A 227,655-nucleotide genomic window follows, 5' to 3' on the forward strand; every position below is an offset into this window, starting at 1 on the left:
CGGCACGCCCTCACCGCCGCCGGCGCGCTGCTGGCGGCGACCCCGCCGGTGCAGACGCTCCGCAACGCCCGGCTCGCCCCGTACCTGGCCGACCTGGTCGTGGAGGCGGTACGGGCCCGTACCGAGGACGGCGCCGAGCCGGTGGTCGGCAAGCGGGACATCCCGGCGACGCTGGACACCACGCAGAGCGCGGGCGACCCGATGACCGAGCTGCGCGAGCTGACCGGGCTGGAGACGGTCAAGCGGGAGATCGGGCTGCTGGTGGCCGAGACGCGGGCGGCGCGGCTGCGCAGCGACTCCGGGCTGCGGATCAGCGCCCCGACCCGGCACATGGTCTTCACCGGCAACCCCGGGACGGGCAAGACGATGGTGGCCCGGCTGCTCGGCCGGATCTACAAGAAGCTCGGCGTGCTGTCGTCCGGGCACGTGGTGGAGGCGTCCCGCGCCCACCTGGTCGGCGAGTACATCGGCCAGACCGCGCCGCGCACCCGCCGGCTGGTGGAGCGGGCGATCGGCGGCGTGCTGTTCATCGACGAGGCGTACACGCTCACCCAGTCCCCGCTGAAGAGCGACTACGGGCACGAGGCCATCGCCGAGCTGGTCAAGCTGATGGAGGACCACCGGGACGACCTGGTGGTGGTCGTGGCGGGCTACCAGCGGGAGATGGCCGACTTCCTGGCCGCCAACCCGGGGCTGGACTCGCGGTTCCCCAAGCAGCTGCACTTCCCCGACTACACCGACGCCGAGCTGGTCAAGGTGTTCGAGCAGCTGGCGGCGGCCGACGGCTTCCGGCTCGCGCCGGGGACGACCGACCTGCTGCGCACGACGCTGCGCCGCGTACCGCGCGGGTCGTCGTTCGGCAACGGGCGGCTGATGCGCAACCTGCTGGACGTCGCGGTGGCCAACCAGGCGCAGCGGATCGCGTCGGCGGAACGCGACGCCCGGCGCGCCGAGAAGAACGGCTCCGCCCCCGCCAAGCCCGCCGGGAAGCAGCCCGCCGGGAAGAAGGCGGCCGGGAAGAAGGCGGCGTCCCCCAGCAAGGACGACCTGATCACGCTGACGGCCGCCGACCTGCCGCCCTTCCTGGACCATCCGGAGGAGCTGTTCGGCCTCTACCTGTGACCGTGGGGCTTTGGGTGGGTATGTCCTAGTTGCGAGTCCCGGGTACGCAGCTTCCCCGCCCGTACGCCCGACGGCGAGGAGGCCCGGCATGCCCGCCCCCCGTACCGACCGCGCGCACCCTGGCAGGCTGCCCGCGGTACTGCGCGACATGGCCGCGCACGAGGCCGCCCTGCTGCGCGACGGGACGCTCCCGTGGACCTGGTGGCTGGAGCGCGCCGCGCGCTTCGGCCGGCGGTACGGCTTCACCGACACCCTGCTGATCGCGGCGCAGTGGCGGGCCGCCGCCGACGTCCGCACGTACGCCGCCTGGCTCGCGGCAGGCCGCCAGGTCAGGCGGGGCGAGACGGCGATCCGCCTGCTGTCGCCGGCCCCCGGCGGCGGGCTCCGGTCGGTCTTCGACATCGCCCAGACCGACGGGCTCCCGCTCCCGTCCCGCCCGCCGGCCCCGCCGCCCGAGGTCCGCGCGGCGCTGGCCGCCCTGGCGTCCCGGCACGGGGTCCCGCTCCCGCCGGCCGCGCTCGACGACGTCCAGTCCGTCGCCCTCCTCGCCCACCGGCTGGCCCACGCCCTCGCCCACGGCGGCGACCCGGGCGGCTGCCGCGGGGTGCGCCGGGTGGAGGCCGACTCCGTGGCGTTCCTGGTGCTGCGGCACTTCGGGCTGCCGGCCGGGCACCTCCGCTTCCCCGAGGGCGCCGCGCCGTACGCCATCGCCGGCGTGGGCGACCGGATCCTCCGCACCGCCCGGCGGATCTGCGCGGCCGACCCGTCCCGCCGGGCGCTCATGGCCGCGGCGCACCGCTTCTTCCGGGACCGGCTGGAGGACGGCTGGGTGCCCGCCTACCTCGCCGGCCGCGGCTTCGCGCGTACCGCGCAGCGGCGCTGGGGCCTCGGGTACGCGCCGCCGGGGCCGCGCGCCCTGACCGACCACCTGCGCGCCGGCGGGCACGGCGACGAGGCGGTCATCGCCGCCGGGCTGGCGCGGCGCGACCGGTCCGGCGGCGTCCGCGACATGTTCCGCGACCGCGCGATGTTCCCGATCCGCACCGGGGACGGGACGGTCGCCGGCTTCATCGGCCGCCGCGCCGACGGCGGCACCGGGCCCAAGTACCTGAACGGGCCGGAGACCGGCTCGTTCCGCAAGGGCGAGCTGCTCTACGGCCTGTACGAGTCCCGCGGGCGGCTGCGCGGCGGCGGGGCGCGGCCGGTGGTCGTCGAGGGCCCGCTGGACGCGATCGCCGTCGCCCTCGCCGCGCCCGGCCACGCCGCCGTGGCGACGCTGGGGCTGTCGCTGACGGCCGCCCAGCTCGCCGCGCTCGGCCAGGTCGCCGACCTCGATCGGACGGGGCTGGTGGTCGCCCTGGACGGCGACCCGGCCGGGCGGACGGCGACGCGGCGGCTCTGGGAGACGCTGGCCGGGACCGGCGGCCCGCTGGACGCCGTACGGCTCCCCGCGGGCGCCGACCCCGCCGACGTCCTGCGGGACGGCGGCCGCGCGGCCGTACGGGACGTGCTGGCCGCGCCGGAACCCCTCATCGACCTGGCCGTCGACACGGCGGTCCGGGCCCGCGGCGGCGCCCTGGAGACCCCGGAGGAGAGGCTCGCGGCGGTACGATCGGCGGCGGCCGTGATCGCGCGCGGCCGGCCTTCCGACGCGGCGCGGCAGGTGGTCCGGGTCGCGGGCCTCGCGAACGTGCCGTACGACCTCGTCACCGGCGAACTGGTCACCGTGATCTGTAACTCTCAGTAGCGATCGGACCACCGAACGCATCCGCTCTACCGCTCGCCGACGATCCCGCGATCGGCGTAAACCTACGCGCCGGTACGCAATAGCTTCATCGCGCCCTGCGAAGGAGCTCGCCGGCTCCCCTGTGGGGGGCGGGCGGCGGCGCCCCGAGTGCCGCCGCTCTAAGGAGCCGGCGGAACGCCCACGCGCAGGGCGGGGGGACGGGGTCACGGCGGCCGGTTGAAGGCGCGCACCGGTCGCCGTGACCCTAGGACTCCTCCCGGGCCTGGGGCAGGCACAGCACGAAGCGGGCGCCGGGGCCGTGCTCGGCGACCTCCAGCGTGCCGCCGTGCGCGGCCGCGATCTCCCGCGCCAGCGGCAGCCCGAGGCCGCTGCCGCCGCGGTCCAGCCGCCGGCCCGCCGCCAGCCGGGTGAACCGCTCGAACACCCGCTCGCGGTCCTCGGCCGCGATCCCGTCACCGTCGTCGGTGACCGTCACCAGCACCTGCGCGCCGTCCGCCTCGACCTCCAGGTCCACCCGCTCCGAGGCGTGCCGGACGGCGTTGTCGAGCAGGTTCGTCAGCAGCCGGTCGAGCTGCACCGGCGACCCCAGCACCGGCGCGCTCCCCGCCAGGTCCCCCTGGACGTGGACGCGCGGATTCGTGCGGCGCTCGATCTGCTCCGCCGCCAGCCGGCTCACGTCCACCACCCGCCGGGCCGGGCCGCCCGCCCCCGCGTCCAGCCGGGCCAGCATCAGCAGCTCCTCCACGATCGCCGCCAGCCGCCTCGTCGCCCGCAGCGCCCGCCCGTTCGCCTCCGGCCAGTCCGTCTCGTCCGGGTACGCGCCGTCCACCTCCAGCTGCGTCTGGAGGGCGGAGATGGGGCTGCGCAGCTCGTGCGAGGCGTCCGCGACGAACCGGCGCTGCGCCTCGGCCGACCGTTCCAGCCGTTCCAGCGTGGCGTTCGTCGTCTCCGCCAGCCGGGCGATCTCGTCCCCGCCCGCCGGTACCGGGACCCGCCGGCTGAGGTTCTGGCCGCTGATCTCCTCCAGCTCGCGGCGGATCCGCCGTACCGGACGCAGCGTCGCGCCGACGGTGAACCACGCGACCAGCGCGACCATCGACACGGCGAACGGGGTGCCGCCGTACACCAGCAGGTTGAGCCACATGAGGCCGCGGTTCACGTCCGACATGTTCGCGGCGGTGTAGACCAGCCGGTCGCCCTCGGACGACCTGACCCGCAGGGCCACCACGAGGTAGTCGTTGTCGTTCTTGTGGGCGACGCCCGGGAGCTCGATCTCCCGCGTGGCGATCTGCTCGTACTCCGCCGGCGCGAACGCGGCGATCCGCCCCCGCGCGAGCATCCCCTCCGAACCCGCCACGACCCGGCCGTCCCGGTCCACGACCTGCACCAGGAAGGAGCGCTTCGGGACCGTCGTGAGCCGGAGCGTGCGCGGCAGCCGCCCCACCCGCGCGTCGCTGGCCACCCGCCGCGCCACCAGCTCGGCCCGCGACTCCACCGCCTCCCGCAGGTTGCCCGGAACCGTCGACAGGATCAGCGTCGACGTCGTCGAGAAGACCCCGGCCGCGATCAGCGCGGCCAGCGCCGTCAGCTTCCCCCGCAGCGAGCGCGGCCGCAGGCGGCGCGCCGCGGCCGGAACGTACAAGACTCCGAGCCCACGCCGGTACCACGATGAGGGCATGAGCATCGACCTTTCCGCGGCGGCCGGCTTCATGGCCACGCACGCTCGCGTTCTGGACCGGCGCCGGTTCCAGCTACTGGTGGGAGAGACCGACGCCGCCGCCGTACTGGCGGCCCTGGACGCCTACCGCAATCCCGACGGCGGCTACGGCTGGGGCCTGGAGCCGGACCTGCGCTCCCCGGAGAGCCAGCCGGGCGCCGCCCTGCACGCGTTCGAGGTCTTCGAGGACGTCCCGGGCCCGCACGCCCGCGCGCTCTGCGACTGGCTGGACTCGGTCACGCTGCCGGACGGCGGGCTGCCGTTCGCGCTGCCGCTGACCGTCGCCGCCGGCACCGCCCCGTGGTGGGCGGGCGCCGACACGACGTCCTCGACCCTGCAGATCACCGCGATCTCCGCCGCCTCGGCGCACCGCGTACCGGACGTCGCCGGGCACCCCTGGCTCGACCGCGCCACCCGCTACTGCCTCGACGCGATCGAGGCGCTGGACGAGCGGCCGCCCGCCTACATCCTGGCGTTCGCCATACGGTTCCTGGACACCGTCCACGACGTCCACCCCGAGGCGCCCGGGCTGCTGCGGCGCCTGGCCGGGTACGTCCCGGCCGACGGCCGGATCGCGGTCGAGGGCGGCACGGAGGACGAGTTCCTGCGCCCGCTCGACCTCGCCCCGCTCCCGGGACGGCCCGCCCGCGAACTCTTCACCGAGGACGTCATCGCCGCCGACCTGGACCGGGTCGCCTCCTCCCAGCAGGCGGACGGCGGCTGGACGGTCGACTACGCCAAGATCTCCCCGGCGGGAGCCCTCGACTGGCGCGGCCACGCGACCGTGCAAGCGATCAGCCTGCTGCGCCGCAACGGCAGGGCCTGACGGCGCGACCGCGTCCCGTCACCGAAGACGGGACGCGGCCTGCGCGGCGTCACCGCCCATGGACGGTCGGACGCTCGCTGACACCGGTGTCGGAGTGCTGCTTGCGCCGCATCCCCATGAGCCCCAGCAGGCCCAGCAGGCCCGCGAGCCCCCAGAGGCCGCCGTTGCCGCCGCCGCTGTCGTCGTTGTTGTTGTCGGGCGTCTTCTGCTTCTGCGCCTGCTCCGCCACGACGACCCCCTGCTGCGCGGGTTCCGCCATCGCGGCCGCCGTCGGACCGAAGAGGACGAACAGGCCCATGCCCGCTGCCACCAGGAACTTACGCATATCTCTCTCCCCCCATATTTTCGAGCGATCCTTCCGGATTACTCGAGACGAGTTGCGATCGTTCCAGTACAACTACGGTCCGTTCCCTGAGCAGGCCCCCCATAACGGTCATTGCGCACGACTTACCAAAAACACACCCTGCTCACGACCAGTCCCCGGCAAAGCGGCACCGCGAAATGATTTCCATCGACGACCGGCCATGAAAGGACGTACAATCCCCCTCGCCTCAGAAGCCATGAGACCTCTCATCGACCCGGCGGGTGGGCGAAGACCTCGCCCGAACACCTGCCGTAGGAGACGTTCAGCGTGTCCAGCCGTCCCCACCCGCGAACCGCTGATCGATCCGCCGGCCCAGCGTCCGCCGCTGCCGCAAGACCGCTCGCCCACGCCGGACACGCACCCATTGCACCGTCACATCCACGGCGAACCGGAACCCTCCCCCGTGCCGGATCGTCCTATCGGCAGCGTTCGTGAGGACCGCTTCCGAGGAGCCGCTGTGGACGCCAACACGGTCACGGCCATCTGCGCGACCTTCATCGCCGTCATCTCCCTGGCCGTCTCCATCCAGCAGGCACGCGCCGTACGCGAGCACAACCGCCAGTCGGTCCGGCCCCTGCTGCAACTGCTGCACTCCCGGCAGCGCGGCGGCATCACCGGGATAAGGCTCGTCAACTGCGGTCTCGGCCCCGCCGTCATCACCGGGTCGGTCCTCAAGCTGGACGGCCGCCTCCTCGGAAGCTGGGACGAGCGCACCGTGAACGGCTTCCGCGAGGACCTCGTCCCCCGCCCGGGCGTGGCGACGTTCACCGAAGGCTTCGCCCTCCCGGTCGGTTACGACGAATACATCCTGTCCCTTGACGACTTCGACCCGAACGCCAACGCGGATTTCTGGAAACTCATCAGGCACCGCATCGACCTGGAAATCCACTACGAATCCCTGTACAGCGGCGAACGCTACAAGGCCATCCTCCCCAAAGCACCGCCAAGAGCGCCTGACGGCCGGCAGGCGTAGACGCGGCGATCAAGAATTCCGAGCCTGGAGCCGCACCGACTCACCGCGAGCACTCAAGGCCGGGCACCAGCGCGGCGGCGAGCTCGTGCACCGCCCCGCGCAGACGGGCGTCGCCGCCGTCCGCGGTGATCCGCCGGGCGAGGTCGCCGCCGAACGCCCCGAGCAGCACGTGCGCGAGGAACGCGGCGGCGGCACCGGGGCGCAGCTCGCCGATGAGTCCGGTGAGGTGATCGTGCCAGTAGCGGTACGCCGGGTCGTCGTACTCGCCGGACGCGCACGCCTGCTCGTGGGCCGCGATCAGTGCGATGTTCCGCGCGGCGAGCACGGCCGGCTCGTCGAGGAAGGCCAAGAACCGCGCACGGGGCGGCGCGCCGGGCCCCAGCGGCGGCGGCCCGTCCTCGATCGCCGCTGGGGCCCGGCGCCGGGGAGCGCATCGTAGCGTTCGGGGCCGGCGCCTGGGCGCAGCGGGCCGCGTTCGACACCGGCAGTGTCGCCGCCGTGCCCCCATCGCTGGACCTGGACGACGCTGCCGCCATCACCGCGCTACGGAAGCTGCGCGACACGGGCTCCATCATGGGTCGCCGGGTGCTGATCACCGGCGCGTCCGGCGGCGTCGGGCGGATGGCGGTGCAGCCGGCCCGGCTCGGCGGCGCGCACGTCATCGCCTCGGTCGGTTCCCCGAACGTGCGCGAACTCGGCGCCGACGAGATCGTCGTCGGGCTCGACGGCATCGAAACCCCGGTGGACGTGGTGCTGGACAACGTGGGCGGGCGGGCACCTCGTCACCGCCTGGAGCCTCCACGCCCCGGCGGGAGTCTGCAGAGCATCGGCTGGGTGGCCGGCGAGCCCGCCGAACTCGACGTTCGCTCCCGGCGCGGCCAGGGACCCTGCGGTCGTTCGGCGATGTGTCCCGCCCGGCCCCGACCTGGCCGTCCTGACCGACCTCGCCGCCATCACCGCCCAGATCGGCTGGCGCGACCCGTGGACCGGCCTCTCGGCCCCCGTCACCGCCCTCCTCGACAGACGCGTCCAAGGAAAAGCCATCCTGGACCTCGCCCCAACCACCCACGACATCGAGCACTGAAGATCGGCCTCCGCTCCCGCGCACATCACAACGCGCGCCAGAGGAGGAAACATGAGCCGAACACCGCCGAATCGCAGGAAACGGATGCTCACCCTCACAGAGATCGCCGAGGACCCACAAGCCCTGACGTACTCCACGAGCCTGAGCGACGGTTCACCAGCCGTGTTCCGGCCGCTCGTCCACGCCGACGCTGAACGGCTCGCCCTCTTCCTGGGCGGCCTGTCCCCGGAGTCGCGGCGGTTCAGCACGTTCGACGGGTACGACCTCGCGGCGGCGCGGGACCTGTGCGCCGCGATCGCGCGCTACGACAAGCTTCGCCTGGTACTCGAGGACACGGCCTCGGGAACGATCGCCGGCCTCTTCGAGCTCAGCCTCGCGATCACGGCCGGGGACACGGCGCGCTACCGAGCGGCGGGGGTCCACCTCACCGAGACGACCGACTGCCGCTTCGGCCCCACCCTCGCCGACGCCTACCAGGACCGCAACGTCGGGACGCTGACCTTCCCACTGCTCACGGACGTCGTACGGCGCCTCGGCAGGACGAGGATCATCCTGTGGGGCGGCGTCCTCGCCGATAACGCCCGCGCCATCCGGTTCTACGAGAAGAACGGCTTCCGACACATCGGCTCGTTCACCGGCCCCGATGGCCTCCGCTCGATGGACATGATGCGCGACCTGCACTAACGCCCTTAACGCCAAAAGGCCGGTTCCCGAGTACGGGGACCGGCCTTTGACCTGGGTGGAGCTGAGGGGATTTGAACCCCTGACCCCCTCGATGCGAACGAGGTGCGCTACCGGACTGCGCCACAGCCCCAAGGACTCCGTTAGATTAGCAAACTCCGGAGGGTGCTCGCGCACCCGTTTACTCTCCGACGGCCTTGCGGTCGTCCGCGTACTGGTCGAAGACCTCCTCCTCGGCGGGGGCGACCAGCTCGATGATCTCTGCCTTGGGCTGCTCGGCGGCGTGCCGGGCGGCCTCGGCCTCGGCCTCGGCGCGGCGGGCGGCGGCGGCGCGGGCGGCGCGTTCCTGGCGGCGGGCGATGTCCATGCCCACGGCGACGCGGAGCAGGGCGAGATGGCCCGCCAGGAGGAGGGCCGGGGGCATGGTGATCCACCACGGGGCGACGCCGGCGGCGGTGACGACGGCCGTGGTGGCCAGGAGGAGGCCCAGCCCGGAGGTACGGCGGCGGCGCCTGGCGATGACGGCGGCACGGCCCGAGCGGCGGCGCGGCGCGGGCTCCGCGGTCTCGGCGGGCGCCGGGGGCTCGGTGACCTCGTCGAGGTCCTCCTCGTGCTCCTCGGGCCTGGTGCGCGCGGTCTTGGAGTCGACGTCGCGCCGCAGCCACATGGGGACGAGGACGACGGCCCAGACGGCGACGATGGCCAGGTAAAGGACAGCACTGCTCACCGGCCCACCGCCGGGGCCAAGGGCGGGCCGACTTTCGGCGCGCGCACGTGCATTGGGAGCAGGGTCACGTCCCGCACGGTACGAGTCCGTGTCAGAGGTTGACGAGCATAAGAACCGGTGTGTCGCGAGATCGAGACCGGTGTTACTCTCCGTTTGCCCTGCCTTCTCGATCGCAGGATTCTTACCGGTGAAAGTCAGGCTCAGGGAAATGCCTGCCTGCGGTCCGCCGGCCCGCGGGCGCGCAGACCTTGCGGAACGTCCTCGACGGTCAGGGCGTAGCAGATGTGGTCACGCCAGGCGCCGTCGATGTGCAGATGGCGGCGGCGAATTCCCTCTTCCCGGAATCCGAGTTTTTCCACCACCCGGCGGCTTGCGGAGTTCTCCGGGCGAATATTGGCCTCCACCCGGTGCAGGCCGACGGTGAAGAAACAGTGGTCGACCGCCATGGCGACGGCGGTGGGGATCACGCCGCGGCCGGCGACCCGGCGGTCGACCCAGTAGCCGATCTGGGCGGACCGGGCGGAACCCCACACGATCGCGCCGATGGTCAGCTGCCCGGCGAAGTCGCCCTCGTACGTGACGACCCAGGGCAGCGCGAGGCCCTGCCGGGCCTCGCGGCGCATGGTGTGGACCATGGTGAGGTACGGGCCGAGGCCGCTGCGGAAGAGCGGCGTCTCGGGATTGGTGGGCTCCCAGGGGCGCAGCCAGTCGGCGTTGCGTACGCGCTGATCGCGCCACGCGGCAGCGTCACGGTGCCGGAGCGGGCGCAGCCCGACCGGGCCATCGGTCAGGGTGACCGGCCAACCCCGCAATCGTTCCACGGCTCCATGATTCCCTGGTAGGGCCTCCGGACGCCATCATTGTCCCCGACATTCGTCAGCGGCGGCGGGCCGCCCACTCGCGGATCTTGGCGATCCGGGCGCGGATCTCGTCGGCGGACGCCTGCGGGATCGCGGGGCCGCCGCAGGTACGGCGCAGCTCGGAGTGGATCACGCCCTGGGGCTGGCCGGTGCGGTGGTTCCAGGCGTTGACCAGGCCGTTCAGCTCCTTGCGGAGGGCGTGCAGGTCCTCGGCGGCGGTACGGTCGGCGCGCGGATCGCCGGTCTTGCGCTTGCGCTCGTTCTTGACCTGCTCGGCCTGGCGCTTGCGGAGGAGGGCGCTGACCTGGTCCGGTTCGAGGAGGCCCGGGATGCCGAGGTACTCCTCTTCCTCGGCCGAGCCGGTGGCGGCCTGCATGCCGAACTCGCCGCCGTCGTACAGGACGCGGTCGAACGTGGCGGACGCCTCGACGGTCTCGAACGGCAGCTCCTCGCCCACGTCGGGCGTGTCGCGCTCGCGGTTGGCCTCGGCGAGCAGGTCGTCGTCCAGGCCGTCCTCGCGGACGGGCCGGTCGAGGACGTGGTCGCGCTCGGTCTCCATCTCCGCGGCGTGGCTCATCAGGGTGGGCACGGACGGCAGGAACACCGAGGCGGTCTCGCCGCGCCGCCGGGCGCGGACGAAACGGCCGATGGCCTGCGCGAAGAACAGCGGCGTGCTGGTGGAGGTGGCGTAGACGCCGACGGCCAGCCGCGGGATGTCGACGCCCTCGGACACCATCCGGACCGCGACCATCCACCGGTCGTCGGTCTCGCCGAACGTCTTGATCTTCTTGGACGCGGTGGGGTCGTCGGAGAGCACGATGGTGGCGCCCTGGCCGGTCACGGCGCGCAGCATCTTGGCGTACGCGCGGGCCGCCTCGTGGTCGGTGGCGATCACCAGGCCGGCGGCGTCCGGGATCGCGCGGCGCAGCTCGGTGAGCCGGCGGTCGGCGGCGGCCAGCACCTGCTTGATCCAGTCGCCCTTGGGGTCGAGCGCGGCCCGCCACGCCTGGGACGTCTGGTCCTGGGTGAGCGGCTCGCCGAGGGTGGCGGTGATCTCGTCGCCGGCCCGGGTGCGCCAGCGCATCTCACCCGCGTACGCGAGGAAGATCACCGGCCGGACGACGCCGTCGGCGAGGGCCGGGCCGTACCCGTAGGTGTAGTCGGCGCGGCTGCGCCGGATGCCGTCCGGGCCCTCCTCGTACTGGACGAACGGGATCGGGTTGATGTCGGTCCGGAACGGCGTGCCGGACAGCGAGAGCCGCCGCGCCGCGGGCTCGAACGCCTCCCGTACGGCGTCGCCCCAGGACAGCCCGTCGCCCGCGTGGTGCACCTCGTCGAAGATGACCAGCGTCTTGCGGGACTCGGTGCGGTTGCGGTGCAGGGCCGGGCGCGCGGCGACGGTCGCGTAGGTGACGGCGATGCCGTGGAACTCCTTGCCGACCGGGCCCTGGCCGTTCTGGTACTCGGGGTCGATCCGGATCCCGACGCGGGACGCCGACTCCGCCCACTGCCGCTTGAGGTGCTCGGTCGGGCAGATCACCGTGATGGCGGCGACGATCCGGCGGTCGAGCAGTTCCCTGGCCAGGCGCAGCGCGAACGTGGTCTTGCCGGCGCCGGGGGTCGCCACGGTGAGGAAGTCGCGCGGCCCCGGAAGGCTGCCATCGCTGCCGAAGTAGGCCTCGAGCGCCTGCTGCTGCCAGGCGCGCAGGGACGAGGCCGTCCCCCAGGCGGCCCGCTCGGGGAACGCGGGGGGCATGTCCGATGCGGCGAAAGTGCTCACGGTCATCGAAGGCTACCGACCCCCACCGACAGATCGCGCCGCCGCGCCCCGATCCGGGCTCCCGCCGACGGCCCGGTACGCGGCCCAGGAGGCCCGGATACGCCGGGCCTGACCACGGGTGAACTCGCGCATGCAGGCGTCGGCGGCGTAGTTCATGAAGTTCCGCACAGGGTCCCTCCCCGGCCGGTCGCAGGTGTTCCGCGAGCGCGGGCAGCCCTCGGCCGGGCGCGCCTCGTACGGGGTGTCATCCACGCCGTCGCCCGGTGCCCGGCAGCCGTTCTCGAACGTGTGGAACAGCCCCAGCCAGTGCCCCACCTCGTGCGCCGCCGTGTGGCCCCGGTCGTAGTTGGCGAACGAGCCGCCCGGCAGCGTGCGGTGGTCGATGACGACGCCGTCGCCGGCCGGGTCGTCCGCGTACCACTGCGGGAACGTGGAGAACCCGAGCACGTCGGAACCGACGTTCGCGGTGTAGACGTTGAGCGTCCGGCGCCCTCCCTTCCGCAGTGTCGTCTTCATCTCACGCTCGTACCGGTCCGGCGCGCGGTACCAGCGGCCCCTGGACGTGCTGTCGTAGCCCGCCAGCCGGAACCGGACCCCCGTGTCGACGCCGCCCCTGCCGCCCCCGTACGCGCGGTTCAGCGTCGCGACCTGCCTCCGCGCGGCCGCCCGCGGCACCCGCCCCGCGGCGCCGTCGGTGACGACATGGAACCAGACGGGTACGACAATCCCCCGAGCCGTGCCCCGCTCCTCGTCCCGCGCCCTGCTCAGCGCCCCTGACTGCCCGTCCGGCGCACCGTTCGGCACCTCGTCCGGCTCCGCGTACAGCGTCCTGTCCAGCGCCGCCTCGTCGGCCGTCCCGTACCGGGCGGCCAGCGTCCGCCGGAGGTCTCCCAGCATCCCCGCGACGTCCAGCCGCGTCCCGCCGTGAGCCCCGTGCCGCCCCTCGGCCGCCACGCGGCGCCCGCCCGCCACGCGCCGGCCGTGCTCACCGTGGGCGCAGTGGGCGTCAGCTTCGGCTTTCCTCAGAGAAAGGGAAGCCTTTCGGTCAGGTGACACAGGATCCCTACTCACCGCTCCCGCCGTCGCACAGAAAGTGACGGACAGTGCGCACAGCAAGACCGCCAGGGTCCGGCCCATCAGTTGTTCCCCCGAGTTTCGGCACGTCGCGTTCCCGGCACCGATCGTCCCGTGACGGGCCCGGGATCGCGAGCCGCCCGGGCTCACTCGGCGTGCCGCCGCCCCCGGACGACCGCCGGCACGGAGGAAGGACCGTCACGGAGACCGACGGTCATGGAGGAAGGACGGTCATGGAGGGAGGACGGTCACGGCCGGGGACGCGTTCGCCCCCGGCCGGGCGGGCGCGGCCGGGGGCGAGCGGAGGGTCCGCTACTCGTCCTTGTCCTGCTCGTCGTCCTACTCGTCCTTGTCGCCGCCGCCCGACTGCATGGACTCGTAGATCTCCTTGCACTCGGGGCAGACGGGGTACTTCTTCGGGTCCCGGTTGGGGACCCAGACCTTGCCGCACAGCGCGATCACCGGGGTGCCCGTGACGGCACTCTCGGTGATCTTGGCCTTCTTCACGTAGTGCGCGAACCGCTCGTGGTCGCCGTCGCCGTGCGAGAGATCCGGCCGGGTGTCGCTCTCGGGAAGGATCTTGGTGCTCACGTGCCCTCCTCGCCCAGCGGCTCGGTGGCCGCGTCCGCATGGCTGCTGGTGGTCCGCCAGGCCATCGCGGTCGTCCGCGCGGCCGGCGCTCGTCGTCTGCGGGCCGCCCCGCCGCCCGCCGGTGCCGGCGCGCCGTTTCGGCCCACCCCACACCTTAGTTCAGCGCCGGGGCAGCTCTGTTCGGCGTTTCGTACCCCGCCCCGCCCCGCCCGGAGAGCGGTCAGTTGAGCGTGGGGTCCTCGGGGAACGTGGAGACGAACGCGAGATCGCCGCCCTGCCGGCGCAGGACCTCCTGCCAGAGGCGCTCGGGATCGCCGGCGAACACGTCGCCGGCCTCGGCCGGGACGAGGTACCAGGCGCCCTCCTCGACCTCGGCGTGCAGCTGGCCGGCGGACCAGCCCGCGTATCCGGCGAAGACGCGCAGCTGGAGCAGCTCCGGGGCGAGCAGGGCGGGCGGGGCGTCCAGGTCGACCAGGCCGACCCGGGAGACCTCGGAGCCGCCGTCGAGGGCGCGCCAGCCGAGCGGCTCGTCCTCGCCGGGGAGCCGGGCCAGGGCGAGGGCGTTGTCGAGCGCGACCGGGCCGCCCTGGAAGACGACGGGCGGGCCGGTCGCCAGCTCGGCCCACGGCGGCAGGACGCGGTCGACGGGCACCTCGGTCGGCCGGTTGAGGACAACTCCGAGCGTTCCGCCTTCGAAGTCGTGTTCCACCACCAGGACGACACTCCGCCTGAAGTTGGGATCTTCCAGCTGGGGGCTCGCGACCAGCAGGAGCCCCACCCTGATGCCGTCTTCCATGGGTTCCATGATGCGTTGCCGGGAGCCCCGGCGGCACGTCCCCCCAGTCGTTAGCCTGTTATGCGTTCCAAATCTTCGGGGATACAAGCACAATACGGGTCCGGGTCAATAATGATCTAGGTAGCGGCCGTGCGCGGGTGCGGACCGGCGGGCGGTGAGCCGGGAGGAACGCGATGCAGTTGCCCAGGGTCGTCATCGCCGCCGTCTTCTTCGTCATCGGGGCGCTGATCGCCGTGCCCGCGCTGGCGAACGCGATGTCGTCACCGGACGAGACCCCGAACGAGGCGCGGACCACGGCCAGTGGCAGCCCGACCGCCTCGCCGTCCAAGAGCCCGTCGAAGAGCCCGTCGCCGTCCGGGAGCCCGAGCGCGACGCCCGCGCTGCCGCTGCGGGTGACGATCGGGGCGGTGGAGTGCCCGTCCCGGCAGGTGCGGATCACGATCCGCAACACCGGGCCGCAGAACGCCGACTACGCCATCGAGAGGAACGACGGCAGCGAGGCCGTGCCGGGCCGGATCGGCGCCGGGGCGTCCCGGACGAGCACCGTGCAGTTGCGCGAGGACCGCCGTACCCGCATCCAGGTGACGTACCGCAACCAGCCGGTCGAGACGAAGACCGTCACCGCGAACTGCCGCAGGGCCGAGGCGGCGCCCGCGCCGACCGACTCCCCCGAGGACGAGCTGCCGCGCACCGGCCCGGACTCGGCGCTGTGGGCCCGCGCCGCGACCGGCGGCGCCGCGATGATCACGGGCCTGATCATCCTCTGGTACGGCGGGATCTGGCCGCGTCGCCGCGAGCAGGTCTTCGCGAAGAGGAAGTGACCGCCGGACCCCGCCCGGAGCGGGGCCCGGGCCCGGACCAGGACCCGTCAGATCTCGGTGCGGGGCCGCCCGCCGGCGGCCTCGCGGACGGCGCCCGCGACCCGCGGGCTCACGTCGGCGTGGAACACGCTCGGGATGATGTAGTTGGGGCCCAGCTCGTCGGGCGTCACGACCTCGGCCAGCGCCTGCGCGGCGGCCAGGAGCATCGGCTGGGTCACCTCGGTCGCCTGGGCGTCCAGCAGGCCGCGGAAGACGCCGGGGAACGCCAGCACGTTGTTGATCTGGTTGGGGTAGTCGCTGCGGCCGGTGGCGACGACGGCGGCGTGCTCGCGGGCCTCGTCGGGCGACACCTCGGGCTCGGGGTTGGCGAGCGCGAACACGATCGCGTCGTCCCTCATCGTCGCGATGTCGGCGCCCTGGAGGATGCCGGGCGCGGAGACGCCGATGAACACGTCGGCGTCCTTGACCGCGCCGCGCAGGTCGCCCGCGTAGCCGTCGGCGTTGGTGTTGTCGGCGATCCAGCGCAGCGAGTCGTCGAGGTCGTCGCGGCCCTTGTGGACCGCTCCCTTGTAGTCGCAGACGATGAGGTCGCGGGCGCCCGCGTGCATGAGCAGCCGCAGGATCGCGGTGCCGGCCGCGCCGGCGCCCGCCATCGCGATGCGGACCGCTCCGATCTCCTTGCCGACGACGCGCAGCGCGTTGGTCAGCGCGGCGAGCACGCAGATCGCGGTGCCGTGCTGGTCGTCGTGGAAGACCGGGATGTCCAGCAGCTCGCGCAGCCGCGCCTCGACCTCGAAGCAGCGCGGCGCGGAGATGTCCTCCAGGTTGATCCCGCCGAACGTGGGGGCGAGGATCTGCACGGTACGGACGATCTCGTCGGTGTCCTGGGTGTCCAGGCAGATCGGCCAGGCGTCGATGCCGGCGAACCGCTTGAACAGGGCCGCCTTGCCCTCCATGACCGGCAGCGCGGCCTCCGGGCCGATGTTGCCGAGGCCGAGGACGGCGGAGCCGTCGGTGACCACCGCGACGCTGTTGCGCTTGACGGTCAGCCGGCGGACGTCCTCGGGGTTGCGGGCGATGGCCAGCGAGACGCGGGCGACGCCGGGCGTGTACGCCATGGACAGCTCGTCACGGGTACGCAGCGGCACCTTCGACTGCATCTCGATCTTGCCGCCGAGGTGCATGAGGAACGTCCGGTCGCTGACCTTGTGGATCCGGACGGCGTCGATCTTCTCCAGCGCGGCGGCGATCGACTCGGCGTGCTCGGTGTCGCGGGTGGCGATCGTGACGTCGATGCGCAGCGTCTCGTGCCCGGCCGTGTTGACGTCGAGCGCGGTGACGATGCCGCCGGCGTTCTCGACCACGTGGGTGATCTGGCTGACGGCCTTGCCGCCGGCCGGAACCTCCAGGCGGACGGTGATGGAGTACGACACGCTGGGCACGCTGGCCACGACTTGCTCCCTCTGCTCCCGGGTACGTCCTTGTCCCGCCTGCATCGTCCCACGTGGGGCCGGTGCGCCGGTGCGGCCGGCGCCCGGCTCCACCGCCGGCTCAGACCGCCCGGGCCGCGGTCGTGATCAGCTCAACGGCGGCGGGCTCGGGGAGCCTCGTGGTGTCGATCACGAGGTGGTAGAGCCGTGGATCGGCGGGATCGGCCCCGTAGAAATGCTTCACGTAGGCCGCTCGGGCGCGGTCATTGTCATCGAGCATACGCTCAACATCGCGCTGGGACGTCCCGCTCACCGGGATCTCGCCCGTTCCGTGCCCCGGCCGGTCGCCCGTTCCGGCGGCCGGCTCGGGGTCGGCGCCGGCGAGCGCGCGGGCCAGCCGGCGGCCGCGCGGGCCGTCCAGCCGTACGTGCAGGGCATCGGGCCGGTCGGCGAGCAGGACGGCGCCGGCGCGGCCCAGGATGACCCCGCCGTCGCCGTCGGCGGCGCGGCCGATGATCCGCTCGGTGTGGGCGACGAACTCCTCCTCCGGGACGAGGGTCCGGTCGGGGAGGTAGACGTCCATGCCGCCCAGCGAGACGGTCGGCAGCCGCGCGGCGCCGGCGAGGATGCGGCCGAGCCCGCTCTCGGCGCGGCCGTCGTGCGCGAGCGCCTCTTCGAGCGTGCAGCCGATCTCCGCCGCGACGGTGGCCGGGATCGCGCGGTCCACGAAGGGCAGCCCGAGCCGGCCGGCGACGGCGGGGCCGATGGAGCTCCCGCCCGCGCCGTACGTGGCGGAGATCGTCACGACGCGTGCGCTCACACCGCCATCATGCCCGTTTTCTGGCTAGAAGAGCGCTGACTGGAGGCCGCGACGCGCCTTGCCGACCCGCGGGTCCTCGGCGGGCAGCACCTCGAACAGGGCGAGCAGGTGCTTGCGGGCGGCGTCGCGGTCGTCCCCGGCGGTACGGCGGACGGCGCCGACCAGCCGGTCGAAGGCGGCCTCGATCCGGCCGGACACCAGCTCGACGTCGGCGGCCTGGATCTGCGCCTGGACGTCGCCGGGCTCGGCGTCGGCCCTGGTCATCACCTGCTGCGCGTCCAGCGTCCGGACCCGCAGGCTCAGCTCCACGAGCGCGATGCCGCGCTTGGCCTCGGTGTCGGCCGGGTTCTTGTCGAGGATCCGCTGGAACGCGGCCTTGGCGCCGTCGAGGTCGCCGCGCTGCAGCGCCTCCTCGGCCTCGGCGTACACGGGGTCGGCCGGCGGCTGCTGCGGCCCGCCGGGCTCGCCGCCGGGGCCGGGAGCGGCGGCGCCCTCGGGCATGATGCCCTCCTGCACCAGCGCGGCCATCAGCTGGTCGAGCGCCTGCCGCACCTGCGGCTCGGGGGCGGCGCCGTTCAGGAACGGCATCATCTGGCCGCCGACGACCATCGCGACGAACGGGATGCCGCGCACGCCCATCTGCTGCATGTACTGCGCGAGCGCCGGGTTCGCGTCGATGTCGATCTTGGCGAGGATCCACGCGCCGGCGGCCTCGTTCGCCAGCTTCTCCAGGATGGGGCCGAGTTGCTTGCAGGGCCCGCACCACTCGGCCCAGAAGTCGACCAGCACCGGAACGGTGCGCGAGCGCTCCACCACGTCGGTGTTGAAGGTCTGGTCGGTGACGTCGATGACGTACTGGCCGCCCCCGGCCGCGCCACCTGCCCCGTCGCCGGCCGGACCGGCCGCGCCGGCGGCCTCCGCGCGCGCCTGGCGCTCCTGCTGCTTCTTGGCGGCTGCCTGGCGGGCTCCCAGGTCAATGGCCCCGTGCAACGAAAAGTCCCGAGAAGGCATGGGTCCATCCTGCCGCATGAACCGGCCGGACGGTGCGCGCGTCCGCTCGCAGCGGAGCGCGGCGCCGTCCGGGACCTCGCCGTACGGGCGCGGCGCACCGTTCCGCCCGGCCCGTTCGAGGGTGTGCCGACAGAGCCGGAATAAGACACATAATTCGCCCGACCCGTGGGCGGGCAAAGAATCCGGCCGCCGCGTCGGGTAAGGAGAAAGAAGGCTGACAGCAATCGCCAAGGCTGGTTATAGTCACGATGTCGATGCAAGGTGCGACGGCTAATAGAGGCTCGCCGCCGGGGCTCCCCGAGAGGCCCGGAATCGAGCGGAAAAGCGCCGCGGCGGGGGGAAAGGCCGCCGGTGCTCCTCTCGGGTCGCCCGCAATCGCATGACGGAACAACGGGGGGTGTGAATGATCGCGGATCATTCCGCGATCGTGGCCCGAGGGATGGGTGTCCGCCGCGGGGGGCGGTGGCTCCTGCGCCCGGTGGCCTTCGGTATCGCCGAGGGCGTGGTCGGCCTGGCCGGTCCACCAGGTGTCGGTAAATCCACTCTATTGGCTACGTTCGCGACATTGCGCCGGCCGCACAGCGGGCGCCTCGACATACTCGGCCACGACACCGGCGATACCCGCGGACGGCGCGCCGTGCGATCGAGGATCGGATTCCTGCCGGGCCGATTCCGCTGGTCCAGGAACATGACGGCGGAGGAACTGGTCGCCTATTCGGCCTATTACAAGAAGGTACGCGCACCCGCGGCGCGGGACGTGCTGAAACGTTTCGGAATCGCCGACGACTCGCGTACCGAGCTGGCCCTTCTGCCGTCCGACGTCCGGCTGCGCGCCGGTCTCGCGGCGGCCTGCGTGCACGAGCCCGAACTCGTCGTCCTCGACGATCCGCTGGAGGAACTTTACGCGGGCCGCGGCACCGCCGACGAGGCCGCGATCGCCGAGCTGATCCCGCTGATCGGCGCGCTGGCGCCCACGGTGGTCGTCTCGGCGGCCCGCCCCGAGCAGCTGGCCCCCTGGTGCCGGCACGTCCTCACGCTCGCCCGCGGCCGGCTGACCCAGTACGAGCCCCGCCCCACCGCACCGGCCACCGTGCCCACCGGCACGGCGCAGCTGCTCGCCGCCGCCGGCGCCCGCCCGCGCCCTGACGCCGGACGCACCGGCCTCGCAGGAGCGGCCGGGCCGCGCGGCGTGGCGGGAGGACCGAGGGGGGCCGCGCCGCCGTCCGGACGGGCGGGCGCGCCGATGTTCCCCGCGTTCCGGGCCGCGCTGCCGTTCCGGCCGCCCCGGCTCGGCGCCGGCCGGCCCGCGGGGAGCGGCGCCGGTGTCTGAGCTGGGACGGGTGCTCCGGCTCGACGCCCGCCGGGCGGCCCTGCTGATCGCGGTGCCGCTGCTGACGGGGATCGGGATCGTCACCGCCTGGCTGTCGCTGGTCCCCGGCGTCGCGTACTGGGACAACTCCACCGTCACCCTGATCGGCTCCGTCCGGCTGCTCGGTCCCGTCGCCGCCGGCGTGGCCGCCTGGGCCGCCGTGCGCGAGCGCGGCCTGGACTACCTCCGCGACCTGTCCCCCCGCTCCCCGGCCACCGGGGCGCTGCTCGACATGGCGCTGCTCGCCGCCGCGGCGATGATCGCGTACGGGACGGTCACCGCGGTCGTGACCGTGGAGACGGCGCTGCGGCAGGCGGCGGGCCGTCCCAGCGCGCTGGGCATGCTCGCCGGCGCCGCGGCGCTGCTCCTGCACGTGGCGGCCGGCTACCTCGCCGGCCGGCTGGTGCCGCGCCCGGTCACCGCGGTGGCCGTCCTGGCGCTGGCGGGGGCGTGGGCGGCGCTGCGCGTCCCCGGCGCCTCCTGGTGGAGCCTGCTCCCCCCGGCGGCGCTGGAAGAGGTGGAGCTGTTCACGGCGCTGCGCGCCCGGGTGCTGGCCGACCAGGTCCTGTGGGCGGCCGCCGGTACGGCGGCGCTCGTCCTGGCGTACGTCGCGGGCACGGCCCGGCGCGCGGCCCTGGCCGTACCCCTGGCCCTCGCGCTCGCGGCCACCGGCGTCGCGACCGCGCGGCTGCACGCGTCCGGCGGCGACGCGGCCGCGCCCGCCCCCGCCCGGCCGGCGTGCCGCCACTGGCCGCTGCAGATCTGCGTCCATCCGGCGCTGCGCTCCGCGCTGCCCGCGCTCATGACGGCGGTGACGCCGCTGGCGACGCGGCTGAGCGGCACCCCCGGCGAGTTCACCCGGGTCGTCCAGCGGCCCGCGGCCGAGCCGGCGACGGTCGCGGGCGGCACGGCGTCCATCCACCTCGACGACGCCCTGGCCCCCGGGTACGAGCTGCGCGCCGTCCAGCAGATCAAGGACGCGCTCGCCGACCCCCGCGCCTGCGCCGTCCCCCGCCATCCCGGTTACCGCGGCCTGGTGGACGCCTGGCTCCTCGGCCACCGCCCTCCGCAGATCGCCGACGCCACGGCGGCACGCCGCTTCGCGTCCTGGGACGAGGAGCGCCGCCGCTCGTGGCTGCGTTCCAACTTCGCGCAGTACCGCCGCTGCGACCTGGGCCCGGGCGACTTCAGGCCGCCCCGCAAGCCCCCTTCACGCGCGACGAACGCGAGCGGGCCCTCAAAACGTTGACTCGTGGCGTGTCCCCCACCGCCGGCCGGGCGAAGGGGCGGACACGCCACGAGTCGACGTGGTGTCCCCTGCATGGCCGCGGCGAGACCCCCCAGACCCGCCACGGCCATGCAGAGCTTCAGGCCGAGGCGCCCTGCGGGCGCTCGGCCGGCTTGATCCAGTGGCGCTCCACGAAGAAGGGGGCCACCGGCAGCACGGAAGCGATCAGCGCGAGCAGCGTTCGCTTCATGTCCCACCCCAGCGTCTCCCGCGCGCCCACGGCCAGCCCCACGTAGGCCAGGAACAGCACCCCGTGTACGGCACCGGTGATCGACACCGCCACCGGCATGTCGCCGATGTACTTCATCGGCATCGCGACCAGCAGCAGCAGGAGGAACGAGGCCGCCTCGGCGATCGAGACGATCCGGAATGCACGAACGATGTCCACGCCTAGCCAACGTACCGGCCGCCGGCAGTGTTTCGAACACACGTATGGCCCTGCTCACATCGGCCTCCCTACCGGAACCGCCCGGTAAGGTGACCCGCCCGGAACGCCGGGAATGCCGTAACGCATGGCACGTACCGCGCAAGAGAAAGCCGAGACCTCCACCCCCCGCAAGCGCGGCCTCCGGACCCTCGTCCTGGCGATCGTCGTCGCGGTCGCGGTCGTGATCGCGGGGCAGCAGCTGCTCCGGATGCTGCCCGGCCGGCTCAACCCGTTCGCCGAGGAGACCAAGGACCGCAGCGGCCCCGCGCTGCTCCAGTCCATCCGCGACCTCGCCCGCTTCGAGTCCGCCAGCGGCAACTTCCAGGTGATCGTGGACCTGGAGAAGGACGCGAAGTTCCTGCCGAGCTCGGTACGCGGCACGCGCACCCTGTTCGTCGGGAACGGCTCGGTGGACGCGTACGTGGACTTCTCCAAGCTGGGCTCGGGCGCCGTCACCGTGAACGCCGACCGGACGGCCGCGACCGTACGCCTCCCCCGCGCACAACTGGAGCCGACCAACCTCGACTCCAAGCGCAGCTACGTCTTCTCCACCCAGCGCGGCCTGACCAACCGCCTCGGCGACTTCTTCAGCAGCAACCCCAACAACCAGCAGCAGCTCTACGTCCTGGCGAGCCAGAAGATCCAGACCGCCGCCGCCGAGAGCGGCCTGCAGAACCGCGCCGACCAGAACGCCAGGACGATGCTCCACAACATGCTGAAGGCCCTCGGCTTCAGAACCGTGACCATCCAGCCCGCGTCCCAATAGACCGGAACGCGACCACCCCGGCCCCGACCTCAGCCGCGTTCCGACCCCGCCCTAAACGCGAATGAGCAGAGCATCGCCCTGGCCGCCGCCGCCGCAGAGGCCGGCGGCGCCGGTGCCGCCGCCGCGGCGCTTCAGCTCGTACGCCAGGTGCAGGACGATCCGGGTGCCGGACATGCCGACCGGGTGGCCGAGGGCGATGGCGCCGCCGTTGACGTTGACCTTGTCGGGGCCGACGCCGAGGTCGCGCATCGACTGGATGCCGACCGAGGCGAACGCCTCGTTGATCTCGACGAGGTCGAGGTCGGCGGCCGTGAGGCCCTCCTTGCCGAGGGCGTGCGCGATGGCGTTGGACGGCTGGGACTGGAGCGAGTTGTCGGGGCCGGCGACGCTGCCGTGGGCGCCGATCTCGGCGAGCCAGGTCAGCCCGAGCTCCTCCGCCTTGGCCTTGGACATCACCACGACGGCGGCGGCGCCGTCGGAGATCTGCGAGGACGAGCCGGCGGTGATGGTGCCGTCCTTGCTGAACGCCGGGCGCAGCCGGCCCAGGGACTCGGTGGTGGTGTCGCCCCGCACGCCCTCGTCGGCGGCGAAGACGACCGGCTCGCCGCGGCGCTGCGGGATGCTCACCGGCGCGATCTCCTCGTCGAACACGCCGTTCTTGGCGGCCGCGGCGGCGCGCTGGTGGGAGCGGGCGGAGAACTCGTCCTGCTCGGCGCGGGTGATGCCGAGCCGCGCGTTGTACCCCTCGGTGGACTCGCCCATGGAGACCTGGTCGAACGCGTCGGTCAGCGCGTCGTACGCCATGTGGTCGAGCACCTCGATCGCCCCGTACTTGTAGCCGGACCGCGACTTGGGCATCAGGTGCGGGGCCTGGGTCATGGACTCCATGCCGCCGGCCACGACGACGTCGACCTCGCCGGCCCGGATCAGCTGGTCGGCCATCGCGATGGCGTTCAGGCCGGACAGGCAGACCTTGTTGATGGTGATCGACGGGACGCTCATCGGGATGCCCGCCTTGACCGCGGCCTGGCGGGACGGGAGCTGCCCGGCGCCGGCCTGGAGCACCTGCCCCATGATCACGTACTGCACCTGGTCGCCGGTCACGCCGGCCCGCTCCAGCGCGGCCTTGATGGCGTGCGCGCCGAGGTCCGCGGCGGAGAAGTCCTTCAGCGAGCCGAGGAGGCGGCCGATCGGGGTGCGCGCTCCGGCGACGATCACGGACTGTGCGGTCATGAGGGGCCTCCACAAAGGTTCGGCGGCGACGTTTGCCACGATACCCAGAGCGACCGAACGGGATTTCGGGCGCCCCGCCCCCGGCCGGGCCCCGGCCACCCGCCGTCCCACCTGGAGGAGCACCCATGCTGACCCGCATCGACCACATCGGGATCGCCTGCCACGACCTGGAGGCGACCGTGGAGTTCTACCGGGAGACGTACGGCTTCACCGACGCGCACTTCGAGGTGAACGAGGAGCAGGGCGTCCGCGAGGCGATGCTGAAGATCAACGCGACCGGGGACGGCGCGGCGAGCTACATCCAGCTGATCCAGCCCATCCGGGACGACTCCACCGTCGCCAAGTGGCTGGAGAAGAACGGCGAGGGCGTGCATCACATCGCGTTCGGCACGGACGGGGACGTCCAGGACGAGGCCGACGGTATCGCGGGCAAGGGCGTCCGGGTGCTGTACAACGCGCCGCGCCGGGGCTCGATGGGGTCGCGGATCACGTTCCTGCACCCGAAGGACTGCCACGGCGTGCTCACGGAGCTCGTCCAGAAGGCCCGGGACTGACCCGGTACGGGCGTCCGGGCGCCGCGCCCCGCACCGGCCGGGCACGCCGTCGCGTGTCCGGTTTCGGGGCTTTCACCGGCGGTGATGATCAGACTTGCGGGGACACGTCGGGAAACCCGCGGATCGTGACGTGTTCGATATCACAACGGCGAGTACGGGGCTGCGAGCGCCAGTGTGTAGCGATTCAGGCACGTTTGGTGCTTTTCCGAGGCGCACCCCCGGGTAGCTGGGACGTCATGGGCAACCACACAAAAGGGACAAAGTACGCAGCGCGTCAAGATGAGCCCCCAACACGGCAGCACCCGGAGTACGCTTCTGTCGCCGGAAGAGGTCTGGGGCACTGCGCCAATTCAGCCAGGCGATCAACCGGTCCCCGGAACCACCCGTAGCCCCGTCACATCAGGATTGAGCCACATGCAGTCCGACATCGACGCCCAGCTCAGCAACTTCTTCGAAGACACGCCCCCACGCGAGTTCGACGTGGTGCTTCGCGGCTACGACCGGCACCAGGTCGACGAGCACATCAAACAGCTCGACAACGAGGTCCGGCAGGCCCGCGAGTCCACCGGCGCCCTGCAGCGTGAGCTGTCGGACGCGCATCGCCAGCTGCAGGAGCAGGAACGCCCGACCTACTCCGGTCTCGGCGCCCGCATCGAGCAGCTGCTGCGACTCGCGGAGGAGCAGGCCACCGAACTCGTCCAGGCCGCCCGGTCGGAGGCCAACGAGATCAAGGCCGCGGCCAAGGTCGACGCGGCCGAGCTGCGCGCCACGGCCGAGAACGACGCCTCCGAGCTGCGCGCCACCGCGCAGCGTGAGGGCGACGAGATGCGCAACGCGGCCGAGCGCGAGGCCGAGGACGTCCGCACCTCCGCCCGCCGCGAGGCCGACGAGCTGACCTCGACGACCGAGCGCGAGGTCGCCAAGCTGCGCGCCACCGCCGACCACGAGGTCGCCGAGAAGCGCGCCAGCGCCGAGCGTGAGATCGCCAAGCTGCGCACCACGACCGAGCGCGAGGTCGCCCAGCTGCGCGCGTCCACCAAGCGCGAGCGCGACGAGATCCTCACCACGGCCAAGCGGCAGGCCGACGAGATGCGCGCGCAGGCCCAGCGCATCCTGGAGGAGAGCGAGGCCCAGCGCGCCCAGGCCGAGGCCGAGTTCGAGATCCAGCTGGCCGCCCGCCGCGAGGAGGCCGACCGGCAGGACGCCGAGCGGCACGCCAACGCGCAGCAGGCCACCCAGAAGCTGGTCGCCGAGGCCGAGCAGCGCGCCGCGTCCGCCGAGCAGCGGGCGGCCAAGGCCACCCAGCAGGCCGAGCAGACCCGCCGCGAGGCGGACTCGCACGCCAAGCAGCTGATGGCCAACGCGCGCAAGAACAGCGACAACGTCATCGCCGAGGCCAAGTCGCAGGCCGAGCAGCTGCTCGCCGAGACCAAGGCCGAGGCCGACCGCGTCCGCACCGCCGCGCAGCGCCAGGTGGACGAGCTCACGCGCCAGCGCGACAGCATCACCAGCCACCTCAACCAGCTGCGCCAGCTCATCGGCGGCGTGGCCCCGTCCATGGGCGGCGCCGACGAGATCGCCGCGCCGCCGGAGAAGCCCGCGATCTCCTCGCCGGAGCCCAAGCCCGCGCCCGCGCCGGCCGCTCCGGCCCAGGCCAAGCAACCGGCCGCCAAGGCCGCCCCGGCCAAGGGGACGCAGGCCAAGAAGTCCGACGAGGACGACGAGGACTGGTGGCAGGAGTAGGGCGCCGGTAAGGCGGGGGTGGGCCGGACCGGCTGACACGCCCGGCTCTTCCGGACGCGGAGCGAAAAGCCTGGAGGTGGGAAACTACCTCTAGGCTTTTCCGCGTCTGAACCGGTATCGCGCAGGCCGTCCCTCCCGGCACGGCCGGCTCCCGCGCGGACGGCCGGACGGAGAACGAGGAGAGTGCCGTGTCAGAAGACGTCCCCCCGAAGAACCGGCCTCCCCTGCCCGAGGACGCCTGCGACGACACCGGCGCCCCAGGAGAGGCCGCGGGACCCGCGGAGACCAGGGAGACCGGCGCGACCGGGGAGGCCGGGGAGGCCGGGCGCGCACCGGACGCCTCCGTACCGGCCCCGGCGCCGCCGGCCGACGACGAGCCCGCCGGATCCGACGGCCCGCCGGAGCCCGCCGAGCCCGCGCAGGCGGCGGCGCCCGCCGAGTCGGGCGGATCGGTACGGCTCGGCGACGTGGCCTCGGTCGACGACGGCGACGGGGCCGGAGCCGGAGTCGGCGACGGGACCCTGCGGAAGGTCCCGGCGGCCGACGACGACGGCGAGGCCGTGACCAAGGGCGGCCCCGGGCCGGAACGGGCGCTCCCCGTGCCCGCGGGGACGGCGGCGGCCGCCGCGACCCCGGACCCGGCGCTCGACATCGAGCAGCGCAAGCGCGAGGCGGGCGTCGACCAGCGGTTCCCGTTCGGGCGGCCCGGCCGGCCGCTCGGGCAGGCGCACCCGTTCGTGTTCGGCTTCACCGCCGCGCTGGGCGTGATGACCGCCTACATCCTGGTCCGGGCCGCCGCCAGCGCGCAGTCCGTGATCATCATGCTGGTCGTGGCGATGTTCCTGGCGGTCGGGCTCAACCCGGCCGTGGAGCGGTTCAAGCGGTTCGGGCTGTCGCGCGGCTGGTCGGTGGCCGTGGTGTTCATCTGCGTGCTGCTGTTCTTCTCCGGGTTCGTGGCCTCGCTCGTCCCGCCGCTGACCGACCAGGTCTCGGCGCTGACCAAGAACGTCCCGCTCTACATCGAGCAGCTCCAGAACAACCCGAAGATCGCCGAGTGGGACCAGCGCTACAAGCTGCTGGAGCAGGCGCAGAAGAAGATCAACGACCCGGACTTCCAGGAGATGCTGGCGACCCGGGCGTACGAGGTCGGCCGGCAGGCGGTGAGCGGGACCGTCCAGTCGCTGACGATCCTCATCCTGACGCTGTACTTCCTCGGCTCGCTGCCGCAGATCAAGACGTTCGCGTACCAGCTCGCGCCGCGCACGCGGCGCGCCCGGGTGGCGCTGCTCGGCGACGAGATCCTGGACCGGATCGGCGGGTACGTCGCCGGCCAGTTCACGATCGCGTTCATCGCGGGGCTCGCCAGCTACATCTTCCTGGAGATCCTCGGCCTCCCGTACGCGCTGGCGCTGTCGCTCATCGTGGCGGTGACCGCGCTGATCCCGCTGATCGGCGCGACCATCGGGGCGGTGGTCGTGACGCTGGTGGCGTTCCTGAACGGGCTCCCCGAGGGCATCGCCAGCATCGTGTTCTACGTGATCTACCAGCAGGTCGAGAACTACCTGGTCTATCCGCGGATCATGAAGCGGACGGTGGACGTGCAGCCGGCCGTGACGATCGTGGCCGCGCTGGTCGGGGCCGCGCTGCTGGGCGTGATCGGGGCGCTGCTGGCGATCCCGACGGCCGCCGCGATCTCGCTGGTGATCCGCGAGGTGTTCCTGCCCCGGCAGGAGTCGCTGTAGCCCCGGGAGCCCTGTAGCCGCGGGAGTCGCCGTGGCTACTGGGAGGCGCGCGACAGGGCCCCGGCGAACTCCGACACCGCCTGGTTGAACAGGTCGGGCTGCTCGACGGCGCACAGGTGCCCGGCGCGCGGGATGACCGTCAGCTCGGCGTTCGGCATGACGTCGGCCATCGCGCGGGCGTCGTCCTCGGTGCTGACGGCGTCCTCGGAGCCGACCATGACCAGCGCGGGGACCTTCAGCCCGCGCAGCGTCTCGAAGGAGGGTTCCCGCGCGGCCATCGCGCGCAGCGCCCACGCCGCGGCCGGGGGCGGGGTGGACTGGACGAGCCCGCGCACCCGGCCGTACACCAGCGCCCGCTGCCGGAGCGTGGTGGGCCCGACCAGGTGCGGCAGCACCTCGTCCAGGAGGACGCTCACGTCGCCGTCGCGGTCGATGGTCTCGGCCTGGCGGAGCCGGGCGAGCCGGACGGTGTCGGTGTCCTCGGCGGCCTTGGTGTCGGCCAGGACCAGGCCGAGGACCAGGTCGGGGTGGCGGCGGCACAGCGCCATCGCCACGTACCCGCCCATGGACAGCCCGCCGACGACCGCCCGCGCGACGCCGAGCCGCCGGAACATCCGGGCGACGTCGTCGGCCATGAGCTCCACCGACGGCTCGTCCGCGCCGAGCAGCGAGCCGCCGAAGCCGCGCAGGTCGGGCGTGATCACGCGGAACCGGCCGGCGAGCCCCTCGCGCTGCCCGAGCCACATGGCCGAGGACAGGGGGAACGCGTGCAGGAGAACGAGCGGCGTGCCGGCCCCGATGTCCCTCGCGTACAGCTGCACGGTCATGGCGCAATCGTTACCCGCGAGCGCGTCCGGGGAGAGAGGAGTGGCCGTGATCGGTCGCGCGGGTTTACTTGCCCGGTTCGTCCCATTCGGTGGGAAGTGGGAAGGAGCCTGGGGCGACCCGCTTGACGATCTCGTTCAGCACGATCCGGACGTACGGCTCGCCGACCCACAGGTGCTTGGCGCCGTCCACGGCGACCACCTCGGCCCGCGGGATCCGCTTGAACCGCTCGCGGGCCTCGGCCGGGCGCAGGTAGTCGTCGAACTCCGGGACCAGCGCGACCACGGGACGCCCGTCCTCGCCCCAGGCGTCCAGGTCGGCGTCGCCGGCGCGGTGCAGCGGCGGGGACAGCAGGATCGCGCCCTCCACCAGCGGGTCGCGGCCCCACTTGAGCGCCAGCTCGGTCCCGAACGACCAGCCGAGCAGCCACGGGTGCGGGAGGTCGTTGAACTCGGCGTACTCGATCGCCGCGGCGACGTCGAACCGCTCGGTCTCGCCGCCGCCGAACTCGCCCTGGCTCGTCCCGTGGACGGACGTCGTGCCGCGGGTGTTGAAGCGCAGCACCGCCACGTCCGCCAGCGCGGGCAGCCGGAACGACGCCTTGCGCAGCACGTGGCTGTCCATCATGCCCTCGGCCGTCGGCAGCGGATGCAGGCAGACGAGCGTGGCCACCGGGGGACGCTCGGCCGGCAGCGCCAGCTCACCGATCAGCTCCAGCCCGTCGGCGGTGTGCAGCGTGATCGCCTCCCGCCGGGCCGGCAGGACCGTGCTCGCCCGGATCTCACCCATCGGTCTCCTCATCTCGGCTGATCTCGGCTGGTCTGGCGGGACTCAGTAGCGCGGCGCGTTCCGGGAGCGGAGCGTGCGCGGGGCGCGCCGCTCGCGGGCCTGCCAGCAGGGGCGGTGCCAGTGCCGCCGGTCGTCGGCGTCGCCGCGCCCGTCCGCGGGCCACGCCACCACGTGCCCCACGCCGGGCGGGATCAGCTGGTCGCAGCCCGGGCAGCGGTACGGCTTGGCGGCGTTCGACCCGGGGACCATCCGGACGTTCCAGTCCCCGTCGGCGCCCTCCTCGGTGCGCTGCGACCACGCCGGACCGCCGCCGGACGGGCGCGGGCCCGTTCCGGCACGGCGGTTCTTGCGCGGGCTCATGGCGTCCAGGATATGGGCGCGTGCACGGCGTCCCGCCCCTCAGCGGAGGGGACGGCGGGCGGCGGCGTGCTCCTCCAGCAGCGGCGCCGGCGCCAGCGCGGGCTCGCGCGTCTCGGCGTACAGGGCCCGCAGGACGGTCACCGCGCGGTCCGGCCCGAGCCGGTCGAGATCGGCGATCGGACCGGTCGGGTAGCCGCAGCCGAGCGTCATGGCGGCGTCGATCGGGTCGGCGGCGGCGTAGCCCGCGCCGAGCATGGCGGCGGCGTCGTTCAGGTACGGGAAGCGCAGCGCGTCCACGATGAACCCGGCGCGGTCGCGGCAGCGGACCGGGGTGAGGCCGAGCGCGGACACCAGCGCGGCGGCCCGCTCGGCGACGCCCTCGCCGGTCGCGACGGTCGCGGCGATCTCCACCACGGGAGCGCCCGCCTCGGGCAGGTGCAGGCCGACGGCGTCGGCGGGACGGCCGGTGGCCATCGCCCGCCCGATCACCGGCCCGGGCGTGCCCGCGACGGCCAGGACGGCGTCCGGCCCGGCCGCGACCTCGCCCGCGTCCGGGCCGAGGACGACCAGGTCGCAGCCCGCCGGGTCGGCGCCGGCGGTCACGTGCGCGGCGGCGGCCTCGTCCAGCGGGTCCCCGGCGTACCGGATCTCGCCGCCCTTCGCCGCCAGCGCCGTGATGAGCGCGCCCGCCGCGGCGGCGTCCAGCCCGAGCACGCCGACGCTCGGCACGGGCGCCGTCACCGCGCCGCCGCCCGCCTCCTCCTGAGGCGTCCCGTACGAGTAGAAGCCGCGACCCGTCTTGCGGCCCAGCAGGCCCGCGGTGACCAGCTCGCGCAGCACGGGCGAGGGCGCGTGCCGCCGGTCGCGCGACTCGGCGTAGATCGCCTCCAGCACCTCCAGGCAGGTGTCGAGGCCGATCAGGTCCATCAGCGTGAACGGCCCCATCGGCAGCCCGGCGCCGGCCTTCATCGCGGTGTCGATGTCGTCGCGGGTGGCGTGGCCGGACTCCAGCATGTTCGCGGCCTGGTTCAGGTAGCCGAACAGCAGCCGGTTGGCGACGAACCCGGCCCGGTCGCCGATCGTCACCGGCGTCTTGCCGAGGCCCGTGACCAGGTCGGCGACGCGCCGTACGGCGTCCGGCTCGGTCAGCACGGTGCCGATCACCTCGACCAGCCGCATCACCGGCGCCGGGTTGAAGAAGTGCACCCCGACGACCTTGCCGGGACGGCCGGTGCCGGCGGCGATCGCGGTGACCGACAGCGAGGAGGTGTTGGTCGCGAGGACCGCGTCGCCGCGGCAGACGCGGTCGAGCTGGGCGAAGACCTTCCGCTTGAGGTCCAGCCGCTCCGGCACCGCCTCGATCACCAGGTCGCAGCCGCCGAGATCGGCGAAGTCGGTGGTCAGCTCGATCCGGCCGAGGATCTCGCGCTGCGCGTCCTCGGTGAGCTTGCCGCGCTTGACGGCGCGGCCCGTGGAGCTTTCCAGATGGCCGCGGCCGCGTTCCAGTGCGCCCTCGTCGATCTCCACCCCGACGACCGCGAGGCCGCCGCGGGCCAGCACCTCGGCGATGCCCGCGCCCATCGTGCCCAGCCCGACGACCCCGACCCTGCAGAAGGAACCACCACTCATGCACGGCAGTCTCCCAGAACGCTCCGGACCCGCCCGTCCCGGGTACGACCCCGAAGGTGCGCCTCGGAATCTTTCTCATCGCCGCCCGCTACCCCGGCCAGGACGACGCCGCCGCCCTCGCCCGTACCGTCGACGCGGCCCTCGCGGCGGAACGCGCCGGGTTCGACGACGTGTGGCTCGCCGAGCACCACTTCATGTCGTACGGCGTCGTCCCGTCCGCGACCGCGCTGGCCGGGCACCTGCTCGGCCGTACCCGCCGGATCGACTTGGGGACGGCGGTCAGCGTGCTGTCCAACCGCCATCCGGTGGCCCTCGCCGAGGAGGCCGCGCTGCTCGCCGCGGTGTCGGGCGGCCGGTTCCGGCTCGGCGTCGGGCGCGGCGGCCCCTGGCAGGACCTGGAGGTCTTCGGCACGGGCCTGCCGCGCTACGAGACCGGCTTCGGCGAGTCCCTGGACCTGCTGCTCGCCTGGCTGGACGGCCGGGAGCGGCTCGGCTGGGACGGCGACCACTTCCGCTTCCGCGAGGTCCCGGTGGTGCCGCGCGCGCCCGCTCCCCCGCCGGTCGCCGTCGCCTGCACGTCCCCCGCCACCGAACGGCTCGCCGCCGAGCGCGGACTGCCGATGCTGCTCGGCATGCACGCCGGTGACGATGAGAAGGCCGCCGCGATAGCGCGTTATGGCCGTACCGATATGCCGCACATCTCCACGCACCTCGCGCAGGTGGCCGGCAGCCGGGAGGAGGCGGTCGCGACCCTGATGCGGGAGATGCCGCGCTGGCTCGGCCCCGGCCTGGACGGCTACGTACCGGTCGACGGCCGCTTCCGCGAGCGGCGCGACCCGGTCGGGTACACCCGGCACCTGTGCGACCTGCATCCGGTCGGCTCGCCGGACGACTGCGCGGAGGCGCTGCTGCGCACCGTCCGGGCGACCGGCGTACGGCACCTCATCCTGCTCGCCGAGGCGGCCGGCTCGCGCGCGGCGACGCTGGAGAACATCGAGCGCCTCGGCGCCGAGGTCCTCCCGAAGGTACGGGCCGGAGCGGCCTGACGCCGCCCCGGCCCGCGCCGGAGGGGCCGTCAGCAGTCGCGCAGCTCGGGCGACTGGTTGAGGATCTGCTCGCGGGCGGTCACGAACGTGCGGTACGCGTCCGAGTCGCCGGAGGGGAAAACGGCGACGCGGTGGCAGTTCTGGAATGCCAGCTTCATCCCGAAGTGGCGTTCCAACGCCCCGCGCATGGCGTCGCTGGCGAGGACCCGCAGCAGCTGGCCGCGCGCCTGCTCGTCCGGCGGCGGCGTGTGGTTGTCGGCGAAGTCGCCGCCGTCCACCTGGAGCTTCGCCACCAGGCCGGTGATCATCTCCCAGGCGTAGGGCAGCGAGTCGCGGACGCAGGTGACGAAGGCGGCATCGTCCACCTCGCCCTTCCGCGCGGTTTCGAGGAGTTCCGGGGACACGTCAAGGGACATGGACGGGCTTCCTTTCACTGAATGTGATGAGCACCCACCACCCGTGACGCTAACCAGGCATTCCGGAGAATTCCAGGTCTTGACAGTGCCGGGTAAGGAATCGATCACGCGCGCGTGACACGATCCGCCCCGGCGCGGGAACGCCGGACGCGGCGGGCTCTCGTGCCCTCCGCATCCGGCGCCTCAGCGGCCGGCGGCGGGCGCGGCGCCGCGCGCCCGCGCGCTCCGCTTCACCACGCGGCTCTCGGACCGCTGCGCCACCTCCTCCGCCCAGAACCGGAGGCTCCGGCGCGCGACGCCGGCGTCCCGCTCGGCCCTGGCCCTGGCCCGCAGGTCCCGCGCCCGGTCCTGCTTCACCGCGTACATGATCTCGCTGTGCAACATCGCCCCTCCTAGGCTGCCCGGGCCGTCTCCCGGCCCGACATCCTCAAGGTTCGTCCTAAGGCACCCCCGCCCACATCGGGACTTAGCCCTATCTAGGCGCCCCTGGCCGCCTTAGCCCGCTCTAAGCCGTCCCCCGATGTCTTAGGCACGCGGCACTCCCGGGTCATGAGCGAGAGACCCGCTGGCGGGACGGGGGTCGGGTAAGGCGGGCGCGAGCACGGCGCGGGCTCACTAAGGTGGGGCAGCGTGCGTCTCGTTATCGCCCGCTGCAGCGTGGACTACGCCGGCAAGCTCACCGCCCACCTGCCGATGGCCCTCAGGCTGGTGCTCATCAAGGCCGACGGGAGCGTGAGCATCCATGCCGACGACCGCGCGTACAAGCCGCTGAACTGGATGAACCCGCCCTGCAAGCTGCGCGAGGAGCCGTTCGACGAGAACGGCGCCGTCGCGAGGTGGACGGTCACGCACAGCAAGTCGGGCGAGCGGCTGATCCTCACCATCAACGAGATCGTCCACGACTCCAGCCACGAGCTGGGGCTCGACCCCGGGCTCGTCAAGGACGGGGTCGAGGCGCACCTTCAGGAGCTGCTGGCCGAGCACATCACGACGCTCGGGGACGGCTACACGCTGATCCGCCGCGAGTACCCGACGGCGATCGGGCCCGTCGACATCCTGTGCCGGGACGCCGACCACGCGACGGTGGCGGTGGAGATCAAGCGGCGCGGCGAGATCGACGGGGTGGAGCAGCTGACCCGGTACCTGGAGCTGCTGAACCGCGACCCGCACCTGGCGCCGGTACGCGGGATCTTCGCGGCGCAGGAGATCAAGCCGCAGGCGCGGGTGCTGGCCACCGACCGCGGGATCGGCTGCGTGACGCTCGACTACGACGCGCTGCGCGGGATCGAGCACGAGGGCACGCTCTTCTGACGCCCTTCCCCGGCCCGTGCGGACGGCATAATTACGGGGCATGACGAACCGAGCCGCCGGCACCTTCGACATCGACTCCTGGGACGCGGAGAAGCCGTACGAGGAGGAGAACGGCGTCAAGCTCACCCGCGTCCGGGTCGGCAAGACGTTCCACGGCGACCTGGTGGGCGCCAGCACCACCGAGCTGATCACGGTGGAGACCGCGGCCGGGCCGGCGGCGTACGTCGGGATCGAGACGGTACGGGGCATCCTGCACGGCCGTGAGGGGACGTTCGTCCTCCAGCACAGCGCCGGGAACGACGACGGCACGCCCGAGACGCAGTGGCTGCGGTGGCTGATCGTCCCGACGTCGGGGACCGGGGAGCTGGCCGGGATCCGCGGCGAGGGCGAGATCACCGTGACGCCGGACGGCGGCCACACCTGGAGCATCGCCTACACGCTGGGCTAGAGCGGGGCACGGCGTGCTCGGCCGAGGGGCGCGGCGCCGGTAATCTGCAGGCATGTCCCCGGCGACCACCGACACCACGCGCGAGCGCATCATCGACGCGGCCGAGGAGTGCTTCGCCCGGTTCGGCGTCGCGAAGACGACGGTCGAGGACATCGCGGTCGCCGCGAAGCTGTCGCGCGCGACCGTCTACCGGAGCGTCACCGGCGGCCGGGACGAGCTGATCCTGGCGGTGGTGCTGCGCGATCTGCGCCGTTTCCTGGACCGGCTGGCCGAGCGGCTGCGCAGCGAGCGGTCGGTGTCGGAGGCCGTGGTGGAGGGGACGCTGGACGCGGTCGCGTACGTCCGGGAGCAGCCGGCCGCGGCGGCGTTCCTGGTACCGGAGGCGGCCGGGCACATGCAGGCGGCGGTGGCGAAGGCGGCCGAGCACGTGCTGTCGGTCTGCTGCGACTACGTGCGCCCGCACTTCGAGGAGGCGCAGCGGCGCCGGCTGCTGCGCGCCGACATCGAGGTGGAGGGGACGGTGGAGTTCCTGTTCCGGATGATCACCTCGCTGATCGTGATGGACCGGGACCGGGACGCGGCGGCGCTGCGCCGGTTCCTGCGCACCTACGTGGTGCCGGTGATCACCGGTCCGGGGGCTCCGGCCGCCGCACCGGCGGCACCGGCGGCATCGGCCGCTCCGCGGAGCCGGTAGCTTCTGGAGATCGGGCGCGGGCGGGTCCGGCGGCGTACGGCCGGGCGGCACGGCGGCATGGCGGGCACGGAGCGGGAGGAAGGCCGGAGATGGGGACGGTACACCAGATGCGGGGACGCTCCTCGATCAGGCCGAGCCCGGTGTTCCTGCTCATCGTGGCGGTGACCGTGCTGTGCGGGCTGATCGCCTGGCGGTACGGGCAGATCATCAGCACGCCGTCCCGGGTGGCGGTGTTCGGCTTCGTCCTGGCGGCCTGGATGCTGTCGCTGTGCGTGCACGAGTTCGCGCACGCGTACCTGGCGTTCCGGTCGGGCGACCACAGCGTCGCGACCCGCGGGTACCTGACGCTGAACCCGGCGAAGTACGCCGACGTCACGCTGAGCTTCGCGATCCCGCTGCTGTTCATCGTGCTGGGCGGGATCGGCCTGCCGGGCGGCGCGGTCTGGATCGACCGGCACGCGATCCGGGGCCGGATCAGGCACAGCCTCATCTCGGCGGCGGGGCCGCTGTCGAACGTGCTTTTCGCGGTCATGCTGGCGGCGATCTTCGCGAAGTTCGCCGGCCCGGACCACGGGCTGTTCTGGGCGGCGCTGGCGTTCCTGGCGTTCCTCCAGGTCACCGCGGCGGTGCTGAACCTGCTGCCGATCCCCGGGCTGGACGGCTTCGGGATCATCGAGCCGTACCTGCCGAGGCGCTGGGCGGACAAGGCCAACGAGTACGGCGGCTACGTGTTCCTCGCGCTGCTCGCCGCGCTGTGGCTGATCCCTGCGGTGAACCAGGGCTTCTTCGACATCACCTACGGGCTCGCGGGGCTGATCGGGCTGGACCACTTCCCGTACAAGCTGACGTGGGACGTCTCGCCGGTCAGGATGGGCCACGAGCTCTTCAAGTTCTGGGTGAAGTAGCGGCTCACGGGCCGATCCGCGCGGCGGCCCATTCGGCCCAGTCGCGGCGCATGGCCATGTAGCGCTTGCCGTACTCAAGGGCGATCCGCCCGAAGTCGGACGGGTCGCCGCCCTCCGCGTCCAGGGAGCGTTCCAGCGCGGTCAGGGCCTCGTGCTCGTCGCCCGCGCCGGCGGCCAGGACGCGCAGGTAGTCGCGGGCCTCGCCGGGTTCCAGGGAGCCGAGGAAGAAGACCCGGAGGATGCTCTCGTCCCGCCGGGCGGAGCGGGGTGCGGTCTCGGTCAGCCAGCGGCGCAGCTCGGCGTGCCCGGCCTCGGTGGCGCTGTACTCCTTGCGGCCGCGGGGTCCCTCGGCGGTCACCTCGATGAGGCCGTCGGCGGTGAGCTTGCCCAGCTCGCCGTACAGCTGGCTCTGGGTGGCCGACCAGACGTGCGCGAGCGAGAGCTCGAAGGTCTTGAGCAGGTCGTACCCGCTGCAGCCGGGCACCTCGGCGATCAGTCCCAGGACGGCGTGACGGAGGCTCATGCCCGGAATCTTAGCCTCCTACATTGACATGTCGCGATTGGACGTTTTACTTTCGACCTGTCTAAAGTGGAATGTCGAGGGAGCCACGCCATGAGCGAGCAGACCGGAACCCGACCCCGCTGGATGGACGGCCATCTGGCGCCCGTCCCGGACGAGATCGACGCCGCCGACCTGCCCGTCACCGGGACCCTGCCGGCCGAGCTGACCGGACGCTACTTCCGGAACGGCCCCAACCCGCGCCCCGGCGAGCGGACCGCCCACTGGTTCTCCGGGCACGGCATGCTGCACGGGATCCGGCTGCGCGGCGGGCGCGCCGAGTGGTACCGCAACCGGTGGGTGCGCACGAAAGCGTTCACCGAGGACGCGGCCCTGCTCCGGCCGGACTTCACCGTCGACCGGACCGCCGTCACCGCGAACACCCACGTCGTCCCGTTCAACGACCGGATCTACGCGCTGATCGAGGTCGGCTTCCCGTACGAGGTGACGCCCGGTCTCGGCACCGTCGGCCCGTGCGACTTCGGCGGCCGGCTGACCAGCGCGATGACCGCGCATCCCAAGGAGGACCCGGTCACCGGGGAGCTGCTGTTCTTCGGGTACGGGTTCACGCCGCCGTACCTGACGTACCACCGCCTGTCCCCCGCCGGCGAGCTGGTCGAGAGCCGCGAGATCGACGTCCCCGGGGCGACGATGATGCACGACTTCGCGATCACCGAGAACCATGTGGTCTGGCTGGACCTGCCGCTGGTCTTCGACCTCGCGCTGGCCGACCGCGGCATGCCGTACCGCTGGGACGACGGCTACGGCGCGCGCCTCGGGATCATGCCGCGCGCCGGGGCGGGCGAGGTGCGGTGGTACGAGATCGACCCCTGCTACGTCTTCCATGTCGGCAACGCGTACGAGGACGCGCAGGGCCGCGTCGTGCTGGACGGCGCCCGCTACAGCCCGGAGACGTTCACGGCGGCGTGGTCGTCGATCGGCGGGCTGTCGGCCGATCCCGCGCGGTCCGATCCCGCGCAGGCGGCGGCCGAGATCGGCGACGCCCGGCTGCACCGCTGGACGATCGACACCACGACGGGCAAGGTCGCCGGCGAGGCGCTCGACGACCGGGGCGTGGAGTTCCCGACCCACGACGACTCCCTCACCGGGCGGCCCCACCGGTTCCTCTACACGGTCACCGGCGACGCGATCGTCAAGTACGACCTCCGCACCGGCTCCGCCTCCGCGCACGCGCCCGGTCCCGGCCTGGTCCCGGGCGAGGCGGTGTTCGTCCCGGCCGAGGGCGCGCGGAACGAGGACGACGGCTGGCTGCTGTCGATCGTGTCCGACACCGCGGGCCGCGGTTCCGAGCTCGTCGTGCTGGACGCGGCCGACCTCGCGCCCGCCGCCGCCGTGCGGCTGCCGCGCCGCGTACCGGCGGGATTCCACGGCAGCTGGATTCCCGACCGACAGGACGTCCAATAGGGTGATTTAAGTCGGTATGCTGCGCAAGCAGTCACTTACTGAGCTCACCGGGAGGTTCCTCATGTCCGTGGCCACGGAGAGCACGACCTTCGAGTCCCTCAATCCGGCCACCGGCGAGGTCGTCGCCGAGCACCCGAACTCGGACGCCGCCGCGGTCGCCGCGGCGGTCGAGCGGGCGCGCACGGCGGCCGAGTGGTGGCGGGCCCTCGGCTGGAAGGAGCGCCGGCTCCGGCTCCTCAACATCAAGGGCGCGCTGACCCGCAACCTCAACCGGATGGCCGAGGTCATCCACCAGGAGACCGGCAAGCCGCTGCAGGACGCCCAGCTTGAGACGATCATGGCGATCGTGCACCTCGACTGGGCCGCCCGCAACGCCCGCAAGGTCCTCGGCCCGCGCACCGTGTTCCCGGGCATGGCCTCGATCAACCAGAAGGCCGTCCTGGAGTACCAGCCGCTCGGCGTCGTCGGCGTCATCGGCCCGTGGAACTACCCGATCTTCACCCCGATGGGCTCGATCGCGTACGCCCTCGCCGCCGGCAACGCGGTCGTCTTCAAGCCCTCGGAGTTCACCCCCGGCGTCGGCGTCCTGCTCGCCGAACTCGTCGACGGCGTCGTCCCCGAGCAGCCCGTCCTGCAGACCGTCACCGGCCTCGGCGCGACCGGCGCCGCGCTGGCCTCCTCGCCGGGCGTCGGCAAGATCGCGTTCACCGGCTCGGCCCGTACCGCCAAGAAGGTCATGGCCGCCTGCGCCGAGAACCTCACCCCGATCGTCGCCGAGTGCGGCGGCAAGGACGCCTGCATCGTCGACGCGGACGCCGACCTCGACGCCGCCGCCGACGCCGCGCTGTGGGGCGCCATGTCCAACGCCGGGCAGACCTGCATCGGCGTCGAGCGGATCTACGTGCACGACGCCGCGTACGACGCGTTCCTCGGCAAGCTCACCGAGAAGGCCAAGGACCTGCGTCCCGGCTTCGACCGCGAGGCCGCGTACGGCCCGATCACCATGCCGGGCCAGCTCGACATCATCGAGCGGCACATCAAGGACGCCCTCGACAAGGGCGGCACGGCCGTCGTCGGCGGCGCCGACTCCGTCCGGAAGCCGTACGTCGAGCCGGTCGTCCTCACCGACGTCCCCGAGGACTCGTCGGCCGTGTGCGAGGAGACGTTCGGCCCGACCATCACCGTCCACCGCGTGAAGGACCTGGACGAGGCCGTCGAGAAGGCGAACCGCACCAACTACGGACTCGCCGGGACGATCTTCTCCGGGAACAAGTCCCGCGCCATGGAGGCCGCCCGGCAGATGCGCTCCGGGATGACGTCCATCAACGCGTTCGCCTCGTTCGCGATGGTCGCGGCCCTGCCGTTCGGCGGCGTCGGCGAGTCCGGCTTCGGCCGCATCCACGGCGCCGACGGCCTCCGCGAGTTCGCCCGCCCGAAGGCCATCACCCGCACCCGCTTCAACCTGCCGATGAACCTCACCTCCTTCGACCGTACCGAGAAGGAGATGGCGCGCATCCTGTCGATGATCAACATGATGCACGCCAAGCGCTACAAGCGCTGACCCGCGAACCGCGCGGCCGGTGCCTCCGGGGGTCAAGGCACCGGCCGCGCGGCGCTTTCCGGGAAAAGTCTCCCGCGCATTCCGGCGGGCATATCGAACGCCCACCAGACGACGTCGCCGTTCGCCGCCCGCCGCGCCCGCGCGACCTCCCCCAGGTCGCGGTACTCGGCCGGGCACGCCGACGCCAGCGCGATCCGCCGCACGGACCCCTCCGCCCCGGCGGGCGCGCGGCGCAGCGCGTCCAGGACGCATTGGGCGGCCCGGCCGGGGTCGTCGCTCACCCCGCCCGTACGAAGCGGCGGCACGTCCCAGGAGAAAAGCCGCGGAAAAGCCGCACCCAACTCGACATCTCGCCTCTGCATCACACCCAGAAGAATGGCGCCAGGCGCGATGCCGCACGGACAGGAATCCTGTCCCCTCGATTCAGACGAGCATCCCGATCCGATTCGCCAGATCCCGGGCGTCCTGCCGCAATTCGACTGGCCCTTGGGCCGCCTCCTCGACCATCCGGCGCGCGTACCCGTTGTAGCGGACGGTCTCCGGCGCGGCCACGTACGCGGAGTTCAGCGTCCCGAGCGCCGCGGTCTCGTCCCCCGCGAGCCGCCACGCTCGCGCGACCTCGACCAGGTGGCGGCCGCGGCGCGGCTGGGACGGGATCCCGGCCGCGGCCGTCCTGGCCGCCTGCCGCCGGGCCTCCCCGCCCTGGCGCGCCTCCACCGCGACCGTGACCGCGTGGGCGCCCATGATGACCCGGGAGAAACTGGTCATCGGCTCGTAGTAGGAGGCGGGCAGGCTCCGTGCGATGGCGTCCGCCTCGTCCCACCAGCGCCACGCGGTGGCGCGCTCCCCCGCCTGCGCGGCGGTGTACGCCAGCTCGTGGTGCAGCGCGCCCCAGATCGCGCGGAGGTCGACGTCGCCCTCGACGTACGGGGCGATCGTCTCCAGTGCCGCGCGGTTGACCGCCTCCGCCGCGTCCAGATCGCCCACATCGCGGTGGGCCTGCGCGGCCAGCCAGACGGCCGCACCGAACGCGCGCGGGTCCTCGGACTCCTCGGCCGCCATGATGGAACGCTCGACGACCCGCCACAGCAGGTCCGCGCAAGGCTGGTACGCCAGGAAGAACTGCGCGAGGTTGTAGACACCGGCGAGGAGCGCGTACGCCCGCCGCCGGTCGGCGCCCTCGTACTGGCGCGCGGCGTACCGGGCGTCCCGGACGAGTTCGGGCAGCAGGCCGCCCAGCACCGTTCGGTGGTCGGGCGCCGCGTGCCGCGCACGCCACGCCGCGTCGAGCCGCGCCTGGAGGTGGCCCAGCGGCGCGGGCGGGCCGGTCCCGCCCGCGCCGACGGCGTTGAGCGCGTCCCGAACGGCGGGCAGCGCCGGGTGCCCGGGGCCGCGGAACATGGACGCGGGCAGCGGCCGCCCTCCGGTGAGCCGTGCGACGTCCCGCAACTTCAGGGCCTCCGCGATGGCGAGCAGCATCGGAAGCTTGGGCTGCCCGATCTCGCCGCGCTCGACCGCTTTCACCCAGCGCTCTTTCCTGCCGACCAGGCCGCCGAGCACCTCGCGGCTCATGCCCCGGCGCTCCCGGAAGTACTGGATCCGCTGCCCGACCGGGAGATCAGGGTCGATCGGCTCCGGCGTACGGTCACGCATAAGCCCGCCCTTCCTATGACGTTGCCTTTCAGGCTACGACGCGCAACGCCGCCGGCGGCAGCACGCAGATGCGCCAGGCAGCGTTGACTCGTGGCGTGTCTCGCTCCAGGGGCGTCCCTGGAGCGAGACACGCCACGAGTCAACTCAGTGGGGGGCGGGTGCGGATCAGGTCGGCGGCTCGTTCGGCTATGGCGATGGTGGGGGCGTTCGTGTTGCCCCGGGGCACGGACGGCATGACCGAGGCGTCCACCACGCGGAGGCCCTCGACGCCGCGGACGCGGAGGCCGGTGTCGCAGACCGCGTCCTCGCCGCCCATCGCGCAGGTGCTCGTCGGGTGGAAGAGGGTCGCGCACTCGCGGCGGACGAAGTCGGCGAGGGCCTCGTCGGTGTCGATCTGCTCGCCCGGGGCCCACTCGCCGCCGACCAGCCCGGCCAGGCGGCCGGTCGCGGCGATCTCGCGGGCCTGCCGGACGCCCGCGACGAGGATGTCCAGGTCCGCCTTGTCGGCCAGGTACGCGGGGTCGATCAGCGGCTTGGCGTACGGGCTCGCGGAACGGAGCGCCAGCGAGCCGCGGCTGGCGACCGCGATGGCGGTGACCATCACCGAGAGCAGCCGCCGGGACGGCTCCACGAGGCCCTGGTCGATGAACGGCGTCGGCAGCACGTGGTACTGGAGGTCGGGCGCCGGCAGCCCGTCGACCGTGCGGACGAAGCCGCCCGCCTCCGCGATGTTGGACGCGTACGGGCCGCGCTGGACGGCCTGGTAGAGCGCGAGGTTGCGGGCGTTCGCCAGCTCCCACAGGCCCTTGACGCGGGGGGTGGCGAACATGACGTTCACGAACGGGTGGTCCTGGAGGCCCTGGCCGACCGGGGAGTCGGCGACCACGTCGATGCCGTGCGAGCGCAGGTGGTCGGCGGGGCCGATGCCCGACAGCATGAGCAGCTGCGGGCTGTTGACGGCGCCGCCGGACAGGATGACCTCGCCCTGCGCGCGGGCCTCGACGGGGACGCCGCGGCGCTCGTACCGGACGCCGGCGGCGCGGCCCTTCTCGATCAGTACGCGGGTGGCGAGGGCGTCGGTGACGACGGTCAGGCCGGGGCGGGCCATGGCGGGGCGCAGGTACGCGGCGGCGGCCGACCAGCGCCGCCCGGCCTTGTGGGTGACCTGGTAGAAGCCGACGCCGTCCTGCTCGGCGCCGTTGAAGTCGCTGTTGGCGCGCAGGCCGTACCGGGTGGCCGAGTCCACCCAGGCGCGGGTGAGCGGGTGCTTGTAGCGCAGGTCCTCGACCCGCAGCGGGCCGCCGGCGCCGTGGTGCTCGGACGCGCCGCGCTGCTGGTCCTCGGCCTTGAGGAAGTACGGGCGCAGGTCGTCGAAGCCCCAGCCCGCGCAGCCGTACGAGTCGCGCCAGGTGTCGTAGTCGTGCCGGTTCCCGCGGATGTAGATCATCGCGTTGGTGGACGAGCTGCCGCCGAGGGTGCGGCCGCGCGGCCAGTAGACGGAGCGGCCCGCGGCCTTCTCCTGCGGGACGGTGCTGTAGTCCCAGTCGTACGGGCCCTTGATCATGGACGCCACGGCGGCCGGGATGTGGATCTCGGGGGCGGTGTCGGGCGGGCCGGCCTCCAGCAGCAGGACGCGGGTGCCGGGGTCCTCGGTGAGCCGGGCGGCGAGCACGCAGCCGGCGCTGCCCGCTCCCACGATGATGTGGTCGTACTCGTGCTCGGTCACGGCCGCCTCCGCCCGGACGAATCGCCTCAGAGTACGGAAAACCCTACCGAACCGCACTTCAGGCCCCTCCCCGTAGGGTGGTGGGCATGGCGAAGAACAGGGAGACCCCGGTCGTACTGTCGAAGATCTACACCCGCACCGGGGACGACGGGACGACCAACCTGAGCGACATGTCCCGCACCCCCAAGACCGACCCCCGGCTGGCCGCCTACGCCGACACCGAGGAGGCCAACGCCGCGATCGGCGCCGCCATCGCGATGGGCTCCCTGCCCGAGCCGCTCGTCACGCTCCTCACCCGGATCCAGAACGACCTGTTCGACGTCGGCGCCGACCTCTCCACGCCGGTCGTCCCCGACCCGCCCTACCCGGCCCTCCGGGTGGAGCCCTCCTACGTCGAGTTCCTGGAGGCGGCCTGCGACGAGCACAACGCCGGGCTGCCGCCCCTGCGCAGCTTCATCCTCCCCGGCGGCACGCCCGGCGCGGCCCTCCTGCACGTCGCCCGTACCGTCACCCGGCGCGCCGAACGCTCCGCCTGGGCCGCCATCGAGGCCCACGGCGCCGCGCCCGCCGGCGACCCGGACGCCAGGGAGGGCGGCGTCAACCCGCTCACCGCCCGCTACCTCAACCGGCTGTCCGACCTGCTTTTCATCCTGTGCCGGACGGCCAACGCCGAGCACGGCGACGTGCTGTGGAAGCCCGGCGGCGAGCGGTAGGTGGGGATAACCCCACCATCGAGACGCAGGCTCGCCACCTGTCCGGGCCCGCGCCCGGATGTGAGGCTGGAAGCGTACGGGGGGACCGGCGAACTCGGGAGTGAACGTGAAGAGCCTGACCAGAGGCGTGGGCGTACTGACCGGCGTGGCGGCGCTCACGGCGGCGTCCGTGCTGGCCGGATGCGAAGTCAGCTTCTCCGGCTCCACCAAGCACGAGACGCGGTCCTACGACGTGCCCGGCTCGTTCACCGGCCTGGACGTCCAGGGCGACAACGGCCGCATCGAGGTCTTCGGCACCGACACCCGGACCGTGCGGATCGAGGAGCGGGTGGCCTGGAGCAACTCCCGGAACAAGCCGCGCACGAACCGGTCCGTGAAGGGGGACATGCTCACCCTGAAGACCGCGTGCGCCCGCCAGGTCATCGGTGTCAACGGCTGCGAGATCTCGTACCGGATCGAGGTGCCCAAGGCCACCATGGCCGACCTGCACGCCGACTCGGGCGCCCTCTCGGTCTCCGGGCTGACCGGTGACTCGCTGCGGCTCAGCACCGACTCCGGCATGATCGAGGCCGCGGGCGTGCAGACCAAGCGGCTGACCGTGGAGGCCGACTCCGGGAAGATCAAGGTGGACGGCCGGGCCGACGTCGCCGACCTGAGCAACGACAGCGGGCTGATCGAGTCCGAAGGGCTGCGCACCGACCGGCTGACGGCCCGGTCCGGCTCCGGCAAGGTCGCCATCACGCTGCTGGAGGCGCCGACCAGCGTCCAGGTCGACAACGACTCCGGCGCCGTCGAGCTGCGGGTGCCCGGCGACAAGGCGTACGCGATCAGCGTGCAGACCGACTCCGGCGCGCAGCGGGTGGCGAGGTCGCTGCGCCGCGACAACTCCTCACCGCACCGGCTGCGGCTCGCCAGCGACTCCGGCCTGGTCAGCGTCAGCCCCCTGGAGGGGGACGACGGCGAGCTCCCGGACCGGCCGAACCCGCCGGACCGTCCGGACACGCCCGAGGCCCCGGAGGCCCCGGAAGTCCCCTGACGGCCGCGGGCACGGCCGCTCAGTCGGAGGGATGCAGGTCCACCGGGAACCCCGGCGGGGCCGCCTCCAGCCAGGCCAGGAAGCCGGTCAGCGCGGCCGCGCTCATCGCCAGCTCCACGGTGAGCGCGCCGTCCCTGACCTCGATCACGCCGGCCTCGGGCAGCAGCCCCTCGGCCTCCTCACCCTCGGGCCGGCGCCGGTTGGACACGACGAGGCCCCGGCGGTGGATCACCTGCCGGGGCCTTCTGCGGAATCCGAAGACACGGTGCCAGTGCAGCACGTCCCCCTTGTAACGGCCGATGCCCAGCCGCCAAGGGCCGGGCACGCCGTCCGCGGGAATCACCCGCAGGCTGCACTCCACCGCGCCGCCGCCGCGGACGAACAGCCAGCGGCGCAGCGACATCAGGGCGAACGCCAGCGCGGCCGGCAGAATGACGGCGGCGAGCAGCACGCCCGCATCCAGTGCCAGACGTCCGCCCAAGTCCCCCCGCCGTTCTTCCCCGCCGAGCTTTGCTGGAGCCTACAGGCCGGGCGGCGGCGCCGTGGACAGGACCCCGGGCAAAACAAGGGCCGCGACCCGATTCCCGTCCAGGGAAACCGGACCGCGGCCCTCGCCGGTCCTGCTGGCGGCGTGCTCGCGCACGCCCGCGTCCCGCTCGCGAAGCCGTCAGACCTCGCTGCCCGCGGCGCGCAGCCGCGCCCGGGCCCGCCGCTCGGCGGTCGAGTCCGCGCCGGCCTCGGCCTGCGCGTCCTGCAGCGCCTGCCGCGCGGCGGCGACGTCGACCTCGGTGCCCAGCTCGGCCTGCTCGGCCAGGATCGACACCTCGTCGTCGGCGATCGAGAAGAACCCGCTGCCGACCATGGCGCTGACCCACTCGCCACCGGCCGTCTCGATCTTCACGACGCTGCCGTCCAGCAGCACGCCCAGCACCGGGGCGTGGCCCGGCAGGATGCCGAGCTGGCCCTCGATGGTCTGCGCGACCACCATCCTGGCCTCGCCGGCCCAGATCTCGCGCTCCGGCGAGACCACGCCGACCTTCAGAGTCGCCACTGTCTGTCCTCCGAATACTGGAGCGTGCGGATTACTTCTCCAGCTCCTTGGCCTTGCGCTCGGCGTCCTCGATACCGCCGCACATGAAGAACGCCTGCTCGGGCAGGTGGTCGTACTTGCCCTCGGCGATCCCCTTGAACGAGGCGATCGTCTCGTCCAGCGGCACCGTGACACCGGGCTGGCCGGTGAACTGCTCGGCCACGTACATCGGGTGCGACAGGAAGCGCTCGATGCGCCGCGCCCGGTTGACGGTGACCTTGTCCTCTTCGGAGAGCTCGTCGATACCCAGGATCGCGATGATGTCCTGCAGCTCCTTGTACTTCTGCAGGATCCGCTTCACCTCCTGGGCGACCTCGTAGTGCTCCCGGCCGATGATGGCCGGGTCCATGATCCGCGAGGTCGAGTCGAGCGGGTCCACCGCCGGGTAGATGCCCTTCTCGGTGATCGCCCGGGACAGCGTGGTGGTCGCGTCCAGGTGGGCGAACACGGTGTGCGGCGCGGGGTCGGTGATGTCGTCCGCGGGCACGTAGATCGCCTGCATCGAGGTGATCGAGTGACCGCGGGTCGAGGTGATCCGCTCCTGCAGCACACCCATCTCGTCGGCCAGGGTCGGCTGGTAGCCCACCGCCGAGGGCATGCGCCCGAGCAGCGTGGAGACCTCCGAGCCGGCCTGCGTGAACCGGAAGATGTTGTCGATGAACAGCAGCACGTCCTGCTTCTGGACGTCCCGGAAGTACTCGGCCATCGTCAGCGCCGACAGCGCGACCCGCAGACGGGTGCCCGGCGGCTCGTCCATCTGGCCGAACACCAGCGCGGTGTCCTTGAGGACGTTCGCCTCTTCCATCTCGACCCAGAGGTCGTTGCCCTCACGGGTCCGCTCGCCGACGCCGGCGAACACCGAGGTGCCACCGAAGTTCCGCGCGACACGGGTGATCATCTCCTGGATGAGCACCGTCTTGCCGACGCCCGCGCCGCCGAACAGGCCGATCTTGCCGCCCGCGACGTACGGGGTGAGCAGGTCGATGACCTTGATGCCGGTCTCCAGCATCTCGGTCTTGGACTCCAGCTGGTCGAACGCCGGAGCCTTGCGGTGGATGCCCCACTGCTCGTTGATCTCCAGGGACGCCTTGGGGACGTCCAGGGAGTCGCCCAGCGCGTTCCACACGTGGCCCTTGGTCACGTCGCCGACCGGCACCGAGATCGGCTCACCGGTGTCGGTGACCGCGGCGCCGCGGACCATGCCGTCGGTCGGCTGCATGGAGATGGCGCGGACCATGTTGTCGCCCAGGTGCTGGGCGACCTCGAGGGTCAGCGTCTTGGTCTCCTCGCCGAGGGTCACCTCGATGTGGAGGGCGTTGTAGATCTCCGGGAGGGCGTCGGCGGGGAACTCCACGTCGACGACCGGGCCGATGACACGGGCGACGCGCCCGGTCGCGGTCGCCGTCTCTACCTGTGCAGTCATTCCTCTACTCCCCGCCAGAATCGGCGAGCGCGTCAGCGCCACCGACGATCTCGCTGATTTCCTGGGTGATCGCCGCCTGCCGCACCTGGTTCATCTGGCGCGTGTAGACCTCGATCAGTTCGTGGGCATTGTCGGTCGCCGACTTCATCGCACGCCGGACGGCCGCGTGGAACGACGCCGCCGACTGGAGCAGCATGTGGAAGATGCGGCTCTCGATGTAGTTCGGCAGGAGCAGGTCCAGCGCCGCCTGGGCGGTCGGCTCGAACTCGTACGCCGGCGGTGCGGAACCCGGCCGGTCCCGCTCCTCGATCTCGAGCGGGATCAGCCTGCGCACCTGGACCTGCTGGGTCAGCATCGAGACGAACTCGGTGTAGACCACGTGGATCTCCCCGACCCCGCCCTCGGCGTCGGTCTTGAGGAAGTCCGCGGCCAGCCGGCGCCCGATCCGCTCCGCGCTCGCGAAGTCGGGCCGGTCGCTGATGCCCTTCCACTCCTCGGCGATCTCCCGGTCGCGGAAGCGGTACCAGGTGATGCCCTTGTTGCCGACGATGTACGGGATCGGCTCCTTGCCCTGCTCGCGCAGCGCCTTGATGAGCGACTCCGCCTCGCGGATCACGTTGGCGTTGTAGGCCCCGCAGAACCCGCGGTCGCTGGTGATGATCAGTACCGCGGTCCGCTTGTCCTCCGGCTGCTCGTTGAGCAGCGGGTGGTCGATGCCGACATGGTGGCTGATCAGCGCCGAGAGCGCCTGCGTGATCTGGTCGGCGTACGGCTTGGAGGCCGCCACCGCCTGCTGGGCCTTGACGATCCGCGAGGTGGCGATCATCTCCTGCGCGCGCGTGATCTTGGCGGTCGAGCTGACCGACCGGATCCGCTGCCGCAGTTGACGAAGCTGGGCCATCTCGCTCAGCCCTTCTTGACGCGGGTGATCGTCTCCTGCTCGACGTCCTCGTCCGCGATCGCCTCGACGGGCTCGTCCTGCCCCAGCAGGCGGCCCTCCGAGGTCTCGAAGCCCTTCTTGAACTCCGTGATGGCGTCCTTCAGGGCGGTCAGGCCGTCGTCGGACAGCTGACCCGTCTCGCGGATGGAGGTGAGCAGGCCGGACTCGTTGCGCTCGACGTGGTCGAGGAACTCGCGCTCGAACCGGCGGATGTCGGCCACCGGCACGTCGTCGAGCTCGCCGGACGTACCGGCCCACACCGACACGACCTGCTTCTCGACCGGGAACGGGTTGCTCTGCGGCTGCTTGAGCAGCTCGACCAGCCGCGCACCGCGCTCCAGCTGGGCGCGCGACGCGGCGTCCAGGTCGGACGCGAAGGCGGCGAACGCCTCCAGGTCGCGGTACTGCGACAGCGACAGCTTCAGCGTGCCGGCGACCTTGCGCATCGCCTTCACCTGCGCCGAACCGCCGACCCGGGACACCGAGATACCGACGTTGATCGCCGGCCGGACGCCCTGGTTGAACAGGTCGGTCTCCAGGAAGCACTGGCCGTCGGTGATCGAGATGACGTTGGTCGGGATGTACGCCGAGACGTCGTTGCCCTTGGTCTCGATGATCGGCAGGCCGGTCATCGAGCCGCCGCCCATGTCGTCCGACAGCTTCGCGCAGCGCTCCAGCAGGCGCGAGTGCAGGTAGAACACGTCACCGGGGTACGCCTCGCGGCCCGGCGGGCGGCGCAGCAGCAGCGACACCGCACGGTACGCCTCGGCCTGCTTCGACAGGTCGTCGAAGACGATCAGGACGTGCTTGCCCTGGTACATCCAGTGCTGGCCGATCGCCGACCCGGTGTAGGGGGCGATGTACTTGAAGCCCGCCGGCTCGGACGCCGGAGCGGCCACGATCGTGGTGTACTCCATCGCGCCCGCCTCTTCGAGGGTGCGGCGCACGTTGGCGATCGTGGAGCCCTTCTGGCCGATCGCGACGTAGATGCAGCGGACCTGCTTGCTCTCGTCGCCCGACTCCCAGGCTTCCTTCTGGTTCAGGATGGTGTCCACGCAGACCGTGGTCTTGCCGGTCTGCCGGTCACCGATGACCAGCTGCCGCTGGCCGCGGCCGATCGGGGTCATCGAGTCGATGGCCTTGATGCCCGTCTGCAGCGGCTCGTCCACCGACTTCCGCTGCACGACCGTCGGGGCCTGCAGTTCGAGCGCGCGGCGCTCGGTCGTCTCGATGGCGCCCTTGCCGTCGATGGGGTTGCCCAGCGCGTCGACGACGCGGCCAAGGAAGCCGTCGCCGACGGGGACCGAGAGGACCTCGCCGGTACGGCGGACCTTCTGGCCCTCCTCGATCTTGCTGAAGTCACCCAGGACGACGGCGCCGATCTCGCGCACGTCCAGGTTCAGAGCCAGGCCGCGGGTCCCGTCCTCGAACTCGAGGAGCTCGTTGGCCATGGTCGAGGGCAGCCCCTCGACGTGGGCGATACCGTCGCCGGAATCGACGATGGTGCCGACCTCTTCGCGCGCGGCTGCCTCAGGCTCGTACGACTGGACGAAGCGCTCCAGCGCGTCCCGGATCTCATCCGGACGGATCGTCAGCTCCGCCATGATTCCTCTCTTGCTCCCTTAGGGGTCGGCTCGCTAGACACGGTCTGGCTCTTCTGCATGGTCAGCTCGCGAGCCGCCGTCGGACGTCGTCCAGCCGCCCGGCGATGGTGCCGTCGATGACCTCGTCCCCGATCTGGATGGACAGCCCGCCGATCGTGGTGGGGTCGAGCTCGATGTTCAGGTGTACTTCGTGGCCGTAGGCCGTGGCGAGGACCGCCCCCAGCCGGGCGCGCTGCGTCTCCGTCAGCGCCACCGGCGTGCGGACCAGCGCCACCAGGCGCTCCCGCCGCTGCGCGACGAGCTTGCCGAACTCGGCCAGCCCGCCTTCCAGGCTACGTCCTCGCGGGCGCAGCACCAGCTCGGTGACCAGCGTCAGCGTGGCCGCGGTGACCTTGCCGTCCAGCAGCGCGTCCAGCAGGCCGGACTTGCGCTCCTCCGGCAGCCCGGGCGCGGCCAGGGCGCCGCGCAGCTGCGGCTCCCTCTCCAGTACCCGGGAGAACCGGAAGAGCTCGTCCTCCAGGTCGTCGATCCGGCCGTCGGCCTCGGCGCGGGCGGCCTCGGCGGTGACCGCGAGGGTCTCCACCGCGTCCGCCAGCTCCGACGGCTTGGACCAGCGCAGCCGGACCACGTCGGCGACCAGCTCGAGAGCGGCCGCCGAGACCTTGCCGTTCAGCAGTCCCTGGACGAGCCGCGCCTTGTCGGCGCCGTCCCGGGCCGGGTCGGAGACCGCCCGGCGCAGCCCGTGCTCGCGGTCGACCAGGCGCAGCACCGCGAACAGGTCGCCGCCGAGCCTGGACAGGTCCGCGGTCGGGATGACCGCTTCGAGCCGCTCCCTGGCCTCGGCCAGGGACGCCCTGCTCACCGCTCCCGTGATGGTCATGAGGTGATCTGCTCCTGCGTACGCGCGCGGCCCTCGAGTTCCTCAAGGAAACGGTCGACCACGCGGCTCTGGCGGGCGGCGTCGTCCAGCGACTCGCCCACCACGCGGCCGGCCAGCTCGACCGACAGCGTCCCGATCTCGGCCCGCAGCGACGACAGCGCGGCCTGCCGCTCGGCCTCGATCTGGGTCTGCGCGGCCTCGGTGATCCGGCGCGCCTCGGCCTGGGCCTGCTCGCGCATCTCGGCGATGATCTGCGCGCCGTCCTCCTTGGCCTTCTCGCGCAGCCGGGACGCCTCGTGCCGCGCCTCGGCCAGCTGAGCCTGGTACTCCTTCAGCGTGGCCTGCGCCTCGGCCTGGGCGTCCTCGGCACGCTTGAGCCCGCCCTCGATCGCGTCGGTCCGCTCGGCGAGCGTCTTCTGGATCTGGGGGACGAGCTTCCAGCCCACCAGGATCAGCACGATGAAGAACGAGATCGTGCCGATGACCAGTTCGGAGGTGTGGGGGAGCAGCGGGTTGTGCCCCCCTTCCTCCTGAGCCACCGTCGCGGCGGTGGCCAGTAGGTCGGTCATTGGGGTTCCGCCTTCCTGTCAGTGGTTGCCAGGGAGGATCACTGGTGCACGAACGGCACAACGAAACCGATCAGGGCCAGCGCCTCGGTGAGGGCGAAGCCCAGCAGCATGTTGGTCCGGATCACGTTGGTCAGCTCCGGCTGGCGGGCGATGGCCTGCACGCCCTGGCCGAAGATGATGCCCACGCCGATGCCGGGGCCGATGGCGGCGAGACCGTACGCGATCGAACCGAGGTTGCCGGAGACTTCGGCGAGAGTGCCCATGTTCATTCCTTCTCATTCGGCCGGTGGGAGCCCGCCCCACCGGAGCTTTGCGTTGTGCGGGTTGCGGTCGGATCAGTGGTCGGGGTGCAGCGCGCCACCGATGTAGGAGGCGGCCAGCATCGCGAAGATGAACGCCTGCAGAGCCTGCACGAACATCTCGAAGGCGGTCATCACGATGGTCATCACGAAGCCCAGCACACCCAGGCCGGCGCCCAGGGGGGTCAGCTTCTCGAACAGGAACCACCAGGCGACCGTCGCGAAGAAGGCCAGCAGCAGGTGTCCCGCGAACATGTTGGCGAAGAGCCGGACCGAGTGGGTGAACGGCCGGAGGATGATCACCGACAGCAGCTCGATCGGGGCGTAGAGCGCGTACAGCGGCTTGGGCAGCCCGGGCGGGAACAGCATGTTCTTGAACCAGCCGACGAAGCCCTGGCTCTTGATGCTGAGGAACCACATCATCAGGTAGACCACGATGGCCAGCACGATCGGGAACGCGATGTGCGAGGCGATCGGCAACTGCATGACGGGGACGACGCCCATCCAGTTGATCACCAGGATGAAGAAGAACGTGGACAGCAGGAACGGCATCCACCGGTCGCTGTCCTTGCCGATCATCGGCCGGGCGACCTGGTCGCGGACGAACAGGTAGCCGAGCTCACCGATGTTCTGGACGCCGCGCGGCACCAGCTTCGGCTTGTTGAACGCGGCCCAGAAGAAGCCGACGACGATGATCACCGAAAGGGCGGCGATCAGCGTCGGCTTGGTCACCCACGAGGGCGCACCGTCCCAGAGAGGTCCCCACTCGAAGATCTCGGTCCCGGGAGCTTGGAACTCATCTCCGGCCGGCGCGGCGATTCCGCCCGGGGAGGCGAGGAGGTGTCGCGCACTCACGCGGCAGTCCCTTCGTCAGTGACTCTTCAGGTCAGTCGGTCGTCTGGTGCGTGCCCGTGGGCAGCGGCTTCAGTCCCGGTCGGCGGCGGTCTCGGTGGCGGTGGGCTCCCCCGCCACCGGCGCGGTCAACGGCCGTAGCGGTGGTAGACCAGGTAGAGCGCGAGAGCGAGGCCCACCAGGATCCCGATGGGGAGCATCGCCGAGGTGCCCCACCAGCGATCCAGCAGCCAGCCGATGCCGCCGTAGACGATCATCCCGCTCATGATGGAGCTGGGGATTGACCAGGCGGCATTGGCGAAGTCGCGTTGGTCCTGGCCGTCGTCGCCGGAACCCGGATCGGGCGGGTGCCCCTCCTCGCTCATCGCAGGACGGACCATAGCAGGCCACCCCCCTGATGGTCATATTGGAGTAGTCCATATGCGCCGGTGCCGTCCACGGGTTCATCACGGTCCCCGGTCGGCGGCGGGAGCGCCGCTCTGGGAAACGGTTCCGGGCGCATTCTCGGCCGAGTGCGCGGCCGCCGTTCCGGCGGGGCTCTCGGGGGCATCGGCGGCGGTGTTGGGGACGCTCGGCTCAGGGTCCACGTACAGCGTCTTCGCCCTGGTGGTGGCCATGATCTCGGCACCGATCCAGACCAGGGTGAGCGCGATGATCGACCAGCCGAACGCCTTGGTGTTCCAGAGCGTCACACCGTCCAGCGCGATGATCAAAGCGAACATCGCGAAAATCTTGGTGATATAGCTGAAGACGGCCGCCGCGAACATCATCTGATCGGAGATCTTCGAGGCGTAGCTGACGGCGATCACGCTGATCGAGAAGAAGGCGATCACGACAACCGTGCCGATCGCGGCACCCAGCGCTCCCTTGGTCCCGGCGAGCGCCAGGCTCGCCGCGACGGCGGCGAGGCCGGCGAGGCCGGACGGGATCGCGGCGCCGCGGAGGATCCGGGCGTCGGAAGAGTGCATGATGGCTCCGGCTGGTCACGTTTCGTGTTCGTCGGGCTGTTCGTGAAAGGTATCACAAGCGTCCGGAACGTCCGCAATTACCCTCGATGTAACGGCTTGCGGCCACGGTCACCGACGCGGACAACACGCACTGTAGCCCAGGTCAAGCCCTGCTTTGCCCGAAACGGCGAGGCCGCGCCGCGGGCCTTGGTCACGCCCGTCGAACCAGTCAGAGAACCGTTCAACGGGCTAATCGGACAGACCGGTAGGAGGGGGCGTCAGACCGGCTGCCGGGTGCGAGGGGGCGGGGGCGGGGGCGGGGGCGGCGACTCCAGCTCGCGGCGCTCCGCGCGGCGGGCGGCCATCCGCGGCAGCCCGATCATCGCGGTCAGCCCCACGATCGCGACCAGCCCGGTGACCGAGGCCACCAGCACGACGGAATTGGTGAACGACACCCCGACCAGGCAGGCCGCCAGCAGCGACACCCAGAAGTACATGATCAGCACCGCCCGGCGGTGCGAGTGGCCGAGCTCCAGCAGCCGGTGGTGGAGGTGCTGCTTGTCCGGCGAGAACGGTGACCTGCCCTGATTCGTCCGGCGCCACACCGCCAGCAGCATGTCCATGAACGGCACCAGCGCCACCGCCGGGACCAGCAGCAGCGGCACGTAGAACGGGAACAGCCCGGACGCGCCGAGGAAGGCCGGGTCGAACTGCCCGGTCAGCATGATCGTCGAGGCGCTCAGCAGCAGCCCGATCAGCATCGAGCCGGTGTCGCCCATGAAGATCCGGGCCGGGTTGAAGTTGTGCGGCAGGAAGCCCGCGCAGATGCCGACCAGCACGGCGGCGGTCAGCGTCGCGCCGGTGAGCGTGGTCAGCTTGTTGGTGTAGGAGAGCAGGTACGCGTACGAGAACAGCGCCAGCGCGGCGATCCCGACCACGCCCGCGGCCAGCCCGTCCAGCCCGTCGATGAAGTTCACCGCGTTGATCGTCGCCACCACGATCAGCACCGTCAGCGGGACCCCGTACGCCGGGGGCAGCGACAGCGACTCCCCGTTCGGCAGCGGGATCACGTACAGCTGGATGCCCTGCATGATGAAGATCCCGGCCGCTGCGACCTGCCCCGCGAACTTGGTCAGCGGATCCAGCTCCCAGCGGTCGTCGGCGACCCCCAGCAGGGTGATCAGCCCGCCGGACAGCAGCAGCGCCTTGCCGACGCTGACGTCGCCGTCCTCCAGCACCTTGCGCATCTCGGGCAGCCCCGTCGCGACCACCACGGCGGCCACCATGCCGCCGAACATCGCCAGCCCGCCCAGCCGGGGCGTCGGGATCACGTGCACGTCCCGGTCGCGGACCTTGGCCTGGGCCCCGAACCACACGGCGAACCGGCGGACGGCGGGGGTGAGCAGGTAGGCGACGACGGCGGCGATGAGGATGGTGAGCAGGTACTCCCGCACGCCTCGCGCCTCCGTTCGCAGGTTGTGGGTCCGCCGGGTGCGTCACTGGATCCGACACACCGCGCGGGCGGCCGGTTCACGCCCGCAGCGTACCGATCAACTGTAATCGCTCTCCGCCGCGACCGCCGCGCGTTCCCCCGGTCCGGTGCGGCGGCGGCCCCGTCAGCCGCCGCCGGGGAGCGGCCGGCGGTCCCGGCGGACCTGGACGACGGCGGCTCCGACCACGGCCAGGCCGGCGGCCGTGACGGTCAGGTCGCCCAGCGAGAACGCCCAGGGCCCTCGCGGGATCGCGTCGTCGGCGACGTCCACGAGGACTGTCAGCGCCCCGGCGGTGAACAGCAGGCGCGCGGCGCGCCGCCCCGGCGGCGGGCGGCGGGCCACGGCCGCGGCGACGGCCAGCGCGAGCGCCAGGACCGCCGTGCCCGCCCAGGTCCCGGCCCAGCGCGGCCGCGCGTACCGGGGCGGCGGCACGTTCACCGCCCCCTTGGGCAGCCGCACCTTGACCAGCACGCCCTCGCGGGGACGCAGCCCCCGCTGGGTGAACCCGATCGCGTACGGGCCGTCGCGGTCGCGCAGGCAGCGGGTGTACACCTCGGGGGTCCCCGCGTGGCAGGACACCTTGCGCAGCGGGACGTGCGCCTGCACGCGCACCGCGACCTCCCCGATGGGCACGTCCCAGGAACGGCCGATCGCGTCCCAGGCCAGCTCGTCGCGGTCGCCCCGCCGGGTGAACGCCCCGGCCACCGCGTACTCGATCACGTACGCCTGGCGGCCGGTCACCCGGCGGCCCTCCCCGCCGACGGTGATCTGCACGTCGTTCAGCAGCCGCAGCGTCCGCGGCCGGGCGGGCGCGCCGGTGGACGAGCTGGCCCGCACGCCGCGCAGGTCGTAGAGCCGGTCGCCGCGGCGGTACGGGACGCGCCGGGCGATGCCGTGCTCGCCGCCGCTGTCGAAGTCGTAGGTGATCGTCTCGCGGACGCGCAGCACCGCGTCCCGGCCGATCGTCAGCACCACGTCGTAGGCGGGGATGCTCTCCGCCGGGCGCGGGCCCGCCGCGGCCGCGCGCCCCGCCCCGGCGGGCAGGCCGAGACCGGCGGCCACCAGCACGGGAACGCCGAGGATGGCCGCCGGCCCCCGAAGCCGGCCACGCACGTCACGCATAGTCGCATCGTTGGGGCGCCGAAAGAGGCGCATCCGACCGTTTACCATCCGCGGATTCCCCGGATCGCCCCTAAAGTCACATGCCGTGGGGGAACGGGGAGGAGCCGGCGAGGTCACCCGGCGCTGGCCGGGCGTCGCCGACTTCGCCGTGCCCGCCGTGCTCGCGGTCGTCCAGCTCGGCGGGACCTGGCTGCTCACCGAGGGGCTCGACGACGCGGGAACGGGCGGGCCGCTCACCCGCGAGCGCTGGATGATCGCCGTGGCGGCCGTCCTGTGCTGCAGCGTCGCGCTGATCTGGCGCCGTACCGCGCCGCTGACCGTGCTGGCCTGCACGGCGGTCGTCGGCACCGCGGGGACGCTCGCCGCCGGCCATCCCGACGTGATCGTCGGCGGGGTCGCCGACATGGTCGCGCTGTTCTCGGTCGCGGTGCACCGCGGCCGCCGCGACGCGGCGATCGGCTGCGCCGCCGTGTTCCTGCTGCTCACTGTCTCCTTCCTGCCTCAGCGCACCGACCCGGCCGTGCTGGTGACCAACGGGCTCCTGGACGCCGCCACCTACGTCGGCGTCACCGCGCTCGGCCAGCTGCGCCGCCAGCGCAAGGCCCGCCGCCGCGAGATCGCCGGCCGGCTCGCCGCCGCCGACCGCGAGCGCCGCGACGCCGCCGCGGCCGAGCGCGAGCGGCTGGCCCGCGACCTGCACGACGTGGCCGGCCACCACCTCAGCGCCGTGGTCGTCCACAGCACCGCCGCGGCCCGCATCGACGACCCCGACCTGACCGGCCGCGCCCTCACCGCCGCCGCCGACACCGGACGGGACGTCCTCAAGGCCCTCGGGAACCTGGTGGACGTCGTCGGGCCCGGCGAATCCGCCGACGGCGGCCTGGACACCCTCCTGCCGCCCCTCTGCCAGGGGCTCGCCCGCCTGGGAGTGCCCGTCTCGCTCTCCGTGGAGGGGTCTCGCCGCCTGCGGCCCCAGGTGACGAACGCCGCGTACCGGATCGTGCAGGAGGCGCTCACGAACGCGATGAGGTACGCGCAGGGGGCGTCCGTCACCGTCGCCATCCGGTACGAGCCCGGCGCCCTGTACGTCACCGTCCACAACACCGCCCCGCCCGAGGAGATCCCCGCCCCGTCCCTCGGCGGCGGCCGCGGCATCGCCGGGATGCGCGAGCGCGCCGAGTCGCTCGGCGGCACCCTCGCCGCGGGCCCGGACGAGGGCGGCTGGACGGTCCACGCCCGGCTTCCCACCTCGGCCACCGCCGGCCGCGGGCGCGGCTGGCCCGAGGTGCTCGACGGCGCCGCGATCGGCGTCTGCGTGGCGCTGCCGGCCGCGCTGGCGTTCGCCCCGCCGGACGCGGTCCTCGCCGGCTGGTCCGCGGGCGGCACGGCCCTCGCCATGCTCGCCGTCCTCGGCCGGGCGCTGCCGCTGTGGTGGCGCCGCCGCGCCCCGTACACCGCCCTCGCCGCGCTCACCGTGATCGACTCGGCATGGGCGGTGCTGGCCGGCCGCGCCGGCTCGGGCGTGCTGCTGGCCCTGCTGTTCCTCGGCTCCCCCGCCGCGATGATCGCGGTCTCCTCGGTCGGCTCGCACGCCCGCCGCGGCGTCGTCACCTGGCCCGCGCCGCTGGTCGCCGCCGTTCCGTGGGGCATCGCGTTCGCGGCGCTGGGCACCCTGGACCCGGGACCGCCGCCCGAACGCCCCGACCTGATCGCGTTCGGCCTGGTCACGGGCGCCCTGTTCGCCGTCCTCGTGCTGCTGCCGTTCTGGGCCTGGGGCCGTACCGTCTCGGGCCGCGGGCGGCGCTGGGAGCACAGCGCCCTGGAGAGCATGGCCCTGCGCACGGGCGAGGCCGTCCTCGCCGAACGCCACCGCGTCGCCATCGGCCTGCGCGGCACCGTCCTGGAGCACACCCACCGCCTGGTCAGGGCCGCCGAAAAGGGCCTCGCGGGCGACACCCAGGACGCCCTGACCGCGGTGGCCGACCACGCCCGCGCGGCCCTGACCGACATGCGAGCCCTACTAGACGCCCTCGACGAAACCTGACCTTTTCTCCAGCGGCTTGACGCTGGAGAAAAGGGCCGTCAAGTCGAGGCTGACTGGGCCGATTCCACCGCTCGGCATTCGCGATTTCTGGACCTCGCAGAAATCGCCGAGTCCTGGACTCAGTCCTTTTTCAGGGAGGGCCGGTCTTCGGGGAGGGGCGGTTCCTCGGAGGGCGCGTCCTGCTTGGTGAGGGACGGCTTTTCGTCATCCTCGGGCTTGGTCAGGTCCACCGCGGGGGCCTCGTCGGGCTCGTCCTCGTCGGTGAGGAGGACGCCGACGACCGCGCGGATCCTCTCCTCGGAGACGGCGCCGAGGCGAAGGAGGCGCGGGACGGGGCCGGTGAGGTCGACGATCGTGGACGGTTCCGAGTGGCCGGACCGGCCGCCGTCCAGGAAGACCGAGACCGCGTCGCCGAGCATCTCCTCGGCCTCCGCGAGGGTGCGGGCGGCGGGCTTGCCGCTGAGGTTGGCGCTGCTGACGGCGAGGGGGCCGGTCTCCTTGAGGAGTTCGACGGCGAGCTCGTGCATCGGCATCCGGACGGCGACCGTGCCCTTGGTGTCGCCCAGGTCCCACAGGAGGTTCGAGTTGGCCCTGCAGACGAGCGTGAGGGCCCCGGGCCAGAACTCGTCGATGAGGTCCTGCCCGTAGGTGCCGAGGTCCTCCACGAGGGCCGTGGCGGCGCGTACGGAGCCGACCAGGACCGGCGGGGGCATGTCCCGGCCCCGGCCCTTGGCGTCCAGGAGGGCGGTCACCGCGGGCGGCGTGAACGCGTCGGCACCGATGCCGTACACGGTGTCGGTCGGCAGCACGACGAGCTCCCCGCGCCGTACGGCCGAGACGGCTTCGGCGATTCCCCGGGTGCGCTCCATCGGCTCGGAGCAGTCATAGCGTCGGCTCACGGTCGCCCGTCTTCCCAAGTGTGCGGATTGGCTCGGTTGCAGGATATCCAGGGGCTAGGGAACGCCCAGCCGGGCGGTCACGAAGCGGTCCCGGTTGGTCAGGTCGCGGCGGTTGCGGACGTCGCGCCAGCCGTTCTCCTCCGCGAAGATCCAGTAGACGCCGTTGCCCTGGAGGTCGCTGTGCTCGACGGCGACGTACCCGCCGGGACGCAGCAGGCGGCGCGCGGTGCGCTCCACGGCGCGGATGGCGTCCAGGCCGTCGTCTCCCCCGCCCCACAGCGCGTCGGCCGGATCGTGGTCGCGGACGTCGCGGGGCACGTACTCCCACTCGCTCATCGGGATGTACGGCGGATTGCTGATCACGAAGTCGACGGTGCCGTCCAGCTCGGAGAGGGCCGAGCCGAAGTCGTCCAGGTGGAGGCGGACGCGGCCGCGCTCGTCGAGCTCCTCGATGTTGCGGGTGGCGTGCACGAACGCGGTGGGGTCCTTCTCGACCGCGTGGACGCGGGCGCGCGGCGCCTCCAGGGCGATCGAGAGGGCGATCGCGGCGGAGCCGGTGCCGAGGTCGACGACGAGGGGGTCCTGGACGTCCATGTCGCGCAGCGTCTCCAACGCCCAGCCGACCATCACCTCGGTCTCGGGCCGGGGGACGAAGACGCCGGGGCCGACCTTCAGCTCCAGGTAGCGGAAGAACGCGCGGCCGGTGATGTGCTGGAGGGGCTCGCCGGCCTCGCGGCGCGCCACGTACTCCCAGAACAGCGCGTCGAACGCGGAGTCGGGCACCTTGTGCAGCTCGGACCGGTTCACGCCGTGCACCGCCGCGGCCAGCTCCTCGGCGTCGGCGCGCGGCGAGGCGGCCCCCGCGTCGGCCAGCCGCGCGGTGGCCCTCGCCACCTCGTCGAGGAGCAGGTTCATGACGCCTTCTGCGCCTCCGCCAGCCGGCGCTCCATGTCGGCGTCCACCAGCGCCTGCGTCACGTTGTGGAGGTCGCCGTCCAGGACGTGGTCCAGGTTGTACGCCTTGTAGCCGACGCGGTGGTCGGAGATGCGGTTCTCCGGGTAGTTGTAGGTGCGCACCCGCTCGGAGCGGTCGACGGTGCGGACCTGGCTCTTGCGCTCGGCGGCCGCGGCGGCGTCGGCCTCCTCCTGCGCCATGGCGAGGAGGCGGGAGCGCAGGATGCGCATCGCCTGCTCCTTGTTCTGGAGCTGGCTCTTCTCGTTCTGGCAGGAGACGACCACGCCGGTCGGCTCGTGGGTGATCCGCACGGCCGAGTCGGTGGTGTTGACGCTCTGCCCGCCGGGGCCGGACGAGCGGTAGACGTCGATGCGCAGGTCGTTGGGGTCGATCTGGACGTCGACGTCCTCGGCCTCCGGGGTGACCAGGACGCCGGCGGCGCTGGTGTGGATGCGGCCCTGCGACTCGGTCACCGGGACGCGCTGGACGCGGTGGACGCCGCCCTCGTACTTGAGGCGGGTCCAGACGCCCTCCTCCTGGCCGCCCCTGGCCTTGACCGCGACCGTCACGTCCTTGTAGCCGCCCAGGTCGGACGGGTGCGAGTCGATGATCTCGGTCTTCCAGCCCACCCGCTCGGCGTACCGCAGGTACATCCGCAGCAGGTCGCCGACGAACAGCGCGGACTCCTCGCCGCCCTCGCCCGCCTTGATCTCCAGGATGACGTCCTTGGAGTCGCTGGGGTCGCGCGGGACCAGCAGCCGGCGGAGCCGCTCCTCCAGCTCCTCGCGGCGCTTCTCCAGCTCGGTGGCCTCGGCCGCGAACCCCTCGTCCTCGCCGGCCAGCTCGCGCGCCGTCGCGAGGTCGCCGGTGGTGCCGGCCAGCTCGCGGGCGGTCTCGACGATCGGCCGCAGCTCGGCGTAGCGCTTGCCCAGCCGGCGCGCCAGCGCCTGGTCGGCGTGCACGGCCGGGTCGGCGAGCCGCCCCTCGATGTCGGCGTACTCGCTGATCAGATCGTCGAGATTCACGGTGCTTCCTGGCCCGTTCCGGCCTCACGGCCTGCGGGGAAGAGATCGGACGGCCCGGGGAACGCGGTGGATCCCCGGGCCGGTCCCGCCGCCGAGCGGCGGCGGGTGGTGCTGCCCGTTCGGGCCTGCGCCTACTTGCGGTCGGCCTTCTTGCCGAAGCGCTGCTCGAAGCGCGCGACCCGGCCGCCGGTGTCCAGGATCTTCTGCTTGCCCGTGTAGAACGGGTGGCAGTTGGAGCAGACGTCGGCGTGCATGACGCCGTTCTCGGCGGTGCTGCGGGTCTCGAAGGTGTTGCCGCAGGTGCACGTCACGGTGGTGACGACGTAGTTCGGGTGGATGTCAGGCTTCACGGGTTCTCCTCGCTTGTGGCGGTCGCCGGGCACTTCCCGGGCACTTGCCGACTCGCGCGCGGAGGCGCGGGAGATGGGGAAGCGTGAACCGGTACCGCAGCGGTTGCACTCCAAGTGTGCCAGATACCCGAACGTGCCGAGGTCAACGGGCATTCCCGATCTTGCGCCCCGGTGGCGCGGACGGCGCGGGCGGCCGGCCGCCGTCAGGACTCGGAACGGCCCAGGTAGGCGAGCACGGCCATCACCCTGCGGTGGCCGCCCTGCGCGGGCTGGAGGTCCAGTTTCATGAAGATGTTGGAGATGTGCTTCTCCACCGCGCCCTCCGTGACCACCAGGTCCTTCGCGATGGCCCCGTTGGAGCGGCCCTGGGCCATCAGCCCCAGCACCTCGTGCTCGCGCGGCGTGAGCGCCTCCAGCGGGTCGCCCGTGCGGCGCCGGCCCAGCAACTGGCCGATCACCTCCGGGTCGATCACCGTGCCGCCGGCCGCGATCCGCCGTACCGCGTCGATGAACTCGGCGACCTCGGCCACCCGCTCCTTCAGCAGGTAGCCCACGCCCTTGGCGCCGCCGCCGATCAGGTCGGTGGCGTACCGCTCCTCCACGTACTGCGACAGCACCAGGATCGGTGTCTCCGGCAGCCGCTCGCGCACCTCCAGCGCGGCGCGCAGCCCCTCGTCGGTGAACGAGGGCGGCATCCGCACGTCCACGATGGCCAGATCGGGGCGGTGCTCGACGACGATGCCGAGCAGGCCCGGCCCGTCCCCCACCGTCGCCACCGTCTCGATCCCGGCGTCGCCGAGCAGCCGGACCAGCCCTTCCCGCAGCAGCACCGAATCCTCGGCGATCACGACCCGCATGCGTCCATTATCAGGGCCCCGGCCGGCGCCGGGGCCCTGGACCGCTACCAGGTGCAGGGAAGGTCGGCGCGGATCACGGTCGGGCCGCCGGGCGGGCTGTCGACGGTCAGCATCCCGTCGATGGTCGCGGCCCGGTCGGCCAGCCCGGCCAGCCCGCCCTTGGCGCGGGCCACCGCCCCGCCGACCCCGTTGTCGGCCACCTCGACGACCACCCAGGAGTCCTCCCGGGCGACGCGGACGGTGGCGCGGGTGGCGCGGGCGTACTTGGCGATGTTGGCCAGCGCCTCGGCGACGATGAAGTACGCGATGCTCTCGACCGCGGCGGGCGGCCGCTCCGGCAGGTCCACGTCCACCTCGACCGGTACGGGCGCGCGCCCGGCCAGCCCGGACAGCGCCGGGTCCAGGCCGCGGTCGGTGAGGATCGCCGGGTAGATGCCGCGGGCCAGGTCGCGCAGCTCGGAGATCGCCTCCTTGGTGCCCGAGTGCGCCTGCTCGATCAGCGCGCGGGCGCCCTCCGGGTCCTCGTCCAGCTTGGCGCGGGCCCGGCCGATGTCCATCGCGACCGCCAGCAGCCGCTGCTGCGCGCCGTCGTGCAGGTCGCGCTCGATGCGGCGCCGCTCGAACTCCGCCGCGTCCACGCCCCGGGCCCGGCTGGCCTGGAGGTGCGCGGTCTTCTGCCGCAGCCGCTGGTTCTCCTGCTGGGACGCGCTCGGCCCGAGCAGCGACCGCGCGATCAGCACGTGCCCCATCGCCATCGCGCGGGTCACGTACATGGCCATCACCGCGAGCAGCACCCCGAACGCCGTCCCGGGCAGCCCGGCCACGGGGTTGCCGGCCCAGAACGACACCAGCCCGAAGTTGACCTCGACGCCGCCGTCCTGCGCCGCCAGCACCGGCAGGACGAGGAACGTCCCGGCCGCCGACCACACGAACGCCGACAGCGCGAACTCGACCAGCGACAGCGGGAAGCGCAGGAACAGGTACAGCAGGTCCTTCCAGGTGGCCGGGTCCGTGGCCATCGCCTTCAGCTTGACCAGCGGGTTGCGGCCCTCCGGCAGCGGCCGGTACGGGCTCGGGATCCGCACCCCGAACGCCATCCAGGCCATCGCCCGCTCGATCACGGCCGCGAACCGCCAGGCGATCATCATCAGCACCAGCATCGGGATGCCGATCCAGAGGACCACCAGCGCGGTGGACAGCGCCAGCCCGACGACCAGCCCGATGAACCAGGCCAGCCCGAACCCGAGGCTCACGGCCAGGTAGAGCGCGGAACGCCAGGTCACCGAGGACCTGGCCATCGCCGCCGGGCGCCATGATCCGGTCACGACCGTCATCGCGCGACCACCCGCGGCGGTGGTGCTGCTCAGCTCGCCCACATCGTCCCTCCGTGCCCGGTCCAGCGTACGTTCCCAGCCTGCCGCCGCCGCACCCCGCCTGCCATGGTGCTCACCAGCGAGGCAGGGGTGGGGCTAACCCCACCATCCCGTGCCCGCTGCCCTGTCGACTCGGGGCGTGTCCGCCTCCGGCGCGCCGCGACCGGGCGGACACGCCACGAGTCAACGTTCCGGGCGCAAAGGGCGGCGCCCCGGGAGAAAGCCTCCCGGGGCGCCGTCTTTCAGCGTTCGTGCGGTTGTCGCGTTCCCGACGCTCAGCGGTCGTCGGAGACGGTCGTCTTCTGCACCTGCATCAGGAACTCGGCGTTGGACTTGGTCTCCCGCATCTTCTCGATGAGGAGCTCCAGCGCCTGCTGGGTGTCCAGCGCGTGCAGCACCCGGCGCAGCTGCCAGACGACGCGCAGCTCGTCCGGCGCCATGAGGATCTCCTCCTTGCGGGTGCCGGACGCGTCCACGTCCACCGCGGGGAAGATCCGCTTGTCGGCGAGCTGCCGGTTGAGCTTCAGCTCCATGTTGCCGGTGCCCTTGAACTCCTCGAAGATGACCTCGTCCATGCGGGATCCGGTCTCCACCAGCGCGGTGGCGAGGATGGTCAGCGAGCCGCCGTTCTCGATGTTGCGGGCCGCGCCGAAGAACCGCTTGGGCGGGTACAGCGCGGTCGAGTCGACACCACCGGACAGGATGCGCCCGGACGCCGGGGCGGCCAGGTTGTACGCGCGGCCCAGCCGGGTGATCGAGTCGAGCAGCACGACGACGTCGTGGCCCAGCTCCACCAGCCGCTTGGCCCGCTCGATGGCCAGCTCGGCGACCGTGGTGTGGTCCTCGGCCGGCCGGTCGAAGGTCGAGTGGATGACCTCGCCCTTCACCGACCGCTGCATGTCGGTGACCTCTTCCGGACGCTCGTCCACCAGGACGACCATCAGGTGGCACTCGGGGTTGTTCTTCGTGATCGCGTTGGCGATCGACTGGAGCACCATCGTCTTGCCGGCCTTCGGCGGCGACACGATCAGCCCGCGCTGGCCCTTGCCGATCGGCGACACCAGGTCGATGATCCGCGTGGTCAGCACGCCCGGGTCGGACTCCAGGCGGAGCCGCTCCTGCGGGTACAGCGGGGTCAGCTTGGAGAAGTCGACCCGGCTCTTGGACTGCTCGGGCTCCATCCCGTTGACGGTGTCGAGCCGCACCAGCGCGTTGAACTTCTCGCGCCGCTCGCCCTCGCGGGCCTGGCGGACCGCGCCGGTGATGACGTCGCCCTTGCGCAGGCCGTTCTTGCGGACCTGGGCCAGCGAGACGTACACGTCGTTCGGGCCGGGCAGGTAGCCGGTCGTACGGACGAACGCGTAGTTGTCCAGGATGTCGAGGATGCCCGCGACCGGGATCAGGACGTCGTCCTCGGTGATCACCGGCTCCTCGTAGCGCTCGCGGCCGCCGCGGCCCCGGTTGCGCTCGCGGAACCGGCGCCCGCGCCGCCCGCGGCCGCTGCCGTCGTCGTCGTCGGACTGGCCGCCGCCGCCCTGGCCCTGGCCGCCGCGCTGCCGGCCGCCGTCGCGGCCGCCCTGGTCGCGGCCGTCACTGCGGTCGCGGTCGCGGTCACGGCCGCCTCGGCCGCGCTGCCGGCCGCCGTCGCGCCCGCCGTGGCCGCCCTCGCCGTCGTCGTCGGAGGACCGCCCGCCGCCGCCCTGGCGCTCGTTCCGCTCGCCGCGCTCCTGCCGGTCACCGCGGTCACCTCGGTCACCGCGCTCGGACCGGTCGCCGCGCTCGTTCCTGCCGCCCCGCTCGCCCTTGTCCCGCTCGCCCCTGTCGGCCCGCTCGGCCTTCTCGGCGCGGCCGTCGTCGGCGGGCTTCTCCGCCTTCTCGGCCCTCGCCTTCTCCGGCTTCTCGGACTTGTCCGCCCGGTCCGCCTTGGCGGGCTTCTCGGCCTTCTCGGCCTTGTCGGGCTTGCCGGCGGCGGGCGCCTCGGCCGGAGCCGCGTCGGCGATCGTCACCTGGCCCTCGGCCGCGTCGCGCTTGGCCGCGGTCGCGCGGGTACGGCGCGGGCGCTCGGCCTTCTCCGTACCAGCGGCTCCCTGCTCGGCCCCCGCCGAGCCCGCGCCCTCGCCGCCCTGCTTCTCCTGGATGGCGGCGATGAGCTGGCTCTTGCGCATCCCGGTCACGCCGGTGATGCCGAGGCTGGACGCGAGCGTCTTGAGCTCGGGCAGCACCATGGCCGACAGGCCGGTGCCCGACCGGCGGCGCCGGGGGGTGGCACGCTCGGCGCCATCGGCGGCGGGTGCCGTGCTGGATGCGTCCGTAAGGAGTTCGCTGGATTCGCTCACTAAGGGTCCTTCCCAGGGAGCGGGCGTAGGCCGGCGATCGGCCAGGCAACCCGGTGGTGCGGCCCGGCGGGGGCGCCGAGTCGGGCTCCGCGGCCCACGGCGGTGCCGTGTTCCGCGATTTCTGGGTACAGCCAGATGGTGGACGGGACGGTTCGCTCGCGGCCGTTCCCGGTTCCGTGACATCCGTAGCTGGTTCGCTGGAACGCATGACATCGGGATGTCACGGTGTCGGGAAGCCTAGTACGCGGGACCGACACGGCCGGAGGGCCGGAACGGTGACGCGCGGCTGACGAGCACACGGCCCCGAACGGGGCATCTGGTGCGGCATTCAGCCTAACATCACCAGGGCGCACTGCTATTCCCCAGAGTCGATGTCTTCGCATTTTACCTAGCTGGATCATTCCACCTGGGTGGTCCGTCGCACCGCCTCCGGCCCCGCGCGAAGCATCAGGGCCGGACGTCGGAACCGGGGTGCCGAACGCGGGCGCCACGGGGGGCGACGTTCAGCGGGTGTATGTGCCACCCATTACCCAGTTCCGCGGTCATCGAATCAACTTCGGAAGCGCTTGTGAAGACCAGGACAGTAGGACCTGCCCCGGAAATCACCGCCGGCAGGCCCGCCGCGCGCAGCCGCCCGACCAGCGCCGCCGACTCCGGCATCGCGGGCGCGCGCTGGTCCTGGTGCAGCCGGTCCGCCGTCGCGTCCAGCAGCACGTCCCCGCCGAGGCCCTGGGTGAGGGCCGCGACGAGCAGCGCGGCACGGCCGGCGTTGGCCGCCGCGTCACCGTGCGAGACGGTCTCCGGCAGCAGCCCGCGGGCCCGTTCGGTGGCCAGTCCCTGATCCGGTACGAACGCCGTGACCTCGGTGAACGCGGGGTCCAACCGTACCGAGCGGGCACCGGACCCGCCCGTCCAGGCGACCGTCAGCCCGCCCGAGATGCACGGTGCCACGTTGTCGGGATGGCCCTCGATCTCGGTGGCCAGCCGCAGCGCCGCGGCGTCGTCCAGCAGGTCCCCGGCCGGGTGCAGGTGCCGCGCCGCGACGATCCCCGCGACGATCGCGGCCGAGGACGACCCCAGCCCGCGGCTGTGCGGGATGCGGTTGACGCAGCGCAGCCGCAGCCCCGGCGGCTGGCCGAGACCGGTCGCGGCCAGGCCGTCCAGGACGTCGAACGCGCGCCGCAGCACCTTCACGATGAGATGCCGCTCACCGCGGTCGGCGACCTCGGCGCCCTCGCCGGTCGCCTCGATGGCCAGCCCGCCGCCGGTGATCTCGACCTCGACGTCGTCGTACAGCTCCAGTGCCAGCCCCAGCGAGTCGAACCCGGGGCCGAGGTTGGCGCTGGTGGCCGGGGCCCGTATCGCGACCGCGGTCCCCCAGCCGTCGCGCTCCGCCGTCACGCGAGACCCAGCGCGGACGCGGCCGCGTGCGCGTCCACCTTCACCGTCGTCGGGGCCGGCGCGCCGGAGATCGCCCAGTCGGGGTCCTTGAGGCCGTTGCCGGTCACCGTGCACACGACGGTCGAGCCGCGCTCCACGACGCCCTGCTCGGCCGCCTGGAGCAGCCCCGCGACGCTCGCCGCCGAGGCCGGCTCCACGAACACGCCCTCCTCGGCCGCCAGCAGCCGGTACGCGGCCAGGATCTGCCGGTCGGTGACCGAGTCGATCGCGCCGCCCGACTCGTCCCGCGCGTTGATCGCCAGGTCCCAGGACGCGGGGTTGCCGATCCGGATCGCGGTGGCGATCGTGGACGGCTTCAGCACCGGCTCGCCCTTCACGAACGGCGCCGCGCCGCTGGCCTGGAAGCCCAGCATGCGCGGGGTCCGCGACGCGATCTTGTCGGCGGCGTACTCCTTGTAGCCCATCCAGTACGCGGAGATGTTGCCCGCGTTCCCGACCGGCAGGCAGTGCACGTCCGGGGCGTCGCCGAGCGCGTCGACGATCTCGAACGCGGCGGTCTTCTGCCCTTGCAGGCGGAACTTGTTGACCGAGTTGACCAGCGCGACCGGGTAGTCGACCGAGAGCTTCTGGGCCAGCTCCAGGCAGTCGTCGAAGTTGCCGTCCACCTGGAGCAGCCGGGCGCCGTGCACCAGCGCCTGCGCCAGCTTGCCCATCGCGATCTTGCCCTGCGGTACCAGCACCGCGCAGGTCATCCCGGCCCGGACCGCGTACGCCGCGGCCGACGCCGAGGTGTTGCCGGTGGAGGCGCAGATCACGGCCTTGGCACCGTCCTCGGCCGCCTTGCTGATCGCCATCGTCATCCCGCGGTCCTTGAACGAACCCGTCGGGTTGGCGCCCTCGACCTTGAAGTACACCTCGCAGCCGGTCAGCTCCGACACCCGGCGGGCCGGCACCAGCGGCGTCCCGCCCTCCAGCAGCGTGACGACCGGCGTCCCGTCCGTCACCGGAAGGCGGTCGCGGTACTCCTGGATGAGGCCGCGCCAGGCGCGGGCGGTCGCGTTCACGTCGTCTCCTCGAATGACCTGCTGTGTTGCGCGAATTCTAGGCCCGTACGGGCTACTGCTCGCCCTCGACCCGCATCACGCTCGCCACCTCGCGCACGATGTCGAGCTCCCGCAGCCGCTCCACGGTCGCCGACAGCGCCGCGTCCGGCGCCCGGTGCGTCACCACGACCAGCTGGGCGTCCTCGCCCAGGCCCTCCTGGCGCACCGCCTTGATCGACACCTCGTGCCGGGCGAACTCCTCCGCGACGGTCGCGAGCACGCCGGACCGGTCGGCCACGTCCAGCTGCACGTAGTAGCGCGTCACGGTCTCGCCCATGGGGAGTACGGGCAGCTCGGCGTACGTCACCTCGACCGGGCCCTGGCTCCCGCCGACCAGGTTGCGCGCCACCGCCACCAGGTCGCCGAGGATCGCCGACGCGGTCGGCGCGCCGCCCGCGCCCGCCCCGTAGAACATCAGCGAGCCCGCCGACTCGGCCTCCACGAACACCGCGTTGTACGCCTCGCGCACGCTCGCCAGCGGATGCGACCGCGGGATCATCGCCGGGTACACCCGTACCGAGACGCCCCGGCCGCCGTTGCGGCCGTCCTCCGCGGGCACCCGCTCGCAGATGGCCAGCAGCTTCACCACCGAGTCCATCTCCTTGGCGCCCGCGACGTCCGCCGCCGTCACCTCGGTGATCCCCTCGCGGTGCACGTCCGCCGCCGTCACCGGCGTGTGGAACGCCAGCCGCGCCAGGATCGCCGCCTTCGCCGCCGCGTCGAACCCCTCGACGTCCGCGGTCGGGTCGGCCTCCGCGTACCCGAGGGACTGCGCCTCCTCCAGCGCCTCGTTGAACCCGGCGCCGTGGGTGTCCATCTGGTCGAGGATGTAGTTCGTGGTGCCGTTCACGATGCCCAGCACCCGGTGCACGTGGTCGCCGACCAGCGACTCGCGCAGCGGCCGCAGCAGCGGGATCGCGCCCGCCACCGACGCCTCGTAGTAGAGGTCGGTGCCGTACTCGCGGGCCGCCGCGAACAGCGTCCCGCCGTCCTCGGCCAGCAGCGCCTTGTTGGCGGTGATGACCGACTTGCCGGCCTTCATCGCCTCCAGCATCAGCGTCCTGGCCGGCTCGATCCCGCCGATCACCTCGACCACGAGGTCCACGTCGTCCCGGGTGACCAGGGAATGCGCGTCCGTCGTGAACAGGGCCGGGTCGATCCCCTCCCGCGCCCGGTCGAGCCGCCGCACGGCGATCCCGGCCAGTTCCAGCGGGGCGCCCACCCGCGCGGCCAGATCGGCCGACTGCTCCCGCAGCAGCCGGACGACCTCCGAGCCGACGACACCGCATCCCAGCAGCGCCACGCGCAGCGGGCCCCGTTCGGGACCGACCCCGGGTTTCACGCTTCCTCGACCTCCGCATCGAGCCGCAACAGATCCGCGTCGCTCTCCCGGCGCACGATGACCCGCGGCACGCCGTCCCGGATCGCGACCACGGCGGGCTTGGGCACGTGGTTGTAGTTACTGGCCATCGAACGACAGTACGCACCGGTCGCCGCCACCGCCACCAGGTCGCCCGCCGTAAGATCTTCGGGCAACCACAGGTCACGCACGACGATATCTCCGCTTTCGCAGTGCTTTCCGACAAGCCTGCTGAGCATGGGACCCGCGTCCGACGACCGGCTCGCCAGCACGCTGGTGTAGTCCGCGCCGTACAGCGACGTGCGCAGATTGTCGCTCATGCCGCCGTCGACCGAGACGTACGTCCGCAGCCCCTCGACGTTCTTGACCGTGCCGACCTCGTAGACCGTGACGCCGCCCGGCCCCACGATCGCCCGGCCCGGCTCCACGGTCAGCTTCGGCATCTGGAGGCCGTACGCCCGGCACTCCCTGGCCACGATCGTCCGCAGGCCGTCCGCGAGGCTCTTGGGGTCGTGCGGCTCGTCACCGTCGACATAGGCGATGCCGTAGCCGCCGCCCAGGTCCAGCTCGGGAAGCTCCACGCCGTGCTCTTCGCGAATGGCGACGAGAAGCTCAGCGAGCCGGTGCGCCGCGACCTCGAACCCGTCGGTCTCGAAAATCTGCGACCCGATATGCGAATGCAGCCCGACCAGCTCCAGCTGCTCCAGATCCAGCACCCGCCGGACGGCCTCCAGCGCCGCCCCGGAACTGCGCGAGAAACCGAACTTCTGGTCGTCGTGAGCCGTCGCGATGAACTCGTGCGTGTGCGCCTCGACCCCGGTCGTGACCCGGATCATGACCTTGGCCCGGACGCCCTTCCGCCGCGCCAGGTAACCGAGCCGCGCGATCTCCTCGAACGAGTCCAGCACGATCCGCCCGACGCCCGCGTCGAGCCCGCGCTCCAGCTCCGCGACCGACTTGTTGCTCCCGTGCATCGTGATGCGCTCGGGCGGGAAGTCCGCCGCCATCGCGACGGCCAGCTCACCCCCGCTGCACACGTCGAGCCCGAGCCCCTCCTCCTTGACCCAGCGCGCCACCGCCGTGCACAGGAAGGCCTTGCCCGCGTAGTGGACGTCGCCGTCATGGAACGCGGCCGCGTACTCCCTGGCCCGCGCGCGCACGTCCTCCTCGTCGTAGATGTACAGCGGCGTCCCGTACCGTTCCGCCAGCTCCCTGACGTCGACGCCGCCGATGGTCATGACCCCGTCGTCCCTCTTGGCGCCGCGGGGCCAGATCAGCGGATCCAGCGCGTTCAGGTCCTCGGCCGGAGGCATCGGGTGCTCTTCGGGCAGCACGTCCGCGTGACGCTGCCCGGCGGGGTGTACTCGGCTCATAGTCGCTCTCTAGGGGTCTCACCGATCATTGTCAGGCCATTGCTCAAGGCGATGCGCGCGGCCGCCGCCAATGTGACGCGCGCCGCATGCACCGCCCCGGGTTTTTCCTGACCTTCGGGCAAGGCGGGGCAGCGCTCGTAGAAGTCATGGACTCCATCGGCGAGGCGCTCCAGGAACCCGGTCAGCACCCCGCTCCGCGCCCACCCCGGCAATTCACCCAACAGACCCAACAGTGCCAGCTCTTCCCGACATTCCAGCCCGGCCGGCGGCCCGCCCCGTACGCCCAGGTCCCGGGCCCGCCGCCGCACCGCGGCCATCCGCGCGTGCGCGAACCGCACCCGGAACCCCGGATTCTCGAACGTCCGCGGCCGGTCCGGCCACGCCGCGCGCTCCGCGACCTCCGCGGCCCCGTACCGCTCCCCCTCGGCCAGCACGTCCTCGACGAGCTCCCAGGGCGCCGCCACGTACACCTTCAGGAATCCCCGCTCCGTCTCAACCCGCGAGATCCCCGGCGCACCCTCGACCATCCGCCCCAGCACGCCGGCGTCCACCCCGGCCCGGAGCGCCGCCGGACTCCCGTAAACCCCAGGCCCCAGACACCGGAGCGCCACGTCGGGCACGCTCTTCCCGGCGTCCCGCACCGCGCCCGCGACAACGGCGCTCACCTCGGCTGGAGTCACCCTGGTGAGACTATCCGACCACTATGTGGACGCGGCCGCCAGCTTCCGGACGGTCTGGATCAGCTGGTTCGGGTCGAACGGCTTGGTCACGTACGCGTCGACACCGATCTCATGCCCCCTCCGGACATCGTGCTCCTGCGCTCGCGCCGTGATCATGACGACCTTCACGTGCCGGGTGTCCTCGTCCTCCCGCAACCGCATCGCGGTCACCCACCCGTCCAGCCGCGGCATCATCACGTCCAGCGTGATCACATCGGGCCGTACCTCCCGCACCCGCTCCAGGCAGTCCTGACCATCCACCGCGGTCGACACCTCGAACCCCTCGAGCTGCAGGTTCACCGCGATGAGCTGCCTGATCACCTCATCGTCATCGACGACCAGCACGCGTCCCAGTGGCTCGGTCACGGCCTCGAAGTTAGTCGACTCCACACCCCAACGCACGGCGAACCGTCCAGGTGCGCGCGGACTCCCCAACCCTGGTAACCTTCTTCTCGCGCCGCAGGGCGCACGCCCCCTTAGCTCAGGGGATAGAGCAACGGCCTCCGGAGCCGTGTGCGCAGGTTCGAATCCTGCAGGGGGCACCTCAAGATGATCAGCCAAAACCCCGGTTGACCAGGCACGACGCCGGTCACCGGGGTTTCGCATGTAGGCAACCGTGTGCCACCGGAAGCCCCCGTTTGCCGCCGTTCCCGGAATATAGGCAGCGATCGCGGTAGCTTACGCACCGCCCCCCGGCCACGGGGTCGCACCGCCGCAGTCCCGACAATTAGCCTGGTCTCGCAGCGGAGACCGGTCAGAGCACCCATATGGGTCCGCGGCTCAAAGGAGGGTGGGTACGGAATCTCTCCCGGATACGTCCCGGAGAGGAAGAATCCCGTGACCCCACCCTCCCCCGGTCTCCCTTGGCTTAAGTCCTGCCCTGCCAGCAGCCCCCAGCGAATAGCGCCTCCGGCGGGGGCCTCCGACTCCGCCGACCGCTCGCCACGGGTACGTGGCGCCGCCCTTCCGACGCTTCCGCCACTTCCTGCGCCACAGCCTCAGCACCACATAGCCTCTCGCTCTCAGAGCGCTAAGAGAAGCCTCCGGTGGGAGGCCACGCGCCGGGGAAGCTCAGCTGTTTGGAGTCATAAGCGAAGCCCGCGTGCGCCGGTTCACGGCGCACGGGGGCCGGGTCATTCGCCGCGGCGGCGCATCGATCTGGGGAGGGCGGTCACGGAGCGGCCCACTCGGAAGCTCACGGAGTCGCGGACGGCGCGGAGTTCGTTTCGCGTGTCGGCCAGCTTGCGTTCCGTGCGGGCGAGGCGGTCCTTCAGCTTGGCGACCTCGTCCTTCTTTCCGGACTTCTGCTTGACGCGTACGAGGGGGCGGCCGGCGACCTGCTGCACCTCGTGCCAGATGTCCTCGCGGCCGGCCAGCCATTCGAGCAGGTCGTTCTGTACGGGTTCCATGTCGCCCCAGACGCCGTACAGCTTCTGGGTGGTGACGCAGATGGGGCGCAGCCCGTCGACGGCGACCGCCTCCCAGACCGCGGCCGAGACGCCGGGGGTGTGTTCGGAACGGTAGTCGTCGCAGACGACGACGCCGTCGGCGGGGAGCATCACGTGGGAGGCGTCGATGTCGGCGTGCACGTGCTCATAGAGGTGGGACGCGTCCACGTGGACGAAACGGCAGCTGTCCGGGTCGACGTGCTCCAGGATCTGCGAGGTGGGCCCTTGGACGATCTCTGGCAGCCGGTCGTGGAAGGCGGTGTAGTTCGCTTCGAAGGCCCGGCGGGTCAGGGTGGAGTACGACCCCTTCATCTCGGCCTGGTTGGAGTCGTCGGGGGCTTCGGAGTCGAAGAGGTCGCAGACGGTGAAGGTCTCGCCGGCACGCAGGTGGCGTCCCATGAGGACGGCGCTCTTGCCCAGGTAGGAACCGAGTTCCACGAGGTCGCCGTGCTGGCCGAGGCGTTCCTGGCGTTCCAGGAACCAGGTGAACAGCAGCTGGTCGACCTTCGGGAACCAGCCCTTGATCTCGTCGAGTGATGCCGGGGGCTTGGTCTCTTCTCTGATCACGTGTGGCTCCAACGTCATCATGTCGGGAGCGGTGGGCACGGAAGATGCCCGCGCACGTCAGGGTGGTGCGTCGACGGGCGGAGGACAATGTCGTCGGCTTTGGCGGAGGGCCGAAGCCGACATGATAGGTGAGCCGGGCTTCTTGGCAACCGCGGCCGCTGCCGGGTGAGGTGGAGTCGAGGCCGAGGCGGACGTTAGGCACACGGTACGTTCCCGGCCGGCCGGGCGGGCATTTTCGCGCCGAGTTTTACGCGTCGTACTCCATGCCGATCCCCAGGGTGCTCTGCATGGGCAGGAGGCCGGTGCCGACGATGTCGAGGACGGGAGGCATCAGGAGGTCGGCCAGGCGGTCGGTCTCGGCCGGGGTGAGCGCGTCCCAGGGGGCGGTGGCCAGGTCGTCGGTGCGGTGCTCGACGGCGGTACGGAGGCGGCGCCCCTCGGCGGTGGCGGTGCCGTCGGCGTTCAGCAGGCCGCGGGCGGCGAGGCGGTGCCGGGCGGCGGCCCACTCCTCGGCGGGCCACTGCCTGCTGCCGAAGACCTCTTCGGGGGCGGCGCCCATGGCCGCGTGCGTGACGAGGGACTCGGCGGGGCCGATGCCGTGGGCCTGGAGCGCGGCGATGTGGCCGTCGCCGCGGTGCTCGCGCAGGATCGTCGCGGCGTGCCACAGGATCAGGTGGGGTTCGGCGGGCCAGGGCAGCGCGGCGTTCGCGGCGGCCATCGGGCGGCCGGCCGTGTCGGCCGCCTCGGCGGCGCGGCGGGCGAGGACGGCGGCCTCGCGCAGTTCGGGCGAGCCGGTGCGGTCGCCGAGGAGCCGGCGGAGCGCGCGGTCCATTCCGGCGGTACGGGTCTTCAGCACCTGCTCGGGCGTGGCGGTACGCCAGGCGGGGGCCGTGTAGCGCTCCACCATCCGCGGGTTGAAGCTGTAGAACAGCGCGTTCACCAGTTGCGGGCTCGCCGGGCCGAGGGGCGCGGCGCGGTAGGGGAAGTAGGCGGGCCAGCGCTCGCCGGTGTCGTAGCCGAGCGCGGCGGCCTCGGCGGCCACCTCGGGCGCGTAGTAGAGCGTGGCGTGTACGGGCTCCAGCAGCTGCCACAGCCGCCGGGCGGTGTTCTGGCGCGCCATGTCGGTCCCCCCGTTCGAATCTGTTCTTGACGCTGTCTAGATTGCGGGACGGGACGCTATCTTGTCAATGGCAAGTCTGGTCAGTCGCAGCCCTCGAACTGGGGCACTTCGGTCATCGCCACGTCCAGGCCGGTGCCGCCGAACCACTTCGCGACCAGCTTCCGGGCGGTTCCGTCCTGGTACATGCGGGTGATGGCCTGGTTGAGGGCCACGCAGCCGTCCGGGTCGCCGTGCCGGATGCCGATCCCGGTGTTCTGCTCGCTGAGCTTGACGTTCAGCAGGCGGGCGCCGCCCCCGTCGCGCTTGATCAGGCCGGCCAGGATCACGTCGTTGGTGGTGATCGCGTCGACCGCCCTCGCCTTGATCATCGTCATGCAGGCGTCGTAGTCCTTGGCCGGGACGAGCCGGGCGGACATCCCGTGCAGCGCGAGCAGCCGCTTGGTCGGGTCGGCGCCCTCCACCGCGCAGAACCGCCGGTCCTTCAGGTCGCGGACGGCCTTGACCCGGGGATCCCCGGCACGCACCATGACGTCCTGGTACGAGGTGTAGTACGGCCCGGCGAAGGCGATCTTCGTCTTGCGGTCGGGCGTGACCGAGAGCGTGGCCAGGACGAGGTCGGCGCGCTTCGAGGTCAGGGACGGGATGCGATCGGCCGCCAGGACCGGGATGAACCGGACGTCGCTCCCGAGGCGGCGGGCGACATAGCGGGCGACGTCGATGTCGAAGCCCTCGAACGTCCCGTCCGGGCGGCGGAGGCCGAGCGACGGCAGGTCCGGCCGCACGCCCACGACCAGGGTGTCCTTGTCGAGGATCGACTCGGAACGGGTCCCGCCGCAGCCCGCCGCGAGTCCCGCCAGCAGGACCACCGCCATGAAAAGCCGCATTCCCCGCCTCCCGGCGCCTTCAGCTCCGTACCCGCCGGATCCGCCCGTGGAGTCGGGCCGCATACCGGGATTATCCCGGCAGTGGAGATCGCGCCACAAGGGCGACGGCGAATGGCCTGGACCGGACTTCGCTCGGTTCATGCGGGCATGGGGCCGGCATGGACATCGCCCATCCGGAGGCACCCGACAGGATCGAGGTGACCTACCGGAACCTCCCCCATGCCCGGATGCGCGCCCGGGCCGTGGGACGCCGGGTGCCCGGCGTCCCGGAGATCGTCCTGGTCCAGGGCATGGCCGTCTCGGACTACCTAGTCCCCGCCCTCGCCCGGCTCGGCGGCTGGACCCGCGCGCACCTCGTGGACCTGCCCGGCCTGGCCGGCAGCGGCGATCCCCCGCACGAGCTCGACATCGCGCAGTACGGCCGCTCCGTGGCCGCCTGGCTGGACGCGGCCGGCCTCGGCCGGGTCGTCGTGGCGGGGCACAGCAGCGGTACGCAGATCGCCGCGCACGCCGCCGCGCTGCGGCCGGACGGGACGGTCGCGCTGGTGCTCGCCAGCCCCACCGTGGACCCGGTCGCGCGCTCCATCCCCCGGCTGCTGCTCCGCTGGCGGCTGGACGCCCGGCGAGAGCCCGATGAGCTGGGCCGCTCGCACCGGCCGGAATGGGTGCGGGCGGGGCCGCGCCGGCTGCTGCACATCGTCCGGGCCCATCTGGCGGACCGGCTGGAGGACGTGGTGCGCGACGTTCCCGTGCCCGTTCTCGTCCTGCGCGGGCGCGAGGACCGGCTGCCCCGGGCGGTCGGCGAGAAGGCGTACGCGGTGTCGGGATGGTCGGAGGCCGTGGCCGCCGGGAAGGCCGGCGACATCCGTTCCGACGCGCTCGCGGAATGGATCGCCGGCCATTACCCGCGCCGCCGCTATCCGGTCGTCTTCCTGGGTTCGGCGAACGGCGCGCTCGTCCATCTCGCGGCGGCCCTCGGGGCGCCGTGGCTGCCGCAGACCGTGCTCGTCCCGGTACGGCGGCACGGCGGCCACCCCGACGAGCCGCGCGAAGGGCTGCGGCTGTCGCGCGCGGCCGGGGAGGCGCTCCTCGCCGCGAACCCCGACCTGGTCCTGCACCACATGCACGACGTCCTCGGTCTTGGCCGCCCGACCGTACGGCTGTGCTATCCGGAACCGGACGACCTCAGCCCGGCCGTGGCCGGCCTTTTCCGCGATTGGTACCGGCGGCGCGGGATTCCGGCCGACCGCCTCTTCGCGTCCTGTTTCGTGCTGCTCGAACCGTGGTGGACGCTGCGCACCGGCTCCGTTCCTTACTGGACGTCGTTCAACACCGAGCCCGCGCGCCGGAGACTGCTCGACCACCTCGACGGGACCGAGCCGTTCGACGAGATCCGGCTCACGCTCATGTCGAACGGCGTCGCGGCGCCGGGGCAGGCGGGGATTCCCGCCTGGCGGGAGGTGCTCGCGCGGGCAAGGACGGCCGGCGAGTTCACCGGGGTCGATCCGCGGGCCTACCCCCGCGACTTCGCGTCGTTCGCGCGGATGCACCGGGAGCTGGCGCGGGTCCGGCCCGTCCAGCCGATGCCCGGGCCGATGGATCCGGACTTCGCCGCGGAGTTCCTCGCCCGGCGCGCGGACGTTCAGCTCCTCAGCGCGGGGCGCCCGCCGGGGTGAGCGGCGGTGGCTCCGGCCGCGGCGACGGCGTGGCGGGCCGCGTCCGGCGGTGACGCGCCGTGCAGCAGGGCGGCCGTGAGCGCCGCCACCAGCGCGTCCCCGGCGCCGGTGGTGTCGGCGACCGGCACGTCCTCCAGGGGCAGGAAGAGCTCACCGTCCGGCCAGATGAACATGTTGCCTGCGTCGGCGACGGCCAGCGCGACCAGCGAGGGGCCGCGGCGCAGCAGGTCGCGGCCGAGCCGGGACGCTGTCTCCGGTGTGTCGACGGGCGCGCCGGCCAGCAGCCCGGCCTCCCGGGAGTCGGCGCGCAGCACGTCCGCCGCGGCCAGCAGTTCGGCCGAGTCGGCATCGTCCGCCTGGGGCACGCCGTCCAGCACGATCCCGGCGCCGGCGTCCCGCGCCAGCCGTGCCGCGCGCAGGACGGCACCCGGCGGCTGCTGGAGCTGGAGGAGCACGAACCGCGCCCGTTCCAGGCCGGCGCGCGCCGCCTCGACATCGCCCTCGGTCACCAGCGTCGCGTCCGGGACGTCCTCCAGGTAGCGCCAGCGCGCGGAGCGGTCCACGATGTCGACGATCAGCGCGCTGCCGGTGCCCGCCCGGCGCACCACCGGCGCGGTGTCGATCCCGTCGGCGGCCGCCTGCCCGATGAGACCGGCGCCGGCCGCGTCGTCGCCGACCGCGCCGAGCAGCGCCACCCGCGCCCCGAGCTGGGCCAGCCCGACCGCCTGGTTCGCGCCCTTGCCGCCCAGCATCTCGCGCCGCTCCCGCACCGGGGCGGACTCCCCGGTTCCGGGCATCTCGTCCACGACCAGGACGAGATCGCGCGCCACCTGCCCCATCACGACGACCTCGGCGCCGGCCATCCGCATCCCTCCCGTGAGAACTCTCGAAACACCGTCGCGTCAGTCCAGGCAGTCGGCGGCGTCGACGATCTCCGCCCGCATGTTGCGCTCCATCATCCGCAGCGCCGCCGCGCCCAGCTCCGGATCGATGTGGGCCACCGCGTCGCGCGGGATCCTGATCTGGAAATGCCGGACGTACGCGTCCAGCGCGCTGTAGAGCACGCACTGCTCGGTCACCTGGCCGGTGAGGATGAGCGTGTTCACGCCCTCGCGGACCAGCAGGTACTCCAGCGCGGTGCCGTAGAAGACGCTGTGCCTCACCTTGGACAGGAACGGGCAGCCGGCCGGCGGGCGGATCGGCTCCACCAGGTCGGGCCGGCGGCCGCGCAGCGCGTTGCCGACCAGCTCGTCGGACGTCGCCGAGAAGTCGCCGTAGTTGTCGTTGACGTACAGCAGGTGGACGTCCTCGCGCTCGCGGGCCCGGTAGATCAGGTCCCGCAGCGGCTCGACGATCTTCTCGACGCTGTTTCCGAGCGCGTCGGCGTCCGCGTGCTCGTACGGGTTCAGCATGTCGATCACGACCAGCGCAACGGTGCTCACGTCCCGGCTCCTGCCCTGATGATCGCGCGTTACTCCGGCCGGGCCGCCACAATGAGGGGATGCCCAAGCGCCCCGCCACCTGCCCCTGCGGATCGTCCGCGCCGTACCGCGACTGCTGCGGGCGGCTGCACCGCGGCCAGGCCCAGGCCAGGACGGCCGAGGAGCTGATGCGCTCCCGGTTCAGCGCCTTCACCGTCCGGGACGCCGCGTACCTGCTGAAGAGCTGGCACCCCGGGACGCGGCCGCGGACGATCGAGTTCCCCGCCGGACTCCGCTGGGAACGCCTGGAGATCCTGAACACGGCGGAGGGCAGCCCCTTCCACACCAAGGGCACGGTCGAGTTCCGCGCCCACCACTCCGAGGGCGAGCTGCACGAGGTCAGCCGCTTCGTCCGCCACGAGGGCGCCTGGGTCTACCTGGACGGCGACACGACCTGACCCCGAGCCCCGGCCCGTCCCTCTCCCCGGCGCCCAGCGCCCGGGCCCGGGCGTGCGGGCTTGAGCGCCGTGGTGGCCATGTACGGCCAGGCCGGGCGGCGCCGGACGCCGGGCGGCCCCGGCTGCGTACCGTGAAGGCACGTCGGTGATCGGAGGGCGCCGGATGCGCGTCAGGAAGAGCGGGCGGGCACCGGACGCGCCGGAACCGTGGAACGAGATCGTCCCCGGGCTCTGGATGGGTGGGCACGTCCACGCCGGCGGCACCCCGGCGATCGTCCGGGACGAGTTCGACGTCGTCCTGAGCCTCTACCGGCGCGACGGGCACGGTCCTGACGCCCACGTCGAGCACCACTGCGCGCCGATGCCGGACGGGCCGCTCGACCCCGACCAGATCGCGGCGGTCTGCCGGCTCGCGGACATCGCCGTCGAGGCCGTGCGGGACGGCCGGACGGTGCTCGCGCGCTGCCATTCCGGCTACAACCGGTCGGGCCTCGTCACGGCGCAGGCGCTGATCGGGATGGGCTATCCGGTCGCGGACGCGGTCTTCCTGATCAGGTACCGGCGCTCCAGGTGGGCGCTGAACAACCCGCTGTTCGTGGACTACCTGGAGAGCGGACTCGACGTCGCCCGGCTGCTCACCGGCCTCGAATCCTGACCGCGCCGGACCACGCCAGTTCGCGCCGGATCGCGCGCCGGGCGTCAGGCGTCGGCGGACTCCTTCTCCGGCTGCCCCTCCTTCTCCTCCTGCTTGGCGGCCTTCTCCTCCTCGGCGACGGCGTCCTCGTGCGTCTTGACGACCTCGCTGTCGTGGATCTCGCCGCGCCAGCCCTCGACCTCGTCGGGGCGCAGCAGCGACTGCGTCATCACGTACCGGCGGAAGTGCTTGAGCTCCAGCCGGACGCGGCGGCCCTGCGCCCGCCACAGGTTGCCGGTCCGCTCGAACAGGCCCTGCGGGTGGTACTCCAGGACGAGCAGGACGCGGGTCAGGTTGGGCGCGATCTTGTGGAAGCTGACCGTGCCGTCGACATGGCCCTTGGGGCCCTTGGAGCGCCACACGATGTGCCGGTCCGGGACCTGCTCGATGATCGTGGACTCCCACGTGCGGCTGGACCAGAAGATCTTGGCCTTCCAGTTCAGCTTCTCGTCGGAGGCCTGGTCGACGCTGACGACCTTCTTCATGAACGCGGGATAGTCCTGGAACCGCGTCCACTGGTCGTACACCAGCCGGCGGGACGCGCCGATGTCGATGTGCTCCTCGATGTTGGTCACCTTGACCTTCTTGGCGCCGCCACCGCCGCCGCCCTTCTTGCCGAAGGTCTCCTTGACGCGGGCGAACAGGCCCTTCTTCTCCTGCTCGCCGCCGCCGTCCTCGCCGGACGACCCGGCGTTCTCGTCGCTCTCGGCGGGGCGCCGCTCGTCCCCGCTCTCGGCGCCGGCCTCGTCGGGACGGTCCGCGCCGTCCTCGGCACGGCGGCCGTTGAGGCGCTGCACCGCGCGTCCCGCGGCCACGGCGGCACCGGCGCCGAGCAGCAGCCCGCCCGCGGTGCCGGCGGTACGGCCGCCGGGGACGCTGGGGAGCCGGCTCTTGCCACCGCCGCCGATCGGCAGCCTGCTCAGGGGCGACGACTTCTTCCGGCCGCCGATCGGCAGCCGTTTGGCGAGCTGCCCGGCGGGGAGCCGGGAGGCCAGGTTTCCGCGCTTCATTGAGTTCCTCCGTTCGTCAGCGCGCGAGCGCGCGCTTCCTCTCGCTTTTCTGGGGCTCGACGACTTCGCCGTCGTGGATCTCGCCACGCCACCCCGCCACTTCCTCGGGGCGGACGATCGAACGCGTCATCACGTGGCGACGGAAATGCTTGAGTTCGAGCCGGACGCGGCGGCCCTGCGCCCGCCAGAGATTGCCGACGCGCTCGAAGAGCCCGCGCGGCCGGTACTCGATCACCAGGAGCACGCGGGTGAGATCGCGGGCGATGGCGTGGAAGGTGACCGTTCCGTCGATGCGCCCGCCGGCGCGCCAGGTGATGTGGTCGTCCGGCACCTGATCGACGATCGTGGCCTCCCAGCGGCGGCCGGACCAGAAGACCTTGGCCTTCCAGTTCAGCTTCTCGTCCGCGGTCTGGTCCACGCTGACGACCTTTTTCATGAAGGTCGGAAAGTCCTGGAAGAGCGTCCACTGGTCGTACACCAGCCGGCGCGGCGCGCCGATGTCGATCTGCTCCACGATGGTGGTGACCCGCGCTTTCCGGCCGCCGCCGAAGATGCCCGCGAGGGTCTCCTTCAGCGCCGTCCAGCCCGCGCTCAGCAGGGCCCGCACGGGGCTCTTGCCCTCGCTCAGCGCCCGCATCCCGGCCAGGGCCGCCTTGACGAGCGGGCCGCCCCGCTCGGCCTTGGCGGTGAGCCCGCGGACGGCGCGGTCCAGCCTGCGCTCGTAGTACGCCACCAGCCGCCGCCCCGGCCGCAGCCGGCGCAGGGACGCCCGCGCCCAGAGTCCGGCCAGATAACCGGCGGCTCCGACCGCCACGCCTGTCCGGAATTTCATCTGCGCTTCACCTCGCCGTCCGCCTGGGGTCCTGCGCGGATTACCCCCACAAGGCCGGACAAAACAAAACGCAGCCCCGATCGAGAATCCGGACGCCGGCAGAAGCGCCACCGTGATGAATCAGTCACATACCGTGCCTGGAGCGACCGGACGGGACGGCCGCCGCAATGGCCGGTAAGCAATTAGTGACCCGGCACGGATAAAGCCTCACCGCCTCGCGCGAGAACGATTGCCGGGTGATGAATCGGTAACTCAGCGTGCCGTTCGTTCCCACTGGAAAAGCGTGCCCCCTCCGGCCGGTCCCGCATCAGGGCGGGGCCGGCCGGAGGGGGCGGCGGAAGTTGACGGCGAGAGGCGGCGGGCCGGGCCCGGCCCGGAGGGAGCAGCGAGGGCAGCGAGGGCAGCAAGGGGCGGCGTGTCAGGCCAGGGCCTTGGCCTCCTGGTGGTCGAACTGGGTGCGGTAGAGGTCGGCGTAGCGGCCGCCGGCCTCCAGGAGCGCCTCGTGGGTGCCCCGCTCGACGATGCGGCCCTCCTCGACGACCAGGATCTGGTCGGCGGCGCGGACGGTGGAGAGCCGGTGGGCGATCACCACCGCGGTGCGGCCGTCCAGCGCCTCGGTGAGGGCCTCCTGGACGGCGGCCTCGGACGTGGAGTCCAGGTGGGCGGTGGCCTCGTCGAGGATGACGACGCGGGGCCGGGCCAGCAGCAGCCGGGCGATGGTGAGGCGCTGGCGCTCGCCGCCGGACAGCCGGTACCCGCGCTCGCCGACGATCGTGTCGAGCCCGTCGGGGAGGCCGGCGATGAGGTCCTTGAGGCGGGCGCGCTCCAGGACGTCCCACAGGTCCTCTTCGGACGCCTCGGGGCGGGCCAGCAGGAGGTTGTCGCGGATGGACTCGTGGAACAGGTGGCCGTCCTGCGTGACCATGCCGAGCGTCGCGCGGATCGTGGCGAAGTCGAGGTCGCGGACGTCGACGCCGCCCAGGCGGACGGTGCCGGCGTCGGGGTCGTAGAGGCGGGGCAGCAGCTGGGCGATGGTGGACTTGCCGGCGCCCGAGGAGCCGACCAGGGCGATCATCTGGCCGGGTTCGGCGCGGAACGAGACGTCGTGCAGGACGTCGACGCCGCCGCGGGTGTCGAGGGTCGCGACCTCTTCGAGGCTGGCCAGCGAGACCTTGTCGGCGGACGGGTAGGCGAAGGTGACGCCGTCGAACTCGACCGAGGCGGGGCCGTCGGGCATCGGGCGCGGGTCGGCGGGCTCGGCGACCAGCGGCTTGAGGTCCAGGACCTCGAAGACGCGCTCGAAGCTGACCAGGGCGCTCATCACCTCGACGCGGGAGCTGGCGAGGGCCGTCAGCGGGGCGTACAGCCGGGTGAGCAGCAGCGCGAGGGCGACGACCGCGCCCGCGTCGAGCTGGCCGCGCAGGGAGAAGAAGCCGCCCAGCCCGTAGACGAGGGCGAGCGCCAGCGCGGAGACCATCGTGAGCGCGGTGATGAAGACGTGCTGGACCATCGCGGTGCGGACGCCGATGTCGCGGACGCGGCGGGCGCGGGCGGCGAACTCGGCGGACTCGCGGTGGGGCCGTCCGAACAGCTTGACCAGGGTGGCGCCCGGCGCCGAGAAGCGCTCGGTCATCTGGGTGCTCATGGCGGCGTCGTGGCGGGCGGCCTCGCGCTCCAGGCGGGCGAGGCGGGAGCCCATCCGGCGGGCCGGCAGCACGAAGACCGGGAGCAGCAGCAGCGCGAGGAGGGTGATCTGCCAGGAGATCTGCACCATCACGGCGAACGTGAGCAGGACGGTCACCAGGTTGCTGACGACGCCGGAGAGGGTGTCGCTGAACGCCCGCTGCGCGCCGATCACGTCGTTGTTGAGCCGGCTGACGAGGGCGCCCGTGCGGGTCCGGGTGAAGAACGCGACCGGCATCCGCTGGACGTGGTCGAACACGGAGGTGCGCAGGTCGAGGATCAGCCCCTCGCCGATGCTGGCCGACAGCCAGCGGTTGGCCAGGCCGAGCACGCCCTCCGCGAGCGCCAGGCCCGCGATCAGCACGGCGAGCCACACGACGGTGGAGGTCTCCGAGCCGCCGACGATCGCGTCCACGACGCGGCCGGCGAGGACGGGGGTCGCGACCGCCAGGACGGCCATCACGACGCTGGCGATCAGGAAGCAGGTGAGCAGCCGGCGGTGCGGACGGGCGAAGCGGGCGATGCGCTTCAGGGTGGCCTTCGAGAACGGCCTGCTGTCTTGAGCGTTCATGGCGTGGTGCAGCGACATCCACGCCGTGACTTCCATGTCCATCGGTCTCCCGCTTTCCTCGAGCCCCCGCCGGTCGGCGGCCGTACGAGACGATGATGGAACCTCAAGAATGGTTGAGGTCAACTCTCGCGTTGCGCTCAGCGTCGCACGCGGGTACGACATTCCCGATGAACATCGATGAGCTGCGCGAACAGACCCCCGGATGCGCCCGGGTGACCCACCTCAACAACGCGGGCGCCGCACTCCCTCCCCGGCAGGTGATCGACGCCGTGTCCGACCACCTGCGGCTGGAGGCCGAGATCGGCGGGTACGAGGCCGCCGACCGCGCCGCCCCCGGGCTGGAACGCTTCTACGACGCTGTCGCCGCGCTCATCGGCGCGGAACGCGACGAGATCGCCTACGTGGAGAACGCGACGCGCGCGTGGGACATGGCCTTCTACTCGATCCCGTTCGAGCCGGGCGACCGGATCCTCACCACCACCAGCGAGTACGCCAGCAACGCCATCCCCTACCTGCAGATCGCCGCGCGGCGCGGCGTGCGGGTCGAGGTCGTCCCCGACGACGCGCACGGGCAGATCTCGCTGGAGGCCCTGGAGGCGGAGCTGGCCGGGGGCGGCGTCCGGCTGGTGTCGATCAACCACGTCCCGACGCACAACGGCCTGGTCAACCCGGCCGCCGAGGTGGGGCGGCTGTGCCGGGCGGCGGGCGCGCTGTTCCTGCTGGACGCCTGCCAGTCCGCCGGCCAGCTGCGCCTGGACGTCGCCGAGCTGGGCTGCGACATGCTGTCGGCGACCGGCCGCAAGTTCCTGCGCGGGCCGCGCGGGACGGGTTTCCTGTACGTGCGGCGGTCGCTGCTGCGGGCGCTCGAACCGCCGTTCCTCGACCTGCACTCGGCGAAATGGACGGCGCCCGGCGCGTACGAGATCCGCGGCGACGCGCGGCGCTTCGAGACGTGGGAACGCTACGTCGCGGGCCAGATCGGCCTCGGTGTCGCGGCCGATCTCGCGGTGGAGCTGGGCATGGACGCCATCGAGCGCCGGGTGACCGGGCTGGCCGCGCGCCTCCGGGAGGAGCTGGCGGCACGTCCCGGCATCAAGGTGCTGGACCGCGGCGAACGGCGGTCGGGAATCGTGACGTTCCTCGTGGACGGCCATGACTCGGCCGAACTGAAGCTCGCGCTGCGCGAGCGCGGCGTCAACGTCAGCTCGACCCACGTGGACGACCAGCGGTTCGATCCCGCCGCCACCCGCTCTGCGGTCCGCGCCTCGGTGCACTACTACAACACCGAGGAGGAGATGGAGCGCCTGCTGGCGGCGCTCCCCCTCTAGGCGGGCGTCAGGCGTTGCCCTTGGCGGCGCTGATGTCCGCGAGCGCCGACCCGCTGTCCTTCTCGATCGCCAGGTCGCCCAGCGAGACGATCCCGACCGGCTTCCCGTTCTCGATGACGGGAAGCCGCCGTACGGAACGTTCCCGCATGCGCTCGGCGGCCGTGTCGAGCGAGTCGTCCGGGCCGACGGTGGCGGTGACGTCGCTGCACAGCCCGCCGACCTTGGCATCGGTGGGGTCGCCGCCCGCGGCCAGCCCGCGGACGACCAGGTCGCGGTCCGTCACCAGCCCGTACAGCTCGTCGTCGTCGGCGACCAGCACGGCGCCGATGTCCTCGTCGCGCATCGCCCGCGCGACGGTGACGATGTCCAGCTCCGGGGACACCGAGGTCGGTGAACCCGTCATGATGTCGCGGATCTTGGTGGCCATCACTGCTCCTCACGGTTCGGCTCGTCCCTCACCCCTGGGACACACCCGCCCTACCCGACAGCGCGGGCGTCACTCACCGCGCCGGGCGAGGGCCCAATGAAGATCGTCAATGCCTGGCCGCACGAACTTTCCGGCTAAACTTCCCATCCTTGAATGGTGTACGGGGAGACGCCGGCGAGACCGCTCCCGCCCGCCCGTGATCACGAGCCGAGGAGGTCGCGCCGTGCAGGATTCAGCGCCCCCGCAGGATCCTGAAGAGGCCACGACCGGTACGGGCGAAACGTCCCGTTCCGATACCGCCGAATTCGCCGCCGTGCCGCCGCCCGAGAAGTCTCCGGACGCGGAAAAGGCCGAGGCCGAAAAGGCGCGCGAGGCCGAAGAGTCCGCTGAAGCCGCGGGCGCCGAGGGGACCGGTGAGGACGCCGGCGGCGCGGAGGAGGACGAGTCCCGGGAGCAAGAAGTCCGGGAGAACTCCGCCGAGGACGTCCCTCAGGAAGCCGAGAAGGCCGGGGAAGCAGACGGAGCCGACGAGTCCCGGGACGTTTTCGAGAAGTCCGAGGAGCCTGGGGAGTCCGGGGGGTCGGGGGACTCCGGGGATTCCGTAGAGCCGGAGGTACCCGCGCGCGCCGAGCCGCCGAAGCTCGACCCGTCCGGGCAGTGGACGATCACGATGCCGGCGCCGTCCCCGTCCCCGGCGCCGTCCTCGTCCGCGACCGTTCCCGAGATCGATCCGAAGCCCGCGCTGAAGGCGTACGCGGAGACCGTCCCGGAGATCGACACCACCGCGTACAAGCCGGAGGCCGAGCAGGAGCCCGAGCCGGAGGAACCGGCGGAACCGGCGGAACCGGCGAAGGAAGAGCCCGAGGCCCCGCGCGAGGAGCCCGAGGAGCCCGAGGAACCCGAGGGCGAGGTCCGCCCGGAGCCGGAACCCGAGCCCGCACCGGAACCCGAGCCGGAGCCGGTCGAGGACCCGACGCCTCCCGCGGCGTTCACCTCGCTGGACCTGCCGGCCGTTCAGGAGCCTCCCCAGCCGCCGCGGCCGCAGCAGCAGCGGTACGCGCCGCAGCAGCCGTTCACGCCCCCGCAGCCCCAGCCTCCGCAACAGCCGCAGCCGCAGCACGGTTCGCATCAGGGCTACGCGCCGCCTCCGCAGCAGCAGTTCCCGCGGGAAGCGCAGTACCCGAGAGAAACGCAATACACGCAGGAATCGCAGTACGGGCAAGAGGCGCAGTACAAGCAAGAAGCGCAATATGCCCGAGAGGCGCCATACGTCCAAGAGGCGCCGTATGCACAAGAAGCGCCGTACGCGCGTGAAACGCAGTACGCCCGCCAACCTCAGCAGCAGCAGTACGCGCAGGAGACGCAGCAACCGCAGTACGCGCAGGAGCGCGACTTCGGGGCCGTCTACGAAGCGGCGGCCGCCGAGGCCAAGGGCGGCAAGAAGCGGCGCCGCGGGCTGATCTCCGCGATCGTCGTGCTGCTCGTGCTGGCGGGCGCGGTGACCGGGCAGCTGCTGCGCCCCCTGCCGGACCCGGCCGTACGGCTCACGATCCCGACGACGAGCCACACGTTCCCCGGCGCGGCGCCCGCGCTCCCCTGGCCGGTGCAGGGGCAGTCGGCGTTGTACGTGGAGGGGCTCGGCATGATGGGCTCCTCCGGCGGGACGGTCCCGACGCCGACGGCGAGCGTCGCCAAGGTGATGACGGCGTACGTGTTCCTCAAGGAGCACCCGCTCGCCACCGGCCAGGCGGGACCGGTGTACACGGTGTCCCCTGAGGCGGCGGCGCAGATCCCCGCCCGCAAGCAGCGCGGGGAGTCGCTGCTGGGGGTGACGGCGGGGATGCGGCTGACCGAGCGCAAGGCGCTCGAAGCGCTGATGGTCATCTCGGCGAACGACGTCGCGCACGAGCTGGCGCGCTGGGATTCGGGCGACCCGAAGCTGTTCGTCCAGAAGATGAACGACGCCGCCAAGGCGCTCGGGATGACGAGCACGACCTACACCGACCCGAGCGGCTACGCGTCCACGACCGTGAGCACGGCGGCCGACCAGCTGAAGCTGCTGCAGGCCGCGATGAAGGTGCCGGCGTTCGTCGAGATCGTGAGCAAGCGGGCGTACGTGCCGGACGGGCCCGGCCAGACGCGGCCCGGCGGCAACATCCTGCTCGGCCAGTACGGCGTCCTCGGCGGCAAGACGGGCTACACCGACGCGGCGGGCGGCAACTACGTGTTCGCCGCGCGCAAGAACGTCGGCGGGGTCAGCACGCTGTTCCTCGGCGCCGTGATGGGGCAGCAGTCGCCGAGCGCGATGGGCGCGCTCCAGGTGGGCCGGGATCTGGTCGCGGCGGCGCAGAACGCCGTCACGGCGGTCACGCTGGCGCCGCAGGGCGCGCGCGTGGCGCAGGTGGACGACGGGCTCGGCGGCCGCACGCCGCTGACCGCCGCGTCCGCGGTGACCGTGGTGGGCTGGCCCGGGCTGACCGTTCAGCTCAGCGTCGACGGGGATCCGCCCCATACGGCGGGGCAGGGCGAGCGGGTGGCGGCCGTGAAGACGGGCGCGTCGAGCGTCCCCCTCCAGCTGGGCCAGAACCTGGACGAGCCGTCCGTCATCGAACGGCTCATCCGGCTCCAGTGACCGTCAGCGTCTTGCCGTCAGCGTTTCGCCGTCAGCGTTCTAGACGTGGCCTGAGTACAGCGCGGAGAGGAAGCGGACCAGGAGCTCCTCCCTCGTGGCGGGCGGGAGCGCGTTCAGGATGGCGTTGACGACGGCCATCTCGGGCTGCCCGCCGCTGCCGAGGCCGACGCCGACGGAGCCGAGGAGGCCCGCGAAGCCCTCGTCGTCCAGGGCGTCCAGGTCGAGGGAGGAGAGGGCGTCGGTCAGCTCGGCGGGGACGTCGGGCGGGCCGGCGTCCCGGGCAGCCTTGGCGGATTCCGCCAGCGTCTCCAGGAGCGCCTCCACGCCCGCGAGGCTGACGCCGGTCAGCGTGAAGTGCACGTTGGCCGGGATGCCCTGGTAGGAGAGCTGCGGCTGGAAGAACCAGCCGCGCGCGCGTGCCTCGTCCGCGAGCACGAACACGTCCAGCGCGGGGTCGTCGGACGCCACCGCCACCAGGGGCGCGTCCGGAGTGCCCAGGACGCGCAGGCCGGGGATGCCGGCCACGCCGGCGACGAGCCGCTCGGCGGCCCGCATCGCGCCGGCCGCGAGGTCGCGGTAGCCCTGCGCGCCGATCGCCATCATGGTGGCCCACGCGGCTCCCAGCGGCCCGGCGCTCTTGCTGCTCTGGACGGTGGAGTTGATGACCGTGTAGCCGGGCCACTCGGCGGACGCGAAGTAGGCGCGGCGCCGGACCCGCTCGTCCCGGAACAGCACGACCGACGCGCCCTTGGGGGCGTAGCCGTACTTGTGCAGGTCGCACGACAGGGACGTGACCCCGGGTACGGACAGGTCGAACGGCGGGACGTCCCGGCCGCTCTCCCGCAGCCAGGGGAGCATCCAGCCGCCCACGCACGCGTCCACGTGGCACATGACGCCCGCTTCGGCCGCCAGCGAGGCGATGTCGGCGACCGGGTCGATGACGCCGTGCGGGTACGAGGGCGCGGAGGCGACCACCAGGACGGTGCGGGGCGTCATCGCGGCGGCCGTCGCGGCCGGGTCGGCGCGGAACGTGGCGGCGTCGGCGGGGACGGTGACGACGTCCATGCCCAGGTAGTGGGCGGCCTTGTGGAACGCCGGATGCGCGGTGTTCGGCACGACGATCTCGGGCCGTCCCGCGGCGGCGTCCCCGCCGCCCGCGGCCGCGGCGGTGTCCCGGGCCGCCTTGACGGCCAGCATGATCGACTCCGTGCCGCCGCTGGTGAAGATCCCGGTGCCGCCGCCGAGCCGGCCCGCGACCGCGTCCAGGACCTGCCGCTCCAGCGCCACGATGCTCGGGAACGCGGTCGGGTCCAGCCCGTTGACCTCCAGCATCTCCAGGTACGCGCGGGACGCCAGGTCGTGGATCTCGGCGCGGCCGGTGTCGTAGACGTACGCGGTGACCTGGCCGCCGCGCACGGGGAGGTCGGCCGCGGTGAGCCGCTCCAGTTCGGCCAGGATCTCGTCCGCCGGGCGCCCGTGCTCGGGGAGGGGCGAGCGGGGAGGGCCGGTCGGTTCGCGGGGAGGGGTGGGCGGTTCTGATGGCATGGGCGGGCTTCCTTAGGGGGTCGGTCCGCGCGGTGGCCGGGCGGGCGTTCGGGGCGTTCCGGGCGCGTTCATTCGGGGAGGCCGAAGAGGCGGGCGACCATGCGCTGCAGGTGGGCGCGGAAGCGCGCGACCTCTTTGGCGTTGCCGATGCCGGTGCGCTCGCCGTCGACGTCGAGGACCCCGCCGCGGCAGAAGCCGTGGGTGGCCCAGATGACCGTCATGACCGCGTACTCCACGTCCACGTCGGCGCGGGCCGCCTCCCGCACGGTCTCGCAGATGTGGGCGATCAGCGGCTTGACGTAGCGGCTCTCCAGGTGGGCGACGTCGGCGGCGTCCGACAGCCAGCGGTGCATCCACAGGGCGGGGACGTCGGGGTTGTCGACGCAGAAGTCGAGGTAGCGGTCGATCAGCATCCGGATGCCGGCGGGATCCGGGGTGAAGTCCGCGATGGCACTCTCCAGCGCGGCCCTCTCGGCCTCGTGGGCGCGCTCCATGACGGCCAGGTAGAGGTCGCGCTTGCCGCCGGCGTGGTAGGCGACGGTGGCGATGTTCAGCCCGGCGGCGTCGGCGATCATGCGGGTGGAGGTGCCGTCGTACCCGAGCGCCGCGAACAGCCGGGTGGCCGCCTCGACGATCCGGTCGCGGCCCGATTCGCTGCCGTCCATGCGCTCACCGTAGATCCGCCCGCACCCCTCCGTCAATCACTTGATGGAGGACTTTACCGGGCCTCTACCTGCGGTTTCCCGGCCCGACCGGCCCCACCGCCTTGATCTTTTCTAGGGTTTTCCCGCGGGCCGGGCCGGGCATCGTGGTCTCTACGCGGTCGTCCGGAAGATCGTTCGGGGGGACGAAGAGTGAGCATCCTGCACCACTGCACCGGCGCGCGGCGCACGGTGGCCCGCCGGCCCCCTCCCGGCGGCACCGCGCCCGGCCGTCCGCCCGCCGCGCCGCCCGCGCCGCGGGCCGGGCGGGCCGCGCTCACGGCCGCCCGCACGCTCGCCAGCGCCCTGGTCGTCGCGGCCGGGCTGTTCTACGCGGCCGTCGCCGTCCAGGGCGTGGCCGGGCTGCTGGGCCCGCCGCCCGAGATGGTCACCACGGCGGGCGAGAACGCGGCCCAGAGCACGCAGACCGCGCAGAGCCTCCAGAACGCACAGAACGCGCACGTGCTGCCCGCCGACGGCGTGAGCGGCGCGGACCTGGACCTGCTGCTGCGGCCGCTGGCCCTCACCGGCGCGGCGCTGGCCGGGCTGCTCCTGCTGTGGTCGGGGTCCCGCGGCCTGTACTTCCGGCGCGACCAGCGGCGCTGGCGGAGCCGGCAGGCGACCGCGCTGGCCGGCTGCACCGCCGGGGTGCTCGCGTTCGCGATCGGGATCGGCGCCGCCGGCGGCTCCGCCGCGGCCTACGCCGACGCGGCCTGGAACGGCCTGGAGCCGATCCGGCCGACCGCCGTGCTGGCGCTGGCCGTGCTGTCGCTCGCGCTGCTCGTCCCGGTGCCGGCACGGGCCGCGCAGGGAACCGGGAACGGGACGCACGGGGCCCGCTCCCCCGACCACTGATCCGCCGCCGGCCGGCCCCGCCGCGATCCGCCGCGACCTGCGAGAGCGCCCGCTCCGGCGGGCGCTTTTCGCGTCTCCGGGCACCCTGGCCGCAGCCCCGAACGGCGTTCTTTAAGCAAGATCTTGACAGCGGTTACGCCCCCGATTCGAACCGTCGACCAGTCTGGTCGATAGCCGCAAAGAGGACGTACCTCCTCATGCACGATGAATTCGGGGGAACTGCATGACGATGCCGCGCATCACCCACCCGCGAAGGACGCGTAAGCGAACGTTCCGGCAGCGCGCCGACGAGTGCCTGGTGGCCGCCTACACGACCGGGCTGACCAAGGTCTTCGACCCGCGGGCCGAGCCCGTCCTCGACAACGTGAACGTCGCCTTCCGGGCCGGCGAGCTGTGCGCCCTCATGGGGCCGCCCGGATCCGGCAAGAGCACCCTGCTGGCGTGCCTCGCCGGGCACGAGCCGCCCAGCGCCGGCCGCGTCTACGTCGGACGCGGCGACGCGCGGCCCTGGCTCCCCCAGCAGATCCGGCAGATCCGCCGCGGCGACGTCGGGTTCGTGCTCTCCCACGCCCGCCCGTTCCCGGACCGCTCGGTGCGGGAGAACCTCGAATGGGCCGCCGCCCTCGCCGGCCGCTCCGAGGACGCCGACCGGATCGAGCGGGTCACCGAGGTGCTCGGGCTGATCGACGACCTCGGCACGCCGGTGGGCGCGCTGCCGCCGGACCGGCGGCACCTGACCATGTGCGCCGCCGCGCTGCTGCCGGACCCGAGCGTCCTGCTGGCCGACGAGACCGACGGCGGCGGGGCGATGACCGCGGACACCTTCGCCGTGCTGCGCCGCGGCACCATCGAGTTCGGGACGACCGTCGTCGCCGTGACCGACTCCCCGGAGGCCGCCGCGCTGTCGGACCGCGTGATGTTCCTGAACGGGGGCCGGATCGCCGGCATCGTGTCCCGCCCGGCCGAAGACGTCGTGCACGAGCTGCGCGCGTCGTTCTTCGCCGAGCGGAGCGCTTCCCGGCCGTACGTGCCGATGACCCGGCGGCCGCCGCGCACCGTCGATCCGCGGGTGCCGGCGACCCGCCGTCCCGCCGAGACGTGACCGGGGCCGGGACGGCCCGCTACTGACCGGCCGCAAGGGGTGCGGCGCCGCGCCGCACCCCTTCCGCGCGCCCGCCGCGCCCGGCGCGCTCGCCGTGTTCGGGGCCGTCGTCGCCGGTGTCCCCGCCCTCCGGGACGGTGAGCCAGACGGTCAGCACCATCTCCATCTCCAGCCGCGACTCGGGGTCGTACAGCCGCGGCCCGAACAGCTCCTCCAACTGGTGCAGCCGGTACCGGACGGTCTGCGGGTGCACGTGGAGGCGGTTGGCGACCTCGGTGGCGTTGAAGCCGTTCTGCAGGCAGGACAGCAGCGTCCGCATGAGCCGCTCGCGGTGCCGGGGCCGGACGGCCTTGAGCGGCGCCAGCCGCAGGTCCGCGACGGCGCGCACCAGTTCCTCGTCCTTGAACACCACCAGCTCGGGCATGTGGTCGGCGCACCGGATCACCCGGTCGGCGGGCAGGATGCCGCGCCGCGCCAGCGGCAGCGCCTGCCGGGCCCAGCGCAGCGACTTGGCCGCGTCGCAGGTCCGCACGGTCGGCCCCAGCGCCGCGACCCAGTCGCGCAGCGCCGACTCCAGCATCCGGCCCCGGCCGGGCCCCTCCGGATCCGGAACGAGCAGGCACGGCTCGCGGCGGTTCACGTCGGCGAGGACGTCGGGCGGCAGCGACGGGTGGGAGAACGGCTGCCGGGCCCGCTCGTACAGCACCACGGCCGCCACCGTGCGCGGCACCCGCCACTGCGCCAGCCGGGCCAGGTCGGCGATCGCCTGCGCGGCGGCGGGCGGCTCGGCCAGCAGCAGGTCCAGCAGCCGGCGGCGGCGGTGCTCCAGCTCGCCGGCCTCCTGCGCCCGCGCCTTGGTGTAGCCCTCGGCGGCGGCGCGGGCGATCTCGTCCAGGAACGCGAAGATCGCCTCGGCGATGCTGGCCAGCGCCTGGCGGGAGAGGTTGAGGCTCTCGGACTCGGCCGCCAGCCGCCGCCAGGCGACCCGGGCGCCCAGCCGCAGCGAGGTCTGCAGCACGTCCAGGCTGCGCCCCTCGCGGGCCTCGGCCCAGCCGATCTCGCGGTAGACGGCCGCGACCGGTTCCCAGGAGCTCGCCGGGTCCATGATGAGGTCGACGAACTGCCGGAGCGCGCCCTCCACGGCCAGCCGCACCAGCCGGGAGTACTCCTCGTCCTGCGGCCGGGAGTACTCGGGGACGCCGGACAGGATCTCCTGGATCATCTCCTCGGCCAGCGCGTCGAGGTGGGGCCGCATGAGGTCGGAGAGCTCGCACGGGACTCCGTCCCAGGGCTTCAGCGGGGAGCGTTCCTCTAGCGACGTGGTCACGTTCACCTCCCGCCCCCACGGGAACCAGGGGCGCAACGGGAAGTTACCTCCGCGTGATCGGGAAGGCTGCGCACCGGGCCGCGCAATAAACCGGTCCCCTTGTCATCTGGATGACAAGGCCGCCGCACCCGCGGGAACGGCCCTGACAGCGCGGGTCAGCGGGCGGCGCCGGTGACTTTACCGGGCGCTCCGAACGCCGCGACCGCGCCCAGGCCGAGGTAGACGGCGCCGGTCGCGTACCGCCCGGCGCGCCGGAACCGGCCGCCCTGGCGGCGCAGCCGCGCGCCGATCGCGCCCGCCGCGACCGCGTACAGCAGGTCGCTGACCAGGCCGATGAGCGCGGCGGCCAGCCCCAGCGCCACGATCTGCGCGGGGACGGCGCCCGCGCTCTGGTCGACGAACTGCGGCAGGAACGCCAGGAAGAGCAGGATCACCTTGGGGTTCAGCAGGTTGATCAGCAGGCCGTCCAGGTAGACGCGGCGCAGCGGGCGCGGCGCGGGCGCGGTGCCGTCGCCGTCCTCGCCGCCGCGCGACCGCAGCGTGCGGATCGCCAGGTAGACCAGGTACGCGGCGCCCGCGTACCGCAGCGTCGAGAACGCGGCCGCCGAGGCCGCCACCACCGCCGACAGCCCGGCCGCGGCGGCGGCCACGTGCACCAGGGTGCCGGTCTCGACGCCCAGCGCGGACGCGATCCCGGCCCGCCGCCCCTCGGCCATGCCGCGGGCCGTGATGTAGAGGTGGTTCGGTCCCGGGATCGCGATCAGCGTCGCCGCCGTCAGCAGGAAGAGGAACGGGTGGGTCATGGTCTCGAACGTAGGACCGCGGACCCCCGTTTCACAGGTCCAATCGGTCCTCGCGAACGGGGTCCATCCCGAGCGCCGGGGCGCCCGCGCCGCGCGGCACCGGCGGCGGCACCACGGTCAGCGGCGGCAGGCCGCGGTGGAGCAGGCCGAACAGCCACTCCCAGCGGTCCAGCACCGCCTCCGGATCGAACCGGCGCACCGCGTCCGGCGCCGCCGCGCCCAGCCGCCCGCGCAGCGCCGGATCGCCGATCAGCCGGTCCAGCTCGGCGGCGAACGCGGCCGTGTCGCCCGCCCGGACCAGCAGCCCGTTCCGGCCGTCGTCGACCAGCTCGCGGACGCCGGGCGCGCAGTCGAACGCCACCGCCGGCAGCCCCGCCGCCATCGCCTCCAGCAGCGCCATCGGCAGGCCCTCCTGCCGGGACGGCAGCGCGAAGACCGACGCCCGGCGCAGCGCCCCCGGCACGTCGGCGGTCACCCCGGCGAACTCCACCGAGCCGGCGACGCCGAGGCGGGCGGCCTGCGCGCGCAGGCCGTCCTCGCGCGGGCCCGTCCCGTACAGCCGCAGCCGCCACTCCGGACGGCGTTCCGCGACCTCCGCCCACGCCTCGATCGCCAGGTCGACGCCCTTCTCGTGCGCCAGCCGGCCCACGCAGGCGACCACCGGCTCCCGCTCGGCGGGCACGGAACCGGAGTCCAGCGCGGGCAGGACGTGCAGCGCGTTGGGCATGTGGTCGGCGTTGGACATCCCGTCGCGCGCCCACGCGTCGGCGTCCTCGGCGGTCAGCGCGAGCATCCGGTCGACCCCCGCGTACAGCTCCTTGACCCGGGCGTGGCGGGACGAGCGGCGGCTGGCCTGGTACGACTCGTGGCACATCCCCACCACGCGCAGGCCGCGGGTGCGGGCGAGGCTCACCCACTCCATCGCCCAGACCTGGGCGACGATCACCACGCCGCCGGGCCGGGCCCCGGCGAACAGCTCCGAGAGCCTTTCCGCACCGCGCTGTACGGCCGCCGTGCGCCTGCCGTCTCTCAGCCGCGCCCGGACACCGGCGCGCGCGCGGAGCGTGCGGGGCCGCCACGGCAAGGCGGGCAGCGTCCAGGTCTCATGCAGGTGCGCCACCCGGTACGGGCGCGTCCCCCCGTACGGACTCCCGAAATCGTGCGCCACCGGAGCTCTCCTGATGCCGACGAGGGTCACCCGGTGGCCGCGCCCCGCCATCAGCCGGGCCAGGCCGTGCGCCCACTGCTGGACGCCGCCCAGCTCCTCCACGTTGTTGCACACGATGAAGACGTCCCGTCCCCTGCCGCGAGCGTCAGCCACGGCGCGCCCCCCTTCCGAAGAACCGGTCGACGACCACCGCGGCCGCGCTGCCCTGGTCGTGCTCCCCGTAGCGGTCGGCGAAGGCGTGCCGCGCGTCGGCGTAGTCGTCCCGGACGGCGTCCAGGTCGCCCAGCGCGCCGAACAGGGCGTCCTCGTCCTTGACGACGGGGCCGGGCGCCTGCGCGGCCAGGTCGAAGTAGCCGCCCGCGCTCTCCCGGCCGCCGGGCGCGGGGCCGGGCTCCGGTTCCGGCGTATAGAAGATCATCGGGCGGTCCAGCAGCGCGTAGTCGAACATCACCGACGAGTAGTCCGTGACCAGCGCGTCCGCGAGCAGCAGCAGCGGCGTGACGTCGGCGATGTGGCCCGCCGCCCGGACCGCATGCCGCAGCCCGCGCGGCAGCACGGTCCGGCACAGGTAGTGCGGCCGCACCAGCATGATCTGCGCGCCGCCCAGCTCGGCCGCGAACCGGGCCGCGTCGAACGGCAGCCCCGCCCGCGCCACCGGCCGCCCGCCCGGCCCGCCCCGGAACGTCGGCGCGTACAGGACGACCGCGCGCCCGTCGTCCAGCCCCAGCTCGCGGCGCAGGTCCGCCAGCTCGCGGGCCAGCTCCGGATCGCCATCGGGCCCCCGCACCAGCGGGTCGTTGCGCGGGTAGCCGGCCGGGAGCAGCTCGGCGGCCACCCCCAGGCCGGGCACCAGCGTCCGCTCGTCGTGCGCGGACCGGACGAGGAAGCAGTCGTACCGCTCCACCGCCCGCCGGAACCGCTGCTGCTCCGCGCGCGTGGCGCTCTTCAGCGCCGGCTGGTCGAACCCCATCAGCTTGTACGCCGAACCGTGCCAGGTCTGGACGTACGTCGTCCCCTTCCTCTTGCGCAGCCCGTCCGGGAAGCCCTGGTTGTCGATCCAGAACTCCGCCCGTGCGAGCGCCCGGTAGTAGGCCCACGAGCCGCGCCGTACGAGGGACGCGTCCTTCGGAAAGCCCTCGGGACTCTCCGCGTACGACCAGTAGGCACGCACGGGGACGCCGGAACGCCGCAGCTCCCGGTAGATGTACTTGGGGTTGTCCGAGTACTGCTTGCCCAGATGGCTCTCGAAGACGGCCGTGCCCTTGCGGACGGGGAGCCTGGACAGGACCCGGTTGAAGACGGCGACCTTGGTCTTGCCGGCGGTGAGCCGGCGCCGCAGCGCCGCCTTCAGCGAGCGCGCGGACCGTTCCGTACGGCGCAGGCCCTGCCAGGCCCGCCGGAAGGCGGTGCTGTGGCGCAGGGCGCGGACCGCCGCCTTGAACGGGACGGTAAGCAGCCCGCCGCCCTCCAGGACGAACGACAGGTTGCCGCCCTCCGTCTCGTACGACCTCAGCCGGGTGCCGGCGAGCCGGGTGAGCCGCGGCCGCACCGGCAGCCGCACGCCCGTCACCCCCGAGCCCACTCCCGCTCCCGCGTGCCCGCCCTCCACGCCGATCCGCAGGACGAGCCGGTCGCCGTCCACCCGCATGATCAGCCGGGCGTCCCACAGCGGGTCGACGAGCCCGACCGGCCGGACCCGGCGGGCGGTGTCGAGCGCGGCCCGCCACTCGATCGTGTCGCCGCGATGCGCGAACTCCGCCGGGAACCGCACGGTCCGGCGGGGATGCCGCCGGTCCCGCAGCTCCACCTCGCCGCGCAGCCGGGCGCCGGCGGGGATCCGGCCGAGCGGGTTGGCGACCAGGCCGGACAGCCGCGCGCGGCGGCCGGCGCGGCGCAGCGCGACCGCGGTGGTCGCGGGCCGCAGCTCGGTCAGCGGGCGGGCGTGGATGCCGAGCGCGGTGACGTCGAGGATCTCCCGGCCCTGGCCGTCCCGCAGGTGCCGCTCCCCCCAGTAGACGCGGCCCTCCCGCTCCACCAGCTCGGCGCGCAGCTCCGGGATCTTCTTGCGGGCGAACTCGGCGGCGGCGATCGCGCCCTCAAGATCGCCGCGGCCGACCATGTACGCGGCGATGGCGGGCAGCCGGTTGGAGGCCGCCAGTGCCCCCGGGTCCAGGTCGGCGACGTACGGCCGGGCCAGCTCCAGGAACCGCCGCCGGTAGTCCTCGTCGCGGGATCGCAGGTCGTAGAGGTAGAGGAGCAGGTCGTGGTTGACGAACTTGGCGTCCTTGGCCGCCTTGAGGTCCGCCGCCCCGTGCGCCCGGAACACCCGGTCGATGCGGCGGTGGACCTCCAGCCGGTCGGCGAGGTTGCGCAGCTCCCGGCGGCGGTTGGAGATCGACGGCCGGTCGGCGCGCGCCTCCACGTACCAGGTGTAGACGCGGTGCGGGACGACCGCGATCCGGTCCGCGGCCAGGTACGCCTCGGCCGAGAACAGCAGGTCCTCGTAGTGCAGGTCCTCGACGAAGCGGAGCCCGCGGTCCAGCAGGAAGTCCCGCCGGTAGCACTTGTTGGTCGAGAGCGTGTCGTAGAGCAGGTCGGGATGGTCCAGGACGGAGTCGTGGACGGCCCGGCGCCGGTAGAGCCGCGGGTACCAGGGCGTCTCGCGGGCCTTCGGGCCCAGGTGGGAGCGGACGCACAGGCCCGAGACCAGGTCGGCGCCGGTCTCCTCGGCGGCGGCGACCATGGTGAGGCAGGCGTGCCGGTCCAGGACGTCGTCGCTGTCGAGGAACATCACCCGGTCCCCGCGGGCCAGCTCCACGCCGGTGTTGCGGGGGCGGCCGCAGCCGCCGGAGTTCTCCGGCAGGTGGACGGCCCGGACCCGGCCCGGGTGCGCCGCCGCGAACCGGTCGGCGGCCTCGCCCGTCCCGTCGGTGCTGGCGTCGTCGACGATCACCACCTCGACGCCGCCGAGCGTCTGGCCGAGGGCCGAGCGGACGGCGCGCGGCAGCCGTCCGGCGTCGTTGTAGGCGATCACGACGACACTGACGTCCGGCCGGACCCGCATCCCATCCCCTTTCGCACGCTCCGGGACAGTGATTTCCAGCCAGGTCCATCACCGGGTCGACTCGGGATCAAGCGGACGTCAATATTCACGGATTCTCGCGTTCTGTCCCGGAAAGCTCGGGCGGCCGGTGAACGCGCCGAGGGCGCCCGCACCAGGTGCGGACGCCCTCGGACCAGGGGTTTTCCGGAGTGGCTCAGCGTTTCCGGAGCGGCTCGGTTGCCGGAGAGGCTCAGCTCTTCCGGTAGTCGGGGTAGCCGTAGCCGACGATCTGCGACTTCTGCCGCGTCTTCTCCTTCACGGCGTTGCCGGTGTTGCCCTCGACGGTGTCGACGGTGCCGTCGCCGTTGTCCTTGACGACCAGGCCGACGTGCTCGATCGAGTTGATGCCGCCGCCGTTCCAGGAGAAGAACACCACGGAGCCGGGCTTGGCCTCCTGGCCCCAGCGGCCGGTCTTCTTGAACCACTTGGCGTGCTCGACGGTGTAGGCGTCCCAGCCCATGTTCTTGACGCCGGTCTGCGCGCCGACCCAGGACACGAACATGTTGCACCAGGAGGCGCCGTTGTAGCTGGAGACGTTGCCGCCGTCGCGCGCGGCGGTCAGCTTGGCGTTGTCGGTGCCCACGTACCAGTCGTGGAACTTGGTCTGGCCGCCCTTGCCCTCGGTGATCCCGACCTGCTTCTTGGCGAGGGCGATCACGTCCCGGGCGGTGGCGGACCCGGCGTTGGCGGTGGCCTTCTTGGCCGAGCCGGCCTTCTTCTGGGCGTCGGCGGCCTTGCCGGCGACGGTCCCGGTGGCCTTCCGAGCCTGGCTGCTCACCTGCTCGGGCTGGACGGCGGTGTGGCCGCCCTTGCCGACGCCGGCGACGCCGGCGACGGTCTGGACCTCGGTGCCCGCGGCGCCGGTGGAGGCGGCCGCGCCGACGGCCGAGCCGAGGGCGAGCACGCCCAGGGCGGCGCCGCCGGCCACACCGGCCGCGGCCCGGCCGCGCAGGGCGAGGGTCTGGGTGGTCAGCTCGCTCGCGCGGTCACGAAGGTCGGCGAGCAGAGCGGGAGAGATACGGAACGACACAGCAGGGGTCTCCTGATTTCTTCCATGGCCGCCTACCGGGTTAGCTGTCGGATTCGGACGTGGAAGTCGCCCTACGGTGCGCGCGGAGGCGCACCGATTCACCCCAGATGGTTGGGTCCCCGGCTCCAGGCGCCGTCTTCGGCGCGGAACGGACTCGGCGGTCCGGCGGCCGTCAGGGGCCACCGGCACTGCGATCAGATGGATGGACGGTTCGCGCGGGTTCTATGGTCCGCACACGCGACCGCGGTCGGCGGGATCCGGCCCGGTCGGCTCGGCCCGCCTACCAATGGCGACGCATGGGGTGCATCGCCCAGAGGTGGTCAGAAGGTATCAAACTTCTAGCTCGTGGCAAATCCGGTGCAAAGCACGCGGACACAGGTTCAAAACCACATGACCCCCGCATCTCTTCCCGACATCGGGGAACGATTCGGACTCTCGTGTCGGATCGACCCGTACGCACCGGGAGGGAACGCGGCGATGCTGCCGGATCTGGGGTTGTTGGCGATCACTCTGCTGGGCCTCGCGGGGCTGGCCGTACTGGCCCTCGCGCTCTGCGTGGCCGGGGGCCTGCGGCTGGCCCGCACCCTCGCCGAACGGGTCCCCGTACGGGCCGAAGGGGCCCCGCTCCCGGTGCGCCGCCCGGCGGCCCGGAAGTAGCGTCGGCGAGCGGCCCAATCGGCGGCACCAGGCCCGCTTCACCCGCCTCACCTGCGCCTTCGGCGCCGGTCCAGCGACAAAGGCCACACCAAGGCCGGGTCACGAACGCTCTGAGACCCGCCTCACACCCGCGCGCCCGGGAAAGCGGCGCGTCAGGTCGCGGCGGCGGGCTCGGCGCCGGCGCTCGCGCCCGCGGCGGCCGGGCCCGAGCCCGCGATGGCGCCGGCCAGGACGAGCCGCCCGGCGGTGGTCACCATGGCGACGACCTCGTCCACCGGGGTCCGCAGCGAGGTCAGGCTGACCAGGGCGGCCAGCAGCACATGGCCGATCACGATCTCGACCTGGTCCCGCTCCGGCACCGGGTCGCCGATCGCGGCGGCCAGCCGGTCGCGGAGGGTCATGAACAGCACCAGCCGGTCGTCCTCGACCGACGAGTCCTCGGACGTCACGGCCTGGACGATCGCCGACGTGAGCGGGATCTCCTCGGCCCCGACCCGGATGATCCGCTCCAGCAGCGCGGTGAGCCGCTCGATCGGGGTGTCGCCGACCGCGAGGGCCTCGACGTCGTCGGTGACCTGGTGCACCCAGGCGCCCGCCACCTCGGTGATCAGGTGGTCCTTGGTGGCGAAGTAGCGGTAGACCGTGGCCCTCGCCACACCCGCGCGGTCGGCCACGTCGTGCATGGTCACGGCCGGGTAGCCGCCCTCCAGCGCCAGCAGCCGGGCGGCCTCGACCAGCCGTTCCCGGCGGGCCTGCTGCTCCTTGCTCAGCGTCCGGGTCACGGTGAACCGCGCATCGCCGCTCAACGCGCCTCCTTCGGGGGTGACCGATCGGGTGACGGACGCCATCTTCTCGCACATCCGTTCCCCTCGCGCGCCGGGCTCGGGCGTGCGGGCGCGCGGGGTCTTGTCCGGCCCGCCGCCCGCGGGCGAGGATGCATCGGGTAGATCATTCTTCGCCCTATCGCTTGCTTGGTTCGTGACGTTAGTCTAGACACCAGTCTCCGATCGGAGCCGCCGATGGACCTGCACGAGGCCCTCTACACCACCCGCGCGATGCGCCGGGTCCGCCCCGACCCGGTGCCGCTGGAGGTCCAGCGCCGCATCATGGACGCCGCCGTGCGGGCGCCCAGCGGCGGGAACGCCCAGGACTGGCGGTTCCTGCTGGTGGACGACCCCGAGGTGAAGGGCCGGATCGGGCCGCTCTACCGCGACTCCATCGACCAGCTCTGGAAGACCGTCTACAAGGACCGGCTGGACGCCGCCAACGCCGACCCCGACGACCCGGGCAGCGCCCAGATGCTGCGCGTCCAGCGGTCGGCGCAGTGGCTCGCCGACCACTTCGAGGAAGTACCGCTGTTCCTCTTCGCCTTCACCCGGTTCGACCCGAACGGCGGCTCGATCTTCCCCGCCGTCTGGAGCGCGCAGCTGGCCGCGCGGGCCGAGGGCGTCGGCAGCTCCCTCACCTCCGTCCTGGGCTTCTTCCACCCGGACGAGACGTACGACATCCTCGGCGTCCCCAAGGACGAGCACTGGACCATGGCCTGTTGCGTCTCCTTCGGCTACCCCACCGGCCGGTGGGGCGTGGCCGCCCGCCGCCCCGCGCACGAGGTCACCCACCGCAACGCGTGGGGCGCCCCGGCCGGATTCGAGACCCCCGAACCACTCTGGAGCCCCGAATGACGCTCGAAGGCACGTCCGCGCTGGTCACCGGCGGCGGCAGCGGGATCGGCCTGGCCTGCGCCCGGCGGCTGGCGGCCGACGGCGCCGCCGTGACCATCTGCGGCCGTACGGCCGAGCGGCTGGAGGCCGCCGCCAAGGAGATCGGCTGCGGGTGGGCGGTGGCGGACGTCACCGACGAGGAGCAGATCGCCGCGGCGCTCCGTACCGCCGCCGGGGCCGGGCCGCTGCGCGCCGTGGTCCACTCCGCCGGCGGCACCAGCTCGATCGGCCCGGTCCCCCAGCTCGACACCGCCGCCTGGCGGGACACGATGGACCTGAACGCGACCGGCACCATGCTCACCCTCAAGCACGCGGTGCGGCACATGTCCCGTACCGGCGGCGGCGCGTTCGTGGCGATCTCGTCGATCGCCTCGTCCAACACGCACCGCTGGTTCGGCGCGTACGGGGTGTCCAAGGCGGCGGTCGACCACCTGGTGAAGCTGGCCGCCGACGAGCTGGGCGGGATCGGGATCCGGGTGAACGGGATCCGCCCCGGCCTGGTGCGCACCGAGCTGGTCGCCGGGTTCACCGAGCCGGGCCCGGTCCTGGACGACTACCTGGCGTGCATGCCGCTGGAACGGGTCGGCGAGCCGGAGGACATCGCCGAGGCGGCGCGGTTCCTGGTGGGGCCCGAGTCGTCCTGGATCACCGGCCAGGTCATCAACGTGGACGGCGGCCACCATCTGCGCCGCGGGCCCGATTTCCGGGCCGCGTTCGAGCCGATGTTCGGCGCCGACGCGCTCAGAGGTGTCAGCACGGAGGAGTGAGGCGATGCGCACGACCGTGGACCTGCTGGACGGCGAGATGTACGCGGGCGACCCCTGGCGGGTGTACGCCGAGCTGCGGGCCGAGGCGCCCGTCTACCACGACGAGGCGAACGGGCTGTGGGGGATCGCGCGGCACGCGGACGTCTTCGCGATCGAGCGCGACCCGAAGCTGTGGACGAGTTCCGGCGGCTACCGGCCGCAGCTGCGGCCGGCCGACCCGTCCATGATCGGGATGGACGATCCGGAGCACGCGGTGCGGCGCCGCATGGTCTACCGGTGGTTCACGCCGCGCAGCGTCGCGAGGTACGCCGACCGGATCAGGGCGACCGCGGTCGACTGCATCGACACGGCGCTGGACGCCGGGACGGTCGACGCCGTCCCGGCCCTGGCCGCGCCCCTGCCGGCCCGCGTGATCGGCTGGCTGCTGGGCTTCCCCGAGGACCAGGTGGACCGGCTCGTGCACTGGTCGGCGACCGCCGTGCTCGCGGGCGGCGGGCTGCGCTACGTCACCCAGGAGTCCACCGAGGCCGCCGCGGAGTTCGCCATCGCCGCGCTGGAGGTGGCCAAGGACCGCCGCGCCTGCCCGGCCGAGGACCTGATGTCGATCTGGGCCAACGCCGGCCCGGACGACCCCGTCTACGACGACGAGCACCTCGCCCACGAGGCGCTCCTGCTGCTGGTCGGCGGGGCGGAGACCACCCGCACGGTGATCGCCACCGCGATCGACGCGCTGATCGCGCACCCGGACCAGTGGCGGCGGCTCCGCGAGGATCCCGGGTTGATCCCGGGCGCGGTCGAGGAGTTCGTGCGCTGGACGACGCCGATCCTCAACATGTGCCGGGTCGCGAGCGCCGACACCGAGGTGCGGGGCGTGCCGATCCCGGCGGGCGGCCAGGTCCTGCTGATGTACGGCTCCGCCAACCGGGACGAGGAGGTGTTCGACGACCCGGACGCGTTCGACGTCGCCCGCCGTACCGGCGACCACATCGCGTTCGGCCTCGGCCCGCACTTCTGCCTCGGCGCCTCGCTCGCCCGGCTGGAGCTGCAGATCTTCTTCGAGGAGTTCGTCGCCCGCGTCGGCACCGCCGGGCGCGCCGACGCCGAGGGCCCGCGGATCCTCCGGAACGCCTTCGTCCGCGGGGTGACGGAGTTCCCGATCACCCTCACCCCGCGCAACTAGCCCTCAGGCGGCGCCCAGCGCGCTGCGCCTGGACGCCCATTTCAGCGGCTGACCGGCTCCGGACGGGGGTGAACCTTCCGGCTCCGGCGGGCGTCCGCGCACGGCTCTCTCCCCGCGCCCCCACCTGCGGCGATCCGGCCGAACCGGACGGGCCGCCGGCGCCCGCGCCGAAACGGCGTACAGCGTTTGCAGGATCCGGTCCGGCGCCCGACCGGCCATCGTCGTAGCCATGCAGCAGCCCATCCGCGTCCTGATCGTCGACGACCACGCCCTGTTCGCCGAGGCCCTGTCGGCCCGGCTCGGCCGCGAGCCCGACCTGGTCGTCCTGCCGGTCGCCGCCGACGCCCGGCGCGCCCTGGCGCTGGCGGCCACCGAGCGGCCGCACGTCGTGGTGCTGGACGTCGCGCTCGGCCCGGAGAACGGCCTGGACGTGCTCGACCGGCTGCGCGAGCGGCATCCGGACGTGCGGGTGGTGATCCTGTCGGCGCTGAGCGACGTGGACGCGATCGTCCTCGCGGTCCGGCGCGGCGCGATCGGCTGGCTGTCCAAGACCGAGAGCGCCGACCTGGTCGCCCGGGTGATCCGCGGCGCCGCCCGCCGCGGCGGCTGGCTGCCCCCCGACGTCCTGGGCGAGGTCCTGCGCCGCCTGCGGGCCGGCGCCCCCGAACCGGGCGGCGGCGGCCGCCTGCTGGCCGAGCTGACGCCGCGCGAGCGCGAGGTCCTCCAGTGCATGGTGGACGGCCTCAACCGCGCGGAGATCGCCGGCCGCCTCGGCCTGTCGGCCAACACCGTCCGCACCCACACCCAGAACCTGCTGGCCAAGCTGGACATGCACTCGGCCCTGGAGGCCATCACCCTCGCCATGCGCGAAGGCATGCGCCCCGACCCGGACCGCAACCCGCCCGGCTAGCCGCCCCGGGGGAAGAGGGGGCGAAGCCCCCGGCAGGGGATGCGGGGGACGGAATCCATTTCAGGCCGACGTCCAGCCGCTGCTGGACCGGGCCGGCGCCGCCTCGCCGATCCCGCGCGGCTCGATCGGCCGGACGACCGGGGAGAGCACCGAGTCGCGCAGCACGGTGCTCGCGAGTTCCGGATGATCGAGGAGCAGACCCATCCCTGGGGCATCGGCGCGGGCCACACCGAGCCCGCGATGCGGGAGAACCAGACGCCTCAGGGCAGGACGGCCGGCCGGACCTTCAGTCGATCATGAAGGCCCGGAACGTCCGCTAGGTACCGTTCTCTCAGGGGCGGGCCGGGTTCTCCGCCAGGGCGGGAGTGTTCGGCATGTCCAGGGGGAGCGAGCCGACCTGGAGCGCCAGCACCTCCAGCATCACGACGACCACGACGAAACCGGCGGCCCACAGGCCGATCTTCTTCTTGCCCAGCACTCCCCGAACCCCTTCAAAACCCCCACATGACCTTGAAAAACGCTAGCACGGCTTTATCTGCGTACGTACGGAATAACGGTCAGTATTCGGTATCGATGCGGATCACGGGACCGGCCGGCCGCCGAGGTTGACGCAGCGGGCGTTCACGCACTCACCGCGTGCGGGCAGTAGCGCGGGATGTCGTAGGTGCGGCCGCCCGGCACCACGATGATCCGCTCGGACTCGTCGCGGCCCGTCTCGTACGCCTCCACCGCCCGCCGCGCCGGGGCGTTCGCGTGCTTGAGCAGCCCGACGAGATGGTCGTTGTGGACGTCCGGGTCGCGGTAGAGGGGCGGCCCGGCTAACGGGACCGCCAGCTCCGGCGCGGCGGTGAGCCGGGCGTCGTTGCAGTGCAGTACCGAGCGCCCGTCCGCGACGATGAGAAATGCCGCGTCATGGCACATCGGCGAGAGCTCCGGAATGACGGTCGGCCAGGAGCCGCGATTGTCGAGTGCGAATTTCTCCCACGCCGCTATCTCGATTACCTGGCGGGAGCCGGCGGCCCGCGCCGTCCGTTCTCTGAACGCGGGCCCGGGATAGCGAGGAATGAGGATACGGGTCCGCGCGGAGAGCCGCTCGATGAACCAGGGATCGAAATGATCCAGGTGCTCGTGCGATAGGGCGACCCAGCCGGCGTCCGCCAGCGCGCCGGGATCGAGATGATCGTTCCTCGGGTACTGGTGCCAGGCCCCGAGGAAGGCCCCCGACGTGGCGAGCCGGGGATCCGCGAGCAGGCGGAACGCGCCCGCGCGTACCGCCACTCCGGCATGTCCGACAAAGGTGATCGCAGGCATGCTCCGACGATCCCTCCCCGCGTCCCCGATCACACTCACCGGAATGCGCAAGGCGGCTACGCCGAGAGCATGAAAGAAATGGCGACCGGTGGCCGAGAATCCGGTTAGCGCCGCCGATAGGGACGTACCGGCAAAGGCCCCGGTTTACGCCGCCGGATAGGCATGTCCACTTCCGGTCAGTGACCGGTCTGTCGCGGTCGACAACCTGGACAAGAGTACGTTCGCGAGTGACCGTCGTCACGGTGCTGGTATTACCGGACGGGGGTCCCTCCATGAACAACGGGCAGTCTCGGTCATCTCCGTTCGACATGCCCGCCCATCCCGCGGCCCACGGCCTCGACCAGGCCGCGCCCGACCGCACCGGAGCCGCCGCGGAGACCGGCGACCCGAACCTGTGGCGGCGCCGGCTGCGGCACGACATCCGGCACGAACTCGGCACGATCATCATGCTCGCCTCGGCCGTCGCGGTCGCCGACGACGTCGGCGCCACCAGCCGCGAGCGGATCGAGCAGCTGCTCGGCGAGACCCGCTGGCTCGACCACCTGCTGCGCCGGCTCGACGGTGACGGCCCGGGCGAGCGCGGGCACGAGCACGCGCTGCCCGTGCCCGAGCGCATCCGGGTGGACTGCCTCACCGCCGAGGTCGTCACCGGCATGCGGCTGGCCACCCCGCACGAGGTCCGCTTCGCCGGTGGCGAGGCGTGGGCGCACATGGACCCGGTGGCGCTGTGGCGCGCGCTGCGCAACGTGCTCGACAACGCCTGCCGGGTCGCGGCCGGCCGGGTGGACGTCCAGGTCACCGCCGACCGCGGCCGGGTCACCGTGCAGGTCGACGACGACGGTCCCGGCTTCGGCGCCGGCTCGGGCGGGCTGGCCTCGCTCGGGCTCGGCATCGTGCACGACCTGATCTCCGAGTACGGCGGCGGGCTGGAGATCCGCACCGGCGCGATGGGCGGCGCCCGGGTCCGCATCCTGCTGCCGTCCGCCCCGCCCGCCGAGGCCGTCCCGGCCGCCGTCTCCGCCGACGATTGGCGGCCGCATCCATGAGGACCCGCCCATGAAGGTCCTCGTGTGCGACGACCACGCGGTGTTCGCCGACTCGCTGTCGCTGGTGCTGGCGGACGCCGGGCACGCCGTCGTGGGGGTGGCGTACTCGCCGGCGGAGGCGCTGCCGCTGCTGCGCGCCGACCCGCCGGACGTGTGCCTGATCGACCTGCGGTTCCCGGCGGGCACCGCGCTGGACTGGATGCCGCGGCTGCGCGCCGCGGCCCCGGAGGCGCGGTTCGTGGTGCTGACCGGCTTCCTGGAGCAGCGGGTCCTGGACGCGGGCCTCGCGGCGGGGGTGCACGGCTTCGCGCACAAGGGCCAGCAGGCCGGCGACGTCCTGGCGGTGCTGCGCCGGGTCGAGGCCGGCGAGATCGTCGCCGACCGGGCCGCCCGGCGCGGCGGCGACCGGGCGCACGGCCGGGCGGGGCAGGTCGCGCGGTTCCTCACGCCGCGCGAGCGCGAGGTGCTGACCCGGCTGGCGCGCGGCGAGTCCACCCAGGCGCTCGCCAAGGCGATGGGCGTGACCCGCAGCACCGCCCGCAGCCACGTCCAGAGCGTGCTGAGCAAGCTGGGGGTGCACTCGCAGCGGGAGGCGGTCATCGAGGCGGCCCGGCACGGGCTGGTGAGCGTCGAGACCGGGGAATGGCTCGCCGGCTGAAGCGGGGGGAAGCGGGGGGAAGCAGGGGAACGGAGGGAGCCCATGCCTCAGCGGCGAGGCGCCCGGCCGGTCGCCGGGGCGGAGGCGTTGGCCTGCCCGGACACCTACGCCCGCGGCGTCCCGTACGACCTGCTGGACCGGCTGCGCGCCCGCACCCCGGTGACTTGGCTGGACGAGCGCGGTGCGGGCGGGCCGGGCTCGTGGGTGGTGCTGCGGTACGCCGACGTCCGGTACGCGCTCGCCCATCCGGAGCTGTTCGCCCCCGACCCCGCCGCCGGTCCGCACGGGACGGCGGCGGGCCCGCCGCTGCCGTCCGCCGCGATGGTCGACATGGAGCCGCCGGCGCGCGCCCTGCTGGCCGCGATCACCGGCGACGCCCCCGCCGACTTCGCCGAGATCGCCGCGGAGCTCCCCGAGACCGTCCGGAACACGCTCGCGGGCGGCCTGTACGCGCTGCTGCGCGCCCCCGAGCAGTACGCGCGCCTGCGGGCCGCCCGCGCCGACGGCGTCCTGCTCGACGCCGCCGTGGAGGAGATGCTGCGCTGGTGGACGCCGGTCATGTGCGCGCGCCGTGCCGTACGGCGCCCGACGGACCTGGGCGGCGTCCCGCTGCTGGCCGGGGAGCGGGTGTCGCTGTGGCTCACGGCGGCCGGCCACGACGGGGCCGCGTTCCCGGAGCCGCACCGGTTCGTCCCGGACCGCTTCAGGCCCGGCGGCCGGGCGCGCCCGCACCTCGCCCTCGGCCACGGCCCGCACGCCTGCCTGGGGGCCATGCTCGCCCGGCTCCACCTGCGCGCGCTGCTCACCGCCGTCCTGGAACGCCCCGGGCGCCTCGTCCAGGCGGGCGAGCCCGTCCGCCTGCGGTCCGCCACCCGGAACGGCTTCGAGCGCCTGCCCGTCCGCTGGAGCGGGTGAACGCGCCATGCCCGGCCTCCGACCGGCGATTACCGCCGCGACCTCCCGTACCTCCGCGGGAGTAGGCCCGGTCACTCCCCCGGACCGACGCCGCCGCCGGGCCCGGTGACCTAACTTGCACGCATGACCAGTTCCCCGCCGGGCGCGCAGGTACGGCCCCACCTGCCGCTGCCGAGCACGTGGCCCGCCTGGATGGTGCCGGCGCTCCTCGCGTTCGTCCAGGTCGTCGGTTCGCTGGGCGCGCAGAGCGGGGAGCGCCGCGGCGGGCACGGCGGCAGCGGGCCGCCGTGGGGGGAGACGCACGGCCCCTGGCAGAGCGACCCCGGGTACACCAGCACGCCGCTCGACCCGCTGGGGTTCGCGCTGCTGGCAGGCGGCCCGGCGCTGCTGCTGCTGCGCCGACGGCACCCGGTGTTCACGCTGGCGGCGGTGGGCGCGGTCACGCTGGTCTACCTGCTGCGCGCCTACACGTACGGGCCGGGCCTGCTGGCGGTGGCGGTCGCGCTGGTGGGCGCCGTGGTCGCCGGGCACCGGCCGGCCGCCTGGGTGGGGGCGGGCACCGCGCTCGTCGGGTACTTCGCGCTGACCACCGCGATCGGCGTGCCGTTCGAGGAGCGCGGCCGCGCGGGCACCCCCTTCCCGGTGGAGGAGCCGTCGGTGGGCGGCGCGGCGTTCGCGCTCGCGTGGGTGCTGATCGCGCTGATCAGCGGGGAGCTGATCAGGATGCGCACGATGCGGGCCGCGGCGGCGGCCCGCACCCGGGCCGAGGAGGAGCGCCGCCAGGCCAGCGAGGAGCGGCTGCTGATGGCCCGCGAGCTGCACGACGTGCTGGCGCACAACATCTCGATGATCAACGTGCAGGCCGGGGTGGCGCTGCACCTGATCGACGACGACCCGAACCAGGCGCGCACCGCGCTGGCCGCGATCAAGGAGGCCAGCAAGGAGGCGCTCACCGAGATGCGGTCGGTGATCGGGGTGCTGCGCTCGCAGGGCGAGAGCGCGCCGCGCTCCCCCACCGCCGGCCTGGACCGGCTGGACGAGCTGCTCGGCCGGGCCCGGTCGGCGGGCCTGCGGGTGGAGTCGGAGATCGTCGGCGAGCGGCGGCCGCTGCCCGCCGGCACCGACCTGGCCGCGTTCCGGATCGTCCAGGAGTCGCTCACGAACATCACCCGGCACGCGGGTCCGGGACCGGTGACGGCCCGGCTCCGGATCGCCTACGGTGAGCGGGAGGTCGCCGTCCGGGTCGAGGACGACGGCCACGGCGTGTCGCTGCTGGACGACCATCCGGGCGGCAGCGGGATCAACGGCATGCGGGAGCGCGCCGCGGCGCTCGGCGGCACGTTCGAGGCCGGGCCGCGGCCGGGCGGCGGGTTCCGGGTGAGCGCGACGCTGCCGGCCACCGAGGGGCCCGCCGGCGCGGAGCCCGCGGGCGAGGGAGACACGGAATGATCAAGGTCCTGCTGGCCGACGACCAGGTCCTGGTCCGCGCGGGGTTCCGGGCGCTCCTGGACGCCCAGGCCGACATCGAGGTGGTGGGCGAGGCGGGCGACGGCGAGGAGGCCGTCGCGCAGGCCCGCCGGCTGCGTCCCGACGTGATCCTGATGGACATCCGGATGCCCGGCCTGGACGGCCTGGAGGCCACCCGCCGGATCGCCTCCGACGAGCGGCTGGACGGCGTCCGGATCGTCATCCTCACCACGTTCGAGCTGGACGAGTACGTGTTCGAGGCGCTGCGCGGCGGGGCGGGCGGGTTCCTGGTCAAGGACACCGAGCCGGTCGAGCTGATCCACGCCGTGCGGGCGGTCGCGGCCGGCGACGCGCTGCTGTCGCCGAGCGTGACCCGGCGGCTGATCGCCGAGTTCGCCACCCGGGCCAAGGAGCCCGCGCCGTCGCCCCGCCTCAACGCCCTCACCGAGCGCGAGCGCGAGGTGATGACGCTGGTCGGCGAGGGGCTGACCAACGAGGAGATCGCGGCCCGGCTGGTGGTGAGCCCGGCGACCGCCAAGACCCATGTGAGCCGGACGATGGTCAAGCTCGGCGCCCGCGACCGCGCCCAGCTGGTGGTGTTCGCGTACGAATCCGGCCTGGTGAAGCCCGGATGGCTGTCCTGACGGCGGCACTCTGTGCTGATTCGGCGCTGATTCGGCGCCGTTCCCTGGTCGCGCCGGGCACGGGCATGACAGGGTTGTCGCACGACAAACGCTTGACCGAAGCGCGGAGGAGCCGGTGCCGCACGCCACGAAGATCCTGGCCGTGGACGACCGCGAGGAGAACCTCGTGGCGCTCGCGGCCGTCCTCGACGCGCTCCCGGTCGAGGTGGTCTCCGTCTCCTCCGGCCGGGCGGCGCTCAAGGAGCTGCTGAACGACGAGTTCGCGCTGATCCTGCTCGACGTGGTGATGCCCGAGATGGACGGGTTCGAGACCGCCGGGCACATCAAGAGCCGGCCCCGGACCCGGGACATCCCGATCATCTTCCTGACCGCGGCGGGCGAGGCCGGCGAGCAGGCGTACCAGGGGTACGCGGCGGGCGCGGTCGACTACCTGACCAAGCCGTTCGACCCCTGGCTGCTGCGCGCCAAAGTGTCGATCTTCGTCGATCTGCACCGCCGCACGCTCCAACTCCGGCGGCAGGCCGCGCTGCTGCGGCAGGCGCTGGACGACGACGAGGACGGCACGCCCGGCGGCGGCGAGCAGATCCTCAAGTCGCTCGACGACCGGATGACCCGGGTCGAGGACGGCGTCGCCCGGCTGCGCGGCGGCCAGGACGCCGCGGCGCTGGCGGATCTGGACGCGCGCGTCGCCGAGCTGCGGCTGGCGCTGAACGCCCTCATCGCCGGCAGCTGAACCGCCGCCGCGGGCGCCCTGCCCGCCGGGGGCCGGGCCGGCGGGGCGCCGTCTCAGCCGCCGCGGGCGGCCTCGACCCGCACCTCGCCGGCGGCGCCGGTACCGCCGTTGATCTTCGATCGGATGATCAGCGCCCCGCCCAGCACCGCGGCGACCACCAGGATCACCGCGATGGTGACGATCACGATGGTCCGGCGGCGCTCCTTCTCGCGCCGGCTCAGCGCCGTCGCGGGCGGCCGCTGCCACTGCTGCGACTGCGCGGGCTGCTCCCACGGCGGCGGCGTCCGCGGGGCCCGCATCCCCGGCACCTGGCCGCCCTGCGCGGGCGGCGGCGCCCACTCGGTCTCCAGCAGCGTGCGCGGCTCGTCCTGCCGCCCGTACTGGGAAGGGCGCGAGGGCTGCGAGGCGGGCGGCCGGGGCGGCGGTGGCGGCGGGTTGGGCGGCCCCGGCGGACCCGGCGGGGCGTGCGACGCCGAGCCGGTCCCCGGATCCTGCCGGGTGATTTCCTCGAACTCGGCCGAGTCGAGGATGGTGTCGGCGGGCTCGTCCACGACCGTCTGCTCGTAGCGGCGCAGGGGCTCGTCCAGCAGCGTCTCGTCCGTACGCGGGGGCGGGGGCGGGGGCGGCGGCACGACCGGCCGGGGCATCGTCGCCACCCGGTCGAGCAGCGGCTCGGCCTGCGCGGCCGTCATCCGGCGGGCCGGCTCGCGGGCGAGCAGCCCGTCCAGGACCGCGCGCAGCGGCCCGGCGTTGCGCGGCGGCGGCACGGGCTCGATCAGCGCGGCCTGGAGCGAGGACATCGCGTCGGACCGCTCGTACGGCGACCGGCCCTCCAGCGCGGCGTACATCGTCGCCCCGAGCGCCCACAGGTCGGACGCCGGCACCGCCCGCTCGCCCTGGGCGCGCTCCGGCGGGATGTACGCGGGCGACCCCATGACCAGGCCGGTCTGGGTGAGGGTGGCGTCGCCCTCGACCTGGGCGATGCCGAAGTCGGTGAGGACCACCCGGCCGGCGTCGGTGATCAGCACGTTGCTGGGCTTGACGTCGCGGTGCAGGATGCCCTTCTCGTGCGCGTGCCGGAGGGCGCCCAGCATCTGCAGGCCGATCTCGGCGACCCGGCGGTGCTCCAGCAGCCCCTCCTCCAGCACGTCCTGGAGCGAGCGGGCGCGGACCAGCTCCATCACGATCCACGGCCGGTCGGCCTCCTCCACGACGTCGTGGACGGTGACGACCCCCGGGTGGTTGAGGCGGGCGGAGGCGCGGGCCTCGCGGAAGGTGCGCTTGTAGGTCAGCTCGTGCTCGTCCGGGCCCAGGCCGGGCGGCAGCACGACCTCCTTGACCGCGACCTCGCGGTCGAGCATCACGTCATAGGCGCGCCAGACCGTGCCCATGCCGCCACGGCCGACCACGGCGTCCAGCCGGTACCGGTTGGCGAGCAGATGCCCCTCAGCCATATCTCAATGGTCCCCCGTGTCGCGCGGCGCTGCCTAGACCACGTTCACGGCTGGAACGTGTCGAGGACATTGTTCACGGTCCGCTGGTATTGATTCCACTGGCCCGCCGGAACCGCGACCAGCACCGCGAACGGGCGGCCGCCCGCGATCACCCCGCGGTCGACGGCCCGGAACGTGCTCCAGGTGAACTCGATGTCGGCCGCGGGCCGCTGCCCGACCGTGGTCCTGCGCAGGTCGACGCGCCGGTACCCGGCGAGCGAGCCCTTGCTCCGCACCTCCCGGTCCCACTGCACCCAGTGGGCGTACGGGTCGCCCGTCCAGAACGTCCGGTCGACCTGGACGTAGGCGTCGGAGTCCGGATCCAGCCACAGCGTGCTGTTGCCCTGCTCCTTGCGGGTCCAGTGGGCGGGCACCCCGATCGAGTACCCGTGGACGCGCACGCGGGTGAACCCCGGTGGCAGCGGGGTCGCGGCGGGCGACGCGCCCGCCGTGTTCCGTGTGGCCTGCCCGCCGGTGCCGCCCTGGCCCGGCGTCCGCTGTCCCGGGCTCACCTTGGCCGCGTCGTACGGGGCCTCCTGGCCGTCGCCCCTCTGCGAGAAGACCACCAGCCCGGCGATCACCGTGATCACGGCCGCGGTGGCCGCCGCCGCCAGCAGCATGATCGCGGGCGAGCGCTTCTTCGGCGGCGTCCCGGCGGCCGTGCGGCCGTCGTACGGGCGCGCGATGTCGTGGGTGGGCAGGTCCGGGACGGGCACGCCGGTCGTCCGTCCCGTCGCCGCCATCTCCGGCGAGAGCGTCGGAGCCGGCACCGAAACCGGAGCCGGAGCCGGGCCCATCGCCAGGCCGGCCGCACCCGCCATGCCCGCTGTGCCCGCTGTGCCCGCCATGCCCGCTGTGCCCGCCATGCCCGCTGTGCCCGCCGTGCCCGCCGGGGACGGCACGGGGCTGCCCGCCATGACCGCGGCCAGCATCTCCTCGGCCTGCTCGGCGCGGAGCCGCTCCACCGGGTCGCGCCGCAGCAGCCCGTACAGGACGGGACCGAGCGGCCCCGCGTTCCGCGGCGGCGGCGGATCCAGCGTCATCACCGCCGCCAGCACGGCCATCGCCTCGGACCGGTGGTGCGGCGGCTTGCCCTCGCACGCCGCGTACAGCGTGGCCCCCAGCGCCCACAGGTCGGACGCCGGCATCGCGCGCTCGCCCTTCAGCCGCTCGGGCGCCATGTACGCGGGCGACCCCATCAGCAGCCCGGTCTGGGTGAGCGTCGCGTCGCCCTCGACCTGGGCGATGCCGAAGTCGGTGAGGATCGCGCGGTCGTCGTCGGTGAGCAGCACGTTCGCCGGCTTCACGTCGCGGTGCAGGATGCCGATCGCGTGCGCGGCGCGCAGCGCCCCGACGACCTGCCGGCCGATCCCCGCCACCCGGCCGGGCGGCAGCGGCCCGTCCTGGTCCAAGACCTCCTGGACGGACCGGGCGCGGACCAGCTCCATGACGATCCACGGCCGGTCGTCCTCGTCCACGACATCGTGTACGGTCACCACGCCCGGATGGTTCAGCCGCGCGGACGCGCGCGCCTCGCGCAGCGTGCGCCGGTGCCGGTCGGCGCGCTCCTCGTCGCTCAGCTCGTGGCGGAGCAGGACCTCCTTGACCGCGACCTCGCGGCCGAGCATCTCGTCCCGGGCCCGCCAGACGGTCCCCATCCCGCCGCGCCCGACGACCGACAGGAGGCGGTAGCGGCCAGCAAGCAGGCGCTCATGCGCCGATTCGTCCCCGTCCGACATGTATGGCGACCTTATCTGGTTGGGCGTCAGTCACGCGGCTTGAAGAACCGGTAGACCGGGTCCATCCGGGCGAACGTCTCGTCCCAGTCCTTGTCGGGGGCGACGAGCACGATGGCGTAGCCGGTGTCGTTCATGACGAAGCCCCGGTTCAGCGCGTGGAGCCGCTGGCCGCTCCCGTCGTAGGTCCACTCCCAGTCGGCGGCGTCGTCGCCGTCGGGGTCGCTGACCGGCTCGCCCTGCGCGACCGGCCTGATGCCGAGCAGCTTGTAGCCGCCGAACCGGCCGCGGGCCTGGGGCTCGTAGTTCTCCCAGTCCTCCAGCGCGCTGTCGTTGGGGTCGTCGGTCTGGTCGACCTGGATGTACCCGGGACCGCTCGGCGGCTCGAAGAACACGCTGCTGGGCGAGGAGCCGCGCTTCAGCGGCCCCTTCCAGTCCTTGGGGATCGCGATGGAGAACCCGGAGGAGTCCTTGTGGACGCGGAAGTCCGCCGGGACCGTCGGGCTCGGCGTGCCGCTCGGCGACCGCGTCGGGGTCGCCGACGTGGCGGGCGGCCGCTTCGCCTCCGGCGAGGAGCTGGCGCCGCGCGTGCCGCCCTCCTTCTCGTCGCCGCCGTTGGTCAGGGCGAACCCGACCACGGCGACGAGAAGCACCACGACGACCGCCGCGACGACGAGCACGTTGCGGTTGTCGGCCAGCGTGGACCGCCCGGATCCGGCGCCGGGCGGCGCGGGCGGCCGGCTCGCGGGCTCGGTGGGCGGGCCGGGGCGCCACGCCATGGCGCTCGCGGGCTCCTTGGCCGTACGCGAGGGGTCGTCCTCCCCCGCGGCGGGCACGACCTTCGTCCGCCCGTTCCCGGCCTCGCCGTCGTCGGCGGCGGGCGGCGCGGGCTCGGCGTAGGACTCGGCGTACGGCTCGTCCGCGTACGCCTGCTCGGTGTAGGTCTGCTCCGCGTAGCCGTCCCGCGCGGTCTGCTCGGCCTCGGCCGGGTCCCCGGCGGGCGGCGGCGCCTCCTCCCGCTGCTCGGGAAGCGGCTCGTCCATCGGGTACTGGACGGCCATCGTCCGCTGGGTGTCGAAGGTCTCCTGGCGGACGATGTCGTCGAGCAGGATCCCGGCCTCGATGGCGTCCATCCGCTGGTCGGGGTCCTTGCGCAGCAGCCCGCGGATGACCGGGGCGAGCTTGCCGGCGTGCTCGGGCGGGTCGGGGTCCTCGGAGATGACGGCGACCAGCGCCGCCATCGGCTCGGGCCGCTCGAAGGGGGACTTGCCGTGCGTCATCGAGTACAGCGTGACGCCGAGCGACCACAGGTCGGAGGCGGGCCCGGCGGTGCGGCCGCGGGCGCGTTCGGGAGCGATGTAGGCGGGCGAGCCCATGACCAGGCCCGTCTGGGTGAGCGTGGCGTCGCCGGCGGCGGTGGCGATGCCGAAGTCGGTGAGGACGGCGCGGTCGCCCCGGGTGATCAGCACGTTGCTGGGCTTGACGTCGCGGTGCAGGACGCCGGCGTCGTGCGCGGCGTGCAGCGCGGCCAGCATCTGGCGGCCGATCTCGGCGGCGCGCCGGACCTCCAGCGGCCCCTCCTGCTTGATCACCTGATCCAGGGACCGGGCGTGGATGAGTTCCATGATGATCCACGGGCGCCCGTCCTCCTCCACGACGTCGTACACGGTGACGACGCCGGGGTGGCCGAGGCGCGCCGCCGTGCGCGCCTCGCGGAACGTGCGCTTGTGGTGGACCGAGCGTTCCTCATCGGTGAGACCATGCGGCAGGATGACCTCTTTCACCGCAACGTCACGACCGAGGACCTCATCGTGAGCCTGCCAGACCGTACCCATACCGCCGCGGCCGACCTGGGTGACCAGTCGGTAACGGTGGGCGAGCAACCGCTCACCGGAGGTCTCATTAGGCATATCCGCGACCATATCGACTTTTGCTGACAACCTTGGACGGCCTTCGTGGGGAAGATGATGCGCGCGAGGTGGAAGCCTCGCGCCGGGGGTCTGCCCCGTGTGACATTGTCCCCCCTGTGACGGCGTCCCCTACCCGTAGGACGCCCGACGTGTCGCGCAGGTTCGCGGCGCGGGCTGCGAGTGAGCGACAGAAGTGTGGACGAACGTGACGACATCTGGCACCGCCGGTAAGACGCCCGCCCCGAGCGGCCCGCCCGCCGGCACCGCGAGCGGCCGCGCGGCCATGAACACGCGAGGGCTTATCCAGTCGGTACCGACGATCTTCTTCTGGTACACCCGGCTGTCCGGCATCCTGTCCATCCTGGCCTGGCTGTCCTCCGACCTCATCCTGGAGGTCGCCGACATCTGGGCGCTGCGCTGGATCTACTACCTCGGGTTCACCGCGAGCGTCCCGTTCGGGTTCCTGCTCATCCTGCTGTCGATGGGCGTGCGGCGCCGCAAGAAGGCCGCCTGGCGGATCCTCGTCCTCCTCTTCGGGCTGTATTCGACCACCTCCACGCTGCTGCTGATCGCGCTCATCCTGGACCCGGACGAGCCCACGCCGATCGGCGAGTGCATCACCACCGCCGTGTTCCTGGCGGTGCTGGGTCTCATCATCGCGGCACGCGGCGAGTTCACCACGCTTCCCGACCGCGCCAACCGGCGCGTCGCGGCGATCGTGTTCACCGGCCTGGTGCTCGTCAGCGGGTGCGTCGGCACGCTCCTGGTCGCGCTCACCGACCAGGACCCGGCCGGCGGGTTCTGGAGCGACCCCTGGTACGTGGCGCTGCAGACGGTGCTGGGCGCGGGCGTCACCGGCGAGCCGCTGGACGTGCTGGTGCCCGGCTGGGTCGACGTCATCATCGGCGTGCTCGGCACCGGGCTGCTGATCGTCACGTTCTGGGCGCTGTTCCGGCCCGGCCGCCGGGACGCGATCCTGGACGCCGACGAGGAGCTCGCGGCCCGCACCCTGCTGGCCGAGTACGGCGACCAGGACTCGCTCGGCTACTTCGCGCTGCGCCGCGACAAGGACGTCATCGTCGCCCCGAACGGCAAGGCCGCCATCGCCTACCGGGTGGAGGGCTCGGTGTCGCTGGCCAGCGGCGACCCGCTGGGCGACCCCGAGTCGTGGGACCAGGCGATCGCCGCCTGGCTCGGCGAGTGCCACGCGCACGCCTGGATCCCGGGCGCGGTCAGCGTCGGCGAGCGCGCCGCGCACATCTACCGGCGGCACGGCTTCGACGCGTTCGAGCTGGGCGACGAGGCGATCCTGGACCTGACCGACTTCAACCTCGACGGCCGCGAGATGCGCCAGGTCAGGCAGGCGGTACGGCGGGTGGAGCGGGCCGGCTACACGGTCCGGATCCGGCGGCACGCGCAGATCGCCGGCTGGGAGATGGCCAAGCTGATCCGCAGCGCCGACGCCTGGCGCGGCGAGGAGACCGAGCGCGGCTTCTCGATGGCGCTCGGCCGGCTCGGCGACCCGACGGACGGCCGCTGCGTGATGGTGGAGGCGTTCGACGCCGGCGGCGAGCTGCGCGGGCTGCTCAGCTTCGTGCCGTGGGGCCGGACGGGCCTGTCGCTGGACCTGATGCGGCGCGACCGCGGGGCCGAGAACGGGCTGAACGAGTTCATGGTCGCCAAGCTCGCCGAGAAGGCCGCGACGGTCGGCGCGCAGCAGCTCTCGCTGAACTTCGCGATGCTGCGCGCGGCGTTCGAGCGCGGCTCGCAGATCGGCGCCGGGCCGGTCGCGCGGCTGTACTACCACTTCCTGTCGTTCGCCTCCCGCTTCTGGCAGCTGGAGTCCCTCTACCTGGCGAACGCCAAGTACAACCCCGTCTGGCGGCCGCGCTTCATCTGCTACCAGCAGAGCCGCGACATCATCCGGCTCGGCCTCGCCTACGCCAAGGCGGAGGGGTTCCTGCCGAGCCTCAGCCGGCCGCGGCTGGACCGCGCCGCGCGGACGCAGCCCTCGCCCGCCCTGGCCGCCAAGATCCAGGAGATCGAGGAGGCGGCGGAGGCGGCCCGCGCGCCGCAGCGGCGGCTGTCGGAGCAGGAGCGGGTCCGGCACGCCAAGCTCGACCAGATCCGCGCGGCCGGGATGGAGCCGTACCCGCTGGGCTTCGACCGCACCGACGACGCGGCCGGGATCCGCGCGCGCTTCCCCGGCCTGGCGCCGGACGCGCGCACCGGCGCGGACGTCGCGATCGCCGGGCGGGTCGTGCTCGCCCGCGAGCACGGCCGGCTCATCTTCGTGACGCTGCGCGACGAGACCGGCGACCTCCAGGTCATGCTGACGGCCGACGCGCTCGGCATGGACTCGCTGCGGTCCTGGAAGGCGCTGATCGACCTCGGCGACCAGGTCGGCGTCACCGGTGAGGTGGTGACCTCCCGTACGGGCGAGCTGTCCGTTCTGGCGGGATCCTGGAAGCTGACCGCGAAGTGCCTGCACCCGCTGCCGAACAAGAGCACCGGCCTCGCCGACCCGGAGGCGCGGGTCCGGCAGCGGTACGTCGACTACATCGTCAACGACGAGGCCCGCCGGATGCTGCGGATGCGCGGCGACGCGGTGGCGGCCGTCCGGGACGTGCTGCGCGAGCGGCGCTACCTGGAGGTCGAGACGCCGATGCTCCAGCCGATCCACGGCGGCGCGACCGCCCGCCCGTTCACGACCCGGATGAACGCGTACAACATGCAGCTCTACCTGCGGATCGCGCCGGAGCTGTACCTGAAGCGGCTGCTGGTCGGCGGGGTCGGCAAGGTCTTCGAGCTGAACCGCAACTTCCGGAACGAGGGCGTGTCGCACAAGCACAACCCCGAGTTCACGATGCTGGAGGCGTACGAGCCGTACGGCAACTACGACACGATGGCCGTGCTCACCCGCGATCTGGTGATCGCCGCCGCCCGCGCCGCGCTCGGCACCACGGTGGTCGTCCGGGACGGCACCGAGTACGACCTGGCCGAGCCGTGGCGGGAGATCACCGTGTACGGGTCGGTGTCGGAGGCCCTCGGCGAGGAGCTCACCCCCGACAGCCCGATCGGGACGGTACGGGCCGCCGCCGAGCGGGCCGGGCTGAACGCCGACCCGGCGTGGGGGCAGGGGCGGCTCGTCCAGGAGCTGTTCGAGGCGCTCGTGGAGGAGGGGCTGAAGGCGCCGACGTTCGTGCGCGACTACCCGGCCGAGACGTCGCCGCTCACCCGCCCGCACCGCAAGGACCCGCGGCTGGCGGAGAAGTGGGACCTCATCGTCTTCGGCCTGGAGCTGGGCACCGCGTACTCCGAGCTCATCGACCCGATCCTGCAGAGGCAACGGCTCACCGAGCAGTCGCTCCAGGCGGCGGGCGGCGACCCGGAGGCGATGGAGCTGGACGAGGACTTCCTGCGCGCGCTGGAGTACGCGATGCCGCCGGCCGGCGGGATGGGCATGGGCATCGACCGGCTGCTGATCACGCTCACCGGCCGCAGCATCCGCGAGACGGTGCCGTTCCCGCTGGTCCGCCCCGGCTCCTGAGCCCCTGCTCCGGGCGGCGCTCCTACAGGAAGCGGGGCCGCGAGCGGAGGCCGTGCGCGGCGAGCCACTGCCGGGCGCGGCCGCGCCGCTCCTCCTCCGGGGAGTCGGCGGGCCCCTGCGGCCAGAACATCAGCCAGCGGCGCGGCTCGTCGCCCACCGCGATGTCGGGCCCGATGTCGCCGGTGCGCAGGTCGACGACCTGCGCGCCCTCGGCCGGGTCGGCCTCCATCAGCAGCCCGAGCATGCCCAGCTCCACCGGCACGTCCGCCAGCCCGGACGGCGCGCCCTCCAGCGCGCCGGTCAGCTCGGCCGCCAGCTCCGCGTCGCCGTCCAGGCCGCGCCCGGCCAGCTCCTCGACGCACTTGCGCGCGAGCCGCACGGTGCCGGGCCGCGCGTCCCCGTCCTCCAGGGCCGCGACCAGGACGTCGCCGGCGTGCTGGAGCACCGGCCCGAGCGGCCGGTCCGCCAGCAGCGGCAGCCCGGCCTCCGGATCCCGCCGGTACGCGGCGGCGCGCAGCAGTGCCAGCGCGTCCTCGTCCCATTCGGCCACATGTCGTATATACAGAACGCGGGTGACAGCCGGGAACGGAACCGTCAGACCGGCGGGCGCCGGTCCTCCACGTGGACGACCGTGAGCTCGCGCCCGTCCAGGTCGCGCTTGGACCGGCCGAGCAGGCCGACCCGCAGCTCGTCCGGATCCTCGACCTCGCCCGGGGCCACGTAGGTGAGCACGTCGTCGTGGTGCCCGTACACGACCCAGCCGGGCGCGTCGTCCAGCTCGATGGTGCCGAAGTCGGCGGCCGGCGTCCCCGCCGCGACCGGCCCGTACTCGCGCAGGATGCCGACCGCCTGCGCGGCCAGATCGTCCTCCGGGGCCATGAGGATCACGCACGTGCCGTGCTCGAACGCGACCCACGACTTCCCCTCGCCGAGGATCACCGCGCGCCATACCCCGACGAGTTCTTCTGCCTGCATGAGGCGATGATGCCGTGCCCCGTGTCCACTTGTGGGCACTTTCCGGTCATCCGGCGTTCGCTCAGGTCAGCGCGCTCTAACCTGCGGCCATGCGACCGCCCGGTGACTCTTCGGAATGGGCGCTCGTCGACGTCGAGACCTCCGGTCTGCGCGCGCACGAGCACCGCGTCCTCTCGCTCGCCGTCGTGACCGTCGACTCCGGCGGCACCCCCACCGGGGAGTTCTCGACGCTGCTCGATCCCGGCTGCGATCCCGGCCCGGTGCACGTCCACGGGCTCACCCGCGACCGGCTGCGCGGCGCGCCCGCGTTCGAGCAGGTCGGCGCGCGGGTCGCGGAGCTGCTGAGCGGGCGGGTGATGGTGGCGCACAACGCGCCGTTCGACTACGGGTTCCTGGCGCGCGAGTTCGCGCGGGCCGGGCTGCCGCTGCCGGTCCGGCGGCGGATGTGCACGCTCGCGCTCAACCGGCGGCTGGCGCCGCCGACCGCGGACCTGCGGCTGGGCACGCTCGCCGCCCACTACGGCGTCCGCCACGGGCGCGCGCACGAGGCGCTGGAGGACGCGCGGGCGCTCGCCGGGGTGCTGCGCGGCTCGCTGGACGCCGCCGCCCGGATCGGGCTGCCGCTGCCGCTCGTCGCCTGCCCGCCCAAGCAGAACGGCGCGTACCGGCCCCGCACGCCCAAGGTCCGCTGCGCGTACCGGAGCCCGGGCCGGCTGGTGGACGGGGGGCCGCTGGTGCAGGGCATGAAGGTCGCCATCACGGGCGAGACCAGGGTCCCGCGCGAGGAGCTGGCGGCGCGCGCCGCGACGGCGGGCCTGAACGTGATGGCGTCGGTCAGCCGCCACACCGGCGTCCTGGTGGCGAACGACCCGGCATCGGGGACGGCGAAGGCGCGCCGGGCCCTGGCCGAGGGCGTGCCGGTCCTGGACGAGGAGGCGTTCCTGCGCCTGCTGGACGGCGTCCGCGAGGGCGTCCCGCACGACCCGGCCGGGAGCCCGGCACCCGCCACGGCACCGCCTCCGGCTCCGGCGCCCGTGTCCGTTCCCGCGCCGCGTGCCGGGAAGGGGCCGCTGGCGGGACGGCGCGTGCTCGTCGTCGGCGGCACGCATCCGGAGGCGTCCGGCGCCCGTACCCGGGTGGTGGAGCTGGGCGGCGCCGCCGCGGTGAACCTCTCGGCGAGCGTGACGGACGTGGTGGTGCTCGCGGGCGGCGAGGACGACCGGCGGATGGCGCGGGTGAAGGCGCTGGAGCTGCCCGTGTACGACGGCGGCTGGCTCGGCGCTCCCGTGCCGCGGCCGGCCCCCGAGCGCCCGGCGGACCCGTTCGTGCTGGTCCGCGGCGCGGTCGCCGACCTGCCCGTCGGTGCCGAGGCGGGGCGGTGGACGGTCGCGGCGTCGTGGGCGCAGCACGCGGCGTGCGAGGTGGACGTCGTCGCGTTCGCCCTCGACGCGGACGAGCAGGTGACCTGCGACGAGGACTTCGTGTTCTACGGGCAGCCGGAGGGCGCGGGCGGCGCGGTGACGCTGTCGGCGGACGGGCCCGCCGAGCAGGCGGTCACGATCGACCTCGCGGCGCTGCCGGGCGAGATCCGCAAGGTGGTGGTCGCGGCGGCCGTCGACGGGGCCGCGACGTTCGGCGAGCTGGGCGCCGTGGAGATCGCCGCGGGCCCGGGCCGGCAGGGCCGCGCGCTGGCGCAGGCGACGCTGGACGCCGGCACGACCGAGCGCACGATGCTGCTCGCCGAGATCTACCGGCGGGGCGGCGGGTGGCGGCTGCGCGCCGTCGGCCAGGGGTACGAGTCCGGACTCGGCGGCCTGGCCACCGGCTTCGGCGTCGACGTCGAAGACGGGGGCGGGGACGGGGACGGGGACGGCGCCGGGTGAGCGTCAGCCTTCGGCGCGGTACGCCTCCACGGCATAGCGGATCCGGGCGCCCGCCAGCAGCTCCTCGTCCGGCGGGCAGTCGAGGAGCCGGCGCACCAGCTCCACGAGCTGGTCGTCGGTGAGGTCGGGGTCGCCCTCGGCGGCGCGGCGGACCAGCCCGATCAGCTCCGGGCGCTTGTAGGTGGCGATGGACCGTCCGGGACGGGGTTCCGGCGCGGGCGGCGGAGGCGGGTCCGCGGCGGGCGCGGGTTCGGGCGCGGGTTCGGGCGCGGGTTCGGGCGCGGGTTCGGGCGCGGGTTCGGGCGCGGGTTCGGGCGCGGGTTCGGGCGCGGGTTCGGGCGCGGGTTCGGGCGCGGGTTCGGGCGCGGGTTCGGCCGGATCGGCCGGTTCGGCGGGGTCCAGGAGGACGCCGAAGAGCGTCGCGGTGGGAGCGAAGCCGAGGCCGGCGGGGACCGGCCCGTCCGGTTCGGGGAGGCCCCCGCCGCGCGGGCCCAGGAGGATCGCGCGGGGCGCCGACCACAGCACGTGGAGCGACTCCGCGCCGGTGTCGCCGTCCACGATCACGACGTCGAACGCGTCCGGCCGCCGCGGGACGGCGCCGGGGAGCCGCCCCCACGGGACGATCATCGCGGGCACGGCGTCGGCGGGGGCGGTGACCGCGAGCCGGTCCAGCGCCGCGCCCCAGGCCCGCGCCGCCGCGAGCCGCGCGGCGGCCTCCTCCAGCCGCGCGTCCGCCCGCTCGGCGTCCGCGCGGAGCCGCTCCTCGGCGTCCGAGCGCGGCAGCCCGGCCAGCGTCGCCGCGGCCCGCGCCCAGGCCCACGCCTCGTCCCAGCGCCCGGCGCGCTCCGTCCACGCCTCGTCGCCCGCGGTGCCGGCCAGCAGCCCGGCCAGCTCGGGGTGCGCGGCGTGCACGCGGCCGAGGAGCCGCTCGCATCTGAGCTGGAGGGCGCGCTCGTGCCGCGCCTCCGCCAGGGCGCGCAGGCAGCGGGCGTACGCGTCGGCGTCCCGGGCGTCGATCGCGGCGAGCGCGTCGTGCAGCTCGGGCGGATCGTCCTCGTCGCCGTCCTCGCCGGCGCCGATCGAGTCGCGCAGCGCGGCCAGGTCGGCGGCGGCGCGGTTGACGGCGAGCCCGAGGACGGCGTTCCGCAGGGCCGCCGCGTACCCGTGCCACTGCACCGGGTGCCGCGGCTGGAGGCCCAGCCCGGACCGGCCGAGCAGCTCGGCGGTCTCCTCGATCGCCGGCAGCGCCTCCCGGACGCGGGCGAGGCGCGCGTGCGCGCGGACGAACCGGGCGACCCGGTCCTCCAGCGGCGGGTCCGCGGGGAACGAGACGCCCGCCGCCTCCCAGACGTACTGGAGCTCCTGGCACGCGATCCGCACCATGAGGTGGCTGAACAGGACGCCGAGCCGTTCCGCGTCGGTCGGCGGGCGGCCGCCGACCGTGATGCCGTGCAGGAGCGGCTCGGTCTGGCGCTGCGTCGCGGACCGCAGCGGGCCGCGCTTCCAGGAGCCGCCCTCGTCCAGGTAGTGGCGCAGCTGCCGGACGGCGTCGGCCAGCAGCCGCAGATCGTGCTCGCCGGGCGGCATCCGGACCTGCTCGCCGGCCTGCGCGCGCAGCGCCCGGTCGGCCCACTGGGCCTGGGCGCCCATCTCGGCGACGCGCTCCCAGACCGCCGGGCGGCGCCGGGCCAGGGCGTCGGTGAACGCGAGCACGGCGTGGTCGGCCGGGTCCCAGCCGCCCGGGTGGCCCTCCAGGCCCAGCTCGTGCAGCGCGGCGTCCACGGCGGCGGCGCACGCGTCGAGCCGGGCGAGGAGCCGCACGTCGCACTGGCGCAGCCGCCGGGACAGGTCCGTCTCGCCGCTCTCGGCGCGGGCGACCGCCGCGGCCTCCGCCTCGATCAGCGTCCGCACGTACGGCGGGCTCGGCAGCGCGGCCGGGTCGACGTCGCGCCGCGCCGCCCGCGCCCGCCGCTCCGGGGTCTCGTCGGCCAGCAGCCGGACCAGCTCGGCGGCCTCGCCGCCGCTGATCGGGGCGGCCTCGTCCAGCCCTGGGCGCGGCGGCAGCCACCCGTACGCGGCCTCCTCCTCGCGCAGCCGCCGGTCGAGTTCGCCGCGCGACCCCTGGTAGCCGGCGCCGAGGTCGTGGAAGCCCGCGCCCTCCGTCCCGGCCAGCAGCTCGCGGGCCTCGCCGGCGGCGGTACGGGCGGCGGCCTCCGCGCGTTCCAGCGCGGCGATCCGTTCCCGGTGGGCGGCCGGGTCGTGGCCGCCGGCCCGTTCGAGCAGCGCGGCGGCGGCCCGCGCGGTCGCGTCGCCGCCCGTGCCGGTGACGGCCGCGCACAGCCCCGCGATCCCCTCGGGCAGCGCGGCGTGCAGCTCCGCGGCGGACGCGCCGTCGGCGGTCGCGACGAGGACGCGGCGGCCGCGCGCGAGCATCCCGGCGACCAGCTCGGCGACCGCTCCCGTGCCCGGCTCCTCGACGTGCAGGACGGGCGGCCGCTCGCGCGGGTCGGCGAGCGCGGCCAGGCCCGTCGGCACCGGCTCCTCGTCCAGGAGGGCGCGCAGCCGGTCGCAGTGGGCGGCGACGGCGTCCCGGCCGGGCGCCCGCGCGACCAGCGCGGGGGCGAGCCGCAGCTGCGGCACGGCGGGCATCGGCGCCTGGACGGGGACCCAGTCCTCCCGGTAGGTGACCGCCTCGCTGCGCTCGCCGAACGCGGCCGAGCACCATTTGCGCAGCACGTCCGACACCGAGGCGTGCAGGCCGAACCCCTGCCCGGCCTCGATGGCGTCCCGGACCCAGCCGGTACGGGCGTCCCCGAAGCCGGGCATGCCCGCGAGGACCTCGCGGTCGCGCGGGGCGGTGCGCCCGGCGAGGATCACGTCCAGCCGCCCGGAGCGCTCGTCCACCGCGATCCGCACCGGCGTGGACAGCAGGTGGTCGCGGACGGCGGGGCCCTCGGGCGGCCGCCACGCGAGCAGGCCGGTGGCCAGCACCAGCTCGGCGCCCTGCGCGGCGGCGCGGTCGGCGGTGTCGCGCAGGGCCCGGTACCAGTGCCGCATGCCGAGCCAGCCGTCGAACTCCTCCAGCACCGCGGGCGGCGACAGCGGGATCACCGGGACGCTGAAGAGGACCTCGCCCGGCCCGGCGTCGGTCTCGACGTAGACCTCGCCGGGCAGTTCGGCCAGCCAGTGCACCGGGTCGTGCGCCGACACGTCGCGGGCGGGCGCGTGCCGGGCCCGGGCCAGCCCGGCGAGCCCGGCCAGGAGCCGCCGCACCGCGGCGGCGTCCGCGCCGGGGCCGGGAACCGCGCCCTCGTCCGGCACTGCCGCTCCCTTCCCGGGCCGCTCGGAAACGCCGTGCCACGATCTAACACCGTGGGAGGGGCGGGTCCAAGGGTCCGGGAGGGGAAGATCGGGAGGATCGGCCCGTGGTGGTCGGCCCGTGGTGGTCGGCCCGTGGTGATCGGCCCGTGGTGATCAGTAGGAGCGGGCGGCGTGCCGGTCCTCGTCCGGGAGCATGATCCAGAGGACCAGGTAGGCCACGAACTGCGGCCCGGGCAGGAGGCAGGACAGCAGCGCCAGCAGCCGCACGGTCGTGGCCGACATGCCGAAGCGGCGGCCGAGCCCGGCGCAGACACCCGCGATCATGCGTCCCTGGCGCGGGCGGTGAAGACCGTTCATGGTGTGCTTCTCCCCGATTCCTTGTGAAGGATGCGTATTCGCGACCTGCGAACACGTCTTCCACGCTAGGGACCGGGGCCCCGCCGCGAATCCCCCTCGCGGGCGGTCTTGGCGCCCTACTCGCGGGTTACGGGAAGACCCCTAGGGGTTACGCGCGGCGACGAGATCGGGGAGGCTCTCCAGGTCGTCCAGGACGAACGTGCACTCCGCCAGCGCCGCCGGGTCGTCGAGGATGAACCCCCACGGGCCACGGCGCAGGAACGCCGCCCGCATCCCGAACGCGAGCGCGGGCCGCACGTCGTTGTCGACGCGGTCCCCCACGTACAGGATCTCCCCCGCCGGCACGCCCGCCAGGTCGGCGCAGCGGGCGAAGAACTCCTGCGCGGGCTTCTGGACGCCCCACACGTCGGAGATCCCGACCACGTCGGTCTCCAGGCCCAGCGCCGCGAACTGCTCGCCGGCCTCCACCGGCTGGTTGCCGGCGACGCCGACGTACAGGCCCTGGGCGCGCAGCCGCGCCAGGCAGGACGCCGCGTCCGGGTAGAGGTCGGCCGCCCCGAACCCGTTCGGCACGCCCGCCTCGGCCCGCTTCTTCTGCTCGGCCTCCAGGTCGAAGCCGGGGCGGAAGTACTCCAGCAGGTCCATGTGGGTGCCGCCGGTGGCGAGGATCGCGCCCAGCTTGGTGAGGAACGTGTGCCGCGGCACGCCGAGCCAGTCGGCCCACCGGCCGTAGATCTCGCCCTCGTTGACGAGGGTCTCGCCGATGTCGAAGAAGACCGCGCGGATCGGCGGGCCGTCGTGCGGAGCGGTGCCCGTCCCGGCCGTCACAGCTCGACCGACTCGCCCGGCTTGAGGCGGCGGAACTCCTTGCCGAGCTGCTTGCCCGCGTTGGTCACGGCGGTCTCCATGACGCCGAGGCCGTTGTCGTTCAGGAGCCCGTCGTGGATGACGAACGCGCGCTCGGGCCGCACCTCGCGGGTGTAGAGGAACAGCTCCGGGACCTTCAGCCAGGGCGCGTTGCCGGGCAGGCACAGCGTCCGGACGGGCTCGCTCGGGACGGTCAGCGCGTCCCCCGGGTGGAACACCTCGCCGTCGACGAGGAAGCCGGTGTTCGGGATCGGCGGGACGTCGGGGTGCAGGATCTCGTGGTCCTCGCCGTAGACGTGCACGTCGAAGCCGGCGACGGTGACCGCGTCCTCGTGCCCGACCTGGTGGACGCGGCCGCCGAGGTCGGCGAGGTTCTCGGCGACGACGCGGGACGTCCACACCTCCAGCGCCGGGTTCTCCGCCATCGCCTTGCGGAGCCGGTCCGGGTCGAAGTGGTCGAAGTGCTCATGCGTGATCAGGACCGCGTCGGCGCCGTCGAGGGCGTCCCCCTCGGGGGTGAACGCCCCGGGGTCGATGACCAGGGTGCGGTCGTCCTTCTGGAGCCGTACGCAGGCGTGTCCGAGCTTGGTAAGACGCATGCGCCGATCTTTTCACGCCGCCCCGCGGACCGGTCACCGGGAACGGCCATTGACCGCCGCCCGGCACGTTGATAGAACACGTTTCACTTTTGAGTCCCGGGTTTCCGGCCGACGCGCGCGGCCGTCCACCCCATCCCGGCGACGCGAGGAGGCGGCATCCATGCCCGTTCCCGACCAGCGCGATCCGGACCTCACCCTGCGCAGCCTGACCGGCTGGCTGGAAGGGCGCCTTCCCGGCGCCCGCATCCCCATGCTGGAGACGCCGACCACGAGCGGCTTCTCCAGCGAGACCCTGCTGTTCGACGTGGCCTGGACGGGCCCCGGGAAGGACGGCCCCCACGAGCACGAACTCACCGAGCACAGGGAACCGTGCGTGGCGCGGGTCGCCCCGAGCCGCTACCAGGTCTTCCCCGAGCCGCGCTTCGAGGAGCAGTACCGCCTGATGCGGATCCTCGACGAGCGCACCGACATCCCCGTGCCGCCGATCCGCTGGTACGAGCCGTCCCCCGAGCCGCTCGGCGCCCCGTTCTTCGTGATGGGCCGGGTCGAGGGGCGGGTGCCGACCGACATGCCGCCGTACCACATGGACGGCTGGGTCACCGAGGTCCCGCCGGCGGAGCGGGCGGCGATGTGGTGGTCGACGCTGGAGATCCTCGCCCGTGTCCACCGGCTCGATCCCGAGGAGCTCGGGCTCGGCTTCCTGGACCAGCCCAAGTGGGGCGCGCCGGGGCTGGAGCAGCGGCTCGCCTACTACGAGCACTACCTGCACTGGGCGTACGACGGCCCGCAGGAGACGGCGCTGAAGGCGCTCGCGTGGCTGAAGGAGAACCGGCCGGAGGAGCCCGGGCCGCCGCGCCTCCTCTGGGGCGACGCGCGCATCGGCAACGTCATCTTCCGGGAGGGTGTGCCCGCGGCCGTGCTCGACTGGGAGAACGCCGTGCTGGGCGCCCCCGAGGAGGACCTCGCCTGGTTCATGTTCCTGGACCGGCACCACTCCGAGGGCGTCGGCGCGGAGCGGCTGGACGGCTTCCCGCCGTACGGCGAGACCGTCGAGCGGTACGAGGCCATGCTCGGCCGGCCGGTGCGGAACCTGGAGTACTACGAGATCCTGTCCGGCTTCAAGTTCTCGGTGATCATGGCCCGGATCGGGCAGGCGATGATCGACTTCGGCTGGATCGAGCCCGACAACGCGTTCCCGTACGACAACAACGCCAGCCGCCTGCTCGCCACGATCCTCGAAGGGGACCGCACGTGACGCTCTCGCCGCTCGACGACTACCCCATCCACCAGGCGCCGGAGGTCATGCGGCACGTCACCACCTCCGACCGCAACTTCTACGACCGGTACTACTTCAACCTCCACGGCCGCTCCGACGAGCTGATGCTGATCATCGGGATCGGGCAGTACCCGAACCTCGGCGTGATGGACGGCTTCGCGGTGCTGCGGCGCGGCCCGGCGCACAAGGTCGTCCGCGCGTCGCGGGAGCTGGGGAACGACCGGATGGACACGCGGGTGGGACCGTTCCGGGTGGAGGTGCTGGAGGGCCTGAAGCGGCTCCGGGTGGTCCTGGAGGAGAACGAGCACGGGCTCGCGTTCGACCTCGTCTGGGAGGGCGCGATCCCGGCGACGCTGGAGCCGCCGCACTACCTGCGCTGGCAGGAGCGGGTGGTGTTCGACTCGCGGCGGCTGGCGCAGACCGGCCGGTGGACCGGCTCGATCACGGTGGACGGCGAGCGGATCGAGATCACCCCCGACCGCTTGTGGGGCTCGCGGGACCGCTCGTGGGGCATCCGGCCGGTCGGCGAGCCGGAGCCGCCCGGCATCCAGGTCAAGAACGCCGGAACGTTCTACTGGCTCTACACGCCGATGCAGTTCGAGGACCACTCGATCCTGTGCATCCTCCAGGAGGACGAGAAGGGCCGGCGGCTGCTGGAGGAGGCCGTGCGGGTCTGGGCGGACGAGTCGCGCGAGCCCGAGTACCTCGGCCGCCCCGAGTACCATCCGGTCTACCTGGACGGCACGCGCGAGGTCTCGACGGCGACGATCGAGTTCAGCCCGCCGGGCGGCCGGCCGTTCGCGGTGCGGGCGACGCCGATCCTGCCGGTCCACATGATGGTCGGCACCGGGTACGGGCTGGAGCCCGACTGGAAGCACGGCATGTACCAGGGACCCGAGACGAAGGTGCAGGGCGTCTCGTACGACACCCGCAAGGAGGAGGACGCGGCCCGGATGTGGGGCATGGTCGACGCCGTGGCCCGCTACGAGTACCTGGACGGCGCCGCGCCGACCGAGCACGGAACCGGGCACGGGCTGTACGAGTACTGGGCGCTGGGCCCGCATCCGACGTTCAAGGACTGAGGCCGCTCCGGCCGTCGCCGGTCAGCGGGCGGCGGCCACGACCATGGCCGCGATGGCGAACCCGAACGCCACCGCGGTCAGCACGAGGAAGGCGGCGACCACCGCGCAGGCCAGGCCGCGCGGCTGGTCGCGCCATCCGGGCCCGTAGTGGTCGCGCACCTGCCGATCCAGCTCCTCCCGCGACGGCCCGGCATCGCCGGAGCCGGGACCGGGGTCGGGGTCGGTCGTCACGGCTCCCAGTCTTCCAAAAACGGGCAAGGCCGGGGCCCCGCCCGCGGAACGGGCGGGACCCCGGCCGCCGCCGCCTGGCGCTCCTGGCCGAACGGGGAATGGGCAGGAACGCGAGCGCGGAACGTCCGGAAGGTACGGGACGTGCGGGTCAGACCGCCGCGGGACCGGGACCGGCGCCCGGGCCGCCCGCGTCCTCGGCGATGCTGAACGCCACGTCGCCCTGCGGGTCGACCTGGGCGTCGAGGGTCTTGTCGTCGAGGAGTTCGGCGACGGTCGGCTCCAGGTAGACCCGGGCGCCCTCCTCCTCGACGACCTGGTCGCCGGCCTCGGGGGCCGGGGCCACCGACAGCCGGAGCGCGTCCGAGCCGTCGATCCCGGACTCGATGCGGATGCCGGTCTCCGGCGGCATCTCGGGGTTGGCCGTCACGGTACGGATCACCTGGACGGCGCCGCTGGTCAGGGTGAGCACTGTCGGCTCCTTCGCGTCTCGGTCGTAGCTCTCGAGCGTTCGCCCGATCATGTACGGGTACGCACGGGCGGGCGAACCTGTTCGGACCACCGTTTCCGAGATCTTGGCCGGTAAACGTGGATCACCCGGTTTTCGGGCCGACGGAACGAGCCCGGCGCGCTGACCGCACCGGGCTCGCCCGTCACTCTTGTCCCTTTTGTCTCTCTTTTGTCAGGAGTCGGCGGCGGGGGCCAGCTCCCGTACCGCCTCGGCGCCCGACAGCCCGCCGCCCGGCACGATCGCCAGCACCGGCGTGGTGAGGCCGTTGTCCACGTACTCGCGGATCCGGGCCCGGCAGTCGGCCGGCGAGCCGTGCACGATCAGGTCGTCGACGACCTCGTCCGGGATCAGCTCCAGCGCCTTCTTGCGGTCGCCGGCGGCCCACGCCTCGTTCATCGGCGCCAGCGCCTCGCCGCGGCCCAGCCACTCGTGGAACGCCCGGTAGACCGGCACGGTCATGTACGCGGCGATCATCCAGCGGCCGATCGCGCGGGCCTCCGCGGCGTCGGCGGTCGGGCACACGAACAGCCGCGCGATCAGCTCCGGCTCGTCCCCCAGCACGCCGCGCACGGTCCGCACGTCCTTGGGCGCCAGCCAGTTGGTGATCGCGCCGTCGGCCTCGCGGGCGGCGAGCCGCAGCATGCCCTCGCGCAGCGCCGCCAGCACGATCTTCGGCGGCGTCTCCGGGGCCTTCTCCAGCTTGAAGCCCTTGACGGTGAAGGTGTCGTACTCCTCCTTCACCTTCTCCCCCGCCAGTGCCTTGCGCAGGAAGCGGAGCGTGTCGCGGACGCGCTTGTACGGCTCCTCGAACGGGATGCCGTTCCAGCGCTCGACGATCGTGTCGGAGGAGGTCCCGATGCCCAGCACGAACCGGCCCGGGGCCAGGTCGGCGAGGGTGGCGGCCTGCGAGGCGAGCAGCGCCGGGCCGCGGGTGTAGACCGGCACGATCGCCGGTCCGAGCCGCAGCTCCGGCGCCCACTGCGAGGCCAGGGCGAGCGGGGTGAACGCGTCGGCGCCGTTGGTCTCGGCCGACCAGGCGTCGGTGTAGCCGAGCGCGGGCAGCCCGGCGATGATCTCGCGGCTCTCGGCGAGCGGCACTCCGGTCAGCGGAACGGTCAGTCCCCAGCGGGTCATCGGTGCTCCTAGGCGATCGAGGGTCGGATGGTCGAGCCGCCGTCGACGATCAGCGTCTGGCCGGTCATCCAGGACGCGGCGTCCCCGGCCAGGAACACGGCGGCGTCCGCGATGTCCTCGGGCTCGCCGATGCGGCCGAGGGGCATGGTCTTGTTGATGCGCTCCTCGTTCTCCTCCCACAGCGCGCGGGCGAGGGCGGTCCGGACCAGGCCGGGGGCGATGCCGTTCACCCGGACGCCGGGCGACAGCTCCATCGCGAACTGGCGGGTCAGGTGGATGACCGCGGCCTTGGTGGCGTTGTAGTAGCCGATCCCGTGCTCGGTGACGGTGCCGCCGACCGAGGCGATGTTGATGATCGAGCCGCCGTTCTCGGCCATGGACGCCTTCCAGGCCAGCTGCGTCCACAGGACCACCGCGAACTGGTTGACCTGGACGGTCTTCTCGGCCGCGGCCGGGGTGATGTCGACCATCGGGCCGAAGTGCGGGCTGGTGCCGGCGTTGTTGACCAGGACGTCCACCGAGCCGAACTCGGCCACGGCCGCGTCCACGCAGGCCGCGGCGGCGTCCGGGTCGCCGACGTGCGCGGCCTTGGCGAGCACGCCCGCCTCCGGGTGGGCGGCGCGGATCTCCTCCGCGACCGCGTCGAGCGACTCCTGCTTGCGCGAGGAGAGCACGACGTTGGCGCCCTCCGCCGCGAACGCGGTGGCGATCGCCTTGCCGATGCCACGGGAGGCCCCGGTCACCAGGGCGGTCCGTCCTTGAAGCCCAGTCCGCATGCGTTCTCCTTAGAATCCGGCTCGGTTGCACTGTACCGAAGTGACTGACGCGTCAGTTAGGACGCCCCGCCCCCGGCCCGGCTTCACCCACCCCCCGCCCGGCTTCACCCGCCCCCGGCCCGGGTTGACTCGTGGCGTGTCTCCTTTTCGCGCGGCGGCGGAGGCGCGACACGCCACGAGTCAACCCTGGGTGCTAGCACTGGGTCGGCGCCGCCGGGGACGGGGGTCTACGTGATCGTGCTTCTGGCCATCGCCCTGTCAGCGGGACTCCGCCTTGATTCAAACAGACGTTAGATTGATAAACTGCGGCCCCTAGATCAAGGGAGGCGCGTTGAGCACCACCAAGGAACGCCGCCCCGCCGTCGAGGGCTGGTTCAGCACCGGCACCGACGTGCGGCTCCTGGGGACGCGGTGCGCGTCCTGCGGCACCCCGTACTTCCCCCGGAACGAGCTGGCCTGCCGCAACCCCGCGTGCGGCGGCCCCAAGGACGGGTCGGAGCTGGAGGAGTACGCGTTCTCCAACCGCGGCCGGATCTGGTCGTACGCCGACTCCCGCTACAAGCCGCCGCCGCCGTACGTCTCGCCCGACCCGTTCGTGCCGTACGCGGTCGCGGCCGTCGAACTGGAGGCCGAGAAGATGGTCGTGCTCGGCCAGGTCGCCCCCGGCGTCGGCACCGGCGCCCTGGAGGTCGGCATGGAGGTCGAGCTGACCGAGGGCACCCTGTACGAGGACGACGAGGCCGAGTACACCGTATGGATGTGGAGGCCCGTCAAGTGAGCGCGAGCGGCCGCGTGGCGGCTGGACTGAGGAGCGCAGGGAGCCTGCGACCGGAGCGACGAGGGAAGCCGCCGCGCGAAGCGGCTGCGAGCCGCCGAGCGGAGGCGAGGCAATGAGCACCGATGTCGCGGTCATCGGCGCCGGGATGCACCCCTGGGGCAAGTGGGGGCGCAACTTCGTCGAGTACGGGCTGGCCGCCGCCCGCGCCGCGCTCGCCGACGCGGGCGTGAGCTGGACGGACGTCGGCTACGTCGCGGGCGCCGACACGATCCGCAACGGCTACCCGGGCTTCATCTCGGGCGCGACGTTCGCGCAGGCGCTCGGCTGGTCCGGGGCGCGGATCTCCAGCAGCTACGCGGCGTGCGCGTCGGGCGCGCAGGCGATCGACAACGCGCGGGCGCGGATCCTCGCCGGGCTGTGCGACGTCGCGCTGGTCGTCGGTGCGGACGCGGCGCCCAAGGGCTTCTTCAAGCCGGTCGGCGGCGACCGCCCCGACGACCCGGACTGGCTGCGGTTCCGGCTGCTCGGCGCCACGAATCCGATCTACTTCGCGCTGTACGCGCGGCGCCGGATGGCCATGTACGGCGCGACCCTCGACGACTTCGCCGCCGTCAAGGTCAAGAACGCCCGGCACGGCCTGGCCAACCCGAACGCCCGCTACCGCAAGGAGGTGACCCTGGAGGACGTGCGCGAGTCCGCCGTGGTCGCCGACCCGCTGCGGCTGCTGGACATCTGCGCGACCAGCGACGGCGGCGCCGCGCTGGTGCTGTGCTCGGCGGAGTACGCCCGCAGGAAGGGCATCAAGGACCCGGTGCGGATCTCCGGCCTGTCGACGGTCACGCCCACGTTCCCCAAGACCGTGGTGGACCTGCCGGACTTCGCGACCGACTCGGCGATGGCGGTGCCGGCGCCGGAGCGGCCGTTCCGCTCGGCGCTCGCGGACGCCGCGTACGAGGAGGCGGGCCTCGGCCCCGCGGACCTGTCGGTGGCCGAGGTGTACGACCTCTCCACGGCCCTCGAACTCGACTGGTACGAGGACATCGGCCTGTGCGGGCAGGGCGGCGCCGAGGAGCTGCTGCGCTCCGGCGCCACCGCGCTCGGCGGGCGGATCCCGGTCAACCCGTCCGGCGGGCTGGCCTCGTTCGGCGAGGCGATCCCGGCCCAGGCGATCGCGCAGATCTGCGAGCTGACCTGGCAGCTGCGCGGTCAGGCGGAGGGCCGCCAGGTGGACGGCGCCCGGGTGGGCATCGCGGTGAACCAGGGCCTGTTCGGCCACGGTTCGGCGATCATCACCGTCCGCTGACGCGGGCGACCTTCAGGGCCCACGCGACGAGCGGGGCCTGGAGCGGCAGCCGGCCGTACGCGACCGCGCGTTGCGGCAGCGGCCGGCGCCGCCAGTCGTAGGCCATCTGCACGTTGGCCGGGAAGACGCCGACGAGCAGCGCGGCGGTCGCTAGCGCGCCCGCGCGGCGCGTCCTCGGCACGGCGATCGCGGCGGCGCACGCCAGCTCGGCGGCGCCGCTCGCGTACGTCCAGGTGCGCGGTGTGCCCGGCAGCCGCTCGGGAATGATCGAGTCGTACGGCTTCGGGGCGACGAAGTGGGTGACTCCGGCGGCCGCCATGAGGCCGGCCAGCGCGTACGCGGGGCGCGTCGAGGAAGGCATGCGGGAACGCTCTCACACCGCGTCCCCGCCCTCGCCCCTCAGGGCCGTATCAGGACGGCCCGCCCCATGAGGTACATTTGAACTGACCGGTCAGTTTAAATTCGGGGGCGGGGATGCGGGTCAGGGGGCACGGCCTCTCGCTGCGCGGGCCGCGCGGCTGGGTCTACCGCGACGTGGACCTGGACGTGCCGGCCGGCGGGCTGGCGGCCGTGCACGGTATCGGGGGCAGCGGCAGGACGGCGCTGCTCCTCACGCTCGGTGGCCGGATGAAGGCCACCTCGGGGACCGGGAGCGTCGGCCCGCATCCCCTGACCGACCTCCGCGCGGTCCAGCGCGTCGCCGCGCTCGGGCTGTTCGCGGAGGTCAACGAGCTGGACCCGGCGCTGACGGTGCGCGAGCACGTCGGCGAGGCGCTGGACCTGAACGAGGGCCTGCGCGGCCGGTGGCGGGGCCGCCGCGGCCGGATCCGGGCGGCGCTCGACCGGGCCGGGCTGGAGATCGACCCGGACCTGCTCGCCCGCGACCTGGACCCCGACGAGGCGCGGCTGCTCGGCGCCGCGCTCGCGCTGACCGGCGACCCCGGCCTGCTGCTGCTCGACGACGTCGACCACGGCCTGCGGCACGACCGCCAGCGGGCGCTGTGGCGGTGCCTGCACGCGATCGCGCGGTCCGGCGTCACCGTGATCGCGAGCTGCGACGACCCGGCGCCCGCAGAGGGCTTGGCCCGGTTCGTCGCCCTGGAGGAGACGTGAGGCTTCCCGCGCTGTCCACCGGCCGCCTGGAGCTGCGGCGGCTCCGCCGCAACCGGCTGACCAGGGTGGTGCTCGCCGGCCTGGTGTTCCTGCCGCTGCTGTACGCCGGGCTGTACCTGTGGTCCTACTGGGATCCGTACGCGCGGCTCAAGCACGTGCCCGTCGCGCTGGTGAACGAGGACCGCCCGGCGCGGGCGGACGGCCGTACCGTGAACGCGGGCGCCGACCTGGCCCGCGAGCTGGAGGAGCGCCGGATCTTCGACTGGAAGCGGGTCGGCGAGAGGGCCGCCCGGGACGGGGTCCGTTCCGGCGAGTACTACATGGCGCTGACGATCCCGGCCGACTTCAGCGCCCGGATCGCCTCGCCCAGCGCGACCGGGACGCCCTCGGCCGCCGGGCTGAGGCTGGAGCTCAACGACGCCAACAACTACGTGCTCAGCACGCTCGCCGAGTCGGTGTTCAAGGAGATCAGCACGGCCGCGGGCACCGAGGCGATCGACGGCTACTTCGACCAGATCTTCATCTCGTTCGGGAAGCTGCACGGCAAGCTGGACGAGGCGGCGAACGGCGCCGGGAAGCTCGCCGACGGATCGGACGAGGCCGAGCAGGGCGCCGGAAAGCTGGCCAAGGGCGCGGACGACGCCGAGCAGGGGGCGGGGAGGCTCAAGGGCGGCATCGACCAGGCCGAGAACGGCAGCGAGCGGCTCACGTCCGGCCTCGCCACGCTGCGGGAGGGCACGGAGCGGCTCGCGGACGGGAGCCGCGAGCTGTCGGGCGGCACGCAGCGGCTCGTGGCGGCGGTCGACCGGGCGAGCGGCACCGCCGTGCCGCTGCTGCGCACGCACGCGCCCGAGATCCGCGAGACGGCGCTCGGGGTGGCGAAGAGCGCCGACGCGCTCGCCGCGGCGGCCGACCGGCTGCCCGCGCGCACCGGGAAGGCGGTCGAGCGGGCCGAGAAGGCGCGGGCCGAGGTCGAGGAGTACCTGCGCGAGCACCCCGACGCCTCCCCCGGGCTGCGGGACGCCGCGCGCGAGGTCGTCGCGGCCGCCCGGCAGGTGGACGCCTTCGTCGGCGACCAGGCCGGCGGCCTGCGCCGCGTCGCGGACGAGGCCCGCGCCGCCGCGAGCGCCGCCCGGAAGATCGCCGCGGACGCGCCGGCGCTGGCCGACCGCATCGAGCGGGCCCAGCGGGACGTCCACAGGCTCGGCGACGGGGCGCGGCAGGTCGCGGCGGGCGCGGCCCGGGTCGACGGCGGCACCGCCCGGTTGCTGGCCGGGTCGGCGGACCTCACCGGCGGGCTGGGAACGCTCTCCACCGGCGCGGGCGACCTCCGCACCGGCCTCGGGGAGCTGTCCGGCGGCGCCGTCAGCCTGGAGAAGGCGCTCGGCCAGATCTCCGGCGGCAACCGCGAGCTCGCCGGCGGGCTGGCGGACGGCGCGAAGCAGGTCCCCGCGTACGGCGCGGACGAGCGCGCCGACCGCGCCGGGATGATGAGCGACCCGGTGCGGCTGGTCAGCACCACCGACAACAAGGTCGCCAACTACGGGACGGGCTTCGCGCCGTTCTTCGTCCCGCTCTCGCTCTGGGTCGGCGGCATGATCATCTACATGGTGCTGCGCCCGGTGAACCCGCGCGCCCTGGCCTCCACCGCGCCCGCCTGGCGGGTCGCCCTCGCCGGCTGGCTGCCCGCCGCGCTGCTGGGCTGCGGCCAGGCGGTCGTCGTCCTGGCGGTGCTGCGGCTCGGGCTCGACCTGCACGCCCGCCACTGGCCGGGGCTGATCGCGTTCCTGTGCCTCACCTCGGCCGCGTTCCTGGCGATCATCCAGTGGGTGAACGCGCGCTGGGGGACGCTCGGCCGGGTCGTCGCGCTGGTGCTGCTCATGCTCCAGCTCACCTCGGCCGCCGGGACGTACCCGATCCAGACCAGCCCGGAGTTCTTCCAGGTGATCCGGCCGTTCATGCCGATGTCGTGGGCGGTGGACGCCGTCCGGCACCTCATCGCCGGCGGCGACCAGACGGCGGTATGGCAGGGTATGGCGGTACTGGCGGCGTTCCTGGCGGGCGGGCTCGCGCTCACCGCGCTGGCCGTCCGGCGGAACCGGGTATGGACGATCGCGCGGCTGCACCCCGTGCTGGAACTGTGAGGAGCGGGCGGGTGGGACGGCGCGCGGCGACCCGGGAACGGCTCTTCACCGCGGCGATCGAGCTGATCGCCGAGTACGGCTTCGCCGCGACCACCGTCGACCAGATCGCCGAGCGCGCGGGCGTCGCCAAGGGCACCGTGTACTACAACTTCGGCTCCAAGGCGGCGCTGTTCACCGCGCTACTGGAGTACGGCGTCGAACGGCTCGCCACCGCGCTGCGCGACGCGGCCGACGGGCGTCCGCCGCTGGAGGCGCTGGAAGCCGTCGTGGGCGCCGAACTGGACTTCATCGGGCAGCACGAGCCGTTCGCGCGGCTGCTGATCGCCGAGGCGTGGCGGTCGGGCGGCGGCGACTGGCACCATGCCGCCGCGCTGATCCGGGAACGCGCCATCGGCGCCGTCGCCGGCGTCCTGCGCGCCGCCGTCGGCGGCGGCGACCTGCGTCCCGACCTGGACGTCGAGATGGCCGCCACCGCCGTGTTCGGCATGGTGCTGACCGTCGCGCTGCAATGGCGCACGCTCCAGCCGGAGCGCCCCGCCGCCGACGTGCACGCGACCCTGATGGAGCTGCTGCGCGGCCGCCTCGCCGGGAACGGGGACGGGCCCGCCGCCGGCGACGGGCCTACGGCATCCGGCGCACCCGGTCGATGATGCCGGGCATCGTCGCGTTGCTGTGCCGCATGTACGCCGACAGCGCGCGGAGCTGGGCGTCGGAGAACCCCGCCAGGTACGCGCCGAACTCCTCGGAGACCGGCTCGAAGTAGCGCGCGTACCGCTCGGCGCTCTCCGGCACCAGCTCGACGATCACGCGCCGCCGGTCGTCCGGGTCCCGGCTGCGCCTGACGTAGCCCGCCTTCTCCAGCCGGTCGATCACCGCGGTGATCGCCCCGCCGGTGGTGATCCCCATCAGCTGCGCCAGCCGGCCCGGCGTCTGCGGCCCGTCCAGCGCGAGCGCGTTGAGGCACTGCGCGTCGGAGACGTTCAGGCCCGCCTTGCTCGCGGTGGTGTGGTGCAGCAGCACCGTGTAGAGGGTGCTGCGCTGCATCGCCTCCCGCAGCTCGGCCACAACCCGCTCGCGTTCCGGGGTCGACAAGCTTCCACCTCGATCTCCACGTTTTCCCGGAGCCTAGTGCCCGGCCGCCGCACGGCCGGACCCGGCACCCTTCGTGAAGACCAACGACCGCGTACCGCGAAAAGGCGTCAGCTTCCGGCCGCCTCCCGCGCGACCTCCTTGGCCCACCGGTAATCCGCCTTGCCCGCCGGCGAGCGCTTCATCTCGACGACGAACGCGTACGTCCGCGGCACCTTGTAGCCCGACAGGTTCTTGCGGCAGAACTCGTCCAGCTCGTCCGCCGAGGGGGCCTCCCCCTGCGGCTGCACGACCGCGGCGACGCGGAACCCGAACCGCTCGTCCGGGATCCCGGTGACGACCGCGTCGAACACGTCCGGGTGCCCCTTGAGGACGGCCTCGACCTCCTCCGGGAAGACCTTCTCGCCGCCGGTGTTGATGGCCTGCGAGCCGCGCCCGAACACCGCGACGCTGCCGTCGGCCTCCACCGTCGCGATGTCGCCCGTGAGCAGCCACCGCTTGCCGTCCACCTCGGGGAACGTCCGCGCCGTCTTCTCCGGGTCGTTGTAGTAGCCGCGCGCGATGTAGCCGGTGCGCGCGACCTGCCCCATCACCCCCGACCCCGGCTGGACGGGCTTGAGCGCGTCGTCCAGGACGGTGACGTTCGCGGTGTCCTCCCGCTCGAACTTCAGCCCCTTCTCCGGGCTGGACCCCGGGACGGCGCCCGCCGTCGAGCCCGACTCGGTGGAGCCGAAGCGGTCCATGATGATGATGTTCGGCAGCGCCGCCGCGATCCGGTCCCGCACCGACCCGGTCAGGATCGCTCCGGTCGAGACGAACGCGAGCAGCGACGACAGGTCGTACGAGCCGCGCTCCAGCTCCTCGGCCATCGGGATCGCCATGGCGTCGCCGGTGATGGTGATCGAGTTGACCTTCTCGCGCTCGACCGTCCGCCAGATCTCGGCCGCGTCGAACTTGCGGACGTACACCAGCTGGGCGCCCATGAACCAGGCGATCCAGGTGTTCACCTGGGCGGCGCCGTGCATCAGCGGCGCGATCGGCATCATGATCATCGGACCGCCGTCGCGGGCGTTGCCGACCACGTCCGCCGGCACCTTCGGCGGCGGCAGCGCCGGCGTCCAGAACGCGAAGATGATGTCCCTCGCGCCCCACATGACGCCCTTCGGCATGCCGGTCGTGCCGCCGGTGTAGATGATGTACGTGTCGTCCTCCGAACGCGCCGGGAAGCCCCGGGTGTCCGGCTGCGCGGCCAGCGCCGCCTCGTACTCGACCGCGCCCGGCACGGCGGTCGGCCCGCCGACCGCGATCAGGTGCCGCAGCTTCGGCGCCTGCGGCGCCGTCGCCGCCACCCGCTCGTCGAACTCCACGTCGTACAGCAGCGCGACGCTGTCGGAGTCCTGGAAGATGTAGAGCAGCTCGTTCTCGACGTACCGGTAGTTGACGTTGATCGGCACGGCCCGGATCTTCATGGTCGCCAGCAGCGCCACCGCGTACTCGATGCCGTTGTACAGCTGCATCGCCACATGCTGGCCGGGCTCCACCCCGGCCTCCTGGAGATGGTGGGCGAGCCTGTTGGCCTGCGCGTCCAGCTCGGCGTAGGTGAGCCGCCTGTCCTCGCAGACGAGCGCCACGCGCTCGCCGATTTCGTCGGCGATCGCCTCGAAGAGATCGGCGTGGTTGAACTCCATCGGACGGCCTCCGGAGGTTCGGGGGGTGGGGGGTGGGAGCTGGCGGGGCCTAGGGCTTCTCCGAGCCGACGATCCACATCGAGTAGAACTGCGCGCCGCCCCCGTACGCGTGCCCGAGGGCGCGGCGGGCGCCGTCCACCTGGTGCTCGCCGGCGAGCCCGCGCACCTGCAGCGCCGCCTCGGCGAACCGGATCATGCCGGACGCGCCGATCGGGTTGGACGACAGCACGCCGCCCGAGGGGTTCCACGGGATGTCGCCGTCCATGGCGGTGGCGCCCGCCTCGGTCAGCTTCCAGCCCTCGCCCTCGCCGCAGAAACCGAGGTTCTCCAGCCACATCGGCTCGTACCAGGAGAACGGCACGTACACCTCGGCGCAGTCCAGCTCGCGGCGCGGATCGGTGATCCCGGCCTGCCGGTACACCTCCGCCGCCGCGTCCTTGCCGGCCTGCGGGCTCACGGTGTCGCGGCCCGCGAAGCCCATCGGCTCCGAGCGCATCGCCGTGCCGTGCACCCACGCGGGCGGGTTCGGCGCCTTGCGGGCCGCGTCCTCCGACGACAGCACCATCGCGCACGCGCCGTCCGACGACGGGCACGTCTCCAGGTAGCGGATCGGCTCCCACAGCATCGGCGTCGACTCGACCATCTCGCGCGAGATGCCGGGGATCTTCAGGTGCGCGACCGGGTTCTTCAGCGCGTTCTGCCGGTCCTTGACCGCGACGAGCGTGCCGATGTGGTCGGGCGCGCCCGAGCGCCGCATGTACGCCCGGATGTACGGGGCGAAGTAGCCGCCCGCGCCGACCACCAGCGACGTCGTGAACGGGCCGTTCACCGTCAGCGCCCAGGTCGCGTTCGACTCCGACTGCTTCTCCCAGGCGACCGTCAGCACCCGCTCGTGCACGCCGCTCTGGATCAGCCCGGCCGCCACGATCGCGGTCGAGCCGCCGACCGAGCCGGCCGTGTGCACCCGCAGCAGCGGCTTGCCGTTCGCGCCCAGCGCGTCCGCCAGGTACGTCTCGGGCATCATGATGCCCTCGAACATGTCCGGCGCCTTGCCGACGACGACGGCGTCGATGTCCTTCCAGGTCAGCCCGGCGTCATCGAGCGCCTTGACCGCCGCCTCGCGCAGCAGCCCGGCGATCGACACGTCGAGCCGCTTGGTCTTGTACGTGGTCTGCCCCACGCCGATCACCGCGCACGGGTTACCCATCACTTGTCTCCCGAGAGGACGCAGACGAGGTTCTGCTGGAGGCACGGACCGGAGCTGGCGTGGCCGAGCGTCCGGTTCGCCGAGCCGTCGTGGACGCGGGCCGCGGCCTCGCCGATCCGGATCAGCCCGGCGGCCATCATCGGGTTCGCCGACAGCGCCCCGCCGGACGGGTTGACCGCGACGTCCTCGCCGAGGCCCAGCGCCTCGCGCAGGATCAGCTCCTCGTGGCTGAACTGCGCGTGCAGCTCCGCCACCTCGATCTCCTCCGCCCGCGTTCCCGCGCCCAGCGCCTTCTCCCCGGCCAGCCGTGCCGCCTCGGAGCGGGTCAGGTCCCGCACGCCGGGCAGGTGCGCCTCGGTCCGGTGGTCGATGCCGCGGATCCACGCGGGCCGCTCGCACAGCTCCCGCGCCCGGTCGCCGGCGGCCAGCACGATCGCGGCAGCGCCGTCGGTGATCGGCGCGATGTCGTACGGGCGCAGCGGCGCCACGTCGTACGCGGCGTCCTCGGGCTCCGGCAGGTGCACCGCGAACGGGTTGTCCCGCCCGCTCGCCCGCGACCGCGCCGCCACCGCGCGCAGGTCGTCCTCCTTGGCGCCCGACCGCTCCATGTAGGCGCGGGCCTGGAGCGCCGCCAGCGACACCTGGTCCAGGCCCAGCGGCGCGAGGTAGTACGGGTCGAGCTGCTGCGTCAGGACCTCGCGCAGGTGGTTCTGCGTCGACTTCCCGAAGCCGTACACCAGCGCGGTGTCGATCTCGCCGTGCTGGAGCTGGACCCACGCCTCGTACAGCGCCCAGGCCGCGTCCATCTCCACGTGGCTCTCGGAGATCGGCGGCCACGCGCCGACCGTCTCCAGCGCCGACACGAACGCGAACGGCCGGCCCTCCAGGTAGTCGTTCGACCCCGAGCAGGTGAACCCGAAGCGCTTCAGCCCCGTCTTCTCCTTGATCGCGGTGATCACCGGCGCCAGCAGCTCGATGTCGGCGAACCCGGCCGGCTCCGCGCTGTGCCGGGTCTGCTCGAACGCGACGACCGCTACCTCTCTGTTCATCTGCTCGCTCCGCTCGCGGCGTCCGATCGCTTCTTCGCGACGGCTTCCCTCGTCACGTGCTCGCTCCTTCGTCGCTGCGCGCGCTCCTCAGTCCAGCCGCCGCACGATCGGACGCTCATACAAAATCCTTGATCGCGTCGTAGGGGGCGTCCGGCTCGTCGAGGGGCTCGAACCACTTGATGTTGGCCATGGTCCGGTCCCACTCCTCGCGCGGGCGCCACGCCGCCTTCACCCGCATGCCCTCGCGGACCTGGTCGGCGGGGATGCCGGAGACCAGGGAGAGCATCGGCACGCCGGCGCCGTCCAGCAGGACGTACGCCGACACGAACGGCACCTCGGGGGCGCGCGGGTCCGGCAGGTTGTTGACCGCGAACGTGGTGACCGTGCCGGTGTGCGGCAGCTCCACCTCCTCGGTGGTGGCCACGCCGTCGCGGGCGCACAGGCCCTTCATCGGAACGATCACCTGCTCGCACACCGGGCAGCGGTGGCCGAGGATCCTGCCCTCGGCGATGCCCTCCAGGAAGCGGCTCATGGCGCGGCCGGGCTGGAGGTGGTACTCCAGCCGGGCCTGCGGGTTGATCATCGTGACCTCGGGGCGGAAGCACGCGATGTCGCCGATCGCGCCGGTGCGCTCCGCGCGCCACTGGGGCCGGACGCGCATGCCCGTCCTGAGGGTCTTCGGCGCGTCGGCGCCCTCCTCGAAGACGCCCATGTCCAGCGCGTGCAGCAGGTCGGTGTCGGCGCCGTCCATCCGGACCATCGCCCACGCGAACGGGCGGTCCAGCGGATGCGGCCTCAGCGGCCGCGACACCCACGACCAGGTGCGGACCGTCCCGGCCGGGCCGACCTCGACGAACTCGTCCGTCACGGCCTCGCCGTCGGCGGGGTCGTACTCCAGCGGCGGCACCAGCACCTTGCCGCCGGCCGTGCGCACCCCGACCAGCCGGCCGTCGCGCAGCTCGGTCAGGAACCGCCCGATGACCGGCCCGACCGACCGCGTGTAGCCGCCGGGGAACTCCAGGACGTGGTTGGGCGCCTCAGATGGCACGCTCGTGGTCCTTCCAGTACGGGTCGCGCAGCTTCCGCTTCAGCAGCTTGCCGTTGGGCTCGCGCGGCATGACCTCGATGAAGTCGACCGACTTCGGCCACTTCATCCGGGCCAGCCTGCCCTCCAGCGACGCGAGGATCTCCCGCGCCAGCTCCGGGCCGGGCGCGACGCCCGCGGCGGGCTCGACGACCGCCTTGATCTGCTCGCCCCACTCCTCGTCGGGGATGCCGAACACGGCGACGTCCGCGACCTTGGGGTTCAGGATGATCTCGTTCTCGATCTCGGCCGGGTAGATGTTGGCCCCGCCGGAGATGATCATGTCCGACTTGCGGTCGGAGAGGAACAGGAAGCCGTCCTCGGTGAGGTAGCCGATGTCGCCGACCGTGAAGTAGTCCTTCAGCCGGTTCTTCTCGGTCTTCTCCCGGTCGCCCTTGTACTCGAACTCGACCCCGGCCATCTTCATGTAGATGGTCCCGGGCGTCCCGGCGGGCACCGGGTTGTTGTCGTCGTCCACGACGAGGATCTCGCTGATCGGCCACGCGTTGCCGACGGTGCCGGGGTGCTCGCGCCAGTCCTGCGGGCTGGCGATCGTCCCGCCGCCCTCGGTGGCCGCGTAGTACTCCCAGATCGAGTCGCCCCACCAGTCGAGCATCTGGTGCTTGATCGGCACGGGGCAGGGGGCGGCCGCGTGGATCGCCCACTTCATCGACGACACGTCGTACCGGTCGCGCGTCTCCTTCGGCAGCGACAGCAGCCGCTTGAAGTGCGTCGGCACCATGTGCGTGTTGGTGATCCTGTACTGCTGGATCACCCGCAGGCAGTCCTCGGCCTCCCACTTGTCCATGTAGACGAGGGTGTGGCCCATGTTCAGCGCCGTGCCGCCGAACTGCGTGACGGCCGTGTGGTAGTTCGGCGACGTGATCAGGTGCGCCTGCGGCTCGCGGCCCGCGGGCCGGCCCGGCGGGATACCGAACAGCCCCAGCAGGAACGTCAGCAGCTCGGCGCTGTCGTCGGGGTCGATCCCGGCCAGCTTCCGCCGCACGCCCTTGGGCTTGCCGGTCGTACCGGACGTGTAGTGCATGGTGGCGCCGTTGGAGCGATCCTCCGGCAGCGTGTCCGGCTGCCCGCCGACCAGCTCGTCGTACGGCCGGAAGCCGTCCACGTCCCCGAACGCGAACCGCCGGCGCGGGTCGATGCCCGACTCCTCGGCGCCGCGCACGCCCTCCGCCGCGTACCGCTCGTGCACGAACAACGCCTTGGCCTCGCTGTCGGCCACGATGTAGCCGATCTCCGGGCCGGTCAGATGCCAGTTGACGGGCGTGTAGTACCAGCCCGCCTGGAGCGCGGCCAGGTACAGGACGAGGCCCTCGACGCCGTTGGGCACCAGCCCGCAGATGCCGTCGTTCTTCTCCAGGCCCAGATCGCGCAGCCCGTGGACCAGCCGGTTGGCCCGGGCCAGCAGTTCGCCGGCGGTGTACTCGGTCCCGTCCGGGTCGACGGCGGCGATCCACTCCGGGTCGGCCTGTGCCAGCCGCCAAAAACCCAACGACCCCATCGGTTCTCCTCGGTGATCGCGGCGCACCCCAACAGGGTGCCGGGGGCCAAAGTAGATCACGTTCTCGTTTTGCTCTGCAAGACCTGTTGACGGGCCGAACGTGTTACTAGAATCTGTTCTTGTTTTCTGACCGGTTGAGTGGAGGAACGGATGGCCGAGCGGCTGCCCATCAGCACCGAGCACTGCACCGTCGAGCGGGACGGCCACGTCCTCATCGTGACCATGAACCGCCCGGAGGCCCGCAACGCGCTCAGTTCCTCGATGCTCGTCGGTCTGGCCGACGCCTGGCAATACATGACCGACACTCCGGACATCCGGGTCGGCATCCTGACCGGAGCCGACGGCACCTTCTGCGCCGGCGCCGACCTGAAGGCCATGGGCACCCCGCCGTCCGACCCGGCCGTCCAGGAGCGGATGGCCAAGATCCCCAACTACCACTGGCGCGGGCTGCTCCGCGAGGCCCGTCCCACCAAGCCGCTCATCTGCGCCATCGAGGGCTACGCCGTCGCCGGCGGAACCGAACTCCTCGCCGGCACCGACCTGCGCGTCGTCGCCGAGGACGCCACCCTGGGGCTGTACGAGGCCAAGCGCGGCCTGTTCCCCATGGGCGGCTCCGCCATCCGCCTCCCCCGCCAGATCGGCTACGCCGCCGCCCTCGACATCCTCCTGACGGCCCGTTCGGTCACTCCCCAGGAGGCCCTCGGCATGGGCCTCATCAACAAGGTCGTCCCGGCCGGCCAGGCCCTCGCCGCCGCCCGCGAGAAGGCCGACGAGATCGCCGCCTGCGCCCCGCTCGCCGTCCAGGCCATCCTCCGCGCCGTCCGCGAGACCGAGCACCTCCCCGAGGAGGAGGCCCTCAAGGTCTCCGACGAGATCGGCTGGCCCGTCTTCGAGACCGAGGACGCCAAGGAGGGCTCCCGGGCCTTCAAGGAGAAGCGCCCCGCCGTCTACAAGGGCCGATGATCAACGATGCGCATCCACTGAGATACGGATCGTGACGGGGACGGGCCGCTCTTCGAGCGCGTTCCGTACCGGGCCGCCGGCCGAAGGCACGGCTCTCGCCGGGCTGCGTTCCGTCGGTGGCGGGACGTACGATCTGGGGTCGTGGACGAGGGGGAGTTCGCGGAGGCGGCCGAGCGGCACCGGCACGAGCTGCGGGTGCACTGCTACCGGATGCTCGGGTCGTTCACCGACGCCGAGGATCTGGTGCAGGAGACGCTGCTCCGGGCGTGGCGGAGGCGGGAGACGTACGAGGGGCGGGCGTCGTTCCGGGCGTGGCTGTACCGGATCGCGACCAACGCGTGCCTGGACGCGCTCGACAGCCCGGCGCGCAAGCGGGAGCTGGTGGCGGCGGGCGGGTCGATGGCCGAGGTCTCCTGGCTGGAGCCGTTCCCTGACCGGTTCCTGGACGAGCCGGGCGCGGTGGCCGAGGCCCGGGAGACGATCGAGCTGGCGTTCCTGGCCGCGATCCAGCACCTGCCGCCGCGGCAGCGGGCCGTGCTGATCATGCGGGACGTGCTGGGGTGGCCGGCGCCGGAGACGGCGGAGACGCTGGACATGAGCGTTCCGTCGGTGAAGAGCGCCCTGCAGCGGGGGCGGGCGACGATGCGGAGCCACCTGCCGGAGAAGCGGTCGGAGTGGGGCGGCCGGGCCAGCGCCGAGGAGCGGGAGGTGCTGCGGCGGTACGTGGAGGCCAACGAGCGCTCGGACCTGGGGGCCTTGAAGGAGCTGCTGCGGGAGGACGCCCGGCAGACGATGCCGCCGCACGGGCTGCTGTTCGACGGGCGGGCGGCGATCCTGGAGCTGTGGGCGCCCGTGGTCGAGGGCGACGCGGCGTGGGGCGAGTGGCGTTCGGTGGAGGTGTGGGCCAACCGGCAGCCCGCGGTGGCCAACTACGTGCGCCGGGACGGGGCGTCCTTCACGCCCGTGAACATCGACGTGCTGCGGGTGGTGGACGGAGCCGTCGCCGAGATCACGACGTTCGATCCGCACCTGTTCGCGCTGTTCGGTCTGCCCGGGAAGCTGTGACCGATTCCTTTTCGCGCGGCCGGCCGTCATATGGGCCGACACGAGAGGAGTTGGTCATGGACGAGCTGAACCGGCTGGTCGGGACGTGGAAGGTGACGGGCGGCGCCGAGGGGACGGTGACCTACCGGTGGCTGGACGGCGGGGCCTTCCTGCTGCAGGAGATCCGGCTGCGGCAGGACGGCCAGGACGTCACGGGGATCGAGGTCATCGGGCGGGAGCGGCCGTTCGGGGCGGAGGAGCCGAGCGAGGACATCAAGTCGCGCTACTACGGCGGCCAGGGCGAGACGTTCGACTACGTGTACGACCCGCAGGGCGACACACTGATCATCTGGGGCGGGCAGAAGGGGTCCCCGGCCTACTTCAAGGGGACGTGGAGCGAGGACGGGCGCGTGCTGGACGGCGCCTGGGTCTACCCGGGCGGTGGCGGCTACGCCTCGACGATGGAACGGCTGGACTGAGTTCCGGACGTCCGTTAAGGCGGCCATCGTTTCTCGCGGTTCGCGTGCGGGAGGTTTCCGGCGCGGAAGGAGAGTGAGAGGCGATGGCCGTTTCCATATTGCGGCGGCGGCAGCGTACCGAGGGCGCCGAGCGTCCCACCGTGGTCGAGCGGAGGCCGTCCAGGTGGCGGCGGGCGCGGCCCAACCCGGTCAGCGTGGCCGTCATGGCGGCCGGCTGGGTCGCGGTGGCGATCCTGGGGCTGGGCATGCTGCTCGTGTGGGGCGACGCCAACCAGGGGAACGCCCTGGTCGGCGCGGTCCTGGACGCGGGGCGCTGGCTGGCGAGCCCGTTCCACGACGTGTTCACGCAGGCCGATCCCGACCGGCAGCTGTACGTGAACTGGGCGATCGCCGCCGGTGTCTACTACGTGCTGGCGCGCGTGGTCTCGTGGCTGGTGCGGTTCTGACCGCGGAGTGAACGTCCCTCCGACGTTTCCCTGGCCGCCCCGCTCCGGCGCCGGTGCACGGGCGCGGGGCGGTCACTCTCCGCCGTCCGGTCAGCGCGTGAAGGACCCGCCGCGAGCCGCGGGCGAACGGCCCGCGGCGGGTCCGCGTCAGTCCGCTTCGGTGATGGTGTTGAGGCGCTCGATGGCCTCGACGTACTCCTCGACCAGGTCGTAGACGACCTGGGCGGTCGGCTTGATCTGGTTCATGGAGCCGACGATCTGGCCGACCGGGAAGGTGACCAGCTCGCCGTCGCCGGAACGCTGGATGCGGGGCAGCGCGCTGGAGATCAGCATGAACTGCATCGGCATCGGGAGCGTGCCGGGCGAGCGCTCGCTCTCCCATGCCTCGGTCCACGCGGTCCTGAGGAAGCGGGCGGGCTTGCCCGTCCAGGCGCGGGAGCGGACGGTGTCGCGGGAGGTCGCGTTCAGCAGCTTGCCGCGGACCTTCTCGGACGTGTCGGCCTCGTCCACGGTGAGCCAGATGGAGCCGGTCCAGACGCCGTCGGCGCCGAGGGCCATGCCCGCGGCCATCTGGCGGCCGCGGCCGATGCCGCCGGCGGCCAGGACCATGGTGTCCTCGCCGACCGCGTCGACGACCTCGGGGATCAGCACCATCGTGGACACGTCGCCGGTGTGGCCGCCGGCCTCGGTGCCCTGCGCGACGATGATGTCGACGCCGACCTCGACCTGCTTGCGGGCGTGCCGGGCGTTGGACGCCAGGCCCGCGACCTTGACACCGTGCTCGTGGGCCAGCTCGACCACGTCGGCCGGGGGCGGGCCGAGGGCGTTGGCCAGCAGCGCGATCGGGTGCCGCAGCGCGACCTCGACCTGCGGGCGGGCGGTGACGTCGGTCCAGCCCAGCAGGACGTCGCCGGCGTTCTCGTCCTTCAGCGGCTCGACGCCGTGCTCGGCGAGCAGGTCCTCCAGGAACTGCCGGTGCTCCTGGGGGATCATGCCCTTGAGCTTGGCGACCAGCTCGCCGGCGTCGCCCGCGTCGGCGCCCTCGTACTTGGCGGGCATCACCACGTCCACGCCGTACGGCTTGCCGCCGACGTGCTCGTCGATCCATTTGAGCTCGAGTTCGAGCTCCTCGGGGGTGAAGTTCAGGGCGCCGAGGACGCCCATGCCGCCGGCGCGGCTCACGGCCGCGACCACGTCGCGGCAGTGACTGAACGCGAAGATCGGGTACTCGATGCCGAATAGTTCGGTGACTCTTGTCCGCACGCCTCGACACTAGGCCGCGCCCCGCGAAACTGCAACAGGTTCTAGTTGGGAAAATCGAGAGAGCAGTGGGCATGGTGAAACGGCGTTAGAACATGTATCAGTCCTAACGCCGGGGGAAACGCGGAGGTCAGTCGCGCCGGGCCGCGGCCGAGGAGCGGGCCGAGGAGCGCGCGGCGCCGAACTTGCCGTCGGCACGGCGCGGGGCCGGCGGCGCGGCGGGCCGGCCGGGCGGCAGGCCGATGAACGCGCCCACCAGCAGCAGCGCGAGCCCGACCAGGACCGCGCCGACCGGGATGTGCACCCGGACCGCGCTGATCTTGAAGGCGTTCGAGTTCGCCATGTCGACCAGCCCCCGCACCGAGGCGGGGACGGTGTGCAGGTCGGCCGAGGCGACCGTCATCCGGCCCTTGCCGTCGGCCGTCTGGACGGTGCTGTGGATCTGCTGGCGGTGCTTGACCGGGATCCCGGTGCGCGGGTCGACCCAGACGGTGATGGTGGCCTGCGAGTAGCGGTCCACCTTCTGGTCGGGGGCGCTCGCCTTCAGGCCGAGCATCTTCGCCGGGAGCTTGGTGTCCACGGCGGCGGTCTTGGTGTTGGGGACCTGCTGGACGAACCGGTACGCCCGCATCCCCAGCACCTCCTCCTCACCGGAGTAGCGCATCGCGGCGGGCTGCCTGGTGGTCATGTCGAAGAACGGGTAGTCCTGCTTCCGCACGTTCGCCAGCGGGAAGAGCAGCCCGTACCCGGACATCCTCACGCTCGTGTCGCCGTCGGCGTTCGCTCCGCAGCAGTTGGTCAGCTGGGACGTCCGCCGGTCGAACGCGATCCGGTAGCCCTGGATCTGGATGGGCTTGTCCGGGACGGCGGTGTCGACGATGTTGGTGGAGGAGTCCCAGACGGCGATCCGGTCGTCGCCGCCGTTGGCGCGGACGTCGCCGCGCACGGTGTTGCTGGCCTGGAGCTTCACACCGGTCCTGGTCTTCAGGGTCGCGGTGTCGAAGTAGGTGGCGTTCCGTGCCTCAAGGCGGGTGACCTGGTACCGGTTCAGCGGCGCCAGGACGACCTGGCCGGCCACGTAGAACCGGACGAGGGGCGCGAGCGTGAGGAAGAAAGCGCCCAGGCAGATCAGGATCAATCCGACCGGTCGCCGCATGAACACCTCCGGGGGACGCCGCTGGATCCACCGGCCAGGAGGCCGTGCTCGGCATGTGCGGGTTACCCTACAGGACCTCTCAAATCGCCCGTCCAAGAAGAAGGCCGACTTGCAGGACAGCACCCCCCACATGCCGCGGGCCCGCTGGCTCGCGCTGCTCGCGGTGCTGCTGGCCACGTTCATGGACCTGGTGGACGTCACGATCGTCGGGGTGGCGCTGCGCGCGATCCAGACCGATCTGGACGCCTCGTACGCGGCCGGCCAGTGGTTCACCGCCGGGTACACGCTGGCGTTCGCGCTGCTGCTGGTCACCGGCGGGCGGCTCGGCGACATCCACGGCCGCCGCCGGGTCTTCGTGCTCGGCGTCGCCGGGTTCACCGCCGCGTCGGCGCTGGCCGCCGCGGCCCCGACCGCCGGGACGCTGGTGGCGGCGCGGGTGGCGCAGGGCGCGTTCGGCGGCGTGATGGTCCCGCAGGTCATGTCGATCATCGCGACCGAGTTCCGGCCGGGCCGCGAGCGCACCCTGGCGATCAGCCTGTACGGGGTCGTGCTCGGCGCCGGGCAGGTCAGCGGGCCGATGCTGGGCGGGCTGCTGACCGGCGGCGGCCCCGGCTGGCGCTGGATCTTCCTGATCAACATCCCGGTCGGCGCGCTGGCGCTGGCCGGCGCCCTGCGCTGGATGAACGAGTCGCGCGCCGACCGGCCGCCGCGCCTGGACCTGCCGGGGATGGCGCTGGTGTCGGCGGGCTCGCTGCTGCTGGCCTACCCGCTCGTGCAGGGCCGCGAGCTGGACTGGCCCTGGTGGACGCTCGCGTCGATGGCGGCCGCAGTGCCCGTCCTGTACGCCTTCGTCCACCACCAGCGGCGCCGGGAGCGGCGCGGGCGGGCCGTGCTGGTCCCGATGGGGCTGTTCCTGCGCCGCTCGTTCGCCGCCGGGAACGCGCTGCTCTTCGTGCTCTTCAGCGGCGTCTCGGCGTACTTCATCGTGCTGACCTGGACGCTCCAGTTCGGGCTCGGCTGGTCACCGCTGCGGGTCGCGCTGGTGGGGCTGGCATGGCCGGCCGGGATCGCCTGCACGGCGCAGCTCACCAACCGGTTCGGGCAGCCGCGGGCGCGCCTCCTGGTCGCGCTGGGCACGCCCGCGATGGCGGCGTTCACGGCCGCGCTGGCCTGGTCGGTCGCCCGGCACGGCGAGCACGTGACGGCCTGGCAGGTGGCGCCGTGGCTGTTCGGCGCCGGCGTCGGGATGGGGCTGACGATCCCGATCCTGTCCAACCTGGTGCTGGGCGACCTGCCGCCGGACGACGCCGGGGCCGCGTCCGGCGTGCTCAACTCGGTGATCCAGCTCGGCAACGCGATGGGCGTGGCGCTGGCCGGGGTGATCTTCTTCGGCGGGCACGGGACCGGCTCCGGCTCCGGTCCCGAGGGCTTCGCGGGGGCGGGCGCCCGGACGCTGCTGTTCAGCGCCGTGGCGTTCGCGCTCGCGGCGCTGCTGTCCCCGCTGCTGCCGCGCCGGGTCGCCCGTACCGGGCCGGACGCGGCCGCCGGCCCGGAAGGCGGCCCGGAGGACTCCCCGCTGCTGTCTACCGGTCGGTAGGATCCGGCGTTACGCGCTCCCGTGTTCGCACCGTTCACCGACCCCGCGAGGTGGCCATGACCGCGGTCCGCCCCACCCCCGACGCCACCGGCGCTCCCGACGCCACCGGCGCCGCGCGCAAGCGGGCCGCCACGCTGGCGCGTTCGGTACGGCTGCTCAGCGCGTTCCGCAGGGAACAGGCGGACCCGGAGTCCTTCTACACGCTGATGGCGCGGGACACCGTCGCCCAGCTCGCGTCGTACACCGCCCTGGACGGCGCCACCGTCGTGGACGTGGGCACCGGCACGGGCTTCTTCGCGCGCGAGCTCCAGGCCGCGGGCGCCCGCTGCGTGGGCATCGACCACGATCTCGCCGAACTCGTCTCGCTCCGCGACCCGGCCGCGAACACCCTGGTGGCCAGCGCGCTCGAACTGCCGTTCCGCACGGGCTCGGCGGACGTCTGCTTCTCCTCCAACGTGCTCGAACACGTACCGGACCCCTGGCGGATGGCCGGCGAGATGGTCCGCGTGACGCGGCCCGGCGGGATCGTCTACCTGTCGTTCACGAACTGGCTCTCCCCCTGGGGCGGGCACGAGACGTCCCCCTGGCACTACCTGGGAGGCGACCGGGCGGCCCGCCGCTACCAGCGCAGGCACGGGCGTCCCCCGAAGAACCGCTTCGGCGAGAGCCTGCACGCCGTCTCGGTCTCGGCGGCGCTGGCGTGGGCCCGTTCCTGCGAGGAGGTACGGGTGCTGGACGCCATCCCGCGCTATCTGCCGCGCTGGGCGGAGGGCGTCGTCCGCGTACCGGGACTGCGCGAGGTCGCCACCTGGAACCTCGTCCTCGTCCTGCGCAAGCTGCCATGAGCACGCCCGCGAGCAACGGCCGATGGGGCACCACGCGGCGGGTCGCGCCCGCCGCGCGGCCCGCCGCGCCGCGGGGCCTTCCGGCCGTTTCCGGCCACCAGGACGCGCTGGACGGCATCCGCGCGATCGCCGCGCTGATCGTCCTCGTCTACCACGTGGCCGGCTCGTCCGGCGCGCTCCACAGGGGCGGGTACGGCTGGCTGTACAACGGCGGCCAGATCGGCGTGCCCATCTTCTTCGCCCTGTCCGGCCTGCTGCTCTACAGGCCGTGGGCCGCGGCCGTGCTGGATCCGGACCGCCCCCGGCCGAGCACCCGGACGTACCTGCGCAGGCGGGCCTTCCGCATCCTGCCCGCCTACTGGGCCGCCGTCGTCTGCTTCATGGTCACCGCCGGCCTGGCCCACGTCACCGACGCCGTCTCGTGGGTCTCGCTGCTCACGCTGACGCACACGTACATCCCGGACCCCTGGTGGGGCAGCACCCTGGGGCCCGCGCACCTCGGCCAGATCTGGAGCCTCACGGTCGAGGCCGCCTGGTACCTCACGCTGCCCGCCACGGCGGCGGTCCTCGCCTGGTACGCGCGGCGCTCCCCCGCCGGCGACGTCGGCGCGCGGGCCCGGAGGCTGCTGCGGGCGCTGGCCGTCTACGCCGCGCTGTCGTTCGCCTATACGGCGGCCATGTTCGTTCCCGAGCCGAAGCCGATGATGGGGCTGTGGCTGCCGCGCTTCTTCGCGTGGTTCGCGATCGGGATGGCCCTGGCCGTGGTGACCGTCTGGGCGCGGCTGGAGCCGGCCGGGCCCGTGCCGCGCCTGTGCCGTACGGTCGCGGGCTCCTGGCGGGCCTGCTGGGCGGCGGCGGCGCTGCTGTACGTCATCGGCTCCACGCCCGCCACCGGCCCGCTCGACCTCGTCACGCTGGACGTGGTGTGGACATCGATGCTGGAGGTCCTGGTCAACGGCCTGTGCGCGGCGGCGCTCGTGGCGCCCGTGGCGCTGGCCTCCGAGCGGGACACGGCGATCGGGGCGGTGCTGGGCAACCCGGTGATGCGGTTCCTGGGCCGGATCTCCTACAGCGTGTTCCTGTGGCAGATGCTGATCGTCGTCGGCTGGTACGAGTGGACGGGCCGCACGTTCCGCGGCGACGTCATGACCGATCTTCCCCTTCTGCTGGCAGCGACCATCGCAGCGGCGACGGTGAGCTACTACCTGGTGGAACGGCCGGTTCAGCGGCTGTCCCGGCCGCGCCGCGATCGGGATCGGCGTCCTCCGGCTCCGGCTCCGGCTCCGGCTCAGGAGGAGCCGCGGAAGCGGGAACGGGAACGGGAGCCGCGTCCGGCGGAACCCGCGGCGCCGGCCCCGTCCAGCTCAGCTCGATCGACCCTTCCCGACCTGCCCGCCGGGAGCGGCGGGGACCCCACAGCTGAACGGCCGCCCGGCCGAGGATGAGCAGCCCGAGCACCTGGGGGACGGTGTCGGCGAGGAGCCCCGCGGGCGCCGCCGGGTTGTCCACCGCCTCGGCCCAGAAGCCCCAGGCCAGGCAGCCCGTACCGGCGATCATGAGGGCGGCGGCCGTCCACGGCGACGCGGGCGCCCGCAGCAGGGGCGACTCGCGCGTGCGGGACCAGGCGGCGAGGGCCGCCGAGGCGGTGGCGGCGGCGAGCCCGACCGGCCCGGCCGCCCACAGCCCGAGCAGCGCCGCCAGCGGTACGGCCGCCCACAGCGGCCAGCCACGCAGGTCCGCGCGCGGCGGCCGCGGCGCCGGCCGGCGGGCGCCCGGCCAGATCGCCACGAGCAGCAGCAGGAGCAGCAGGTTGAGCCCGGCGACGACCGCGATGCGCTGCGCCCGGTCGGGGCGGAAGGTCAGCTCGGCGGTGCCGGACGTCCCGGCGGGCACGATCCAGCCCTGCTTCCAGCCGTCCAGCCGTACGGGCCGCAGCGTCTCGCCTCCGACGCGCGCCTCCCAGCCGGGGTTGTAGTTCTCGTTCACCGTCAGGAAGGACCGGCCGGCGGCGTTCACCTGGAGCCTGCGCTGCCCCGGCGACCAGCTCCGCACCTTCACGGGCGAGGGGCTCGCCTCGTCCTGCGCGACGCGCTCGCCCACCACGGCGGTCTCGATGCGGTAGCCGTCGAACGGCGGCGAGGACAGCCGGTTGGGGCCGGCGGCGACGGGCGTGCGGCGGCACGCCTCGTACTTCACGGGACGGCCTTCCAGCAGGTCGCCCATCGTCCCGCTGACCTTGGTCCGCACGGTCGTCTTCCCGACAAGCAGCCGGGGGCCGAGGCCGCATTCCAGCCCGAGCGGCAGGCCGCGGACGTCCCGGATCGCCCGGACGCCGGGTACCCGCACCTCGCTGACCTGGACCGGCTCCACCCGCCCGGCGCGCGGGAAGGTGAGCGTCAGCCGGTCGGTGTCCAGCGGCGCGAACGAGAGCCGCCCGCGCGCGTCCGTCATCGCCTCGCGGGCCTGCCCGCCGCGCCCCTCGATCCGGACCCGGGTCGGCCCGCCCATCGCGGGCGGCCGGTCGACGGTGAGCTGGGAGACCCGCGTCCGGCGGCCCCACTGGACGGTGAACGACGGGTTCATGTCGTTCTCGCCGGCGATCCACGCCGTGGCCGGGTCGCCGTCGAACGCCGACCGCGGCTGCGCGGCCGGATGGTCGGTCAGGGTGCTGCTCGCCGCGACCTTCGGATCGCCCTTCAGCCAGGTGTACCGGGCGATCAGCTCCCGGTTGGTGAGGACGGCCGTGCCGGAGATCGGGGCCTGCCGGGCCCGCGGGGCGGTGAACGTGCGGTCGAACGCCTCGCCCTCCTCGTCCCGGGTCCCGAGCGGGCCGGAGCAGACCCAGCGCCGTGGCCCCTCCATGCAGTCGGCCCGCCCGCCGGGGACGCGGCTCATGACGAACGCGGGTGTGCCCGTGACGCCGTCCGGCGCGGGCAGCGCGTAGGTGCGGCCGGCGGTCACGCCGCCGATGCGGAGCTCGGCGATCCCGGCGCGGGTGAACGTCGCGTCCCCGGACTTCCGCGCGACCTCGGTGATGCGCACGCGCAGCCAGGACGTCGCGCCCGGCGGCACCCGCAGCGGCTGGTCGCCGGAGAGTTCGGAGACCACCTGTTCCAGGACACCGCCCGCCGACTCGACGGCGACCTTGGCGACCGGCGGCCCCTTCCTGCGGTCCTGGACGAACGCCGCCGTCAGCTGCGGGATCTCCCGGGGCGCGTCGAAGTCGACGCGGAGCCACTGGCCGACCGGGCCGCGCCAGCCGCCGGTCTCCCACGCGCTGGTCGGATCGCCGTCGACGGCCGCGTACGGGACCGCTGCGGGCTCCCTGGCCTGCGGAACGACGTCGTCTCCCCCGGCCGACGAGGACGCGGTGACGTTCCGAACGCCGCCGCTGTAGGCGACGGTGGTCGCGTACTTGCGCCAGCCGTCGTCCAGGACGTCGGCGGACTTCGCCCGTTCTGCGGCGGTCAGGGTCGGGGACGTCTGGTGCAGCTCGCCGAACGCGCGGCGCAGCAGCCGGGGCGAGTCGGTCACCACGGGCGCGCCGCCGAGGTCGCGGGCGTCGTCGTTCAGGAGGACGGGCCGCCGCGTCAGCGAGTCCGTGTCGGCCATCGTCAGCAGCGACTCCGGGCCGCCGTAGACGCGCACGGGGTCGTCGGCGGGGGCGAGTTCGGCGACCGCGCCGGCGCCCTCGACCTCGTACACCTCCAGCGGCTGGTACTTCTGGTTCACCGCCGAGACCGCGTCGTCGACGAAGTCGCCGCCGACGGGCGCGCCGAACGCCGCCACCTTGCGGAGCCCGGGAGAGGCGTCGAGGGACTGGTGCAGGCGGGCGGGCCAGCCGCCCCGCAGCGTCTCCCTGCGCAGGTCGTTCCGTACGAGGACGTAGCGCATCCCCATGCGGCCCAGGAATTCGGCGAGGCCGGGCGAGCTCTTCCCCGAGCGGACCTGCTGGTCGATCGCGTCCAGCGCGCGCGTGTAGCCGGGCGAGCCCGCCGGGACGAGCTGCCGCACACCCCAGCGGGCCGTCAGCAGGGGCTGGACGATGTCGTCCATGGGCCGGCCCCACAGGTACTCACCGAAAGCCGATCCGGGCACGGCGAGGACGCCCTGCTGTCCAGCGCGCGCGTTCAGCCAGGACGCCGCCTCCTTCCAGTAGGGCGGGACCTCCTTGAACTCGCCCGGCCCGGAGAGGCCGTGCGAGACCGCCGTGATCCCGATGCCGCCGAGCGCGATCACCGCCGCGGCGGGGGCGCTCAGGACGGCGCGGAAGCCGTCGCCCAGCGGGGAGCGGCCCTCGGCCCGCTTGAGGGCCGTCACGGTCAGCAGGTGGGCCAGCCCCAGCGCGAGCGGCAGCCGCAGGACGGCGTCGAACTTGTACAGGTTGCGCAGCGGCGCTAGCGGCCCGTTCAGCAGGTCGCGGACCTGCGGCGCCAGCGGCCCGGACAGCTCGCTGATGTGCCCCGCCGTGATGACCGCCAGCCCGGCCAGCAGGCAGAGCAGCAGGAACGTGCGCTCGGGCAGCAGCCTCGACAGCAGCCCCGCCAGGCACAGCGCCGCGACGACGCCGGTGCAGATCACCGGCAGCGGGCTCAGCGACAGGCCGTGCCCGACCGGCCACCACACCTGCCCGTCCACGATCAGGTAGTTGACCCAGCGCTCGGCGCCGCGCAGCACGTTGATCAGGCCGGTCGGGCCGGTCGTGGTCTCGGCCTTCTCGGTGTAGGTCAGCCAGGAGAAGCCGTACGTGCCGGTGAGCAGCAGCGGGACCAGCCACCAGCCGGTGGCCGCCGCCACCGCCGCCGACCACCAGGCGAACAGCCGCAGCCGCGGCAGCCGCGTCCTCTTCCCGGGCCGCGGCTCGGGCGGCCGCGGCCTTGTGACCATGTAGAGGACCGGGACGATCAGCACCGCCACCGTCACGGTCGCGTTGATGCCGCCGCAGAAGGCGACCGCGAGGCCTGACCGGGCCGCCGCCCGGATCCGGCCGCCGCCCTCCGCCGCGGTGACCAGCGGCAGCACGATCCACGGCAGCATCGCGGCCGCGAGGTACTCCGAGGACAGCTGGCCCATGGTGGCCAGCGCGTTGGGCGACAGCGCGTACGCCATCGCGCCCGCGAGCCGCGCCGCCGGGCCGCCGATGCCGAGCCGCTCGGCGAGCCTGCGCACGCCCAGGAACGCCGCGCACATCAGCAGCGCCAGCCAGAGCCGCTGGGTGATCCACGCGGGCAGGCCGATCAGGTCGCCGGCCGCGTAGAACGGCCCCATCGGGAACAGGTAGCCGACCGCCTGGTTCTGCAGCTGCCCGAACTGCTCGGGATCCCACAGGTGCAGCGCGCGGCCCAGGAACGCCAGCGGGTTCACCGCCATGTCGATCTTGGTGTCGGCGAGGATCGCGCCGGGGCGGGTCGAGAACGCCAGCGCGGCCAGCGCCAGGCAGCAGACCAGCGCGCGCAGCCGGTCCCGCAGCCGCTGGTCGACCTCGCCGGCGGGCGCGGCCGCGGTCGCGCCCGGTCCGGGCGCGGGCGCCGCGCTCTCGACGCGAGGCCGTTCCGCCTCTCCCACGGCCATGCTCCGCGAGGCTCCTTCCGATCGTGCCGCCGCTGCGCGGATCAAGACTCGCCGGTCTCCCCGGTCCCGCCGGCCCTGCCGGCCTCGCCGAGGAGCCGTTCGATCGCGGTCGCCTCCCGGACGGCCCGGCCGCCCTCGGCGAGCAGCAGATCGCGGACGGGTCCCTCCGCGACGCGCGGCTGCCCGTCACCGTACCGCCGCTCGACGATATGGGCCTGTCCGTCCGTGGTCGTGGCGGTTCCGGCCCGTACCGCCGCGGCGATCAGCTCCGCCCAGCGGGCCGCGGTCCGGTCCCAGTCGAAGGCGGCGGCCCACTCGCGGCAGTCGGCGGCGACCTCGTCCCGGCGTCCGGCGTCCGCCAGCTCCTTCAGGGCGCGCTCGGCCACGGCCGCGAGGTCCTCGCCCGGGTCGGCGAGCCAGCCGGTCGTGCCGTCGCGCACGGCGTCGCGCAGGCCGTCCACGTCGTACGCGGCGGTCGGCACGCCCAGCGCCGCCGCCTCGATCACGCTCAGCCCCCAGCCCTCCCCCTGCGACGTGCTCAGATGCAGCGCCGCGCGCGCCACCAGCGCCGCCTTCACCGCCTCCGGCACGTAGCCGTGCGCGACGACGGTGCCCGCCAGGCCGCGCCGCTCGATCTCGGCGGCCAGCCGCGGCGCCTCCGGCCCGTCCCCGATCACGTGCAGGCGCAGGCCGGGATGGCGGCCGCGCAGCTCCTCGGCGATGTCCAGGAGGCGCCCGGCGCGCTTGTGCGGGACGAGCCGGGTGACGCACACCAGGTCGGGGTCTCCGGCGGGGCCGTCCGCGTCCGCCCGTTCCGGAACGACGGTCGTGCCGTTGGGGATGACGTAGGCCGCCCCTGTCCAGCGGAGGCGCTCCCGTACGGCGCTCAGCGTCGAGGGCGAGACGCACACGTACGCGTGGCGCCGGTAGGACCAGCGGGCGACGGGCCCTTCCAGCATGCGGCCGAACCAGGCCATCCAGCGCGGGAAGTAGAGCCCGAACTGCGCGTCGTGCACATGGTGGATCACGCAGAAGACGGGGACCCGCCTCGGCAGGACCCAAGGGGTGAAGAACGGGATGCCGTTCTGGCAGTCGACCACGGCGTCGAAGGACCGCCGTCTCAGGAGCGTCCAGAGCAGCACCAGCGGGTAGACGGTGAAGCGGCCGCCGAGCCGGACGAACTCGACGCCGTCCACGCGCTCCCTGCGGCGCTGCCCGCTCGCGCGCGCCGTGACGTACCGGACGCGCGCGCCCCCGGCCGCCAGGCGCCGCGCGACCTCCCACGCGTAGCGCTCCGCACCGCCGGCGGCCGGATGCCAGGGGTCCCTCCAGTTCACGACCGCGAGTCGCGCATCGCCGCTGCTCATCCCGTCTTGGCCTCGTGCCCCTTCGGCAGCGCGAGCGGCGGCGGCTGGACGGTGAGGAGCTGGGTCGCCCCCGAGCGTTGCGCGGGCGCGGGCGCGGGACGGCCGGGTGCCGCCGCGCGGGCGCGGATGCGGGCCAGGTCGAGCAGGCACTGCGAGGTGTGCCGCCGTACCGAGAACGTCGTCCCCGGGCGGTCGGACCACACCACCGGGATGCCGGTGATCGACGCGCCGCGGCGGACGCAGTGCATCAGCAGCTCGACGTCGAACGCGAACCCGGCGGTCCGCAGGTCGGCCGCGGCCGCGCGGGCCAGCGGGCCGAAGAAGAACTTGAAGCCGCACTGGGTGTCGGCGATGTCGCCGGCCAGGTCGCGCACCAGCCGGTTGAACGTGATCGCGCCCAGCCGCCGCATGAGCTGCCCGTACCCCTCGACCAGCGAGTCGGGGTGGCGGCGCGACCCGACCACCACGGGATGGCCCGCCCGCAGCAGTTCCAGCGCGCCGTCGAGCGCGGCCAGGTCGGTCGCCATGTCGGCGTCGCAGAACCCCGCGTACGGGGCGCGGGTGGCCAGCAGGCCGACCCGTACCGCGGCCCCCTTGCCGCGCTGCGCGCAGTACAGCCCGCGCACCGGCACGGGCCCGCGCCAACCGGCGATGACCTCGGCGGTGCCGTCGGTGCTGGCGTTGTCGACGACGATGATCTCCGACCGGACGCCGATCCCGGCCAGCTTCTCCCCCAGCAGGGCGAGCCCGGCCGGGAGGCGCTCGGCCTCGTTGTAGGCCGGGACCACGATCTCCAGTTGGACGGGGCCGCCGCCCAGGGCGCTCACGGGGGACCTCAGGGGCCCGGGGTCAGCGGGAGCCGTAGTTGTAGAGCGGCTTGATGACCGGGTCCTGCTGGGAGGCGCTGGACAGCTGAACCACGCCGAACGAGGCGCCGGCGGCCAGCATGACACCGACGATAGCGGCAACGGCAATGCGCATCAGGGGGCCCTTCGACGGGGAATACTGCCGAGTAACGGGAGGCCCAGAGTAGTGGCTGAGGTCACAAAATAGCCAGAAAGAGACCAGAAAATCGCCACACTTACGACAATCCAGGCGAGCGCTGTGGCCGCCACCGGCGCGTTCTCCTCCGCCACAGTGACCGTTACCGGGATTCGGTACAGCACCAAATCCGGTCCCCGCACCACGCGCTCGGCCCCGGGGAGCCGCTCCGGACCCGCCGACGGGTCCGCGGCGTCCACCGCCACGTACCGGATCCCGTGCTTCCCCAGCACCTCCGTCAGCGGCCCGCCGGACCGGATCGCCGCGTCCAGCCACACCGCCCGCGGATCCTCCGGCGCCACCGTCTCCCCGCCCACCATCACGGCGTCGTTCACGACCACCCGCCGGTCGCTCAGGTACCGCGGCAGCGGATCGAGGACCCGCCGGCCGTGGTTCCAGGCGTAACTCCGGTACGCCGCCCACGGCAGCACCAGCACGTCCCCCGGCGCCCGGTCGGCCGCGACCACGTCCCGGGCGCGGGCCCAGTCGTCCGGGTACTCCACCGGCCGCAACTGGCCGGCCGCCCCCCACGCCAGCGAGGGCAGCAGCACCACCGGCGCGAGCAGCGCCCCGTACGCGACCGCCGCGTACCGCGCCCGCAGCGCCTTCTCCGCCGCGATCCCGAGGCCGGCCGCGACGACGGCGGCCAGCGGCGCCGCGAACTGCTGCCCGTCCCGGAACACCGCGAACCCCGACCAGAGGGAAATGGCCCCTTCGAGCAGGCCCGGCACCACGGCCCCGACCGCCGCCACCCCGAACCCGGCCCCCGCCGCCACCGCGACCCGCCCCCAGAACCCCGAGGACACGCCCGCCGCGTGGCCGCTCGCCGCCGCGTCCCGGCTCGCGTTCAGGGCGCCGGGCACACCCGTCCCGCCGGGGACGCCGGGTCTGCGGATGTGCCAGGTGTAGGCGGCGAGGGCGCCGAGTACCACCAGCGCCCAAAGAGTGGCCGTTACTGGAGCGCCGTAGCCGAGGGGAACGGTTTCGCCGTTCCAGACGCCTCCTAGCAGGAGGAGGCTGCCGAGCGTTCCGAACGGGGTGTCCGCGCGCGCGGCGAAGGTCTCCACCCCCAGGCCGTCGCCCGGTACGCCGTCCGGGCGCAGCAGGCTCGGCACGAGCCAGGGCAGGCTCAGCACGGCGAGAACGGCGAGGACCTTGAACCGGCGGCGGCCCGCCGCGAACGCCGCCAGCCCCGACACGGCCAGGGCCGCGAACCCGCCGATCGCCGCCGGGATCAGCGCGCAGAGCAGCCGCCGCCCGCCGCCGCGCCGATCCGTCGTGACCGCGGCGGCCAGCGCCCAGGGCAGCGCGGCGTACCCGAGGAGCAGGGCCCACTGGCCGAGGAGGAGGCGCTCGGCGACGAACGGGTTCCACGCGTACGCGACGCCCGCGACCAGCCTCGGCAGTACCCGCCGGGACGGGACGAGCGAGGCCGCCGACGCGCACGCCATGACGAAGATCGACAGCAGCACCAGGCGCTGCACCAGCCACGCCGGCGCCAGCACGGCCAGCGCGGTCACGAACGCGTCGCTCGGCACGTGCCGCGGGACCGTCCCGGTCAGGCCGAACGTCAGCCGGGTGAACGCGGGGTCCGGGACGAACACCATGTCGTACGACAGCACGAACCCGGGCGCGAGCCCCGGCCCGAGCACCGCCAGCCCGAGCCCGAGCCCGGTGAGAGCGGCCGCCAGATGCCGCGTTCGCCCCGTCATCAGGCGAACGAGGCTATCCGAACGGTCCAGGAGCCGCGCGATCAGGCGTCGCGCGGCAGGCCCAGGATGCGTTCGGCGATCACGTTCAGGTTGACCTCCGTGGTGCCGCCGCCGATCGTCATCGCCCGCGAGGCGAGCAGGTGCCGGGTCCACCTGCGGCGCAGATCGCTTTTCCAGCCGCCGGTCAGCGCCCCTTCGGGCCCCAGCAGCGAGAAGCCGAACTCGGTGACCTTCTGGCCGTGCTCCATCGCGACCAGCTTGCGGACGTTCGCGGTCGCGCCCGGGTCCGTGCCCGACAGCTGCTTGAGGGTGGCGCGCAGGCCGAGCAGCGCGAACGCGTGCTCGTCGCACGCCAGCCGGCCCAGCTCGTCCCGGACGAGCGGGTCGTCGGACAGGCCCAGCTCGCCCGCCAGGCGCAACAGCTTCGGCACGTCGCCGCCGAGCTGGAACGTGCTGGTCAGGCCGACGCGCTCGTTGGCGAGGGTGTTGCGGGCGACCCGCCAGCCCTCGTTGACCGGGCCCACGACCATGGCGTCCGGGACGAACACGCCGTCCAGGAAGACCTCGTTGAAGACGGCGTCGCCGGTGCACTCGCGCAGCGGCCGGACGTCGATCCCGGCGGAGGCCATGTCGATCAGGAAGTACGTGATGCCGTCGTGCTTGGGGCGGTCCGGGTCGGTACGGGCGATGCACACGCCCCACTGCGCGTCCCGGGCGAGCGACGTCCAGATCTTCTGGCCGGTGATCGTCCAGCCGCCCTCGGTCCGCTCGGCGCGGGTGGCCAGCCCGGCCAGGTCCGAACCGGCGCCCGGCTCGCTGAACAGCTGGCACCAGATGATCTCGCCGCGCAGCGTCGGCGGCAGGAACCGCTCCTGCTGCTCGGGCGTCCCGTACTGGACCAGCGACGGGACGACCCACGCCGCGATCATCAGCGGCACGGGTTTCACGCCCGCCGCCCGCAGCTCCTGCTGGATCACGATCTGCTCGACCGGGCCGGCGTCGCGGCCCCACGGCTTCGGCAGGTGCGGGGTCACCCAGCCGCCCTCCGCCATCGCGGCGCGCTGCTCGAAGACGTCCATGGCGGCCATCTCCGCCACCCGCTCCCGGATGGCGCCGCGCACGCCGTCAGCGCCGTCCGGGCCCTCGGGAAGCTCGACCTCCATCGGGCGGCGCACGCCGTCCAGCGCCAGCCCGGCCAGTTCAGCGCGGTGCGCGGCGGGCCGGCCCAGCGCCGCCCGCAGCGTCAGCGCGCGCCGGTAGACGCGGTGGGCGTCGTGCTCGTAGGTGTAGCCGATGCCTCCGTGGACCTGGATGCTGCCCTCGGCGCACTCCACGGCGGCGTCGGCGGCGAGTACGGCCGCGACGTTCACGGCGTAGGCGCGCTGCTTCCCGTCGTCCTCGTCCAGCGCCCGGATCGCGTCCCACACGGCGGCCCGGGCGCGCTCGGCCGCGATGAGCATGCGGGAGCACTTGTGCTTGACGCCCTGGAACTGGCCGATGGGGCGGCCGAACTGCTCGCGCAGCTTGGCGTACGCGACCGCGTCGTCCAGCGCGCGGCCCGCGACACCGCACGCCTCCGCTCCCAGGAGGACGACCGCGAGGGCGTCCACGTCCTGCAGAACACGCTCGTCCGGTACGGCGAGACCGTCCAGCTCGACCCGGCCGACCGCGCGGGTCAGGTCCAGGGCCTCGGCGTCCTTCACCTCGCTGACGGCGAGCCCGTCGAGCACGGCCCAGCGCCCGCCGACGTTCGCCACCACCAGGTCGACGTCGGGGCCGCCCAGCACGAGGCCGTCCCCGAAGGCGAGACCGGCGCTGAGGTCGCCGTTCACCAGCCCGGGCAGGAGTTCCTCGCGCGCCCGCCGCGTCCCGCCGGCCGCGATGGCCGCCGAGGCCAGCACGGTCGGCGCGTACGTGCCGGGCACCAGCGCCCGGCCCAGCTCCTCCAGGACGACGGCCTGCTCCAGGAGGCCGAAGCCCTGGCCGCCGTACTCCTCGGGCACGTGCAGCCCCAGCTGCTCCGGTGCCGCGCCGTCCCGCTCGATGGTCCCGCGTACCGAGGCGGCCAGCGCCTCGTGTTCCTCGGTCAGCCCGATCGCCATGGCGACAGCGTACTAGAACCGGATTCGGTCAGGGCCAGACCGTGGCCACGCAGGCGCCCAGCGCCAGGATCAGGAACGCCCCGACCACCGCCGCGGCGATCAGGTCCTGCCGCCGCACGGACTCGGCGGGGATCAGGTCGGGACGTTCGGGAACGATCGGCAGGGGGCCGGTCGGGGCATCGTCGTCGGCGGGATCCTCACTCTGCGCCACACGGGGCAGAGTAGGCGAAAAACAACGAAATGGTCAGGCCGCGACCTTGAGCTGCGCCATGAACCGGTTGATGTCCGGCCACAGCGACTTGTGCGTGTTCGGCACGGACGCGAACGCCACCGCCGGGGCCGGCTTCCCGTTGTCGATCACCGCGGTGGCGACGACCTCGCCGGTCGCCTTGACGCCCGCCCGCTTGTACGTGAGGTACGAGGCGACGAGCCAGCCCTTGCGGCCGTCCACGTTCAGCGCCTGCGAGGCCAGCGGCGTCGACTTGTGCGGGAACGCGTAGTACTGCGCCTCGATGCCCTTGGCCGCCTGCACCGCGACCGCGGGCACGCTCTCCGGCCCCTTGTACTCGCTCTGCAGGCTCGGGTTGAGGACGCCGGTCAGCAGCTGGCCGTACCACATCTGCCTGCCGGTGCGCTCGGTCACCAGCACCTGCTGCCCCGACCAGCCGGGCGTGCCCAGCTTGTTCTTCTTCGTCGGCACCTGCCACGGCCCGGCCATCCGCGGGTAGACGAGCCCGCTCTGCGGGTCGGTCACGCCGCCCAGGATCCGGCTCGGCCGCCCGGCGAACTTCCGCAGCGGCTTCTCCGCCGGCATCCGCACCTCGGGGGCGGCCTCCTGGTCGGTCGACGACTTCTTCGTCTCCGCCTCGGCCGCACCGCCGCGCTGCTTGAACAGGTAGACGCCGCCCGCGGCGAGCAGCGCCACCACCAGCAGCCCGACACCGCCGTACAGCGCCAGCTTCGACCGGCCGCCCTCGTCCAGGTCGCCCTGCCGGCCCAGCTTGGAGTCGGCCGCGTCCTCGTCCGCCATCCAGTCGGGCATCTGCCAGTTGCCGCTGCTCGGCTTGCCCGGCCGTACCGGACCCGCCGGCCCCGGAGCGGCCACCCCCGCGTACTGCGGGTCGCCCTCACCGGCGAACAGCTCGTCGTCTTCCTGCGCGGCGGGCCCGTCGGCCACCGGGGCGACCTTCACATCCTCGGCCTGGCGGGCCTGCTCCAGCGGCGACGGCCCGGAGAAATCCGTCCGCCCCGCGGGCTCGGACCCTTCGACATCCGGAACGGTCACCCGGGCGCTCTCCTCACGGTCGGCGGAGTCATCGCTCATGTCGGCCCAGCGCCCCCCGCGCTCCCCCTCATCGGACATGCGGAACACCGTACGGCAAGATCAGTGCCCCCGATGGGCCGGGCCATCACACTCAGGACACATCTTCCCAACGGCTCAATACTGCTGCGGCGTCCCCTGCCGCGCGCTCATGACCTGCGGATCGGCCGCCAGCCGCTCGCGGGCCAGCAGCGTTCCGCCGGCCACCGCGCCGGGCATCGCCAGCACCGCGCCCAGCGGGATGAGGAAGATCACCACGGTCGCGACACCGAAACCGAGCACCAGCGGCCGCCGCCGCTTCATGAGCGCGAACCGCTCCTTGCGCAGCACCCCGCGCCGGTCCATCGCCACCGACGTGAGCTCGCCCGTCAGGAAGTACCCCGACACGAACGCCGCGACGACCGGCACCACCGTCTGCCCGACCACGGGCAGGAACCCGCACGCGAAGAACACCACCGCGAACCCCAGCGCGACGAGCCCCAGCAGCAGCGCGTCCTTGATCGCCCGCCCGATCTGCGTCATCAGCGGCACGTCCGGCTCGGGCGGCGCCCCGCCCTGCGACTCCTCGACCTTCTCGGAGATGTTCTCGTAGAACGGGTCGCCCACCAGCAGCGTCAGCGCCGTGAACGTCAGGATCGCCACGAACAGCGACGCCCCGAACACCGCGATCCCCGCCACGACCCGGGCCGCCGTCCGCGGCCACTCCGACCACCCGTCGGCGAACGGCGTCAGCCACCCGGCCACGCCGTCCAGGTTCCACGCCAGCGCCCCGAGCGCCGCCGCGTACGCGACGAGCACGATCACCGCAGGGATCAGCCCGAACAGCCACTGCAGCGGATGCCGCGCGACCCACCCCAGCCCCCGGAACAGATACCCGACACCATCGAAGAAATCGCTGAACGCCTGCTTCACACCCCCAAACTATCGGTCGCCCCTACGTCCCCGTTTCCCCGAGACCGACCTTGTCCGCCACCACCACCGCCCTAGCCGAGACCACTAGGGTCACGCGCATGCTGGAAGAGGATCCGGTGCCGCCGTCCCTGCTGAGCGTGGCCGCGCCGTGGGACAGCACCAGCCTCGAATGGGACCCCGGCCATAAACCGACGCTGGAGAACGTGACGAAAGCGCTGGACGCGCTCGAGATCGCGTTGCGGCTCCTGGCCGACGGGTGGTCGGTCGAAAATCCACTCGGGGAAGGCAGCGGTCTGCCGCCGCGTTTGCTCAGTTCAGCACGATGGGGCGTCCTGTTGGCGGCGGCCATGCCCACGTTCAAGGACATCACCTGGTCCCGGCTACGAGAGACGACATCGCCCAGCGACAGGCATTGGCGCGCGATCTTTCGCGAGGAACTGAACGACGACCAACTCTCCGTCCTTGCCCGTTTATGGGTAGGGGATCTCCTCTACGACTTGATGACATGCACCTCCCGCTGGATACGGCGACCCTTGCGGCGCTCCGGGAACACCCGCCAGGTAGAGCGTGCCGGCGAACTGCTGACAGAATATTTCGTCGCGGTTCCCCAAAGCCGAAGTTCTCTGCTGCTCCTTGTCAACGAAGGCACCGGGGACCGTGCGGCCGAGTTCCTCCGCCCGCTCGAGGGTGACGTGCGAATCCATCCCGAGGAGCGCCTGTGGATCGAACTGAGCCGCCGCATGCTTCAAGGAGAGAGCCCGGCCCGGCTGCCGGACTTTCTCTGGCTGATGCGCGGGAAGCAGCTCGTTCAGATCCGCCAGGTCTTCTGCCTGACCGATTGGCACTCACCGTCTCCCAGAGCACCGCTGGAGATCAACTTCGAGGATGGGACGGCCGTTCAGATAGGACTCTTCCGCTCAGGAATGGAGTTCAGGGAGGGCCGCGACGAGTTCCATTGGGAGGCTCCGCAGGACTACGGGCTGCATTATGCGCCCGGAGACCTCTACATGGTCGATCGCAGTGACGAGCCGCAGGTGTGGCCGACGATCGCGCGGGAGTTGGCGGAGGTGGCGCCCTTTCCACCGGGGGGCGGCGGTGAGCTGACCGGGGTGGACTTCTACTTCGGGGACGTCCTGATGGCCGTTCGCGAGGCCGGTTCGCGGGAAGGTCAGGCGCCCGGGGAGCACTGGCTCGACGTGTCGTGGAGCGTGGTGGAGCCGGAGGAGGGGTGAGGGGCGCCCGGACGCGGGCGCCCCTCGTCCGGCGTCAGTAGGCGTTCGGGTCTCGCCGGATCGCCTCCGGTACGGGGTGGCGGTAGAGGTCGGCGGCGTTCTGCCAGGTGAAGCGGGCTATGTCGGCGGCGGGCAGGCCGCCGATCTCGGACTCGATGACCGACTGGGTGTCCGGCCAGGTGGAGTCGCAATGCGGGTAGTCGCTCTCCAGCAGGATGTTCTCGACGCCGATGCGGTCGCGGAGGGCGAACGAGGACTGGTCCTCGACGGCGCAGAACCAGAAGTTGCGCTTGAGGACCTCGGCCGGGGTGAGGCCGATGTCCGGCGTCCAGGTCCCGTACATCTCGTGGTAGCTCAGCATGTGGTCGAGCCGGTCCATCAGGCCGGCGACCCAGCCGATGCCGCCCTCGCTTAGGCAGATCCTGAGGTCGGGGTAGCGGACGGGGAGCATCGAGTAGAGCCAGTCGACGGCGGCGAACATCGCGTACCCGAAGAAGAGGACGCCGACGGTGTCCGGCGGGGCGTCGTCGGCGGTGGCCGGGGACGTTCCGGACGAGCCGATGTGCAGGTTGACGACGGTGCCGGTCTCGGCGCACGCCCGCATGATCGGGTCCCAGTGGCCGGTGTGCAGGGAGGGCAGGCCGAGCTTCTGCGGGGCCTCGGAGAACGTGACGGCCTTGAAGCCCCGCTCGGCGTTGCGGCGGATCTCCTCGGCGCCCAGTTCGGGGTCCAGCAGCCACGGGATCTGGCACGGGATGATCCGGTCGGGGTACGCGCCGGCCCATTCCTCGAGGTGCCAGTCGTTCCAGGCGCGCACGGAGGCCAGCGCGAGTCCGGTGTCCTCGGTGGTGAGCTGGAGGCGCTGGCCGGCGAAGCCGGGGAGGAACGAGGGGAAGTTCAGGGACGCGTAGATCCCGGCGAGGTCCATGTCCTTGATCCGGTGGTGGATGTCCCACGCGCCGCGGCGCATCTCGTCGAAGCGGCTCGGCTCGAAGCTGTACTCGCTGACGGGGCGGCCGACGACGGCGTTGAAGCCGACGTTCGGGAACTCCTGCCCGTCGTACACCCACACCTCGGCGCCGTCCGCCTTCTCGGTGACGCGGGGCGCGCGGTCGGCGTACTTCGCGGGGAGGCGGCCCGCGAACGTGTCCGGCGGCTCGACGATGTGGTCGTCGACCGAGATGACGGTGTACCTGCGCTCGCGGCGTTCGGGCTCGGGCAGCCAGGTGGGGCCGGACGCGCCCTTGCCGCCGGTCGTGAACGACGTGTTCCCGGCCAGGTCGTCGATGTTGATCGTCATCAGTCCAGTACCTCCGGACGGTCGCGGAGCAGCGCGCGCACGGCGCCGTTCCAGAAGAAGTCGGTGCCGCGCTCCAGCAGGGACGCCTTCATGGCGCGGCGGAGGGGCGGCGGGACGAGCGTGCGGTCGCGGCCGAGCACGTCGCAGGTCAGCCGGCACTGCCGTTCGAGCGTCGCGGCCCGGTAGACGGCCTCCTCCACGGAGGCGCCGGTGACGATGACGCCGTGGTTGGCCAGCAGCACCACCGAGGCGTCGCCGATGCGTTCCGCCAGGTCGGCGCCCAGTTCGGGGCTGGCGACCTCGCCGGTGTACTCGTCGACGAAGGCCAGGTCGCCGTCGAACATCGACCCGGTCTGGTGCACGAACTCCGGCAGCGCGCCGAGCGCCGCCAGCACGGTGGCGTGGTACGGGTGGTTGTGCACGACGACGCGGGCGTCCGGGCGGCGGCGGTGCAGCTCGGTGTGGATGTGGTACGCGGGCGTCACGTCCCACCGGCCTTCGAGGACGTCGCCGCCGGGCGACACCCGGCAGACGTCGGAGGCGGTGATCTCCTCCCACCACAGGCCCCACGGGTTGATCCACAGGCTCTCGGGGTCGGCGGAGTCCTCGGCGCGGACGGTGATGTGGCCGGCGATGTTCTCGGTGAACCCGGACCGGGCCAGGATCCCGAACGCGCAGGCGAGCTTCTGCCGTCCGGTCAGGTCGGCGCCGATCGGCGGCATCACCGCGGGCGACCATTCCGCGGCGCCGCCCGCGACGGGGGCGGGGGTCGTCGTTCTCGTGTCGGTGGCCGTCATGACGGCCCTTCCTTTCTCGGCCATGGCGCGGCCGGCGGTCGGCACGTTCGGGAACGAGGGCGGGCGCCGGCACCCGGACGGCCCCGGAGGCCGCCGGTCGAGAAGGAAAGGGGTGCCTAGCGTCCGCCGCGGCGGATCATCTCGACCGTCCGCTTGAGCTCGTTCAGCTCGGTGTTCAGGCGGGCCAGCTCCGCGTTGCCGGGTGCCGGCGCCGCTTCGGGCGGCGCGGGCGCGGGCGCGGGGGCGGCCTCGGACGGCGCGGTCCGCCGCTCGTCCGGGCGGGCCCCGAACCCGTCGATGAACGCGGAGGTGAGCGTGGCCGCCAGCGCGTCCACCTCGCCGGCGAGCGTCTCCCGGTTCCAGCGGACGGTCATGAAGACGACCTCGCGCAGGATCCGCTGGAAGTTGTGGTCGTCGATGTCGCGGCGCAGCTCCTCGCGCGCCACCCCGTGCTCGATCACCCGGTTCCACGCCTCGTGGCAGCGCTCGACCAGTTCCATGATCTCGTCGTAGCGGGGCAGCGTGGGCAGGCCGCCGCCGTACTCGTTCTGGTAGATCTCCGTGGCGTACGGGTGGCGTACGGCCACCTGGAACGAGATCCGGATCAGCTCCCGGAGGTTGTCCCGGGCGGTGCCGCCGTGCGGGGACACGCCCTGGTACTCGCCGCTCAGCTCGTCCAGGAAGCCGAGCAGGATCTCCGAGGCGATCTCGTCCTTGGAGCCGAAGTAGTGGTAGAGGGTCCCGGAGTTCAGTCCGACGCTCTCGGCGATCTCGCGGATCGTGGTGGCCGCGACCCCCTGCCGGGAGAACAGCCGGGCGGAGTGCTCGAGGATCTTCGCGCGCTGCCCACGGGCCACTGTGTTCGTCTCCTGAGCCGGTTCCGGGTGCCGAGCGAGGCCGGACCGGCGAGACCGGTTCCATCAAGCGCTCACTCGGTACGGAGTCTAGGCGACCCGGCCGCCCCGGCGTCCGCGGACGGGACGGGCGGCCCGCCCGGCACGTGGCCGAGTTCGGTGTTCCGCGTCTCGGGCGTCCGGTGGGCGACGGCGATCGTCAGCAGCGCCAGCACGATGACGTACCAGGTGAACACGTGCGCGAGTCCCCTGTCGGTCAGCCAGGCGTTCAGGTACGGCGCCGTACCGCCGAAGACCGCGGCCGAGACGGAGGCGGCGAGGCCCACGCCGGTGGCCCGCGCGCGGGTGCTGAACAGCTCGGTGAACCAGGCGACCTGGACACCGCCGCCGAACGCCTGCACGGCCAGGGCCAGCGACATCACCAGCAGCAGCGACCATCCGCTGGGTCCGAGCAGCCACGACAGCGGGAAGGCGAGCACGGTTACGCCGGCGCCCCAGATCATGAAGTTGGCGCGGCGGCCGATGCGGTCGGACAGCATCGCCGTCAGCGGGAGCGCCGCGATGAAGACGAGGTTCGCGCCGACGCCCGCCCACATGGCGGCGCCGGCGTCGACGTCGTAGAAGCTGGTGGCGTACGCGGGCGCGCTCACCGACCAGGCGTAGGAGAAGACGCCGGTGCCGGCGACGAACACCACGACGCGCGCGACGGAGGCGCGTTCCGCCCACAGGTTGCGCGCGAGGTCGCCGCTGCTAGGGGGCGGAGCCGCCTTCCTGCTCTCGCTGAACACCCGCGGCTCCTCCAGGGTGCGCCGCAGGTAGAGCGCGACGATGCCGAGGAGCCCGCCGATGACGAACGGGATCCGCCAGCCCCAGTCGTCCAGCGCCCGCTCGCCGAGGCCGAGCCGCAGGAGCGCGCCGAGGAGGGTCGCCAGGACCGTTCCGAGGACGTTGGACATGATGAGCGTGCTGCCCCACAGGCCGCGGTTGCGCGGCTTCGCCAGCTCGGCGATGTAGGTGTACGAGCCGCCCATCTCGCCGCCGTGCGCGAAGCCCTGGAGGCAGCGCGACAGCACGAGCCAGGCCGAGGCGAGGACGCCGGCCGAGGCGTACGCCGGGCCCGCGGCGATCATCAGGCTGGACAGCGCCACCAGCGACATGGTGACCAGGAGCACCAGGCCGCGGCCGCGGCGGTCGGCGAGCCGGCCGAAGACGATCCCGCCGATCGGCCGCATGACGAAGCCGACCGCGAAGACGGCCAGCACCGACAGCAGGTTGGAGATCTCGTCGCCGGTGTGGAAGAAGTCGTCCGCGAAGTACCCCGCGAAGATCGCGAAGACCGTCCAGTCGTACCACTCCAGGGTGTTGCCCAGGTTGACGGCGAAGATCATCTTCGCCTTGGAGGCGGGTGGCTGCGGTGGGGTGGGGGTGGAAGCCGTCATCCGGCCCTCCTCGTGCCAGGGGTTCGCCACGAGAGTGATCCACGCCACGCCGAAATGTCAACCGCTTGATTGGGAACCAATCAGCCACTTGATTAGCTCGCGCCGCGCGGCCTACGCTCGCCGCAGGCCCCGACGCACCAGGAGGCGACCATGGACAGCGCACCGCGGACCGTGACCTTCACCCGCATGGACGACGCCACCCCCGCCGAGATGGAACTCATCCGGGACGAGGCCGCCGCCCACAAGGCCGAGCACTGGATGAACAACGTCCTCGGCCTGCTCAAGGCCATGAAGGGCCACACGTTCGGCTACCGGGTCGACCGGTACGAGCACTCGCTCCAGTCGGCGACCCGCGCCCACCGCGACGGCGCCCGCCTCGACATCGTCGTCGCGGCGCTCCTGCACGACATCGGCGACGACCTGTGCCCCGACAACCACAGCGAGGTCGCCGCCGCCATCCTCCGGCCCGTCCTGGACGAGGAGGCGTGGTGGATCGTCAAGCACCACGGCCTCTTCCAGACCTACCACTACGGCGAGAAGCTCGGCATGCCCCGGGACGGCCGCGACGCCTACCGCGACTCCCCGTACTTCGACGCGTGCGCCCATTTCTGCGCGGCGTACGATCAGGCGTCGTTCGACCCCGGCTACGACAGCGAGGACCTGGAGTTCTTCATGCCGATGCTGCGCGAGGTGTTCGGCCGCCCGATGACGCCCTGGGGCGCCGAGTGATCGTCGACCCGGCCGCCGCCGCCCGCTACACCGCCGCCGGCTGGTGGTCCGACCGCACGCTGAGCGACCGGGTCCGCGAGCACGCCCGCCTGCGGCCGGACGCGCCCGCGTACATCGAGCCCGCCAGGACCACCACCTGGGCCGAGTACGACGCCCGCGCCGACACGGTCGCCGCCGCCCTCGCCGGCCTGGCCTCCCCCGGCGACCGGATCGCGCTCCTGCTCCCCGACACCGCCGACTTCCACGTCGCCCTGCTCGCCACCGAACGGGCCGGGCTCGTCGCCGTCGGCATCGGCTCCCGCGCCGGCGACGCCGAGATCGCCCACCTGGTGGCCCGCACCGGCGCCCGGACGATCGTCACCCTCCCCGAGCACCGCGACCGCGACATGACCGGCCTGGCCGCCGCCCTCCGCCCCCACGGCGCCGCCCTCTCCTGGCACCTCCTCCTCGGCGACGGCCTCCGCCTCCTCGACGCCGCCACCGCGACCGAACGGCCGCTCGCCCCCGCCGACCCGGCCGGGCGCGAACTCGGCCCCAACGACCTGTGGCTGCTGAACTCCACGTCCGGCACCACCGGCCTCCCCAAATGCGTCACCCAGTTCCAGAACCGCTGGGTCGCGTTCAGCCGCCTCGCCGTCCAGGCCGGCGACCTGGGCCCGGACGACGTCTTCTTCGGCGCCGTTCCCGCCCCGTTCGGCTTCGGCCTGTGGACGGCGCACGTCGCGCCCACGCTCCTCGGCGTCCCCACCGTCGTGCTGCCCCGCTTCGACGCGAACACGATGGCCCGCATGATCGAACGCGAGCGCGCGACCGTCCTGTGCGCCGTCAGCACCCAGTTCCGCATGCTCCTCCGCTCGACCGCCGCCCGCTGCGCGGACCTCTCCGGCCTCCGCGCGATGTTCACCGGCGGCGAGGCCATCGGCTACGACAGCGCCGCCGAGTTCGAGGAACGCACCGGAGCGGTCGTCCTCAACTTCTTCGGCTCCAACGAGAGCGGCGCGTTCAGCCACACCCGCCACGACGACACCCGCGAACGCCGCCTGCGCACCGGCGGCCGCGTCATCCCCGAGATGGAAGTGCGCCTGTACGACGACGCGGGCGCCGACATCACCGCGACCGGCGGCCCCGGCCGCCCCGGCGGCATCGGCCCGCTGCTCTCGGCCGGCTACTACGACGACCCCGCCGCCAACGAGCGGCTCTACACGCCCGACGGCCACCTCCTGATGGGTGACCTGGTCACCATCGACGCCGACGGCTACCTGCACCTGGTGGGCCGCACGTCCGACATCATCATCCGCGGCGGCAAGAACATCAGCGCCGTCCAGGTCGAGGAGGCCGTCGCCACCCACCCCGCCGTCGAACTGGCCGCCGTCGTCGCCGTCCCCGACGACCTCTACGGCGAACGCGTCTGCGCCGTCGTCACCACCCGCGACGAGCGACCCCTGGCCCTCCCCGCCCTGATCGACCACCTCACCGCCCGGGGCTTCTCCAAGGAACTGCTCCCCGAACACCTCCTGATCGTCGACGAACTCCCCCAGTCCTCCGGCGGCAAGCTCGCCAAGAACGAGATCCGCACCCTCGCCGAAGCCCACCTCACAAAACCCGAATGAACACCTCGCCTACGCCCAACGTCACAAGCGTCCTGACCGCGGTCTTTCTGAAGTTCGACCAGCGGCGCGAGCCGTTGAGCGTGTTCCTGGACTGCCGACGACCGGCGGCCTGTTCCGGGACGGCGCGCAGAATCGCCACCCGGATCACCGACGCGGCCGACGGCACGGTCCACGTGGGTGGACTGGACGTTCACCGGCCGCGGCGCCCGTTCCTGGAAATGGCTGATCATCGAGCGCGGTAAACGCGGGCAGCAGAAGAGCCGCCGGCCAGATGTGCTCTGGCCGACGGCTCTCTGTGGTGGTGGAGGTGGCGGGAATCGAACCCGCGTCCTTCGATGATGAGTCAGGGCTTCTCCGGGTGCAGCCTGCTTAACGCTTTCTCAGCCCCGGCACTCACGCAGGCGTGTCGCCGGCGGGCTCAGTCGCTGTTAGATGTTCCCGCTCACCCCGCGACCGGGCGGGCGGGTGGAGTCTCCTGATGATGCCAGACCCCGGGGCGGAGACTCACCCGGGCTGACAGAGTCGCTCCTCGCCTCAGGCGGCGAGGGCGAACTCGGACTGCTTCTTGTTGGCAGTTATAGGTTTGCTGTCACAGGATTTACGAGGTCACGACAGCAACCCTCGACCCGCTTCCCCTGGCTCGACCTACCGAAGTCGAAGCCGGTCACCCCCATGTTGAGTTGTCAAAGACGGACATCCGGGGACGTCCGCATCAGACGCTACAAGGATAACGTCCCGAGCGCCAACGAGATTCCCGTCCGGGGAGGGATCTTCAGCGCGCCGTCGGACACGCGAGAGCCCCGGTGAGCGGAGCAATTCCGCTCACCGGGGCCGTGACCGGCAGGGTCGGGCCGGTCCGGACGGCAGAGCCTCCCCCGAGACGAGGCTCTGGTCTCATCACGACGACTGAGTCCGCAACCCCCAAGCGGTGTCCCAGTCACCCCTGAAGACGCCGGGGAGGTGCGGGAAGGTTGCCGGGCCGCCCTAAAGAGATCACAAAGTCGCTAGCGGCCGGCCGCGGCAGGGCCGGCGGGGGTGCCGGTGAGGAAGCCGGCGGCGACCTCGGCGGCGTTGACCCTGCCCTCGACGGCGATCGCGAAGGCGAGGTCGCCGCGGGATCCGACGAACCAGGAGACGGTCTTGCCGCGCTGCTCGACGATGTCGGTGACGCCCGAGACGGTGCCGTTGACGTTGACGTTGGCGGCGTTGGCGGTGCCGCTGTGGACGGAGCGCCGCATCAGGAGCTTCATCTGCGACGTCGACATCGGGTTGAGCGGCTGGGCGGCGACGCTCTGCTGGAGGTCGCGGGGCTCGTTCAGGAGGTACGGCGGGAACCAGGTGCCGGTCTCGGACGCCCCGGCGACCAGGGCCATCGACAGCGGGCTCACCTGGAGCCTCTCGCTCTGGCCGACCATGAGGGCGGCCTTCTCGGCGGCGTTGGCGGGGGTCGGGACCGTCCCGGTGAACGCGGGGACGGAGATGTTCCAGCCCTTGCCGAGGCCGAGCCGCTGCGCCTCGGCGACCAGCGTCTTGGCGTCGAGGCGGCTGCTCAGGTTGGCCATGGTGGTGGCGCAGGAGAACGCGAAGTGCCGCTGGAGGGTGGCGGCCGGGCGGGCCTTGCCGCCGGGGTTGGTGAACGTGCGGCCGCCGACGTTCGCGGTGGCCGGGCACTGGGTCTCGGTGTTCTGCGACATGCCGCCGTTGATCAGCGCGCGGGCGGAGACGTACCCGAACGTCAGGCCGGGCATGTACCGGCCCTCCATCGCCAGGTTCCTGCCCTGGGTCAGGTGGTTGGCGGCGGCCATGATCTCGCCGGTGCTGGCGCGGACGACGGCGATGGACGCCGGGTGGCGCAGCCCCTTCAGCGCGAGTTCGGCGCGCGGCTGGTACTGGCGGTCGAGGGTGGTGCGGACGGGCTGCGGGTCGGTGCCGGGCCACGAGCGCAGTTCCTGGCGGTTCTGTCCGCTCGGGTCCTGGGCGACGACCCGCACGGTCGGGATGCCGGCGAGGCGGCGCTGCTGGAGCAGCTGGAGGCCGCTGACGCCGATGGTGTCGCCGGGCTGGTACGGGGCGCCGACCTGCTGGAGCCGGTTGGCGGTGGCCGAGCCGAGGTTGCCGACGACCTCGGCGGCGTGGTCGGGCGCGATCGGGGTCTGGACGGCCTGGGAGTGCAGGCCCTGGACCTGGCCGAGCCGGGCGATCAGCGCGTTGTCGCCGGGCCGCTGGAGCGTCATCAGCGGCAGGAACGCGTTGGGCGGCGCCGACTGGACGCGGCCGAGCAGCCGTTCGGTGTCGAGCGCGTCGCCGCCGGCGGCCTTGGTGGCCTTGGCGAGCTGGTCGAGGGTCTTGGCCGGGTCGCGGAGCTGGCCGGGGTAGACGCCGACGATCTGTGCGGGCACCTTGCGCAGCAGCGGGCGGGCGGCCGAGTCCTGGATGGCGGCGCGCGGCGCGACCTCGGTGACCACGGCCAGCCGCTGGCCGGGCTTGAGGCTGGGGTGGATGATCGACGGGTCCCAGACGACGCGCCACTTGCCGCCGACGCGCTTGAGGTTCATCAGCCCGGTGTAGGTCCAGGGCTCGCCGTTCTCACCGAGGTCGACCTTGACCGAGAAGCGCGCCTCGGCCCGGTCGCCCTGCTTGTCGATGGCCTTCTGGTCCCGCTTGCCGGTCGGTACGGGCACGCCGATCGACAGCCGCATCGCGGCGGCGTCCAGCTGCCGTTCGACGGCGCCGAGCGCGGAGGACACCGCGGCCCGTTCCGCGCCGGTGGTCAGCCGGGCGGCGGCGTCGGTGTTGCCGACCTGCCACGCGATCAGGAAGTCCCGCATGGTGGGCAGGGCGGACGGCTCGGCGAAGCACGCGCCTGCGCCGCCCGCGACCAGGGCCGCGCAGGAAGTGGACGCGATCACCCTCCGGGCTCGGTTCCTCATCGGTACCCTTCACCGTCTCCTGAACCGGGCCGCCGCGGCGCGCTGCATCTCCCGGTCGGCCTCGCGCTTGGCGAGGGCCTGGCGCTTGTCGTACGACTTCTTACCACGGGCCAGGCCGATCTCGATCTTGGCCTTCCCGTCCTTGAAGTAGAGCGAGAGCGGGATCAGCGTCCAGCCGGGTTCGGACGACTTGGCGATGATCTTCTGGATCTCGCGCCGGTGCAGCAGCAGCTTGCGCCGCCGGCGGGGGGCGTGGTTGGTCCAGGTGCCCTGGGTGTACTCGGGGATGTGCACGTTCTCCAGCCACACCTCGCCGTCCATGACGTGGGCGTAGCCGTCGGCGAGCGAGGCGCGGCCGGCGCGGAGCGCCTTCACCTCCGTGCCCATCAGCACCAGGCCCGCCTCCCACTCGTCGTCGATGTGGTAGTCGTAGCGGGCCCGCTTGTTGCGGGCGATGAGCTTGCGCCCTGTCTCACGTGGCACTGGTAGATCCTTGTCCGGCGGGAAACGCTAGGCCGCCAGTCTAGGGCCGCCCACGGGCGCACCCGGATACCCGACGGTACGGGCATCCGGGTGCGGCGGTGCGGACCTGGGACGGGTCAGATCTTCAGGTAGCGGCGCAGGGTGAGGAACGAGGCCACGGCGCACAACAGGACGCCGAAGCAGATCGACAGGACGATGACCGCGATCACCGTTCCCCAGCCGAGCTGGCTGGCGAACCCGACGTTCCCCGCGAGCCTGTCGATCAGCAGGATCTTGCTGGGCACCAGCAGGATCGACGCGAAGATCCCGCCGATCAGCCCGGCGATCGCGCCCTCCAGGATGAACGGCAGCTGGATATAGGTGTTGGACGCGCCGACCAGTCTCATGATCCCGGTCTCCCGGCGGCGGTTGAACGCCGACAGCCGGACGGTGTTGCCGACCAGCAGCACCGACGCGATGACCTGGACCAGCGCGATGAACATCGCCGCCCACTGGAGGCCGTTCAGGATGTTGAAGAACTTCTTCAGGATCTCCTGCTCGTTGATCACCTGGTCGACCCCGGGCCGGCCGAGCGCCGCCTGCGCGACGGCCTTGTACTCCTCGGGGTTCTTCAGGCGGATCCTGAACGAGTCGGGAATGTCGCCCTCTTGGGCGCTCTGCACGAAGCCCGGCGTGCTGGCGAAGCGGTCCTTGAACCGGGCCCACGCCTGCTGCTTGCTCTCGTACTCGACGTTGGCGACCTGGGGCAGCTTCTCCAGCTCGGCCTTCAGCTCGTCCCGCTGCTGCGGCGTGGCGTCCGCCTTCTGGCAGTTGGGGTTGGAGCTGGTCTTGGCGCACAGGAAGATCGAGACCTCGACCTTGTCGTACCAGTACGTCTTGGAGGAGTCGACCTGCTCCCTGATGAGCAGACCGGTGCCGAAGAGCGCCATGGCGATGGCGACGGTGATGACGAGTGAGATCGTCATCGTCAGGTTCCTGCGGAGACCGATCCAGATCTCCTGGAGAACGAACTGTACGCGCATGCCTCGCTGTCCTTGATCGCCTAGCCCACGGGGAGCGGGGGTCCGGGTGCGGGTCGTGTCCTGCTCACATACGCCCCGCGGGGGACCGTCGGTTCAGATGCCGGTGCCGGCCGGGTGCCGGTCTCAGTAGGCCTGGCCGTAGACACCGCGCGACTGGTCACGGACGATCCGGCCGTCCTCCAGCTCGACGACGCGCTTGCGGAAAGCGTCGACGATCGCGGCGTCGTGGGTGGCCATGACCACGGTGGTGCCGGTCCGGTTGATCCGGTCCAGCACCTTCATGATGCCGATCGAGGTGGCCGGGTCGATGTTCCCGGTCGGCTCGTCGGCCAGCAGGATCATCGGACGGTTGACGAACGCGCGCGCGATCGCCACCCGCTGCTGCTCACCGCCGGAGAGCTCGTCGGGCATCCGGTGCGCCTTGCCCTCCAGCCCGACCAGGTCGATGACCTCGGGGACGACCTTGGCGATGAAGCGCCGCGGCTTCCCGATCACCTCGAGGGCGAACGCGACGTTCTCGAACACGTTCTTGTTGGGCAGCAGCCGGAAGTCCTGGAACACGCACCCGATCCTGCGCCGCAGGTGCGGGACCTTCCAGTTGCTCAGCCTGCTCAGGTCCTTGCCCGCCACGTGGACGTGCCCCTGGGAGGGCCGCTCCTCCTTGAGGATGAGGCGGAGGAAGGTCGACTTACCGGAACCGGAGGGACCCACCAGGAACAGGAACTCGCCCTTTTCGATGGCGACGTTCACATGCTGGAGGGCGGGCCGGTTCTGGGTCTTGTAGACCTTGGTGACATTGTCGAAGTGGATCACGGCTGCATCACGGCGGTTCAGCACCATTCTTGCGAAGGACCCGCGCGGTCACGTACGGGAGGAATCGCGTCTATATCTCTTGTCGTCCCGGAGATGCGGACTGTAATTTTCCTGTAGCGGTTCGTGAGCCCTCGTCCGTGGGCCCCGGAGGAGCGGGGACAAGGCGGCGGGGCGGCATCCTGCGGGCCCCCGCCCAGGTCCGTCAACCTGCCTGAGGCGGCATCATACAGCCGCCCTTCCGGCTGATAGGTCACCTCCACTGGCGGGTGCGAGACTACACGTCCGGGCCCGTCGGCCTCGGACGGTCGACTCTAAGGGCTCCGGCCCCGACCCCGGTAACCCGTCGGTACGAGTCGGTCCCGGTGCAGTGTAGAGGCGGCGGCTGACCGCCTCGACCCGCCCGGGCCGCGGGCTGGTCCAGGACTTTACCGCCAGGTCATGCGGAATGCTGTGGAATCGCGCCTAAAGTTCTGTGTGACAGCCAGTTCCCGATCGAGAGAGACGGCCACATGAGCTGCGAACATCTGATCTGCGCCCGGTGCTCGGGGCCGGTGGTCGAAGGCCGCTGCCCGACCTGCCGGAACGCCCGGGACGAGATGCACCGGCACGGCCCGTCCGTACCGCCCGCGCTGGTGCTGGCGGGGCTCGTCGCGCTGTTCTTCCTCGCGCTGGTCCTGCAGCGCGCCTACTGATCCCCGCCGCTCCCGGCGCCGCCGGTCAGGGGTTCTTCGCCGGCGGCGTCACACCTTTGTAGTAGCCGCCCGCGTCGGCGATCACCTCGGCCTTGTCCGGCTCCTTCTTCTCGCCGTCCTCCCCGTCTCCCTCGTCTCCCTTGTCCCCCTCTTCGGGACGGGCCGGGTCGTACGCCGCGAACTGCAGGACCTCGGACGCGTGGATCTCGTTGCCCTCGACCGTCCCGTCCAGCAGGTGGGCGATCTCCGGCGGGATCGGCGGCTTGGCGGTCCTGTCCTCCTTGTCCTTCACCCCGGTGACGCTGTTGCGGTACAGCGAGTACAGCACCAGCCCGCCGCCGTGCTCGGTGCGCAGCTGGAAGATCGGGTACGGGGTCGCGGTCGGCACCCGCGTCAACGTCAGGTCCTTCTGCCGCGCCTTCCGGCGGGCCTTGCGGAACTGCTCGTAGTAGCCGGTGGTGACCGGCCCCGACCGCATCACCTTGGCGGCCACGCTGCCCGGCCCCTCGTACACCAGGGTCGCGTGGATCCCCGGCATCTCCCGCGGCCGGATCAGCACCGACGAGTCCGCCGTGGTCAGCGCGGTCGCGTACCCCTCGGCGTCCAGCGGGATCTTCGGCTGCTTCGCCTTCGGGTCCAGCTCGGCCTGCAGGCTCAGCGTCCAGTGGTCCTCGGGCGAGCGCAGGATGAACGCCATGAGCGCCGTCTCCTCGCTCTTCTTCTCCCCCTGGACGCTGCGCGGCACCGACGCCACGAACCACTGCGGGAACACGTCCGGCTCCAGCTTGGGCACGTACAGCTTCGGCTTCCCGTAGGTGTAGCGCTTCACCGGATCGCCGTCGAAGGCGGCCTTGCGGTACTCCGCGGCGATCAGCGGCGACTCGCCGTCCGACACCCAGTTCAGCGCGAGCCGCTCGTCGCCCGCCGCCCGCGCCACGTCGTCGTTGGTGACGAACGTCCGGAACTCGCGCTCGGCGACCTCCAGCGTCAGCGGCTCCGGCTCCGGCTTCTCCTCCGCGGCGGTGACCACGGTCGTCGGCCGCGCCTCCGGCTCGTCGCCGGCGCACCCCGCCGCGAACACCAGCAGCGCCGCCACCACCGGCGACAGGGTTTTCCGCGCAGTATTCATGACGCCGCCCGAACCCGCCTCTCCCCCGGACCTGAGCCACGGATCCCCCGATATGGATCCGTTCCGCCGCGGTGACCCGAGATTCTGCCATCCACAGCGTATTGGTCACGCGCATGGGCAGTACCGGGACGGCGATAAGCTCGGAGTGTGGCAGGCATCGATCCCGAAGAGCGGCTCAAGGAGCTCGGCACGACACTGTCCGGCATCGAGCAGGTGCTGGACCTCGACGGCATGCGGCGCGACATCGCCGAGCTGCGCGAGCAGTCCGCCGACCCTGACCTGTGGAACGACCAGGAGCGCGCCCAGTCCGTGACGCGCCGCCTGTCCTACCTCGAGAGCGAGCTGGGCAAGGTCGAGGCCCTGCGCCAGCGCCTCGACGACGCGGCGACGCTCTACGAGATGGCCGCCGAGATGGACGACGAGGACACCCGCAAGGAGGCCGACGACGAGCTGATCGGGCTCGCCAAGGCCATCCAGCAGCTCGAGGTCCGCACGCTGATGTCCGGCGAGTACGACGAGCGCGAGGCCTTGGTCACGATCAACGCCCAGGCCGGCGGCGTCGACGCGGCCGACTGGGCCCTCCAGCTCCAGCGGATGTACCTGCGCTGGGCCGAGCGGCACGGCTACCCGACCGAGGTCTACGACACGTCCTACGCCGAAGAGGCCGGGATCAAGTCGACCACGTTCACGGTCAAGGCCCCCTACGCCTACGGCACCCTGCGCGGCGAGCACGGCACCCACCGCCTCGTCCGCATCTCGCCGTTCGACAACGCCAGCCGCCGCCAGACGTCCTTCGCCGGCCTGGACGTCGTCCCCGTCGTCGAGCAGAGCGACCACGTCGACATCGACGAGAACGACCTCCGCGTCGACGTCTACCGCTCCTCCGGCCCCGGCGGCCAGGGCGTCAACACCACCGACTCCGCCGTCCGGATCACCCACATCCCCACCGGCATCGTCGTCTCCTGCCAGAACGAGCGCAGCCAGCTGCAGAACCGCGCCACCGCGATGAACGTCCTGCAGGCCAAACTCCTGGAGCGCAAGCGCCAGGAGGAGGCCGAGAAGATGGCGCAGCTCCGCGGCAAGGGCACCACCAGCTGGGGCACCCAGATCCGCAACTACGTCCTGCACCCGTACCAGATCGTGAAGGACCTGCGCACGGGCGTGGAGGCCGGCAACCCCACCGCCGTCCTGGACGGCGACCTGGACGAGTTCATCGAGGCCGAGATCCGCTGGATGCGCCAGCAGGAGAATGAGTAGAGGTACCCATCGGGGGCCGCTCCCCCCATGACCTTCAGGCGGACCATTCGCGTCCCCTGCGCTCGCTCCGGGGGCGCGCCCGTTCCGGTGGGTGGCTGCCGCCCCCCACTCCCCCTGCCTGGAGGCTCCGCCCCCTCCTCCCCCAAGGAAGCCGCGTCGGCTGTGGACGATCGAGCAGGTCGGCGGGCTGACGGACGCTTGGTCGGCTCTGCCGGGTGCCGGTGCTCCGCACCGCAGCGGTCAACTTAAGTGGGACCCCAGCACCCGGCCGAACCACGAATCATCCTCGCAGCGTGACCACCCGGTCACGCTGCGAACATCCTTATCTGGCGAATGTCGGCCATGTCCCCGCCCCGACCGTGCCCCCGCCGCCGTCGCGCCCCGCGTTGACTCGTGGCCTGTGTTCTTTAGCAGGCGCGCGGAGAGGAAGACACGCCACGAGTCAACCCGACCGGCGACCCCGCCCCCCGAGCGAGCGGCAGATGACCGCAAAGGCCAAGGTTGCGCCCGGGGGCGAGGGGCGGAGCCCCCAGAGTTGGGGGACGAGGGGGCGGAGCCCCCAGGCGGGGGGCGCGGGGGGCGGCAGCCCGCCCGCCCGGTCGGGCGCGCCCCCGGAGCGAGCGCTGGCGAGCGCAGGGGGCGCGACCGACCGGCCTGGGGTTTGGGGTTGGGACCCCAAAGCTAATTCGGCAGGCTGCTCGCCGTCACCAGGGTGCGGATCGCGCCCAGTGCCACCGACAGGGTCGCCAGGTCGAAGCTGTCGCTTTCCCAGATCTCCGAGAGGGTCTGCTGGGCTCGGCTGACGGCGGTGCGGTTCTTGTCGGCCCAGTGCAGCATGCGGTCTTCCGGCTGGGTGCCGGACTCGCTGGTGACGAGGACGTCGCGGGTGAGGGCGGCGTGGGCGGCGTAGAGGTCGTCGCGGAGGGCGGAGCGGGCCATGGAGCGCCAGCGGTCGTCGCGGGGCAGCGCGATGATGCGCTCGCGGAGGCGGGACAGCTGGAGCCGGTCGGCGAGGTCGAAGTAGACCTCGGCGACCTCCTCGACGGGGCGGCCGGTGTCGTGGGCGATGCCGACGAGGTCGAACGTGGAGTACGCGGGGACGAGCATGGCGCACTGTTCGGCGAGTTCGTCGGGGACGCCGCGTTCGGCGAACTCGTCGCGGCGCGCCTCGAAGGAGGCGAGGTCGAGGCCGACGAGGAGTTTGGGCAGCCGGGTGCCGAGGGTGACGGCGCCGCCGGAGAAGTAGTCGATGTTCTCGCGGATGTCGAACGGGGGCCGCCGGTTGTGGAGGAGCCAGCGGGCGCCGCGCTCGGTGAGTTTGCGGGCCTCCAGGAGCATCTTGATCTGGGTGGATTCGTCGACCTGGTGGGAGAGGTTCTCGACGGACCGCCAGAAGCGGGGCATGTCGAAGACCTCGCGGGCGACGAGGTAGGCGCGGGCGATGTCGGGCGAGGAGGCGCCGGTCTCCTCGTTGACGCGGAAGCCGAAGGTGATGCCGCTGTTGTTGACGACGTCGTTCACCACGGCGGTGGTGATGATCTCCCGGCGCAGCGGGTGCCGGTCCATGTAGGAGCGGAACCGTTCGCGGAGCGGGCTGGGGAAGTAGTCGACGAGCCAGGACTCCAGGTACGGGTCGTCGGGCAGGTCGGAGCGGACGAGTTCGGCGTCCAGGATCAGCTTGGTGTAGGCGAGGAGGACGGAGAACTCGGGCCCGGTGAGGCCGTGGCCGCCCTGGCGGCGTTCGGCGAGGGCCTTGTCGTCGGGGAGCGCCTCCAGGCTGCGGTTGATCTCGCCGTCCCGCTCCATCTTGCGCAGGTAGCGGGCGTGCACGTGCAGCATGGACGGGGCCTGCGCGCGGGTGGCGGCGAGCACGACGTTCTGCGCGTAGTTGTCGCGCAGGACGAGGCCGGCGACCTCGTCGGTCATCTCGGTGAGGAGGTTGTCGCGCTGCTTGCCGGTGAGTTCGCCGTCCCGGACGGCCTGGTCGAGCAGGATCTTGATGTTGACCTCGTGGTCGGAGGTGTCGACTCCGGCCGAGTTGTCGATGAAGTCGGTGTTGACGAGGCCGCCGCCGCGGGCGAACTCGATCCGGCCGAGCTGGGTGAGGCCGAGGTTGCCGCCTTCGCCGATGACGCGGCAGCGGAGTTCGGACGCGTCGGCGCGGACGGGGTCGTTGGCCTTGTCGCCGACGTCGGCGTTGTTCTCGGTGGACGCCTTGACGTAGGTGCCGATGCCGCCGTTCCAGAGGAGGTCCACGGGGGCGCACAGGGCGGCGTGGATCAGCTGGTAGGGGGTCATCGCCTTGACGTCGGGGGCGATGCCGAGCACGGTCCGCATCTCGGGGGTGAGCCGGATGGACTTGGCCGTGCGGGGGAAGACGCCGCCGCCCTTGGAGATCAGCGCGGCGTCGTAGTCGGCCCAGGTGGAGCGGGGCAGGGCGAACATGCGCTCGCGTTCGGCGAAGGAGCGCGCGGGGTCGGGGTCGGGGTCGATGAAGATGTGCCGGTGGTCGAACGCGGCGACCAGCTTGGTGTGCTTCGACAGGAGCATCCCGTTGCCGAAGACGTCGCCGGACATGTCGCCGATGCCGACGGCGGTGAAGTCCTCGTTCTGGACGTCCCTGCCGAGCGAGCGGAACAGGTACTTGACCGATTCCCACGCGCCGCGGGCGGTGATCCCCATGGCCTTGTGGTCGTAGCCGACGGAGCCGCCGGAGGCGAACGCGTCGCCGAGCCAGAAGCCGTACGAGGCGGCGACCTCGTTGGCGATGTCGGAGAACGTGGCGGTGCCCTTGTCGGCGGCGACGACGAGGTAGGTGTCGTCGCCGTCGTGGCGGACGACGTCCGGCGGCGGCACGACCTTGCCGTCGACGAGGTTGTCGGTGACGTCGAGCAGGCCGGAGATGAAGTCCTTGTAGCAGGCGATCCCGGCCGCCATGAACGCCTCGCGGTCGGAGGGGTCGGGCAGCTGCTTGCCGACGAAGCCGCCCTTGGCGCCGGCCGGGACGATCACGGTGTTCTTGACGGCCTGCGCCTTGACGAGGCCGAGGATCTCGGTGCGGAAGTCCTCGCGCCGGTCGGACCAGCGCAGCCCGCCGCGCGCCACCGTGCCGAACCGCAGGTGGACGCCCTCGACGCGGGGCGAGTACACGAAGATCTCGAACGTGGGCCGCGGTTCGGGCAGCTCAGGGATCCGGGACGGGTCGAACTTCAGCGACAGGTACGGCTTGTGCTGGTAGTGGTTGGTGCGCAGCGTCGCCGTGATCAGGTCCAGGTAGGCGCGCAGGATGCGGTCCTCGTCGAGGCTGGCGACCTCGTCGAGCTCGCCGTTCAGCTCCTCGGCGATGCCGGCGCTGCGCTCCTCCTCGCCGCCGGCCAGGCCGGGGTCGAGCCGGCTCTCCCAGAGCCGGATCAGCAGCCGGGTGATGGACGGGTTGCGCAGCAGCACCTGCTCGACGTACCGCTTGGAGAACCGGATGCCGGTCTGCCGCAGGTACAGCGCGTACGCGCGCATGATCATCGCCTGCCGCCAGGTGAGGCCGACGTGCAGGACGAGGGCGTTGAAGCCGTCGTTCTCGATCTCGCCGCGCCACAGCGCGGTGAACGCGTCCTGGAAGAGGTCCTTGGTGGCCTCCTCCGGCGTGCCCTCCGGCGGCGTGTAGCGCAGCCCGAGGTCGTAGATCCAACGGCGGCCGGCCGGGTCGATCTGGGTGGACGGCGCCCCGGGCTCACCGGTGGTGGGCTTGGGGCGGATCTCGTACGGCCGCTCGTCGATCACCTCGACGCCCATGTTCTGCAGCAGCGGCAGCACCCGGGACAGCGAGATCGGCTCGCCGAGCCGGTAGATCTTGAGTCGCCGCTCGCCGGGGCCGGCGCCGTACGGCTCGTACAGGTTGATGGAGGTGTCGCCGTCGACGGTGAGCTCGTCCAGCCGCTTGAGGTCGGCCACGGCGGTACGGGCGGGGAAGTCGGCCTTGTACCCCTCGGGGAACGCGTCGCCGTAGCGGCGGGCCAGCACGCCCGAGCGCTCCTCGCCGCACTGCTCGACGATCGCGTCGGACAGGTCGTCGGCCCAGGAGCGGGTGGCGGCGGCGAGCCGGGCCTCCAGCTCCTCCACGTCCACGTCGGGCAGCGGGCGGCCCCGCTCGCCGCGGACGACCACGTGCAGCCGGGCCAGCACCGACTCGGTGACGTTGGCGCTGTAGTCCACGGTGACGCCGTCGAACGCCTGGCGCAGTATGTCCTGTATCTTCAGCCGGACCTTGGTGGTGTAGCGGTCCCGCGGCAGGTAGACCATGCACGACATGAACCGGCCGTACAGGTCCTTGCGCAGGAACAGCTTCAGCGAGCGGCGCTCGCGCAGCCGCAGCACGCCGAGCGCGATCGACAGCAGGTCGTCGACCGAGATCTGGAACAGCTCGTCCCGCGGGTACGTCTCCAGTATCTCGATGAGGTCCTGGCCGTCGTAGCTGTCGGCGGTGAACTCGGCACGCTCCAGCACCTCGGACAGCTTGCGCTTGAGCACCGGCACGTTGGAGATCGACTCGCTGTACGCGACGTGCGTGAACAGGCCCAGGAAGCGGCGCTCGCCGACGACGTCGCCGGCCGCGTCGAACTTCTTGACGCCGATGTAGTCGAGGTAGGCGGGCCGGTGGACGGTCGCGCGCGAGTTGGCCTTGGTCAGCACGAGCAGGTGCTTCTCGGTGGCCTTGTCGCGGACCTCGGGCGGCAGCGCGGCGAAGCTGTCGGACTCGGGCTTGTCGTTGCGCAGCACGCCGAGGCCGGTCCCGGGGACGGGCCGCAGCGCGGCGCCGTCCTCGGTGAGGGTGTAGTCGCGGTACCCCAGGAACGTGAAGTGCCCGTCGGCCAGCCAGTCGAGAAGCTCGACGCCTTCGGCGAGCTCCTTGTCCGGCAGCGGCGGCGGTTCGTCCCGGATGGTCAGCGCGATCTCGCCGGCCCGCGAGCGCATCTTGGGCTCGTCCTCGACCGCGACCCGGACGTCCTGGAGCACCCGCACCAGGTCCCGCTCCAGGTCGTCGAGCCGGGAACGCTCGCCGGTGCGGTCGATCTCGATGTGGATCCAGGACTCGTCGATGTCGTCCCCGCTGGCCAGCTTCGGCCGGAACGCCTTGAGCTGGCCCGCCACGTCGCGGTCCACCCCCAGCAGCGGGTGCACGATCAGGTGGGTGGCGAAGTGGTGCCGGTCCAGCTCCATCGTCACCGAGTCGACCAGGAAGGGCATGTCGTCGGTGACGACCTGGACGACGGTGTGGCCGGGGTCCCAGCCGTTCTCCTCAAGCGTGGGCGTGAACACCCGGACCTTGGCCCGGCCCTGGGGACGCTCGTCGCCCAGCAGCCGGTGGGCCATCGCGGGCCCGCAGACGTCCGCCGGGTCGCGCGACAGGAGGTCCTCGGGGGCGACGTTGCGGTAGTACAGCCGGAGGTACTCGACCGCCTCCTCAACGTCTCCGACGCCGCGTGAACCCGGCCGCTGCGCGCACGTCTCCGCCGCCCGGCGGAGAAGATCGTCCTTGGCCTGGTCGAGCTTGCCGCTCATCAAAACTACAACTCCCCTGAATGACACCGCGCCACTCCGTTGTGGCGCCGCTCACTGCGCCAGCGTAGCCAGGAATTCCCCCAAAGCCGACCGGCGGGGGTACCCCGGCGGCACGCCTTTCTTATGGCCAGGCTCACCAACGGCGGCGGTGGCGGCCCCTGGAGGGACGCGCCGGCCGCCGGACCGGCACCCGGATCAGCCGGCGCCGGTCCCCGCGCCGCCCGTGCCCGGGTTCTCCGGGTCGGTAGGCGGCTCTTCGGGATCGGTGGGGGGCTCTTCGGGGTCGGTAGGCGGCTTTTCAGGGTCGGTGGGCTGCTTCGTGGGCTGCTGGGTGGTCGGCCGGTCGCTGGGCGACGTCGACGGGGACGTCGTGGGCGACAGCGAGTCGCTCGGCGAGGGCGACGCGGAGCCGTACCCGGTGCCGGTCGGCCGCGGCGCCTCGATCTCCGCCTCCGTGGGCGCGATGCTCGGGTCCGTGCTCGCGGGCGGCGCCGGCTCCTGGGAGTTGCTGATCGGCTGGGTCCGCTTGCCGGTCTCGTCGCCGCCGAGCGCGAGGAACGTCGAGACCGCGACGATCGCCACCAGCAGCGCGGCGGCCCCGGCCAGCGCGGCCGTCCGGCCGCGGCCGGACAGCTCCGCCAGCCGCGCCGGCCCGCGCCGCCGGATCATCTCGGGGGGCAGCGTGTTCTGCGCCGCCCACTCGGCGGGGCTCGGCGGCCGGCCGTCGCGTCCCGCGGCCGCGGCGGCCGGGACGGGCTCCTCGTACGCCCTGGCGGGCTCGTACGGCTCGTAGTCGTCGTACGGGTCGTCGTCGTGGTCGCCGGGGCCGATCCGTACGGCCTGGGTGGCCTGGGTGGCCGCGGCGGCGGAGGCGGCGCGCGCGCTCCGGGACGGGACGGCGGTCGCGGCGGCGCGGGCCTCCTCCTCGTCCAGCTCGGCGGCCAGCTCGCTGCCCTGGGCGAGGATCGAGGTCGCGTCGGCGTCGTCGATCGCCCCGGCGCCGGCCGCGGGGACGGCCGCGGCGGCGGTCCGGGCGGGCGCGGGCTCCTCGTGGCCCAGCAGCCGCATCAGCAGCCGGCGGGCGTCCGGCCGGTCGGCCGGGTCCTTGCTCAGGCAGTCCAGCACCAGCTCGCGAAGGGTGCCGTCCAGGTCGCCCAGCTCGGGCTCCTGGTGCAGGATCCGGTTGATCACCGCGGGGATGGTGTCCTGGCCGAACGGGGGCTCGCCGGTGGCCGCGAACGCCAGCGTGGCGGCCCAGCAGAACACGTCGGCGGGCGTGCCGATCTCGTCGCCCTGGAGCTGCTCGGGCGCCATGTACGACGGCGTCCCGATCACCTTGCTGGTCAGCGTGGTGGAGCCGCTGATCGCCCGGGCCACCCCGAAGTCGATCACGCGCGGCCCGTCGGCGCCGATCAGCACGTTGTGCGGCTTGAAGTCGCGGTGGATGATCTCGGCCTGGTGGATCGCGGCCAGCGCGGTCGCGGTGCCGACGGCGAGCCGTTCCAGCGCCGCGCCGCCCAGCGGCCCCTGCTCGGTGACCAGCTGGTTGAGCGAGGGCCCGGGCACGTACTCGCTGACGATGTACGGCCGGTCGCCGGTCGCGTCGGCGTCGATCACCTGGGCGGTGCAGAACGGCGCCACCCGCTTGGCGACCTCCAGCTCGCGCAGGAAGCGGGCGCGGGCCTTGTCGTCGGCGGTCAGCTCGCTGTGCAGGAGCTTGAGGGCCACCTGCGCGCCGTCCTCGTCGGTGGCGAGGAACACCGTCCCCTGGCCACCCTCCCCGACGCGGCCGATCAGGGCGTACGGCCCCAGCCGCTCCGGGTCGCCGGAACGCAGCGCCCCAACCTCCATGCGCTGAACCGCCCTCTCTGCTCGCCCCGGCGGACCGTGTGCCCGGATTGGCGCAGACCGGTCCCTTGATTGTGTGACGCCCCATACCTGGGGGAAGTTCACCCGGGCCTGGAACCTTACGTCGCGTCGTGACCCTGCGCTGCCGCTACGGGCACTTTGAGGTGATCTCGAGACCTTCGCCGGTGGTGCGCCGGATCCGCCCAGACCCGGTAACGGGCGACATTATGCCAGCTCACGCCCCGCCGGGCCGGAACATTCGCGGGTGTGGCGGCGCTCCCGCGAAAATAGGTCCATGACCACCGTCGACGGCCGCCGCGCGTACACCCGGGCCGACCTCATGGCCGAGTACGGCCTCGGCCGCAGCACGCTGGAGAAGTGGTTCCGGGAGCGGTCCGCGAACGGCCACCCCGAGCCCGCCGGCACGGCCGGCGCGCAGCTCGCCTGGGACGCCGAGGAGTGGGACCGCTGGTACGCGGCGCGCCGTACCGCCCCCAAGGCCCCGCCCGGCCTCGCCACCCGCGACGAGCTGGCCGCCGAGCACGGGCTGAGCAGGCACGCCATGAAGCGGCTGTGGGCCGAGAAGGAGGCCAACGGGCATCCGGAGGCCGCGCATCAGGCGGGCAGGGCGCTCTACTGGGACCGGGCGGAGTGGGCCGCCTGGTACGCCGCGCACCAGGAGTACGCCGCGCGCGAGAAGCACGGCGAGGCCGGCGGCGCGGGCGATCCCGACGAGCTGATCACGCTCGCCGACGCCGCGCGCCTGCTCGGCCTGGCGCAGACGAGCGTGACCGTCTATCCCAAGCGTCCCCCGGCCGGGTGGCCGGGCCCGGCCCGCACCGAGCCGCTGGGCGGCGGCAGGGTCCGGCGCCTCTACCGCCGCGGCGACATCCTGGCCTACGGCCGCCTCAAGAAGGCCCCCTAGAAGACCTCTGGAAGACCTAGGAGTCCTTCGGGAGGAAGTGCTCCAGGACCTCCGGGTTGGCCAGGGAGTCGCGGTTGGCGGCACGGTCGACCGGGGTGCCCTGGAGGATCTTGCGAACCGGGACCTCCAGCTTCTTGCCCGACAGCGTCCGCGGGATGCCCGGCACGGCGTGGATCTCGTCCGGCACGTGCCGCGGCGACAGCGCCGAGCGCAGCTCGCGGCCCAGCCGGGCGACCAGGTCGTCGCTCAGCTCGGTGCCCTCGGCCGGCTGGACGTACAGGATCAGCCGGCCCTCCTGCCCCAGCCGGCCGGTGTCGATCACCAGGCTGTCGGCGATCTCCGGGAACGCCTCGACGACCCGGTAGAAGTCGGACGTGCCCATCCGGATCCCGCCGCGGTTGAGCGTGGAGTCGGACCGGCCGTAGATCACGCAGCCGCCGTCCGGCCGGACCTTGATCCAGTCGCCGTGCCGCCAGACGCCCGGGTACGTCTCGAAGTACGACTCGCGGTAGCGGGCGCCGTCCGGGTCGTTCCAGAAGAAGACCGGCATCGACGGCATCGGCTCCGTGATCACTAGCTCGCCGACCTCGTCGGTCAGCGGCTTGCCCTGCTCGTCGTACGCCTCGACCTTGGCGCCGAGGCCGCGGCCCTGGAGCACGCCCGCGCGCAGCGGCAGCAGCACGGACGGGCCCACGAAGCCGGTGCACAGGTCGGTGCCACCCGACAGGGAGCCGAGGAGCAGGTCGCGGCCGACGGCCTCGTACACCCAGGCGAAGCCCTCCGGCGGCAGCGGCGAGCCGGTGGAGCCGATGCCGCGCAGCCGGGACAGGTCGTACCGCTCGCCCGGCCGCTCGCCCTGCTTGGCGCAGGCGGTGATGTACGGGGCGCCGACCCCCATGTAGGTGATGCCGGTGTCGGCGGCCATCTTCCACAGGTCGCCGGGCGCGCCGTCGTACAGCACGATCGTCGAGCCCACCAGCAGGCCGCCGACGAGGTAGTTCCACATCATCCAGCCGGTCGTGGTGTACCAGAAGAACACGTCGCCCGGGCCGAGGTCCTGGTGGAACGACAGCGCCTTGAGGTGTTCGAGGACCACGCCGCCGTGGCCGTGCACGATCGGCTTGGGCAGCCCGGTCGTGCCGGACGAGTACACCACCCACAGCGGGTGGTCGAACGGGACGGCCTCGAACTCCGGCTCGTCGTGGTCGGTGACCGGCAGCTCCGCGTACGGGACGCCGGCGCGCAGGCCGTCCGGGACGGCCGCCGGGTCGAGGTACGGGATCAGCACGGTCGCGGCCAGCGTGGGCAGCGCGGCCTCGATCTCGGCGACGATCTCGCGCCGGTCGAACCGCTTGCCGTTGTACGCGTAGCCGTCCACCGCGATCAGCACCGTCGGCTCGATCTGGGCGAACCTGTCGATCACCGACGCGGAGCCGAAGTCGGGCGAGCAGGACGACCAGATCGCGCCCAGCGAGGCGGTGGCCAGGAAGCAGATCACGGCCTCGGGGATGTTCCCCACGTACGCCGCCACCCGGTCGCCGCGGCCGACGCCGAGCCGGGCCAGCCCGGCGCGCACCTCGGCGACCTGCATGCACAGCTCGCGGCCGTTGACCACCCGGTGCCCGCCGGCCTCCGAGCGGAAGATCAGCGCGGGCTCGTCGGGCGCCTCGCCGGCCCGCCGCAGCGCGTTCTCGGCGTAGTTGAGGGTCGCGCCGGGGAACCACTCCAGCCCGTCCACCGGCATCGGCCCGCCGGTGCGCACCGGCCCGTCGCCGCGCTCGCCGGCCACCTTGAAGTAGGACCAGATCGCGTCCCAGAACGCGTCGACCTCGGTCACCGACCAGCGCCACAGGTCGTCGTACGACTCGGCCAGGACGCCGCGGTCCCAGAGCCAGTGCATGAAATGGGTCGCCCGCGCGTTGGCGACGACCTCCTCCGACGGCTCCCACAGCAGCGCGCCCTCGGCCACCCCATGATCACTGGACATGTCTCTCCCCTCGCGCCGGCCGTACCCGCCCAGCATCGGGCGAACCCGGTGACCTGCGCAAGCTCAACGATCTTGGGTGAGCTCCAGGACGGCCCGGACCACGGCGTCGGTGTCGGCGAGCGTGGACAGCACCACGTCCGCGCCGGCGGCGCGCAGCTCGGCCTCGGTCGCGCTGCCGGACGCCACCGCGATGATCGGCGAGCCGGCGATGCGCGCGGCCTGCACGTCGCGCGGCGAGTCGGCCACGTACACCGTCGCCTTCTCGGTGTAGCGGACGCCGTGCTTCTCACCGGCCCGGGTGCGGGCCAGCTCCAGCAGCGCCGCCTTGCTGTAGACGCCGTTCTCGTAGCCGCCGACGTCCAGGTCGAGCCGCCCGGACAGGCCCAGCTCGGTGACCTTGAGGACGGCGTTCGGCTCGATCGAGCCGGTGAGCACCGACTGCGCGGTGTCGGGCAGCCGGGCGACGGCCGACACCGCCTCCAGCGCGCCCGCCAGCACCCTGCCGTGCGCCTTCAGGTCGGCGCGGCGCGCGGCGAACGACTCGGCCAGCGCCGCCGTGAACGCCGGCAGGTGGTCGTCGGTGGTGACGACGTCGTTGAACGCCAGCGTCTCGAAGATGATCTCGGACTCGGTCCGGCCGGGCGTCGGCGCCAGCCGCACCAGCGGACGCCCGATGACCCGCTGGAACGCCTCGGCGTAGGCTTCCCGGGTGATCCGCCCGACGTCCACGAGCGTGTGATCGATGTTCCACAGCACCAGGCGGTTCAGCGTCGTCATCCTCTTCCTGCGTGGTCGCGGGGCAAGCGCCCGCACGCGTCCGCACGGGCGGACTCATCGTCGGGCCTGGCGGCGCATACCGCAAGCGGGTGTGACGCGGCACCGTTCTGGCGGCAAGGACACGGGTCAGGGACCCATGTGGGGATAGCGGTGGTCGGTCGGCGCCACGAACGTCTCCTTGATCACCCGCATGCTGGCCCAGCGGGTCAGGTTGAAGATCGAGCCGGCCTTGTCGTTGGTGCCGCTGGCGCGGGCGCCGCCGAACGGCTGCTGGCCGACGATCGACCCGGTCGGCTTGTCGTTGACGTAGAAGTTCCCGGCCGCGAACCGCAGCCGCTCGGACGCCTCCTCGATCGCGGCGCGGTCGCGGGCGATGACGGCGCCGGTCAGCGCGTACTCGGCGACGCCCTCCATCTGGGTGAGCATCGAGTCGTAGTCGCCGTCGTCGTACACGTGCACGCCGACGATCGGGCCGAAGTACTCCTTGACGAAGATCTCGTCGTCGGGGTCGGACGACTCCAGCACGGTCGGCCGGACGAAGTAGCCCTCGGAGTCGTCCAGCCCGCCGCCCGCGAGGACCTTCATGGTGTCGATCCCGCGGGCGCGGTCGAGGGCGGCCCTGTGCTTGGCGAACGCCCGCTCGTCGATCACGGCGCCCATGAACAGCGACAGGTCCTCGGCCACGTTCCCCATGGTCAGGGCCTCGACCTCGTCGCAGAAGTCGTCCCGCATCCGGTTCCAGATCGAGCGCGGCACGTACGCGCGGGAGGCGGCCGAGCACTTCTGCCCCTGGTACTCGAACGCGCCGCGGATCAGCGCGGTCTTCAGCACGGCCGGGTCGGCGGACGGGTGCGCGACGACGAAGTCCTTGCCGCCGGTCTCGCCGACCACCCGCGGGTAGCCGCGGTAGGTGGCGATGTGCTCGCCGACCGTCCGCCACAGGTGCTGGAACGTGCCGGTGCTGCCGGTGAAGTGGATCCCGGCCAGGTCGGGGTGCGGGATCGCGGCCTCCGACAGCGCCCGCCCGTCCCCGGTGACCAGGTTGATCACGCCGGGCGGCAGCCCGGCCGCCTCCAGCAGCCGCATCGTGTGGTGGGCGGCGGGCTGCTGGGTCGGCGACGGCTTCCAGACCACCACGTTGCCCATCAGCGCGGGCGCGGTCGGCAGGTTGCCGGCGATGGCGGTGAAGTTGAACGGGGTGATCGCGACCACGAACCCCTCCAGGGGCCGGTAGTCCATCCGGTTCCACACGCCGGGCGAGGAGATCGGCTGCTGGGCGTACAGCCGGCGGGCGTAGTCGACGTTGAACCGCCAGAAGTCGATCAGCTCGCAGGCGGCGTCGATCTCGGCCTGCTGCACCGACTTCGACTGGCCGAGGATGGTCGCGGCGTTGATCGTGGACCGCCACGGGCCCGCCAGCAGGTCGGCGGCGCGCAGCAGGATCGCGGCCCGCTCGTCGAACGGCATCGCCCGCCAGGCCGGCGCCGCCGCCTTCGCCGCGCCGATCGCGGACTGCACGTCGGCGACGGTCGCGTTCCCCATCGTGCCGAGCACGTGCCCGTGGTTGTGCGGCTCCAGCACCTCGATCGGGGTGCCGCCGCCGAGCCGCCGCTCACCGCCGATCGTCATCGTGAACTCGGTCCGCTCGCCGGCCAGCTCCTTGATCCTGGCCTCCAGCGCGGCCCGCTCGGGGCTGCCCGGCGCGTACGCCTTGACGGGCTCGTTCGCCGGTACGGGGACGTTCGTGACGGCGTCCATCTGCCTGCTCCCTGGAAGTCCGACATCGTCGTCGATGCCAGCAGATCTACCCAGCCGCGGGGCAGGGAAGCGGGGCGGGGGCGGCAGGCTCAGGGAAGCAGGTCGCGCAGCTCCTGCGTGGCGTACCACATGAGCTCGTGGCCCTCGGCGCCGTCCACGGTGAACGCGGCGTCGTCGTCGCCCTCCCGCGCCGCGGGGAGCGCCGCCACGGCGGCCTCCACGTCGCCGGCCGCGCCGGGGTCGTCGACATGACCGGACGCGATCTTCCGCCAGCCGACGGGCACCGTCACCCGGACGAGCGCCCGCTCCCCGTTCTCCAGCCCGGCGTGCCCGGGAGCCCACTCGACGGCGCCGTCGGGGACCTCGGCCGCGAGGACGACCCGGCGGCGCGGCGCCCCGGGGTCCGCGGCGAGCAGCTCCAGCGAGGCGCGGGCGGCCGCGGTCATCGCCGCGTACTCCAGCTCCTCCAGGTCGCCGCCGGCGTACCACTCGCGCAGCGCCGGGGTCACCGCGTACGCGGCCAGCGGCACGGGCCCGATCTCGCGCGCCTCGTGGACGCGGGCCAGGCCGGGGATCGTGGACGGAACGTAGACGCGCATGACGAAAGAGTCTCAGACTCCGCCCCTTCCGGGGGGACGACCCCCCGAGGCCCCCGGCGCGTCCTGAACGTCTCCCTCCGCTGGCGCTCCGGGTGACGTTCAGACCGCGAGGCCCAAGGCGCGCAGCTCGGTGAGCGTCGTGTCGACCGCGGTGTGGTGGACGGCCTTCATGCCGAGGGCCTCGGCGGCGGCGCAGTTGTGCTCGATGTCGTCGATGAACACGCACCGCTCCGGCGGCAGGCCGACCAGCTCGACGGCGTGCCGGAAGATCCGCTCGTCGGGCTTGCGCATGCCGACCTCGCAGGAGATCACCACGGCGTCGAAGAGGTCGCTCCACAGGTCGCGCGGGTAGTCGTTGCCCCACGAGTTGGAGAGGAGGGCGGTACGGGCGCCGCCGGCGCGGGCGGCGCGCAGCGCGTCGTACATGGGCTCGACCGGCTCGAACGCGCGGAACATCCGCTGGATCAGGCCCTCGGCGGGGACCGGGGTGCCGTCCACGGTGAGCAGCTCGGCGGCCAGCAGCCGCTCGAACTCGGCCACCTCCAGCGTGCCGTCCTCCAGGCCGTGGATCGGGTTCGTGCCCGAGCCGTCGTACGCCTGCTTCACCCAGGCGCGCATCACGTCCTTGTAGCGGGCGGCGTCGACGCCGTCGGCGGCGAGCCAGACGTCGACCGCCTCATTGAGGGGGGACGTCAGCACGCCGCCCCAGTCGGTGATCACGGCCTGCACGGTCCCGGCGTTCCCCGCCACGGCGTCCCCTGTCACGGGCGCATGGTAGGCGATCCCGACGAAAGTTACCGAATCGCGTTCTGGGACACTGCCTCCATGGACTTCGAACTCAGCCAGAAGGCGCGGGACTACCAGGCGAGACTGCTGGAGTTCATGGACGAGCACGTGTACCCGGCCGAGCCTGTGTACGCGGAATGGCGGGCGGCCAACGACGAGCACGCGCTGCCGCCGGTCGTCCAGGAACTCAAGGCCGAGGCCCGGAAGCGGGGACTGTGGAACCTCTTCCTCCCCGACATCTCCGGCCTGACCAACCTGGAGTACGCGACGCTGGCCGAGATCACCGGGCGCTCCCCGGACCTGGCGCCCGAGGCGGTCAACTGCGCCGCCCCGGACACCGGGAACATGGAGGTGCTGCACATGTTCGGCACCGACGAGCAGAAGAAGCGCTGGCTGGAGCCGCTGCTGGACGGCGAGATCCGGTCCGCGTTCGCGATGACCGAGCCGGACGTGGCCTCCTCGGACGCCACCAACATCACCACCTCGATCGTCCGGGACGGCGACGAGTACGTGATCAACGGCCGGAAGTGGTGGATCACCGGCGCCGCCGACGAGCGCTGCAAGATCTTCATCGTCATGGGCAAGACCGACCCGGACGGGCCCGCGCACCGGCAGCAGTCGCAGATCCTCGTGCCGCGCGACACCCCGGGGCTGACGATCGTCCGGCACCTGCCCGTGTTCGGCTACCAGGACCAGCACGGCCACTCCGAGCTGCGGTTCGAGAACGTCCGGGTGCCGGCGGCGAACCTCGTCGCCGGCGAAGGCGACGGGTTCATGATCGCGCAGGCCCGGCTGGGGCCCGGCCGCATCCACCACTGCATGCGCGCGCTGGGCATGGCCGAGCGGGCGCTGGAGCTGATGTGCCGGCGCGCCGTGGACCGGGTCGCGTTCGGCGAGCCGCTGGCGCGGCAGGGCGTCGTCCAGCAGCAGATCGCCGAGTCCCGGATGGCGATCGAGCAGGCCCGGCTGATGACGCTGAAGACCGCCTGGCTGATCGACAGGCACGGGGCGAAGGGCGCCCGCACCGAGATCGCCGCGATCAAGGTGATCGTGCCGCGGATCACCCACGAGGTCATCGACCGGGCGATCCAGGTGCACGGCGGCGCCGGGGTGAGCGACGACACGCCGCTGGCGCAGATGTACACCTGGGTACGGGCGATGCGCCTGTTCGACGGCCCGGACGAGGTCCACGTCCGGACCGTCGCGCGCCAGGAGCTCCGCCCGTACCTCAGCTGAGCGCGGGGGTCACGCCGTTCTCAGGCGCTGGAGGGCCTCGCGGACGCCGCCGTCGGTCTCCTCCAGCACCTGGGTGGCGTGCGCCGCGGGGACCTCGCCGAGCAGCGAGACCAGGGCCACGCGGGTGTCGCCCCCGGCCTCGATGAGCGCGTTCTCGCACGACAGGGAGTCCATCCCGGTCGCCTCGGTGAGGATGCGCACCAGCCGGGCGCGCAGCTTGGAGTTGAGGGCGTTCACGCTCACCATCAGGTTGGAGTACGTGCGGCCCATCTTGATCATCAGGGTGGTGGAGAAGGAGTTCAGCACCAGCTTGGTCGCGGTGCCGGCCTTCATCCGGGTGGAGCCGCTGATCACCTCGGGCCCGGTGGCCAGCGGGATGTGGACCTCGACCTCGCGGCCGTGCGGGGTGTGCGGGTTGCAGCTGATCAGCGCGGTGCGCGCCCCGGCCTTGGCGGACGCGCGCAGGGCGCCCAGCACGTAGGGGGTGCGGCCGCTGGCGGCGATGCCGATCGCGACGTCGCCGGCGACCACCTCGGCCGCGTCCCGGGCGCCGAGCTCGTGGTCGTCCTCGACCTCCGAGACCGCCTGGGACAGCGCGCCGAAGCCGCCGGCGTTGTGCGCCACGACGCGGCCCCAGATGCCGAACGTCGGGGGGAGCTCGGCCGCGTCCAGCACCGCGAGCCGGCCCGAGGTGCCGGCGCCGAAGTAGTGCACCCGGCCGCCGCCGCGCAGCGAGACGACCGCCAGGTCGACCAGCTCCGCGATCTCCGGCAGCACGGACGCCACCACCAGCGGCACCGTCGCGTCCTCGGCGTTGATCCGGCGCAGCACCTCCAGGGTGGGCAGCGTGTCGACGTCGAGGGTGCGCGGGTTGCGCCCCTCGGTGGGCAGTTCGCAGTCGATCACCGACGCCTCCGGTCGGGTCGTACGGTCCGGCCGCGGACCGCCTTGATGGGTGCAGCGCTTCCAGTGCCGGCCGTGTCGATCACCGGCGCCTCCGATCGGGCCTGACGGTCCGGCCGCGGACGGCCTCGAAGGTGGCTTCCAGTGCCTTCCGCGTGGATCCGTAGGTGCGCTGCGCCACGCCGACGAACACGCAGTCGACCACGGTCAGCTGCGCCAGCCGGCTGGCGGTCGCGCCCGAGCGGAACGTCGTCTCCCGGGCCGCCGTGGTGAGGATGTGGTCCGCCACCTCGGCGATGGGCGACTTGGGGAAGTTGGTCAGGGCTACGGTCGTCACCCCCTTGCTCTTGGCCACCTCGAGCGCGTCGATGGTCTCCACCGTCGCGCCCGTGTGCGAGATCCCGATCGCGACGTCGCCGCTCCCCAGCACCGCGGCGCTGGTGAGCATGATGTGCGCGTCCGACCAGGCGGAGCAGACCCTGCCGATGCGGTGCAGTTTCTGCTGGAAGTCGGCCGCGACGAAGGCGCTGGCGCCGACCCCGTAGACGTCGACCCGGTCGGCGGCGACCACCGCGTCCACGACCTGTTCGAGCGTCTTGATGTCGAGCTGGGCCGCGGTCTCCTCGACGGCCCTGGCATCGGCGAACGTCACCTTCTCCACGATCTGTTCGAGCGAGTCGTCGGGACTGATGTCGCTGCCGATGACCCGGCCGCCGGTCGCGCTCTGCGCCCGGCCCGCCTCGGTGGCCAGGGTCAGCCGCAGCTCTGGATAACCATGAAACCCGATCGCGCGGCAGAACCTGATGACGGTGGTCTCAGAGGTGCCACAGGTCTGGGCGAGTTCGGTGATGGTGGAGTTGGCGACCCCTTCGGGATCGTCGATGACGCGTTGAGCGACACGTCGCTCAGCGGGGGGCAGTGAAGGCAGCAGGGACCGGACCCTGACCACGGTGCTCAGCGGCGTCGCCTCTCTGGTCACGACCTCGGGCGGCGCCGTCGTCCTGAGCGAGCCGGCCTCCCCGGCGCTCCCCGGCTCCGAGCCGGTGGGTTTCCTCATGGAGGAAATTTTCTTACTTGAAGGATGTCACGTCAACGGTAGAAAGGGCTACGGTCGCCATGTGTTGACCCATTTGGCCGGTCCGTACGTGATCGGCATAGACGCGGGTGGCACGAAGACCCGCTGTGTCGTACTAACGCTCGGGGGCGCCCAGGCCGGTCAGGGGACCGGTCCCGGAGCCAACCCCAATTCCGGGGGCGACACCGCGGGGGCGCTCACCACGGCCCTCCGGGAAGCGCTCGCCGACCTGGACCGTTCGCTGGTCATCGGCGGCGTTTTCGGGATCGCCGGAGCCGGGGCGGCGGGACGTCCCGCCGCCGTGGCCGCCGCGCGGCGCGCGTGGAGCGCCGCCGGCCTGCGCGGCTCGCCCGCCGTCGTGACCGACATCGCGATCGCCTTCGCCGCCGGGACCACCGCCTCCAAGGGCATCGTGGTCTTCTCCGGCACGGGCGCGGGCGCCGCGGTCATCAGCGACGGGGCGATCGTGCAGCGCGCCGACGGCTACGGCTGGCTCGTCGGGGACGAGGGTTCGGCGGTCTGGCTCGGCCGGGAGGCCGTCCGGGCCGCGCTGGCGGCCTACGACGGCCGCGGCTCCCCCACGGTGCTGACCGACGCGGTGCCGCGCGCGCTGCTCGGCTCGGCGGCCCCCGCGGTGAAGGAACCGGAGTCCGCCCGGAGGCGCGCCCGGCACCATCGGGCGGCGGCGCTGGCCGGATCGCCGCCCGGCCAGTCCACCGCCTCGCTCGGGCACGGCTCGTCCCCGCACTCGGCCGGCCGCCCCCACCCGGTGGCCCCGGCGGCGCTCGCGCAGGGCAAGGCCACGGCCGTGCTGCTCGCCGACGGCTCGGGCCCGCCGAACGGCGAGGCGCGCGACGTGCCGCACGTGCCGTCGCCCGCCCGGCCGCCCGATCCGCGGCCGCCGGCGGCGTCCCAGTCGCTGTCCTGCCCCCGCCCCGGGCACGCGCCCGACCCGCAGCTGGCCCAGGCGGTCATCAAGGAGGTGTACGGCCGCCCTCCCGCGGCCCTGGGCAGGCTCGGCCCGGTGGTCGCCGCGGCGGCCGCCGCGGGCGACCCGGTGGCCCGGCGCATCACCGCGGAGGCGGCCGAGTGGCTGCTGCGCGACGTCGACGCCGTGCGGCCGGCGCTGAACGACCCGTACGCGCCGGTGGTCATGCACGGCTCGGTGCTGCGCGACGGCCCCGTCGCCGACGCCGTACGGGACGGGCTGCGCGACCGGTTCGCCGCCGACCCGCACCGGGCCGGCGACGGCGCGGTGGGCGCCGCCTCGCTCGCGCTGCGCAGGCTCGGCCACCCGCTCGCCTGAGCCCGGCTTTTCACCACGGGTCTCATCACGGGTCCTCACCACGGGTCCTCGTCACGGGCCACCGCACGGCACCGCCCGGCATCGCATCGCACGGCATCGCGCGGCACGGCGCGGCGCGGGTCGACAGGCCGCGGCCGACCCGTTAACGTCGCCAGGTCGGATCACGAACGCGTAACGGCGAACCGGCGCCGCGACCGCCGCCGTCCCTTCGCCGGCCTTGACCACTGGGAGCCAGGACCCGTGCGTGCCTCACCTACGATCGCGCTCGCCGCGGTGGCGGCGGTCGCGGTACCGCTGGCCGGCTGCGGCGGCGGCCCGTCCACCGGCGGCCGGCCCTCCGGGGACGCGTCGCGGCCGGGCGCGCCCGCCGCCTCGCCCACCCCGGACGGCGCCTGGATCCCCGGGTACGTGGCCGACATGAGCCTGGAGGAGAAGGTCGGGCAGCTGTTCGTGCCCACCTTCTCCGGCGCCGCCGACGCCCGCTCGATGATCAGGAAGTACCACGTGGGCGGCTTCATCTACTTCCCGAACAACATGGCGGGCGGCCCCGCGGGCACCGCCCGGCTCTCGAACTCGCTGCAGAAGGCGTCCAAGCTGCCGCTGCTGATGGGCGTGGACGAGGAGCAGGGGCTGGTCACGCGCACCCCGTTCCTGACCCGCTTCCCGGGCAACATGGCGCTGGGCGCGACCCGGCGGCCCGCGGACGCGCAGGCCGCCGCCCGCGCCACCGGCGCCGAGCTGCGCGCCGTCGGCATCAACCAGAACTACGCGCCGGTCGCCGACGTCAACGTGAACCCCGCCAACCCGGTGATCGGGCTGCGGTCGTTCGGGTCGGATCCGGCGCTGGTCTCCCGGATGCTCACCGGCGCGATCGGCGGCTACCAGTCGGCCGGGGTCGCGGCCACCGCCAAGCACTTCCCCGGGCACGGCGACACCGACACCGACAGCCACACCGGGCTGCCGGTGATCACGCACACCCGGGCGGAGTGGGAACGGCTGGACGCGCCCCCGTTCAAGGCCGCGGTCGCCGCCGGCGTCGACGCGATCATGTCCGCGCACATCGTGGTGCCCGGCCTGGACCGGTCGGGCGACCCGTCCACGCTGTCGAAGACCGTGCTGACCGGGCTGCTGCGCGAGCGGCTCGGCTACCGCGGCGTGATCGTCACCGACTCGCTGCGGATGGAGGGCGCCCGGCGGAAGTACGGCGACGCGAAGACCCCGGTGCGCGCCCTCAACGCCGGCGCCGACCAGCTCCTCATGCCGCCCAGCCTGCCCACCGCCCACCGGGCGGTGCTGCGCGCCGTCAAGGACGGCACGGTCTCCCGCAAGCGGCTCGACGAGGCGGTCGGCCGGATCCTGCGCCTCAAGGAGCTGCGCGGGCTGTTCGCCGGCACCACCGCCGACCCCGCCAGGGCGGACGCGGTCGCCGGGGCCGCCGCGCACAGGGCGACCGCGCGGCAGGTCGCCGAGCACGCCGTCACGCTCGTCCGCAACGACGGCCGCGCGCTGCCCCTCAAGGGCAAGACCGTGCACGTCACCGGCCCCAAGAGCGACACCCTGATCAGGGCGCTGCGGCGCGAGGGCGTCACCGTCGCCGGCTCCCCCGCCGCGGCCGACGTCACCGTGCTGACCACGCAGAACGCGGGCCCGGCGACCGCGTCCCGGATCCGGGCGCTCGGCTCCAAGCCGGTCGTCGTCGCCGCGCTGGGCCGCCCGTACGACCTGGACGACGCCGGCGGCGCGGAGGCGGCGCTGGCGACGTACTCCTCCGGATCGGCCGCCGTCGGCGCGCTGGCCCGCGTGCTGGCGGGCTCGGTGAACCCGACCGGCAGGCTGCCGGTACGCGCCGCCGGGAAACCCGCCGGTCACGGACTGTCATACGGGTGACGCCCGCGGTGTGGACGCGCCGCCCGCGGCCTGGGAAGATCACGCGACGGTCGCACCCGCAGGAGGTCCCGTGCAACTCGCGTCCCGGCTGGCCGCCCTGGCCCTCGTACCGCTGCTCGTGACGGCGCCCGCCGCGTGCGGGGAGGACGAGCCCGAGATGCCGCCGCTCACCCCCGAGCCCGGCGACGCGCTCCCGGCCGCGCGGTCCAGCGCGCCGCCGGCCGCGCAGAGCCGCGCCGCGCGGCTGGTGCTCTACAAGTACCTGCGCGGGATCGCGGCCGGCGACACGAAGGTGTGCGCGCACCTGGCCCCCGGCTACGAGAGCGCCACGTTCCCGGAGCGGGGCGGCTGCGAGAAGGGCCTCGCGGCGGCGAAGGCGAAGCTGCGCCCGCAGGACGTGACCGCGCTGAAGAGCGTGACCGTTCCGGCCGCCGAGGCCGGCCCGGACGAGGGCGAGGTCACCGTCGCGTTCGAGGACCTGAAGTGGAAGGCCGAGCCGGCCCGCCCCGGCGGCGTCCTGGCCGCCCGCTACACCCTGGCGAGAACGGGAGAACGCTGGCTCATCACGGGCTGAGCGGCAGGACCGCCGGGTCGACTCGTGGCGTGTTCGCCTTCCGCGGCGACGCGGGAGGGGGACACGCCACGAGTCGACCTTCTCGGCGGCCGGTCAGAGGCCGAGTTCGGCCAGGCCCGGGAGGTGGGCGCGGGCGGCCTCCTTCGCCGCGGCCGCCGTACGGGCGGCGCGGGCGGCGGCGGCCGCGGTGCGGCACTCGTCCAGGGTGTGGCGGGACAGGGCGGCCCGGACCAGCGGGAGGGACGGGGCGCTCATCGACAGGGTCGTGACGCCGAGGCCGACCAGGACGCAGGCCAGCACCGGGTCGCCGGCGGCCTCGCCGCAGACGCCGCAGCTCTTGCCGGCACCCTCGGCGGGGGCGGCGGTCATCGCGACCAGGTCGAGCACCGCGGGGCGCCACGGGTCCTGGAACGCGGCCAGCCCGCCGATCTGCCGGTCGGCCGCGCACGCGTACTGCGTCAGGTCGTTGGTGCCGATGCTGAAGAACTCGACCTCGGTCACCAGGTCCCCGGCGCGCAGCGCGGCGGCGGGCACCTCGATCATGACGCCGGGCCGCTCGATCCCGGCCGTCCGGCACTCGGCGGCGAACGCGGCGGCCTCCTCGGCGTCGGTCACCATCGGCGCCATGACCTCCAGCCGCGCCGCCGTGCCCGCGGCGGCACGGGCCAGGGCGGCGAGCTGGGCGCGCAGGACGTCCGGGTGGGACCGCGCCATGCGCAGGCCGCGCTCGCCGAGCGCCGGGTTGGGCTCGTCGCCGGGGGGCGGGAGGAAGGCCAGGGGCTTGTCGGCGCCGGCGTCCAGGGTCCGCACGACGACCTTGCCGCCGGGGAAGGCGTCGAGGACGGCCCGGTACGCCTCCTCCTGCTCGGCGTCCGACGGGGGGTCGGAACGGTCGAGGAACAGGAACTCGGTCCGGTAGAGGCCGACGCCCTCGGCGCCGTTGGCCAGCGCCTGCTCGACGTCGCGGGGGCCGCCGATGTTGGCCAGCAGCGGCACGGCGTGCCCGTCCTTGGTGGCGCCGGGGCCGGCGGGCCCGGACAGCAGGGCGGTACGGGCGTCCGCGGCGGCGCGCGCCGCGGCGATCTCCGCCTCGGCCGGCTCGACCAGGACGGTGCCCGCGGCGCCGTCCACCAGCACCCGCGTGCCGTCGGCCAGCGCGGTCGCGCCGGGCAGCGCCACCACGGCCGGCACGCCCAGCGTCCGCGCGATGATCGCGGTGTGGCTGGTCGGGCCGCCCTCCTCGGTCACGAACGCGACCACCATGGCCGGGTCGAGCAGCGCGGTGTCGGCGGGCGCCAGGTCCCGCGCGACCAGCACGAACGGCTCGTCCGACTCGGGGATCCCGGGCACCGGCAGCCCCAGGAGGCGGGCGATCGCCCGGTCCCGGATGTCGTCGAGGTCGCTGACCCGGGCGGCGAGGTACTCCCCCGCGCCCGCCAGCATCTCGCGGTAGACGCCGAACGCCTCGTACACGGCCCGGGCCGCGGCGACGCCCTCGTCCACCTTGGCGGACACGCCGTCGGCGAGGCCGGGGTCGCGCGCCATCAGCGCCTGCGCGTTCAGGACCTCCATGCCGCTGGTGTTGCCGCGCTCGCCGGCCTGCGCGCCGCGGTCCTCCAGGTCCGCGGCCACGGCCTCCAGGGCGGCCAGCGCGGCCGCCTTCTCCGCCGCCGCGTCCCCGCCGTGCCGCGCGTCAGCGGCCGGCTCGGGGACGGCGCCGGCGATGGTGCGTACGGGGCCGGCCCCGACGCCGGGGCTGACCCCGGCCCCCGCGAGCGGCTCAGGCACCCTCGGGCTCCGGCTTGCTGAGGAGCGCCTCCAGGCTGTCCAGCAGCTCGTCGGCGCCCTCGCCGTCGGCGGCGATGACGACGTCCTCGCCGTGGCGGGCGTCCAGGCCCAGCACGGCCAGGATGCTCTTGGCGTTGACGGGAGCGCCCCCGCGCTTGGCCACGGTGACGTCCATCGGGGCCTTGGCGGCGGTCTGCACGAACAGCGCGGCCGGCCGCGCGTGCAGCCCCACCTTGGACTCGATCTTGACGTTACGCTCGGTCACAGCTACTCCTCGCTCACGGATCAATCAGCCACTCGTCGATGGACCGCTGCCGGGCACCCGCAGCGCGGGACCCGGCAGGACGTCGACTTCCTTCAGGTTCGCCACCACATGGTCGGCGGCGGCCAGGGCACCGGCCGGCACGGTCGTGGTCACCCCGACGCAGGTCATACCCGCCGCCTTGATAGCGGCCACGCCGGCGGGCGCGTCCTCGAAGCCCACCGCCCGCTCCGGCGGGACCCCGAGGCCGCGGCAGGCGGCCAGGAACCCCTCCGGGTCGGGCTTGCCGGTCGCGACGTCGTCGGCGGTCACCACGGCGCCGAAGCAGTCCCGCACGCCCAGGCCGTCCAGCAGGCCCTCGGCGTACGAGCGCTGCCCGGAGGTCGCCACGCCCAGCGGCAGGCCGGCCTCGTGCAGCGCCCGCACCAGCTCCACCGCGCCGGGGACGACGCCGACGGGCGGCGCCTCCGGGCCGTGCTCGTACGCGACCGCCTCCGCGAACAGCTCCTCGACCGTGCGGCCGGGGAACAGGTGGATCAGTTCGGCGAGCACCTCGCGGCCGCGCCGCCCGGCGAACGAGGCGATCAGCGCCGGGTCGTGCGCTGCGCCGTGCCGCTCGAACAGCCAGGTCCACATGACCTGGTTGCGGGGCTCGCTGTCGATGAGGGTGCCGTCCAGGTCGAAGACCGCGGCGCTCAGCTCCAGACGAAAAGCTCGGCCCCCCTCTCGACGTCGCCGGTCTCGACCACTCCGGCCAGCGCGTCGGCGCCGGCGTCCAGCGCCACCACCGCGGTGACCGGGGAGCGGCCGCCGGCCTCGATGTCGGCCGGGTTCCAGCCGACCAGCGGCTGCCCGCGGACGACCTGGTCGCCCTCGGCGGCCAGCAGCTCGAAGCCCGCGCCCTTGAGCTGGACGGTGTCCACGCCCAGGTGGACGAGCACGCCGTGCCCTTCGGCGTCCACCACGACGAACGCGTGCGGATGCAGCTTGACGATCTTGCCGTCGACCGGCGCGACCGCCTGGCCCGGCGCCCGCTCGGGGTCGATCGCGGTGCCCGGGCCCACCATGGCCTGGGCGAACACCGGGTCGGGCACCCCGGCGAGCCCGACCGCCCGGCCGGCGACCGGGGCCACTACTCGCGTCATTGCTTCGACCTCCGGGGTCTAGTCGAGGATGTCCTCGATGTCGCTGGCGATGGTGTCGGCCTCCGGGCCCACGACCACCTGGACGACGCTGCCGCTGCGCATCACGCCGAACGCGCCGGCCGCCTTGAGCGCCGCCTCGTCCACCTTGGCCGCGTCCGAGACCACGGTGCGCAGCCGGGTGGCGCAGGGCTCGATCTCGTCGATGTTGGCGGCGCCGCCCAGCGCGGCGACGATGGCCTCGGCCTTGTCCATGCTCACTCCTGATTTCCGTCCCGTTCCGGCCGGTCAGCCGGTCTGGGTGACCTTGTTGAGCCCGCGCGGGACGTCGGGGTCCACGCCGAGCCGGCGGGCCAGCGCCTCGACGAGGAGCTGGCCGGGCACGATGAGACCGAGCGGGGCGACCCACTCGGGCAGCGACGGGCCGGGCAGCGCGCGCGAGCACGCCGCGGCCAGGCCGGAGCCGCCACCGATACCGTACGCGCGGGCGCCCGCGCCGCGGACCCGCTCGGCGAGCGCGATCGTCCCGGGCAGCGTGGGGCCGGATTCGGCCGCGACCAGCAGCGCGGGGGTCTGGTCGTCGACCACCGCGATCGGCCCGTGCAGCAGGTCGGCGTACGACAGGCCCATGGCGTGCAGGTAGCACGCCTCCTTGATCTTGAGCGCGAGCTCCAGCGCCGTCCCGAACGCGATGCCGCGGCCGGACACGACCGCGCCGGGCACGGCGGCCAGCTCCTCGACGATCCCGGGCAGCTGCTCGGACGCCTCGGTCAGCTCGATCACCCGCGCGACCTCGTCCGGGACGCGGCGCAGGTCGCCGGCGTCCGCGCCGGCGCCCAGCCCGAGGCCGAGCACCGCCAGGGCGGCCAGCTGGGTGGTGTAGGTCTTGGTGGCCGGTACGGCGATCTCGTCGCCGGCCTCGGTGAGCAGCGCGACCTCGGCGGCCTCGGCCAGCGGCGAGCCGGCCCCGTTGGTGACCGCGACGGTGCGGGCGCCGCACGCGGCCGCCCACTCCATGGTCTCGACGATCTCCTCGGTCTTGCCGGACTGGCTGATCGCCACGGCGAGCACGCCGTCCAGGTCGAGCCGCCTGCGGTAGGTCGTGGCGATCGACGGCGCGGCCAGGGTGGCGAGCCGCCCGGCCCGCGACTCGACCAGGTAGCGCCCGTACACGGCGGCGTTGTCGGACGAGCCGCGCGCGATGAACAGCACCTGGCGGGTCTCCCCCGCGAGCCCCTCCAGCTCGGGGATCCGCGGCAGCAGCGCGTCGATCGTGCGGCGCAGCGCGGCGGGCTGCTCCCCGATCTCCGCGCGCATCCGGCTCGTGCTGGTCCCGCTCTCAGACATGATCCCCTCCGAAGACGTTCTCCCCGGCGATCCAGGTCGCATGCGCCCGGTGGTCCGGGCCCAGCCAGACCAGGTCGGCCGCCGCGCCGGGAGCGATGCGGCCCAGGTCGGGACGGCCGATCAGGTCGGCCGGTACGCGGGTGGCGGCGTCGACCGCGGTGACCGGGTCGATCCCGATCGAGATCGCGTTGGCGACCGCCTCGTCCAGCCGCAGGCCGGAGCCGGCGATGGTGCCGTCGGCGCGCAGCGGCGGGCCCTGCTCGGGCATCTCGATCGGCTCGCCGCCGAGGTCGTAGGTGCCGGGCGGCATCCCGGCGGACGCGGCGGCGTCGGTGACCAGCACGACCCGGCCGGGCGCGGACCGGAACACCAGCTCGGCGATCGATCCGGCGACGTGGTGCAGGTCGAGGATGAGGCCGGGGCTGAGCCGGGGGTCGATCAGCGCCTGCACGGCCACGCCCGGGTCGCGGTGGTGGACGCCGGACTGGGCGTTGAAGATGTGGGTGACCTTGCGGGCGCCGGCGTCGGCGGCGGCCTTCACCTGCTCCGCGGTGGCGTCGCTGTGCCCGACGCTGACGAGCACGCCGTTCGCGGTGAGGGTGCGGATCGCGTCCAGCGCGCCGTTCCGTTCGGGGGCCAGCGTCACCAGCTTGACCAGGCCCGTCTCCAGCAGTTCGGCGACCGCCTCGGGCGTGGGGTCGGTGAGGTGCGCGGGGTTGTGGGCGCCCTTGCGCTTCTCGGAGAGGAACGGCCCCTCCAGGTGGACGCCGAGCACGCGGGTGCCGGCGGGCAGGCCGGGCAGCAGGTCGCGGGTCCGGCGCAGCGCCTCGGCCTGGACCGCGACGGGCGCGGTGATGAACGTCGGCAGGAACGAGGTCACGCCGGTCTCGGGCAGCCGCCGGACGATGGTGTGCCAGCCGGCCTCGTCGGCGTCGACCATGTCGTACCCGTAGAACCCGTTGACCTGGAGGTCCACCAGCCCGGGCGCGAGGACGCCGCCGTCCAGGTCGACGCCGGGCGCGCCCGCCGGACGGCCCTCCCCGACCTCGGCGATCACTCCGTCCTCGACGCGGACGTATCCCGGGGACAGGACGCGGGTAGGACCCGCCTCGGGGGAAGTGATCAAGCTGCTGGCGGTGATCAGTAGCGATGCCATCCGTGCGCACTTTCTGTGATGGACCATCACGGGACGGTGCTGTCCGGGTCACTGGTCTAGTCCGGCCTAGACCAGTAGGCACCATATCTCACCAATCAGGCAAAGCGACAGGGCCGGGCCTCGGGGGAGGGCATCGCATGAGTTCGTTGACCGCTTCTGGCGGCGGGGCGGGAGGCGCCGAGGGCAACGGCGCCTGGTCCGCCACGTTCGCCGTGCTCCAGCGCATCGGCCGCAGCCTCATGCTGCCGATCGCCGTGCTGCCCGCGGCCGGGATCCTGCTCCGGCTCGGCCAGGCCGACCTGCTCGGCGCGGACGGCCTCGGCTGGGACCGGATCGCCGAGGTCTTCGCCGCCGCGGGCGGCGCGCTGCTGGACAACCTCGCGATCCTCTTCGCGGTCGGCGTGGCGATCGGCTTCGCCCGCAAGTCCGACGGCTCCACCGCGCTCGCCGCCGTGGCCGCCTACCTGGTGTTCGACCGGGTCACCAAGGTGATGTTCGCGCACACCGAGCAGCTCAAGGGCGGCGTGGTCGCCAAGGTGCAGCAGGAGGACGGCGCCCTCACCGAAGTGATCGACTTCGGCGCCAAGAACCCCACCCAGGTCCTCGGCGGGATCGTGGTCGGCCTCATGGTGGCCCTGCTCTACCAGCGCTTCTACCGGATCAAGCTGCCGTCCTGGCTGGCCTTCTTCGGCGGCCGCCGGTTCGTGCCGATCATCAGCTCGGCCGCCGCGCTGGTGCTGGGCGTGCTGTTCGGGCTGATCTGGCCGGCGCTGGGCGGCTGGATCGACTCGTTCGGCGACTGGCTCACCGGCCTCGGCGCGGTCGGCGCGGGCGTGTACGGGATCGCCAACCGGCTGCTGCTGCCGTTCGGCCTGCACCACATCCTGAACTCGCTGATCTGGTTCGTGTTCGGCACCTACGACGGGCCGGCCGGGGTCGTGCACGGCGAGATCAACCGGTACCTGGCCGGCGACCCGCACGCCGGGACGTTCCTGGCCGGGTTCTTCCCGGTGCTGATGTTCGGCCTGCCCGGCGCCGCGCTGGCGATCTGGCGGGCGGCGCCGCCGGACCGGCGGCCCGCGGTGGGCGGCATCATGATCTCCGCGGCGCTGACCGCGTTCGTCTGCGGGGTGACCGAGCCGATCGAGTTCTCGTTCATGTTCGTGGCACCGGTGCTGTACGGGATCCACGTGGTGCTGACGGGCGTCTCGATGTACGCGCTCGCCGCGATCGACGCCCAGCTCGGCTTCAGCTTCTCGGCCGGGCTGATCGACATGGTGCTGAACGCGACCAAGAGCAACACCCGGCACCTCTTCCTGATCATCGGCCTGGGCGTCGTCTACTTCTTCCTCTATTACGCGATCTTCAGCTTCGTGATCCGGCGCTTCGACCTGCCCACTCCCGGACGCGAGCCGGCCGAGGACGCTCCACCCGAGACCAAGGCCGACCAAGGGAGCCGCGACCCCTCTTGACCTGGGGATTTAAACGATCTTCGAGTGCTCGCGGCGTGATCCGGCCGTTATCGGTTCGTGCATTGACAGGCGTTCCAATGCTGTGGTCTAGTCCGGCCTAGACCAGTAGAAATCATGGCGAATCGGCCACTCGCCATGACCAGGCCCTCCCGGCTCCGAGGACGCCCGTGACCACGATCGACCCGCACAGCCCGGTACCCAAGTACTTCCAGCTCCGGGCCATCCTGCTCGACCTCATCGAGGGCTCGGAGCTGCCCGTGGACGCTCCGATCCCGTCCGAGCGCGAGCTGTGCGGCCGGTACGGGCTGTCCCGGATGACCGTCCGGCAGGGCGTCGACCAGCTGGTGTCCGAAGGGCGGCTCTACCGTGTCCCGGGCAAGGGCACGTTCGTCGCCCGACCGAAGATCGAGATGCCGCTCCGGCTGGTCTCGTTCACCGAGGACATGCTGTCCCGCGGGATGCGGCCGGGCGCGATCGACCTCGACCGCCGGACCGTGCCCGCCGACGCCCGGCTGGCCCGGATCTTCGAGGTGCCCGCCGGGACCGGCGTCCACGTGATCGAGCGGCTGCGGACGGCGGACGGCGAGCCGATGGCGCTGGAACGCTCGCACATCCTCGCCTCGCTGGCCCCCGACCTGCTCGACCGGCGCCTCGCGGACCGCTCCCTGTACGGCGTGCTGGAGGCGGTCTACGGGCTCGTCTTCGACGCCGGCGACCAGACCATCGACGCCGGGCTGGCCGACGCCGCCGAGGCCAGGCACCTGCAGATCTCCCGGGGCAGCGCCGTGCTGCTCCTGCAACGCCGCTCCTACTCCGGAGGCGTCTGCGCGGAGCTGGGCGTGTCGACCTACCGGGCCGACCGCTACCAGGTTCACACAGCCCTCGGAAATCCCCCGACCCCCGCGTAGAACCCTTCCGTTCAGAGGAGGAACCCCCTGATGAGTTCGACAACCGCAGTGGACGGGACCGCTGCTCCACGCCGAGGGTCGCAGACCCTGGCCGTACTCCAGCGGATCGGCCGCAGCCTGATGCTGCCGATCGCCGTCCTGCCCGCCGCCGCGCTGCTGCTGCGGCTGGGCCAGGCCGACATGCTCGGCGAGGACGGGCTGGGCTGGATCGAGGTCGCCAACGTCGTCGGCCAGGCCGGTGACGCGCTGTTCGCGGCACTGCCGCTGCTGTTCGCCGTCGGCGTGGCGATCGGCTTCGCGCGCAAGGCCGACGGCTCCACCGCGCTGGCCGCCGTGGTCGGTTACCTGGTCTACGACCGGGTGTCCAAGGTGATGTTCGCGGAGAGCGACGAGCTCAAGGACCGCGTCATGATCACCAAGGTGGTCGACGGGGCGCAGAGCCAGGTCATCGACTGGGGCGCCAAGAACCCCACCGACGTGCTCGGCGGCATCCTGATCGGCGTCATCGCCGCCCTCCTCTACCAGCGGTACTACCGGATCAAGCTGCCCACCTGGCTGGCGTTCTTCGGCGGCCGCCGCTTCGTGCCGATCATCACCGCGTTCGCCGCGCTGGTCCTCGGCGTGCTCATCGGGTTCGTCTGGCCGATCCTCGGCGGCTGGCTGGACAGCTTCGGCGACTGGGTCACCGGCGCGGGGGCGCTGGGCGCGGGCGTGTACGGCGTCGTCAACCGGCTGCTGCTGCCCTTCGGCCTGCACCACATCCCGAACTCTCTCATCTGGTTCGTGTTCGGCGACTACCAGGCCGACGGCGGCGTGGTGCACGGCGAGATCAACCGCTACCTGGCCGGCGACCCGAACGCGGGCGGCTACCTGGCCGGCTTCTTCCCGGTGCTGATGTTCGGCCTGCCCGGCGCCGCGCTGGCGATCTGGCGGGCGGCGCCCGCGCACCGGCGGCCCGCCGTCGGCGGCATCATGATCTCCGCCGCGCTGACCGCGTTCGTCACCGGCGTCACCGAGCCGATCGAGTTCGCGTTCATGTTCGTCGCGCCGATCCTGTACGCGGTGCACGTGGTGCTCACCGGCATCTCGATGGCGGTGCTGGAGGCCGCCGGGGCCCAGCTCGGGTTCGGGTTCTCCGCGGGCGGGATCGACTTCCTGCTCAACATGACGAAGGACAACACCAAGGGACTCGGGCTGATCGTGGGGATGGGCGTGCTCTACTTCGTCCTCTACTACGTGATCTTCAAGTTCCTGATCGAGAAGTTCGACTTCGCGACGCCGGGCCGGGAACCCGAGGGCGAGGAGTCGGTGGCCGCCGACCCCGCCGCCGATCCCGAGCTGGCGGCGGCCGGCACGACCGGCGGGAAGGCCGAGAAGAAGCCCGCGGCGAAGGACACGCCGCCGGCCGACAAGGGCTGACCCGGCCGCGAGGCCACCCCGAGAGTCCTCCTCTCCTCCCACACCTCCCCGGAGGACTCGCCGCACGGCGGCGGACGTCGAACGCGACGTCCGCCGCCGTCCGGCTTTCCGGCCCCGATACCGCCGCCCGCCTCCTGATACGGATCCGCCGCATCCGGCCATTCCGTATCGCGGCCACCTCCGGCACCTCTGGAGAACGACGCCGATCCGCCGGAGCACCAGGAGGCCGCCGCAATGATGAGCAGTCACGCCGTCGTGCGCATCGTTCCCAAGACCACGGCCCTCCCGCTGAACGGGACGCTCGCCCTGCGGCCCGAACCGGTGCCCCCGGCGGCGCGGCGAAGAACCCACCTGTCCCTGGCCGGCGGGCCGCCCCGGGGGCACGCCGAGGCCGCCCTCCGGATCGTCATCGACATCCTGGCCGGGACGCGCCCGCCGCGGCACCTGTCCGGTACGGCCGATCCGGAGGTGTGGCAGGGGCTGGCCGTCCACCGCGCCGGCGCCGCCGCCCGTACCCGGATCGTGCCGCCGCGCGTGCTGCGGACGTGGGCGCAGGCACCCGCACCCGGCGCGCTGGAGGCCGGCGCCGTCGCCGTCCTGGACGGGCGGGTGCACGCGCTGGCCCTCCGCCTGGAACGGCGGCACGGCCGGTGGCGCTGCACGGCCATCGAGACGACCGTCCCGGCTTAGGCCGAAAGAGGAACGCGGCGGGCGCCCCGGGGGCCGCCCGGGTGCACCCGGGTGGCCGCCGCGCCTGCTTCTCGAACCCCTACTTCTTGCCGCGGGGGTCGCCGTGGCAGCGCTTGAACTTCTTGCCCGAGCCGCAGGGGCACGGGTCGTTGCGGGAGACCTTGGCGTACTCGTCCTCGGCCTCTTCGCTGTGGTGCTCGACGCCGCCCTCGCCGTCCACGGTCGGCGCGGAGTAGTCGAGCTTCTTCGGCCGCTTCCGGTCGTCGAGGCCCTTGGCCTTGACGACCGGGGCCTTCTCGACGGCGTCCTCGGCCTCGTCCTCGCCGGCCGCCTCGGCCTCGGCCTCATCGGTGTCGGACGGGACGTCGTCGGCGTCCTTCGGGGCGGTCTTGGAGACCGACACCGGCGCCGCGCCCACCTTCGGCTCGGGCTGCTCCTCCACCTCGACCTCGAGGTTGAAGAGGTAGCCGACCGACTCCTCCTTGATGCCGTCGAGCATCGCGTTGAACATGTCGTAGCCCTCGCGCTGGTACTCGACCAGCGGGTCGCGCTGCGCCATGGCCCGCAGGCCGATGCCCTCCTGGAGGTAGTCCATCTCGTACAGGTGCTCGCGCCACTTGCGGTCGAGCACCGACAGGACGACGCGCCGCTCCAGCTCCCGCATGACCTCGGAGCCGAGCTCCTCCTCGCGGGCGTCGTACCGGGCCTGGGCGTCCTCGCGGATCTTCTCGGCGAGCGTCTCGGCGTCCAGGCCGGAGATCTCGCCGCCGACCTCCTCGACCAGCTCGTCGACGTCCAGCGAGATCGGGTAGAGCTGCTTGAACGCCTTCCAGAGCTTCTCCAGGTCCCATTCCTCGGCGAAGCCCTCGCCGGTGGCGCCGGCGACGTAGCCGTCCACCACCTCGTCGATCATGTTGCGGACCTGCTCGTGCAGGTCGGCGCCCTCCAGCACCTTGCGGCGCTCGGCGTAGATGACCACGCGCTGCCGGTTGAGCACCTCGTCGTACTTCAGGACGTTCTTGCGCATCTCGAAGTTCTGCTGCTCGACCTGCGCCTGCGCCGACCGGATCGCGTTGGACACGATCTTGGACTCGATCGGGACGTCGTCCGGGATGTTCAGCCGGGTCATGATCGACTCGACCCGGGCGGAGTTGAACAGCCGCATCAGGTCGTCCTCCAGCGACAGGTAGAACCGGGACTCGCCCGGGTCGCCCTGCCGGCCGGACCGGCCGCGCAGCTGGTTGTCGATCCGCCGCGATTCGTGCCGCTCGGTGCCCAGCACGTACAGGCCGCCGGCCTCGACGACCTCCTCGTGCTCGCCCTTGACCGCGTCCTTGGCCTTCTCCAGCGCCTCCGGCCAGGCCGACTCGTACTCCTCCGGAGTCTCCAGCGGCGACAGGCCGCGCTGGTGCAGCTCCAGGTCGGCGCGGAAGTCCGGGTTGCCGCCGAGCATGATGTCGGTGCCGCGGCCGGCCATGTTCGTCGCGACCGTGACCGCGCCCTTGCGGCCCGCCTCGGCGACGATCGTCGACTCCTGCTCGTGGTGCTTGGCGTTCAGCACCTGGTGCGGGATGCCGCGCCGCTTGAGCATCTTGCTCAGCCGCTCCGACTTCTCCACCGAGGTGGTGCCGACCAGCACCGGCTGGCCGTTCTCGTGCCGCTCGGCGATGTCGTCCACAACGGCCTCGAACTTGGCCTGCTCGGTCTTGTAGACCACGTCCGCGACGTCCTCGCGGACCATCGGCTTGTTCGTCGGGATCGGCACCACGCCGATCTTGTACGTCTTGTTGAACTCGGCCGCCTCGGTCTGGGCGGTACCGGTCATCCCGCTCAGCGTGTCGTACAGCCGGAAGTAGTTCTGGAGGGTGATCGTGGCGAGCGTCTGGTTCTCGTCCTTGATCGCCACGCCTTCCTTGGCCTCGATGGCCTGGTGCATGCCCTCGTTGTAGCGGCGCCCGTGCAGGATGCGGCCGGTGAACTCGTCGACGATCAGGACCTCGCCGTTCATGACGACGTAGTCCTTGTCGCGCTTGTAGAGCTCCTTGGCCTTGAGCGCGTTGTTGAGGAAGCTCACCAGCGGCGTGTTGACCGAGTCGTACAGGTTGTCGATGCCGAGCCAGTCCTCGACCTTCTCGACACCGGACTCGGTGATGCCGACCGTGCGCTTCTTCTCGTTGACCTCGTAGTCGCCGGGGCCGTACTGGTCGACCTGGCCGGCCGTGCTGATCAGCTCGGCGCGCTTCAGCCGCGGAACGATCTTGGCGAACTCGCCGTACCACTTCGAGTTCTGCTCGGCCGGACCGGAGATGATCAGCGGGGTACGGGCCTCGTCGATGAGGATCGAGTCGACCTCGTCCACGATCGCGAAGTGGTGGCCGCGCTGGACGCACTCCTCCAGACTCCACGCCATGTTGTCGCGCAGGTAGTCGAAACCGAACTCGTTGTTCGTCCCGTACGTGATGTCGCAGTTGTACGCGGCACGTCGCTCGTCGGGGGTCATCTGCGGGAGGATGACGCCGACCTCGAGGCCGAGGAACTGGTGGACGCGGCCCATCCACTCGGCGTCACGCTTGGCCAGGTAGTCGTTCACCGTGACCACGTGCACGCCGTCGCCGGACAGCGCGTTCAGGTAGGCCGGGAGCACACAGGTGAGGGTCTTGCCCTCACCGGTCTTCATCTCGGCGATGTTGCCCAGGTGAAGGGCGGCGCCGCCCATGACCTGCACGTCGTAGTGGCGCTGGCCCAAGACCCGTTTGGCCGCCTCGCGGGCGGTCGCGAACGCCTCGGGCAGCAGGTCGTCCAGGGACTCCCCGTCGGCGATCCGCTCCCGGTACTTGTCGGTCAGCTCGCGCAACTCGGCATCGCTCATCTCGAGGAAGTCCTCCTCGATCGAGTTGACCTGATCCGCGAGCTTCTTGAGCTTGCGCAGGATTTTTCCCTCGCCCGCACGAAGGATCTTATCGATGACTGGCGGCACTCTCGGAGGCTCCTTGCAGATCGTGGGTCACCGCTCCAGGCGGCACGCACACCACACGTACGATGCCCATCGTAGGCGAGACCCAGAATGGTCTAGGTCACGTCGCGACGCAATCCACGGCGCCTTCCGTTTGATCCCCCCGGACCGCGGAAGATCTGTGAGTGCACATCGAGGGAGGCGGATCATGTCAGAGGAGTCGCACGGCTCGCACGCCGGACGGCCCGGCTCGTGGGTCGCCGTGTTCATCATGTTCGCGGGGTTCGCGGTCGGTGGAGTGGCGCTGTGCCTCGGCCCCAACTGGGTGCTGTTCTGGGTCGGCGCGGCGATCGTCGTCGTCGGTTTCATCGTGGGCGGGCTCGTCCACATCTTCTCCGACGTGGTGGTGGACGCCCCCCGGGTGATCCCCGAGATCGTGGACTATTCGGTGTTCGGGTCCCGTACCGACAAGCGCCGCGGCGGCCCGGCCGGCGAGACGCTGGACCGTCCCGTCCACACCGATCCGCAGGACACGCCACACGGCTGAGCCGCCGGACACGGCCCCGCTCATCGCGGCCACCGCCTTCCGGGGCGGTGGCCGCGGCCTTTTCCCGCGGCTTCTCACGGCGTGTCGGTGGCGAGTTCCCCGGCTATTTCTGGGAGATCGCACCGTTCGACCCGTACCGCGTCACAGCCCACCCAGGACGCGGCCTCCCACAGGGCCGTGCGCAGCGCCGCGACCGTCCGCTCCGTCCGCGCGGCCGACCGCACCGCCCACGGCTCGAACGAGACCTGCCGCGCGACCAGCGTGCGGCCCTCCCGCGCCGGGTCGACCCGGCCGAGGAGGCGGCCCCCGGACAGCAGCGGCATCGCGAAGTAGCCGTGGACGCGCTTCGCCTTCGGCACGTACGCCTCCAGCCGGTGGTCGAAGCCGAAGACCCGGGACGTCCGCGCCCGGTCCCACACCAGCGAGTCGAACGGCGACAGCAGCGTCGTCGCGTGCCGGCCCCGCACCGGCCGCGCCAGCGCCTCGGGGTCGGCCCAGGCCGCCTGCTTCCAGCCCTGGACGCGGACCGGCACCAGCCCGGCGGCGGCCGCGTCGACCTGGTCCGTCCTGATCCGGTAGTAGTCGGCGAGGTCGGCGCGGGTGCCGACGCCCAGCGCGCGGCCCGCCCGCGCCACCAGCCGCCTCAGGCACTCGGCGTCATCGGGCTCCTGATCGAGCAGCTCGCCCGGGACGGCGCGTTCGGCGAGGTCGTACACGCGGCGCCACCCCACCCGGCGGACGCAGACGACCTCGCCGATGTCCAGCAGCCACTCGATCGCGATCTTGTGGTCGCTCCAGTCCCACCACTCGCCGCCCGCCTTGGCGCCGCCCAGTTCCTTGGTCGTCAGCGGCCCGTCCGCGCGCAGCCGCTCCCGGACCTGGTCGCAGACGCCCTCGGGCACCTTGTGCCAGCGCCAGCCGCGCTCCCGGAACGCCCGCCGCCGGAACGCGAACAGCGGCCACTCGTCGATCGGCAGCACCGACGCCGCGTGCGCCCAGTACTCGAAGCCCGCGCCGTCGCCCCAGTAGGCCGCCTCCACCGCGTCCCGGCCCACGGCGCCGAGCCGCGCGTACGGCACCAGCTCGTGCGAGCGCGCCAGCACGGAGATCGTGTCGAGCTGCACGGCGCCCAACGATTCGAGCACCCCCGGCACTCCCCCGCGCCGCGCACCGAGCAGGCCCTGGGCCCGCAGTTGCAGCCGCCGTACCTCGTCCGCGCTCAGCTCGATCTCGTCCACGGCCCAGATGGTAGAGCACGACACCGACAAACCGGCCTAGCCGGTGTCAGGGGCCCGCGAACGCCGACGCCGACTCCAGCAGCCGCCGCCCGAGCGCGACATCGCCCCCGATGTCCACCCGTACCGCGCCCGGCTCCCGCCGGTCGGCCGCCAGCAGGCAGAACTCCATGACGCCCAGCTCCAGCGTCACGACCGGCGGCGCGTCCGCCCCGTCCCCGCCCAGCGGAACGAGCCACTCGCCGCCGCCGGGGCCGTCCAGGACCACGCGCGCGGCGCCCTCCGCGCCGCCACCGCTGCGGATGGCCAGCGCCACGGGCAGCACCCGGACGCCGAGATCGGCCATCGCGTGCAGGTGCCGCGGCAGCGGATCCGGGACGCCGCGCCCCACGGCCGCCGCGATGTCGGCCGTGTGCACCCACGTCTCGAACGCGCGGGCGATGAACGCCCCGTCCAGCGGCGCCCGGAAGCGCAACCGGACCTGCCGCTCCGGAGAGGCCCCGGATGCGGCGAGGCGCTCGCACAGGGCGCCGGACCGGGAGCGCCAGGCGGTACGGGTCCGCTCGGGGGTGCGGGCGCGCTCGTACGCGATCGCGCTCGCGGTGCGGGCGTCCACGTCGGCCTCGCCGCCGACCGGGCCCGGATCCTCGTCCCCGAGCTGCTCGTGGAGGAGGCCGTCCACGGCGGCCAGGTGGGCGACCACGTCCTGGACCGTCCAGTCGTAGATCACGGTGGTGGACCAGTCGGCCGGCGCCAGCTCTGCGAGGAGGGCGTCGAGGGTCGCGACCTGGGCGGCGTACGGCGCCGCGAAGGCCGGGACGTCCGGGACGTCCGGGGCCGGGGCGCGGCGCGAGCGGGCCGCGGACATGATCCGGTCCCGCAGCGCGGGCGGCGGCGGCCCGGCCGGCTCGCCGAGGAAGGCGGTGGCGGTGGCCAGGGCGCGGCTCTCCGCCATGCAGGACGGGCACTCGGCGAGGTGCTCGGCCACCCGCGCCGCCTCGCCGGGCGGGCAGGCGCCGGCCGCCCACGCCCCGAGCAGGGACGGGACGTCCCCGTGCGCCGCAGTCATCGCGTTCCCTTCCCGGCCGGTCCTCCCCTTGGCCTTCGTACGGGAGGCACCGGCCGGATGAAGATCATCAGGTGATCTCGAGGAGCTTCTCCCGCACGGCGTAGACCACGGCCTCCATCCGGGAGTGCAGCTGGAGCTTCTCCAGGATGTTGCGCACGTGGTTCTTCACGGTGTTCTCGGAGATGAACAGCTCGCGGGCGATCTCCCGGTTGCCCAGCCCCCGGGCGACCAGCCGCAGCACCTCCATCTCGCGCTCGGTGAGCCGGGGCGCGGGGACCTGCTGGGTGCGCTCCTCGCTCTTCTTGGCCAGCGCGGCGAACTCGGTGATCAGCTTGGACGCCATCGACGGGCTGATCAGCGACTGGCCGCCGTGCACGGCGCGCACCGCCTGCGGGACCTCGTCGATGGAGATCTCCTTGAGCAGGTAGCCGCTGGCGCCCGCCTTGATCGCCTCGAAGAGGTCCTCCTCCTCGTCGCTGATCGTCAGCATCACGATCTTGGCGCTGGGCGCCGCGTCCTTGATCGCCGTACACGCCTCGATGCCGCTGCGGCGCGGCATCCGGATGTCCATGAGGACGACATCGGGCAGCAGGTCGCCGGCCATCTCGACGGCCTCGTGGCCGTCCCCGCCCTCGCCGATGACCTCGATGTCGTCCTCACCCTGCAGGACCATCTCCAGGCCGCGGCGGAACAGTGCGTGGTCGTCGACGATGAGCACGCGGATGGGATCGCCGGGGCCCGCACCGGCCGGGGTGTCGCCGGCGGCCTGGCGGGGCACCGGCGCGGCGCCGCGAGCCTGGGGATTCTCGCTCACCTGAGGCGCGGCGTGGAGGAGACGCCGCTTCCCCCCTTCACTATTCGTGATCTCGGGTCTTGCGAAGCCGTGCTGGGTAACGCCTTTCTAGATCATGACACGGACCGGGCGGTGACGTGGCGCAGGTGCCGCATCACTCTTCGACAAGTCGGATGACGCCGTAGTCCCAGCCTCTCCTCCTGTATACGACGGAAGGGTGGCCCGTGGCCTTGTCCCTGAAGAGAAAGAAGTCGTGACCGACCAGTTCCATCTCGAAGAGGGCCTGCTCGATGCCCATCGGCTCGGCCTTGTGGAACTTCTCGCGGACGACGATGGGGCAGTCGCCCTCCATGGGGATCGGGACGAGGTGCTCGTCCATGGCCGAGTCGACGGCCTCGTACACGTCCTCGGCGTCCTCCCGGACGGCCGTCTGCGCCGTCTTGACGGGCGGCGGGGACACCGGCAGGACGTCGGGCGCCGCGTCCGGCAGCGGCTCCATGGTGGCCAGCTTCGCCTGGCCGCGGCTGCCGTGGTGGACCTTCCGCCGGTCGCTGCCGCGGCGCAGCCGGGATTCGAGCTTGTCGAGCGCCAGGTCGAGGGCGCCGTACCGGTCGTCGGCGGCCGCCTCCGCGCGGATCACCGGCCCGCGCGAGCGGATGGTCAGCTCGACCCGTTCCCGCTTGTCGGCCTGGCGCGGGTTGCGTTCCTGCGACACCTCCACGTCGACCCGCCTGACCTTGCTGTCGAGTCGTTCGATCTTTGCCAGCTTGGTGTCGACGTGCCGCCGGAACCTGTCGTTGACGTCGGTGTGACGGCCCCTCACGATGATGTCCACGCGGGACCCCCCTTCTCCCGATTGCGATCCTCGTCCGCCCCCGCTTCCCTGCCTCGGGGAACGGACGCCACGACCCGCTGGGGTCGCACCCGCCCGGCCGACCTGGTCTTCGTCCCCACATCCGCCTGCTGAGGGGCTCGCGGCGCTTTCGCCACTACTGCCCTTCTCCCGGTACGGGGGATGTCGGATCCCCCGATGGGGCAGGACTTACCTCTAAGGCGCACCGTGATCGGTCGACGAGAAGTCGCCTTACGTGGGCCGTTTCGCCTGCGCCTGGCATCGGCTAGCCGGACCGGCTGACGCGCTCCTGACGAGCGCACCGATCCGACGCAACCACGGACCCGGGCGGGTGCCATGTCAGGAACGCTAACCGCTTCCGGCACGAATGTCAGGGGGGTAACAAGAGGAAATACTCACTGACCGTCATCGAGAGGTACCCTCCGCGGCCCCCCGGAGCCCGCATCCGGCCCGGCCCGAGCGCCCGGAAACCCTGTCCCGCAAGCCTTTCCGGCCCCTGACCCCGCGCCCGCGCCCGCCGCGTACCGGCTGGTAGCGAGTTTGGGAAACCTGTACCGCGACCCTCACCACACGTGACCGTCCAAATCCCCCCGTACGCCGCGAACATCGCCATGCCGGGCGCCGTTCATCACGTTCAGTAACTAACCTCCCCCCACAGAGAGCAACGTGAAGAAACTCACCGTTTCCAGCGACGGGATCACGGGCCGGCGCGCCGGAGCGGCGTCGCCGCGACGGTGGCGGCGGCGGCGACGCGGGCGTCCGCCGCCCGCAGGGCCCGGGCGGCCTCGGCCAGCGTCGCGCCCGTCGTGATCACGTCGTCCACCAGCACGACCGTGCGGCCCGCCACCGCGGCGGACGGCAGGACCTCCAGCGCGCCCGCCAGATTCGCCGCTCGCCGGCCGACCGGGAGCCCCGCCTGGTCCAGAACCCTCCGCCGCTGCCGGAGCGCCTGGAGGACGCTCACGGCCGCCCCGGCCGCCCGCAACCGCCCGGCGGCCGCCTCCGCCATCCGCAACGTCGGATCATGCCCTCGCCGCCGCACCGCCCGCCGCCCCGAAGGCACCGGCACGATCAGCACTCCCGCCCCGGGCGGCCCCCGACGCCCGCCGTCCCACAAGACATGGCTGCCGGCACTCGGCAGGACCCGGCCGGTACTCCCCGGCGGGACGTGGCCGTCGGCGCCCGGCGGGATGTGGCCGCCCCTCCCGGGCGAGGGGTGGACGCCTGTGGCGGGCGTTGGGGGGAGGTGGGAGAGGGCCGTCTGGAGTGGGCGGGCCAGTGTTTCGCCCAAGGGGGCGGCCAGGGAGGTGCGGCCGCGCTCCTTGTGGGCGGTGATGATCGAGCGGACGGGGCCCTCGTACGCGCAGGCCGTCCAGGGGCGCGGGAGGCCCCGGGGCACGGGGGAAGGCCAGGCGGGGCGGGGTACGGCGGTCAGGACGGACGCGCAGGGGCCGCAGAGGAGGGCCGGGGGGCGGGCGCAGCCTGCGCAGGTCTGCGGGAGGAGGAGGTCGAGGAAGGCGGTGGCGAGTCCCATGGAGTCCACGGTCGCGGGGCGCGGCGGCGGACGGCAGGGGGTCGCGGGATTGTGGAAAACCTCAGCCGGGGTAGGTCGGGTCCGAGGCGGGGATGTTGCAGACCCATTCGCTGAAGCGGTCGCGCGGGGTGCGCTGGCGGCAGATCTGCGTCTTGTGGGCCGACCTCGTGCCGATCAGCACGGGCTCGCCGGGGGCGGCGGCGATGGACTGGGGCGCGCCCAGGGAGCCGACGCCGAGGGAGCTGATCGCGCCGCCGCTGACGGGGACGAGGTACGCCAGGGTCTGCGAGTCGAAGTTCTTGCGTCCCAGGACGGCGAGGGTGCCGTAGTCGCGCCAGACCAGGTCGACGGCGCCGCCGAGTTCGGAGCTGACCGGCAGGAACGAGCCCACGTCGGTGCCGCCGCGGCGGACGATGCGGCCGATCTGGACCTGGTCGCGGCCGTCCATGTTGACGATCGCGGCGGCGCGGACGCCGTCGCGGGAGACGCGGAACGCCTTGACCTGGCGGCCGCCGAGGCCCCAGTGCTCGACGCGGACGGGCGCGCGGCCGCGGCGCTCGCGGACCCACAGCCAGGACTTGTCGCCGGTGGACTCGACCGTCCAGAGGCGGCCGTAGCGGTCCCAGGTGGGCGCGGTGAAGCGCGAGCCCTTGCGGGAGGACGACAGGACGTTACGGATGTTGACCGCCCCCGCGATCAGGTCGCCGACCAGGAGTTCGTCGCCCTCGGCGGCGAGCCCGGCGACCTCCACGTAGTCGGGGGCGACGGCGGGCCGGGTGAGGCGGCCGGGGTTGCCGGTGGCGACGGGCTGCGGCTGGTCCTGGAGGAGCTGGCTGAGGTGGCCGGCGGCGCCGATGACGTAGGCGTTCTTGTTGTTGGCCTCGCCGTCGGGGGCGTTGGCCTGCCAGGCCCGGATCGGCTGGGTGGACGACACGCCGTCGGGCGCCGCCGTCTCCCCCTCGATCTGGAGCCGCCAGTGCTTGATCTCCGAAAGCTGGCGCAGCGTCCAGCCGATCTGGGCGGACATCCGTTCCAGGTTGCCGCCGCGGGCCTCCTTGCTGAGGTCGACGGTGGCGACGTCCTTGGCCACCGTGACGCCGCGCAGGCGGGTGCCTTCGGGGAACGTGCTCTCCACCGCGGGGTCGAGCCACGCCGTGGGGCCGTCCAGGAGGGCGCGGACGAGGTGGGCGGGCAGGTCCTGCCGGTTCACCAGGGGCAGGAAGATCCCGTTCGGTACGAGGGTGTGCCGGTCGGGCGCGAAGAAGAACAGGTTGACCGTCCGGAACGCGCGGTCCACGTCGCCCTTGGTCAGCAGCAGCCCGCTCTGCGCCTCGGGCGGCAGGCCGGTGACGCGCCAGACGCCGTGCGCGGTCTTGCCGACCTGGAAGAGGACCTCGACGTTCTTGGGGGCGGCGATGTACTGGCCGCCCTGGTCGATGGTGCCGAGCTGCTGGCCCCGCACGCGGACGGTGGCGGTGGCGCCGTTCTGCTTGACGAGCTCGGGCTCCTCCCGCTCCTGGAAGACGGTCACGGCGGGGCGGGCGCCGGGGCGCCAGAGGGCCGGTGAGGAGAGGTACGCGCGGGCGACGGCGTGGTCGTCGTCGAAGCCGGCGGAGGCGGTGAGGTAGCCGGCGACGACCTGCTGCGGCCCCCATTCGGGACGCGGTCGCACCGGGACGAGCCGGACGTACGGGTCGTCGACCTGGTCGGCGCCCTCGGCGGCCTTGCCGGTGATCACCCGGCCGCCGCTCGGCACGCCCGCGCAGCCGCTCAGCAGCAGCGCCGCGATCGCGGCGAGGCCCACGACGCTCCGCCTCAATCCCCCACCTCCAGTTCCGCGAACAGTGGCCGCGGGCCGCCGGCGCCGGGCGGCACCAGGGGCAGCGGGGATCCCCGCAGTTCGGCCCCGGCGACCCGCGGCAGCGACAGCCGGAACTGCGAGCCCGCGCCGGGCTCGCCCCACGCCTGGAGCCAGCCGCCGTGCAGCTGGGCGTCCTCACGGGAGATCGACAGGCCGAGCCCGGTGCCGCCGGTGGTGCGGGCGCGGGCGGGGTCGGCGCGCCAGAAGCGGTCGAAGACCATCTGGCCCTCGCCCGACTTGAGGCCGACGCCGTGGTCGCGGACGGCCACGGCGACGGCGTCGCGGTCGGCGGCGACGGACACCACGATGTCCTCGCCCTCGCCGTGCTCGACGGCGTTGACCAGCAGGTTCCGCATGATGCGCTCGACGCGGCGGCGGTCGACCTCGGCCATGCAGGGCTCGCCAGGAAGCTGGAAGACGACCTTGCTGCCCTTGCGCTCGGCCAGGTTCTGGATGTCGCCGACGGCGCGCAGCACCAGGTCGCGCATGTCGAGCGACTCGGCGTCCAGGGTGGCGGCGCCGGCGTCGTGCCGGCTGATCTCCAGCAGGTCGGCGAGGAGGGACTCGAACCGTTCGAGCTGGCTC

General features: G+C 73.0%; 205 protein-coding genes, 2 tRNA genes, 1 other RNA gene, 2 pseudogenes and 1 riboswitch (2 of these 211 only partly in view). Of the genes and pseudogenes, 73 read left to right on the forward strand and 137 right to left on the reverse strand.

Features of this window, described 5'->3' with window-relative positions:
- A protein-coding gene (locus tag ACA361_RS03295; RefSeq protein WP_375010263.1) for an AAA family ATPase crosses the window boundary here: on the forward strand, positions 1–1,122 show its end. 1,659 nt of this gene lie to the left of the window's left edge; the window shows 1,122 of its 2,781 coding nt (coding positions 1,660–2,781); its start codon lies off the left edge, out of view; the stop codon is at positions 1,120–1,122.
- Positions 1,123–1,210: 88 nt separating this feature from the next.
- Positions 1,211–2,869, forward strand: a complete 1,659-nt coding sequence (locus tag ACA361_RS03300) for a toprim domain-containing protein (protein WP_375010264.1) — start codon at positions 1,211–1,213, stop codon at positions 2,867–2,869.
- A 244-nt stretch (positions 2,870–3,113) separates the two neighbouring features.
- Here ACA361_RS03300 and ACA361_RS03305 read toward each other — a convergent pair whose 3' ends face one another.
- Positions 3,114–4,511, reverse strand: coding sequence for a sensor histidine kinase (locus tag ACA361_RS03305; protein ID WP_375010265.1), 1,398 nt, complete (start codon positions 4,509–4,511; stop codon positions 3,114–3,116).
- A 34-nt stretch (positions 4,512–4,545) separates the two neighbouring features.
- On the opposite strand from ACA361_RS03305, the gene ACA361_RS03310 reads away from it, so the two are divergent.
- Positions 4,546–5,412, forward strand: a complete 867-nt coding sequence (locus ACA361_RS03310; protein ID WP_375010266.1) for a hypothetical protein — start codon at positions 4,546–4,548, stop codon at positions 5,410–5,412.
- 49 nt (positions 5,413–5,461) lie between these two features.
- Here the strand turns inward: ACA361_RS03310 and ACA361_RS03315 are convergent, their stop codons facing one another.
- Positions 5,462–5,737, reverse strand: coding sequence for a WGxxGxxG family protein (locus tag ACA361_RS03315; protein ID WP_375010267.1), 276 nt, complete (start codon positions 5,735–5,737; stop codon positions 5,462–5,464).
- A 496-nt stretch (positions 5,738–6,233) separates the two neighbouring features.
- On the opposite strand from ACA361_RS03315, the gene ACA361_RS03320 reads away from it, so the two are divergent.
- Positions 6,234–6,749: a hypothetical protein gene (locus ACA361_RS03320; protein WP_375010268.1), complete on the forward strand. Its 516-nt coding sequence runs from the start codon at positions 6,234–6,236 to the stop codon at positions 6,747–6,749.
- A 40-nt stretch (positions 6,750–6,789) separates the two neighbouring features.
- Here the strand turns inward: ACA361_RS03320 and ACA361_RS03325 are convergent, their stop codons facing one another.
- Positions 6,790–7,074 carry a hypothetical protein gene (locus tag ACA361_RS03325; RefSeq protein WP_375010269.1) on the reverse strand — a complete coding sequence of 95 codons (285 nt, stop codon included), beginning with the start codon at positions 7,072–7,074 and terminating at the stop codon, positions 6,790–6,792.
- A gap of 843 nt (positions 7,075–7,917) precedes the next feature.
- On the opposite strand from ACA361_RS03325, the gene ACA361_RS03330 reads away from it, so the two are divergent.
- On the forward strand, positions 7,918–8,517 hold the full coding sequence (locus tag ACA361_RS03330; RefSeq protein WP_375010270.1) for a GNAT family N-acetyltransferase: 600 nt from the start codon (positions 7,918–7,920) through the stop codon (positions 8,515–8,517).
- Between the two features lie 56 nt (positions 8,518–8,573).
- Here ACA361_RS03330 and ACA361_RS03335 read toward each other — a convergent pair.
- From ACA361_RS03335 to ACA361_RS03370, 8 genes are all read right to left on the reverse strand, one after another.
- A tRNA-Ala gene (locus tag ACA361_RS03335) sits at positions 8,574–8,647 on the reverse strand.
- Between the two features lie 48 nt (positions 8,648–8,695).
- Positions 8,696–9,241, reverse strand: a complete 546-nt coding sequence (locus tag ACA361_RS03340; RefSeq protein WP_375010272.1) for a hypothetical protein — start codon at positions 9,239–9,241, stop codon at positions 8,696–8,698.
- A gap of 200 nt (positions 9,242–9,441) precedes the next feature.
- Positions 9,442–10,062: a GNAT family N-acetyltransferase gene (locus ACA361_RS03345; RefSeq protein ID WP_375010273.1), complete on the reverse strand. Its 621-nt coding sequence runs from the start codon at positions 10,060–10,062 to the stop codon at positions 9,442–9,444.
- Between the two features lie 55 nt (positions 10,063–10,117).
- Entirely contained in the window at positions 10,118–11,857 is a 1,740-nt protein-coding gene (locus ACA361_RS03350; protein WP_375010886.1) for a DEAD/DEAH box helicase, read from the reverse strand.
- A gap of 36 nt (positions 11,858–11,893) precedes the next feature.
- Positions 11,894–12,853: a zinc metalloprotease gene (locus ACA361_RS03355; RefSeq protein ID WP_375010274.1), complete on the reverse strand. Its 960-nt coding sequence runs from the start codon at positions 12,851–12,853 to the stop codon at positions 11,894–11,896.
- Positions 12,854–13,294: 441 nt separating this feature from the next.
- On the reverse strand, positions 13,295–13,546 hold the full coding sequence (locus ACA361_RS03360) for a DUF3039 domain-containing protein (RefSeq protein ID WP_366618246.1): 252 nt from the start codon (positions 13,544–13,546) through the stop codon (positions 13,295–13,297).
- Entirely contained in the window at positions 13,543–13,692 is a 150-nt protein-coding gene (locus ACA361_RS03365; RefSeq protein ID WP_375010275.1) for a hypothetical protein, read from the reverse strand. The genes ACA361_RS03360 and ACA361_RS03365 overlap by 4 nt, the downstream gene beginning before the upstream one ends.
- Before the next feature lie 74 nt (positions 13,693–13,766).
- Positions 13,767–14,342 (reverse strand): YqgE/AlgH family protein, encoded by a 576-nt coding sequence (locus ACA361_RS03370; protein WP_375010276.1) that lies wholly within the window; start codon positions 14,340–14,342, stop codon positions 13,767–13,769.
- 173 nt (positions 14,343–14,515) lie between these two features.
- Here ACA361_RS03370 and ACA361_RS03375 point away from each other — a divergent pair, with 173 nt between their 5' ends.
- Positions 14,516–15,163, forward strand: a complete 648-nt coding sequence (locus ACA361_RS03375) for a hypothetical protein (protein ID WP_375010277.1) — start codon at positions 14,516–14,518, stop codon at positions 15,161–15,163.
- A 47-nt stretch (positions 15,164–15,210) separates the two neighbouring features.
- On the opposite strand, the gene ACA361_RS03380 is transcribed toward ACA361_RS03375, so the two are convergent.
- The 3 genes from ACA361_RS03380 to ACA361_RS03390 form a co-directional block, all read right to left on the reverse strand.
- Positions 15,211–16,614: an NAD-dependent malic enzyme gene (locus ACA361_RS03380; RefSeq protein WP_375010278.1), complete on the reverse strand. Its 1,404-nt coding sequence runs from the start codon at positions 16,612–16,614 to the stop codon at positions 15,211–15,213.
- 100 nt (positions 16,615–16,714) lie between these two features.
- Positions 16,715–17,413 (reverse strand): AAA family ATPase, encoded by a 699-nt coding sequence (locus ACA361_RS03385; protein WP_375010279.1) that lies wholly within the window; start codon positions 17,411–17,413, stop codon positions 16,715–16,717.
- 24 nt (positions 17,414–17,437) lie between these two features.
- Complete coding sequence (locus ACA361_RS03390; protein WP_375010280.1) at positions 17,438–18,403, reverse strand: tetratricopeptide repeat protein; 966 nt, start codon at positions 18,401–18,403, stop codon at positions 17,438–17,440.
- 460 nt (positions 18,404–18,863) lie between these two features.
- Between ACA361_RS03390 and ACA361_RS03395 the strand changes: the two genes are divergently transcribed.
- A complete protein-coding gene (locus ACA361_RS03395) occupies positions 18,864–19,754 on the forward strand; it encodes an ATP-binding cassette domain-containing protein (RefSeq protein ID WP_375010887.1) in 891 nt (296 codons plus the stop codon).
- On the forward strand, positions 19,747–21,042 hold the full coding sequence (locus tag ACA361_RS03400) for a hypothetical protein (protein WP_375010281.1): 1,296 nt from the start codon (positions 19,747–19,749) through the stop codon (positions 21,040–21,042). The genes ACA361_RS03395 and ACA361_RS03400 overlap by 8 nt, the downstream gene beginning before the upstream one ends.
- A 118-nt stretch (positions 21,043–21,160) precedes the next feature.
- Here ACA361_RS03400 and ACA361_RS03405 read toward each other — a convergent pair whose 3' ends face one another.
- Positions 21,161–21,469, reverse strand: a complete 309-nt coding sequence (locus ACA361_RS03405) for a DUF3817 domain-containing protein (protein ID WP_375010283.1) — start codon at positions 21,467–21,469, stop codon at positions 21,161–21,163.
- Between the two features lie 124 nt (positions 21,470–21,593).
- Here ACA361_RS03405 and ACA361_RS03410 point away from each other — a divergent pair, with 124 nt between their 5' ends.
- Positions 21,594–22,274 carry a DUF4230 domain-containing protein gene (locus ACA361_RS03410; protein ID WP_375010284.1) on the forward strand — a complete coding sequence of 227 codons (681 nt, stop codon included), beginning with the start codon at positions 21,594–21,596 and terminating at the stop codon, positions 22,272–22,274.
- Between the two features lie 51 nt (positions 22,275–22,325).
- Here the strand turns inward: ACA361_RS03410 and ACA361_RS03415 are convergent, their stop codons facing one another.
- Positions 22,326–23,507 (reverse strand): acetyl-CoA C-acetyltransferase, encoded by a 1,182-nt coding sequence (locus tag ACA361_RS03415; RefSeq protein WP_375010285.1) that lies wholly within the window; start codon positions 23,505–23,507, stop codon positions 22,326–22,328.
- A 125-nt stretch (positions 23,508–23,632) separates the two neighbouring features.
- On the opposite strand from ACA361_RS03415, the gene mce reads away from it, so the two are divergent.
- From mce to ACA361_RS03430, 3 genes are all read left to right on the forward strand, one after another.
- Positions 23,633–24,061, forward strand: coding sequence for a methylmalonyl-CoA epimerase (gene mce / locus ACA361_RS03420; RefSeq protein WP_375010286.1), 429 nt, complete (start codon positions 23,633–23,635; stop codon positions 24,059–24,061).
- A 414-nt stretch (positions 24,062–24,475) separates the two neighbouring features.
- A complete protein-coding gene (locus tag ACA361_RS03425; protein ID WP_375010287.1) occupies positions 24,476–25,804 on the forward strand; it encodes a DivIVA domain-containing protein in 1,329 nt (442 codons plus the stop codon).
- Between the two features lie 188 nt (positions 25,805–25,992).
- Positions 25,993–27,546 carry an AI-2E family transporter gene (locus tag ACA361_RS03430; RefSeq protein ID WP_375010289.1) on the forward strand — a complete coding sequence of 518 codons (1,554 nt, stop codon included), beginning with the start codon at positions 25,993–25,995 and terminating at the stop codon, positions 27,544–27,546.
- 35 nt (positions 27,547–27,581) lie between these two features.
- Here ACA361_RS03430 and ACA361_RS03435 read toward each other — a convergent pair whose 3' ends face one another.
- From ACA361_RS03435 to ACA361_RS03450, 4 genes are all read right to left on the reverse strand, one after another.
- Complete coding sequence (locus ACA361_RS03435; RefSeq protein ID WP_375010291.1) at positions 27,582–28,373, reverse strand: alpha/beta fold hydrolase; 792 nt, start codon at positions 28,371–28,373, stop codon at positions 27,582–27,584.
- Between the two features lie 64 nt (positions 28,374–28,437).
- Positions 28,438–29,160 carry an alpha/beta hydrolase gene (locus ACA361_RS03440; protein ID WP_375010292.1) on the reverse strand — a complete coding sequence of 241 codons (723 nt, stop codon included), beginning with the start codon at positions 29,158–29,160 and terminating at the stop codon, positions 28,438–28,440.
- Between the two features lie 42 nt (positions 29,161–29,202).
- Entirely contained in the window at positions 29,203–29,520 is a 318-nt protein-coding gene (locus tag ACA361_RS03445; RefSeq protein WP_375010294.1) for an ATP/GTP-binding protein, read from the reverse strand.
- Positions 29,521–29,559: 39 nt separating this feature from the next.
- A complete protein-coding gene (locus ACA361_RS03450) occupies positions 29,560–31,149 on the reverse strand; it encodes a 3-hydroxybutyryl-CoA dehydrogenase (RefSeq protein WP_375010295.1) in 1,590 nt (529 codons plus the stop codon).
- A 56-nt stretch (positions 31,150–31,205) separates the two neighbouring features.
- On the opposite strand from ACA361_RS03450, the gene ACA361_RS03455 reads away from it, so the two are divergent.
- On the forward strand, positions 31,206–32,195 hold the full coding sequence (locus ACA361_RS03455; protein WP_375010297.1) for an LLM class flavin-dependent oxidoreductase: 990 nt from the start codon (positions 31,206–31,208) through the stop codon (positions 32,193–32,195).
- 29 nt (positions 32,196–32,224) lie between these two features.
- Here ACA361_RS03455 and ACA361_RS03460 read toward each other — a convergent pair whose 3' ends face one another.
- Together ACA361_RS03460 and ACA361_RS03465 are read right to left on the reverse strand one after the other, a co-directional pair.
- Complete coding sequence (locus ACA361_RS03460) at positions 32,225–32,611, reverse strand: SCO5389 family protein (protein ID WP_366618226.1); 387 nt, start codon at positions 32,609–32,611, stop codon at positions 32,225–32,227.
- 183 nt (positions 32,612–32,794) lie between these two features.
- Positions 32,795–32,995, reverse strand: coding sequence for a hypothetical protein (locus ACA361_RS03465; RefSeq protein WP_375010298.1), 201 nt, complete (start codon positions 32,993–32,995; stop codon positions 32,795–32,797).
- A gap of 246 nt (positions 32,996–33,241) precedes the next feature.
- Between ACA361_RS03465 and nucS the strand changes: the two genes are divergently transcribed.
- The 4 genes from nucS to ACA361_RS03485 all read left to right on the forward strand — a co-directional run bounded on the left by nucS (position 33,242) and on the right by ACA361_RS03485 (position 35,969).
- Positions 33,242–33,922, forward strand: a complete 681-nt coding sequence (gene nucS, locus ACA361_RS03470; protein WP_375010299.1) for an endonuclease NucS — start codon at positions 33,242–33,244, stop codon at positions 33,920–33,922.
- 40 nt (positions 33,923–33,962) lie between these two features.
- Complete coding sequence (locus ACA361_RS03475) at positions 33,963–34,370, forward strand: DUF3224 domain-containing protein (RefSeq protein WP_375010300.1); 408 nt, start codon at positions 33,963–33,965, stop codon at positions 34,368–34,370.
- 52 nt (positions 34,371–34,422) lie between these two features.
- Positions 34,423–35,064, forward strand: coding sequence for a TetR/AcrR family transcriptional regulator (locus ACA361_RS03480; protein WP_375010302.1), 642 nt, complete (start codon positions 34,423–34,425; stop codon positions 35,062–35,064).
- An 89-nt stretch (positions 35,065–35,153) separates the two neighbouring features.
- On the forward strand, positions 35,154–35,969 hold the full coding sequence (locus ACA361_RS03485; protein ID WP_375010303.1) for a site-2 protease family protein: 816 nt from the start codon (positions 35,154–35,156) through the stop codon (positions 35,967–35,969).
- Positions 35,970–35,973: 4 nt separating this feature from the next.
- Here ACA361_RS03485 and ACA361_RS03490 read toward each other — a convergent pair whose 3' ends face one another.
- Positions 35,974–36,492 carry a PadR family transcriptional regulator gene (locus tag ACA361_RS03490; protein WP_375010305.1) on the reverse strand — a complete coding sequence of 173 codons (519 nt, stop codon included), beginning with the start codon at positions 36,490–36,492 and terminating at the stop codon, positions 35,974–35,976.
- A 90-nt stretch (positions 36,493–36,582) separates the two neighbouring features.
- Here ACA361_RS03490 and ACA361_RS03495 point away from each other — a divergent pair, with 90 nt between their 5' ends.
- Both ACA361_RS03495 and ACA361_RS03500 read left to right on the forward strand, forming a co-directional pair.
- Positions 36,583–37,953, forward strand: a complete 1,371-nt coding sequence (locus ACA361_RS03495) for a carotenoid oxygenase family protein (protein WP_375010306.1) — start codon at positions 36,583–36,585, stop codon at positions 37,951–37,953.
- A 61-nt stretch (positions 37,954–38,014) separates the two neighbouring features.
- Positions 38,015–39,514, forward strand: a complete 1,500-nt coding sequence (locus ACA361_RS03500) for an aldehyde dehydrogenase family protein (RefSeq protein WP_375010308.1) — start codon at positions 38,015–38,017, stop codon at positions 39,512–39,514.
- Positions 39,515–39,546: 32 nt separating this feature from the next.
- Here the strand turns inward: ACA361_RS03500 and ACA361_RS03505 are convergent, their stop codons facing one another.
- From ACA361_RS03505 to ACA361_RS03515, 3 genes are all read right to left on the reverse strand, one after another.
- Positions 39,547–39,795, reverse strand: a complete 249-nt coding sequence (locus tag ACA361_RS03505) for a hypothetical protein (RefSeq protein ID WP_375010309.1) — start codon at positions 39,793–39,795, stop codon at positions 39,547–39,549.
- Positions 39,796–39,937: 142 nt separating this feature from the next.
- A complete protein-coding gene (locus tag ACA361_RS03510) occupies positions 39,938–41,167 on the reverse strand; it encodes a multiprotein-bridging factor 1 family protein (protein WP_375010310.1) in 1,230 nt (409 codons plus the stop codon).
- A 139-nt stretch (positions 41,168–41,306) separates the two neighbouring features.
- Positions 41,307–42,893, reverse strand: a complete 1,587-nt coding sequence (locus tag ACA361_RS03515) for a GMC family oxidoreductase (protein ID WP_375010311.1) — start codon at positions 42,891–42,893, stop codon at positions 41,307–41,309.
- A gap of 86 nt (positions 42,894–42,979) precedes the next feature.
- Here ACA361_RS03515 and ACA361_RS03520 point away from each other — a divergent pair, with 86 nt between their 5' ends.
- Positions 42,980–43,606, forward strand: coding sequence for a cob(I)yrinic acid a,c-diamide adenosyltransferase (locus ACA361_RS03520; RefSeq protein ID WP_375010312.1), 627 nt, complete (start codon positions 42,980–42,982; stop codon positions 43,604–43,606).
- A 106-nt stretch (positions 43,607–43,712) separates the two neighbouring features.
- Positions 43,713–44,642 carry a DUF4097 family beta strand repeat-containing protein gene (locus ACA361_RS03525; protein WP_375010313.1) on the forward strand — a complete coding sequence of 310 codons (930 nt, stop codon included), beginning with the start codon at positions 43,713–43,715 and terminating at the stop codon, positions 44,640–44,642.
- A 19-nt stretch (positions 44,643–44,661) separates the two neighbouring features.
- Here the strand turns inward: ACA361_RS03525 and ACA361_RS03530 are convergent, their stop codons facing one another.
- The 13 genes from ACA361_RS03530 to ACA361_RS03590 form a co-directional block, all read right to left on the reverse strand.
- On the reverse strand, positions 44,662–45,123 hold the full coding sequence (locus ACA361_RS03530; protein WP_375010314.1) for a DUF2550 domain-containing protein: 462 nt from the start codon (positions 45,121–45,123) through the stop codon (positions 44,662–44,664).
- Between the two features lie 186 nt (positions 45,124–45,309).
- On the reverse strand, positions 45,310–45,693 hold the full coding sequence (locus tag ACA361_RS03535) for a F0F1 ATP synthase subunit epsilon (RefSeq protein WP_375010315.1): 384 nt from the start codon (positions 45,691–45,693) through the stop codon (positions 45,310–45,312).
- A 31-nt stretch (positions 45,694–45,724) separates the two neighbouring features.
- Positions 45,725–47,155, reverse strand: coding sequence for a F0F1 ATP synthase subunit beta (atpD, locus tag ACA361_RS03540; RefSeq protein ID WP_375010316.1), 1,431 nt, complete (start codon positions 47,153–47,155; stop codon positions 45,725–45,727).
- Between the two features lie 4 nt (positions 47,156–47,159).
- Positions 47,160–48,056, reverse strand: a complete 897-nt coding sequence (locus ACA361_RS03545) for a F0F1 ATP synthase subunit gamma (protein ID WP_375010317.1) — start codon at positions 48,054–48,056, stop codon at positions 47,160–47,162.
- A 5-nt stretch (positions 48,057–48,061) separates the two neighbouring features.
- Positions 48,062–49,699 (reverse strand): F0F1 ATP synthase subunit alpha, encoded by a 1,638-nt coding sequence (gene atpA, locus ACA361_RS03550; RefSeq protein WP_375010318.1) that lies wholly within the window; start codon positions 49,697–49,699, stop codon positions 48,062–48,064.
- A gap of 61 nt (positions 49,700–49,760) precedes the next feature.
- Positions 49,761–50,579 (reverse strand): F0F1 ATP synthase subunit delta, encoded by an 819-nt coding sequence (locus ACA361_RS03555; RefSeq protein WP_375010319.1) that lies wholly within the window; start codon positions 50,577–50,579, stop codon positions 49,761–49,763.
- A complete protein-coding gene (locus tag ACA361_RS03560) occupies positions 50,576–51,148 on the reverse strand; it encodes a F0F1 ATP synthase subunit B (RefSeq protein WP_375010320.1) in 573 nt (190 codons plus the stop codon). The genes ACA361_RS03555 and ACA361_RS03560 overlap by 4 nt, the downstream gene beginning before the upstream one ends.
- Before the next feature lie 38 nt (positions 51,149–51,186).
- Positions 51,187–51,411 (reverse strand): ATP synthase F0 subunit C, encoded by a 225-nt coding sequence (gene atpE / locus ACA361_RS03565; protein ID WP_375010321.1) that lies wholly within the window; start codon positions 51,409–51,411, stop codon positions 51,187–51,189.
- Between the two features lie 72 nt (positions 51,412–51,483).
- Complete coding sequence (gene atpB / locus ACA361_RS03570; protein ID WP_375010322.1) at positions 51,484–52,179, reverse strand: F0F1 ATP synthase subunit A; 696 nt, start codon at positions 52,177–52,179, stop codon at positions 51,484–51,486.
- 248 nt (positions 52,180–52,427) lie between these two features.
- Positions 52,428–52,679 (reverse strand): AtpZ/AtpI family protein, encoded by a 252-nt coding sequence (locus tag ACA361_RS03575; RefSeq protein WP_375010323.1) that lies wholly within the window; start codon positions 52,677–52,679, stop codon positions 52,428–52,430.
- A gap of 66 nt (positions 52,680–52,745) precedes the next feature.
- Positions 52,746–53,267 (reverse strand): hypothetical protein, encoded by a 522-nt coding sequence (locus ACA361_RS03580; RefSeq protein WP_375010324.1) that lies wholly within the window; start codon positions 53,265–53,267, stop codon positions 52,746–52,748.
- Between the two features lie 257 nt (positions 53,268–53,524).
- Complete coding sequence (locus tag ACA361_RS03585) at positions 53,525–54,700, reverse strand: glycosyltransferase family 4 protein (RefSeq protein WP_375010325.1); 1,176 nt, start codon at positions 54,698–54,700, stop codon at positions 53,525–53,527.
- A 162-nt stretch (positions 54,701–54,862) separates the two neighbouring features.
- A complete protein-coding gene (locus ACA361_RS03590) occupies positions 54,863–55,861 on the reverse strand; it encodes a DUF2207 domain-containing protein (RefSeq protein ID WP_375010326.1) in 999 nt (332 codons plus the stop codon).
- An 85-nt stretch (positions 55,862–55,946) separates the two neighbouring features.
- Here ACA361_RS03590 and ACA361_RS03595 point away from each other — a divergent pair, with 85 nt between their 5' ends.
- Positions 55,947–57,905, forward strand: a complete 1,959-nt coding sequence (locus tag ACA361_RS03595; protein ID WP_375010327.1) for a sensor histidine kinase — start codon at positions 55,947–55,949, stop codon at positions 57,903–57,905.
- A gap of 119 nt (positions 57,906–58,024) precedes the next feature.
- On the opposite strand, the gene ACA361_RS03600 is transcribed toward ACA361_RS03595, so the two are convergent.
- The 13 genes from ACA361_RS03600 to ACA361_RS03660 form a co-directional block, all read right to left on the reverse strand.
- Complete coding sequence (locus tag ACA361_RS03600; protein WP_375010328.1) at positions 58,025–58,804, reverse strand: L-threonylcarbamoyladenylate synthase; 780 nt, start codon at positions 58,802–58,804, stop codon at positions 58,025–58,027.
- Between the two features lie 54 nt (positions 58,805–58,858).
- Positions 58,859–59,719, reverse strand: coding sequence for a peptide chain release factor N(5)-glutamine methyltransferase (gene prmC / locus ACA361_RS03605; RefSeq protein WP_375010329.1), 861 nt, complete (start codon positions 59,717–59,719; stop codon positions 58,859–58,861).
- Complete coding sequence (prfA, locus tag ACA361_RS03610) at positions 59,716–60,783, reverse strand: peptide chain release factor 1 (protein WP_375010330.1); 1,068 nt, start codon at positions 60,781–60,783, stop codon at positions 59,716–59,718. The genes prmC and prfA overlap by 4 nt, the downstream gene beginning before the upstream one ends.
- Before the next feature lie 131 nt (positions 60,784–60,914).
- Positions 60,915–61,133, reverse strand: a complete 219-nt coding sequence (rpmE, locus tag ACA361_RS03615; RefSeq protein ID WP_375010331.1) for a 50S ribosomal protein L31 — start codon at positions 61,131–61,133, stop codon at positions 60,915–60,917.
- 203 nt (positions 61,134–61,336) lie between these two features.
- Positions 61,337–61,990: a response regulator gene (locus tag ACA361_RS03620; RefSeq protein ID WP_375010332.1), complete on the reverse strand. Its 654-nt coding sequence runs from the start codon at positions 61,988–61,990 to the stop codon at positions 61,337–61,339.
- Positions 61,991–62,034: 44 nt separating this feature from the next.
- Positions 62,035–63,366 carry a sensor histidine kinase gene (locus ACA361_RS03625; protein WP_375010333.1) on the reverse strand — a complete coding sequence of 444 codons (1,332 nt, stop codon included), beginning with the start codon at positions 63,364–63,366 and terminating at the stop codon, positions 62,035–62,037.
- Between the two features lie 272 nt (positions 63,367–63,638).
- Complete coding sequence (gene rho / locus ACA361_RS03630) at positions 63,639–65,699, reverse strand: transcription termination factor Rho (RefSeq protein ID WP_375010334.1); 2,061 nt, start codon at positions 65,697–65,699, stop codon at positions 63,639–63,641.
- A 447-nt stretch (positions 65,700–66,146) separates the two neighbouring features.
- Positions 66,147–67,100 (reverse strand): homoserine kinase, encoded by a 954-nt coding sequence (gene thrB, locus ACA361_RS03635; protein ID WP_375010335.1) that lies wholly within the window; start codon positions 67,098–67,100, stop codon positions 66,147–66,149.
- The gene (gene thrC, locus ACA361_RS03640) at positions 67,097–68,164 is read right to left on the reverse strand and encodes a threonine synthase (protein ID WP_375010336.1); all 1,068 of its coding nucleotides are present in this window, start codon (positions 68,162–68,164) and stop codon (positions 67,097–67,099) included. The genes thrB and thrC overlap by 4 nt, the downstream gene beginning before the upstream one ends.
- Before the next feature lie 52 nt (positions 68,165–68,216).
- Positions 68,217–69,506: a homoserine dehydrogenase gene (locus ACA361_RS03645; protein WP_375010888.1), complete on the reverse strand. Its 1,290-nt coding sequence runs from the start codon at positions 69,504–69,506 to the stop codon at positions 68,217–68,219.
- Between the two features lie 35 nt (positions 69,507–69,541).
- Positions 69,542–70,936 (reverse strand): diaminopimelate decarboxylase, encoded by a 1,395-nt coding sequence (gene lysA / locus ACA361_RS03650; RefSeq protein ID WP_375010337.1) that lies wholly within the window; start codon positions 70,934–70,936, stop codon positions 69,542–69,544.
- Entirely contained in the window at positions 70,933–71,616 is a 684-nt protein-coding gene (locus ACA361_RS03655; RefSeq protein WP_375010338.1) for a DALR anticodon-binding domain-containing protein, read from the reverse strand. The genes lysA and ACA361_RS03655 overlap by 4 nt, the downstream gene beginning before the upstream one ends.
- Before the next feature lie 21 nt (positions 71,617–71,637).
- Positions 71,638–72,000 carry a response regulator gene (locus ACA361_RS03660; RefSeq protein WP_366622401.1) on the reverse strand — a complete coding sequence of 121 codons (363 nt, stop codon included), beginning with the start codon at positions 71,998–72,000 and terminating at the stop codon, positions 71,638–71,640.
- A 125-nt stretch (positions 72,001–72,125) separates the two neighbouring features.
- Between ACA361_RS03660 and ACA361_RS03665 the strand changes: the two genes are divergently transcribed.
- Positions 72,126–72,197: transfer RNA gene (locus tag ACA361_RS03665), tRNA-Arg, on the forward strand.
- A gap of 591 nt (positions 72,198–72,788) precedes the next feature.
- Here the strand turns inward: ACA361_RS03665 and ACA361_RS03670 are convergent.
- The 3 genes from ACA361_RS03670 to ACA361_RS03680 all read right to left on the reverse strand — a co-directional run bounded on the left by ACA361_RS03670 (position 72,789) and on the right by ACA361_RS03680 (position 75,674).
- Positions 72,789–73,670 carry a class I SAM-dependent methyltransferase gene (locus tag ACA361_RS03670; RefSeq protein ID WP_375010339.1) on the reverse strand — a complete coding sequence of 294 codons (882 nt, stop codon included), beginning with the start codon at positions 73,668–73,670 and terminating at the stop codon, positions 72,789–72,791.
- 247 nt (positions 73,671–73,917) lie between these two features.
- Positions 73,918–74,790: a hypothetical protein gene (locus ACA361_RS03675; RefSeq protein ID WP_375010340.1), complete on the reverse strand. Its 873-nt coding sequence runs from the start codon at positions 74,788–74,790 to the stop codon at positions 73,918–73,920.
- Positions 74,791–74,870: 80 nt separating this feature from the next.
- Entirely contained in the window at positions 74,871–75,674 is an 804-nt protein-coding gene (locus ACA361_RS03680; protein WP_375010341.1) for a transporter substrate-binding domain-containing protein, read from the reverse strand.
- Between the two features lie 158 nt (positions 75,675–75,832).
- Between ACA361_RS03680 and ACA361_RS03685 the strand changes: the two genes are divergently transcribed.
- Complete coding sequence (locus ACA361_RS03685) at positions 75,833–77,350, forward strand: alpha/beta fold hydrolase (protein WP_375010342.1); 1,518 nt, start codon at positions 75,833–75,835, stop codon at positions 77,348–77,350.
- On the opposite strand, the gene ACA361_RS03690 is transcribed toward ACA361_RS03685, so the two are convergent.
- Positions 77,317–78,213: a PfkB family carbohydrate kinase gene (locus tag ACA361_RS03690; RefSeq protein ID WP_375010343.1), complete on the reverse strand. Its 897-nt coding sequence runs from the start codon at positions 78,211–78,213 to the stop codon at positions 77,317–77,319. The genes ACA361_RS03685 and ACA361_RS03690 overlap by 34 nt on opposite strands.
- A 39-nt stretch (positions 78,214–78,252) precedes the next feature.
- Complete coding sequence (locus ACA361_RS03695; RefSeq protein ID WP_375010344.1) at positions 78,253–78,792, reverse strand: cysteine hydrolase family protein; 540 nt, start codon at positions 78,790–78,792, stop codon at positions 78,253–78,255.
- A gap of 59 nt (positions 78,793–78,851) precedes the next feature.
- Between ACA361_RS03695 and ACA361_RS03700 the strand changes: the two genes are divergently transcribed.
- Together ACA361_RS03700 and ACA361_RS03705 are read left to right on the forward strand one after the other, a co-directional pair.
- Positions 78,852–79,229 (forward strand): YchJ family protein, encoded by a 378-nt coding sequence (locus ACA361_RS03700; protein ID WP_375010345.1) that lies wholly within the window; start codon positions 78,852–78,854, stop codon positions 79,227–79,229.
- A 163-nt stretch (positions 79,230–79,392) separates the two neighbouring features.
- Positions 79,393–79,884 (forward strand): hypothetical protein, encoded by a 492-nt coding sequence (locus ACA361_RS03705; protein ID WP_375010346.1) that lies wholly within the window; start codon positions 79,393–79,395, stop codon positions 79,882–79,884.
- A 44-nt stretch (positions 79,885–79,928) separates the two neighbouring features.
- On the opposite strand, the gene ACA361_RS03710 is transcribed toward ACA361_RS03705, so the two are convergent.
- The 3 genes from ACA361_RS03710 to ACA361_RS03720 form a co-directional block, all read right to left on the reverse strand.
- Positions 79,929–80,933, reverse strand: coding sequence for an SRPBCC family protein (locus tag ACA361_RS03710; RefSeq protein WP_375010347.1), 1,005 nt, complete (start codon positions 80,931–80,933; stop codon positions 79,929–79,931).
- A 16-nt stretch (positions 80,934–80,949) separates the two neighbouring features.
- The gene (locus ACA361_RS03715; protein ID WP_375010348.1) at positions 80,950–81,765 is read right to left on the reverse strand and encodes an SRPBCC family protein; all 816 of its coding nucleotides are present in this window, start codon (positions 81,763–81,765) and stop codon (positions 80,950–80,952) included.
- Between the two features lie 418 nt (positions 81,766–82,183).
- Positions 82,184–84,061, reverse strand: a complete 1,878-nt coding sequence (locus tag ACA361_RS03720; RefSeq protein ID WP_375010349.1) for an ABC transporter ATP-binding protein — start codon at positions 84,059–84,061, stop codon at positions 82,184–82,186.
- Between the two features lie 125 nt (positions 84,062–84,186).
- Between ACA361_RS03720 and ACA361_RS03725 the strand changes: the two genes are divergently transcribed.
- A complete protein-coding gene (locus ACA361_RS03725; RefSeq protein WP_375010350.1) occupies positions 84,187–85,347 on the forward strand; it encodes an aminotransferase class V-fold PLP-dependent enzyme in 1,161 nt (386 codons plus the stop codon).
- 7 nt (positions 85,348–85,354) lie between these two features.
- Here the strand turns inward: ACA361_RS03725 and ACA361_RS03730 are convergent, their stop codons facing one another.
- A complete protein-coding gene (locus ACA361_RS03730) occupies positions 85,355–85,774 on the reverse strand; it encodes a CBS domain-containing protein (protein WP_375010351.1) in 420 nt (139 codons plus the stop codon).
- 223 nt (positions 85,775–85,997) lie between these two features.
- On the opposite strand from ACA361_RS03730, the gene ACA361_RS03735 reads away from it, so the two are divergent.
- Complete coding sequence (locus ACA361_RS03735) at positions 85,998–88,406, forward strand: D-alanyl-D-alanine carboxypeptidase family protein (protein WP_375010352.1); 2,409 nt, start codon at positions 85,998–86,000, stop codon at positions 88,404–88,406.
- A gap of 39 nt (positions 88,407–88,445) precedes the next feature.
- Here the strand turns inward: ACA361_RS03735 and ACA361_RS03740 are convergent, their stop codons facing one another.
- Both ACA361_RS03740 and ACA361_RS03745 read right to left on the reverse strand, forming a co-directional pair.
- Positions 88,446–89,951, reverse strand: a complete 1,506-nt coding sequence (locus ACA361_RS03740; RefSeq protein WP_375010353.1) for a pyridoxal phosphate-dependent decarboxylase family protein — start codon at positions 89,949–89,951, stop codon at positions 88,446–88,448.
- Between the two features lie 68 nt (positions 89,952–90,019).
- The gene (locus tag ACA361_RS03745; protein WP_375010354.1) at positions 90,020–90,616 is read right to left on the reverse strand and encodes a TetR/AcrR family transcriptional regulator; all 597 of its coding nucleotides are present in this window, start codon (positions 90,614–90,616) and stop codon (positions 90,020–90,022) included.
- Positions 90,617–90,805: 189 nt separating this feature from the next.
- Here ACA361_RS03745 and ACA361_RS03750 point away from each other — a divergent pair, with 189 nt between their 5' ends.
- Positions 90,806–91,507 (forward strand): hypothetical protein, encoded by a 702-nt coding sequence (locus ACA361_RS03750; RefSeq protein WP_375010355.1) that lies wholly within the window; start codon positions 90,806–90,808, stop codon positions 91,505–91,507.
- A 223-nt stretch (positions 91,508–91,730) separates the two neighbouring features.
- Entirely contained in the window at positions 91,731–92,609 is an 879-nt protein-coding gene (locus ACA361_RS03755; RefSeq protein ID WP_375010356.1) for an ATP-binding cassette domain-containing protein, read from the forward strand.
- Between the two features lie 19 nt (positions 92,610–92,628).
- Here the strand turns inward: ACA361_RS03755 and ACA361_RS03760 are convergent, their stop codons facing one another.
- From ACA361_RS03760 to ACA361_RS03780, 5 genes are all read right to left on the reverse strand, one after another.
- Positions 92,629–93,936, reverse strand: a complete 1,308-nt coding sequence (locus ACA361_RS03760) for a PucR family transcriptional regulator (RefSeq protein WP_375010357.1) — start codon at positions 93,934–93,936, stop codon at positions 92,629–92,631.
- 155 nt (positions 93,937–94,091) lie between these two features.
- Entirely contained in the window at positions 94,092–94,739 is a 648-nt protein-coding gene (locus ACA361_RS03765; protein ID WP_375010358.1) for a LysE family translocator, read from the reverse strand.
- A 31-nt stretch (positions 94,740–94,770) separates the two neighbouring features.
- Positions 94,771–96,060, reverse strand: coding sequence for a glycosyltransferase (locus tag ACA361_RS03770; protein ID WP_375010359.1), 1,290 nt, complete (start codon positions 96,058–96,060; stop codon positions 94,771–94,773).
- Positions 96,053–98,971 (reverse strand): CDP-glycerol glycerophosphotransferase family protein, encoded by a 2,919-nt coding sequence (locus ACA361_RS03775; RefSeq protein WP_375010360.1) that lies wholly within the window; start codon positions 98,969–98,971, stop codon positions 96,053–96,055. Before ACA361_RS03775 ends, ACA361_RS03770 begins: the two co-directional genes overlap by 8 nt.
- A gap of 229 nt (positions 98,972–99,200) precedes the next feature.
- Positions 99,201–100,040, reverse strand: coding sequence for a CHAP domain-containing protein (locus tag ACA361_RS03780; RefSeq protein ID WP_375010361.1), 840 nt, complete (start codon positions 100,038–100,040; stop codon positions 99,201–99,203).
- Between the two features lie 14 nt (positions 100,041–100,054).
- Positions 100,055–100,194, reverse strand: a riboswitch (cyclic di-AMP (ydaO/yuaA leader).
- 323 nt (positions 100,195–100,517) lie between these two features.
- Here ACA361_RS03780 and ACA361_RS03785 point away from each other — a divergent pair.
- On the forward strand, positions 100,518–100,697 hold the full coding sequence (locus ACA361_RS03785) for a hypothetical protein (RefSeq protein WP_375010362.1): 180 nt from the start codon (positions 100,518–100,520) through the stop codon (positions 100,695–100,697).
- A gap of 152 nt (positions 100,698–100,849) precedes the next feature.
- Here ACA361_RS03785 and ACA361_RS03790 read toward each other — a convergent pair whose 3' ends face one another.
- Entirely contained in the window at positions 100,850–101,503 is a 654-nt protein-coding gene (locus tag ACA361_RS03790; RefSeq protein ID WP_375010363.1) for a TetR/AcrR family transcriptional regulator, read from the reverse strand.
- A 213-nt stretch (positions 101,504–101,716) separates the two neighbouring features.
- Here ACA361_RS03790 and ACA361_RS03795 point away from each other — a divergent pair, with 213 nt between their 5' ends.
- The 4 genes from ACA361_RS03795 (at position 101,717) to ACA361_RS03810 (ending at position 105,275) form a co-directional block, all read left to right on the forward strand.
- Positions 101,717–102,379 carry a nitroreductase family protein gene (locus ACA361_RS03795; protein WP_375010364.1) on the forward strand — a complete coding sequence of 221 codons (663 nt, stop codon included), beginning with the start codon at positions 101,717–101,719 and terminating at the stop codon, positions 102,377–102,379.
- On the forward strand, positions 102,376–103,185 hold the full coding sequence (locus ACA361_RS03800; protein WP_375010365.1) for an SDR family oxidoreductase: 810 nt from the start codon (positions 102,376–102,378) through the stop codon (positions 103,183–103,185). The genes ACA361_RS03795 and ACA361_RS03800 overlap by 4 nt, the downstream gene beginning before the upstream one ends.
- A 4-nt stretch (positions 103,186–103,189) precedes the next feature.
- The gene (locus ACA361_RS03805; protein ID WP_375010366.1) at positions 103,190–104,365 is read left to right on the forward strand and encodes a cytochrome P450; all 1,176 of its coding nucleotides are present in this window, start codon (positions 103,190–103,192) and stop codon (positions 104,363–104,365) included.
- A gap of 229 nt (positions 104,366–104,594) precedes the next feature.
- Positions 104,595–105,275 (forward strand): response regulator transcription factor, encoded by a 681-nt coding sequence (locus tag ACA361_RS03810; RefSeq protein WP_375010367.1) that lies wholly within the window; start codon positions 104,595–104,597, stop codon positions 105,273–105,275.
- A 60-nt stretch (positions 105,276–105,335) separates the two neighbouring features.
- On the opposite strand, the gene ACA361_RS03815 is transcribed toward ACA361_RS03810, so the two are convergent.
- From ACA361_RS03815 to ACA361_RS03825, 3 genes are all read right to left on the reverse strand, one after another.
- Positions 105,336–105,479, reverse strand: coding sequence for a hypothetical protein (locus tag ACA361_RS03815; protein WP_375010368.1), 144 nt, complete (start codon positions 105,477–105,479; stop codon positions 105,336–105,338).
- 127 nt (positions 105,480–105,606) lie between these two features.
- The gene (locus ACA361_RS03820; RefSeq protein WP_375010369.1) at positions 105,607–105,753 is read right to left on the reverse strand and encodes a hypothetical protein; all 147 of its coding nucleotides are present in this window, start codon (positions 105,751–105,753) and stop codon (positions 105,607–105,609) included.
- 143 nt (positions 105,754–105,896) lie between these two features.
- Positions 105,897–106,586 carry an MBL fold metallo-hydrolase gene (locus tag ACA361_RS03825; protein WP_375010370.1) on the reverse strand — a complete coding sequence of 230 codons (690 nt, stop codon included), beginning with the start codon at positions 106,584–106,586 and terminating at the stop codon, positions 105,897–105,899.
- A gap of 308 nt (positions 106,587–106,894) precedes the next feature.
- Between ACA361_RS03825 and ACA361_RS03830 the strand changes: the two genes are divergently transcribed.
- The 6 genes from ACA361_RS03830 (at position 106,895) to ACA361_RS03855 (ending at position 112,049) form a co-directional block, all read left to right on the forward strand.
- Positions 106,895–107,632: an ATP-binding protein gene (locus ACA361_RS03830; protein ID WP_375010371.1), complete on the forward strand. Its 738-nt coding sequence runs from the start codon at positions 106,895–106,897 to the stop codon at positions 107,630–107,632.
- Between the two features lie 10 nt (positions 107,633–107,642).
- Positions 107,643–108,290: a response regulator gene (locus tag ACA361_RS03835; protein ID WP_375010372.1), complete on the forward strand. Its 648-nt coding sequence runs from the start codon at positions 107,643–107,645 to the stop codon at positions 108,288–108,290.
- A gap of 42 nt (positions 108,291–108,332) precedes the next feature.
- A complete protein-coding gene (locus tag ACA361_RS03840) occupies positions 108,333–109,205 on the forward strand; it encodes a cytochrome P450 (RefSeq protein ID WP_375010373.1) in 873 nt (290 codons plus the stop codon).
- Between the two features lie 123 nt (positions 109,206–109,328).
- A complete protein-coding gene (locus ACA361_RS03845; protein ID WP_375010374.1) occupies positions 109,329–110,654 on the forward strand; it encodes a sensor histidine kinase in 1,326 nt (441 codons plus the stop codon).
- Positions 110,651–111,316 (forward strand): response regulator, encoded by a 666-nt coding sequence (locus tag ACA361_RS03850; protein WP_375010375.1) that lies wholly within the window; start codon positions 110,651–110,653, stop codon positions 111,314–111,316. Before ACA361_RS03845 ends, ACA361_RS03850 begins: the two co-directional genes overlap by 4 nt.
- 115 nt (positions 111,317–111,431) lie before the next feature.
- Positions 111,432–112,049, forward strand: a complete 618-nt coding sequence (locus tag ACA361_RS03855; protein WP_375010376.1) for a two-component system response regulator — start codon at positions 111,432–111,434, stop codon at positions 112,047–112,049.
- A 53-nt stretch (positions 112,050–112,102) separates the two neighbouring features.
- Here the strand turns inward: ACA361_RS03855 and ACA361_RS03860 are convergent, their stop codons facing one another.
- Genes ACA361_RS03860 through ACA361_RS03870 form a run of 3 tightly spaced genes read right to left on the reverse strand, consistent with a single transcriptional unit; the run spans position 112,103 to position 117,113 of the window.
- Positions 112,103–113,503, reverse strand: coding sequence for a serine/threonine-protein kinase (locus tag ACA361_RS03860; protein WP_375010377.1), 1,401 nt, complete (start codon positions 113,501–113,503; stop codon positions 112,103–112,105).
- Between the two features lie 44 nt (positions 113,504–113,547).
- The gene (locus ACA361_RS03865; RefSeq protein ID WP_375010378.1) at positions 113,548–115,281 is read right to left on the reverse strand and encodes a serine/threonine-protein kinase; all 1,734 of its coding nucleotides are present in this window, start codon (positions 115,279–115,281) and stop codon (positions 113,548–113,550) included.
- A gap of 26 nt (positions 115,282–115,307) precedes the next feature.
- A complete protein-coding gene (locus tag ACA361_RS03870; RefSeq protein WP_375010889.1) occupies positions 115,308–117,113 on the reverse strand; it encodes a protein kinase in 1,806 nt (601 codons plus the stop codon).
- Positions 117,114–117,471: 358 nt separating this feature from the next.
- Here ACA361_RS03870 and lysX point away from each other — a divergent pair, with 358 nt between their 5' ends.
- Positions 117,472–120,738: a bifunctional lysylphosphatidylglycerol synthetase/lysine--tRNA ligase LysX gene (gene lysX / locus ACA361_RS03875; RefSeq protein WP_375010890.1), complete on the forward strand. Its 3,267-nt coding sequence runs from the start codon at positions 117,472–117,474 to the stop codon at positions 120,736–120,738.
- A gap of 22 nt (positions 120,739–120,760) precedes the next feature.
- On the opposite strand, the gene ACA361_RS03880 is transcribed toward lysX, so the two are convergent.
- Complete coding sequence (locus ACA361_RS03880) at positions 120,761–121,288, reverse strand: hypothetical protein (RefSeq protein ID WP_375010379.1); 528 nt, start codon at positions 121,286–121,288, stop codon at positions 120,761–120,763.
- 44 nt (positions 121,289–121,332) lie between these two features.
- Positions 121,333–121,713 (reverse strand): hypothetical protein, encoded by a 381-nt coding sequence (locus tag ACA361_RS03885; protein ID WP_375010380.1) that lies wholly within the window; start codon positions 121,711–121,713, stop codon positions 121,333–121,335.
- An 89-nt stretch (positions 121,714–121,802) separates the two neighbouring features.
- Here ACA361_RS03885 and ACA361_RS03890 point away from each other — a divergent pair, with 89 nt between their 5' ends.
- Positions 121,803–123,596 carry a TerD family protein gene (locus ACA361_RS03890; protein ID WP_375010381.1) on the forward strand — a complete coding sequence of 598 codons (1,794 nt, stop codon included), beginning with the start codon at positions 121,803–121,805 and terminating at the stop codon, positions 123,594–123,596.
- Between the two features lie 3 nt (positions 123,597–123,599).
- On the opposite strand, the gene ACA361_RS03895 is transcribed toward ACA361_RS03890, so the two are convergent.
- From ACA361_RS03895 to ACA361_RS03910, 4 genes are all read right to left on the reverse strand, one after another.
- Positions 123,600–126,917, reverse strand: a complete 3,318-nt coding sequence (locus ACA361_RS03895; RefSeq protein WP_375010382.1) for a hypothetical protein — start codon at positions 126,915–126,917, stop codon at positions 123,600–123,602.
- Between the two features lie 153 nt (positions 126,918–127,070).
- On the reverse strand, positions 127,071–127,274 hold the full coding sequence (locus tag ACA361_RS03900) for a PspC domain-containing protein (RefSeq protein WP_375010383.1): 204 nt from the start codon (positions 127,272–127,274) through the stop codon (positions 127,071–127,073).
- Positions 127,275–127,415: 141 nt separating this feature from the next.
- Positions 127,416–128,102 (reverse strand): HAD family hydrolase, encoded by a 687-nt coding sequence (locus ACA361_RS03905; RefSeq protein ID WP_375010384.1) that lies wholly within the window; start codon positions 128,100–128,102, stop codon positions 127,416–127,418.
- Positions 128,099–128,740: an MBL fold metallo-hydrolase gene (locus ACA361_RS03910; RefSeq protein ID WP_375010385.1), complete on the reverse strand. Its 642-nt coding sequence runs from the start codon at positions 128,738–128,740 to the stop codon at positions 128,099–128,101. Before ACA361_RS03910 ends, ACA361_RS03905 begins: the two co-directional genes overlap by 4 nt.
- Before the next feature lie 160 nt (positions 128,741–128,900).
- Between ACA361_RS03910 and ACA361_RS03915 the strand changes: the two genes are divergently transcribed.
- Both ACA361_RS03915 and ACA361_RS03920 read left to right on the forward strand, forming a co-directional pair.
- Positions 128,901–129,995: a phosphotransferase family protein gene (locus ACA361_RS03915; protein ID WP_375010386.1), complete on the forward strand. Its 1,095-nt coding sequence runs from the start codon at positions 128,901–128,903 to the stop codon at positions 129,993–129,995.
- A complete protein-coding gene (locus ACA361_RS03920; RefSeq protein WP_375010387.1) occupies positions 129,992–131,098 on the forward strand; it encodes a hypothetical protein in 1,107 nt (368 codons plus the stop codon). Before ACA361_RS03915 ends, ACA361_RS03920 begins: the two co-directional genes overlap by 4 nt.
- A 21-nt stretch (positions 131,099–131,119) precedes the next feature.
- Here the strand turns inward: ACA361_RS03920 and ACA361_RS03925 are convergent, their stop codons facing one another.
- The 4 genes from ACA361_RS03925 to ACA361_RS03940 form a co-directional block, all read right to left on the reverse strand.
- Positions 131,120–131,329: a hypothetical protein gene (locus tag ACA361_RS03925; RefSeq protein WP_375010388.1), complete on the reverse strand. Its 210-nt coding sequence runs from the start codon at positions 131,327–131,329 to the stop codon at positions 131,120–131,122.
- A gap of 148 nt (positions 131,330–131,477) precedes the next feature.
- Positions 131,478–131,798: a Fe-S cluster assembly protein HesB gene (locus ACA361_RS03930; protein WP_375010389.1), complete on the reverse strand. Its 321-nt coding sequence runs from the start codon at positions 131,796–131,798 to the stop codon at positions 131,478–131,480.
- Positions 131,799–132,008: 210 nt separating this feature from the next.
- Positions 132,009–132,971, reverse strand: coding sequence for an LLM class F420-dependent oxidoreductase (locus tag ACA361_RS03935; protein WP_375010390.1), 963 nt, complete (start codon positions 132,969–132,971; stop codon positions 132,009–132,011).
- An 8-nt stretch (positions 132,972–132,979) separates the two neighbouring features.
- On the reverse strand, positions 132,980–133,747 hold the full coding sequence (locus ACA361_RS03940) for an SDR family oxidoreductase (RefSeq protein ID WP_375010391.1): 768 nt from the start codon (positions 133,745–133,747) through the stop codon (positions 132,980–132,982).
- Between the two features lie 331 nt (positions 133,748–134,078).
- Here ACA361_RS03940 and ACA361_RS03945 point away from each other — a divergent pair, with 331 nt between their 5' ends.
- Both ACA361_RS03945 and ACA361_RS03950 read left to right on the forward strand, forming a co-directional pair.
- On the forward strand, positions 134,079–134,525 hold the full coding sequence (locus ACA361_RS03945) for a Zn-ribbon domain-containing OB-fold protein (protein ID WP_375010392.1): 447 nt from the start codon (positions 134,079–134,081) through the stop codon (positions 134,523–134,525).
- A gap of 70 nt (positions 134,526–134,595) precedes the next feature.
- Positions 134,596–135,828: pseudogene (locus ACA361_RS03950) on the forward strand (lipid-transfer protein); the annotation flags it as partial.
- On the opposite strand, the gene ACA361_RS03955 reads toward ACA361_RS03950, so the two are convergent.
- Entirely contained in the window at positions 135,815–136,189 is a 375-nt protein-coding gene (locus tag ACA361_RS03955) for a MauE/DoxX family redox-associated membrane protein (RefSeq protein WP_375010393.1), read from the reverse strand. The pseudogene ACA361_RS03950 and the gene ACA361_RS03955 overlap by 14 nt on opposite strands.
- A gap of 113 nt (positions 136,190–136,302) precedes the next feature.
- On the opposite strand from ACA361_RS03955, the gene ACA361_RS03960 reads away from it, so the two are divergent.
- From ACA361_RS03960 to ACA361_RS03970, 3 genes are read left to right on the forward strand one after another with little or no spacing between them, the layout of a single operon-like run.
- Positions 136,303–136,941 (forward strand): ATP-binding cassette domain-containing protein, encoded by a 639-nt coding sequence (locus ACA361_RS03960; RefSeq protein ID WP_375010394.1) that lies wholly within the window; start codon positions 136,303–136,305, stop codon positions 136,939–136,941.
- Positions 136,938–139,085: a YhgE/Pip family protein gene (locus ACA361_RS03965; RefSeq protein WP_375010395.1), complete on the forward strand. Its 2,148-nt coding sequence runs from the start codon at positions 136,938–136,940 to the stop codon at positions 139,083–139,085. Before ACA361_RS03960 ends, ACA361_RS03965 begins: the two co-directional genes overlap by 4 nt.
- Positions 139,046–139,735 (forward strand): TetR/AcrR family transcriptional regulator, encoded by a 690-nt coding sequence (locus tag ACA361_RS03970; RefSeq protein ID WP_375010396.1) that lies wholly within the window; start codon positions 139,046–139,048, stop codon positions 139,733–139,735. The genes ACA361_RS03965 and ACA361_RS03970 overlap by 40 nt, the downstream gene beginning before the upstream one ends.
- Here the strand turns inward: ACA361_RS03970 and ACA361_RS03975 are convergent.
- From ACA361_RS03975 to ACA361_RS04000, 6 genes are all read right to left on the reverse strand, one after another.
- Positions 139,707–140,177 (reverse strand): MarR family winged helix-turn-helix transcriptional regulator, encoded by a 471-nt coding sequence (locus ACA361_RS03975; protein ID WP_375010397.1) that lies wholly within the window; start codon positions 140,175–140,177, stop codon positions 139,707–139,709. The genes ACA361_RS03970 and ACA361_RS03975 overlap by 29 nt on opposite strands.
- 107 nt (positions 140,178–140,284) lie before the next feature.
- On the reverse strand, positions 140,285–141,862 hold the full coding sequence (locus tag ACA361_RS03980; protein ID WP_375010398.1) for an acyl-CoA synthetase: 1,578 nt from the start codon (positions 141,860–141,862) through the stop codon (positions 140,285–140,287).
- Positions 141,863–141,911: 49 nt separating this feature from the next.
- Positions 141,912–143,069: a thiolase domain-containing protein gene (locus ACA361_RS03985; protein WP_375010399.1), complete on the reverse strand. Its 1,158-nt coding sequence runs from the start codon at positions 143,067–143,069 to the stop codon at positions 141,912–141,914.
- A complete protein-coding gene (locus ACA361_RS03990) occupies positions 143,069–144,118 on the reverse strand; it encodes a thiolase domain-containing protein (RefSeq protein WP_375010400.1) in 1,050 nt (349 codons plus the stop codon). Before ACA361_RS03990 ends, ACA361_RS03985 begins: the two co-directional genes overlap by 1 nt.
- A 115-nt stretch (positions 144,119–144,233) precedes the next feature.
- Positions 144,234–145,166 (reverse strand): Zn-ribbon domain-containing OB-fold protein, encoded by a 933-nt coding sequence (locus tag ACA361_RS03995; protein ID WP_375010401.1) that lies wholly within the window; start codon positions 145,164–145,166, stop codon positions 144,234–144,236.
- Complete coding sequence (locus tag ACA361_RS04000; protein WP_375010402.1) at positions 145,156–146,721, reverse strand: acyl-CoA synthetase; 1,566 nt, start codon at positions 146,719–146,721, stop codon at positions 145,156–145,158. The genes ACA361_RS03995 and ACA361_RS04000 overlap by 11 nt, the downstream gene beginning before the upstream one ends.
- A 150-nt stretch (positions 146,722–146,871) precedes the next feature.
- Between ACA361_RS04000 and ACA361_RS04005 the strand changes: the two genes are divergently transcribed.
- The 4 genes from ACA361_RS04005 to ACA361_RS04020 all read left to right on the forward strand — a co-directional run bounded on the left by ACA361_RS04005 (position 146,872) and on the right by ACA361_RS04020 (position 149,653).
- Positions 146,872–147,684, forward strand: coding sequence for a crotonase/enoyl-CoA hydratase family protein (locus tag ACA361_RS04005; protein ID WP_375010403.1), 813 nt, complete (start codon positions 146,872–146,874; stop codon positions 147,682–147,684).
- 141 nt (positions 147,685–147,825) lie between these two features.
- Positions 147,826–148,749: an RNA polymerase subunit sigma-70 gene (locus ACA361_RS04010; RefSeq protein WP_375010404.1), complete on the forward strand. Its 924-nt coding sequence runs from the start codon at positions 147,826–147,828 to the stop codon at positions 148,747–148,749.
- A gap of 56 nt (positions 148,750–148,805) precedes the next feature.
- The gene (locus tag ACA361_RS04015; protein ID WP_375010405.1) at positions 148,806–149,207 is read left to right on the forward strand and encodes a hypothetical protein; all 402 of its coding nucleotides are present in this window, start codon (positions 148,806–148,808) and stop codon (positions 149,205–149,207) included.
- An 83-nt stretch (positions 149,208–149,290) separates the two neighbouring features.
- On the forward strand, positions 149,291–149,653 hold the full coding sequence (locus ACA361_RS04020; RefSeq protein WP_375010406.1) for a hypothetical protein: 363 nt from the start codon (positions 149,291–149,293) through the stop codon (positions 149,651–149,653).
- A gap of 147 nt (positions 149,654–149,800) precedes the next feature.
- Here the strand turns inward: ACA361_RS04020 and ACA361_RS04025 are convergent, their stop codons facing one another.
- Both ACA361_RS04025 and ACA361_RS04030 read right to left on the reverse strand, forming a co-directional pair.
- A complete protein-coding gene (locus ACA361_RS04025) occupies positions 149,801–150,916 on the reverse strand; it encodes an NAD(P)H-dependent flavin oxidoreductase (protein WP_375010407.1) in 1,116 nt (371 codons plus the stop codon).
- Between the two features lie 127 nt (positions 150,917–151,043).
- Complete coding sequence (locus tag ACA361_RS04030; RefSeq protein WP_375010408.1) at positions 151,044–152,069, reverse strand: DUF3068 domain-containing protein; 1,026 nt, start codon at positions 152,067–152,069, stop codon at positions 151,044–151,046.
- Positions 152,070–152,178: 109 nt separating this feature from the next.
- Here ACA361_RS04030 and ACA361_RS04035 point away from each other — a divergent pair, with 109 nt between their 5' ends.
- From ACA361_RS04035 to ACA361_RS04045, 3 genes are read left to right on the forward strand one after another with little or no spacing between them, the layout of a single operon-like run.
- Positions 152,179–153,666: an MFS transporter gene (locus ACA361_RS04035; RefSeq protein ID WP_375010409.1), complete on the forward strand. Its 1,488-nt coding sequence runs from the start codon at positions 152,179–152,181 to the stop codon at positions 153,664–153,666.
- A gap of 56 nt (positions 153,667–153,722) precedes the next feature.
- Positions 153,723–154,511, forward strand: coding sequence for a class I SAM-dependent methyltransferase (locus ACA361_RS04040; protein WP_375010410.1), 789 nt, complete (start codon positions 153,723–153,725; stop codon positions 154,509–154,511).
- Positions 154,508–155,956 (forward strand): acyltransferase family protein, encoded by a 1,449-nt coding sequence (locus tag ACA361_RS04045; protein WP_375010411.1) that lies wholly within the window; start codon positions 154,508–154,510, stop codon positions 155,954–155,956. The genes ACA361_RS04040 and ACA361_RS04045 overlap by 4 nt, the downstream gene beginning before the upstream one ends.
- Before the next feature lie 2,008 nt (positions 155,957–157,964).
- Here the strand turns inward: ACA361_RS04045 and ACA361_RS04050 are convergent.
- The 9 genes and pseudogenes from ACA361_RS04050 to ACA361_RS04090 form a co-directional block, all read right to left on the reverse strand.
- Positions 157,965–160,082 (reverse strand): annotated as a pseudogene (locus tag ACA361_RS04050) (alpha-(1->3)-arabinofuranosyltransferase family protein); the annotation flags it as partial.
- A gap of 41 nt (positions 160,083–160,123) precedes the next feature.
- Positions 160,124–161,449, reverse strand: a complete 1,326-nt coding sequence (locus tag ACA361_RS04055; RefSeq protein WP_375010412.1) for a glycosyltransferase family 4 protein — start codon at positions 161,447–161,449, stop codon at positions 160,124–160,126.
- The gene (locus ACA361_RS04060) at positions 161,446–162,276 is read right to left on the reverse strand and encodes a glycosyltransferase (RefSeq protein ID WP_375010413.1); all 831 of its coding nucleotides are present in this window, start codon (positions 162,274–162,276) and stop codon (positions 161,446–161,448) included. Before ACA361_RS04060 ends, ACA361_RS04055 begins: the two co-directional genes overlap by 4 nt.
- A 22-nt stretch (positions 162,277–162,298) precedes the next feature.
- Positions 162,299–162,430, reverse strand: a complete 132-nt coding sequence (locus ACA361_RS04065; protein WP_375010414.1) for a hypothetical protein — start codon at positions 162,428–162,430, stop codon at positions 162,299–162,301.
- The gene (locus tag ACA361_RS04070; protein WP_375010415.1) at positions 162,430–164,202 is read right to left on the reverse strand and encodes a hypothetical protein; all 1,773 of its coding nucleotides are present in this window, start codon (positions 164,200–164,202) and stop codon (positions 162,430–162,432) included. Before ACA361_RS04070 ends, ACA361_RS04065 begins: the two co-directional genes overlap by 1 nt.
- Before the next feature lie 41 nt (positions 164,203–164,243).
- On the reverse strand, positions 164,244–166,304 hold the full coding sequence (locus tag ACA361_RS04075; RefSeq protein ID WP_375010416.1) for an acyl-CoA dehydrogenase: 2,061 nt from the start codon (positions 166,302–166,304) through the stop codon (positions 164,244–164,246).
- Between the two features lie 28 nt (positions 166,305–166,332).
- Positions 166,333–166,515, reverse strand: a complete 183-nt coding sequence (locus tag ACA361_RS04080; protein WP_375010417.1) for a hypothetical protein — start codon at positions 166,513–166,515, stop codon at positions 166,333–166,335.
- A gap of 33 nt (positions 166,516–166,548) precedes the next feature.
- Positions 166,549–167,667, reverse strand: a complete 1,119-nt coding sequence (locus ACA361_RS04085; RefSeq protein WP_375010418.1) for a hypothetical protein — start codon at positions 167,665–167,667, stop codon at positions 166,549–166,551.
- 75 nt (positions 167,668–167,742) lie between these two features.
- Entirely contained in the window at positions 167,743–168,537 is a 795-nt protein-coding gene (locus ACA361_RS04090) for an EI24 domain-containing protein (RefSeq protein WP_375010419.1), read from the reverse strand.
- Positions 168,538–168,635: 98 nt separating this feature from the next.
- On the opposite strand from ACA361_RS04090, the gene ACA361_RS04095 reads away from it, so the two are divergent.
- Complete coding sequence (locus ACA361_RS04095; protein ID WP_375010420.1) at positions 168,636–169,769, forward strand: hypothetical protein; 1,134 nt, start codon at positions 168,636–168,638, stop codon at positions 169,767–169,769.
- Between the two features lie 34 nt (positions 169,770–169,803).
- On the opposite strand, the gene ACA361_RS04100 is transcribed toward ACA361_RS04095, so the two are convergent.
- The 4 genes from ACA361_RS04100 to ACA361_RS04115 all read right to left on the reverse strand — a co-directional run bounded on the left by ACA361_RS04100 (position 169,804) and on the right by ACA361_RS04115 (position 174,159).
- A complete protein-coding gene (locus ACA361_RS04100) occupies positions 169,804–171,069 on the reverse strand; it encodes an amidohydrolase family protein (RefSeq protein ID WP_375010421.1) in 1,266 nt (421 codons plus the stop codon).
- Positions 171,069–171,866: a class II aldolase/adducin family protein gene (locus ACA361_RS04105; protein ID WP_375010422.1), complete on the reverse strand. Its 798-nt coding sequence runs from the start codon at positions 171,864–171,866 to the stop codon at positions 171,069–171,071. The genes ACA361_RS04100 and ACA361_RS04105 overlap by 1 nt, the downstream gene beginning before the upstream one ends.
- 116 nt (positions 171,867–171,982) lie before the next feature.
- Positions 171,983–172,723, reverse strand: coding sequence for a TetR/AcrR family transcriptional regulator (locus tag ACA361_RS04110; RefSeq protein WP_375010423.1), 741 nt, complete (start codon positions 172,721–172,723; stop codon positions 171,983–171,985).
- A 71-nt stretch (positions 172,724–172,794) separates the two neighbouring features.
- A complete protein-coding gene (locus tag ACA361_RS04115) occupies positions 172,795–174,159 on the reverse strand; it encodes an MFS transporter (protein ID WP_375010424.1) in 1,365 nt (454 codons plus the stop codon).
- Positions 174,160–174,309: 150 nt separating this feature from the next.
- On the opposite strand from ACA361_RS04115, the gene ACA361_RS04120 reads away from it, so the two are divergent.
- Genes ACA361_RS04120 through ACA361_RS04130 form a run of 3 tightly spaced genes read left to right on the forward strand, consistent with a single transcriptional unit; the run spans position 174,310 to position 176,740 of the window.
- On the forward strand, positions 174,310–174,888 hold the full coding sequence (locus ACA361_RS04120) for an HD domain-containing protein (protein WP_375010425.1): 579 nt from the start codon (positions 174,310–174,312) through the stop codon (positions 174,886–174,888).
- Positions 174,885–176,498 (forward strand): class I adenylate-forming enzyme family protein, encoded by a 1,614-nt coding sequence (locus tag ACA361_RS04125; protein ID WP_375010426.1) that lies wholly within the window; start codon positions 174,885–174,887, stop codon positions 176,496–176,498. The genes ACA361_RS04120 and ACA361_RS04125 overlap by 4 nt, the downstream gene beginning before the upstream one ends.
- Complete coding sequence (locus tag ACA361_RS04130; protein WP_375010427.1) at positions 176,495–176,740, forward strand: hypothetical protein; 246 nt, start codon at positions 176,495–176,497, stop codon at positions 176,738–176,740. Before ACA361_RS04125 ends, ACA361_RS04130 begins: the two co-directional genes overlap by 4 nt.
- 57 nt (positions 176,741–176,797) lie before the next feature.
- On the opposite strand, the gene ssrA is transcribed toward ACA361_RS04130, so the two are convergent.
- From ssrA to ftsE, 5 genes are all read right to left on the reverse strand, one after another.
- Positions 176,798–177,170, reverse strand: a transfer-messenger RNA (tmRNA) gene (gene ssrA, locus ACA361_RS04135).
- A gap of 332 nt (positions 177,171–177,502) precedes the next feature.
- On the reverse strand, positions 177,503–179,407 hold the full coding sequence (locus ACA361_RS04140) for a penicillin-binding transpeptidase domain-containing protein (protein WP_375010428.1): 1,905 nt from the start codon (positions 179,405–179,407) through the stop codon (positions 177,503–177,505).
- A 30-nt stretch (positions 179,408–179,437) separates the two neighbouring features.
- Complete coding sequence (gene smpB / locus ACA361_RS04145) at positions 179,438–179,911, reverse strand: SsrA-binding protein SmpB (protein ID WP_375010429.1); 474 nt, start codon at positions 179,909–179,911, stop codon at positions 179,438–179,440.
- Positions 179,912–180,027: 116 nt separating this feature from the next.
- Positions 180,028–180,933 (reverse strand): permease-like cell division protein FtsX, encoded by a 906-nt coding sequence (ftsX, locus tag ACA361_RS04150; protein ID WP_375010430.1) that lies wholly within the window; start codon positions 180,931–180,933, stop codon positions 180,028–180,030.
- A 123-nt stretch (positions 180,934–181,056) separates the two neighbouring features.
- Complete coding sequence (gene ftsE / locus ACA361_RS04155) at positions 181,057–181,746, reverse strand: cell division ATP-binding protein FtsE (protein ID WP_366621855.1); 690 nt, start codon at positions 181,744–181,746, stop codon at positions 181,057–181,059.
- A gap of 509 nt (positions 181,747–182,255) precedes the next feature.
- On the opposite strand from ftsE, the gene ACA361_RS04160 reads away from it, so the two are divergent.
- Entirely contained in the window at positions 182,256–182,438 is a 183-nt protein-coding gene (locus ACA361_RS04160) for a hypothetical protein (RefSeq protein WP_375010431.1), read from the forward strand.
- Between the two features lie 25 nt (positions 182,439–182,463).
- Here ACA361_RS04160 and ACA361_RS04165 read toward each other — a convergent pair whose 3' ends face one another.
- Complete coding sequence (locus ACA361_RS04165; protein WP_375010432.1) at positions 182,464–183,567, reverse strand: hypothetical protein; 1,104 nt, start codon at positions 183,565–183,567, stop codon at positions 182,464–182,466.
- Positions 183,568–183,714: 147 nt separating this feature from the next.
- On the opposite strand from ACA361_RS04165, the gene prfB reads away from it, so the two are divergent.
- Positions 183,715–184,824 carry a peptide chain release factor 2 gene (prfB, locus tag ACA361_RS04170; protein WP_375010433.1) on the forward strand — a complete coding sequence of 370 codons (1,110 nt, stop codon included), beginning with the start codon at positions 183,715–183,717 and terminating at the stop codon, positions 184,822–184,824.
- A 681-nt stretch (positions 184,825–185,505) separates the two neighbouring features.
- Here prfB and ACA361_RS04175 read toward each other — a convergent pair.
- Both ACA361_RS04175 and ACA361_RS04180 read right to left on the reverse strand, forming a co-directional pair.
- The gene (locus tag ACA361_RS04175; RefSeq protein ID WP_375010434.1) at positions 185,506–190,380 is read right to left on the reverse strand and encodes an NAD-glutamate dehydrogenase; all 4,875 of its coding nucleotides are present in this window, start codon (positions 190,378–190,380) and stop codon (positions 185,506–185,508) included.
- 195 nt (positions 190,381–190,575) lie between these two features.
- Positions 190,576–192,231, reverse strand: a complete 1,656-nt coding sequence (locus tag ACA361_RS04180; protein ID WP_375010435.1) for a serine/threonine-protein kinase — start codon at positions 192,229–192,231, stop codon at positions 190,576–190,578.
- A gap of 292 nt (positions 192,232–192,523) precedes the next feature.
- Here ACA361_RS04180 and ACA361_RS04185 point away from each other — a divergent pair, with 292 nt between their 5' ends.
- Positions 192,524–193,153: a hypothetical protein gene (locus tag ACA361_RS04185; RefSeq protein WP_375010436.1), complete on the forward strand. Its 630-nt coding sequence runs from the start codon at positions 192,524–192,526 to the stop codon at positions 193,151–193,153.
- Between the two features lie 16 nt (positions 193,154–193,169).
- Here the strand turns inward: ACA361_RS04185 and ACA361_RS04190 are convergent, their stop codons facing one another.
- The 5 genes from ACA361_RS04190 to ACA361_RS04210 form a co-directional block, all read right to left on the reverse strand.
- Entirely contained in the window at positions 193,170–195,140 is a 1,971-nt protein-coding gene (locus ACA361_RS04190) for an acetoacetate--CoA ligase (RefSeq protein ID WP_375010437.1), read from the reverse strand.
- 63 nt (positions 195,141–195,203) lie between these two features.
- Positions 195,204–195,917 (reverse strand): HAD family hydrolase, encoded by a 714-nt coding sequence (locus ACA361_RS04195; protein WP_375010438.1) that lies wholly within the window; start codon positions 195,915–195,917, stop codon positions 195,204–195,206.
- Between the two features lie 126 nt (positions 195,918–196,043).
- The gene (pruA, locus tag ACA361_RS04200) at positions 196,044–197,675 is read right to left on the reverse strand and encodes an L-glutamate gamma-semialdehyde dehydrogenase (RefSeq protein WP_375010439.1); all 1,632 of its coding nucleotides are present in this window, start codon (positions 197,673–197,675) and stop codon (positions 196,044–196,046) included.
- Between the two features lie 89 nt (positions 197,676–197,764).
- On the reverse strand, positions 197,765–198,274 hold the full coding sequence (locus ACA361_RS04205) for a hypothetical protein (protein ID WP_375010440.1): 510 nt from the start codon (positions 198,272–198,274) through the stop codon (positions 197,765–197,767).
- A 99-nt stretch (positions 198,275–198,373) separates the two neighbouring features.
- A complete protein-coding gene (locus tag ACA361_RS04210; protein WP_375010441.1) occupies positions 198,374–199,039 on the reverse strand; it encodes an HAD family hydrolase in 666 nt (221 codons plus the stop codon).
- 60 nt (positions 199,040–199,099) lie between these two features.
- Between ACA361_RS04210 and ACA361_RS04215 the strand changes: the two genes are divergently transcribed.
- Positions 199,100–200,296, forward strand: a complete 1,197-nt coding sequence (locus tag ACA361_RS04215; protein WP_375010442.1) for an acyl-CoA dehydrogenase family protein — start codon at positions 199,100–199,102, stop codon at positions 200,294–200,296.
- A 9-nt stretch (positions 200,297–200,305) separates the two neighbouring features.
- Here the strand turns inward: ACA361_RS04215 and ACA361_RS04220 are convergent, their stop codons facing one another.
- Entirely contained in the window at positions 200,306–201,202 is an 897-nt protein-coding gene (locus ACA361_RS04220; protein ID WP_375010443.1) for an N-acetylmuramic acid 6-phosphate etherase, read from the reverse strand.
- A 79-nt stretch (positions 201,203–201,281) separates the two neighbouring features.
- Complete coding sequence (locus ACA361_RS04225) at positions 201,282–202,256, reverse strand: MurR/RpiR family transcriptional regulator (protein WP_375010444.1); 975 nt, start codon at positions 202,254–202,256, stop codon at positions 201,282–201,284.
- Positions 202,257–202,317: 61 nt separating this feature from the next.
- On the opposite strand from ACA361_RS04225, the gene ACA361_RS04230 reads away from it, so the two are divergent.
- The 3 genes from ACA361_RS04230 to ACA361_RS04240 all read left to right on the forward strand — a co-directional run bounded on the left by ACA361_RS04230 (position 202,318) and on the right by ACA361_RS04240 (position 206,041).
- The gene (locus ACA361_RS04230) at positions 202,318–203,580 is read left to right on the forward strand and encodes a BadF/BadG/BcrA/BcrD ATPase family protein (protein WP_375010445.1); all 1,263 of its coding nucleotides are present in this window, start codon (positions 202,318–202,320) and stop codon (positions 203,578–203,580) included.
- A 240-nt stretch (positions 203,581–203,820) separates the two neighbouring features.
- Complete coding sequence (locus ACA361_RS04235; protein WP_375010446.1) at positions 203,821–205,467, forward strand: glycoside hydrolase family 3 protein; 1,647 nt, start codon at positions 203,821–203,823, stop codon at positions 205,465–205,467.
- 70 nt (positions 205,468–205,537) lie between these two features.
- Positions 205,538–206,041, forward strand: coding sequence for a hypothetical protein (locus ACA361_RS04240; protein ID WP_375010447.1), 504 nt, complete (start codon positions 205,538–205,540; stop codon positions 206,039–206,041).
- A 93-nt stretch (positions 206,042–206,134) separates the two neighbouring features.
- Here ACA361_RS04240 and ptsP read toward each other — a convergent pair whose 3' ends face one another.
- The 7 genes from ptsP to nagA are packed head-to-tail and all read right to left on the reverse strand — an operon-like array spanning position 206,135 to position 211,736.
- Positions 206,135–207,829: a phosphoenolpyruvate--protein phosphotransferase gene (gene ptsP, locus ACA361_RS04245; RefSeq protein ID WP_375010448.1), complete on the reverse strand. Its 1,695-nt coding sequence runs from the start codon at positions 207,827–207,829 to the stop codon at positions 206,135–206,137.
- Entirely contained in the window at positions 207,822–208,094 is a 273-nt protein-coding gene (locus ACA361_RS04250) for an HPr family phosphocarrier protein (protein WP_375010449.1), read from the reverse strand. Before ACA361_RS04250 ends, ptsP begins: the two co-directional genes overlap by 8 nt.
- Positions 208,095–208,118: 24 nt before the next feature.
- Complete coding sequence (locus ACA361_RS04255) at positions 208,119–208,796, reverse strand: HAD family hydrolase (RefSeq protein ID WP_375010891.1); 678 nt, start codon at positions 208,794–208,796, stop codon at positions 208,119–208,121.
- Positions 208,787–209,236: a PTS glucose transporter subunit IIA gene (locus tag ACA361_RS04260; RefSeq protein WP_375010450.1), complete on the reverse strand. Its 450-nt coding sequence runs from the start codon at positions 209,234–209,236 to the stop codon at positions 208,787–208,789. Before ACA361_RS04260 ends, ACA361_RS04255 begins: the two co-directional genes overlap by 10 nt.
- Before the next feature lie 18 nt (positions 209,237–209,254).
- Positions 209,255–209,488 carry a glucose PTS transporter subunit EIIB gene (locus ACA361_RS04265; RefSeq protein WP_375010451.1) on the reverse strand — a complete coding sequence of 78 codons (234 nt, stop codon included), beginning with the start codon at positions 209,486–209,488 and terminating at the stop codon, positions 209,255–209,257.
- Between the two features lie 33 nt (positions 209,489–209,521).
- The gene (locus ACA361_RS04270; RefSeq protein WP_375010892.1) at positions 209,522–210,550 is read right to left on the reverse strand and encodes an SIS domain-containing protein; all 1,029 of its coding nucleotides are present in this window, start codon (positions 210,548–210,550) and stop codon (positions 209,522–209,524) included.
- 22 nt (positions 210,551–210,572) lie between these two features.
- Positions 210,573–211,736 carry an N-acetylglucosamine-6-phosphate deacetylase gene (gene nagA, locus ACA361_RS04275; protein ID WP_375010452.1) on the reverse strand — a complete coding sequence of 388 codons (1,164 nt, stop codon included), beginning with the start codon at positions 211,734–211,736 and terminating at the stop codon, positions 210,573–210,575.
- A 137-nt stretch (positions 211,737–211,873) separates the two neighbouring features.
- Here nagA and ACA361_RS04280 point away from each other — a divergent pair, with 137 nt between their 5' ends.
- The 4 genes from ACA361_RS04280 (at position 211,874) to ACA361_RS04295 (ending at position 216,225) form a co-directional block, all read left to right on the forward strand.
- Positions 211,874–213,208 carry a PTS transporter subunit EIIC gene (locus tag ACA361_RS04280; protein WP_375010453.1) on the forward strand — a complete coding sequence of 445 codons (1,335 nt, stop codon included), beginning with the start codon at positions 211,874–211,876 and terminating at the stop codon, positions 213,206–213,208.
- A gap of 167 nt (positions 213,209–213,375) precedes the next feature.
- Positions 213,376–214,116 (forward strand): GntR family transcriptional regulator, encoded by a 741-nt coding sequence (locus ACA361_RS04285; RefSeq protein WP_375010454.1) that lies wholly within the window; start codon positions 213,376–213,378, stop codon positions 214,114–214,116.
- Between the two features lie 30 nt (positions 214,117–214,146).
- A complete protein-coding gene (locus ACA361_RS04290) occupies positions 214,147–215,535 on the forward strand; it encodes a PTS transporter subunit EIIC (RefSeq protein WP_375010455.1) in 1,389 nt (462 codons plus the stop codon).
- A 234-nt stretch (positions 215,536–215,769) separates the two neighbouring features.
- Entirely contained in the window at positions 215,770–216,225 is a 456-nt protein-coding gene (locus ACA361_RS04295; RefSeq protein ID WP_375010456.1) for an Rv3235 family protein, read from the forward strand.
- Between the two features lie 79 nt (positions 216,226–216,304).
- Here ACA361_RS04295 and secA read toward each other — a convergent pair whose 3' ends face one another.
- Positions 216,305–219,202 carry a preprotein translocase subunit SecA gene (gene secA, locus ACA361_RS04300; RefSeq protein WP_375010457.1) on the reverse strand — a complete coding sequence of 966 codons (2,898 nt, stop codon included), beginning with the start codon at positions 219,200–219,202 and terminating at the stop codon, positions 216,305–216,307.
- Here secA and ACA361_RS04305 point away from each other — a divergent pair.
- Complete coding sequence (locus ACA361_RS04305; protein WP_375010458.1) at positions 219,189–219,725, forward strand: HGxxPAAW family protein; 537 nt, start codon at positions 219,189–219,191, stop codon at positions 219,723–219,725. The two genes, secA and ACA361_RS04305, sit on opposite strands and share 14 nt — an antisense overlap.
- Before the next feature lie 74 nt (positions 219,726–219,799).
- Here the strand turns inward: ACA361_RS04305 and ACA361_RS04310 are convergent, their stop codons facing one another.
- The 7 genes from ACA361_RS04310 to mtrB form a co-directional block, all read right to left on the reverse strand.
- A complete protein-coding gene (locus tag ACA361_RS04310; RefSeq protein WP_375010459.1) occupies positions 219,800–220,963 on the reverse strand; it encodes a winged helix-turn-helix domain-containing protein in 1,164 nt (387 codons plus the stop codon).
- A 46-nt stretch (positions 220,964–221,009) separates the two neighbouring features.
- Positions 221,010–222,029: a maleylpyruvate isomerase family mycothiol-dependent enzyme gene (locus ACA361_RS04315; protein ID WP_375010460.1), complete on the reverse strand. Its 1,020-nt coding sequence runs from the start codon at positions 222,027–222,029 to the stop codon at positions 221,010–221,012.
- Positions 222,030–222,096: 67 nt separating this feature from the next.
- Positions 222,097–222,843, reverse strand: coding sequence for a response regulator (locus ACA361_RS04320; protein WP_375010461.1), 747 nt, complete (start codon positions 222,841–222,843; stop codon positions 222,097–222,099).
- Positions 222,844–222,976: 133 nt separating this feature from the next.
- Positions 222,977–223,657 carry a ribosome hibernation-promoting factor, HPF/YfiA family gene (hpf, locus tag ACA361_RS04325; RefSeq protein ID WP_375010462.1) on the reverse strand — a complete coding sequence of 227 codons (681 nt, stop codon included), beginning with the start codon at positions 223,655–223,657 and terminating at the stop codon, positions 222,977–222,979.
- Between the two features lie 715 nt (positions 223,658–224,372).
- Positions 224,373–224,684, reverse strand: a complete 312-nt coding sequence (locus ACA361_RS04330) for a ComF family protein (protein ID WP_375010893.1) — start codon at positions 224,682–224,684, stop codon at positions 224,373–224,375.
- Between the two features lie 586 nt (positions 224,685–225,270).
- Entirely contained in the window at positions 225,271–227,028 is a 1,758-nt protein-coding gene (locus ACA361_RS04335; RefSeq protein ID WP_375010463.1) for an LpqB family beta-propeller domain-containing protein, read from the reverse strand.
- A protein-coding gene (gene mtrB, locus ACA361_RS04340; RefSeq protein ID WP_375010464.1) for an MtrAB system histidine kinase MtrB crosses the window boundary here: on the reverse strand, positions 227,025–227,655 show its 3' end. It continues 995 nt past the right edge of the window; 631 of the gene's 1,626 nt are visible here — the last part of the coding sequence; the start codon falls outside the window, past its right edge — the gene reads right to left on this strand; the stop codon is at positions 227,025–227,027. The genes ACA361_RS04335 and mtrB overlap by 4 nt, the downstream gene beginning before the upstream one ends.

It is taken from the genome of Actinomadura sp. 21ATH (assembly GCF_041951345.1).
Taxonomy (GTDB): domain Bacteria; phylum Actinomycetota; class Actinomycetes; order Streptosporangiales; family Streptosporangiaceae; genus Spirillospora.

What these genes read in the sequence shown, in the direction of transcription:
- ACA361_RS03300 (WP_375010264.1), top strand. Translation starts at nt 1,211, where the DNA reads ATGCCCGCCCCCCGTACCGACCGCGCGCACCCTGGCAGGCTGCCCGCG.
- ACA361_RS03310 (WP_375010266.1), top strand. Translation starts at nt 4,546, where the DNA reads ATGAGCATCGACCTTTCCGCGGCGGCCGGCTTCATGGCCACGCACGCT.
- ACA361_RS03315 (WP_375010267.1), bottom strand. Translation starts at nt 5,737, where the DNA reads ATGCGTAAGTTCCTGGTGGCAGCGGGCATGGGCCTGTTCGTCCTCTTC.
- ACA361_RS03330 (WP_375010270.1), top strand. Translation starts at nt 7,918, where the DNA reads ATGCTCACCCTCACAGAGATCGCCGAGGACCCACAAGCCCTGACGTAC.
- ACA361_RS03350 (WP_375010886.1), bottom strand. Translation starts at nt 11,857, where the DNA reads ATGCCCCCCGCGTTCCCCGAGCGGGCCGCCTGGGGGACGGCCTCGTCC.
- ACA361_RS03370 (WP_375010276.1), bottom strand. Translation starts at nt 14,342, where the DNA reads ATGGAAGACGGCATCAGGGTGGGGCTCCTGCTGGTCGCGAGCCCCCAG.
- ACA361_RS03375 (WP_375010277.1), top strand. Translation starts at nt 14,516, where the DNA reads ATGCAGTTGCCCAGGGTCGTCATCGCCGCCGTCTTCTTCGTCATCGGG.
- ACA361_RS03395 (WP_375010887.1), top strand. Translation starts at nt 18,864, where the DNA reads ATGGGTGTCCGCCGCGGGGGGCGGTGGCTCCTGCGCCCGGTGGCCTTC.
- ACA361_RS03410 (WP_375010284.1), top strand. Translation starts at nt 21,594, where the DNA reads ATGGCACGTACCGCGCAAGAGAAAGCCGAGACCTCCACCCCCCGCAAG.
- ACA361_RS03415 (WP_375010285.1), bottom strand. Translation starts at nt 23,507, where the DNA reads ATGACCGCACAGTCCGTGATCGTCGCCGGAGCGCGCACCCCGATCGGC.
- mce (WP_375010286.1), top strand. Translation starts at nt 23,633, where the DNA reads ATGCTGACCCGCATCGACCACATCGGGATCGCCTGCCACGACCTGGAG.
- ACA361_RS03425 (WP_375010287.1), top strand. Translation starts at nt 24,476, where the DNA reads ATGCAGTCCGACATCGACGCCCAGCTCAGCAACTTCTTCGAAGACACG.
- ACA361_RS03435 (WP_375010291.1), bottom strand. Translation starts at nt 28,373, where the DNA reads ATGACCGTGCAGCTGTACGCGAGGGACATCGGGGCCGGCACGCCGCTC.
- ACA361_RS03440 (WP_375010292.1), bottom strand. Translation starts at nt 29,160, where the DNA reads ATGGGTGAGATCCGGGCGAGCACGGTCCTGCCGGCCCGGCGGGAGGCG.
- ACA361_RS03445 (WP_375010294.1), bottom strand. Translation starts at nt 29,520, where the DNA reads ATGAGCCCGCGCAAGAACCGCCGTGCCGGAACGGGCCCGCGCCCGTCC.
- ACA361_RS03450 (WP_375010295.1), bottom strand. Translation starts at nt 31,149, where the DNA reads ATGAGTGGTGGTTCCTTCTGCAGGGTCGGGGTCGTCGGGCTGGGCACG.
- ACA361_RS03460 (WP_366618226.1), bottom strand. Translation starts at nt 32,611, where the DNA reads ATGTCCCTTGACGTGTCCCCGGAACTCCTCGAAACCGCGCGGAAGGGC.
- ACA361_RS03465 (WP_375010298.1), bottom strand. Translation starts at nt 32,995, where the DNA reads ATGTTGCACAGCGAGATCATGTACGCGGTGAAGCAGGACCGGGCGCGG.
- ACA361_RS03475 (WP_375010300.1), top strand. Translation starts at nt 33,963, where the DNA reads ATGACGAACCGAGCCGCCGGCACCTTCGACATCGACTCCTGGGACGCG.
- ACA361_RS03480 (WP_375010302.1), top strand. Translation starts at nt 34,423, where the DNA reads ATGTCCCCGGCGACCACCGACACCACGCGCGAGCGCATCATCGACGCG.
- ACA361_RS03485 (WP_375010303.1), top strand. Translation starts at nt 35,154, where the DNA reads ATGGGGACGGTACACCAGATGCGGGGACGCTCCTCGATCAGGCCGAGC.
- ACA361_RS03490 (WP_375010305.1), bottom strand. Translation starts at nt 36,492, where the DNA reads ATGAGCCTCCGTCACGCCGTCCTGGGACTGATCGCCGAGGTGCCCGGC.
- ACA361_RS03495 (WP_375010306.1), top strand. Translation starts at nt 36,583, where the DNA reads ATGAGCGAGCAGACCGGAACCCGACCCCGCTGGATGGACGGCCATCTG.
- ACA361_RS03500 (WP_375010308.1), top strand. Translation starts at nt 38,015, where the DNA reads ATGTCCGTGGCCACGGAGAGCACGACCTTCGAGTCCCTCAATCCGGCC.
- ACA361_RS03510 (WP_375010310.1), bottom strand. Translation starts at nt 41,167, where the DNA reads ATGCGTGACCGTACGCCGGAGCCGATCGACCCTGATCTCCCGGTCGGG.
- ACA361_RS03520 (WP_375010312.1), top strand. Translation starts at nt 42,980, where the DNA reads ATGGCGAAGAACAGGGAGACCCCGGTCGTACTGTCGAAGATCTACACC.
- atpD (WP_375010316.1), bottom strand. Translation starts at nt 47,155, where the DNA reads ATGACTGCACAGGTAGAGACGGCGACCGCGACCGGGCGCGTCGCCCGT.
- ACA361_RS03545 (WP_375010317.1), bottom strand. Translation starts at nt 48,056, where the DNA reads ATGGCCCAGCTTCGTCAACTGCGGCAGCGGATCCGGTCGGTCAGCTCG.
- atpA (WP_375010318.1), bottom strand. Translation starts at nt 49,699, where the DNA reads ATGGCGGAGCTGACGATCCGTCCGGATGAGATCCGGGACGCGCTGGAG.
- ACA361_RS03555 (WP_375010319.1), bottom strand. Translation starts at nt 50,579, where the DNA reads ATGACCATCACGGGAGCGGTGAGCAGGGCGTCCCTGGCCGAGGCCAGG.
- ACA361_RS03560 (WP_375010320.1), bottom strand. Translation starts at nt 51,148, where the DNA reads ATGACCGACCTACTGGCCACCGCCGCGACGGTGGCTCAGGAGGAAGGG.
- atpE (WP_375010321.1), bottom strand. Translation starts at nt 51,411, where the DNA reads ATGGGCACTCTCGCCGAAGTCTCCGGCAACCTCGGTTCGATCGCGTAC.
- ACA361_RS03575 (WP_375010323.1), bottom strand. Translation starts at nt 52,679, where the DNA reads ATGGTCCGTCCTGCGATGAGCGAGGAGGGGCACCCGCCCGATCCGGGT.
- ACA361_RS03580 (WP_375010324.1), bottom strand. Translation starts at nt 53,267, where the DNA reads ATGCACTCTTCCGACGCCCGGATCCTCCGCGGCGCCGCGATCCCGTCC.
- ACA361_RS03590 (WP_375010326.1), bottom strand. Translation starts at nt 55,861, where the DNA reads ATGCGTGACGTGCGTGGCCGGCTTCGGGGGCCGGCGGCCATCCTCGGC.
- prmC (WP_375010329.1), bottom strand. Translation starts at nt 59,719, where the DNA reads ATGAACCTGCTCCTCGACGAGGTGGCGAGGGCCACCGCGCGGCTGGCC.
- ACA361_RS03620 (WP_375010332.1), bottom strand. Translation starts at nt 61,990, where the DNA reads ATGCGGGTCGTGATCGCCGAGGATTCGGTGCTGCTGCGGGAAGGGCTG.
- lysA (WP_375010337.1), bottom strand. Translation starts at nt 70,936, where the DNA reads ATGAGCCGAGTACACCCCGCCGGGCAGCGTCACGCGGACGTGCTGCCC.
- ACA361_RS03675 (WP_375010340.1), bottom strand. Translation starts at nt 74,790, where the DNA reads ATGGCGCGCCAGAACACCGCCCGGCGGCTGTGGCAGCTGCTGGAGCCC.
- ACA361_RS03680 (WP_375010341.1), bottom strand. Translation starts at nt 75,674, where the DNA reads ATGCGGCTTTTCATGGCGGTGGTCCTGCTGGCGGGACTCGCGGCGGGC.
- ACA361_RS03685 (WP_375010342.1), top strand. Translation starts at nt 75,833, where the DNA reads ATGGACATCGCCCATCCGGAGGCACCCGACAGGATCGAGGTGACCTAC.
- ACA361_RS03690 (WP_375010343.1), bottom strand. Translation starts at nt 78,213, where the DNA reads ATGGCCGGCGCCGAGGTCGTCGTGATGGGGCAGGTGGCGCGCGATCTC.
- ACA361_RS03700 (WP_375010345.1), top strand. Translation starts at nt 78,852, where the DNA reads ATGCCCAAGCGCCCCGCCACCTGCCCCTGCGGATCGTCCGCGCCGTAC.
- ACA361_RS03705 (WP_375010346.1), top strand. Translation starts at nt 79,393, where the DNA reads ATGCGCGTCAGGAAGAGCGGGCGGGCACCGGACGCGCCGGAACCGTGG.
- ACA361_RS03710 (WP_375010347.1), bottom strand. Translation starts at nt 80,933, where the DNA reads ATGAAGCGCGGAAACCTGGCCTCCCGGCTCCCCGCCGGGCAGCTCGCC.
- ACA361_RS03715 (WP_375010348.1), bottom strand. Translation starts at nt 81,765, where the DNA reads ATGAAATTCCGGACAGGCGTGGCGGTCGGAGCCGCCGGTTATCTGGCC.
- ACA361_RS03720 (WP_375010349.1), bottom strand. Translation starts at nt 84,061, where the DNA reads ATGGACATGGAAGTCACGGCGTGGATGTCGCTGCACCACGCCATGAAC.
- ACA361_RS03725 (WP_375010350.1), top strand. Translation starts at nt 84,187, where the DNA reads ATGAACATCGATGAGCTGCGCGAACAGACCCCCGGATGCGCCCGGGTG.
- ACA361_RS03730 (WP_375010351.1), bottom strand. Translation starts at nt 85,774, where the DNA reads ATGGCCACCAAGATCCGCGACATCATGACGGGTTCACCGACCTCGGTG.
- ACA361_RS03740 (WP_375010353.1), bottom strand. Translation starts at nt 89,951, where the DNA reads ATGCCATCAGAACCGCCCACCCCTCCCCGCGAACCGACCGGCCCTCCC.
- ACA361_RS03745 (WP_375010354.1), bottom strand. Translation starts at nt 90,616, where the DNA reads ATGGACGGCAGCGAATCGGGCCGCGACCGGATCGTCGAGGCGGCCACC.
- ACA361_RS03755 (WP_375010356.1), top strand. Translation starts at nt 91,731, where the DNA reads ATGACGATGCCGCGCATCACCCACCCGCGAAGGACGCGTAAGCGAACG.
- ACA361_RS03765 (WP_375010358.1), bottom strand. Translation starts at nt 94,739, where the DNA reads ATGACCCACCCGTTCCTCTTCCTGCTGACGGCGGCGACGCTGATCGCG.
- ACA361_RS03775 (WP_375010360.1), bottom strand. Translation starts at nt 98,971, where the DNA reads ATGCGGGTCCGGCCGGACGTCAGTGTCGTCGTGATCGCCTACAACGAC.
- ACA361_RS03785 (WP_375010362.1), top strand. Translation starts at nt 100,518, where the DNA reads ATGCTGCCGGATCTGGGGTTGTTGGCGATCACTCTGCTGGGCCTCGCG.
- ACA361_RS03795 (WP_375010364.1), top strand. Translation starts at nt 101,717, where the DNA reads ATGGACCTGCACGAGGCCCTCTACACCACCCGCGCGATGCGCCGGGTC.
- ACA361_RS03800 (WP_375010365.1), top strand. Translation starts at nt 102,376, where the DNA reads ATGACGCTCGAAGGCACGTCCGCGCTGGTCACCGGCGGCGGCAGCGGG.
- ACA361_RS03805 (WP_375010366.1), top strand. Translation starts at nt 103,190, where the DNA reads ATGCGCACGACCGTGGACCTGCTGGACGGCGAGATGTACGCGGGCGAC.
- ACA361_RS03810 (WP_375010367.1), top strand. Translation starts at nt 104,595, where the DNA reads ATGCAGCAGCCCATCCGCGTCCTGATCGTCGACGACCACGCCCTGTTC.
- ACA361_RS03815 (WP_375010368.1), bottom strand. Translation starts at nt 105,479, where the DNA reads ATGGGTCTGCTCCTCGATCATCCGGAACTCGCGAGCACCGTGCTGCGC.
- ACA361_RS03825 (WP_375010370.1), bottom strand. Translation starts at nt 106,586, where the DNA reads ATGCCTGCGATCACCTTTGTCGGACATGCCGGAGTGGCGGTACGCGCG.
- ACA361_RS03830 (WP_375010371.1), top strand. Translation starts at nt 106,895, where the DNA reads ATGCCCGCCCATCCCGCGGCCCACGGCCTCGACCAGGCCGCGCCCGAC.
- ACA361_RS03835 (WP_375010372.1), top strand. Translation starts at nt 107,643, where the DNA reads ATGAAGGTCCTCGTGTGCGACGACCACGCGGTGTTCGCCGACTCGCTG.
- ACA361_RS03840 (WP_375010373.1), top strand. Translation starts at nt 108,333, where the DNA reads ATGCCTCAGCGGCGAGGCGCCCGGCCGGTCGCCGGGGCGGAGGCGTTG.
- ACA361_RS03845 (WP_375010374.1), top strand. Translation starts at nt 109,329, where the DNA reads ATGACCAGTTCCCCGCCGGGCGCGCAGGTACGGCCCCACCTGCCGCTG.
- ACA361_RS03850 (WP_375010375.1), top strand. Translation starts at nt 110,651, where the DNA reads ATGATCAAGGTCCTGCTGGCCGACGACCAGGTCCTGGTCCGCGCGGGG.
- ACA361_RS03860 (WP_375010377.1), bottom strand. Translation starts at nt 113,503, where the DNA reads ATGGCTGAGGGGCATCTGCTCGCCAACCGGTACCGGCTGGACGCCGTG.
- ACA361_RS03865 (WP_375010378.1), bottom strand. Translation starts at nt 115,281, where the DNA reads ATGTCGGACGGGGACGAATCGGCGCATGAGCGCCTGCTTGCTGGCCGC.
- ACA361_RS03870 (WP_375010889.1), bottom strand. Translation starts at nt 117,113, where the DNA reads ATGGGTACGGTCTGGCAGGCTCACGATGAGGTCCTCGGTCGTGACGTT.
- lysX (WP_375010890.1), top strand. Translation starts at nt 117,472, where the DNA reads ATGAACACGCGAGGGCTTATCCAGTCGGTACCGACGATCTTCTTCTGG.
- ACA361_RS03885 (WP_375010380.1), bottom strand. Translation starts at nt 121,713, where the DNA reads ATGCAGGCAGAAGAACTCGTCGGGGTATGGCGCGCGGTGATCCTCGGC.
- ACA361_RS03890 (WP_375010381.1), top strand. Translation starts at nt 121,803, where the DNA reads ATGCGACCGCCCGGTGACTCTTCGGAATGGGCGCTCGTCGACGTCGAG.
- ACA361_RS03900 (WP_375010383.1), bottom strand. Translation starts at nt 127,274, where the DNA reads ATGAACGGTCTTCACCGCCCGCGCCAGGGACGCATGATCGCGGGTGTC.
- ACA361_RS03910 (WP_375010385.1), bottom strand. Translation starts at nt 128,740, where the DNA reads ATGCGTCTTACCAAGCTCGGACACGCCTGCGTACGGCTCCAGAAGGAC.
- ACA361_RS03915 (WP_375010386.1), top strand. Translation starts at nt 128,901, where the DNA reads ATGCCCGTTCCCGACCAGCGCGATCCGGACCTCACCCTGCGCAGCCTG.
- ACA361_RS03935 (WP_375010390.1), bottom strand. Translation starts at nt 132,971, where the DNA reads ATGACCCGCTGGGGACTGACCGTTCCGCTGACCGGAGTGCCGCTCGCC.
- ACA361_RS03940 (WP_375010391.1), bottom strand. Translation starts at nt 133,747, where the DNA reads ATGCGGACTGGGCTTCAAGGACGGACCGCCCTGGTGACCGGGGCCTCC.
- ACA361_RS03955 (WP_375010393.1), bottom strand. Translation starts at nt 136,189, where the DNA reads ATGCCTTCCTCGACGCGCCCCGCGTACGCGCTGGCCGGCCTCATGGCG.
- ACA361_RS03960 (WP_375010394.1), top strand. Translation starts at nt 136,303, where the DNA reads ATGCGGGTCAGGGGGCACGGCCTCTCGCTGCGCGGGCCGCGCGGCTGG.
- ACA361_RS03970 (WP_375010396.1), top strand. Translation starts at nt 139,046, where the DNA reads ATGGACGATCGCGCGGCTGCACCCCGTGCTGGAACTGTGAGGAGCGGG.
- ACA361_RS03980 (WP_375010398.1), bottom strand. Translation starts at nt 141,862, where the DNA reads ATGGAGTTCAACCACGCCGATCTCTTCGAGGCGATCGCCGACGAAATC.
- ACA361_RS03985 (WP_375010399.1), bottom strand. Translation starts at nt 143,069, where the DNA reads ATGGGTAACCCGTGCGCGGTGATCGGCGTGGGGCAGACCACGTACAAG.
- ACA361_RS03990 (WP_375010400.1), bottom strand. Translation starts at nt 144,118, where the DNA reads ATGAACAGAGAGGTAGCGGTCGTCGCGTTCGAGCAGACCCGGCACAGC.
- ACA361_RS04000 (WP_375010402.1), bottom strand. Translation starts at nt 146,721, where the DNA reads ATGGGGTCGTTGGGTTTTTGGCGGCTGGCACAGGCCGACCCGGAGTGG.
- ACA361_RS04005 (WP_375010403.1), top strand. Translation starts at nt 146,872, where the DNA reads ATGGCCGAGCGGCTGCCCATCAGCACCGAGCACTGCACCGTCGAGCGG.
- ACA361_RS04015 (WP_375010405.1), top strand. Translation starts at nt 148,806, where the DNA reads ATGGACGAGCTGAACCGGCTGGTCGGGACGTGGAAGGTGACGGGCGGC.
- ACA361_RS04020 (WP_375010406.1), top strand. Translation starts at nt 149,291, where the DNA reads ATGGCCGTTTCCATATTGCGGCGGCGGCAGCGTACCGAGGGCGCCGAG.
- ACA361_RS04030 (WP_375010408.1), bottom strand. Translation starts at nt 152,069, where the DNA reads ATGCGGCGACCGGTCGGATTGATCCTGATCTGCCTGGGCGCTTTCTTC.
- ACA361_RS04040 (WP_375010410.1), top strand. Translation starts at nt 153,723, where the DNA reads ATGACCGCGGTCCGCCCCACCCCCGACGCCACCGGCGCTCCCGACGCC.
- ACA361_RS04045 (WP_375010411.1), top strand. Translation starts at nt 154,508, where the DNA reads ATGAGCACGCCCGCGAGCAACGGCCGATGGGGCACCACGCGGCGGGTC.
- ACA361_RS04055 (WP_375010412.1), bottom strand. Translation starts at nt 161,449, where the DNA reads ATGAGCAGCGGCGATGCGCGACTCGCGGTCGTGAACTGGAGGGACCCC.
- ACA361_RS04065 (WP_375010414.1), bottom strand. Translation starts at nt 162,430, where the DNA reads ATGCGCATTGCCGTTGCCGCTATCGTCGGTGTCATGCTGGCCGCCGGC.
- ACA361_RS04070 (WP_375010415.1), bottom strand. Translation starts at nt 164,202, where the DNA reads ATGACGGGGCGAACGCGGCATCTGGCGGCCGCTCTCACCGGGCTCGGG.
- ACA361_RS04075 (WP_375010416.1), bottom strand. Translation starts at nt 166,304, where the DNA reads ATGGCGATCGGGCTGACCGAGGAACACGAGGCGCTGGCCGCCTCGGTA.
- ACA361_RS04085 (WP_375010418.1), bottom strand. Translation starts at nt 167,667, where the DNA reads ATGTCCGATGAGGGGGAGCGCGGGGGGCGCTGGGCCGACATGAGCGAT.
- ACA361_RS04095 (WP_375010420.1), top strand. Translation starts at nt 168,636, where the DNA reads ATGCTGGAAGAGGATCCGGTGCCGCCGTCCCTGCTGAGCGTGGCCGCG.
- ACA361_RS04100 (WP_375010421.1), bottom strand. Translation starts at nt 171,069, where the DNA reads ATGACGATCAACATCGACGACCTGGCCGGGAACACGTCGTTCACGACC.
- ACA361_RS04105 (WP_375010422.1), bottom strand. Translation starts at nt 171,866, where the DNA reads ATGACGGCCACCGACACGAGAACGACGACCCCCGCCCCCGTCGCGGGC.
- ACA361_RS04115 (WP_375010424.1), bottom strand. Translation starts at nt 174,159, where the DNA reads ATGACGGCTTCCACCCCCACCCCACCGCAGCCACCCGCCTCCAAGGCG.
- ACA361_RS04120 (WP_375010425.1), top strand. Translation starts at nt 174,310, where the DNA reads ATGGACAGCGCACCGCGGACCGTGACCTTCACCCGCATGGACGACGCC.
- ACA361_RS04130 (WP_375010427.1), top strand. Translation starts at nt 176,495, where the DNA reads ATGAACACCTCGCCTACGCCCAACGTCACAAGCGTCCTGACCGCGGTC.
- ftsX (WP_375010430.1), bottom strand. Translation starts at nt 180,933, where the DNA reads ATGCGCGTACAGTTCGTTCTCCAGGAGATCTGGATCGGTCTCCGCAGG.
- ACA361_RS04160 (WP_375010431.1), top strand. Translation starts at nt 182,256, where the DNA reads ATGAGCTGCGAACATCTGATCTGCGCCCGGTGCTCGGGGCCGGTGGTC.
- ACA361_RS04165 (WP_375010432.1), bottom strand. Translation starts at nt 183,567, where the DNA reads ATGAATACTGCGCGGAAAACCCTGTCGCCGGTGGTGGCGGCGCTGCTG.
- ACA361_RS04175 (WP_375010434.1), bottom strand. Translation starts at nt 190,380, where the DNA reads ATGAGCGGCAAGCTCGACCAGGCCAAGGACGATCTTCTCCGCCGGGCG.
- ACA361_RS04180 (WP_375010435.1), bottom strand. Translation starts at nt 192,231, where the DNA reads ATGGAGGTTGGGGCGCTGCGTTCCGGCGACCCGGAGCGGCTGGGGCCG.
- ACA361_RS04185 (WP_375010436.1), top strand. Translation starts at nt 192,524, where the DNA reads ATGACCACCGTCGACGGCCGCCGCGCGTACACCCGGGCCGACCTCATG.
- ACA361_RS04190 (WP_375010437.1), bottom strand. Translation starts at nt 195,140, where the DNA reads ATGTCCAGTGATCATGGGGTGGCCGAGGGCGCGCTGCTGTGGGAGCCG.
- ACA361_RS04195 (WP_375010438.1), bottom strand. Translation starts at nt 195,917, where the DNA reads ATGACGACGCTGAACCGCCTGGTGCTGTGGAACATCGATCACACGCTC.
- pruA (WP_375010439.1), bottom strand. Translation starts at nt 197,675, where the DNA reads ATGGACGCCGTCACGAACGTCCCCGTACCGGCGAACGAGCCCGTCAAG.
- ACA361_RS04205 (WP_375010440.1), bottom strand. Translation starts at nt 198,274, where the DNA reads ATGCGCGTCTACGTTCCGTCCACGATCCCCGGCCTGGCCCGCGTCCAC.
- ACA361_RS04215 (WP_375010442.1), top strand. Translation starts at nt 199,100, where the DNA reads ATGGACTTCGAACTCAGCCAGAAGGCGCGGGACTACCAGGCGAGACTG.
- ACA361_RS04225 (WP_375010444.1), bottom strand. Translation starts at nt 202,256, where the DNA reads ATGAGGAAACCCACCGGCTCGGAGCCGGGGAGCGCCGGGGAGGCCGGC.
- ACA361_RS04260 (WP_375010450.1), bottom strand. Translation starts at nt 209,236, where the DNA reads ATGACGCGAGTAGTGGCCCCGGTCGCCGGCCGGGCGGTCGGGCTCGCC.
- ACA361_RS04265 (WP_375010451.1), bottom strand. Translation starts at nt 209,488, where the DNA reads ATGGACAAGGCCGAGGCCATCGTCGCCGCGCTGGGCGGCGCCGCCAAC.
- ACA361_RS04270 (WP_375010892.1), bottom strand. Translation starts at nt 210,550, where the DNA reads ATGCGCGCGGAGATCGGGGAGCAGCCCGCCGCGCTGCGCCGCACGATC.
- nagA (WP_375010452.1), bottom strand. Translation starts at nt 211,736, where the DNA reads ATGGCATCGCTACTGATCACCGCCAGCAGCTTGATCACTTCCCCCGAG.
- ACA361_RS04280 (WP_375010453.1), top strand. Translation starts at nt 211,874, where the DNA reads ATGAGTTCGTTGACCGCTTCTGGCGGCGGGGCGGGAGGCGCCGAGGGC.
- ACA361_RS04290 (WP_375010455.1), top strand. Translation starts at nt 214,147, where the DNA reads ATGAGTTCGACAACCGCAGTGGACGGGACCGCTGCTCCACGCCGAGGG.
- ACA361_RS04295 (WP_375010456.1), top strand. Translation starts at nt 215,770, where the DNA reads ATGATGAGCAGTCACGCCGTCGTGCGCATCGTTCCCAAGACCACGGCC.
- ACA361_RS04305 (WP_375010458.1), top strand. Translation starts at nt 219,189, where the DNA reads ATGACTGGCGGCACTCTCGGAGGCTCCTTGCAGATCGTGGGTCACCGC.
- ACA361_RS04315 (WP_375010460.1), bottom strand. Translation starts at nt 222,029, where the DNA reads ATGACTGCGGCGCACGGGGACGTCCCGTCCCTGCTCGGGGCGTGGGCG.
- ACA361_RS04330 (WP_375010893.1), bottom strand. Translation starts at nt 224,684, where the DNA reads ATGGCGGAGGCGGCCGCCGGGCGGTTGCGGGCGGCCGGGGCGGCCGTG.